Origin of the sequence: Halomonas sabkhae, assembly GCF_030409265.1 — a bacterium.
GTDB lineage: Bacteria > Pseudomonadota > Gammaproteobacteria > Pseudomonadales > Halomonadaceae > Halomonas > Halomonas halmophila.
The window spans coordinates 1-225,352 of the sequence record NZ_JAUFPM010000012.1 but is presented as its reverse complement, the minus strand read 5'-3'; the positions used below and the strand labels follow the sequence as shown (position 1 = coordinate 225,352).

Annotated in this window: 220 protein-coding genes, 3 tRNA genes, 3 pseudogenes, 1 CRISPR repeat array and 1 riboswitch (1 of these 228 cut by a window edge); of the genes and pseudogenes, 145 read left to right on the top strand and 81 right to left on the bottom strand. The window is 62.8% G+C overall.

The window, feature by feature from the left end; genetic code table 11:
- From QWY79_RS09115 to QWY79_RS09100, 4 genes are all read left to right on the top strand, one after another.
- A protein-coding gene (locus QWY79_RS09115) for an amino acid ABC transporter substrate-binding protein (protein WP_290272001.1) crosses the window boundary here: on the top strand, nt 1-686 show its 3' portion. The gene continues 343 nt to the left of window position 1, outside the view; 686 of the gene's 1,029 nt are visible here — the last part of the coding sequence; its start codon lies off the left edge, out of view; the stop codon is at nt 684-686.
- Between the two features lie 204 nt (nt 687-890).
- Nucleotides 891-2,069, top strand: coding sequence for an amino acid ABC transporter permease (locus QWY79_RS09110; protein ID WP_290271998.1), 1,179 nt, complete (start codon nt 891-893; stop codon nt 2,067-2,069).
- 1 nt (nt 2,070) lies between these two features.
- On the top strand, nt 2,071-3,165 hold the full coding sequence (locus tag QWY79_RS09105; protein ID WP_290271996.1) for an amino acid ABC transporter permease: 1,095 nt from the start codon (nt 2,071-2,073) through the stop codon (nt 3,163-3,165).
- A 30-nt stretch (nt 3,166-3,195) separates the two neighbouring features.
- Nucleotides 3,196-3,969, top strand: a complete 774-nt coding sequence (locus tag QWY79_RS09100) for an amino acid ABC transporter ATP-binding protein (protein ID WP_290271994.1) — start codon at nt 3,196-3,198, stop codon at nt 3,967-3,969.
- A gap of 225 nt (nt 3,970-4,194) precedes the next feature.
- Here the strand turns inward: QWY79_RS09100 and amaA are convergent, their stop codons facing one another.
- Both amaA and amaB read right to left on the bottom strand, forming a co-directional pair.
- Nucleotides 4,195-5,475 (bottom strand): L-pipecolate oxidase, encoded by a 1,281-nt coding sequence (amaA, locus tag QWY79_RS09095; protein ID WP_290271992.1) that lies wholly within the window; start codon nt 5,473-5,475, stop codon nt 4,195-4,197.
- Nucleotides 5,476-5,564: 89 nt separating this feature from the next.
- Nucleotides 5,565-7,058 (bottom strand): L-piperidine-6-carboxylate dehydrogenase, encoded by a 1,494-nt coding sequence (gene amaB / locus QWY79_RS09090; RefSeq protein ID WP_141321760.1) that lies wholly within the window; start codon nt 7,056-7,058, stop codon nt 5,565-5,567.
- A 165-nt stretch (nt 7,059-7,223) separates the two neighbouring features.
- On the opposite strand from amaB, the gene QWY79_RS09085 reads away from it, so the two are divergent.
- Nucleotides 7,224-8,129 (top strand): LysR family transcriptional regulator, encoded by a 906-nt coding sequence (locus tag QWY79_RS09085; protein ID WP_290271989.1) that lies wholly within the window; start codon nt 7,224-7,226, stop codon nt 8,127-8,129.
- On the opposite strand, the gene QWY79_RS09080 is transcribed toward QWY79_RS09085, so the two are convergent.
- A complete protein-coding gene (locus tag QWY79_RS09080; protein ID WP_290271988.1) occupies nt 8,126-9,031 on the bottom strand; it encodes a LysR substrate-binding domain-containing protein in 906 nt (301 codons plus the stop codon). The genes QWY79_RS09085 and QWY79_RS09080 overlap by 4 nt on opposite strands.
- Nucleotides 9,032-9,291: 260 nt before the next feature.
- Between QWY79_RS09080 and hglS the strand changes: the two genes are divergently transcribed.
- The 4 genes from hglS (at nt 9,292) to QWY79_RS09060 (ending at nt 14,201) form a co-directional block, all read left to right on the top strand.
- Nucleotides 9,292-10,653, top strand: coding sequence for a 2-oxoadipate dioxygenase/decarboxylase HglS (hglS, locus tag QWY79_RS09075; protein ID WP_290272027.1), 1,362 nt, complete (start codon nt 9,292-9,294; stop codon nt 10,651-10,653).
- Nucleotides 10,643-11,431, top strand: a complete 789-nt coding sequence (locus QWY79_RS09070; RefSeq protein ID WP_290271986.1) for a sulfite exporter TauE/SafE family protein — start codon at nt 10,643-10,645, stop codon at nt 11,429-11,431. Before hglS ends, QWY79_RS09070 begins: the two co-directional genes overlap by 11 nt.
- A 140-nt stretch (nt 11,432-11,571) precedes the next feature.
- The gene (locus QWY79_RS09065; RefSeq protein ID WP_290271983.1) at nt 11,572-13,173 is read left to right on the top strand and encodes a D-alanyl-D-alanine carboxypeptidase; all 1,602 of its coding nucleotides are present in this window, start codon (nt 11,572-11,574) and stop codon (nt 13,171-13,173) included.
- Nucleotides 13,174-13,325: 152 nt separating this feature from the next.
- The gene (locus QWY79_RS09060) at nt 13,326-14,201 is read left to right on the top strand and encodes a DMT family transporter (protein ID WP_290271981.1); all 876 of its coding nucleotides are present in this window, start codon (nt 13,326-13,328) and stop codon (nt 14,199-14,201) included.
- 9 nt (nt 14,202-14,210) lie between these two features.
- On the opposite strand, the gene thiE is transcribed toward QWY79_RS09060, so the two are convergent.
- The 5 genes from thiE to QWY79_RS09035 all read right to left on the bottom strand — a co-directional run bounded on the left by thiE (nt 14,211) and on the right by QWY79_RS09035 (nt 17,688).
- Nucleotides 14,211-14,837, bottom strand: coding sequence for a thiamine phosphate synthase (gene thiE / locus QWY79_RS09055; protein WP_290271980.1), 627 nt, complete (start codon nt 14,835-14,837; stop codon nt 14,211-14,213).
- Complete coding sequence (gene thiM / locus QWY79_RS09050; RefSeq protein WP_290271977.1) at nt 14,827-15,633, bottom strand: hydroxyethylthiazole kinase; 807 nt, start codon at nt 15,631-15,633, stop codon at nt 14,827-14,829. Before thiM ends, thiE begins: the two co-directional genes overlap by 11 nt.
- 32 nt (nt 15,634-15,665) lie before the next feature.
- A riboswitch (TPP riboswitch) is annotated at nt 15,666-15,766 on the bottom strand.
- Nucleotides 15,767-15,835: 69 nt separating this feature from the next.
- Entirely contained in the window at nt 15,836-16,474 is a 639-nt protein-coding gene (locus tag QWY79_RS09045) for a peroxiredoxin (RefSeq protein ID WP_141321924.1), read from the bottom strand.
- A 311-nt stretch (nt 16,475-16,785) separates the two neighbouring features.
- Nucleotides 16,786-17,280 (bottom strand): C40 family peptidase, encoded by a 495-nt coding sequence (locus tag QWY79_RS09040; protein ID WP_290271973.1) that lies wholly within the window; start codon nt 17,278-17,280, stop codon nt 16,786-16,788.
- Between the two features lie 66 nt (nt 17,281-17,346).
- Nucleotides 17,347-17,688: a hypothetical protein gene (locus QWY79_RS09035; RefSeq protein ID WP_290271972.1), complete on the bottom strand. Its 342-nt coding sequence runs from the start codon at nt 17,686-17,688 to the stop codon at nt 17,347-17,349.
- 152 nt (nt 17,689-17,840) lie between these two features.
- Here QWY79_RS09035 and gloA point away from each other — a divergent pair, with 152 nt between their 5' ends.
- Entirely contained in the window at nt 17,841-18,374 is a 534-nt protein-coding gene (gloA, locus tag QWY79_RS09030; protein ID WP_290271969.1) for a lactoylglutathione lyase, read from the top strand.
- Nucleotides 18,375-18,568: 194 nt separating this feature from the next.
- On the opposite strand, the gene QWY79_RS09025 is transcribed toward gloA, so the two are convergent.
- The 4 genes from QWY79_RS09025 to QWY79_RS09010 are packed head-to-tail and all read right to left on the bottom strand — an operon-like array spanning nt 18,569 to nt 21,451.
- Nucleotides 18,569-19,675 carry a metal ABC transporter substrate-binding protein gene (locus QWY79_RS09025; protein ID WP_290271967.1) on the bottom strand — a complete coding sequence of 369 codons (1,107 nt, stop codon included), beginning with the start codon at nt 19,673-19,675 and terminating at the stop codon, nt 18,569-18,571.
- 18 nt (nt 19,676-19,693) lie between these two features.
- Nucleotides 19,694-20,584, bottom strand: coding sequence for a metal ABC transporter permease (locus QWY79_RS09020; protein WP_290271965.1), 891 nt, complete (start codon nt 20,582-20,584; stop codon nt 19,694-19,696).
- The gene (locus QWY79_RS09015; RefSeq protein WP_141321796.1) at nt 20,568-21,302 is read right to left on the bottom strand and encodes a metal ABC transporter ATP-binding protein; all 735 of its coding nucleotides are present in this window, start codon (nt 21,300-21,302) and stop codon (nt 20,568-20,570) included. Before QWY79_RS09015 ends, QWY79_RS09020 begins: the two co-directional genes overlap by 17 nt.
- Complete coding sequence (locus tag QWY79_RS09010) at nt 21,302-21,451, bottom strand: hypothetical protein (RefSeq protein ID WP_290271961.1); 150 nt, start codon at nt 21,449-21,451, stop codon at nt 21,302-21,304. The genes QWY79_RS09015 and QWY79_RS09010 overlap by 1 nt, the downstream gene beginning before the upstream one ends.
- 111 nt (nt 21,452-21,562) lie before the next feature.
- Here QWY79_RS09010 and QWY79_RS09005 point away from each other — a divergent pair, with 111 nt between their 5' ends.
- Nucleotides 21,563-22,111, top strand: a complete 549-nt coding sequence (locus QWY79_RS09005) for an outer membrane beta-barrel protein (protein WP_290271959.1) — start codon at nt 21,563-21,565, stop codon at nt 22,109-22,111.
- A 51-nt stretch (nt 22,112-22,162) separates the two neighbouring features.
- Here QWY79_RS09005 and QWY79_RS09000 read toward each other — a convergent pair whose 3' ends face one another.
- Nucleotides 22,163-23,032: a WYL domain-containing protein gene (locus QWY79_RS09000; protein ID WP_290271956.1), complete on the bottom strand. Its 870-nt coding sequence runs from the start codon at nt 23,030-23,032 to the stop codon at nt 22,163-22,165.
- Between the two features lie 167 nt (nt 23,033-23,199).
- Between QWY79_RS09000 and cas1f the strand changes: the two genes are divergently transcribed.
- The 6 genes from cas1f (at nt 23,200) to cas6f (ending at nt 31,548) form a co-directional block, all read left to right on the top strand.
- A complete protein-coding gene (gene cas1f / locus QWY79_RS08995) occupies nt 23,200-24,174 on the top strand; it encodes a type I-F CRISPR-associated endonuclease Cas1f (RefSeq protein ID WP_290271954.1) in 975 nt (324 codons plus the stop codon).
- Nucleotides 24,171-27,527 (top strand): type I-F CRISPR-associated helicase Cas3f, encoded by a 3,357-nt coding sequence (gene cas3f, locus QWY79_RS08990; RefSeq protein ID WP_290271952.1) that lies wholly within the window; start codon nt 24,171-24,173, stop codon nt 27,525-27,527. The genes cas1f and cas3f overlap by 4 nt, the downstream gene beginning before the upstream one ends.
- A 76-nt stretch (nt 27,528-27,603) precedes the next feature.
- The gene (gene csy1 / locus QWY79_RS08985; protein WP_290271951.1) at nt 27,604-28,974 is read left to right on the top strand and encodes a type I-F CRISPR-associated protein Csy1; all 1,371 of its coding nucleotides are present in this window, start codon (nt 27,604-27,606) and stop codon (nt 28,972-28,974) included.
- On the top strand, nt 28,967-29,926 hold the full coding sequence (gene csy2, locus QWY79_RS08980) for a type I-F CRISPR-associated protein Csy2 (RefSeq protein ID WP_290271949.1): 960 nt from the start codon (nt 28,967-28,969) through the stop codon (nt 29,924-29,926). Before csy1 ends, csy2 begins: the two co-directional genes overlap by 8 nt.
- A 17-nt stretch (nt 29,927-29,943) precedes the next feature.
- A complete protein-coding gene (gene csy3, locus QWY79_RS08975; RefSeq protein WP_290271947.1) occupies nt 29,944-30,975 on the top strand; it encodes a type I-F CRISPR-associated protein Csy3 in 1,032 nt (343 codons plus the stop codon).
- Between the two features lie 3 nt (nt 30,976-30,978).
- Nucleotides 30,979-31,548, top strand: coding sequence for a type I-F CRISPR-associated endoribonuclease Cas6/Csy4 (gene cas6f / locus QWY79_RS08970; protein ID WP_290271945.1), 570 nt, complete (start codon nt 30,979-30,981; stop codon nt 31,546-31,548).
- A 130-nt stretch (nt 31,549-31,678) separates the two neighbouring features.
- Nucleotides 31,679-38,974: direct repeats of the CRISPR family, unit length 28 nt; unit sequence GTTCGCTGCCGCCCAGGCAGCTCAGAAA.
- A gap of 5 nt (nt 38,975-38,979) precedes the next feature.
- Here cas6f and QWY79_RS08965 read toward each other — a convergent pair.
- Both QWY79_RS08965 and QWY79_RS08960 read right to left on the bottom strand, forming a co-directional pair.
- On the bottom strand, nt 38,980-41,127 hold the full coding sequence (locus QWY79_RS08965) for a putative bifunctional diguanylate cyclase/phosphodiesterase (RefSeq protein WP_290271943.1): 2,148 nt from the start codon (nt 41,125-41,127) through the stop codon (nt 38,980-38,982).
- A gap of 110 nt (nt 41,128-41,237) precedes the next feature.
- On the bottom strand, nt 41,238-42,194 hold the full coding sequence (locus QWY79_RS08960; protein WP_290271941.1) for a glycerophosphodiester phosphodiesterase: 957 nt from the start codon (nt 42,192-42,194) through the stop codon (nt 41,238-41,240).
- A gap of 280 nt (nt 42,195-42,474) precedes the next feature.
- Between QWY79_RS08960 and QWY79_RS08955 the strand changes: the two genes are divergently transcribed.
- Nucleotides 42,475-43,065 carry a DUF4202 domain-containing protein gene (locus QWY79_RS08955; protein WP_290271939.1) on the top strand — a complete coding sequence of 197 codons (591 nt, stop codon included), beginning with the start codon at nt 42,475-42,477 and terminating at the stop codon, nt 43,063-43,065.
- A gap of 88 nt (nt 43,066-43,153) precedes the next feature.
- Here QWY79_RS08955 and QWY79_RS08950 read toward each other — a convergent pair whose 3' ends face one another.
- Together QWY79_RS08950 and QWY79_RS08945 are read right to left on the bottom strand one after the other, a co-directional pair.
- A complete protein-coding gene (locus QWY79_RS08950; protein WP_290271937.1) occupies nt 43,154-44,410 on the bottom strand; it encodes a dicarboxylate/amino acid:cation symporter in 1,257 nt (418 codons plus the stop codon).
- A 143-nt stretch (nt 44,411-44,553) separates the two neighbouring features.
- Nucleotides 44,554-45,330, bottom strand: coding sequence for a dienelactone hydrolase family protein (locus QWY79_RS08945; protein WP_290271935.1), 777 nt, complete (start codon nt 45,328-45,330; stop codon nt 44,554-44,556).
- A 178-nt stretch (nt 45,331-45,508) separates the two neighbouring features.
- Here QWY79_RS08945 and QWY79_RS08940 point away from each other — a divergent pair, with 178 nt between their 5' ends.
- Nucleotides 45,509-46,756, top strand: coding sequence for an ABC transporter substrate-binding protein (locus QWY79_RS08940; protein WP_290272026.1), 1,248 nt, complete (start codon nt 45,509-45,511; stop codon nt 46,754-46,756).
- A 120-nt stretch (nt 46,757-46,876) separates the two neighbouring features.
- Here QWY79_RS08940 and QWY79_RS08935 read toward each other — a convergent pair whose 3' ends face one another.
- From QWY79_RS08935 to QWY79_RS08905, 7 genes are all read right to left on the bottom strand, one after another.
- Nucleotides 46,877-48,208 (bottom strand): branched-chain amino acid ABC transporter permease, encoded by a 1,332-nt coding sequence (locus tag QWY79_RS08935; RefSeq protein ID WP_290271933.1) that lies wholly within the window; start codon nt 48,206-48,208, stop codon nt 46,877-46,879.
- Entirely contained in the window at nt 48,205-49,212 is a 1,008-nt protein-coding gene (locus QWY79_RS08930; RefSeq protein ID WP_290271932.1) for a branched-chain amino acid ABC transporter permease, read from the bottom strand. The genes QWY79_RS08935 and QWY79_RS08930 overlap by 4 nt, the downstream gene beginning before the upstream one ends.
- Before the next feature lie 40 nt (nt 49,213-49,252).
- Nucleotides 49,253-49,957: an ABC transporter ATP-binding protein gene (locus QWY79_RS08925; protein ID WP_290271930.1), complete on the bottom strand. Its 705-nt coding sequence runs from the start codon at nt 49,955-49,957 to the stop codon at nt 49,253-49,255.
- 133 nt (nt 49,958-50,090) lie between these two features.
- Complete coding sequence (locus tag QWY79_RS08920; RefSeq protein WP_290271928.1) at nt 50,091-50,861, bottom strand: ABC transporter ATP-binding protein; 771 nt, start codon at nt 50,859-50,861, stop codon at nt 50,091-50,093.
- Nucleotides 50,862-50,981: 120 nt separating this feature from the next.
- Nucleotides 50,982-52,427 carry a sodium-dependent transporter gene (locus tag QWY79_RS08915; protein ID WP_290271926.1) on the bottom strand — a complete coding sequence of 482 codons (1,446 nt, stop codon included), beginning with the start codon at nt 52,425-52,427 and terminating at the stop codon, nt 50,982-50,984.
- Between the two features lie 258 nt (nt 52,428-52,685).
- Nucleotides 52,686-53,012, bottom strand: a complete 327-nt coding sequence (locus tag QWY79_RS08910; RefSeq protein WP_290271923.1) for a hypothetical protein — start codon at nt 53,010-53,012, stop codon at nt 52,686-52,688.
- Nucleotides 53,013-53,055: 43 nt separating this feature from the next.
- Entirely contained in the window at nt 53,056-53,328 is a 273-nt protein-coding gene (locus tag QWY79_RS08905) for a hypothetical protein (protein ID WP_290271921.1), read from the bottom strand.
- Nucleotides 53,329-53,598: 270 nt separating this feature from the next.
- On the opposite strand from QWY79_RS08905, the gene QWY79_RS08900 reads away from it, so the two are divergent.
- A complete protein-coding gene (locus QWY79_RS08900; RefSeq protein WP_290271919.1) occupies nt 53,599-54,570 on the top strand; it encodes an alpha/beta fold hydrolase in 972 nt (323 codons plus the stop codon).
- A 163-nt stretch (nt 54,571-54,733) separates the two neighbouring features.
- Nucleotides 54,734-56,116: an FAD-binding oxidoreductase gene (locus tag QWY79_RS08895; protein ID WP_290271917.1), complete on the top strand. Its 1,383-nt coding sequence runs from the start codon at nt 54,734-54,736 to the stop codon at nt 56,114-56,116.
- A 111-nt stretch (nt 56,117-56,227) separates the two neighbouring features.
- Here the strand turns inward: QWY79_RS08895 and typA are convergent, their stop codons facing one another.
- A complete protein-coding gene (typA, locus tag QWY79_RS08890; RefSeq protein ID WP_290271914.1) occupies nt 56,228-58,075 on the bottom strand; it encodes a translational GTPase TypA in 1,848 nt (615 codons plus the stop codon).
- Nucleotides 58,076-58,658: 583 nt separating this feature from the next.
- Between typA and glnA the strand changes: the two genes are divergently transcribed.
- From glnA to glnG, 4 genes are all read left to right on the top strand, one after another.
- Nucleotides 58,659-60,065, top strand: a complete 1,407-nt coding sequence (gene glnA, locus QWY79_RS08885; protein WP_290271912.1) for a glutamate--ammonia ligase — start codon at nt 58,659-58,661, stop codon at nt 60,063-60,065.
- Nucleotides 60,066-60,263: 198 nt separating this feature from the next.
- Entirely contained in the window at nt 60,264-60,830 is a 567-nt protein-coding gene (locus QWY79_RS08880; protein ID WP_290271910.1) for a DUF4124 domain-containing protein, read from the top strand.
- 242 nt (nt 60,831-61,072) lie between these two features.
- Nucleotides 61,073-62,119 carry a nitrogen regulation protein NR(II) gene (glnL, locus tag QWY79_RS08875; protein WP_290271908.1) on the top strand — a complete coding sequence of 349 codons (1,047 nt, stop codon included), beginning with the start codon at nt 61,073-61,075 and terminating at the stop codon, nt 62,117-62,119.
- Entirely contained in the window at nt 62,112-63,518 is a 1,407-nt protein-coding gene (gene glnG / locus QWY79_RS08870; protein ID WP_290271904.1) for a nitrogen regulation protein NR(I), read from the top strand. Before glnL ends, glnG begins: the two co-directional genes overlap by 8 nt.
- Before the next feature lie 262 nt (nt 63,519-63,780).
- Here the strand turns inward: glnG and QWY79_RS08865 are convergent, their stop codons facing one another.
- A complete protein-coding gene (locus QWY79_RS08865; RefSeq protein WP_290271901.1) occupies nt 63,781-65,604 on the bottom strand; it encodes an aminopeptidase P family protein in 1,824 nt (607 codons plus the stop codon).
- Between the two features lie 180 nt (nt 65,605-65,784).
- Between QWY79_RS08865 and QWY79_RS08860 the strand changes: the two genes are divergently transcribed.
- The 6 genes from QWY79_RS08860 to QWY79_RS08835 all read left to right on the top strand — a co-directional run bounded on the left by QWY79_RS08860 (nt 65,785) and on the right by QWY79_RS08835 (nt 72,380).
- Complete coding sequence (locus QWY79_RS08860; protein ID WP_290271900.1) at nt 65,785-66,738, top strand: hydroxymethylglutaryl-CoA lyase; 954 nt, start codon at nt 65,785-65,787, stop codon at nt 66,736-66,738.
- A gap of 2 nt (nt 66,739-66,740) precedes the next feature.
- Nucleotides 66,741-67,946 carry a CaiB/BaiF CoA transferase family protein gene (locus QWY79_RS08855; RefSeq protein WP_290271898.1) on the top strand — a complete coding sequence of 402 codons (1,206 nt, stop codon included), beginning with the start codon at nt 66,741-66,743 and terminating at the stop codon, nt 67,944-67,946.
- 62 nt (nt 67,947-68,008) lie between these two features.
- Nucleotides 68,009-69,007, top strand: a complete 999-nt coding sequence (locus tag QWY79_RS08850) for a Bug family tripartite tricarboxylate transporter substrate binding protein (RefSeq protein ID WP_290271896.1) — start codon at nt 68,009-68,011, stop codon at nt 69,005-69,007.
- Nucleotides 69,004-69,468: a tripartite tricarboxylate transporter TctB family protein gene (locus tag QWY79_RS08845; protein WP_290271894.1), complete on the top strand. Its 465-nt coding sequence runs from the start codon at nt 69,004-69,006 to the stop codon at nt 69,466-69,468. Before QWY79_RS08850 ends, QWY79_RS08845 begins: the two co-directional genes overlap by 4 nt.
- Before the next feature lie 6 nt (nt 69,469-69,474).
- Nucleotides 69,475-70,971: a tripartite tricarboxylate transporter permease gene (locus tag QWY79_RS08840; protein WP_290271892.1), complete on the top strand. Its 1,497-nt coding sequence runs from the start codon at nt 69,475-69,477 to the stop codon at nt 70,969-70,971.
- 71 nt (nt 70,972-71,042) lie between these two features.
- On the top strand, nt 71,043-72,380 hold the full coding sequence (locus tag QWY79_RS08835; protein ID WP_290271889.1) for a deoxyguanosinetriphosphate triphosphohydrolase: 1,338 nt from the start codon (nt 71,043-71,045) through the stop codon (nt 72,378-72,380).
- 15 nt (nt 72,381-72,395) lie between these two features.
- On the opposite strand, the gene QWY79_RS08830 is transcribed toward QWY79_RS08835, so the two are convergent.
- Entirely contained in the window at nt 72,396-73,205 is an 810-nt protein-coding gene (locus QWY79_RS08830; protein WP_290271887.1) for an ATP-grasp domain-containing protein, read from the bottom strand.
- Nucleotides 73,206-73,314: 109 nt separating this feature from the next.
- On the opposite strand from QWY79_RS08830, the gene QWY79_RS08825 reads away from it, so the two are divergent.
- Entirely contained in the window at nt 73,315-74,073 is a 759-nt protein-coding gene (locus QWY79_RS08825; RefSeq protein ID WP_290271885.1) for a ribonuclease T2 family protein, read from the top strand.
- On the opposite strand, the gene QWY79_RS08820 is transcribed toward QWY79_RS08825, so the two are convergent.
- Complete coding sequence (locus QWY79_RS08820) at nt 74,070-74,996, bottom strand: nuclease-related domain-containing protein (protein ID WP_290271883.1); 927 nt, start codon at nt 74,994-74,996, stop codon at nt 74,070-74,072. The genes QWY79_RS08825 and QWY79_RS08820 overlap by 4 nt on opposite strands.
- Before the next feature lie 72 nt (nt 74,997-75,068).
- Here QWY79_RS08820 and QWY79_RS08815 point away from each other — a divergent pair, with 72 nt between their 5' ends.
- Complete coding sequence (locus QWY79_RS08815) at nt 75,069-75,944, top strand: NAD-dependent protein deacetylase (RefSeq protein ID WP_290271880.1); 876 nt, start codon at nt 75,069-75,071, stop codon at nt 75,942-75,944.
- Nucleotides 75,945-75,950: 6 nt separating this feature from the next.
- Here the strand turns inward: QWY79_RS08815 and hisF are convergent, their stop codons facing one another.
- The 4 genes from hisF to hisB form a co-directional block, all read right to left on the bottom strand.
- A complete protein-coding gene (gene hisF, locus QWY79_RS08810; protein WP_141321052.1) occupies nt 75,951-76,724 on the bottom strand; it encodes an imidazole glycerol phosphate synthase subunit HisF in 774 nt (257 codons plus the stop codon).
- A 3-nt stretch (nt 76,725-76,727) separates the two neighbouring features.
- Complete coding sequence (gene hisA, locus QWY79_RS08805; RefSeq protein ID WP_290271877.1) at nt 76,728-77,480, bottom strand: 1-(5-phosphoribosyl)-5-[(5-phosphoribosylamino)methylideneamino]imidazole-4-carboxamide isomerase; 753 nt, start codon at nt 77,478-77,480, stop codon at nt 76,728-76,730.
- A 26-nt stretch (nt 77,481-77,506) separates the two neighbouring features.
- A complete protein-coding gene (gene hisH, locus QWY79_RS08800; protein WP_290271873.1) occupies nt 77,507-78,148 on the bottom strand; it encodes an imidazole glycerol phosphate synthase subunit HisH in 642 nt (213 codons plus the stop codon).
- A 107-nt stretch (nt 78,149-78,255) separates the two neighbouring features.
- Nucleotides 78,256-78,849 (bottom strand): imidazoleglycerol-phosphate dehydratase HisB, encoded by a 594-nt coding sequence (gene hisB / locus QWY79_RS08795; protein WP_290271870.1) that lies wholly within the window; start codon nt 78,847-78,849, stop codon nt 78,256-78,258.
- A 179-nt stretch (nt 78,850-79,028) separates the two neighbouring features.
- Here hisB and QWY79_RS08790 point away from each other — a divergent pair, with 179 nt between their 5' ends.
- The 56 genes from QWY79_RS08790 (at nt 79,029) to QWY79_RS08520 (ending at nt 122,846) form a co-directional block, all read left to right on the top strand.
- Nucleotides 79,029-79,484, top strand: coding sequence for an acetyl-CoA sensor PanZ family protein (locus tag QWY79_RS08790; protein ID WP_290271868.1), 456 nt, complete (start codon nt 79,029-79,031; stop codon nt 79,482-79,484).
- On the top strand, nt 79,481-81,799 hold the full coding sequence (locus QWY79_RS08785) for an AsmA family protein (RefSeq protein ID WP_290271866.1): 2,319 nt from the start codon (nt 79,481-79,483) through the stop codon (nt 81,797-81,799). The genes QWY79_RS08790 and QWY79_RS08785 overlap by 4 nt, the downstream gene beginning before the upstream one ends.
- A gap of 67 nt (nt 81,800-81,866) precedes the next feature.
- The gene (gene mutY, locus QWY79_RS08780; RefSeq protein ID WP_290271864.1) at nt 81,867-82,973 is read left to right on the top strand and encodes an A/G-specific adenine glycosylase; all 1,107 of its coding nucleotides are present in this window, start codon (nt 81,867-81,869) and stop codon (nt 82,971-82,973) included.
- A 28-nt stretch (nt 82,974-83,001) separates the two neighbouring features.
- A complete protein-coding gene (locus tag QWY79_RS08775) occupies nt 83,002-83,274 on the top strand; it encodes an oxidative damage protection protein (RefSeq protein ID WP_141321039.1) in 273 nt (90 codons plus the stop codon).
- A 161-nt stretch (nt 83,275-83,435) separates the two neighbouring features.
- Nucleotides 83,436-83,511: transfer RNA gene (locus QWY79_RS08770), tRNA-Phe, on the top strand.
- A 7-nt stretch (nt 83,512-83,518) separates the two neighbouring features.
- Nucleotides 83,519-83,593 (top strand) — tRNA-Gln (locus QWY79_RS08765).
- Nucleotides 83,594-83,638: 45 nt separating this feature from the next.
- Nucleotides 83,639-83,714 (top strand) — tRNA-Thr (locus tag QWY79_RS08760).
- A gap of 75 nt (nt 83,715-83,789) precedes the next feature.
- A complete protein-coding gene (locus QWY79_RS08755) occupies nt 83,790-84,653 on the top strand; it encodes a ParA family protein (RefSeq protein WP_290271860.1) in 864 nt (287 codons plus the stop codon).
- Complete coding sequence (dnaB, locus tag QWY79_RS08750; protein ID WP_290271858.1) at nt 84,643-86,043, top strand: replicative DNA helicase; 1,401 nt, start codon at nt 84,643-84,645, stop codon at nt 86,041-86,043. Before QWY79_RS08755 ends, dnaB begins: the two co-directional genes overlap by 11 nt.
- Nucleotides 86,040-86,465: a hypothetical protein gene (locus tag QWY79_RS08745; RefSeq protein ID WP_290271857.1), complete on the top strand. Its 426-nt coding sequence runs from the start codon at nt 86,040-86,042 to the stop codon at nt 86,463-86,465. Before dnaB ends, QWY79_RS08745 begins: the two co-directional genes overlap by 4 nt.
- The gene (locus QWY79_RS08740; RefSeq protein WP_290271855.1) at nt 86,462-86,866 is read left to right on the top strand and encodes a DUF7673 family protein; all 405 of its coding nucleotides are present in this window, start codon (nt 86,462-86,464) and stop codon (nt 86,864-86,866) included. The genes QWY79_RS08745 and QWY79_RS08740 overlap by 4 nt, the downstream gene beginning before the upstream one ends.
- Nucleotides 86,863-87,636, top strand: coding sequence for an HD domain-containing protein (locus QWY79_RS08735; protein ID WP_290271853.1), 774 nt, complete (start codon nt 86,863-86,865; stop codon nt 87,634-87,636). Before QWY79_RS08740 ends, QWY79_RS08735 begins: the two co-directional genes overlap by 4 nt.
- Entirely contained in the window at nt 87,636-87,845 is a 210-nt protein-coding gene (locus QWY79_RS08730; protein ID WP_290271851.1) for a hypothetical protein, read from the top strand. The genes QWY79_RS08735 and QWY79_RS08730 overlap by 1 nt, the downstream gene beginning before the upstream one ends.
- Nucleotides 87,838-88,074: a type II toxin-antitoxin system HicA family toxin gene (locus QWY79_RS08725; RefSeq protein ID WP_290271849.1), complete on the top strand. Its 237-nt coding sequence runs from the start codon at nt 87,838-87,840 to the stop codon at nt 88,072-88,074. The genes QWY79_RS08730 and QWY79_RS08725 overlap by 8 nt, the downstream gene beginning before the upstream one ends.
- Nucleotides 88,064-88,771, top strand: a complete 708-nt coding sequence (locus QWY79_RS08720; protein WP_290271847.1) for a conjugal transfer nickase/helicase domain-containing protein — start codon at nt 88,064-88,066, stop codon at nt 88,769-88,771. The genes QWY79_RS08725 and QWY79_RS08720 overlap by 11 nt, the downstream gene beginning before the upstream one ends.
- Nucleotides 88,768-89,472 (top strand): DUF2786 domain-containing protein, encoded by a 705-nt coding sequence (locus tag QWY79_RS08715; protein WP_290271845.1) that lies wholly within the window; start codon nt 88,768-88,770, stop codon nt 89,470-89,472. The genes QWY79_RS08720 and QWY79_RS08715 overlap by 4 nt, the downstream gene beginning before the upstream one ends.
- Nucleotides 89,465-89,887, top strand: a complete 423-nt coding sequence (locus QWY79_RS08710; protein ID WP_290271843.1) for a hypothetical protein — start codon at nt 89,465-89,467, stop codon at nt 89,885-89,887. Before QWY79_RS08715 ends, QWY79_RS08710 begins: the two co-directional genes overlap by 8 nt.
- A 36-nt stretch (nt 89,888-89,923) precedes the next feature.
- Nucleotides 89,924-91,837 (top strand): ParB family protein, encoded by a 1,914-nt coding sequence (locus QWY79_RS08705; protein ID WP_290271841.1) that lies wholly within the window; start codon nt 89,924-89,926, stop codon nt 91,835-91,837.
- Nucleotides 91,834-92,481 (top strand): DUF2857 domain-containing protein, encoded by a 648-nt coding sequence (locus QWY79_RS08700; RefSeq protein ID WP_290271838.1) that lies wholly within the window; start codon nt 91,834-91,836, stop codon nt 92,479-92,481. The genes QWY79_RS08705 and QWY79_RS08700 overlap by 4 nt, the downstream gene beginning before the upstream one ends.
- Nucleotides 92,469-93,713, top strand: a complete 1,245-nt coding sequence (locus tag QWY79_RS08695; protein ID WP_290271836.1) for an STY4528 family pathogenicity island replication protein — start codon at nt 92,469-92,471, stop codon at nt 93,711-93,713. The genes QWY79_RS08700 and QWY79_RS08695 overlap by 13 nt, the downstream gene beginning before the upstream one ends.
- A 47-nt stretch (nt 93,714-93,760) precedes the next feature.
- Complete coding sequence (locus QWY79_RS08690) at nt 93,761-94,255, top strand: hypothetical protein (RefSeq protein WP_290271835.1); 495 nt, start codon at nt 93,761-93,763, stop codon at nt 94,253-94,255.
- 530 nt (nt 94,256-94,785) lie between these two features.
- The gene (locus tag QWY79_RS08685; protein ID WP_290271833.1) at nt 94,786-95,610 is read left to right on the top strand and encodes a PFL_4669 family integrating conjugative element protein; all 825 of its coding nucleotides are present in this window, start codon (nt 94,786-94,788) and stop codon (nt 95,608-95,610) included.
- Nucleotides 95,611-95,824: 214 nt separating this feature from the next.
- Nucleotides 95,825-96,382 carry a DUF3158 family protein gene (locus QWY79_RS08680; protein ID WP_290271831.1) on the top strand — a complete coding sequence of 186 codons (558 nt, stop codon included), beginning with the start codon at nt 95,825-95,827 and terminating at the stop codon, nt 96,380-96,382.
- 10 nt (nt 96,383-96,392) lie between these two features.
- Nucleotides 96,393-96,677, top strand: a complete 285-nt coding sequence (locus QWY79_RS08675) for a hypothetical protein (protein WP_290271829.1) — start codon at nt 96,393-96,395, stop codon at nt 96,675-96,677.
- Between the two features lie 240 nt (nt 96,678-96,917).
- Nucleotides 96,918-97,397 carry a single-stranded DNA-binding protein gene (locus QWY79_RS08670; RefSeq protein ID WP_435389777.1) on the top strand — a complete coding sequence of 160 codons (480 nt, stop codon included), beginning with the start codon at nt 96,918-96,920 and terminating at the stop codon, nt 97,395-97,397.
- The gene (locus tag QWY79_RS15820; RefSeq protein WP_353960366.1) at nt 97,324-97,707 is read left to right on the top strand and encodes a colicin Z C-terminal domain-related protein; all 384 of its coding nucleotides are present in this window, start codon (nt 97,324-97,326) and stop codon (nt 97,705-97,707) included. The genes QWY79_RS08670 and QWY79_RS15820 overlap by 74 nt, the downstream gene beginning before the upstream one ends.
- Before the next feature lie 13 nt (nt 97,708-97,720).
- Nucleotides 97,721-98,176, top strand: a complete 456-nt coding sequence (locus QWY79_RS08665) for a hypothetical protein (protein ID WP_290271827.1) — start codon at nt 97,721-97,723, stop codon at nt 98,174-98,176.
- Nucleotides 98,177-98,179: 3 nt separating this feature from the next.
- Complete coding sequence (locus QWY79_RS08660; protein WP_290271826.1) at nt 98,180-98,779, top strand: PH domain-containing protein; 600 nt, start codon at nt 98,180-98,182, stop codon at nt 98,777-98,779.
- 125 nt (nt 98,780-98,904) lie between these two features.
- Nucleotides 98,905-99,489 (top strand): hypothetical protein, encoded by a 585-nt coding sequence (locus QWY79_RS08655; RefSeq protein ID WP_290271825.1) that lies wholly within the window; start codon nt 98,905-98,907, stop codon nt 99,487-99,489.
- A gap of 33 nt (nt 99,490-99,522) precedes the next feature.
- On the top strand, nt 99,523-99,732 hold the full coding sequence (locus QWY79_RS08650; RefSeq protein ID WP_065241680.1) for a TraR/DksA family transcriptional regulator: 210 nt from the start codon (nt 99,523-99,525) through the stop codon (nt 99,730-99,732).
- A 119-nt stretch (nt 99,733-99,851) separates the two neighbouring features.
- On the top strand, nt 99,852-101,876 hold the full coding sequence (locus tag QWY79_RS08645; RefSeq protein ID WP_290272024.1) for a DNA topoisomerase III: 2,025 nt from the start codon (nt 99,852-99,854) through the stop codon (nt 101,874-101,876).
- Nucleotides 101,873-102,364 (top strand): hypothetical protein, encoded by a 492-nt coding sequence (locus QWY79_RS08640; RefSeq protein ID WP_290271823.1) that lies wholly within the window; start codon nt 101,873-101,875, stop codon nt 102,362-102,364. The genes QWY79_RS08645 and QWY79_RS08640 overlap by 4 nt, the downstream gene beginning before the upstream one ends.
- Nucleotides 102,365-103,193: 829 nt before the next feature.
- Entirely contained in the window at nt 103,194-103,847 is a 654-nt protein-coding gene (pilL2, locus tag QWY79_RS08635; RefSeq protein WP_290271821.1) for a PFGI-1 class ICE element type IV pilus protein PilL2, read from the top strand.
- Nucleotides 103,840-104,640, top strand: coding sequence for a hypothetical protein (locus QWY79_RS08630; protein WP_290271819.1), 801 nt, complete (start codon nt 103,840-103,842; stop codon nt 104,638-104,640). The genes pilL2 and QWY79_RS08630 overlap by 8 nt, the downstream gene beginning before the upstream one ends.
- Nucleotides 104,641-104,650: 10 nt before the next feature.
- Entirely contained in the window at nt 104,651-105,199 is a 549-nt protein-coding gene (locus QWY79_RS08625; protein ID WP_290271816.1) for a hypothetical protein, read from the top strand.
- A complete protein-coding gene (locus QWY79_RS08620; RefSeq protein ID WP_290271814.1) occupies nt 105,199-105,960 on the top strand; it encodes a TIGR03759 family integrating conjugative element protein in 762 nt (253 codons plus the stop codon). Before QWY79_RS08625 ends, QWY79_RS08620 begins: the two co-directional genes overlap by 1 nt.
- A 4-nt stretch (nt 105,961-105,964) precedes the next feature.
- Nucleotides 105,965-106,717, top strand: coding sequence for a transglycosylase SLT domain-containing protein (locus QWY79_RS08615; protein ID WP_290271812.1), 753 nt, complete (start codon nt 105,965-105,967; stop codon nt 106,715-106,717).
- On the top strand, nt 106,714-107,262 hold the full coding sequence (locus QWY79_RS08610) for an integrating conjugative element protein (protein WP_290271811.1): 549 nt from the start codon (nt 106,714-106,716) through the stop codon (nt 107,260-107,262). The genes QWY79_RS08615 and QWY79_RS08610 overlap by 4 nt, the downstream gene beginning before the upstream one ends.
- Before the next feature lie 10 nt (nt 107,263-107,272).
- Complete coding sequence (locus QWY79_RS08605; protein WP_290271809.1) at nt 107,273-107,782, top strand: hypothetical protein; 510 nt, start codon at nt 107,273-107,275, stop codon at nt 107,780-107,782.
- Nucleotides 107,783-107,893: 111 nt separating this feature from the next.
- Nucleotides 107,894-108,193 (top strand): hypothetical protein, encoded by a 300-nt coding sequence (locus tag QWY79_RS08600; RefSeq protein ID WP_290271807.1) that lies wholly within the window; start codon nt 107,894-107,896, stop codon nt 108,191-108,193.
- Nucleotides 108,190-110,397: a type IV conjugative transfer system coupling protein TraD gene (gene traD, locus QWY79_RS08595; RefSeq protein WP_290271805.1), complete on the top strand. Its 2,208-nt coding sequence runs from the start codon at nt 108,190-108,192 to the stop codon at nt 110,395-110,397. The genes QWY79_RS08600 and traD overlap by 4 nt, the downstream gene beginning before the upstream one ends.
- A gap of 11 nt (nt 110,398-110,408) precedes the next feature.
- A complete protein-coding gene (locus QWY79_RS08590; RefSeq protein ID WP_290271801.1) occupies nt 110,409-111,107 on the top strand; it encodes a TIGR03747 family integrating conjugative element membrane protein in 699 nt (232 codons plus the stop codon).
- A 167-nt stretch (nt 111,108-111,274) separates the two neighbouring features.
- A complete protein-coding gene (locus QWY79_RS08585) occupies nt 111,275-111,610 on the top strand; it encodes an integrative conjugative element protein, RAQPRD family (RefSeq protein WP_290271800.1) in 336 nt (111 codons plus the stop codon).
- On the top strand, nt 111,610-111,828 hold the full coding sequence (locus QWY79_RS08580) for a TIGR03758 family integrating conjugative element protein (protein WP_290271798.1): 219 nt from the start codon (nt 111,610-111,612) through the stop codon (nt 111,826-111,828). The genes QWY79_RS08585 and QWY79_RS08580 overlap by 1 nt, the downstream gene beginning before the upstream one ends.
- A 60-nt stretch (nt 111,829-111,888) precedes the next feature.
- Complete coding sequence (locus QWY79_RS08575) at nt 111,889-112,260, top strand: TIGR03745 family integrating conjugative element membrane protein (protein WP_290271797.1); 372 nt, start codon at nt 111,889-111,891, stop codon at nt 112,258-112,260.
- Nucleotides 112,261-112,276: 16 nt separating this feature from the next.
- Nucleotides 112,277-112,654, top strand: a complete 378-nt coding sequence (locus tag QWY79_RS08570) for a TIGR03750 family conjugal transfer protein (RefSeq protein ID WP_290271796.1) — start codon at nt 112,277-112,279, stop codon at nt 112,652-112,654.
- Complete coding sequence (locus QWY79_RS08565) at nt 112,651-113,310, top strand: PFL_4703 family integrating conjugative element protein (RefSeq protein ID WP_290271795.1); 660 nt, start codon at nt 112,651-112,653, stop codon at nt 113,308-113,310. Before QWY79_RS08570 ends, QWY79_RS08565 begins: the two co-directional genes overlap by 4 nt.
- On the top strand, nt 113,307-114,128 hold the full coding sequence (locus tag QWY79_RS08560; RefSeq protein WP_290271794.1) for a TIGR03749 family integrating conjugative element protein: 822 nt from the start codon (nt 113,307-113,309) through the stop codon (nt 114,126-114,128). Before QWY79_RS08565 ends, QWY79_RS08560 begins: the two co-directional genes overlap by 4 nt.
- Nucleotides 114,129-114,131: 3 nt before the next feature.
- Nucleotides 114,132-115,610, top strand: coding sequence for a TIGR03752 family integrating conjugative element protein (locus tag QWY79_RS08555; protein ID WP_435389776.1), 1,479 nt, complete (start codon nt 114,132-114,134; stop codon nt 115,608-115,610).
- Nucleotides 115,597-116,067 carry a TIGR03751 family conjugal transfer lipoprotein gene (locus QWY79_RS08550; protein ID WP_290271793.1) on the top strand — a complete coding sequence of 157 codons (471 nt, stop codon included), beginning with the start codon at nt 115,597-115,599 and terminating at the stop codon, nt 116,065-116,067. Before QWY79_RS08555 ends, QWY79_RS08550 begins: the two co-directional genes overlap by 14 nt.
- Before the next feature lie 190 nt (nt 116,068-116,257).
- Nucleotides 116,258-119,161, top strand: a complete 2,904-nt coding sequence (locus tag QWY79_RS08545) for a conjugative transfer ATPase (RefSeq protein WP_290271791.1) — start codon at nt 116,258-116,260, stop codon at nt 119,159-119,161.
- 61 nt (nt 119,162-119,222) lie between these two features.
- Nucleotides 119,223-120,122: a ribosome modulation factor gene (locus QWY79_RS08540; protein WP_290271790.1), complete on the top strand. Its 900-nt coding sequence runs from the start codon at nt 119,223-119,225 to the stop codon at nt 120,120-120,122.
- A gap of 2 nt (nt 120,123-120,124) precedes the next feature.
- Nucleotides 120,125-121,270, top strand: coding sequence for a hypothetical protein (locus tag QWY79_RS08535; RefSeq protein ID WP_290271789.1), 1,146 nt, complete (start codon nt 120,125-120,127; stop codon nt 121,268-121,270).
- A 1-nt stretch (nt 121,271) separates the two neighbouring features.
- Nucleotides 121,272-121,865 (top strand): DUF2726 domain-containing protein, encoded by a 594-nt coding sequence (locus QWY79_RS08530; RefSeq protein ID WP_290271788.1) that lies wholly within the window; start codon nt 121,272-121,274, stop codon nt 121,863-121,865.
- Between the two features lie 10 nt (nt 121,866-121,875).
- Entirely contained in the window at nt 121,876-122,232 is a 357-nt protein-coding gene (locus tag QWY79_RS08525) for a hypothetical protein (protein WP_290271787.1), read from the top strand.
- Nucleotides 122,229-122,846 carry a hypothetical protein gene (locus tag QWY79_RS08520; protein WP_290271786.1) on the top strand — a complete coding sequence of 206 codons (618 nt, stop codon included), beginning with the start codon at nt 122,229-122,231 and terminating at the stop codon, nt 122,844-122,846. Before QWY79_RS08525 ends, QWY79_RS08520 begins: the two co-directional genes overlap by 4 nt.
- 286 nt (nt 122,847-123,132) lie before the next feature.
- On the opposite strand, the gene QWY79_RS08515 is transcribed toward QWY79_RS08520, so the two are convergent.
- Nucleotides 123,133-123,564 carry a type II toxin-antitoxin system VapC family toxin gene (locus QWY79_RS08515; RefSeq protein WP_290271785.1) on the bottom strand — a complete coding sequence of 144 codons (432 nt, stop codon included), beginning with the start codon at nt 123,562-123,564 and terminating at the stop codon, nt 123,133-123,135.
- Nucleotides 123,561-123,815 (bottom strand): FitA-like ribbon-helix-helix domain-containing protein, encoded by a 255-nt coding sequence (locus QWY79_RS08510; protein ID WP_290271783.1) that lies wholly within the window; start codon nt 123,813-123,815, stop codon nt 123,561-123,563. Before QWY79_RS08510 ends, QWY79_RS08515 begins: the two co-directional genes overlap by 4 nt.
- Here QWY79_RS08510 and QWY79_RS15815 point away from each other — a divergent pair.
- From QWY79_RS15815 to QWY79_RS08480, 6 genes are all read left to right on the top strand, one after another.
- Nucleotides 123,697-124,815, top strand: a complete 1,119-nt coding sequence (locus QWY79_RS15815; protein WP_353960365.1) for a DsbC family protein — start codon at nt 123,697-123,699, stop codon at nt 124,813-124,815. The two genes, QWY79_RS08510 and QWY79_RS15815, sit on opposite strands and share 119 nt — an antisense overlap.
- A gap of 22 nt (nt 124,816-124,837) precedes the next feature.
- Entirely contained in the window at nt 124,838-125,362 is a 525-nt protein-coding gene (locus tag QWY79_RS08500; protein ID WP_290271781.1) for a hypothetical protein, read from the top strand.
- The gene (locus tag QWY79_RS08495) at nt 125,359-125,952 is read left to right on the top strand and encodes a ribosome modulation factor (RefSeq protein WP_290271778.1); all 594 of its coding nucleotides are present in this window, start codon (nt 125,359-125,361) and stop codon (nt 125,950-125,952) included. The genes QWY79_RS08500 and QWY79_RS08495 overlap by 4 nt, the downstream gene beginning before the upstream one ends.
- Nucleotides 125,953-126,139: 187 nt before the next feature.
- The gene (locus tag QWY79_RS08490; protein WP_290271776.1) at nt 126,140-126,397 is read left to right on the top strand and encodes an EexN family lipoprotein; all 258 of its coding nucleotides are present in this window, start codon (nt 126,140-126,142) and stop codon (nt 126,395-126,397) included.
- Between the two features lie 43 nt (nt 126,398-126,440).
- The gene (locus QWY79_RS08485; RefSeq protein WP_290271774.1) at nt 126,441-126,938 is read left to right on the top strand and encodes a hypothetical protein; all 498 of its coding nucleotides are present in this window, start codon (nt 126,441-126,443) and stop codon (nt 126,936-126,938) included.
- Nucleotides 126,939-127,107: 169 nt separating this feature from the next.
- Entirely contained in the window at nt 127,108-127,479 is a 372-nt protein-coding gene (locus tag QWY79_RS08480) for a histone-like nucleoid-structuring protein, MvaT/MvaU family (protein ID WP_290271773.1), read from the top strand.
- A gap of 2 nt (nt 127,480-127,481) precedes the next feature.
- On the opposite strand, the gene QWY79_RS08475 is transcribed toward QWY79_RS08480, so the two are convergent.
- From QWY79_RS08475 to QWY79_RS08460, 4 genes are all read right to left on the bottom strand, one after another.
- A complete protein-coding gene (locus QWY79_RS08475) occupies nt 127,482-127,946 on the bottom strand; it encodes a VOC family protein (protein ID WP_290271771.1) in 465 nt (154 codons plus the stop codon).
- Between the two features lie 68 nt (nt 127,947-128,014).
- Nucleotides 128,015-128,503: a hypothetical protein gene (locus QWY79_RS08470; RefSeq protein WP_290271769.1), complete on the bottom strand. Its 489-nt coding sequence runs from the start codon at nt 128,501-128,503 to the stop codon at nt 128,015-128,017.
- A gap of 95 nt (nt 128,504-128,598) precedes the next feature.
- A complete protein-coding gene (locus tag QWY79_RS08465; RefSeq protein WP_290271768.1) occupies nt 128,599-128,970 on the bottom strand; it encodes a hypothetical protein in 372 nt (123 codons plus the stop codon).
- Between the two features lie 221 nt (nt 128,971-129,191).
- The gene (locus QWY79_RS08460) at nt 129,192-129,524 is read right to left on the bottom strand and encodes an I78 family peptidase inhibitor (protein WP_290271766.1); all 333 of its coding nucleotides are present in this window, start codon (nt 129,522-129,524) and stop codon (nt 129,192-129,194) included.
- A 143-nt stretch (nt 129,525-129,667) separates the two neighbouring features.
- On the opposite strand from QWY79_RS08460, the gene QWY79_RS08455 reads away from it, so the two are divergent.
- From QWY79_RS08455 to QWY79_RS08435, 5 genes are all read left to right on the top strand, one after another.
- Entirely contained in the window at nt 129,668-130,096 is a 429-nt protein-coding gene (locus QWY79_RS08455) for a TIGR03757 family integrating conjugative element protein (protein WP_290271764.1), read from the top strand.
- Between the two features lie 223 nt (nt 130,097-130,319).
- The gene (locus tag QWY79_RS08450) at nt 130,320-131,378 is read left to right on the top strand and encodes a TIGR03756 family integrating conjugative element protein (RefSeq protein ID WP_290271760.1); all 1,059 of its coding nucleotides are present in this window, start codon (nt 130,320-130,322) and stop codon (nt 131,376-131,378) included.
- Nucleotides 131,375-132,796, top strand: coding sequence for a hypothetical protein (locus tag QWY79_RS08445; RefSeq protein WP_290271758.1), 1,422 nt, complete (start codon nt 131,375-131,377; stop codon nt 132,794-132,796). The genes QWY79_RS08450 and QWY79_RS08445 overlap by 4 nt, the downstream gene beginning before the upstream one ends.
- On the top strand, nt 132,796-133,158 hold the full coding sequence (locus QWY79_RS08440; protein WP_290271756.1) for a hypothetical protein: 363 nt from the start codon (nt 132,796-132,798) through the stop codon (nt 133,156-133,158). The genes QWY79_RS08445 and QWY79_RS08440 overlap by 1 nt, the downstream gene beginning before the upstream one ends.
- A complete protein-coding gene (locus tag QWY79_RS08435) occupies nt 133,158-134,702 on the top strand; it encodes a conjugal transfer protein TraG N-terminal domain-containing protein (RefSeq protein WP_290271755.1) in 1,545 nt (514 codons plus the stop codon). The genes QWY79_RS08440 and QWY79_RS08435 overlap by 1 nt, the downstream gene beginning before the upstream one ends.
- A gap of 93 nt (nt 134,703-134,795) precedes the next feature.
- Here QWY79_RS08435 and QWY79_RS08430 read toward each other — a convergent pair whose 3' ends face one another.
- The 3 genes from QWY79_RS08430 to QWY79_RS08420 form a co-directional block, all read right to left on the bottom strand.
- Nucleotides 134,796-135,107, bottom strand: coding sequence for a hypothetical protein (locus QWY79_RS08430; RefSeq protein ID WP_290271753.1), 312 nt, complete (start codon nt 135,105-135,107; stop codon nt 134,796-134,798).
- Nucleotides 135,108-135,444: 337 nt separating this feature from the next.
- Entirely contained in the window at nt 135,445-136,383 is a 939-nt protein-coding gene (locus QWY79_RS08425) for an Rpn family recombination-promoting nuclease/putative transposase (protein ID WP_290271751.1), read from the bottom strand.
- 3 nt (nt 136,384-136,386) lie between these two features.
- On the bottom strand, nt 136,387-136,662 hold the full coding sequence (locus QWY79_RS08420) for an HU family DNA-binding protein (RefSeq protein ID WP_290271749.1): 276 nt from the start codon (nt 136,660-136,662) through the stop codon (nt 136,387-136,389).
- 348 nt (nt 136,663-137,010) lie between these two features.
- Here QWY79_RS08420 and QWY79_RS08415 point away from each other — a divergent pair, with 348 nt between their 5' ends.
- The 19 genes from QWY79_RS08415 to QWY79_RS08325 all read left to right on the top strand — a co-directional run bounded on the left by QWY79_RS08415 (nt 137,011) and on the right by QWY79_RS08325 (nt 149,843).
- On the top strand, nt 137,011-137,676 hold the full coding sequence (locus QWY79_RS08415) for a DUF2726 domain-containing protein (RefSeq protein WP_290271748.1): 666 nt from the start codon (nt 137,011-137,013) through the stop codon (nt 137,674-137,676).
- Between the two features lie 374 nt (nt 137,677-138,050).
- A complete protein-coding gene (locus QWY79_RS08410) occupies nt 138,051-138,725 on the top strand; it encodes a DUF5710 domain-containing protein (protein WP_290271746.1) in 675 nt (224 codons plus the stop codon).
- 139 nt (nt 138,726-138,864) lie between these two features.
- Nucleotides 138,865-139,386: a hypothetical protein gene (locus QWY79_RS08405; protein ID WP_290271744.1), complete on the top strand. Its 522-nt coding sequence runs from the start codon at nt 138,865-138,867 to the stop codon at nt 139,384-139,386.
- A 185-nt stretch (nt 139,387-139,571) separates the two neighbouring features.
- Nucleotides 139,572-140,093: a tyrosine-type recombinase/integrase gene (locus QWY79_RS08400; RefSeq protein ID WP_290272018.1), complete on the top strand. Its 522-nt coding sequence runs from the start codon at nt 139,572-139,574 to the stop codon at nt 140,091-140,093.
- 254 nt (nt 140,094-140,347) lie between these two features.
- A complete protein-coding gene (locus tag QWY79_RS08395; RefSeq protein WP_290271742.1) occupies nt 140,348-140,908 on the top strand; it encodes an STY4534 family ICE replication protein in 561 nt (186 codons plus the stop codon).
- 77 nt (nt 140,909-140,985) lie between these two features.
- Nucleotides 140,986-141,219 (top strand): hypothetical protein, encoded by a 234-nt coding sequence (locus QWY79_RS08390; protein WP_290271740.1) that lies wholly within the window; start codon nt 140,986-140,988, stop codon nt 141,217-141,219.
- Nucleotides 141,220-141,356: 137 nt separating this feature from the next.
- Nucleotides 141,357-141,809: a hypothetical protein gene (locus tag QWY79_RS08385; protein WP_290271738.1), complete on the top strand. Its 453-nt coding sequence runs from the start codon at nt 141,357-141,359 to the stop codon at nt 141,807-141,809.
- 109 nt (nt 141,810-141,918) lie between these two features.
- Entirely contained in the window at nt 141,919-142,698 is a 780-nt protein-coding gene (locus QWY79_RS08380) for a hypothetical protein (RefSeq protein WP_290271737.1), read from the top strand.
- A gap of 317 nt (nt 142,699-143,015) precedes the next feature.
- Nucleotides 143,016-143,525, top strand: a complete 510-nt coding sequence (locus tag QWY79_RS08375; RefSeq protein WP_290271735.1) for an FHA domain-containing protein — start codon at nt 143,016-143,018, stop codon at nt 143,523-143,525.
- Between the two features lie 90 nt (nt 143,526-143,615).
- Nucleotides 143,616-143,840 carry a hypothetical protein gene (locus QWY79_RS08370; RefSeq protein ID WP_290271733.1) on the top strand — a complete coding sequence of 75 codons (225 nt, stop codon included), beginning with the start codon at nt 143,616-143,618 and terminating at the stop codon, nt 143,838-143,840.
- 579 nt (nt 143,841-144,419) lie between these two features.
- Nucleotides 144,420-144,893, top strand: coding sequence for a hypothetical protein (locus tag QWY79_RS08365; RefSeq protein WP_290271732.1), 474 nt, complete (start codon nt 144,420-144,422; stop codon nt 144,891-144,893).
- Between the two features lie 119 nt (nt 144,894-145,012).
- Entirely contained in the window at nt 145,013-145,606 is a 594-nt protein-coding gene (locus tag QWY79_RS08360; RefSeq protein WP_290271730.1) for a hypothetical protein, read from the top strand.
- 2 nt (nt 145,607-145,608) lie between these two features.
- A complete protein-coding gene (locus QWY79_RS08355; protein WP_290271727.1) occupies nt 145,609-145,815 on the top strand; it encodes a hypothetical protein in 207 nt (68 codons plus the stop codon).
- A gap of 333 nt (nt 145,816-146,148) precedes the next feature.
- A complete protein-coding gene (locus QWY79_RS08350; RefSeq protein ID WP_290271725.1) occupies nt 146,149-146,508 on the top strand; it encodes a hypothetical protein in 360 nt (119 codons plus the stop codon).
- Between the two features lie 123 nt (nt 146,509-146,631).
- Nucleotides 146,632-147,573 (top strand): ArdC family protein, encoded by a 942-nt coding sequence (locus tag QWY79_RS08345; RefSeq protein WP_290271723.1) that lies wholly within the window; start codon nt 146,632-146,634, stop codon nt 147,571-147,573.
- 121 nt (nt 147,574-147,694) lie between these two features.
- Nucleotides 147,695-148,321: a LysE family translocator gene (locus QWY79_RS08340; RefSeq protein WP_290271722.1), complete on the top strand. Its 627-nt coding sequence runs from the start codon at nt 147,695-147,697 to the stop codon at nt 148,319-148,321.
- Nucleotides 148,322-148,591: 270 nt separating this feature from the next.
- Entirely contained in the window at nt 148,592-148,990 is a 399-nt protein-coding gene (locus QWY79_RS08335) for a DUF4878 domain-containing protein (protein ID WP_290271720.1), read from the top strand.
- A 2-nt stretch (nt 148,991-148,992) separates the two neighbouring features.
- Entirely contained in the window at nt 148,993-149,544 is a 552-nt protein-coding gene (locus QWY79_RS08330; protein WP_290271718.1) for a YiiX/YebB-like N1pC/P60 family cysteine hydrolase, read from the top strand.
- A gap of 152 nt (nt 149,545-149,696) precedes the next feature.
- Nucleotides 149,697-149,843 carry a hypothetical protein gene (locus tag QWY79_RS08325; protein WP_290271716.1) on the top strand — a complete coding sequence of 49 codons (147 nt, stop codon included), beginning with the start codon at nt 149,697-149,699 and terminating at the stop codon, nt 149,841-149,843.
- A 151-nt stretch (nt 149,844-149,994) separates the two neighbouring features.
- Here the strand turns inward: QWY79_RS08325 and QWY79_RS08320 are convergent, their stop codons facing one another.
- The 8 genes and pseudogenes from QWY79_RS08320 to QWY79_RS08285 all read right to left on the bottom strand — a co-directional run bounded on the left by QWY79_RS08320 (nt 149,995) and on the right by QWY79_RS08285 (nt 156,976).
- Nucleotides 149,995-151,158 (bottom strand): MFS transporter, encoded by a 1,164-nt coding sequence (locus QWY79_RS08320; protein WP_290272016.1) that lies wholly within the window; start codon nt 151,156-151,158, stop codon nt 149,995-149,997.
- Between the two features lie 198 nt (nt 151,159-151,356).
- On the bottom strand, nt 151,357-152,586 hold the full coding sequence (locus tag QWY79_RS08315) for an ATP-grasp domain-containing protein (protein WP_290271714.1): 1,230 nt from the start codon (nt 152,584-152,586) through the stop codon (nt 151,357-151,359).
- Entirely contained in the window at nt 152,583-153,554 is a 972-nt protein-coding gene (argC, locus tag QWY79_RS08310; RefSeq protein ID WP_290271712.1) for an N-acetyl-gamma-glutamyl-phosphate reductase, read from the bottom strand. The genes QWY79_RS08315 and argC overlap by 4 nt, the downstream gene beginning before the upstream one ends.
- Nucleotides 153,532-154,245 (bottom strand): sulfotransferase-like domain-containing protein, encoded by a 714-nt coding sequence (locus QWY79_RS08305; protein ID WP_290271710.1) that lies wholly within the window; start codon nt 154,243-154,245, stop codon nt 153,532-153,534. Before QWY79_RS08305 ends, argC begins: the two co-directional genes overlap by 23 nt.
- A 21-nt stretch (nt 154,246-154,266) precedes the next feature.
- Nucleotides 154,267-154,926, bottom strand: coding sequence for a YqcI/YcgG family protein (locus QWY79_RS08300; protein WP_290271708.1), 660 nt, complete (start codon nt 154,924-154,926; stop codon nt 154,267-154,269).
- A 474-nt stretch (nt 154,927-155,400) separates the two neighbouring features.
- Nucleotides 155,401-155,946: pseudogene (locus QWY79_RS08295) on the bottom strand (transposase); the annotation flags it as partial.
- Nucleotides 155,880-156,536, bottom strand: a complete 657-nt coding sequence (locus QWY79_RS08290) for a Y-family DNA polymerase (RefSeq protein WP_290271707.1) — start codon at nt 156,534-156,536, stop codon at nt 155,880-155,882. The pseudogene QWY79_RS08295 and the gene QWY79_RS08290, both read right to left, overlap by 67 nt.
- Nucleotides 156,533-156,976 (bottom strand): LexA family protein, encoded by a 444-nt coding sequence (locus QWY79_RS08285; protein ID WP_290271705.1) that lies wholly within the window; start codon nt 156,974-156,976, stop codon nt 156,533-156,535. Before QWY79_RS08285 ends, QWY79_RS08290 begins: the two co-directional genes overlap by 4 nt.
- Nucleotides 156,977-157,147: 171 nt before the next feature.
- Between QWY79_RS08285 and mobH the strand changes: the two genes are divergently transcribed.
- Both mobH and QWY79_RS08275 read left to right on the top strand, forming a co-directional pair.
- Nucleotides 157,148-159,034, top strand: a complete 1,887-nt coding sequence (gene mobH, locus QWY79_RS08280; RefSeq protein ID WP_290271703.1) for a MobH family relaxase — start codon at nt 157,148-157,150, stop codon at nt 159,032-159,034.
- Nucleotides 159,015-159,971 carry a site-specific integrase gene (locus tag QWY79_RS08275; RefSeq protein ID WP_290271702.1) on the top strand — a complete coding sequence of 319 codons (957 nt, stop codon included), beginning with the start codon at nt 159,015-159,017 and terminating at the stop codon, nt 159,969-159,971. The genes mobH and QWY79_RS08275 overlap by 20 nt, the downstream gene beginning before the upstream one ends.
- 834 nt (nt 159,972-160,805) lie before the next feature.
- On the opposite strand, the gene QWY79_RS08270 is transcribed toward QWY79_RS08275, so the two are convergent.
- From QWY79_RS08270 to QWY79_RS08250, 6 genes and pseudogenes are all read right to left on the bottom strand, one after another.
- On the bottom strand, nt 160,806-161,207 hold the full coding sequence (locus QWY79_RS08270) for a hypothetical protein (RefSeq protein WP_290271700.1): 402 nt from the start codon (nt 161,205-161,207) through the stop codon (nt 160,806-160,808).
- A gap of 42 nt (nt 161,208-161,249) precedes the next feature.
- Nucleotides 161,250-161,663, bottom strand: a pseudogene (locus tag QWY79_RS15810) (FRG domain-containing protein); the annotation flags it as partial.
- Nucleotides 161,664-161,931: 268 nt separating this feature from the next.
- A pseudogene (locus tag QWY79_RS08265) lies at nt 161,932-162,181 on the bottom strand (integrase core domain-containing protein); the annotation flags it as partial.
- A 168-nt stretch (nt 162,182-162,349) separates the two neighbouring features.
- Nucleotides 162,350-163,045 carry a polysaccharide deacetylase family protein gene (locus QWY79_RS08260; RefSeq protein ID WP_290271698.1) on the bottom strand — a complete coding sequence of 232 codons (696 nt, stop codon included), beginning with the start codon at nt 163,043-163,045 and terminating at the stop codon, nt 162,350-162,352.
- On the bottom strand, nt 163,042-164,175 hold the full coding sequence (locus QWY79_RS08255; RefSeq protein ID WP_290271697.1) for a glycosyltransferase: 1,134 nt from the start codon (nt 164,173-164,175) through the stop codon (nt 163,042-163,044). The genes QWY79_RS08260 and QWY79_RS08255 overlap by 4 nt, the downstream gene beginning before the upstream one ends.
- Entirely contained in the window at nt 164,172-165,350 is a 1,179-nt protein-coding gene (locus tag QWY79_RS08250; RefSeq protein WP_290271695.1) for a sulfotransferase, read from the bottom strand. The genes QWY79_RS08255 and QWY79_RS08250 overlap by 4 nt, the downstream gene beginning before the upstream one ends.
- Nucleotides 165,351-165,813: 463 nt before the next feature.
- Here QWY79_RS08250 and QWY79_RS08245 point away from each other — a divergent pair, with 463 nt between their 5' ends.
- Nucleotides 165,814-167,460 carry a SulP family inorganic anion transporter gene (locus tag QWY79_RS08245; RefSeq protein ID WP_290271693.1) on the top strand — a complete coding sequence of 549 codons (1,647 nt, stop codon included), beginning with the start codon at nt 165,814-165,816 and terminating at the stop codon, nt 167,458-167,460.
- 151 nt (nt 167,461-167,611) lie between these two features.
- Nucleotides 167,612-169,252 carry a BCCT family transporter gene (locus QWY79_RS08240; protein WP_290271690.1) on the top strand — a complete coding sequence of 547 codons (1,641 nt, stop codon included), beginning with the start codon at nt 167,612-167,614 and terminating at the stop codon, nt 169,250-169,252.
- Nucleotides 169,253-169,366: 114 nt separating this feature from the next.
- Here QWY79_RS08240 and betC read toward each other — a convergent pair whose 3' ends face one another.
- The 4 genes from betC to QWY79_RS08220 all read right to left on the bottom strand — a co-directional run bounded on the left by betC (nt 169,367) and on the right by QWY79_RS08220 (nt 173,087).
- Nucleotides 169,367-170,881 (bottom strand): choline-sulfatase, encoded by a 1,515-nt coding sequence (gene betC / locus QWY79_RS08235; protein WP_290271688.1) that lies wholly within the window; start codon nt 170,879-170,881, stop codon nt 169,367-169,369.
- Between the two features lie 164 nt (nt 170,882-171,045).
- Entirely contained in the window at nt 171,046-172,161 is a 1,116-nt protein-coding gene (locus QWY79_RS08230) for a potassium channel family protein (RefSeq protein ID WP_290271686.1), read from the bottom strand.
- A gap of 17 nt (nt 172,162-172,178) precedes the next feature.
- On the bottom strand, nt 172,179-172,769 hold the full coding sequence (locus QWY79_RS08225; RefSeq protein WP_141321027.1) for a YjaG family protein: 591 nt from the start codon (nt 172,767-172,769) through the stop codon (nt 172,179-172,181).
- 24 nt (nt 172,770-172,793) lie between these two features.
- The gene (locus QWY79_RS08220) at nt 172,794-173,087 is read right to left on the bottom strand and encodes an MGMT family protein (protein ID WP_141321025.1); all 294 of its coding nucleotides are present in this window, start codon (nt 173,085-173,087) and stop codon (nt 172,794-172,796) included.
- Nucleotides 173,088-173,135: 48 nt separating this feature from the next.
- On the opposite strand from QWY79_RS08220, the gene QWY79_RS08215 reads away from it, so the two are divergent.
- The gene (locus QWY79_RS08215) at nt 173,136-173,822 is read left to right on the top strand and encodes a type 1 glutamine amidotransferase (RefSeq protein ID WP_290271682.1); all 687 of its coding nucleotides are present in this window, start codon (nt 173,136-173,138) and stop codon (nt 173,820-173,822) included.
- A 15-nt stretch (nt 173,823-173,837) separates the two neighbouring features.
- Here the strand turns inward: QWY79_RS08215 and mnmH are convergent, their stop codons facing one another.
- The 4 genes from mnmH to QWY79_RS08195 are packed head-to-tail and all read right to left on the bottom strand — an operon-like array spanning nt 173,838 to nt 177,657.
- Nucleotides 173,838-174,935, bottom strand: a complete 1,098-nt coding sequence (mnmH, locus tag QWY79_RS08210; RefSeq protein WP_290271680.1) for a tRNA 2-selenouridine(34) synthase MnmH — start codon at nt 174,933-174,935, stop codon at nt 173,838-173,840.
- A complete protein-coding gene (selD, locus tag QWY79_RS08205; RefSeq protein WP_290271678.1) occupies nt 174,932-175,969 on the bottom strand; it encodes a selenide, water dikinase SelD in 1,038 nt (345 codons plus the stop codon). The genes mnmH and selD overlap by 4 nt, the downstream gene beginning before the upstream one ends.
- A gap of 54 nt (nt 175,970-176,023) precedes the next feature.
- Nucleotides 176,024-176,398, bottom strand: a complete 375-nt coding sequence (locus QWY79_RS08200; protein ID WP_141321018.1) for a translation initiation factor Sui1 — start codon at nt 176,396-176,398, stop codon at nt 176,024-176,026.
- Nucleotides 176,399-176,454: 56 nt separating this feature from the next.
- The gene (locus tag QWY79_RS08195) at nt 176,455-177,657 is read right to left on the bottom strand and encodes an alpha-hydroxy acid oxidase (RefSeq protein WP_290271676.1); all 1,203 of its coding nucleotides are present in this window, start codon (nt 177,655-177,657) and stop codon (nt 176,455-176,457) included.
- A 133-nt stretch (nt 177,658-177,790) separates the two neighbouring features.
- Between QWY79_RS08195 and QWY79_RS08190 the strand changes: the two genes are divergently transcribed.
- The 8 genes from QWY79_RS08190 (at nt 177,791) to uxuA (ending at nt 186,458) form a co-directional block, all read left to right on the top strand.
- Entirely contained in the window at nt 177,791-178,528 is a 738-nt protein-coding gene (locus QWY79_RS08190; RefSeq protein WP_290271673.1) for a GntR family transcriptional regulator, read from the top strand.
- Nucleotides 178,525-179,736, top strand: a complete 1,212-nt coding sequence (gene manD / locus QWY79_RS08185) for a D-mannonate dehydratase ManD (RefSeq protein WP_290271671.1) — start codon at nt 178,525-178,527, stop codon at nt 179,734-179,736. Before QWY79_RS08190 ends, manD begins: the two co-directional genes overlap by 4 nt.
- 12 nt (nt 179,737-179,748) lie before the next feature.
- Nucleotides 179,749-180,771, top strand: a complete 1,023-nt coding sequence (locus tag QWY79_RS08180; RefSeq protein WP_290271669.1) for a Zn-dependent oxidoreductase — start codon at nt 179,749-179,751, stop codon at nt 180,769-180,771.
- A 69-nt stretch (nt 180,772-180,840) separates the two neighbouring features.
- Nucleotides 180,841-181,809, top strand: a complete 969-nt coding sequence (locus tag QWY79_RS08175; RefSeq protein WP_290271668.1) for a TRAP transporter substrate-binding protein — start codon at nt 180,841-180,843, stop codon at nt 181,807-181,809.
- 76 nt (nt 181,810-181,885) lie between these two features.
- Nucleotides 181,886-182,470: a TRAP transporter small permease gene (locus QWY79_RS08170; protein WP_290271666.1), complete on the top strand. Its 585-nt coding sequence runs from the start codon at nt 181,886-181,888 to the stop codon at nt 182,468-182,470.
- Nucleotides 182,470-183,750, top strand: a complete 1,281-nt coding sequence (locus tag QWY79_RS08165) for a TRAP transporter large permease (protein ID WP_290271664.1) — start codon at nt 182,470-182,472, stop codon at nt 183,748-183,750. The genes QWY79_RS08170 and QWY79_RS08165 overlap by 1 nt, the downstream gene beginning before the upstream one ends.
- A gap of 31 nt (nt 183,751-183,781) precedes the next feature.
- Nucleotides 183,782-185,254: a mannitol dehydrogenase family protein gene (locus tag QWY79_RS08160; RefSeq protein ID WP_290271661.1), complete on the top strand. Its 1,473-nt coding sequence runs from the start codon at nt 183,782-183,784 to the stop codon at nt 185,252-185,254.
- Nucleotides 185,255-185,270: 16 nt separating this feature from the next.
- Nucleotides 185,271-186,458, top strand: a complete 1,188-nt coding sequence (gene uxuA / locus QWY79_RS08155; protein ID WP_290271659.1) for a mannonate dehydratase — start codon at nt 185,271-185,273, stop codon at nt 186,456-186,458.
- A 62-nt stretch (nt 186,459-186,520) separates the two neighbouring features.
- Here the strand turns inward: uxuA and QWY79_RS08150 are convergent, their stop codons facing one another.
- From QWY79_RS08150 to QWY79_RS08135, 4 genes are all read right to left on the bottom strand, one after another.
- A complete protein-coding gene (locus QWY79_RS08150; protein WP_290271657.1) occupies nt 186,521-187,219 on the bottom strand; it encodes an HAD-IA family hydrolase in 699 nt (232 codons plus the stop codon).
- A gap of 109 nt (nt 187,220-187,328) precedes the next feature.
- On the bottom strand, nt 187,329-188,306 hold the full coding sequence (locus QWY79_RS08145) for a sugar kinase (protein WP_290271655.1): 978 nt from the start codon (nt 188,304-188,306) through the stop codon (nt 187,329-187,331).
- A complete protein-coding gene (locus QWY79_RS08140) occupies nt 188,303-189,355 on the bottom strand; it encodes a LacI family DNA-binding transcriptional regulator (RefSeq protein WP_290271653.1) in 1,053 nt (350 codons plus the stop codon). Before QWY79_RS08140 ends, QWY79_RS08145 begins: the two co-directional genes overlap by 4 nt.
- A gap of 260 nt (nt 189,356-189,615) precedes the next feature.
- Nucleotides 189,616-190,647, bottom strand: coding sequence for a sodium:calcium antiporter (locus QWY79_RS08135; RefSeq protein ID WP_290271652.1), 1,032 nt, complete (start codon nt 190,645-190,647; stop codon nt 189,616-189,618).
- Nucleotides 190,648-190,839: 192 nt separating this feature from the next.
- Here QWY79_RS08135 and QWY79_RS08130 point away from each other — a divergent pair, with 192 nt between their 5' ends.
- On the top strand, nt 190,840-191,127 hold the full coding sequence (locus tag QWY79_RS08130) for a DUF4235 domain-containing protein (protein ID WP_290271650.1): 288 nt from the start codon (nt 190,840-190,842) through the stop codon (nt 191,125-191,127).
- A gap of 50 nt (nt 191,128-191,177) precedes the next feature.
- Here the strand turns inward: QWY79_RS08130 and QWY79_RS08125 are convergent, their stop codons facing one another.
- The 4 genes from QWY79_RS08125 to QWY79_RS08110 form a co-directional block, all read right to left on the bottom strand.
- Entirely contained in the window at nt 191,178-191,852 is a 675-nt protein-coding gene (locus QWY79_RS08125) for an HAD family hydrolase (protein WP_290272014.1), read from the bottom strand.
- Nucleotides 191,853-192,125: 273 nt separating this feature from the next.
- The gene (gene fba, locus QWY79_RS08120; protein WP_141320985.1) at nt 192,126-193,190 is read right to left on the bottom strand and encodes a class II fructose-bisphosphate aldolase; all 1,065 of its coding nucleotides are present in this window, start codon (nt 193,188-193,190) and stop codon (nt 192,126-192,128) included.
- A gap of 111 nt (nt 193,191-193,301) precedes the next feature.
- The gene (locus QWY79_RS08115) at nt 193,302-194,465 is read right to left on the bottom strand and encodes a phosphoglycerate kinase (protein WP_290271649.1); all 1,164 of its coding nucleotides are present in this window, start codon (nt 194,463-194,465) and stop codon (nt 193,302-193,304) included.
- Nucleotides 194,466-194,514: 49 nt separating this feature from the next.
- Nucleotides 194,515-195,534, bottom strand: a complete 1,020-nt coding sequence (locus tag QWY79_RS08110; RefSeq protein WP_290271647.1) for a type I glyceraldehyde-3-phosphate dehydrogenase — start codon at nt 195,532-195,534, stop codon at nt 194,515-194,517.
- A 193-nt stretch (nt 195,535-195,727) separates the two neighbouring features.
- Here QWY79_RS08110 and QWY79_RS08105 point away from each other — a divergent pair, with 193 nt between their 5' ends.
- Nucleotides 195,728-196,780, top strand: coding sequence for a class I fructose-bisphosphate aldolase (locus tag QWY79_RS08105; RefSeq protein WP_290271645.1), 1,053 nt, complete (start codon nt 195,728-195,730; stop codon nt 196,778-196,780).
- Between the two features lie 327 nt (nt 196,781-197,107).
- Here the strand turns inward: QWY79_RS08105 and tkt are convergent, their stop codons facing one another.
- Nucleotides 197,108-199,126, bottom strand: a complete 2,019-nt coding sequence (gene tkt, locus QWY79_RS08100; RefSeq protein WP_290271643.1) for a transketolase — start codon at nt 199,124-199,126, stop codon at nt 197,108-197,110.
- Nucleotides 199,127-199,604: 478 nt separating this feature from the next.
- Here tkt and metK point away from each other — a divergent pair, with 478 nt between their 5' ends.
- The 3 genes from metK to ahcY all read left to right on the top strand — a co-directional run bounded on the left by metK (nt 199,605) and on the right by ahcY (nt 204,194).
- Entirely contained in the window at nt 199,605-200,825 is a 1,221-nt protein-coding gene (metK, locus tag QWY79_RS08095) for a methionine adenosyltransferase (protein WP_290271642.1), read from the top strand.
- Nucleotides 200,826-200,973: 148 nt separating this feature from the next.
- Nucleotides 200,974-202,713, top strand: a complete 1,740-nt coding sequence (gene ligB / locus QWY79_RS08090; RefSeq protein WP_290271640.1) for an NAD-dependent DNA ligase LigB — start codon at nt 200,974-200,976, stop codon at nt 202,711-202,713.
- A gap of 71 nt (nt 202,714-202,784) precedes the next feature.
- A complete protein-coding gene (gene ahcY, locus QWY79_RS08085; protein ID WP_290271638.1) occupies nt 202,785-204,194 on the top strand; it encodes an adenosylhomocysteinase in 1,410 nt (469 codons plus the stop codon).
- A 126-nt stretch (nt 204,195-204,320) separates the two neighbouring features.
- Here the strand turns inward: ahcY and QWY79_RS08080 are convergent, their stop codons facing one another.
- Nucleotides 204,321-204,446, bottom strand: a complete 126-nt coding sequence (locus QWY79_RS08080) for a hypothetical protein (RefSeq protein WP_290271637.1) — start codon at nt 204,444-204,446, stop codon at nt 204,321-204,323.
- Between the two features lie 65 nt (nt 204,447-204,511).
- Here QWY79_RS08080 and QWY79_RS08075 point away from each other — a divergent pair, with 65 nt between their 5' ends.
- Nucleotides 204,512-205,333, top strand: coding sequence for a UDP-2,3-diacylglucosamine diphosphatase (locus tag QWY79_RS08075; protein ID WP_290271636.1), 822 nt, complete (start codon nt 204,512-204,514; stop codon nt 205,331-205,333).
- Between the two features lie 19 nt (nt 205,334-205,352).
- Here the strand turns inward: QWY79_RS08075 and QWY79_RS08070 are convergent, their stop codons facing one another.
- Nucleotides 205,353-205,898, bottom strand: coding sequence for a TetR/AcrR family transcriptional regulator (locus QWY79_RS08070; RefSeq protein WP_290271635.1), 546 nt, complete (start codon nt 205,896-205,898; stop codon nt 205,353-205,355).
- Nucleotides 205,899-206,006: 108 nt separating this feature from the next.
- On the opposite strand from QWY79_RS08070, the gene QWY79_RS08065 reads away from it, so the two are divergent.
- On the top strand, nt 206,007-206,666 hold the full coding sequence (locus tag QWY79_RS08065; RefSeq protein ID WP_290271633.1) for a glutathione S-transferase family protein: 660 nt from the start codon (nt 206,007-206,009) through the stop codon (nt 206,664-206,666).
- Here the strand turns inward: QWY79_RS08065 and QWY79_RS08060 are convergent.
- Complete coding sequence (locus tag QWY79_RS08060; protein ID WP_290271632.1) at nt 206,663-207,598, bottom strand: AEC family transporter; 936 nt, start codon at nt 207,596-207,598, stop codon at nt 206,663-206,665. The genes QWY79_RS08065 and QWY79_RS08060 overlap by 4 nt on opposite strands.
- 223 nt (nt 207,599-207,821) lie before the next feature.
- On the opposite strand from QWY79_RS08060, the gene metF reads away from it, so the two are divergent.
- On the top strand, nt 207,822-208,664 hold the full coding sequence (gene metF / locus QWY79_RS08055) for a methylenetetrahydrofolate reductase [NAD(P)H] (protein ID WP_290271631.1): 843 nt from the start codon (nt 207,822-207,824) through the stop codon (nt 208,662-208,664).
- A 388-nt stretch (nt 208,665-209,052) separates the two neighbouring features.
- Here the strand turns inward: metF and QWY79_RS08050 are convergent, their stop codons facing one another.
- From QWY79_RS08050 to prlC, 4 genes are all read right to left on the bottom strand, one after another.
- Nucleotides 209,053-211,236 carry a TRAP transporter permease gene (locus QWY79_RS08050; protein WP_290271630.1) on the bottom strand — a complete coding sequence of 728 codons (2,184 nt, stop codon included), beginning with the start codon at nt 211,234-211,236 and terminating at the stop codon, nt 209,053-209,055.
- Between the two features lie 87 nt (nt 211,237-211,323).
- On the bottom strand, nt 211,324-212,301 hold the full coding sequence (locus tag QWY79_RS08045; RefSeq protein ID WP_290271629.1) for a TAXI family TRAP transporter solute-binding subunit: 978 nt from the start codon (nt 212,299-212,301) through the stop codon (nt 211,324-211,326).
- Between the two features lie 241 nt (nt 212,302-212,542).
- A complete protein-coding gene (locus tag QWY79_RS08040) occupies nt 212,543-212,800 on the bottom strand; it encodes a YheV family putative zinc ribbon protein (RefSeq protein WP_290271628.1) in 258 nt (85 codons plus the stop codon).
- A 60-nt stretch (nt 212,801-212,860) separates the two neighbouring features.
- Nucleotides 212,861-214,909, bottom strand: coding sequence for an oligopeptidase A (prlC, locus tag QWY79_RS08035; protein ID WP_290271627.1), 2,049 nt, complete (start codon nt 214,907-214,909; stop codon nt 212,861-212,863).
- Nucleotides 214,910-215,109: 200 nt separating this feature from the next.
- Here prlC and QWY79_RS08030 point away from each other — a divergent pair, with 200 nt between their 5' ends.
- The 4 genes from QWY79_RS08030 (at nt 215,110) to QWY79_RS08015 (ending at nt 218,543) form a co-directional block, all read left to right on the top strand.
- Nucleotides 215,110-216,450, top strand: a complete 1,341-nt coding sequence (locus QWY79_RS08030; RefSeq protein WP_290272012.1) for a sodium-dependent transporter — start codon at nt 215,110-215,112, stop codon at nt 216,448-216,450.
- A gap of 34 nt (nt 216,451-216,484) precedes the next feature.
- Nucleotides 216,485-217,036, top strand: a complete 552-nt coding sequence (locus QWY79_RS08025; protein ID WP_290272010.1) for a gamma carbonic anhydrase family protein — start codon at nt 216,485-216,487, stop codon at nt 217,034-217,036.
- 118 nt (nt 217,037-217,154) lie between these two features.
- Nucleotides 217,155-217,829 carry a metal-dependent hydrolase gene (locus QWY79_RS08020; protein WP_290271626.1) on the top strand — a complete coding sequence of 225 codons (675 nt, stop codon included), beginning with the start codon at nt 217,155-217,157 and terminating at the stop codon, nt 217,827-217,829.
- 138 nt (nt 217,830-217,967) lie between these two features.
- On the top strand, nt 217,968-218,543 hold the full coding sequence (locus QWY79_RS08015; protein ID WP_290271625.1) for an exopolysaccharide biosynthesis protein: 576 nt from the start codon (nt 217,968-217,970) through the stop codon (nt 218,541-218,543).
- A 58-nt stretch (nt 218,544-218,601) separates the two neighbouring features.
- Here the strand turns inward: QWY79_RS08015 and QWY79_RS08010 are convergent, their stop codons facing one another.
- Nucleotides 218,602-219,981, bottom strand: coding sequence for a sigma-54-dependent transcriptional regulator (locus QWY79_RS08010; RefSeq protein WP_290271624.1), 1,380 nt, complete (start codon nt 219,979-219,981; stop codon nt 218,602-218,604).
- On the bottom strand, nt 219,974-221,881 hold the full coding sequence (locus tag QWY79_RS08005; RefSeq protein ID WP_290271623.1) for a sensor histidine kinase: 1,908 nt from the start codon (nt 221,879-221,881) through the stop codon (nt 219,974-219,976). Before QWY79_RS08005 ends, QWY79_RS08010 begins: the two co-directional genes overlap by 8 nt.
- Nucleotides 221,882-222,178: 297 nt before the next feature.
- On the opposite strand from QWY79_RS08005, the gene QWY79_RS08000 reads away from it, so the two are divergent.
- A complete protein-coding gene (locus QWY79_RS08000; RefSeq protein ID WP_290271621.1) occupies nt 222,179-225,022 on the top strand; it encodes an FAD-binding and (Fe-S)-binding domain-containing protein in 2,844 nt (947 codons plus the stop codon).
- The last annotated feature ends 330 nt before the right edge of the window (nt 225,023-225,352 follow it).

Below are 225,352 nucleotides of genomic sequence, written 5' to 3'. Positions count from 1 at the left end.
CCCTGGGCCTGAACTTTACCGCCACGACCTTCTACGATGGTCAGGGCTTCATGGTCGACAAGGACCTGGAAATCGAGAGCCTCGAGGACCTGAACGGTGCCTCGATCTGCATCCAGTCCGGCACCACCCACGAGCTCAACCTCGCCGACTACTTCCCCTCCCGCGACATCGACATCAACACCGTGACCTTCGATACCCCGGACCAGACGGCCCAGGGTTTCGCCAGTGGTCGCTGTGATGTGCTGACCTCGGATACCTCGCAGCTCAGCGCCCTGCGCCTGCAGCTCCCCGAGCCCGATAGCGTCGAGATCCTCACCGAACTGATTTCCAAGGAGCCGCTGGGCCCCGTGGTGCGTCAGGGCGATGACCAGTGGCTGGATATCGTGCAGTGGACGATCTTCGCCATGGTCAATGCCGAGGAAATGGGCATCAATCGCGACAATGTCGATGAGATGAAGGAGAACCCGCCGAACCCCGGTGTGGCACGCCTGCTCGGTGTCGACGGCACCTATGGCGAGCAGCTGGGTCTGAGCAATGACTGGGCCTACAACATCATTTCCCAGGTGGGTAACTACGGTGAAGTCTTCGCCGATACCGTGGGCGAGAACTCGCCGCTGGGCATCAGCCGTGGCATGAACGCGCTGTGGAATGAAGGCGGCATCCTCTATGCGCCGCCGGTCCGTTGAGCGAGCGTCGCTGACGGATTCCGCGTTTCCCGGGTCGGGACGGCCCGGCTCATGATCGTGTATGCGCCACTCTGATGGGTGGCAGCCAGCGGCCCCGGCAAGTGTCGGGGCCGCTGCAGCGATCGGGCCGTGTCATGTTCCGTCGATTTCTGCTTCCGCTGCCCGTCGGGGTGGCGGGTCGTGATATCCCGTTCGAGGCTCGACATGCAGCGTTCTTCTACTTCCGAACGGGGGCCGCTATGGCGTGACCCCGCCGTTCGTGCGTTGGTGATCCAGGCGATCCTGCTGCTGACCCTGCTGGGCTTCATCGCCATGATCGTGACCAACACCCTGTCCAACCTGGAGGCGCGTGGCATCACCACGGGCTTTGGCTTTCTCCAGGAACGGGCCGGTTTCTCCATTCCCCAGACCCTGATCGAGTACAGCGGTGACAGCAGCTATGCCCGTACCTTCGTGGTGGGCCTGCTGAACACCCTGCTGGTTTCCGCCATGGGCATCGTGGCGGCGACCGTCATCGGCTTCGCGGTGGGCATCGCGCGTCTGTCGAGCAACTGGCTGATGGCCAAGCTCGCCGCCGCTTACGTCGAAATCTTTCGCAACATCCCGCTGCTGGTGCAGATTCTGTTCTGGTATTTCGCCGTTCTGCAGGCGTTGCCGAGTCCGCGCCAGAGCCTGTCGCTGTTCGAGGCCTTCTTCCTCAACGTGCGTGGCCTGGTGGTGCCGGCGCCCGAGCCCCTGCCGGGCTTCTCGGCGACGCTCTGGGTGCTGTTGCTGGCCGTGGTCGCCGTGGTGGCCCTGACGATCTACGCGCGGCGCCTGCAGACCCGCACCGGCAAGGCACTGCCCGTCTTTCGCCTCGGTGCGCTGATCCTGATCGGCCTGCCGCTGCTGGTCTTCATGCTGACCGGCCAGCCGCTCGAGTGGGAGATACCGGCCATGGCCGGCTTCAACTTCCAGGGCGGCGTGACCGTCATCCCGGAGCTGGTGGCGCTGTGGCTGGCGTTGTCCATCTACACGGCGTCGTTCATCGCCGAGATCGTGCGCTCGGGCATTCAGTCGGTGCCCAAGGGGCAGACCGAGGCGGCCAAGGCGATCAGCCTGCCCGGCGATGTGACCCTGCGCAAGGTGGTCATTCCGCAGGCCATGCGGGTCATCGTGCCGCAGTTGACCAGCCAGTATCTCAACCTGACCAAGAACTCCTCGCTGGCCACCGCCATCGGGTATCCGGATCTGGTCGCGGTATTCGCCGGCACGGCGCTCAACCAGACCGGTCAGGCCATCGAGATCGTCGCCATCACCATGGCGGTCTATCTGGTGATCAGTCTGGTGGTCTCGGCGCTGATGAACCTCTACAACGCGCGCACTTTGCTCAAGGAGCGATGAGATGACGACACGAACCGAGATGATCGAGGCGCGTCGTCCGCCGGACATGCGCCGTGGCGTGGTCGGCTGGTTGCGCGCCAATCTGTTCAATGGCCCGCTCAACAGCGTGGTCAGCGTGATCACCATGGTGCTGCTGGCCATGATGCTGTGGCCCATGGCCAAGTGGGCGCTGATCGACGCCGACTGGCTGGGCTCGACCCGCGAGGCCTGCACGGGCGAGGGCGCCTGCTGGGTGTTCATCAGTGCGCGTTTCGAGACCATCATCTATGGCTTCTATCCCGACCCGGAGCGTTGGCGGGTGGATATCGTGCTGGCCATGCTGACGCTGCTGGTGGCCTGGCTGGCCATTCCCCGGCTACCGGCCAAGCGCTGGGTGGGCGCCTTTGCCCTGGTCGGCTTCCCGATCGTCGCCTATGTGCTGCTGATCGGTGGCCACTTCGGTCTCGAGGTAGTGCCGACCCGCGAGTGGGGCGGGCTGATGCTGACCCTGACGGTGGCCACCGTGGGCATCGTCGGTTCGCTGCCGATCGGCGTGGTGCTGGCTCTCGGGCGGCGTTCGCAGATGCCGCTGGTGCGCAGCCTGTGCGTGGTGTTCATCGAGTTCTGGCGCGGTGTGCCCTTGATCACGGTGCTGTTCATGGCCTCGGTCATGCTGCCGCTGTTCGTGCCTACCGAGGTCGAGTTCGACAAGCTGTTGCGCGCCCTGATCGGCATCATGTTCTTCTGGAGCGCCTACATGGCCGAGGTCGTGCGTGGTGGCCTGCAGGCGATTCCCTCCGGCCAGGAGGAAGCCGCCAAGGCCCTGGGGCTGGGCTACTGGCGGCGCATGGGGCTGATCGTGCTGCCCCAGGCCCTGAAGCTGGTGATTCCCGGCATCGTCAACACCTTCATCGCGCTGTTCAAGGACACCTCGCTGGTGCTGATCATCGGCCTGTTCGATCTGCTGGCGATCATTCGCGCGGGGCTCACCGACAGCAACTGGCTGGGCTTCGCCACCGAGGGCTATGTCTTCGCCGCGCTGATGTTCTGGGTCTTCTGTTTCAGCATGTCCAGGTACAGTCAGTACATAGAGCGACGCCTCCACACAGGCCACTGATTCAGCGTTTAATAACAAGGAAATACCGTCATGACGGCAAACAATTCGGCAAGCGCTTCCTCCGCGGATACTCCGATGATCGAGGTGGAGGGGCTCAACAAGTGGTACGGCGACTTTCATGTGCTGCGTGACATCGACCTGACGGTGGCGCGCGGTGAGCGCATTGTCGTCTGCGGGCCTTCGGGCTCGGGCAAGTCGACCCTGATTCGCTGCTTCAATCATCTGGAGGAGCATCAGCAGGGCCGCATCACGGTCGATGGCGTGACCATGACCCAGGACATCAAGCGCATCGAGCAGATACGCCGCAATGTCGGTATGGTCTTCCAGCACTTCAATCTCTTCCCGCATCTCTCGGTGCTCGACAACTGCTGCATCTCCCAGACCTGGGTGCAGAAGAAGCCGCGGGCCGAGGCCGAGAAGACCGCTCAGGAGTTTCTCGAGCGGGTGCAGATCGCCGATCAGGCCCACAAGTATCCGGGGCAGTTATCCGGTGGTCAGCAGCAGCGCGTGGCCATTGCCCGGGCGCTGTGCATGCGCCCCGAGGTCATGCTGTTCGATGAGCCGACCTCGGCGCTCGACCCGGAAATGATCAAGGAGGTGCTGGATGTCATGGTCGAGCTGGCCCAGGACGGCATGACCATGCTGTGCGTGACCCACGAGATGGGCTTCGCCAAGACGGTGGCCGACCGGGTGATCTTCATGGACCAGGGCCAGATCATCGAGCAGGCACCGCCGCAGACCTTCTTCAACCATCCGGAATCGGAGCGGACGAAGCTGTTCCTGAGCCAGATTCTGGGGCATTAAGCCAAGCGGCCGGCAGGGGCTTTTCCGGCGACAGGGCTCGGCGAGGGCGCTGTAAACTCGTCCATGGGCGCTACATCCGCCATCAATGGCGGATGACCCTCGCTGCGCCCTGTCCCCGGCGCCCGTGGTCATGTGTGGCCTGGACGTGCTCGCAGTTCGAACGCTTCCTTGTGTTCTGGCTCGTGTTGCGTTCTGGCTAATGTTTTCTGGCTGAAGGGGCGCATCTCAGGCGACGATGCGCAGGCATTGTCCGGCGTGGTAGAGGGTGAAGCCGCTTTCGTAGGCCTTGCTCCATAGCGGCTTGGCGCGGAGCGGCGTGGCGCGTCGCACGGGCAGCGGCAGGCTGCTGTCGTCACCGTGAGTGAGGTAGCGGGCGAAGCCCTTGCCGACCACGGTGCCGGTGGTGATGCCGCGGCCGTTGTAGCCGGCGGCGGCGAGAATGCCCGGGGCCGGTTCGAACAGGCGCAGGGTATGGTCCGGCGTGAAGCCGACCTGGCCGGTCCAGGTGCATTCCCAGTCCACCTGTCCCAGCTGCGGGAAGTAATGGCGCTGGATGCGGTCGGCCCAGCAGCGCAGGAAGGCCTCCGGCTTGGTCTCGCCCCGCCCCAGGCTACCCAGGATCAGGCGCCCTTCGGCGTCGCGGCGCATGCTGCTGAGTACCATGCGCGTATCCCAGGCGCCCTGGCGTTCGGGCAGGATATCGCCGGCGATGTCGTCGGGCAGCGGCGCCGAGGCCACCTGGTAGAAGTGCCCGCGGAAGAAGACGTCACGCACCTGATTCCAGTGATCCTCGCTGTAGGCGTTGGTGGCGATGACCAGCTGCGGGGCCCGCAGGCTGCCGTGGGGCGTCGCGACCCGCCAGCTTTCGCCCACTCGCTCGATGCCGTCGGCCGGGCTGTGGGTATACAGATGGGCGCCCGCCTGCCGGGCGGCGCGGGCCAGGCCCCGGGTGTAGGCGGTGGGGTTGAGGGTGCCGGCACGCCGGTCGAGCAGGGCGCGCCGAATACGCTGTGTACCGATGCGCCGCTGACAGTCCTCGCCCTCGAGCAGCTCCACCGGCGCACCACGCTGGGAAAACTGCTGGTAACGCCGTTCCAGCTCCTGCTCGCCCCTGCCATTGTGCGCCAGGTGCAGGGTGCCGGTGCGGGTGTCCTGGCAGTCGATGGCGTAGCGATCGATCAGCTTGAAGACTTCGGCGGGTGCCTCACCGAGGACGCTGTTGGCTCGCTCGCCGTTTTCCGGGCCGAGGGCCTCGAGGATGTCGTCCGGCGGAATCCACATCCCGGCGTTGACCAGGCCGACGCTGCGCCCTGAGCCTCCGCTGGGGATTTCGCCGGCTTCCAGCAGGGCCACCGACACGCCCGCCTCGGCGAGATGAATGGCCGTGCTCAGCCCGGTAATACCGCCGCCGATCACGGCAACATCCGCCGAAGCCTCGCCTGACAGCTGCATGGTGTCATGCAGCGGCTCGAGGGACGTGGACGTCCAGACGCAGGTCGATTGCATACGGCGCTCCTGACAGCTTCAGGCCAATGCCATGGGAAATGACCGGGTCCCGCCGTCGTCACCCGGTGTCGACGGCGGGCGCCGAGGGCTCAGTCGAACTTGATGCCCTGGGCCAGCGGCAGCTCGCGGGAGTAGTTGACGGTGTTGGTCTGGCGGCGCATGTAGCTCTTCCAGATGTCCGAGCCGGACTCGCGGCCGCCGCCGGTGTCCTTCTCGCCGCCGAAGGCGCCACCGATCTCGGCACCGCTCGGGCCGATATTGACGTTGGCGATACCGCAGTCGCTGCCCACATCCGAGACGAAGGCCTCGGACTCGCGGACATCGGTGGTGAAGATGCACGACGACAGCCCCTGGGGTACGTCATTGTGCATCGCCATGGCCTCGTCGAAGTCGCGGTAGCTCATCACGTAGAGGATCGGCGCGAAGGTCTCGTTCTTGACCAGTTCATTCTGTGACGCCACTTCGACGATGGCCGGCGTGACGTAGTAGGCATCCGGGTACTGGTCGGCCAGCTGGCGCTCGCCGCCGAACACCGTGGCGCCCTGCTGGCGCGCCTGATCGAGCACCGACTGCATCTGTTCGAAGGCCTGGGCATCGATCAGCGGGCCGACCAGGCTACCTTCCATGGGATCGCCGATGGTCACGCCGGCATAGGCCTTCTTGACCCGCTCGACTACCTCGTCGCGCACGGACTCGTGGACGATCAGGCGGCGCAGCGTGGTGCAGCGCTGGCCGGCGGTGCCCACGGCCGAGAACAGGATGGCGCGTACCGCCATGTCCAGATCGGCGCTGGGCGCCAGGATCATGCCGTTGTTGCCGCCCAGCTCGAGGATGCTGCGACCGAAGCGGGCCGCCACGCGGGGTGCTACCTCACGGCCCATGCGGGTGCTGCCGGTGGCGCTGATCAGCGGCACGCGAGGGTCGTCGGCCAGGCGCTCGCCGGCGGCGCGGTCGCCGATGATCACCTGGCTCAGGTCGGCCGGTGCCTCGTCGCCGAACTCGGCCATGGCGCGTTCCAGCAGCGCCTGGCAGCCCAGGGCGGTGAGCGGGGTCTTTTCCGACGGCTTCCACAGCAGGCTGTTGCCGCACACCAGCGCCAGGGCGGAGTTCCAGGCCCAGGGCGCGACCGGGAAGTTGAAGGCGGTGATCAGGCCGATGGGGCCCAGCGGATGCCAGCTCTCGCGCATGTGGTGGCCCGGGCGCTCGGAGGCGATGGTCAGGCCGTAGAGCTGGCGCGACTGGCCCACCGCCAGGTCACAGATGTCGATCATCTCCTGCACTTCACCCAGGCCTTCCTGGTAGATCTTGCCGCACTCCAGGGTGACCAGGGCGCCCAGGTCCTCCTTGTGGCGACGCAACTGCTCGCCGAACAGGCGCACCAGCTCGCCGCGCCGTGGGGCCGGCACCTGGCGCCATTGTTCGAAGGCGCTGCGGGCACGTGCCACGCGGTCCTCGATGGCATCGGCGCCTTCCAGGCTGACGCGGCCGATCTCGCCGCCGTCGGTGGGGGAGGTGATGACGAAGTCACCCTGGCGGTAGCGGGCCTCGTCGACCCCGAGCTTGTGCATGAGCGTGTCGATCATGGTGTGTCCCCTCGTGTTCTCATCTGACGCCAGGCGTCGGTTCCAGAATGGCGGAAATGAGGCCAGTATTGACGCGCCGATTGACGCCGCTCAAACGACGTTTTATATGAAGGTCATTCCATTTTTTCCTGACCCCGCTGTTTTCTGAACCGGAAAGAGGGCCACATGAGCCGTCGACACCTGCCCACTCTCACCGCCATGCAGTGCTTCGAGGCCTCGGTGCGGCACATGAGCTTCACGCGCGCCGCCGATGAACTGAACCTGACCCAGAGTGCGGTCAGCAAGCAGGTAGCCCAGCTGGAGTCGACCCTGGAGCATCCGCTGTTTCGCCGGGTGCGCAAGCGCCTGCAAGTGACGCCGGAAGGCGCGCTCTACCTCACCGAGGTGCGCAAGATCCTCGCCCAGGTGGAGATGTCCACGCGCTACATGCAGTCCTATGGCGGGCAGAGCGAGGTGCTCAATGTCACCACCCTGCCGACCTTCGGCGCTCGCTGGCTGATTCCGCGGCTCAATGGGTTTCGCTTTCGCCACCCGCGCACCTACCTGAACATCGCCAATCGCTCGGAGCCCTTCGACCTGGAGGAAGAGCGGGTCGATGTGGCCTTCTTCTTCGGTCATGGCGCCTGGCCGCGAGCCGAGTGCATCCGCCTGTTCGACGAGGAGCGGGTGCCGGTCTGCGCGCCCTCGGCGGTTCCGCCCGGTGGCATCAGTGAGCCGCTGGCGCTGACCCGACTGGTGCTGTTGCAGAACGCCACCCGCCCCGAGGCCTGGCATGACTGGTTCGCGGCCCAGGGCTGCTATACCGAGCACAGTTATCATGGCCCGCGTTTCGATACCTTCGACATGGCCCTGCGTGCCGCCCGCGCCGGCTGTGGCGTGGCGCTGGTGCCGCGCTTCCTGGCCGAGGAGGAACTGGCGGCCGGTCAACTGAGCGTGCCCTGGTCGTTCGGGCTGACCAGTCGCGAGGCCTACTATCTGGCCTACCCGGAACACAAGGCCGAAGTGGGCAAGGTCAAGGGCTTCACCGACTGGATACTCGAGCACCTCGATCGCCCTGCCAGCCCCGGCTAGTCGATCGGGGCCTCGGCCGCGGCACACGCCAGGAGATGGTCGACGAAGCGGCGTACCCTGGGCAGTTCGCCGAGGTGCTCGGGGTACACCAGGTAATAGGCATCCGGCCCGCGCATGACATGTGGCCAGGCCAGCACGAGCCGGCCTGCGGCCAGTTCATCAGCGACGAAGAAGCGTGGCACCAGGGCCAGCCCGCCGCCACTCATGGCGGTGCGAATCAGCATCTGGAAGGTTTCGAAGCGGGTACCGTGGTAACTGTGCTCGCTGGCGATGTGTTGATCGGCAAACCAGCGATGCCAGGCATCGGGGCGGGTGGCGAGATGCAGCAGGCGGCGCTCGGCCAGGTCGGCGGCGTGTTGCGCGGGCTGGCGCGCCAGATAGTCCGGTGCGCCCACGGCGACGACCTCCTCCTCGAACAGCTTGTGGCACTCCAGGTTCGGCCAGTGGCCATGACCGTGGAAAATCGCCACCTCGATGTTCTCGCGCTCCAGGTCGAAGGCCTCGACGTGGTCGTGAACGCTGAGGTCGATCCGTGGGTTGGCGTCCAGGAAAGCCGGCAGCTGCCGCGCCAGCCAGCGCGCGCCGAAGGTCGGCAGGCAGGCGACGCGCAGGGCTTCGGCCTGGCCGCGGTAGGTCATGATCGAGTGCGCCGACATCTCGATCTGGGCCAGTATCCGGCGCACCTCGGTGAGATACAGCGAGCCCTCGGGGGTCAGCACCAGGTTACGCCGCACGCGCCGGAACAGCTTGTGCTGGAGATAGTCCTCTAGCTGGGCCACCTGCTTGCTGACGGCGCTCTGGGTGATGCTCAGTTCATCGGCGGCGCGCGTGAAGCTCAGATGACGCGCCGCGGCCTCGAAACACTGCATGGTCATGGTCGCGGGCAGGTGGCGGGCGCTCATGGCCGATCTCCGTGTTGGCAAGGATTCCGGGTGTTCATGCATCTGCCGGGTTATCTGCATTGTAAGGCAGGGTGGTGCAGGGTGCATGAGCACAGGGAATGGATAGCCCGCTTTTTTTCGTTTGCCGGCACGCTGCTGGCTCTGTTCTCATGCCAGGAGGATGGCCGCCGATCCGGGTGTCGAATGCCCCGCGGTGGCCCATGAATGACAAGCTCCAGGACGTGCTGGAACGCCAGCACGACAACACAGAGGTAGGCACGATGACGTCTCCGGTGTCGCATCACGAGATTCGTGATCGCTTTTCCCGCGCCATGTCGGCCATGTATCAGGATGAAGTGCCGCAGTACGGCACCCTGTTGGAGCTGGTGGCGGAGGTCAATCAGGAAACCCTGCACAACGACCCCGGGCTGGCCGAGCGACTCGAAGCCCACGATGAAATGAACCGCCTGGGCGTCGAGCGGCATGGCGCCATTCGTGTCGGCACGCCCGAGGAGCTGTCCATGCTGCGTCGGCTGTTCGCGGTGATGGGCATGTTCCCGGTGGGCTACTACGATCTGTCTGAAGCGGGGGTGCCGGTGCACTCGACGGCGTTCCGGCCGGTCGAGGACGAGGCGCTTTCGCGCAATCCGTTCCGGGTCTTCACCTCGCTGCTGCGTCTCGAACTCATCGAAAGCCCCGAGCTGCGCGAGCGGGCCGCCGAGATTCTCGCCCGGCGCGACATCTTCACCCCCGGCGCACGCGAGCTGATCGAACTCAGCGAACGCCAGGGCGGGCTGACCAGCGAGCAGGCCGATCGCTTCGTCAGCGAGGCATTGGAGACGTTTCGCTGGCATCAGGATGCCACCGTGGATCTCGATACCTATGAGGCCCTGCATGCCGAGCACCGCCTGATCGCCGACGTGGTCTGCTTTCGCGGGCCGCACATCAACCATCTGACGCCGCGCACCCTGGATATCGACGAGGTACAGCGACGCATGCCGGCGGTCGGTATCACGCCCAAGGACGTCATCGAAGGCCCGCCGCGCCGCGACTGCCCGATCCTGTTGCGCCAGACCAGCTTCAAGGCCCTGGAAGAGCCGACGCGTTTCGTCGGCGAGCGGCAGGGCAGCCACACCGCCCGCTTCGGCGAGATCGAGCAGCGCGGGGTGGCGCTGACCCCCGAAGGACGCGCGCTCTATGACCGCCTGCTCAAGGAGGCGCGACAGCACACCGCCGGCTTGGCCAACGACGCGCACCAGCAGGTGCTCGGCGAGGTCTTTCAGGCTTTCCCGGATACCCATGGCGAGTTGCGTCGCCGGGGGCTGGCGTTTTTCGATTACCGTCTGACCCGGGCCGGGCACGAGGCCGGCCTGGTGGCCGAGACCGACCTGGAGGCGCTGATCGAGCAGGGCCTGGTCAGCGCCCAGCCGATCACCTATGAGGACTTCCTGCCGGTGAGTGCCGCGGGCATCTTCCAGTCCAACCTAGGCGGTGACCAGAATCAGGCTTATGCCGGCAATGCCAATCGCGCGGCCTTCGAGGCGTCACTGGGCGCGGCCGTGACCGACGAGCTGGCGCTGTATGCCAGGCGCGAACAGGGCTCCATCGACGCCGTGATGGCCGCGCTGAGTGATGCTGGATAGCCTGGCATGGCTGAATAGTCTCTCACCCCTCGAGGGCGGGGTCGCGCTGCTGCTGATCGGACTCTCGACCCTGACCTCGATGCTCAGTGCCTCCATGGGTGTGGGCGGCGGCACCCTGCTGATCATGACCATGGCCCAGGTCATGCCCGGGGTGGCGCTGGTACCGGTGCACGGCATGGTGCAGCTGGGCTCCAATGCCGGTCGTACCCTGATGACCTGGCGCCATCTCAACTGGCCGATTCTGGGTGCCTTCGTGCCCGGCGTCATCGCCGGCGCCGGGCTGGCCAGCCTGTTGCTGGTGCGTCTGCCCGCCGGCGTGCTGGAGCTCTCCATCGCCGGCTTCGTGCTCTTCACTCTCTGGGGACCGGGGCTGCCCAAACGTAGCCTGGGGCGCGCGGGCACCGCCCTGGCCGGTGCCGTGACGACCTTCCTGTCCAGCTTCGTCGGCGCCAGTGGCCCGCTGGTGGCCGCCTTCATCAAGCAGCATGGCGGCGCGCGGCAAACCACGGTGGCCACCTTTGCGGCCTGCATGACCCTGCAGCACCTGACCAAGGCCTTTGTCTTCGGCATGGCCGGCTTCATCTTTCATGACTGGCTGGCCCTGATGGCCATGATGATCGCCGCCGGTGTGGTCGGCACCTGGCTGGGCCTGCGCCTGCTCGGGCGGCTCACGGAGCATCGTTTCGATGGCCTGTTCCGCTGGTGCATGACCCTGCTGGCGCTGCGCCTGATCTGGCTGGGCGTACAGCGCCTCGGCCTGATCGGTGCTGGAGCATGATAATCCGCCCCGAAAGCGCAATTTTGCCAGCAATGTCGTGAAAAAGGCTGAATAATAGGGGCTTGTCCCCTGTACAGGGCGGCGATCTGGTTCATAATGCAGCATGTGCAGCAGACGTCACAACGCTAGAGGAAGAGCCCATGGGGCGCATAACGACACGGCGATGGTGCTTCGCCTTGACCCTGTTTTTCATCGCGACATTGCTGGCCAGCACCGCTCAAGCGCAGAACCCGCGCTACGCGGGGATCGTGGTCGATACCGAAACCAGCGAGATTCTCTACGCCGAGAATGCCGATGAGCCGCGGTATCCCGCTTCCCTGACGAAGATGATGACCCTTTACATGCTGTTCGAGTCGCTGGATGAAGGCCGCATGACCCTCGACCAGCGCCTGCCGGTGTCGTCCACGGCATCGAAGATGCCGGCCACCAAGTTGTGGCTGAAACCGGGCAGCAGCATCGAGGTGGAAACGGCGATCAAGTCCCTGATCGTGCGTTCCGCCAATGACGTCGCGGTTGTGGTGGCCGAGGCGCTGGGCGGCAGCGAGGAACACTTTGCGCGCATGATGACCTCCCGGGCACGCGAACTGGGCATGCAGGATACGACCTTCCGCAATGCCTCCGGCCTGCCCGATGACCGCCAGGTCACCACGGCGCGCGACATGGCCATGCTGGCGCGTCGTCTGATGCTCGACTTCCCCCAGTATTACCCCTACTTCTCGAAGACCCGCTTCACCTGGCGCGGCAAGACGGTGACCGGCCATAACAACCTGCTCGACACCTATCCCGGTGCCGATGGCCTCAAGACAGGCTTCATCCGCGCCTCCGGCTTCAATGTGGCGACCTCGGCCAAGCGTAACGGGCGGCGCATGCTGTCGGTGGTCATGGGCGGTTACTCCTCGTCCTCGCGGGATGAGCACATGACCGACCTGCTCAATCGAGGCTTCATGCGCTCGTCGCTGGATAACGGCCGTGGCTTCCTGGCCAATACCCGCATCGCCAACGACTACCTGCTGCCCCGCAGCGAGCGTCCCATGCCGTCTTCCGGCGGCATGATGGCCAGCCGCGGCAACTCGGTGGCCTCTCTGCCGGCATCGCGCTCGTCCTCGCCATCCGCGGCCGGCGCGAATGCCGGGTCGGTCAGCGCCCCGTCGAGTGACGAAGCCATCGTCGCGGAGACGCGCCAGACCGGCATGGGAGACGCCGGTTCGACGCCCCGGCAGGAGCAGCCCGCCGCGTCGACATCATCCACATCCGGCCCGGTGGTGGCGTCCATCGACGAGTCATCCGGCAACGCCTCGGCCAGTAGCGCTGCGTCCAGTGCCGCCTCCTCGAGTAGCGTGGCCTCCAGCACCACCGCATCCGAGGCGAACGCCTCGACGCCCGAGCCGGGGCCGGTCGTGTCCTCCGCAACGTCCGATGCAGAGGCGTCCGCGTCGGCTGCCGGCGAGTCCGATCCGATTCGCGATCTGTCCGAGCAGCAGGACCAGCCGGCTGCCTCGGGGAGCTGGGGCGTGCAGGTCGGCGCCTTCAGCGACTCGGACAACGCGCGTCGCCTCGCGGCGCGGGCCGCCGAACGCCTGACCTCCGAACTGGCCGATGCCCGTGTAGCCGTGCCGCACGTGGCCGAGGCCGGCGTCTATCGGGCCCGCCTGGTGGACATGGGCGAGAGCCAGGCGCGCAGTGCCTGCCGTCGCCTGCAGGCTCAGGGGATGGACTGCATGGTGGTGCAGGCATCGTTCTGATTCAGGCTTGAGACCAAGGGCGGGGTTGCCGCGTCCTGCCCGAGTCGTTAGCGTCAAGGTGGTAGCCCGTTACCGGGCCCAGGCTATTCAGCACCCCATCGGCCCTGCCGGTGGGGTGTTTCATTGCGACGGCACAGCGACGAGGAGAGGTCATGTCGTCATCGTTCAAGGGCATCCTGTGCATGTGCGGCGGCGTGCTGTGCCTGGCACTCGGCGATGCCATTACCAAGTGGCTGGGCGAGACGCACTCGCCGCTGCAGATCATCTTCTTTCGCACCCTGGTGTCGCTGCCGCTGATCGCCCTGATCGCGCGGTTCAGCGGCGGGCTGCGCAAGCTCAGGACGCGTCGGCCGGGGGGCCACCTGCTGCGCGGGCTGGTCTTCACCGGCACCATGGTCTGCTTCATGTGGGGGCTGACGCTGCTGCCGCTGGCCGAGACCACGGCCATCGCCTTCGCCGCGCCCTTGTTCGTCAATCTGCTCTCGGTGCCGCTGCTGGGTGAGCGGGTCGATCGCACGACACTGCTGGCGACGCTGGTCGGCTTTGCCGGCGTACTGGTGGTGGTCCGTCCCGGCGGAGAGAGCTTCCAGCCGGCGGCCCTGATCGTGATCGGGGCGGCGATCTGCTATGCGCTGACCATGATCACCGCGCGGCGTTACGGTGATCGCGAGCACCTCTGGGCCATGGTCTTCTACACCACTCTGGTGCCGATGCTGGTGTCGGCGGCGACCCTGCCCTGGGTCTGGCAGATGCCGGCGCCGATCCACTGGCCGTTCTTCCTGCTGGCCGGAGTGCTGGGGGTGGGCGCCATGATCGGGCTGACCCTGGCCTTCCGTTACGCCCCCGCGGCGCTGGCCGCACCCTTCGACTACACGGCACTGCTGTGGGCCGTGCTGCTGGGCTGGTGGATCTGGGACGAAGTGCCGGACCTGTGGGTGCTGGTGGGCGGCTCGCTGATCATCCTCAGTGGCCTGGCGATCGCCTACCATGAGCGGCGCGTGGCGTTGAATCGGCGCCCCACGGCCTGAGATCGCTACTCAGCAGGTCTGGCCGAAGTACGGAAAGGCGCGCGCCGCGGCTTGCGGGTCGGGTGTGCCGCAGATGGCCGAGATCACGGCCATGCCGTTGACGCCCGCGCGCTGCACGGCCGCGGCGTGCTCGGCCTTGAGACCGCCGATGGCCACCGTGGGCAGTGGGCTGGCGCCGGCCAGGGCGGCCAGCCCGTCGAAACCGAGCGGGGCCGCGTGGTCCTGCTTGCTGGGCGTGGCAAACACCGGCCCCAGCCCCAGATAGTCGAGCCGCGTCGTATCGACCCTGGCCAGCTGGTCATGGGTCTGCACCGAAAGGCCTAGAATGGCTTCCGGCCCCAGGGCGGCGCGGGCTTCATGGACCTCGCCGTCGTCCTGGCCGATATGCAGGCCATCGGCGCCACTGGCCAGGGCGACCTCCAACCGATCATTGATCAACAGCGGCACGCCGCTACCCGCCAGGGCAGCCTTGAGGCGTCGGGCCACCGGAATCAGCTCGGCATCGCCGGCCTGCTTGTCGCGCAGCTGCACCAGGGTCACGCCGCCTGCCACGGCGGCGAGGACGGTGTCTTCCAGGCCGCGCTCGGCGCACAGTTCGGGGTCGGTGACCAGATAGAGCGAGAGATCAAGGCGCATCGTAGAGCTCCACTCGGGCCTGGCGGTTCAGGGTCTCGGGGTCGAGTCGATACACGGCGTCGATGAAGGCGACGCTGAAGCTGCCGGGGCCCTGCGCCTCTTCGCCGGCCAGGCGGCCGGCCTCGGCATAGCTGGCGAGTGCCGCCACACAGGCCTCGAAGGGATCCTCGGCCACCGCCAGGTATGCGCCTACCACGCCGCTCAGGGCACAGCCCAGGGTGGTGACCAGCGGCATCAGGGCATGCCCGCCGGCGATACGTGCCAGGCGCCGACCGTCGGTCACCAGGTCCGTTTCGCCGGTCACGGCGACGACCCCACCGGTGCGCTGTGCCAGCGTCACGGCGGCACTCTCGGCATCGTCGCTGGTGTCGGTACTGTCGACGCCTTGGCCACCACTGCCCTGATTCGCCAGTGACAGGATTTCCGAGGCATTGCCGCGTATGACGGTCGGCGAAAGCGCCAGCAGACGCTGGCCGGCATCACGGCGCAGCGCCGTGGCGCCCACCGCGACGGGATCGAGTACCCAGGGAGTGCCAGCCTCATTGGCGGCGCGGGCGGCGTCCTCCATGGCATCCACCCAGTGCGGCGACAGGGTGCCGATGTTCAGGGTCACGGCCCCGGCCAGGCGCGCAAACTCGGCGACTTCTTCGCGGGCATGGGCCATGGCCGGCGAGGCGCCCAGCGCCAGCAGCACATTGGCCATGGTATTCATGGCGACATGATTGGTGATGTTGTGCACCAGCGGGCGGGCCTGGCGCATGCGGCGCAGGTGGCTGGCGAGATCGATGCTGTGCATGGCAACTCCCGGGCGAGGGGAGGTGCCAGCGAGGCAGGGCCGGCACGACTCCCTCCGCCGGCATTATCCGGGTCAGGTGGTGAGGGTGCATCTCAGCCGGTCGGCATCGCCGCCGGCGCCCCTGTCGTCAGGCTTTTACTATCCGCGGTGGCGCCGCATCTGTAAAGAGGCGGCAGTGGCATCGGCCACCGCCGCCGGGCGATCAAGAGCGCTTGGGCTGCTTGACCACACGCAGATACGGCTTCTGCTCGTCCCAGCCTTGTGGGAAGAGCTTCTGCGCCTCCTCGTTGCTGACTGCCGGTACGATGATGCAGTCATCGCCATCCTGCCAGTTCACTGGTGTGGCCAGCTTGTGCTCGTCGGTGAGCTGCAGGCTGTCCAGCACGCGCAGCACTTCGGCGAAGTTGCGACCGGTGCTGGCCGGATAGGTGATGGTCAGGCGGACCTTCTTGTTCGGATCGATGATGAAGACGCTACGCACCGTCAGGGTGTCGTTGGCGTTGGGGTGGATCATGCCGTACAGGTCGCTGACCTTGCGATCACCATCCGCGAGCAGCGGGAAGTTCAGGCCCTGGCCCTGGGTGTCCTGAATATCGCCGGCCCACTTTTCATGGTCTTCCAGCGGGTCGACGGACAGGCCGATGGCCCTGGTGTTGCGCTTGTCGAATTCCGGCTTGAGCCGCGAGACCTCACCCAGCTCGGTGGTGCACACCGGGGTGAAATCCTTGGGATGCGAGAACAGGATGACCCAGTTGTCCCCGGCCCACTCATGGAAGTTGATGGTGCCAGCCGTGCTTTCCTGCGTGAAATCTGGTGCGATATCGCCGAGTTGCAATGACATGTCAGGCTCCTCTGGGTTGAGTTGATGGCATCGCCCACGCGCTGCCGTATCGACGGCCTCAGCATTACATGGGGGCAATGGGTTGGGGAAACAACCTGTGGTGATATGGTTAGCACGAGCTTCGAGCTTCGAGCTTCGAGCTTCGAGATACGAGCTTCGAGCCGTCCTGTGCATGGATATGCACCGTGGCATCAATCCGGCTCCCAGCCGCTCGTCCCTCGCTACTCGATACTCGCCATGTGCCTGGGCAAGCACCGCGCATTATCTCGACTCCCAACTGCTCGCAGCTCGTTTCTCGTGACTCGGCCAAATCAAGGTGCCGGCGCGGCGGCGCCGAGAAACCGCTCCTGCCAATAATCCAGCCCCAGCGGGGTGGTGGTCACCTGGCGCCCGCGCCCCGGGGCATGAATCATCCGATTGTTGCCCAGGTAGATGCCGACGTGGCTGGCATCGCCGCCGCCGCTGGTGTCGAAGAACAACAGATCCCCCGGGCGGGCGGTGTCGATGGGCGGCAGGCGGTCGAACTGCTGACTGGAGGTGCGCGGCACGCTGATGCCGGCGCGGGCGTAAGTCAGCTGAACCAGCCCCGAGCAGTCCAGGCCGCTGAGGGTATCGCCGCCATAGCGATAGGGTGTGCCGAGTGCCTGACGGGCTTCCGCCAGGATCATGGTGCGTTCCATGGAAAGGCCGCCCGCGTCGCGGGTGGCCAGGTCCGGCCCGGCGCAACCGGCCAGCCACAGCAACAGCATCAACGCCAGTGGCCAGCGCGGCAGGCAGGGGCGAGCAGGGTTGGGGCAGGCTGACATGCGGGGCTCCCGAGGCACTGGGCAAGGATGTGGGCATCACTCGCCAAGCCTAACCCCTGGCGGCCCTCACTGGAAGGCGATACGCGTGCCGTGCGTCAGGCGCTCTTCCGGTGTCATGGCGTGTCCGGGCACCCCGATCATCTCGTCACCGCACTGGTCATCCCAGGTGAGCACGCCATGCGTTAGTCCCGCCTCGCCCAGCAGCTCACGGATCTGCCCGGTACCCAGGTAGGTGCAGGTCCTGCCTTCCTTGTCGGAGAGCGTGGATACTCCGCCGGCATGGTGGAAGCGCACGGTGTAGATGCCATCCTGGGACTCGACTTCCACGATCGGCGCAAAGCCGTGAGAAACGGCACGGACCAGCTGCTTGTAGGTGATATGGTCACCCAGTGTCGCGTCGGTGGTCATGATGACCCCCTTGGTAGCGGTGTACTACTTGAATGTAGATTCCCCCTGCGATGACTGCCATGCCGAGACGGGTGGAAATCCGCGGGCCGCGCCCCCATGCAAGGGGGTACACCTTTGCACGACCTTATTTGCGACCAGACAAGGAGCATGACATGAGCTTTCAGGGCGAACAGCATCCCGGCGTGCAGGCCCCGGCCAGCGAGACCCGGGGATTCCGCTTGAACCACACCATGCTGCGCGTCAAGGATCCGCAGACCGCGCTCGAGTTCTACTCGCGCGTCTTCGGCATGCAGGTCCTGCGCAAGCTGGATTTCGAGGAAATGGGCTTCTCGCTCTACTTCCTGGCCAGGCTGGAAGAGGGCGATGCAGTACCCGAGGATGCTGCCCAGCGCAGCGTCTGGACCTTCAGTCAGAAAGGCCTGCTGGAGCTGACGCATAACTGGGGCACCGAAGACCAGGCCGACTTCGCCTACCACGACGGCAACGCCGAGCCGCAGGGCTTCGGTCATATCTGCTTCTCGGTGCCTGACCTGGACGCCGCCCAGGCCTGGTTCGACGCCAATGACGTCGAGTTCATCAAGCGCGCCGATCAGGGCAAGATGCCGGATGTGATCTTCGTCAAGGACGCCGATGGCTACTGGATCGAGGTCGTCGAGGCCGAGCGCATGGCCAGCAAGGGCGATTAACATCGCCTACGAGCTACGAGCTACGAGCTACGAGCTACGAGCTACGAGCTACGAGCTACGAGCTACGAGCCGCGAGTGCGGCCAGGTGTCGTAGGGCAATGGATTGAGCTTGCCTTGCGTCGAGTGCAGCACCATGCACGTTGCGGCCAACAAAGCGATGCGCAAGCGTTGCTGGCCGGCGTCCTCACAGCGCCTCAGTGCTCATGACCATGATCGTGGTCGTGATCATGATCGCCATGCTCGTGTTCATCTTCATGGGATGCATCGGCGGGGGCCGTGTCCTGCCCCAGGGCCTCGTGCAGCACGCGGGCGTTGTGACGCAGCATGCCGATATAGGTGCTGGCCTCGCCTTCGTCCGACAGGGCGCCGGAGTAGAGGGTGCCGGCCACCGGACGGCCGGTCTCCTCGGCCAGCTGGTCGATGATGGCCGGACTGGTCATGTTCTCGTGAAACAGCGCCTGCACATTGTTGGCCTTGATGACGTCGATCAGCTCGGCCATGTGCGCCGCGCTGGGTTCCGACGCCGTGGTCAGCCCGGCCGGTGACAGAAACTCGACATCATAGGCCTGGGCGAAATAGCTGAAGGAATCATGCCCGGTGATCACGCTGGTGGTGTCGGGCAGGGCGGCCATCTGGTCGCGAATGTCGGCATCCAGCGCCTCCAGTTCGGCCAGGTAGGCCTCGGCACGCTGGCGATAGGCCGCCTCGTGCGCCGGGTCCGCCTCGATCAACCCATCGCGGATGTTTTCGACATAGATCTTGCCGAGAACCGGGTCCAGCCAGGCGTGCGGATCCTCGCCGCCATGATCGTGCTGGTGATCATGGGCCGCATGCGAGTGGCTGGCCTGCTCGTGCTCGGCGTGATCATGCCCGGAGTGGTCGTGCTCGGCGTGATCGCCATGGTCGTGTGCCGCCTGGCTACCATCCTCCGCGGACTCGGCCGCCCCGGGGCCACTGATGCCGTCGGTGGCGACGACCCGGGTACCCGCGTAGTCGCCGGACTCCAGCAGGCGCTCCATCCAGCCCTCGAAGTGCATGCCGTTGAAGACCACCAGGTCCGCCTCGGTCAGTTGGCGGGCGTCGTCGGGGCGCGGCGAGTAGACGTGGGCATCGCCATTGGCGCCGACCAGCGAGGTGACGTCGACATGCTCGCCGCCCACCTGCTCGACCATATCGGCGAGAATGCTGAAGCTGGCGACCACCTGCACGCGCTCGGCGGCCAGCACGGAGGGCATGGCCAGCAGGGCGGCAAGGCCGGTGACGAGGCTGGCGCGGCGTGTGAAGCGATGAGCGGATGGCATGCGTGAGCTCCCTTCGAGTCAGTCAGTGGATGGCGTGTTCAGCGGCGCGGCGCGCAACCGGTGCCGGGCAACCAGGCTGTTGTGTCGGCCGAACAGCGCCGAGAGGACATACGCCAGGCCGGCTGTCAGGATGATGGCCGGGCCGGACGGCAGACTGAGGTGGAACGACAGCAACAGGCCGCCCAGGTTGGCGACCAGCGCGATGACGATGGCCAGGGCAATCAGGCCTTCCAGCCGCTGGCTCCAGAAGCGCGCCGTGGTCGCCGGCAGCATCATCAGGCCCACGGCCATCAGCGTGCCCAGGGTCTGGAAGCCGGCGGTCAGGTTGAGCACCACCAGGCCCAGGAAGACGCCATGCACCAGGCCGCCGCGCACGCCCTGGCCGCGCAGGAACAGCGGGTCCAGACACTCGACCACCAGCGCCCGGAAGATGATCGCCAGCATTAGCACGATCAGCGTGGCGATGCCGACGATCAGCAGCAGCGCCGTGGTATCCACCGCCAGCACCGAGCCGAACAGCACATGGGTCAGGTCCACGCTGCTGCCGCCCAGCGAGACCAGCATCACCCCGGCGGCCAGCGAGATCAAAAAGAAGCTCGCCATGGCCGAGTCCTCGCGGTGCCCGGTCATCTGCGAGACGCTGCCCGCCAGCACCGCCACCACCAGGCCGGAGAGAATCCCGCCGAGGCTCATGATCGGCAGCGAGAACCCGGCGAACAGAAAGCCCAGTGCGATGCCCGGCAGGATGGCGTGGGACATGGCATCGCCGATCAGGCTCATGCCGCGCAGCATCAGGAACACGCCCAGCGGCGGGGCCGCCAGCGACAGGGCCAGGCCTGCCACCGCGGCGCGGTTCATGAAGCCGTATTCGAAGGGCGCGAGCAGCCAGGCGTCAAGCAGTGCCAGCATGGTGAATATCCGAAAAATCAATGGGCAGGCGGGGAGCCCGGGCCGGTTGCCCGGTGTGATGATCGAGCAGCGCTTCGGTGCCGACCCAGCGACCATGGCCACCGGCCAGCAGCAGCACATCATCGGCCAGGCGCGACAGCTGCTCCATGTCGTGCAGCACCACCAGAATGGTCGCGCCCGCGGCGGCCATGTCGCGCAGCACCTCCATCATCACCTCGACGGTCTCGCCATCGACGTTGGCAAAGGGCTCGTCGAGCAACAGCAGCTCGGCCTCCTGCATCAGGGTGCGGCCGATCAGGGCGCGCTGGCGCTGGCCACCGGAGAGCTCGCCCAGCTGGCGGTGCGCCAGGTGCGAGATGCCCAGGCGCGCCATGATCTCGCGACCCCGCCGATAGTGCGCGGCGCAGTAGCCCTTGAGGGCGCCATGGCTCGGCCAGGTGCCGGTCATGATCAGTTCCTCGACACTCATCGGGAAGGTCAGATCCAGGGCCAGTTGTTGCGGCAGCCAGGCGCAACGCTCGCGCGATACCTCACAGGCCACGCGGCCGGCGACCGGCGGCAACATGCCCATGAGCGCCGAGATCAGGGTGCTCTTGCCGGCCCCGTTGGCGCCGATCAGGGCAGTGATGGCACCATCCTGGAAGCTGCCGTCCAGATGCTCGAGTACCGTCTGGCCACCCCGTGCCAGCTGCAGGTCCTGAAGCGTCAGGCGTGCCATCAGCCCGCGCCTCCCAGCACCCAGGCCACCGCCAGCCACAGCACGGCCAGCGGTGCCGCTGCCAGCAGCAAGCGCCGGCTGGCCGAGAGCGACATCAAGGAAAAATGACAGGGCCCCTCGGGGCGATGTCGGTGAGAACGGTGTGCCATGGTGATCGGTCTCCGAAAATGCGCGGAAGTTATAACATAACATCATTGGGCCGCCAACCCGGCAAGACTGATAAAATACCCCGGCAACTTCCCCGAATGGACGTGACGATAATGCGCAACGCGACACTGCCGATTCTCGGCGCCCTCGGCCTGGCCGGCCTGCTGGGCCTGGCCGCCCCCAATGCCTTCGCTACCGGTGAAACCGGGCTCTACCTGGGCGGTGGCGCCGGCCAGACGCATGGCGACGGCCGGTTCGACGACGAGACCGAGCACTGGAAGCTGGTGGGCGGCTACAACTTCAGCTGGCTGCCGTTCATCGACGTGGGCGGGGAGCTGGCCTACGTCAATGCCGACTCACTCAAGGGCAGCGCCAATGGCCAGGCGGCCAGCCTGGACGTGGACAGCGTGCAGGCCACCGGCGTGCTGGGCTGGAGCCTCGGGCCGGTCGGTCTCTACGGCAAGGCCGGCATGGCCGATTGGGACGCCGAGCGGCGCGGCGCCGGTATCGACGCCGACCTCTCCGGCACCTCGCCCGTCTATGGCCTGGGCGTGCGGGCCGGCCTGCTCGATGTCACCGGGCGACTGGAAGTCGAACGCCTGGATACCGACGACATCGGCAACCTCGACATGGTGACGGCCAGCGTGGTCTATACCTTCTGACCGGCTCGTCCGAAGGCCCGGCCACAGCGGCCGGGCATCAGGCCAGGGGAGTCACGACCACAGAATCCAGGAGGCCAGGGAGTCGCGGTTGGCAATCTCGATCTGCTGAGCGCGCGGGTTGGCCTCGGCATGATTCGGATTGACGCCCAGCTCGCGCAGCGCATAGCGCGCCAGCGGCCCCCGGCAATGCAGCTCCAATTCGCCATCCGGCATGCCGTAATCCATGGCCAGCAGCTCGCGTTCAGCCTGGGGCAGGCGGCGATCGGGAATCAGACGCACCGCCACCCGGGTCTGCCAGCGTTCGTCATTTTCCGCATCATGCCGGCCCAGCATCGGCCCCACATCTTCCGGTACACCGCGAAAGCGGCTCAGCACGAAGTCGCGATACTCGCGGTTCTTCTCGCAGAAGGCGCGCACATGCCAGCGCCCGGCGGCAAACACCAGGGTGTGCGGCACGATGATCCGCCCCTCGCCTGCCGGGCTGGAAAAGGACGCGTAATTGACCTCCAGGCGACGCTTCTCGCGGGACGCCCGGACCAGCTCGCGCACCACCGCCGGCGTGATCGCCCGGCTCGGCATCGGCAGCGACTCGGTGTTCGCCGCCCCCATGCTCAAGCCGGCAAACGGCGAATCCAGGGTGTCGTGAATATTCAGCAGGCGTAGGTACTCATCAACCCGGCCCTGGGTGAAAAGCGGCACAAAGGCCGAGCTGGGCAGGTAACCATGACGCTGCCGATCATAGCTCAGGTTGTGCGGTGCCAACTGGCGATACGCGCGCAGCACCTTCTGCGCCTGCTGGCGCCCGATGCCGAACGCCTCACCGATCTGGCCGGCCGCCACGCGCCCTTCCCACAACGCCAGGATCTCGATCAAGCGATATCGGGCCAGCGTATCCCAGGGGATGGTCGTCAACGATGACATGACTCCCTCCATGGCTGTCATATTCCAGGTTGCTCATCATCCCCCGCATTCTAGCTCACCTTCAACAGGCCGGGTTGAAGAGTGTTGTGGATGAATGTCCAGTGGTGGCGAGAGTAAAGGAAGGCGTGCTTGGATGTAGTCAGACATAGGGCAGGCAGGGCAACGACATGGACGATATCTCTCCATCGGACCTCAAGACCATTCTGCATTCCAAACGCGCCAACCTGTATTACCTGCAGCATTGCCGCGTGCTGGTGAAGGACGGTCGTGTTGAATACGTCACCGATGAAGGCAAGCAGTCTAGTTACTGGAATATCCCGATTGCCAACACCACTTCCTTATTGCTGGGTACCGGAACATCCATCACACAGGCGGCCATGCGCGAGCTGGCTAAAGCCGGTGTCCTGGTAGGGTTTTGTGGTGGTGGAGGTACGCCGCTTTTTGCAGCCAATGAAGTGGATGTCGATGTTGCCTGGCTGACACCCCAGAGTGAATATCGCCCCACCGAATACCTGCAGCACTGGGTAAACTTCTGGTTTGACGATGCCAAACGGCTCGAAGCGGCACGGGCTTTTCAAATGGCACGGATATCGCGCATCGAAGCCCTTTGGCAAAGCCGTGCGCTTCAGGACGCCGGGTTTGAGAGCTCGCGGGAGCGACTTAGTGACGCGTTATCCCAGCATCGCGATGCCATTGCCGAGGCTGCTGACACGGTGGAGCTGCTGACCCTGGAAGCGCGTTTGACCAAAACGCTGTTCAAGCTGTCGACCCAAGCGGTGGATTACGGTGAATTCACCCGTGCCAAGCGAGGCGGTGGTACAGATCCCGCCAACCGCTTTCTCGATCATGGCAACTATCTGGCCTATGGGTTGGCCGCCACAGCGACATGGGTGCTGGGCATTCCCCATGGTCTGGCGGTATTGCATGGCAAGACCCGTCGTGGCGGTCTGGTGTTTGATGTGGCGGACCTGGTCAAGGATGCCATCATCCTCCCGCAAGCCTTTCTGTCGGCCATGCGCGGTGACGAGGAACAAGAGTTTCGGCAGGCCTGCATCGAGCGGTTAACGCGCACCGAGTCTCTCGATTTCATGATCGACACGCTAAAAGCCGTAGCCCTCGACCTCGGAGGGCCGGACGCATGAATGTGCTGCTGGTGTCGCAATGCAACAAGAACGCGCTCAAGGAAACGCGGCGCATCCTGGATCAATTTGCCGAACGTCGAGGCGAGCGTACCTGGCAAACCCCCATCACTCTTGAGGGGCTCAACACTCTCCGGAAGTTGTTGCGCAAGACCGCCCGCAAGAATACCGCCGTGGCGTGTCACTGGATTCGTGGCCATGACCACAGTGAGCTGATGTGGGTGGTCGGCGATGCCAAGCGCTTCAATCTACAGGGAACGGTTCCCACTAATACCACGTCTCGGGATATCCTACGTCGCGAAGACGAAAACGACTGGCATAGTGGCGAAGATATACGGCTGCTGGCTTCCATGGCGGCATTGCTGCATGACTTGGGGAAAGCGACCGAAGCTTTCCAGAAACGTCTGCAAGGCAAGCTGGAAGGGCGCAACGTGTACCGCCATGAGTGGGTGTCGCTGCGGCTTTTCCAAGCCTTCGTTGGGAATGACGATGACGCGACCTGGTTAACGCGGCTCGCTGAAGGCCGCTATCAGACTCAAGATTGGCTAGAGGCGTTGGAGTGCGATGGGCTCGATGCCAGCCCCTCCGCTGTATTCCGCCGATTGCCGCCGTTAGCGGCTGCGCTTGGCTGGCTGGTCATTAGCCACCATCGTTTACCTCTCAAGCCTCCCGACGACACGTCGGACCCGGCGACACGCTGGGGGAGCCGCAATGTCACGCTACAAATGGAGCAGTTGGACGATCTTCTAGGACTTATCGACGCGCAGTGGAATGAAATTCCTTCAACGCAAGAGTCATCACGTATTGCTCCCTATTGGCAATTCAAGCATGGCTTACCGGTGGAGACTCGACGTTGGCGCGAACGTGCCTCTCGACAAGCGAAACGTCTATTGGAACGTCATTCCGGCGGAGTCAATTGGCTGGATAGCCCGTATGTCATGCACCTATCCCGCTTGTGCTTGATGCTTGCCGATCATCACTATTCAAGCCTCGAAGATCCTGCGCATCGTGTATCAGGCGAGTCGCAGTATCCACTGGTTGCCAATACCGTGCGCAAGACGGGGCAGCCGAACCAACTGTTGGATGAGCATATTCTGGGGGTCGAAAAGCATGCAGCAGTAGCTGCGCGAGCGCTACCCAGTGTTGATACTCACCTGCCACGTCTGGCGCGACATAAAGGCTTCCGCAAGCGTAGTAAGCATGCGCGCTTTCGCTGGCAGGACAAGGCTTTCGATCTCGCCCAGTCGCTGCGTGAACGCAGCCAGCGCCAAGGCTTTTTCGGTATTAACATGGCCTCCACGGGCTGCGGTAAGACACTGGCCAACGGACGTATCCTGTATGCGCTCGCTGACCCGGAGCAGGGCGCACGCTTTAGTATTGCGCTGGGACTGCGCACGCTCACCTTGCAAACCGGTCAAGCCTTGCGTGAGCGCCTCAACCTGGGAGAAGACGAACTTGCGGTGAGGGTTGGTGGCAGTGCCAATAAGGCCCTTTTCGATCACTATGAGCGTGACGCAGAGGCCAGTGGCTCCGCCTCTCGGCAGGGGCTGATTGATGAAGATGCTCACGTCGTGTTCGAGGGCAACTTCGAGAGCCACCCGCTGCTGAAACGTCTGGGAGATCAGCCGGGAACGCGCTCGCTGGCGGCTGCCCCCATTCTGGTATGCACTGTGGATCATTTGATGCCGGCGACCGAAAGCACCAGAGGGGGCCAGCAGATCGTCCCCATGTTGCGCCTGATGAGCAGTGACCTGGTGCTTGATGAAATCGACGACTTCGATATCAACGACCTACCCGCGCTCACACGGTTGGTCCATTGGGCGGGGCTGCTTGGCTCGCGCGTGTTACTGTCATCGGCCACTTTGCCTCCCGCCCTGGTACGCGGCTTGTACGATGCCTACCGCAGTGGGCGTGAAGCCTACCAGCGTCATCGCGGGGAGCCGGGCCTGCCGGTGGAGATTTGTTGCGCGTGGTTCGATGAAAATGATCGTCAGCATCAAGACTGTGCCGATGGTGACGCGTTCAGCGCTGCGCATGCCGCTTTTGCTGGACGTCGACTCAAGCGCTTGGCCGATACCCCTGTGCGAAGGCGGGGAGAACTCATCCCTATGCCATCACTGGGCAAGCGGCAGGAAGAAGTTCGCGCGGGGCTGGCGGAACTGTTTCGTGATCAAGCGAGCCAGCTGCATGAACGCCACCACTCTCACGATCCGGTAACGGGTAAGCGTGTGAGCTTTGGCCTGATACGCATGGCCAATATCGACCCACTGGTAGATGTAGCGACCGAACTGTTTCAGTTGGGCGCCCTCGATGGCCAGCGGATTCACCTTTGTGTCTATCATTCCCGCCATCCGCTAGTCATGCGCTCGGCGATCGAACGCCGGTTAGATAAAACACTGCAGCGCCATGAGCCCAATGATGGCGAACCAGAACGCGTGTTTCAGCAATCGGATATACGTCGCTTGCTGGATAGTAGCGAAGAGAGGGATCAGTTATTTATCGTTCTAGGCTCGCCGGTAACCGAAGTCGGTCGCGACCACGATTACGACTGGGCGATTGTCGAGCCCTCTTCCATGCGCTCGATCATTCAACTGGCCGGGCGTGTCTGGCGTCATCGTGACAAGCGCTGCGATACGCCGAATATTCAACTCCTGGAGACCAACCTCAAACATCTGGAAGACCCCGGGCGCCTCGCCTTCCAGCGCCCGGGGTTCGAGACGGACGAGTCCTGGCGACTCATCGACCACTCGCTTAATTCACTACTAGCCCCGGAAGAGTATCAGGTGATTGATGCCAGCCCCCGCGTCCTGGAACGTGAGGCTCTACAACCCCGTGAAAGCCTAGTAGACCTGGAACATCAACGGCTGACAACGCAGATGATCGAGCAGCCCGCTGCACCATTGACCAAGAAAGAGATTCGGTTAGGCAAGGAGCCGCCGCTACCTCCTCTGGGGGCGTATAGCTGGTATGTCGTGCCCCGCATGCACTTGACCGGCGTGCTCATACAGCGTCAGCCATTCCGGCAGCAAACGCAGACGGATGTGGAACTAGCATTGTTGCCTGACGATGGCGGTGAAACCTGGACACTGCATCGGGTTGAGGACGGTACCAAGCGTGGCGAAACGCTTTACGTGGAGGTGGAAGAAAGCCTGCTGACGCGAGTCGACTTGGCGATGCAGCAAGGCGACAGGATTCAGCCCTGGGGAACCGATGACTACCTGACGGCTCTGACCTACCTCGCCGAGGATCTGGATATCCCGCTTGACCGAGCTGCACAGACATTTGGCATCGTCAGCGTACCCGAAAGCACGCATGGCTGGCGCTATCACCCCATGCTGGGGTTTGTTAAAAATTAGAGAACTCAAAAATAAAGCAAGGGAATTAGTAGATAAGCAATTATTAAATCAACGATCATGCCGATTAAGGTGATATATGGCAATGACACAAAAAGCCGCAGGGATGCGCGATTTGGTTGAGCGATTCTTAAAGGATCGGTTCGATACCAAAGCGGAAAAGCTGACTCCCGATGATTCCAAGTACCAAGCGCTGGTTGAACAGTTCCTGCGTGAGAACTGGCTCAACGACGCAGCGCGACGTGTCAGTCAACTACAAGTCGTGACACACTCCCTCAAACCTATCCACCCAGATGCCAAGGGCTCTAATCTCTATGCGCCCCCTGCGTCTCTTGACAAGCATCAAGCGGTGGGAAGCCATGTGTTGCCGGCGGACTTCAATGGCGATGTTGTGGGTAATGCCGCCGCTCTCGATGTGTATAAATTCTTGAAGCTCGAGTACGACGGCAAATCATTGCTGGAGTGGGTGCTTGAGAAAGACACCGAGCTAGCGCGTGCCTTGAGCGACGACTCGGAGCAGTCACAGGCTTGGATGAAGGCTTTTTCTGGCATTACCGAGCCTCGCGGCGGGCACGCCTCTCATTCCCTTGCCAAGCAAATGTACTGGCTGACAGGCGAAGATGCGGTCGATAATGACGACTTCCACCTACTGGCGCCGCTCTATGCGACATCGCTGGCGCATCGCGTCTTCCAGACGATCAATCATGACCGCTTCAGTGACGAGGCCAAGGAGGCCCGAAAGGCCAAGCGTGAAGGCAAGCTGTGCGAACAAGAAGTTCATGATTACCCTGATATCGCTGCACAAAAGATGGGCGGTACCAAGCCGCAGAATATCTCGCAATTGAATAGTGAACGAGGCGGTAGTAATTACTTGCTGGCTTCGTTACCACCCCGCTGGAATGTACGTGACATTCGCCCACCGCTAACGGTCGATTCGGTACTAGACGATCCCGGGGTATTTGGTCGGAGAAAGGAAGTACGGTCATTGGTACGTGACCTTAAGGGTTTTCTGGAAACCGACCCCAACACGGATATGCATACCCGTGATCTTCGCGATGACTACACTGCGATGATCCTGGATGAGCTCGCGTTGTTTACGATGCAGATGCATGAGCTATCGCCGGGCTGGAGTGCTGACGAAAACTGTCGCCTGTCGATGGAAGAGGCTTTCTGGCTTGACCCTGGCCGGGCACAGAACGATAGCGACTTTCGGGAAGCGCGCAATAACACCGACTGGCCCGGTGAGGTTCGGCGACGATTCGCCAATTGGCTCAACAAGGCGCTTGGCGGAAAGTTGCCTTTGGGCGATGTGGAGTTTCGCCATTGGCATAAGGAGCTTTCTCAGGATGCTACCCATCAACGCCTGCTGGATAGTGACCGTCGTTGGATGGAAGCATTGATGGACGATCTGGACAGTATCGACGGCTGGGAGGAGGAAGGTAATGAGTAACGTTAATAACCTTCTGGTACTGCCACGACTTCGCGTGCAAAACGCTAATGCAATTTCGAGCCCGATGACATGGGGCTTTCCAGCCATGAGTGCTTTTGTGGGCATGATGCAAGCGCTGGAACGCAAGCTCGCCGCAGCGGATATGAACGTATCGTTGGAGCGTGTCGGGGTGGTGTGCCATGACGTCGAGGCGCAAGCGACCGAGGGCGGTTATACCCGCGCCTTTCACCTCACTCGTAACCCTGTCGATAAAACCGGTGGTACAGCGTCGATTGTCGAAGAAGGGCGCATGCATCTGGATATCACCCTGATATTCGCTATCGATGCCAAAGCCTCGGACGAACAGCGCCAGCATATTGCTCAACAGGCAGGAGATATCGTAGCCGGGATGCGCATCGCGGGTGGCAGTGTGATGCCGAACCCTCAGGTTTCTCCTGACCGGCAAGGTCCCAGGTGGCTTGCGCTGGATGATGATCCCAGTGAACGCGAAAAACAATTCAAGCGCTTGAAACGCCGGTGGTTGCCAGGCTTCGCCCTAGTATTACGCGATGATCGTCTTTCCGAGCACTCTCGGACTCTACAAGCTGAAGACGAAAACGCGACAGCGCTGGATGCCTGGCTTGACCTTTCGCGTCTCAACCATCAATGCCATGTCGATGCCGAGGATGACGAGGTGCGTTGGGAAATACGGCGCCCTTACCCGGGTTGGCTGGTTCCGATTCCGGTGGGCTATAGCGCGATCTCGGAGCAGTTCGAACCGGGCAGCGTGGCGAATGCGCGAGATACGCAAGTTCCGTTCCGTTTCGTGGAAAGCATTTACTCCATCGGCGAGTGGGTTAGCCCTCATCGTTTGACGTCCCCTGAGGATTTACTCTGGTATGTCGATAACGATCTCGATGCCGGTTTGTATCGCCTCAATAATGACTATATCCAGCGTGCCCAGCGCACTTAATGACCAGGAGCTGAAAGATGGCTAAGAAAGACGACGCACTTAAGACCGCTTCCGTTCTCGCTTTCGAGCGTAAGCTCGACCCTTCCGATGCACTGTTATACGCTGGGCAGTGGTCCCAGCGTGATGTGCTGGAGGGCTGGCAGCCGGTTACGATTCGTGAAAAGTCAGTACGCGGTACGATCTCCAACCGTCTCAAGGCTAAGGAGCAGGATCCAGCGAAGCTCGATGCTGCAATCGAGAACCCCAACCTCCAGACTGTCGACGTCGCGACCTTGCCACATGAGGCCGACACCTTGATGGCACGTTTTACGTTGCGAGTGCTGGGTGGCGCTGGCACGCCATCGGCATGTAATAACGCCGACTATCAAGCCAAGTTGCAACAAGCCGTTACGGAGTATGTGCAGACGCAAGGGTTTAACGAGTTAGCGCGTCGTTATGCCCACAATCTGGCGAATGGCCGTTTTCTGTGGCGTAACCGTGTCGGTGCCGAACAAGTTGAAGTGCGCATTCGACGCATGGAGTACGGCGAGGTTGCGCAAGAGTGGACATTCGATGCACTGAGTCTATCACTGCGAGGTTTTGATGATGACACGGAGACCCAGGCACTTGCGCAAGATATCGCCGCTGCCTTGGAGGGTAAACGTCACCTGATCCTTGAGGTTATCGCTTTTGCGCATGTGGGCTTGGGTCAAGAAGTCTTTCCTTCGCAAGAGCTGATTCTTGAACGCGGGCGCGGTGACAAAAGCAAGACGCTTTATCAAGTAGATGGCGTGGCAGGAATTCATTCCCAGAAGCTGGGCAATGCCATTCGCACCATCGATACCTGGTATCCGGCGCCGGCAGATGGCAGCGATCTTGGTCCCATCGCCGTCGAACCTTATGGCTCCGTGACAACTCAAGGCACAGCCTACCGCCAGCCCAAGCAGAAGGTGGATTTCTACTCGCTGTTGGATAACTGGATGCTCAAGGACCAAGTACCGAACACGGAGCAACAGCACTTCGTGATGGCGACCTTGATTCGCGGTGGTGTCTTCGGCGAAGCGGGGTAAGCCATGGATCATTATCTCGATATTCGGCTACGCCCTGACCCCGAGTTTCCGGCGGCAATACTGATGAATGCGCTCTACAGCAAGCTCCATCGGGCTCTGTTTGATCTGCAGGCTGATGATATCGGCGTTAGCCTGCCCGACCACAAGACCGGCGTGCGGGCACGCACGCCGGGGGATCGGTTGCGGCTGCACGCTTATCAGAGCCGTCTTGAACAGCTGATGGCGCTCCCGTGGCTGGCGGGTATGCGAGACCACGTAGAGGTGGCGGACATTGCGCCGATTCCGGCGGAAGCGCGCCACTGTCACGTGTTTCGGCGTCAGTTCAACACTGGAGGGCCCAGCCGGGTCAAGCGATATGCTCGTCGTCACGACATCAGCGAAGAGGAGGCCCGCCAATGCATGTCGACACCCGCTGAGCGCAAGATTTCACTACCGTTCGTAAAAGTGGGTAGCCGCTCTAGCGGGCAACGTTTTGCGTTGTTCATTGAGCATGGAACCCTGCAGTCGGAGCCAATAACGGGGAGTTTCAACCACTATGGACTTAGCCGCGAGGCAACAGTGCCATGGTTTTGACCCTTTTTGCACGACCTACTAGAACACCTATATAAATCAATGGGTTAGCGCCATGCCCTGAAAAAGGGTATGGCGCTTTATTTTCCCTGCAGCTCTTTAACAATCAACTAGTTACCTGTGGTAAATTCTAGTTCGCTGCCGCCCAGGCAGCTCAGAAAAGCAGGACGATGGCGACGACCCCATTGCTCGCGTTCGCTGCCGCCCAGGCAGCTCAGAAAAATCAATAAGCCCAAGACCGGCATGCGCCGGCGTTCGCTGCCGCCCAGGCAGCTCAGAAATCCGGCGTGCGCTTGTCACGCTTGGCTAGGGCGTTCGCTGCCGCCCAGGCAGCTCAGAAAACTCGGCGAGCGCCAGGCGCTGCTCGCTGAGCGTTCGCTGCCGCCCAGGCAGCTCAGAAATAACCACGATTCCAGTCTAGCGCCCTGCCCTGGTTCGCTGCCGCCCAGGCAGCTCAGAAAATCGACGCGGGCCATGCTGGCCTTGTCCGGCAGTTCGCTGCCGCCCAGGCAGCTCAGAAAAAGCCCCACCGCGATTTCATCGAAATGGTGAAGTTCGCTGCCGCCCAGGCAGCTCAGAAATTACCGAGATGCAGAAATACGGGCTAGGGGGAGTTCGCTGCCGCCCAGGCAGCTCAGAAAAGCGGACATGCACCGCGCTTACACAGACTACCGTTCGCTGCCGCCCAGGCAGCTCAGAAATCGAGGACATCGCCAACTGGGCGGCGTTCTGCGTTCGCTGCCGCCCAGGCAGCTCAGAAAACCCGGCAGTCGGGAGTTCCCATGCAAGAGATGTTCGCTGCCGCCCAGGCAGCTCAGAAAAGACCGGCGAGGTGCGCGAGCATGAGTGGGTAGTTCGCTGCCGCCCAGGCAGCTCAGAAATTCCCATGGAGGTCCTGGGCGTCCTGTACCGCGTTCGCTGCCGCCCAGGCAGCTCAGAAAAGGTGGATGGCGGCGCAGAAGCGACGTTCAAAAGTTCGCTGCCGCCCAGGCAGCTCAGAAAGGCGACCAACCAGAACGGGGCTTCAAATACCAGTTCGCTGCCGCCCAGGCAGCTCAGAAAATGGCCGGCTCTCTGGCTGTCAACGCACTGATGTTCGCTGCCGCCCAGGCAGCTCAGAAAAATCACATCGGCCTCGTCATCGCCCCCGGCCTGTTCGCTGCCGCCCAGGCAGCTCAGAAAAACCACGGCACGTTGGCGGGCTCACTGAAACCGTTCGCTGCCGCCCAGGCAGCTCAGAAACCGCCACCGAGTTAGGCGACAGACCGTGCGGAGTTCGCTGCCGCCCAGGCAGCTCAGAAAACGACCAGCAGGACGCCCGGGACTGGATATGCGTTCGCTGCCGCCCAGGCAGCTCAGAAAAGCGGGCGGTTAAGCGTTCCTCATTTGCCGATGTTCGCTGCCGCCCAGGCAGCTCAGAAAAAACTCGCGTGACATGGCCACAAATGCATGAAGTTCGCTGCCGCCCAGGCAGCTCAGAAATGACCGAGAGCGCCCCGCGTATCGAGGCCTGGGTTCGCTGCCGCCCAGGCAGCTCAGAAAGATGAACCTCAGCGTGGCAAACCACATGGCCCGTTCGCTGCCGCCCAGGCAGCTCAGAAAATGCTCATTTCAACGTTAGGATCGTTATACGCGTTCGCTGCCGCCCAGGCAGCTCAGAAAATCTCGGCGCGGAACTCGCCCAGGGCATCCCCGTTCGCTGCCGCCCAGGCAGCTCAGAAAGAACTGCGCGAAGACGCTGCCCGGCGCGAATTGTTCGCTGCCGCCCAGGCAGCTCAGAAACTTTGACGAAGCCCTCCCAGGGTTGAACGGGCGTTCGCTGCCGCCCAGGCAGCTCAGAAATGATTCTGTGCGGTATCGCTGACGTACATCACGTTCGCTGCCGCCCAGGCAGCTCAGAAATCACCCTGGCCGACCTGCTGGCCATGCTCTCACGTTCGCTGCCGCCCAGGCAGCTCAGAAATGTACCGCTCGCCCAAAATAAAGCCGGGACATGTTCGCTGCCGCCCAGGCAGCTCAGAAATTCTGGGCGATCTTCGGGATCACGTCGGGGCGGTTCGCTGCCGCCCAGGCAGCTCAGAAAAAGGCGAGCTGACCGCGATGCGCGATGCGGTTGTTCGCTGCCGCCCAGGCAGCTCAGAAAATGACGAACAAGATCTTCACGAACAGCTTTCGGTTCGCTGCCGCCCAGGCAGCTCAGAAAACACCGTTCATTAGGCTGCGCACCTCGTCCACGTTCGCTGCCGCCCAGGCAGCTCAGAAAATGACGGAAAACGCCTGGTGGGGGCGAAGCGTGTTCGCTGCCGCCCAGGCAGCTCAGAAAAAGCGGGATGCCGCTTGGGCGGATTACGGATAGTTCGCTGCCGCCCAGGCAGCTCAGAAAACAGCACGCGGTCGCCGCGTCGCCCAGTCATCGTTCGCTGCCGCCCAGGCAGCTCAGAAAGTACCCGGCTGCATTCACGGCGCTTGCCGTGTGTTCGCTGCCGCCCAGGCAGCTCAGAAAATCTTCCGTCTTGTAGGTCGGCATCAGAAGACGTTCGCTGCCGCCCAGGCAGCTCAGAAAGGTGTGCAGGGGCAGCTCGACGCCGAGGTGGTGTTCGCTGCCGCCCAGGCAGCTCAGAAAATTGACACCAGGTCATGCCAAAGGCGAATTCCGTTCGCTGCCGCCCAGGCAGCTCAGAAAATCATCTGATGCAAGGTGCCGAACAGCGGGCTGTTCGCTGCCGCCCAGGCAGCTCAGAAATTCGCAACGCAAAAAATCTTTGCGAGCAGTTAGTTCGCTGCCGCCCAGGCAGCTCAGAAATTCGATGTAGGCGTCGATCAGCTCGGCAGGGTGTTCGCTGCCGCCCAGGCAGCTCAGAAAACGCTGCGGCACTACTCCAGCGACAACATCATGTTCGCTGCCGCCCAGGCAGCTCAGAAAGCACTGGTGACGATGCTGCTGGCGCTGAGAGCGTTCGCTGCCGCCCAGGCAGCTCAGAAAGGCTTACTGGCTGCTACACGACGAGCCCAACAGTTCGCTGCCGCCCAGGCAGCTCAGAAATGGATCGTGGAAGGCGTGCAGGGAGACGACCCGTTCGCTGCCGCCCAGGCAGCTCAGAAACGACAGCGGCACTACCTGCCGCACCTGCCGCCGGTTCGCTGCCGCCCAGGCAGCTCAGAAATGAGTGATGACACAGCGATCATATCTCGATTCGTTCGCTGCCGCCCAGGCAGCTCAGAAAATCCGCCCGCGCCTGACGCACCGCGTGCATGAGTTCGCTGCCGCCCAGGCAGCTCAGAAACGTATCACCTACTCCGAATATCCCATTAAAGTGTTCGCTGCCGCCCAGGCAGCTCAGAAACGGGCGAGGTGCTCGGCGTAGAGCCGCACCAGGTTCGCTGCCGCCCAGGCAGCTCAGAAAAACTGCGCATCCGGATAGAGCTGCTGGAGCAAGTTCGCTGCCGCCCAGGCAGCTCAGAAATGAACGGAACCTTTATTGGGGCCAGAACGTCGGTTCGCTGCCGCCCAGGCAGCTCAGAAATGGACGGCTGCACGATGCTCGAGGACGTCATCGTTCGCTGCCGCCCAGGCAGCTCAGAAATCGCGCTATCGGGATACCCAGAGGCGGCGCATGTTCGCTGCCGCCCAGGCAGCTCAGAAATGATCAGCACGCCGCAGGATGTGGTCCTTGGCGTTCGCTGCCGCCCAGGCAGCTCAGAAAGAGGATACGGGCATCGAGCTTGGAGCGTCAGGGTTCGCTGCCGCCCAGGCAGCTCAGAAATGCTCAGTCAGGCGCTGGCCCGGCAGGGTATCCGTTCGCTGCCGCCCAGGCAGCTCAGAAATTGCAGGACGCCCCGAAGGCTCTCCCCTTCGAGTTCGCTGCCGCCCAGGCAGCTCAGAAAGCGCCGATTTACGACCCCGGCATCACGCTGCCGTTCGCTGCCGCCCAGGCAGCTCAGAAAACCATGAAGATCCAGTCTACGACCTGCTGCACGTTCGCTGCCGCCCAGGCAGCTCAGAAAGCTGGCGTTGCGCGGCGTGATGGCCTGCACGGGTTCGCTGCCGCCCAGGCAGCTCAGAAACCTTCGGTCAGGTGGTGACTGTCCTCGATCAGGTTCGCTGCCGCCCAGGCAGCTCAGAAAGATCTCGGCGAATGCGAGCATATCGAGGAACGGTTCGCTGCCGCCCAGGCAGCTCAGAAATGACGCCGAATTCGGCATCAAGTGGGACGAGGGTTCGCTGCCGCCCAGGCAGCTCAGAAATCAACGAAAAGGCAGGGCAGGTATGACCGACCGTTCGCTGCCGCCCAGGCAGCTCAGAAAAGAGGAATACCGGATACATGGCGAGCGCCAGCGTTCGCTGCCGCCCAGGCAGCTCAGAAAGGCAATCTGACAACCGCTCATGTCGATCAGGAGTTCGCTGCCGCCCAGGCAGCTCAGAAAACCAGGGCGGAATTGATGAGCTCAGCCTTGTCGTTCGCTGCCGCCCAGGCAGCTCAGAAAAGCAAAATGAAATAGTTGTTTAAGCCTGCCCCGTTCGCTGCCGCCCAGGCAGCTCAGAAATCCACATCATGCAGACTGCCGCCACACAGGCGGTTCGCTGCCGCCCAGGCAGCTCAGAAATCTTCGCGAGGACGCGACTCGCCACAGTTTCCAGTTCGCTGCCGCCCAGGCAGCTCAGAAAATGCTCGTCGCCGGCACGCTCCAGGGTGACGCGTTCGCTGCCGCCCAGGCAGCTCAGAAATTTCCGCGTGGGTGGCGAATGGAAACAATCGGGTTCGCTGCCGCCCAGGCAGCTCAGAAATCGCCGCCGTCTATGGGCGAAAGCGGGACTTTGTTCGCTGCCGCCCAGGCAGCTCAGAAAATTGGCCAGGTCCTCGAGGATTGGCCCCATCTGTTCGCTGCCGCCCAGGCAGCTCAGAAATGGCCGGCTATTCCATCGAAGCCGAGCGCCCCGTTCGCTGCCGCCCAGGCAGCTCAGAAAGTGAGCGTCGAACTCCTCGGCGTGTGTTGCGCGTTCGCTGCCGCCCAGGCAGCTCAGAAAGAAGCTCGCCGTGCATTTCGCTCGCTGGCTGGGTTCGCTGCCGCCCAGGCAGCTCAGAAAATTCGCCGGGATCAAGCGTGAAAGCAGTGAATGTTCGCTGCCGCCCAGGCAGCTCAGAAAGCCAACGCCTGAAACGCCCGACCTGCAGGAGCGTTCGCTGCCGCCCAGGCAGCTCAGAAAAATACGGCGAACCGTAGCCGTCTGGGTACCGAGTTCGCTGCCGCCCAGGCAGCTCAGAAAATGAAGATGCTTCTGACTATCCTGCTGGCCGGGTTCGCTGCCGCCCAGGCAGCTCAGAAAAGGAGCTCCAGCAAGCGCTGCGGGACATCCATGTTCGCTGCCGCCCAGGCAGCTCAGAAACGTCCTCGGCGGGCAGTACTCTTCAGCGCATTGTTCGCTGCCGCCCAGGCAGCTCAGAAAGGACAGGTTGCGCTGCCTCTCCATCAGGGCGAGTTCGCTGCCGCCCAGGCAGCTCAGAAAGTTGCCAGGACCGGTGGCTGAGCGAGATGCCGGTTCGCTGCCGCCCAGGCAGCTCAGAAAAAGACCTCCGATGCCGGCGCGGGCAACACCACGTTCGCTGCCGCCCAGGCAGCTCAGAAACGTCGTCGATCAAGGCGTCCTGAAGTGTGCCAGGTTCGCTGCCGCCCAGGCAGCTCAGAAATGGCGACATCCATCTGTTCGCGGAGTATGCCGGTTCGCTGCCGCCCAGGCAGCTCAGAAAAATGTGATGGAATTGGTGCTGTCCAGAACCACGTTCGCTGCCGCCCAGGCAGCTCAGAAATATCCAGGTTTTCGTACTTCCCGTCGGCTTTCAGTTCGCTGCCGCCCAGGCAGCTCAGAAAATACCGGTGATGTGGAGCCCGGACAGACCATCGTTCGCTGCCGCCCAGGCAGCTCAGAAAATTCCCGCATCTCGCCGACGCATCGCTCGACCGTTCGCTGCCGCCCAGGCAGCTCAGAAATATGACCAGTGGCTACGCGAGCCCAACCCTTGGTTCGCTGCCGCCTAGGCAGCTCAGAAAATGTCAGGGGATGATGCTGAGGCGCGACAACTGGTTCGCTGCCGCCCAGGCAGCTCAGAAAAGCGGAAAGAGCAGCGCAACAGCAATACATACGTTCGCTGCCGCCCAGGCAGCTCAGAAAGAAGAGCAAGGCAAGTTCGACTTCGCCCAGCCGTTCGCTGCCGCCCAGGCAGCTCAGAAATTGCTGATGCCAGAGCCGAAGCAACGGCCACCGTTCGCTGCCGCCCAGGCAGCTCAGAAAGCAGAGCCGAAACGCCCGACTGCACCGCGCCAGTTCGCTGCCGCCCAGGCAGCTCAGAAAGCTACCACCGCTGGAGCGCACGAGACCTCTACGTTCGCTGCCGCCCAGGCAGCTCAGAAAATCGTGCGCGGCAACCGCGTGCTGTACCAGTAGTTCGCTGCCGCCCAGGCAGCTCAGAAAAGCTCGCGGGTCGTGACCGTGATTGGTATGACGTTCGCTGCCGCCCAGGCAGCTCAGAAATATGTCGCCGATTTCCCGTTCGATTTTCAGACGTTCGCTGCCGCCCAGGCAGCTCAGAAATCAATCACGGCGCCGGATACTCGCCGGACGGCGTTCGCTGCCGCCCAGGCAGCTCAGAAAATGCCGACGCCCCGGGCCGCCGATGCGGCGAGGTTCGCTGCCGCCCAGGCAGCTCAGAAATGGCGAAAACCGAGGCCCAGGCATGGCGCGAGGTTCGCTGCCGCCCAGGCAGCTCAGAAATTCAAGGAAATACGTTACGAGGATGGCGATTAGTTCGCTGCCGCCCAGGCAGCTCAGAAAAACCTGTCGCACCAGTTGGATGACGAAGGCCTGTTCGCTGCCGCCCAGGCAGCTCAGAAAAACAGAAAGACATCATGATCCGCCGCTCCCAGGTTCGCTGCCGCCCAGGCAGCTCAGAAAAGACGAAAGCATCGACTACACCATATTCAGCCGTTCGCTGCCGCCCAGACAGCTCAGAAAAGACGCTGCAAAACGAGCTGGTCGAGGTTCGCGTTCGCTGCCGCCCAGGCAGCTCAGAAATGAAGGTGCGGAGGTAGACAATCACCCACAACGTTCGCTGCCGCCCAGGCAGCTCAGAAAAGTCTTCGGGGTTAGCCCATTCCGGTACGCCAGTTCGCTGCCGCCCAGGCAGCTCAGAAAATGTACGATTTCAGGTAATCCCAACGGGTCTCGTTCGCTGCCGCCCAGGCAGCTCAGAAAGCCGGCACGTTCTCACCCAGGTCGTTGCCCTGGCTCGCTGCCGCCCAGGCAGCTCAGAAAGAACGCAAGCGGTGGCGCGATACGCTGGATAGGCTCGCTGCCGCCCAGGCAGCTCAGAAATGCAGCGTCGAAGCGCGGGAGATGTAAGGCTTGTTCGCTGCCGCCCAGGCAGCTCAGAAGGCCTGTTACTTGGGCCTATGTTTTGCATGTGGGTCGACACATTCCAGTTCCGGACTGGCATCCCCAAGAGTTGATGGCTTCATTGCTGTCACCATCTGAGGGTGTTCGGCGAGGAGCTGCTTTATTTCGTTGGCAGGGAGTGCCTTGCTGAAAAAGTAACCCTGATACTCATGGCTCTGGATTTGGCGGATCAAGCTGAGCTGTTCTTCGTTTTCGATGCCTTCTGTAGTGACCTGCAGGTCCAGGTGCTTGGCCAGGCTGATGACGGATTTCACGATGGCGGCATCCTGGAGGTTGGTGACGGCGTCGGACATGAAGCTCTTGTCGATCTTCAGCCGGTCGATGGGGAAGCGTCTCAGCTGTGCGAGGTTCGAGTATCCGGTACCGAAGTCATCGATGGAGAAGGTCACGCCCAGAGCGCGTAGCTCATTGAGGACTTCCAGGGCATGTTGGGGGTCGTGGATCAGGGCACTTTCAGTGAGCTCGAGCTCAAGATGGTGTGGTGCCAGGCCGGTTTCCTCGAGAATGCTTCGAACCATGCTGACAAAGTGGCGGCTGCCAAGCTGTACGGCCGAGATATTGACCGCCATCGGCAGCGGCTGCCCCGTCTCCCTCTCCCATTCGCATGCGAAACGGCAGGCTTGGCGCAGCACCCATTCGCCGATCGGCAGGATCAGGTCGTTGTCTTCGGCAAAGGGGATGAGTTCATCGGGCATCACATCACCGAGCTCTTCGTCGTGCCAGCGTAGCAGGGCTTCCACGCCGGTGACGTGGCCCGTCTCGATGTGCACCTTGGGCTGGTAGGCGAGGCTCAGGCCGTCGTTTTCCAGGGCAAGTCGCAGGCGCTCCTCCAGGTGGTTGCGCCGTTCGGCGAGTGAGGTCATGTCGCGCTCGAAGAACAGGAAGGCGTTGCGTCCCGATTGCTTGGCGGCATACATGGCGGCGTCGGCGTGCACCATCAGGTCATGCTTTTCCTTGCCGTGTTCGGGGTAGAGGCTGATGCCGATGCTGGTCGAGACCTTCACCACGCACTGTTCGATCTGGAAGGCATTATCGAGTGTCTGTACCAGGCGTTGTGCCAGGGATGCGGCGTTGTCCGGTGTCACGTTGTGTTCCATCAGGACCATGAACTCGTCACCACCCACCCGGGCCACGGTATCGGCCTCACGCACGGCGGCACTGAGGCGCTGAGCGGCCTGCTTGAGGAGCGCGTCGCCGATGTGGTGGCCCAGGGAGTCGTTGACGTTCTTGAAATGGTCCAGGTCGATGAAGAATACCGCAAAGGTGTCCGCTCGGGCGGCCAGCAGCTCGTCCAGGCGTTCTTCCAGCAGTAGCCGGTTGGGCAGCTTGGTCAGCGTATCCCGGTAGACCATGCCTTTCAGTTCCCGGTTGGCGTCGCGCAGGGAAGTGGCTAGCTGGGCGTTGATCGAGGACATGTGGGCATCGAATACCGAGACCAGCATGGCGGCGATCATGATGCAGGTAGAGACCATGGCCACGCTGATGGCGAGCTGGAGTGGCGAGAGGCCGCCGTCGACGGCCGGGATGCCGCCTTCCGGATAGATGGTGGCGGCCATCCCTGTGTAGTGCATGCCGGAGATGCCTAATCCCATGATGGCGGCTGCCAGGCCCCGGTACCAGAAGGAGGGGCGATGTGTGGCGTTCCGGGGATTCAGTCTGAAGGCGAGCCACAGAGACAATAGCGATGCGGAGATGGCGATCACGACCGATGCCACAAATAGGCCGGGTCGATAGCTCAGAGAGCCGGGGATCTTCATGGCCTCCATCCCGACATAGTGCATCAGGCAGATGCCACCGCCCATGACCAGGGCACCAAACCCCAGGCGGGTGCGTTGACGTGAGCCGGACTGGACGAGCGTCAGGGCCAGCCCCGAAGAGAGTACTGCGGCGATCATCGAGACGATGGTCAACGGGATGTCGTAGGCCACTCTGCCGGCCATGTCCATGGCGAGCATGCCGATGAAATGCATCGACCAGATGCCGATGCCCATGGCGAAGGCGCCGCCCAGCAGCCAGGCCTTGCCGGCCCAGCCGGTGCTGGCGCGCACGCGGCCGGCGAGATTGAGCGCTGTCAGAGCGGCGGTCGCAGCCACGCAGATGGAGAGTGCGACCAACCCGGGGTTGTAGGACATGGGTCAGGCACATCCGTCAGGGGTTAGAGAAGGATAAACCTAAAGCTTGTGGCCGGTTTCGACAACGCCTTGGGCACCAAAAGCCCGTTGACCGGCTCGACCAGATGGCGCTATTCGACCTCCTGATGGAGCTCGGCTTGCACGGCCTTCAAGCGATCGGGGAAGTTGGTGAACAGGCCGTCGACGCCCCAGTCGAGCAGTTGGCGCATGCTGGCCTGGTCGTTGATGGTGTAGCTGTGCACCAGCAGGTCGTTGGCGTGGGCTTGCTTGATAAAGCTCTCGTCGATGACGGTCTGGCCGTCGTACTGGTAGTTGGGGCCGACGCCCACGGCGTAGTCGGCGATGGCCTGGAAATCGGCGTCGGTGATTTCGGCGGGGGCGGGCGTCACGCCGGTCCATTCCTCGAGGCTGCCGTCATCGCCGGGGGAGTACCAGAGCAGCTGCACCAGGGGGATCTCGGGGTTGAGCGACTGGACTTCCTGCAGGCTGGGCTGGCTGAACGACTGGATGACCACCGAGCCGGCCTGCACCAGGCCTGCGGCTTCGAGCTTGCTGACCAGGGCGCTCTGCAGTTCGGGGTAGTCCTCGGGAGACTTGGTCTCGATGTAGTAGCGCACGTCCTGCCCGTAGCGTTCGATCACTTCGTCGAGGGTCAGCAGCCGGGCGTTCTGGTAGGCGTCGTCGGCGTGTTCGGGGTGGGCCGCGTTGAACCAGCTGCCGGCGTCGAGCGTCTTGAGTTCGCTGAGGTCGTGTTCCTTGACCGGACCCTGGCCGTCGGTGGTGCGCTCCAGGCTGGTGTCGTGAATGGCAATCAGGTGCCCGTCGGCGCTCATGTGAACGTCCAGCTCCAGGTAATCGGCACCCATGGCCACGGCCTTGTCGTAGGCGTGCCAGGTGTGTTCCGGGGCGTGACCACTGGCACCGCGGTGGGCGATGACCTGGAAGTTCTGGAGGTCCTGGCGCTGTTGGGCGAGGGCGTCGTCCTGGGCCTGGGCGGCCATGGGGGCCAGGAGGCCGGTGGTGCCGAGCATTACGAGGCTGGAGGAGAGGGCACGAAGGTGAGTCAAGGTGGCATTCCTTTGTTGAATATTCGTGCAATAACCTAACCGGCCTGCCGCGGCCCTGCAAATCGACCCCCTTCGGGGCGTGCTGTGTTTAGATGGCGGCATTGCCGTTTAGGAAACACTGCTTAAATGCCTGCGCATGCAAATCGCTACGTTGCGCGGTGCTCGAAAGCTCGCCTAACTAAATGTTATGTCTCGCTTTCTATGCTCCGTGCGCCTTGCGCTTCACTATGCTCGTCGATTTATTCAGCGTTTCCTTTAGAACCGATCGAGGGAGGCCGTCATGGCAGTATCCGTGGAAACTCAGCGAGCGCTCGAGGCGCTGGATGCCCTGCACGCGGAGGATCCGCGCCGGGTGGAGGTCGAGGGGCAGTCCTTGCCCAAGGAGCTATGGCACGCCGGTCGCATGAGTGCCTGGCTGGAGCGGCTGGAGGCGGCGCCGGATGAGCTGGTGCAGCTGGCGGTGCGTGGCCAGCACCTGCAGCGCTGGCAGGTGCCGCGCGATGAATATGAGGAAGGTCGGGTCGGGTATCTCACCTGGCGGCGCGATCAGGGCAAGCGTGCCGGCGAGACCACGGCGCGCCTGATGCGCGAGGCCGGCTTCGATGAGCAGAGTGCCGAGCAGGTGGCGCGCATGATCCGTAAGCAGGGACTGGGTCGGGAGGCCGGGACCCAGGCGGTGGAAGACTGCGCCTGTCTGGTCTTCCTGGAAAATTACTTCGCCGACTTTTCGCAGCAGGTGGAGCGTGACCACTTGATCCGCATCGTGCGCAAGACCTGGGGCAAGATGTCGCCGCAGGCGCGGGAGCTGGCTCTGGGCCTGCCGATGAGCGAGGAAGCCAGGGAGCTCGTCGAGGCGGCACTGGCAGAGTGAAGCACGCAGGTAGCGCAGTGCTTGCCTGGCGTCCGAGGGCCGGCCGCGTCCCGTAGTCGCGTAGCGGCCGGCCGTGCCTCATGCAGACTTAGTGTGAGCTTCTGGCGTTGTAGATGTCTTCATCCAGCTCGCCCTCGCTCTTGCCAACCAGAGTGGTGACCATTAGGTCGCCGGCCACATTCACGCTGGTGCGCGCCATGTCGAGGATGCGGTCGATGCCGGCGATCACGGCAATGGCTTCCAATGGCAGGCCGATCTGGGCCATGACGATGGATAACATGACCAGACCAGCGCCGGGGACGCCGGCAGTGCCGATCGAGGCTAGGGTACCAGTCACGATGATCATGCCGTAGTCGGCCATGCTCAGGTCGACGCCCAGCAGTTGGGCGATGAAAACGGCGACTACGCCCTGGTAGATGGCAGTGCCGTCCATGTTGATGGTGGCGCCCACTGGCAGCACGAAGCCGGCTACGCCTTCCGAAACGCCGAGGTTGTTCCGGGCGCAACGCAGCGAGACGGGCAGGGTGCCGGAAGACGAGGCCGAGGAGTAGGCGACGACCAGGGCGTCGAGAATGCCTTGCAGGTAGCGCAATGGGTTGAGGCGGCCAATCAAGGCGAGCAGGCCGGAGTATACCAGCAGCACGTGCAGGGCGCTGGCCAGGTAGGCAACGCCGATCACCTTGGCCAATGGCAGCAGGACCTCCAGGCCATAGTTACCCGAGACGTGGGCGATCAGTCCGAAGACGCCGAAGGGGGCGAAGGCCATGACGATGTTGGTTAGCTTGACCATTGCGTCGGCGAAGCTCTCGAAGACTTTCACGACGGGCTCGCCTTTCTCGCCGATCAGGGTGAGCGAGATGCCTAGTCCAATGGCGAAGACGATAATCTGCAGGATGTTGCCGTTGGCGAGGGCATCGATGGGGTTCTGGGGTACCAGCCCCACCAGGATCTCCGTCAGGCTGGGTGCTTCCTTGGCCTCGACGCCGGATTCGAAGGTCATGTCGAGACCGACACCAGGCTGGAAGATCCAGGATGCGAGCAAGCCAATGGCGATGGCAAATGCCGTGGTCAGTAGGTAGAGGGCGATAGTGCGTGCACCGATGCGGCCCATTTTCTGCGGGTCGCGCATAGCAGTGATGCCCACCACCAAGGTAGAGAACACCAGCGGCACGATGAGCATCTTGATGGCGTTGATGAAGATATCGCCAATCGGTTTGAACAAGCTGGCCTGTTCGCCCATCAGCGCGCCGGCCAGAACACCTAGTGCCAGGCCGGCGAGGATTTTCTGCCAGAGGGGAATTCGCTGCCAGAGGTTGGGGCCGGCAGCTGGGGCGTTGTTGGACAAGAGGGACTCCTTTCTGCGGGTTGGCGTGGATTCGTTAAATTCGCATACCGATTAGCGATTCTACCGAATTATCCACGCCTTCGTTTTCAGAAAGGCGCCTCTTTATCTTCTCTTTGGACTTTTGGGAGTCAGAATGACTGGGCTTACAGCGCCTCGTCGAGCAGGGCCTGAAAGGCGGTCCAGGATTTCTGATCGGCGCGTTCCTGGTAGGCGTCGCTGCCCATCACGGTGAAGGCGTGGGGTGCGCCGGAGTAGACCTCGATCTCGTAGGTGGCGCCGGCGGTTTCCAGCTCTTCGGATAGCGTGGCGACGTCCTCCATGGAGATGGAGCTGTCGGCGCCGCCATGGGCGACCAGCAGGGGCGGCATGTCGTCCGGGTAGGACTGGCCCTCGGGGGTGCCCAGGCCGCCGTGGAAGGTGGCATAGCCGTGCACATCCTCGGCCTGGCCGGAACGCGCCATTTCCAGCACCACGGCGCCGCCGAAGCAGTAGCCCATGACCACGGTGGGCCGTGCCGCGCCTTGCTGGCGGGCCTCTTCCAGGCCGGCCAGGGTCAGCTGGCGCATGCGCTCGCGGTCGTCGTAGAGCTTGGCGATCTCGGCCTTCTTGGCGTCGGTTTCCACCGGGCGGTTGCCCTTGCCGTAGAGATCGACGGCGAAGGTGTCATAGCCCTGGGCGGCGAGCATGTCGGCGCGCTGGCGTTCGTAGTCGGTCAGGCCGTCCCAGTCGTGGATGATCAGCACGGTGCCGCGGGCTTCGTCCGGAGCGCTGGCGAGGTAGCCGCTGAAGGTGTCGTCGCCTTGCTGGTAGTCGATCGCCTGGCCGCTGCTCGCGTCGGCCGTGGCGGTGCTGCTCAGGCCGGCGAGCAGCAGGCTGCCGAGCATCAGTCGAGTGCCGTGACAGGGGGTGCGGTGGATCATGGTCGGTCTCCCGGTAATGGTTGGCGAACGCCGCACGGTCGCGGCGTGGGCTGCGCTTGAGAGTGTAGACCCATGGCGCCGCCTTCTGCCTACCGTTGGCAGTCATGGCTTGAGTTTTGGGCCCCTTCCTTCCAGATTGTGTAGGTGTGTTCCTGTGCAACCTGAAACGAGACCAACAATCATGAAGAAACGCGTTCTAGCGATGGCAGTAGCGGCCTCTTCCGTGGCGTTCACGGGCATGGCCCAGGCGGAAGTCAAGATCGGCTTTCTCGGTGGCTTCACCGGGGGCATCGAGAGCCTGACGCCGCCGATCTTCGATGGTGCTCAGCTGGCGGCCCAGCAGATCAACGAGCAGGGCGGCGTGCTGGATGGCGAGGATATCGTCATGCCCACCGGCGATACCACCTGTTCGGATGCCTCGGCGGCCTCCAACGCGGCGGACCGCATGGTCAATACCGAGAATGTGACGGCGATCGTCGGCGCACTCTGCACCGGCGCCACCGTGGCGGCGGCCAACAATGCGGCCGTGCCGGGTGGCGTGACCATGGTGTCACCGGCTTCCACGGCGCCAGCGGTTTCCGACATCGACGACAACGACCTGGTGTTCCGCACCGTGCCGTCGGATGCCTTCCAGGGCAGGATGCTCGCCAAGCTGCTGATGGACAAGGGCATCGAGGAAGTCGCGGTCACCTACGTCAACAATGACTATGGCAGTGGCCTGGCGGAAGCCTTCACCACCGCCTTCGAGGAGAATGGCGGTACCGTGGCGGCCAACCTGCCCCACGAGGATAACCGGGCCGATTACCGCGCGGAGCTGGGGCAGCTTTCCTCTACCGGTGTGCCCAACCTGGTGGTACTGGCCTATGCCGACACCTCTGGCCAGACGGTCATGCGTCAGGCCTACGAGGGTGGCATGTTCACTCAGTACATCGGGGCGGATGGCATGGTCGGCGACAGCCTGGTCGAGGCCATCGGTGCGGATGTCCTGGAAGGCATGATCGCCACACGGCCGGGCAGCCCGGACCTGCCGGGTACCGAGATCTTCAACGAAGCGGCCAAGGCCGCGGATGTTGATCCGAGCGCGGTGTTTGCCGCTCAGGCCTACGATGCCGCCTTCCTGCTGGGCCTGGCCATCGAGCAGAATGGCAACGCCGAGCGCGAGGGGCTGTCCGAGGCGCTGCGCAGCGTGGCATCGGCCCCGGGCGAGGTCATCCTGCCGGGCGAGTGGGAAAAGGCCAAGGAGCTGATCGCCGCGGGTACGGAGATCAACTACGAAGGCGCCTCCGGTACGCATGAGTTCGACGAGAAGGGTGACGTGCCGGGCGTTGTGGTCGAGATGACCGTCGAGGATGGCTCCTTCGTCAGCAAGGGCTTCGTCAACGCCGATGAAGAAGAGAGTGAATCCAGCGAGGGTGACGCCGAGTAACGCACCCGCCTGCCACGGGGTTTGCCCCGCGACGACAAGGGCCCCACTTCGGTGGGGCCCTTTTTTGCGTGAGGGGTGTTCTCCGCCCCTGCCGTGCCATGGCCGAGGGGCGGAGGTCAGTCAGCCGTGGTGGCGCACCTTCTCGGGCAGCATGCCCTTGGGCGCGAAGCGCAGCACCAGGCTGATCAGCAGGCCGATGACGAAGACCCTCGCCTGCAGGGCGCGGCTGTCCAGATTGTTTGGCACCTCCCAGCCGAACACGCCTGCGCCGGCGTTGGCGGCCCATTCCATCAGGCTCAGGGCCAGCGGCCCGGACATGATCCAGATGATGTAGACCGCCACGGCGCCGAAGATGGTGCCCAGGTTGTTGCCCGGCCCGCCGAGGATGACCATGACCAGCACCAGGAAGGTGTGGTTGAGCGGCAGGTAGCCCTGCGGGTCGAAGAGGCTGTTGAAGCTGGCCAGCACGGCGCCGCCGATGCCCATCAGGATGCAGCCCAGCACGAAGATTTCCAGCCGGCGCTTGTTGATGTCCTTGCCCATGGCCGCGGCCGAGACCTCGTTGTCGCGGATGGCGCGGATCATGCGGCCCCAGGGGGCGTTATAGGCACGGTGCAGCAGGAAGAAGATGGCCGCGATGATGACCGCGGTCACCGAGAGGTACATGGCGCGTGCCAGGGTGAAGCCGACTTCCGAGGGGCCGGGGACCGGCCAGGGCAGGGGCGAGACGGTGGCGGTGCCACGGGTCAGCCAGTCGGCGTTCTTGAGGAACGCCTTGATGATCTCGGCGATGCCGATGGTGGCGATGGCCAGGTAGTCGCTGCGCAGGCCCAGACAGACGTGGCCGATGAAGTAGCCGACACCGCCGGCCAGGGCGCCGCCGATGATCCAGCCGAACCAGACCGGCAGTGCCATGCCGCCAATGAAGCCAGCCTGCGACTCGATCTGGCCGGCGACTTCGCGGAAGTTGCTGATCACCAGCATGTACAGCACCACGCCGAGGATCACGGCGATGGCGGTGCGCAGTCGCCGGGGTACGCCGAGGCGATCGAGGCGTGAAGCGGCCACGACCAGCACGATGGCGCCGACCATGTAGAGCAGGGCGAGGCCGAGCTCGCCGGGTAGCTCGCTGTTCCAGAAGGCGTCGTTGACCGGGATGCTGAAGAACATGGCGCAGAAGCCGCCCAGGGCGACGAAGCCCATCACGCCGGCATTGAACTGCCCGGCGTAGCCCCACTGGATGGTCAGGCCCAGGGCGAGGATGGCGTAGCAGGCCGATTCGACCAGCATGCGGGTGCCGTAGGCGGCGCCCATGGTGGAGTAGACCACCATCACCACGGTCAGCAGACCCAGGAACAGCACCAGTTCGCGCAGCGGAAAGCGCCGCGGCGGTGCGACACTGTCGGCTTGTTGCGGTTCCGGGGAAGGTTCTGTGTGATGTGACTGTGTCATGTGATCACCTTGCCCTTGAAGATGCCGGTGGGACGCCACACCAGGATGGCGACGAGAATGAAGAAGGGCACCACGATCTTGTACTCGGTGCCGACGAAGGCCAGGTTGCCGGGCAGCTCCAGCCACTCGGGCAGGCTGTCGCGGAAGGGTCGCAACAGGATGCTCCAGTTGAAGACCGCCAGGGATTCGGCGAAGCCGACCACGAAGCCGCCGGCAATGGCGCCGAAGGGATGCCCAACACCGCCGACGATGGCCGCGGCGAAGATCGGCAGCAGCAGGAAGAAGCTGAGGTCGGGCTTGAAGGTCACGTCCAGCGACAGCAGGGTGCCGGCGATGGCGGCCAGTCCGCCGGCGAGCATCCAGGTCACCGCGACGATGGTGTTGGTGTTGATGCCCGACGCCTGGGCCAGGTCCGGGTTGTCGGACATGGCACGCATGGCCTTGCCGAGCCGCGAACGGCTGAGGAAGAGGTGCAGGCCGATGACACTGAGGATGGTCAGGCCGAACAGATACAGCTGCGGTTCGGTGATGACCACCGGCATGCGCACGCTTTCGATGGGCACCGGCAGGCGGAAGATTTCCTTGCGGTCATCCACATACAGGCTGGAGCCGCCGGTGCCGGCGAACAGGCGGATCAGGCCCTGCAGCATCAGGGTCACGCCCAGCGAGGCGATGACCATGACGATCGGCTTGACGCCATGCGCGCGCAGCGGCTTGTAGAAGGTGCGGTCGATGCCCACCGCCAGCCCGGCGGTCAACGCCATGGCCAGCGGCATCAGCAGAATCGGCGTGGGAATGCCGATGGCCGCCCCGGCCTGCGGGAAGAGGGTGGTCAGCAGCAGCACCATGAAGGCGCCGAAGGTCATCATGTCGCCATGCGCGAAGTGGGCGAAACGCATGATACTGAAGATCAGCGTCACGCCCACGGCGCCCATGGCATAGATCGACCCGGATACGCTGCCGGCGATCACCACGTTGTTGATGAAGAAGACGAGTTCGTTCAAGGCACAGCCTCCAGATGGTTCCGTCGATGCCGAGCCAGGCTCAGCCGCCCAGAAAGCTCTTGGCGACATCCGGGTCGGCCAGCAGGGCCGCGCCGGTATCGGTGAAACGGTTCTGACCAGCGGCCAGTACGAAGCCTTTGTCGGCTATGGCGAGCGCCTGCTTGGCGTTCTGCTCGACCATCAGGATGCCGACGCCGGCGGCGTTGACTTCCTTGACCCGCTCGAAGATCTCGTTCATGTACAGCGGCGAGAGGCCGGCGGTCGGTTCGTCGAGCAACAGCAGGTCGGGCTCGGGCATCAGGGCACGGCCCATGGCCACCATCTGGCGCTGGCCACCCGAGAGCTCACCGGCCGGTTGGTGGCGTTTCTCCTGCAGGGGCGGGAAGAACTCGTAGACGCGTTCCAGCATGCGTTTGACGTTGTCGGGCTTGAGGTAGGCGCCCATTTCCAGGTTTTCCTGCACCGTCATGCTCGGGAAGACGTTGTGCTCCTGGGGCACGAAGCCCATGCCACGGCGTACCAGCTTGTTGGGTGGCAGGTTGTGGATGGGGTCGCCGTTGAGCAGGATTTCGCCCTGGTTGACCGTGAGCAGGCCGAAGATGGCCTTGAGCATGGTCGACTTGCCGGCGCCGTTGGGGCCGACGATGACGCCGACCTCACTGGCTTCGATGGCCATGTCCACCCCGTTGAGGATGTTCATGCCGCCGTAGCCGCCATGCACGTCGCGTGCGTCGAGTAGAGGCATAAGGTTTGGGTCTCTGCGTACGGGGCTGCGGAAATACGGCCGTGGGCCTGGTGGCTGCCGGGCCGGGCTAGCCAGTCAGTATTTCCGTGTTGCCCCCTTTGTTGTTCATGAGCTGCCGAGGCCGGGCTTGCGTTCAGGCCACATTGGCACCGAAGTAGGCCTCGATGACTCTTTCATCGTTGCGGATCTGTTCGATGGTGCCTTCGACCATCACGCTGCCCTGGGCCAGCACGATCACCGGATCGCAGAGGCGCGCGATCATGTCCATGTCGTGTTCGATGACCAGGAAGGTGTAGCCCATCTCCTGGTTGAGGCGCTCGATGTTGCGAATCAGGTCGCCCAGCAGGGTGCGGTTGACCCCGGCGGCGATCTCGTCGAGCAGCACGATTTTGGCGTCGGTCATCATGGTGCGACCGAGTTCGAGCAGCTTCTTCTGCCCGCCGGAGAGGTTACCGGCCAGTTCGTTGCGCACGTGATGCAGGCCGATGAAGTCGATGACTTCGTGGGCGCGGCGGCGTACTTCGGCTTCTTCCCGGCCCACGGCGCCGGGCTTGAACCAGGTGTTGAAGAGGTTCTCGCCGGCCTGACGGGGCGGCACCATCATCAGGTTCTCGAGTGCCGTCATGTGCGCGAATTCGTGGGCGATCTGAAAGGTGCGCAGCAGGCCCTTGTGGAACAGTTCGTTGGCGGGGCGGTTGGTGATGTCCTCGCCCTCCAGCTCGACCCGGCCGCTGTCGAGCGGCAGGGCGCCGGCGATGATGTTGAACAGGGTCGACTTGCCGGCGCCATTGGGGCCGATCAGCCCGGTGACGGAGCCTTGGCCGACCTGGATCGAGCAGTCGTCGATGACCTGCAGGCCGCCGAAGGCCTTGTTGACGTTGTGGACGTCGATGATGGCAGACATGGTGGGGATTCCGTCTGTGTCATTCATTGTTTTGCCATGGCGGATCACGCCATGGCTTGTTGTACACGGCTCGGTGTTGCGTGCCCCGGCGGAGTGGTGTCGCCACCCGGTCCCGAGGGCTCAGCGGCGGCGCGGGTGTTCCGTCCGCATGATACGACTGGCGGCAAAGGCCCCCACGATCACCGTGGCACCGATCACGGGCAGCAGGTAGCCGTCAATCTGCGGGATGGCGCGCAGGAAGACGAACGCCACCGCCGCCGGCGATATAAAGCGTACCAGAAAGCGCCAGGTGTGCAGCCATCCTTCGCTGGTCCGCAATTCCTTCATGATTTCACCATGAGTCAACGCCCAGCCGGCAAAGAGCGCGACCATCAGGCCGCCGAGCGGCATGAGGATATGCGTGAGCAGCTCCATCAGCTGGAAGGCGCTGATGCCCAGGAGATCATGGAAGGGGCTGTCGCTGGACCAGACGTTGAAACTGAAGACGGTGAGCAGGCCGAGGGCCCAGCTGGCGATCACCATGGCCGCCACGGATTGCGCCCGGGTCAGGTCGAAGCGTTCGACCAGGAAGGCGGCGACCGGCTCGATCATCGAGATGGCCGAGCTGATCGCGGCACCCAGTACCAGGATGAAGAACACCGCGCCGACCAGCGAGCCGCCCGGCATTTCGACGAAGGCCAGCGGCAGGGTGATGAACATCAGGCCCGGGCCTTCGGCGGGGTCCAGGCTGGCGCCGAAGACCAGGGCGAAGATGGCCAGGCCGGCGATCAGCGCCACGGCGGTATCGATGACCACGATGGCCAGTGCCGTGCGGCTCAGCGAGACCTCGCCGGGCATGTAGGCGCCATAGGCCATGAGTGCGCCCATGCCCAGGCTCAGGGTGAAGAAGGATTGGCCCATGGCGGCCAGCCAGCCTTCGAAGCTGAGGTCGCTCAACTGCAGGGTCAGCAGGAAGTCGACCGCCGCCGGCATGTTGCCGTGCATGACGCTGTAGGCGAGGATCACCAGCAGAATGACCAGCAGTGCCGGCATCATCAGGCGCAGGGCATTCTCGATGCCGCGATGCACGCCAAGGCCGACGATCAGGCCCGAGGCGGCGATGAACAGGGTGTGATAGAGCGTCAGCAGCGCCGGCGAGGCGAGCAGGCTCTGGAAGCCGCTGGAGGCGAGCTCGGCATCGGCGTTGGCCAGCGCTCCGGTCAGCATGCGCCAGGTATAGTGCAACGCCCAGCCGGCTATCACCGAGTAGAAGCTGAGGATGATCAGGGCCGCGGCGGCACTCAACCAGCCGATCGACTCCCAGGCCCGCGAGGCGTTGTGGGTGCGGCTCAGAAAGCGCATGCCCATGATCGGGCTGCGCCGGCTGCTGCGCCCCAGCAGGATCTCGGCGATCAGGATGGGCACGCCGATGATGCACAGCGTGACGATGTAGATCAGCAGGAAGGCGCCCCCGCCGTTCTCGCCGGCCAGGTACGGGAAGCGCCACAGGTTGCCGAGCCCGACCGCCGAGCCGACGGCGGCCAGCAGGAAGGTCCCCTTGTGCGTCCAGATGTTGTTCGTGCTCATGGAGGTCCTGCCATAGCCGTGTCGCTTCGGTCCGCTGCCGCCTGCTGTGTCAGGCGTTCGGTATGAGTCGCTGCTGGTACTCGGGCATCGGGATCGAGGCTGGCCTCGTCCCGTCTGCTGCAAGTTCCGCAGGCCGAAAGATGCCGCACTTTGCTGCTTTGCCGCATCGACGTCAACTCTGCGCTATCGAGGTGTTACCTGGCTAGTGTGCGAGCGTTTAGGCGTCGTTGGCCGAACGGCTGGCAATGGCGCTCCGGATCAGTCTTCCGCTTCCTCGTCGTCTGCCTGGGGATGATCGGGCTCCAGGGCGCGCGCGCTGTCGGGCAGGCGCACGGTATCGCCTACCGAGAGGTCGCCGAGACTCTGCTGGCGCTTGCCGTCGGCGGAAGCGATCAGGGCCACCACGTCGCCGATGTTGGTGCCATCGTCGAGTCTGGCCTCCACGCGAACCCGCACCGTGGCGCCCTTGTACAGCCCCGAGATGATGCTGCCGACATGCGGCTCGGGGAAGTCGTCCGGGTGGTCGGCGAAGTAGCGCAGTACGCTCTTGTCACCCGGTTGGTCCCATTCGATGTGCTTGTGCATGAGCGTACCTCGTGTGTCAGGGGGGTATCTGGGCGTGGCGTGCTTACTGCACCGTGGTCACGCCGGGCGGGGCGTCGAAGCGCACCTCTTCCCAGCCGACGGTGATGGTTTCGCCGATCAGTTCCTTGACGGACTTGGCGCCTTCGCCGCCCAGGCCGACGATCTCGGCGACAAACTTGCCGTCCGGCAGGCGTTCGGTGACGCGGCAGTTGAGCACGCGTCCCACGTTGTCCTGCACGAAGAACTCCTGACCTTCCTGCAGCTTCTTGGCATTGCTGTCGGGTGCCTCAACGGGCTTGAGCGAAATATCGGCCATCTGAACGTCACTCCATCGCAGTGAGTAAGGAACCTTCAGCCTATCATTCGCCAGTCGTCGCGACGACTGCCTGTTGGCGCGCCTTTCTGGGTCGGTCGCGCCCGGCGCGCTGGCTGGCAGGGAGTCGGCCGGCGTGTCGCAAGTCGCCAGGGGATACGCTAGCCTCAGTATATGAGGCAGGTGATCAATTTTTGCACAACGTCGGACAGTGTCCGCATCGCCTATGCAACGGCCGGGCGAGGCCCGCCCTTGTTGCGTGTGGGCGGGTGGATGACCCACCTGGAACGTGATTGGGACAGCCCCATCTGGCGTCACTGGCTGCGTGAATTGACGCGCGAGCACACCCTGGCGCGGTTCGATATTCGTGGCTCCGGCCTGTCCGACCATCGGGTGCACGAGCAGGGGCTGGAAGCCTGGTTGCATGATCTGGAAGCGGTGGCCAACGCCCTGGGCTGGCGGCGCTTTCCGTTGTTCGGCATCTGCCAGGGAGGCGCGGTGGCGGCCGCCTATGCTGCGCGTTATCCCGAGCGGGTCAGTCACCTGATTCTCTACAATGCCTATGCCAATGGCGCCTATTCTGCGGGCGTCAACCAACAGCAGTCCGATGAGGCCCGCGCACTGGAGCAGCTGATCGAAGTCGGCTGGGGCCACCCCAACAGCGCCTTTCGTGAGGTCTTCGCCCGGCTGATGTCACCCCGCGAAGCGGCTGACCAGGTGGTGTGGTGGGAGCAGTTGCAGCGCTATACCGCGGAGCCGGATGATGCGGTGCGACTATGGCGGGGCTTTCATGAACTGGACATTCGCCCCCAGCTGCCGCAGGTCCAGGCGCCCACCCTGGTGGCCCACGTCAAGGGCGACCATATGGTGCCCTTCGAGGCGGGACGGCGCCTGGCCGCACAGATTCCGGACGCGCATTTTCTGCCGCTGGAGGGCAGGAACCATATCCTGCAGACCTCGGATCCTGGCTGGCCGTTGCTGGTCACCGAGTTGCGGCGGTTCCTGAGTGGCATGTCGGCCCATGCCGTCGCCCCGCCACCCGGCTTCGATGACCTGACGCGTCGTGAACAGGCCATCCTGGATGCCGTGGCCCGGGGTCTGGCCAATCCGGGCATTGCCGATGAACTTTCCATTTCGCCCAAGACGGTGCGTAACCACGTCAGTCGAATCGGCAGCAAGCTGTCGGTGTCCAGCCGTGCGGAGATGATCGTCAAGGCGCGAGAAGCGGGCTTTGGCCATGCCTGATGCGCCACTCGGGACATCCGTCTCAAGCCTGGAGCAATTCTTCGGCTCGATTCGGGACACCTGCCTCATGCCGGCCGCCTCCGGTCACGCCTAGGTTAAGTCCAGGGCCCCTTCCTGCGGGCCTGATGTGGCTTTCATAGCGGCGGATCAAGAGGTGATCGAAATGGACACGGCAACAATCGACAATTTCAGGGGGGTGTTCAGGGGCAGCATCATCCTGCCCGAGGATGCGGCCTATGATGACGTCAGGGCGCTTTACAACGGCATGATCGATAAACGCCCGCGGCTGATCGCGCAGTGTATGGATACGGCCGATGTGGCCACGGCCGTGCGCTTCGGCCGCGAGCAGGAGCAGTTGATCGCCGTGCGTGGCGGCGGTCATAACGGTCCGGGCCTGGGCAGCTGCGATGATGGCCTGCTGATCGATCTGTCGCGGATGACGGGGGTTCATGTCGATCCGGACAGCGCGACCGTCAGGGCACAGCCCGGCTGTACCCAGGGCGACCTGGATCATGCCACGCATGCTTATGGGCTGGCCGTGCCGGCGGGCATCGTCAGTACCACCGGTATTGCCGGGCTGACCCTGGGCGGCGGGCATGGATATCTGAGCCGGCTGCACGGCTTGACCGTCGACAATCTGGTCGAGGCCGAAGTGGTGCTCGCCGATGGTCAGATCGTGATTGCCAATATCAACCGTCATGAGGATCTGTTCTGGGCACTACGTGGCGGCGGGGGCAACTTCGGCATCGTGACCAGCTTCCTGCTGCAGGCCCATCCGGTGCATACCGTCTTCGCCGGGCCCATCTTCTGGGATCTGGCCCATGCCCGGCAGATCATGGCCTGGTACCGCGACTTTCTGCCCGAGGCTCCCAGGCAGCTGGGCATGTTTCTGGGGCTGAAGCGTGTGCCTTCGATGGCGCCATTTCCGGAAGCGCTGTGGGACCGCCTGGTGTGCGCGCTGATGTGTTGCCATACCGGGCCCGAGGAAGAGGCCATGGCGACCATGCAGTCGGTCAGGGAGGCGCTGCCGGAGCCGTTGATGGATGGCATGACGCGCATGCCGTTTCCCGCCTGGCAGTCCGCCTTCGATGCCATCCTGCCCAAGGGCCTGCAGTGGTACTGGAAAGGCGATTTCGTGCACGAGCTCAGCGACAGGGCCATCGAGGTGCATCTCGAGCATGCCGCGCGGATTCCGTCCGGCAGTCTGTCGCTGATGCACCTGTATCCGATAGACGGCGCCGTGCACGATACCCAGGGCGACGCCATGGCCTGGCCATGCCGGGAGGCGACCTGGTCGATGGTGATCGCCGGAATCGATCGGGACCCGGCCAGGGCCGAGGCCGTGACCCGCTGGGCGCGCGACTACTGGGAGGCCCTGCACCCGTTCAATGACGGGGGCGGTTACATCAACTTCATGATGGACGAGGGCAGCGAGCGCATTCAGGCGACCTATGGCGCCAACTATCCGCGGCTGGCGCGGATCAAGGGGCGCTACGATCCGGACAACACCTTCCGCGTCAACCAGAACATCCTGCCGGCTTCCTGATCCGGAGGCCGGGACGGCGCCACGCCGAGCTGCCCGGCAAGGCACGACCCGCCAACAAAAAGCCCACCGCTGAGGGTGGGCTTGGCGTGATGCCGAAAGGCCGGACGGCGCTCAGTTCTTCTTGGAGCGCTTGCGCTCGTTCTCGGACAGCAGCTTCTTGCGCAGGCGGACGTGGTTGGGAGTGACCTCGACGATTTCGTCGTCGTCGAGGAATTCCACGGCCTGCTCCAGGGTGAAGCGCACGGGCGGAGTGAGCACCAGGGCTTCGTCACTGCCGGAAGAACGCATGTTGTCGAGCTTCTTGGCCTTGGTCGGGTTGACCACCATGTCTTCGGCACGGTTGTTGATGCCGATCAGCATGCCTTCGTAGACCTCGGTGCCGTGCTCGACGAGCAGCTTGCCGCGATCCTGCAGGGCGAACAGGGCATAGGCCAGGGCCTTGCCGCTGACCATGGACACCAGCACGCCGTTGCGGCGTTCGACGGAGGCCTCGGGGCGCAGCGGACCATAGCAGTCGAAACGGCTGGTCAGGATGCCGGTGCCCGAGGTCAGGGTCAGGAACTGGCCGCGGAAGCCGATCAGGCCGCGCGCCGGGATGCTGAAGTCGAGGCGCACACGACCCTTGCCGTCGGGGTGCATGTTCTTGAGCTCGCCCTTGCGGTAGCCGAGCTCTTCCATGATGGCGCCCTGGTGCTGCTCTTCGCAGTCGATGATGACTTCTTCGTAGGGCTCCTGGTTGACGCCGTCGATCTCGCGGATGATGACCTCGGGGCGGCCCACCGACAGTTCGAAGCCTTCACGACGCATGCTTTCGATCAGCACGGCCAGGTGCAGCTCGCCACGCCCGGAGACGACGAACTTCTCGGGGCTGTCGCCCTGCTCGACACGCAGCGCCACGTTGTGGATCAGCTCCTGCTCGAGGCGCTCCTTGATGTTGCGGCTGGTGACGAACTTGCCGTCCCGGCCGGCGAACGGCGAGTCGTTGACCTGGAAGGTCATGGAGACGGTCGGCTCGTCGACCGTCAGGGCCGGCAGGGCCTCGACGTTGTTCGGGTCGCAGATCGTGTCGGAAATGGCCAGGTTCTCGATGCCGGTGATGCAGACGATGTCGCCGGCGGTGGCCTCTTCGGTCTGGACACGCTCCAGGCCCAGGTGGGTCATGACCTGGCCGATCTTGCCACGTCGCTCCTTGCCTTCCTTGGTGACCACGCTGACCTGCTGGCCGGGGCGCATGGCACCGCGGGTGATGCGGCCCAGGCCGATGACGCCGACATAGCTGTTGTAGTCCAGCGCCGAGATCTGCATCTGCAGGGAACCTTCGCGCTCGACCTTGGGCGGCTCGACGATATCGACGATGGCACGGAACATCGGTGTCATGTCGTCGGTCAGCTGGTCCGGCTCTTCACCGGCCACGCCGTTGAGGGCGGAGCAGTAGATGATCGGGAAGTCGAGCTGGTCTTCACTGGCGCCCAGGTTGTCGAACAGGTCGAAGATCTGATCGATGACCCAGTCCGGACGCGCGCCCGGGCGGTCGATCTTGTTGACCACGACGATCGGCTTGAGGCCCTGATCGAAGGCCTTCTGGGTAACGAAGCGCGTCTGCGGCATGGGGCCATCGACGGCGTCGACCATGAGCAGCACCGAGTCGACCATCGACATCACGCGCTCGACCTCGCCGCCGAAGTCGGCGTGTCCCGGCGTATCGACGATGTTGATGTGGTAGTCGCGGTCTTCCGGGCTATGCCAGCGGATGGCCGTGTTCTTGGCCAGGATGGTGATACCGCGTTCCTTCTCCTGGTCGTTGGAGTCCATGATGCGCTCCTGGGCTTCCGCCTTGCGGTCCAGGGTGCCGGACTGCTGGAGGAGCTTGTCGACCAGGGTGGTCTTGCCATGATCGACGTGAGCGATGATGGCAATGTTGCGAAGGTTCGCGATGTTGGAACTTGCGTTCGTGCTCATAGGGTGTGGATCGCCAGTTTGTACGCACCTATGTACACGTTGTGTTCAGTACCCTAGGCGCGGGGCAGGGAAGTTTAGGGCGCGCATTGTACAGGCTAGGCCGGCCAGGTAATAGCGTATTTGTGTGATACGCGCGGCGGGCCGGGTACAAGGCGCGCCACGGTGGGGTTGGCAAGGGCGTGAGAGCGAAGTGCGGGCGGCTGGCCTGGCCGGTCGGGTGCCGGGACGCGAGCGAGCCGCCACGGTGCACCTTTATGGTGCGTCAGGGTGTTTCGTGCCCTGTTTTGGTTCGCTGAAACGGGCCCTGGATGCCCCTGACGCGGGGGATATCGGCCGCGGCATTCATGTGGGGCATCGCAGGATATAAATATTTCCCTTTGATATCATGTGGTTATTTTTTCATCGGTGTGGCGTGCGCCATTTTGGCACGCTTTCTGCTTCATCATTGCAAACGCCATGGTCGTCCTGGCGGTTGTAGGCAGCTGCACCACTGCGTGCTACAACAATGGCTACCCGACCAGCGGCCAGGACGCTTTGAATACGCTTCAGAGTTAACGAGCCAAGCTCATTTGTGGAGGACCTCATGTCTGACAAGACTCTCGCCCTGATTGAAGAGCACGATGTGAAGTGGATCGACCTGCGCTTCACCGATACCAAAGGCAAGGAACAGCACGTGACCATCCCGGCTCGGGATGTCGACGAAGAGTTCTTCGAGAACGGCCAGATGTTCGATGGGTCTTCCATCAACGGCTGGAAGGGCATCAACGAGTCGGACATGATCCTGCGTCCGGAAGACGGTACCGGCTATCTCGATCCCTTTACCGAAGACGCGACCCTGGTCCTGCGTTGCGACATCATCGAGCCCGCCACCATGCAGGGTTATGAGCGCGACCCGCGTTCCATCGCCAAGCGTGCCGAGGCCTATCTGCAGTCTTCCGGCCTGGGCGACACCGCCTTCTTTGGCCCGGAGCCCGAGTTCTTCATCTTCGACGAAGTGCACTGGAAAGCCGACATCGAAGGCGCCATGTACAAGATCAGCTCCGAGGAAGGTGCCTGGGCCACCGATCGCCACGTCGAGGGCGGCAACATGGGCCACCGGCCGCGCGTCAAAGGCGGCTACTTCCCGGTGCCGCCGGTCGACAGCTTCCATGACATGCGGGGCGCCATGTGCAACACCCTGGAGGCCATCGGCCAGAGCGTCGAAGTGCATCACCATGAGGTCTCCAACGCCGGCCAGAATGAGATCGGCGTCAAGTTCAACACCCTGGTGAAGAAGGCCGACGAACTTCAGGAAATGAAGTACGTGGTGCACAACGTGGCCCACGCCTACGGCAAGACGGCGACCTTCATGCCCAAGCCGGTGGTGGGTGACAACGGCAGCGGCATGCACGTTCACCAGTCCTTCTGGAAGGACGGCCAGAACCAGTTTGCCGGTGACGAATACGCCGGCCTCTCGGAAATGGCGCTGTACTACATCGGCGGCGTGATCAAGCACGCACGCGCCCTGAACGCCTTCGCCAACGCTTCGACCAACTCCTACAAGCGTCTGGTGCCGGGCTTCGAGGCGCCGGTGATGCTGGCCTACAGCGCCCGTAACCGCTCCGCTTCCATCCGCATCCCGTATACTGCCAGCCCCAAGGGCAAGCGCGTCGAGCTTCGCTTCCCGGACCCGACCGCCAACCCCTACCTGTGCTTCGCGGCGATGCTGATGGCCGGCATCGATGGCATCAAGAACAAGATCCATCCCGGCGATGCCATGGACAAGAACCTCTATGACCTGCCGCCGGAAGAAGGCAAGGCCATTCCGACCGTGGCCGAGAGCCTGGATCAGGCGCTGGCGGCACTGGATGCCGACCGTAGCTTCCTCACTGAGGGTGGCGTCTTCACCGACGAGACGATCGATGCCTACATCGAGCTCAAGTCCGAGGATATCGAGCGCCTGCGCATGACGACTCACCCGATCGAGTTCGACATGTACTACAGCTGCTGAGAAGAGGCGGCGCTCGGCGCCGCTCTCCCGGTATCGACAAGGGCACGCCTGCGGGCGTGCCCTTTCTGGCTGCGTCACCGGCCAGTGGTGCCGGCGATGTGGGAAGGCCGCTGGGCCCCGGCCCGGCGAACGCCGCGGCGCTGATCTATAGTCGGGGCGTGAGCCCATGTCGGCGTCGAGAACGCCGGGAGCCTGACCATGACCCGCAATGGCCTGCGGGGCCTGGCACTCTGCCTGACCCTCATTCTCCCCCTGGTCGTATTCGCCGAGACACTGTATCGCGCGACCGATGCCCAGGGGCGGGTGCGCTACTCGGATGACCCGGCCAGCGGCGGCGAGCCCGTCGAGCTGGCGCCGATCAGCGTGGTGCCGGCCCTGCCGGGGGCGTCGGCCGCGCCGACCGCCAGGGACGACGGGCCGCGTCGGGCGGGTGCTTCGCGGCCGGCCTACACCACCTTTGCGATCGCCACGCCTGCCGACGAGAGCACCCTGCCGACCGGTGCCGCGGGTAATGTGCAGGTGCGCCTGGCCATTCGTCCGGCCCTGCGGGCGGGGCATCGGTGGCGCCTGCGCCTCGATGGGGAACTCGTCGGCAGCGCGACGCGTGAGCCGGCCATCCCGCTCACCAATCTGGCGCGGGGCCGTCACCGCCTACAGGCCGAGTTGCTCGATCAAGGCGCACAGGTGCTGCGCCGCACTCCGGCAGTGACGTTGCATGTGCGCCGAGCCAGCGTCAATCGGCCTGCTGCCGCTTCCCGCGACTGACGTCGCAGCCTGCTCGCTGGGTGTGCGTGGGTGGCGCACGGGCTTCTCCAGCCGTGTGCATGCACCATGCTTGTGCACTAAAATGGTGCATAGTGTGAGATGCCGTCATGCGCCGGGGCCCATGTGTCGGCGCCGGTGACATGGCGTGCTTTTTGCAACGATCTCTCCCAGCGGGTCAGGCGTCTCCCGGGATGGCCTGGCCCCGGCCGGATACTTCTTCTTCGCGCACCTCGGGACCGTCCATGTATCAACGCTTGATGGAACATCTCACCACCGCCGTACTGCTGCTCGACGGCGAGTTGCGGCTGCAATGGATGAACCCGGCCGCCGAGGCCCTGCTGGCTCTCAGCCATATGCGGGTGCAGGGCCAGGCGTTGCCGGAACTGATCTCCAGCGAGGCCGACATCGGCGAACTGCTGGCCAAGGCGCGTGACGAGTTTCACCCCTTCACCCAGCGCGAGGCACGCCTGACGCTGGCGACCGGGGACATGTTGACCGTGGACTACACCGTGACGCCCTTGACGGCGGACGAGCTGCTGCTGGAGGTCGAGCCGCGTGACCGTCTGCTGCGCATTTCGCGGGAAGAGGCCCTGCAGACACGGCAGGAGACCATCAAGGTGCTGGCGCGGGGGCTGGCACATGAGGTCAAGAACCCGCTGGGGGGAATTCGCGGGGCGGCGCAGTTGCTCGAGCGCGACCTCGAAGGCTCGCAGTTGACGGAGTTTACGCGAATCATCATCGAGGAGGTCGACCGCCTGCGCGACATGGTGGATGCCATGCTGGGTCCGAACCAGGTCGAGCGGCATGCGTCGCTGAACATTCACAAGGCGCTGGAGCGGGTGCGCTCGCTGCTGGTGGTCGAGCATCCGAGCGTGACCATCATCCGTGACTATGACCCGAGCCTGCCGGAACTCTCGGGGGATGAGGCGCAGATGATCCAGGCCATCCTCAATGTGGCGCGCAATGCCGTGGAGGCCATGACCGAGTCCGATGTGCCGGCGCCCAGCCTGATGCTGCGCACGCGGGCGCGTCGCCAGTTCACCCTGGGCGCCGAGCGCCACCGGCTGGTCTGCGAGGTGACCATCATCGACAACGGTCCGGGGATTCCGGAGCGGCTGCGCGAAACCCTCTTCTATCCCATGGTCTCGGGGCGCGCCGAGGGCAGTGGGCTGGGGCTGTCGATTGCCCAGTCGGTCCTGCATCGCCATCACGGGCTGATCGAGTGCGATTCCGCGCCCGGCCATACCGAATTCCGCCTGCTTATTCCGCTGGAGAAACCTCATGAGTGAAGTCGCTCGCGTCATGATCGTCGACGACGACCGCGCCATCCGCTGGGTGCTGGAGCGGGCGCTGGCGCAGCCCGATCTGGAGGTCGAGTGCGTCGAGCGCGCCGATAACGTCCTGCCCCGCCTGCTCGAGGACCCGCCGGATGTGCTGGTGACCGATATTCGCATGCCGGGCATCGACGGCCTGGACCTGATGGCGCGCGTGCGCGAATCCCATCCGGACCTGCCGGTGATCGTCATGACGGCGCACTCGGACCTCGACAGTGCCGTGGCGTCCTACCAGGGTGGCGCCTTCGAGTACCTGCCCAAGCCCTTCGATGTCGACGAGGCGCTGGCCCTGGTGCGTCGTGCCGTGGCCCATGCCCGGGAGCGTGAGCGCCCGGTCACGCCCCCCGAGGGACTGGAGACCGAGATCATCGGCGAGGCGCCGGCCATGCAGGAGGTCTTCCGCGCCATCGGTCGGCTGGCGCAGTCGCACATCACGGTGCTGATCAACGGCGAGTCGGGGACCGGCAAGGAGCGCGTGGCGCAGGCGTTGCACCAGCACAGCCCACGCGGCAGCAAGCCCTTCATCGCCCTGAACATGGCGGCGATTCCGCGGGACCTGATCGAATCCGAGCTGTTCGGCCACGAGAAGGGCGCCTTCACCGGCGCCACGGCGCAGCGCCAGGGGCGATTCGAGCAGGCCGATGGTGGCACCCTGTTTCTCGACGAGATCGGCGACATGCCGGCCGAGACCCAGACCCGGCTGTTGCGCGTGCTGGCGGATGGCGAGTTCTATCGCGTCGGCGGTCACACCCCGGTCAAGGTGGACGTGCGCATCATCGCGGCGACCCACCAGCACCTCGAGGAACTGGTCAATGAAGGGCGCTTCCGCGAGGACCTCTTCCACCGCCTCAATGTGATCCGCGTGCATCTGCCCAAGCTGGCCGACCGACGCGAGGACATTCCGCGGCTGGCCCGGCACTTCCTGATCGAGGCGGCCAAGGAGTTGTCGACGGACGCCAAGGTGCTGACCGAGGAAGCCGAGACGCACCTGACCCGCCTGCCGTGGCACGGCAATGTGCGTCAGCTGGAAAATACCTGCCGCTGGCTGACCGTGATGGCGTCGGGGCGCGAGGTGATGGTCGAGGATCTGCCCCCGGAACTGCGGGATGCCGAGAGCGTCGGCGTCTCCGGGGACTGGCGCGTCGCCTTCCGCGACTGGGCCGACCGCGCCCTGGCGGCCGGCCACACCCACCTGCTGGAAGAAGCCGTGCCCGACTTCGAGAAGATCCTCATCGAGACCGCGCTCAAGCACACCGGCGGGCGCAAGGGCGACGCCGCCGAGCTGCTCGGCTGGGGCCGCAACACCCTGACCCGCAAGCTCAAGACGCTGCTGCCGGAGATGGCGGAGGACTGAGCCACGAGCTACGAGCCACGAGCTGCGAGAATCGAGCCGCGCGTCATGCGGGAGGTTTTGGGGGCTGAGCGGCCGGAGCCACCATCCCGCTCGCCTCACGCCTCACGCCTCACGCCTCGCGTGCCGGCTTGATGGCTGAGCGGCCGGAGCCACCATCCTGCTCGTTCCTCGTTCCTCGTTCCTCGTTCCTCGTTCCTCGTTCCTCGTTCCTCGTTCCTCGTTCCTCGTTCCTCGTTCCTCGTTCCTCGTTCCTCGTTCCTCGCTACTTCTGATTGCGTGCCAGCGGCTGGGTACGCTTCTCCAACCAGGCGAGGGCGTCGCCGTCGAGCTTGGGCGCGAGCCGTTCGCGGACCTCGGCGTGGTAGGCGTCGAGCCAATCGATCTCGCTGTCGTCGAGCAGGCTGGGGTCGATGCAGCGGGTGTCGATGGGGCACAGCGTCAGTGTCTCGAAGTACAGGAAGTCGCCGAATTCGCTCTCGACCGCCGGGCGGTTGGCCACCAGGTTCTCGATGCGAATGCCCCATTGGCCGGGGCGGTACACACCGGGCTCGATGGAGGTGATCATGCCCGGTTGCATGGCGGTGTGCGGCGCCGTGGGCGCCTGCCAGGCGATGACCTGCGGGCCTTCGTGGACGTTGAGGAAGTAGCCCACGCCATGCCCGGTGCCATGCCCGTAGTCGCGGCCGGTGCGCCACAGCGGCGCCCGGGCGATGGCGTCGAGCTGGGCCGAGGGAATGCCGCGCGGGAAGTGGCTGCGGGAGAGTCCGATGGTGCCCTTGAGCACCAGGGTGTAGTCCTCGCGCTGCGCCGCGCTGATCTCGCCGACCGGTACCACCCGGGTGATGTCGGTGGTGCCGCCGGGATACTGGCCACCTGAGTCGATCAGCAGCAGGCCATTGCCCTCGATGGCCGAGTGAGCCTCGGGGATGGCGTGATAGTGCGGCAGGGCGCCGTTGGCGTTGAAGGCGGCTATGGTCGAGAAGCTGCGGCTGACGAAGCCGGGGCGCGCGGCGCGTGCCCCGGTGAGCTGTTCGTCGACGGTCAGTTCGGTGACCGTCTCGCCGCGCTCGAGTGCCGCCTCCAGCCAGGCGAAGAATTCGCACAGGGCGGCGCCGTCCTCTTCCATGGCCTGTCGGACGTGCTTCAGGTCGTTTTCGCTCTTGCGCCCCTTGAGCAGGGTGCTGGGCTGGTAGGCCTCGATCAGATCGGCCGTGCCGGGCAGGGCCTCGCGGGTGCCCAGGGTCAGGCGGGCCGGGTCAATCAGGACACGCGCGGCGTCCGGCAGTGCCGCGAGTTGTGCCGTCCAGTCGGCATAGGGCGCCACCCGGATGCCATCGTCGGCGAGGGCCTGCGTCAGCGAGTCATCCAGCTTGCCGGGGGCGACGAACAGCGTCGCGCTCTCGCGGCCGAGCAGCAGGTGGGCCAGGAAGACCGGATTGAAGTCGACATCGTCACCGCGAAGCTGGGTCAGCCAGGCGATATCGTCCAGCGTCGAAATGGGGTGCCAGTCGGCATCCCGCTCGGCCATTCTGTCGCGCACACGGGCGAGACGCTCGGCACGGCTCTCGTCCAGGTAGGCGGGATCGTGGGCATAGAGCGGCGCCTCGGGCAGGTCAGGCCGGTCCGGCCAGATGGCGTCGAGCAGGTCCAGATCACTGCGCAGCCGGATGTCCGCCGCCGACAGCTTTTCGTCCAGCCGCCGGGCACTGGCCAGGGAGACCACCTGGGCATCGAAGCCCAGGCTGGCACCGGAGGGCAATTGCTCGGCCAGCCAGTCGATCGGCGCATCGCCCTGACCGGGGTGAAGCTTCATCAGCTCGATGCCACTGCCGGCCAGCTGTGCCTCGGCCTGCACCCAGTAGCGGCTGTCGACCCAGAGGCCGGCGCGTTCCTGCGTGACCACCAAGGTGCCCACCGAGCCGTCGAACCCCGACAGCCAGGCGCGGCCACCCCAGTGCGCCGGCAGGTACTCGGAGTTGTGCGGGTCGGAAGACGGCAACCACCAGGCATCGATGGCGTGTTCGCGCATGGCCTCGCGCAGGGCCGCCAGACGGGCTGCCGGGGTAGCAGGGGCTTCACTGGACATGGGTCGGGCTCCGGTTGAAGGGGGATAGGATGACAGCGCCTGGACCATAGCATATTGCGGCTCAGCGCCGCGCTTCCCGAGGGGGCAGTGTTTTCCTAAACAAAAGGGGAATGGGCGGGGCGCCGGCGGCCGTCCTATAGTGAGGCGGCTGATAGTTTGTCCCATCGTTCAGGAGGCGGGATGTCCCAGGTCGCGAATCCACCGTCGCGCGTCCGGATCACCGAGGTCGGGCTGCGCGACGGCCTGCAGAACGAGCCGGTCGTGCTGAGCACGGTCGACAAGCTCGCCCTGGTCGAATCCCTGCTGGCGGCCGGTGTCACGACCTTCGAGCTGACCTCCTTCGTCAGCCCCAGGGCGGTGCCGGCGCTGAGTGATGCCAGTGAGCTGGTGGCGGCGGTGCGCGCGCGTCGCGCTGATGTGCATCTCTCGGCGCTGGTGCCCAATGTGCGTGGCGCCGAACGCGCCCTGGCGGCGGGCGTCGATGCCGTGGTGCTGTTTGTCTCTGCCTCCGAGACGCACAACGCTCGCAACGTCAATGCCTCGGTGGCCGAGTCGCTGGCCGGCTTCGCGGCGGTGGCGCGCCGCCTTGAAGGCAGCGGCATCGAATTGCGTGGCGCCATCGCCACCAGCTTCGGCTGCCCCTTCGAGGGCGATGTGCCGGTCGAGCAGGTGGGACGCATCGCCCGCGACATGGCCGGGCTAGGCATTCGGCGCATCGCGCTGGGCGATACCACCGGCATGGCCACACCGCCGCTGGTGAGCGAGCGGATTCAGCACCTGCGCGAGGTGGTGCCGGAGGTCGTGCCGGCCCTGCATTTCCATAATACCCGCGGCATCGGGCTGGCCAATGTCATGCAGGGGCTGGCGCTGGGCGTCGAGGACTACGAGAGCGCCATCGGCGGGCTGGGCGGTTGCCCCTTCGCGCCCGGCGCCTCGGGCAACATCGCCAGCGAGGATCTGGTCTACCTGCTCGACGAAATGGGCATCGACAGCGGCCTGAGCCTCGACGGCATGATAGAGACCGCCGGTGTCGCCACGCGCCTGATGGGGCGGGCGCTGCCGGCCCAGGTATCCCGGGCGGGGCCGCGCCTGGCGCTGCATGATGCTTCCGCCGTTCCCACTGCACGAGGATGATGATGTCGGATTCGCCGTCCCAGTCCGGAGGCTCCCTCGAGGGCATCCGCGTGATCGACCTGACCCGGGTGATTTCCGGGCCCTTCTGTACCCAGATGCTGGGCGACCATGGTGCCGAGGTGATCAAGGTCGAGCCGCCCGGCCGGGGCGACATCGTGCGCTCCCAGGGCAATATGGTGAACGGCTTCAGCTGGTACTTCGCCCAGTTCAATCGCAACAAGCGCTCGCTGACGCTGGATCTGCGTCAGGAGGCGGGCAGAGAGATCCTGTGCCGCCTGCTGGATGACGCCGATGTGCTGGTGGAAAACTTCCGTCCGGGGGTCATGGCCAAAATGGGGCTGGATGACGCCACCCTGCGCGAGCGCTTTCCCCACCTGGTGGTGGGGCGCATCAATGGCTTCGGCTCCACCGGCCCCTATCGTGACCGGCCGGCCTACGACTTCATCGCCCAGGCCATGAGCGGCTTCATGGGCGTCAACGGACCGCCGGACGGCGAGCCCATGCGCGCGGCGCCGCCGATCAGCGACATGGTGGCCAGCCAGAACCTGGCCTTCGGCATCAGTGCGGCCCTGGTGCGACGCGCACGCACCGGGCAGGGCGAGATCGTCGAGACGGCGCTGACCAATGGGCTGATCAGTATGATGGGCTACCTGGCGGCGGAGTACTTCGCCACCGGCGAGGTGCCCGGGCGCACCGGCAATGACCACCCCATGCTCTATCCCTACGGGCTCTTCCAGGCCAGTGACGGCGAGGTCGCCATTGCGCCGAGCAATGACATCATGGTCGAGCGTTTCCTCGGTGCCCTGAACATGCAGGAGCTGCTGGAGGAAGAACGCTTCGCCGACAACCGCCGGCGCATGGCCAACCGCGAGCCGTTGCGCGAACTGCTCAACCAGGTCATTTCACAGCGCAGCGTCGAGGAATGGATCGCCCACTTCAATGAAGCCGGCGTGCCCTGCGGGCGCGTCCAGGATCTGCGCGAGACCTTCGAGGACCCCCAGGTGGTGGCTCAGCAGATGATGCTGCAGCTCGATCAGGGCGAACATGGGCAGGTGCCGACCACCGGGTTTCCGGTGAAGATGAGCGAAGCGCCGGCGTCGCTGCATTTTCCGGTGCCGGGGCTCGGCGAGCATACCGCGAGTCTGCTCGACGACCTGGGGCTGGATGACGCCGCCCAGCAGGCATTGAGGGACAAGGGCGTTATATGAGCAATCGCCGTTGTAACTGCAAGACACAGTATTGATTGATGACAACAACAAGGAGCAGAACGATGTCGACTCAAACCACCAAGATCATTCCCCGCCTGGGTGCCTCCGCACTGCTGGGCCTGGGGCTCGTCGTCAGCCTGCCGAGCCAGGCCCTGCCCATCGATGAATGCATCGCCCCCGCCGACCCGGGTGGCGGCTGGGACTTCACCTGCCGCTCGGTGGGCAAGCTGATGCGTGAGCTGGAGCTGGTGGATGGCAGTGTCCAGGTCACCAACATGCCGGGTGGCGTGGGTGCCGTGGCGTTCTCCAATGTGGCCAGCAAGCGAGCCGATGACAGCAACCTGATGGTGGCCACCAGCACGGTCGGGGTGACCCAGATCGCTCAGGGTCGCTACCCGGAAGGGGCCGACGCCATGCGCTGGCTGGCCATGCTGGGCACCGATGTGGGGGTGATCCTGGTCGATGATGACAGCCCCTACGAGACCCTCGACCAGCTGCTCGAGGATATCGTCGAGGATCCGTCCTCGGTGGCCATGGCAGGCTCCAGCGGCGCCGGTGGCTGGGATCATATCCGTGCCCTGCGCCTGGCCAAGGCGGCGGGACTGCCCGGTGATCAGATCGGAGCGATGCGCTGGGTCCAGTTCGATGGTGGCGGACCCGCCGTGACGCAGATGATGGGCGGCCATGTGGATGTGGTATCCACGGACCTGGGCGAGATTGCCGGCTTCATCGAGTCGGGGGATGTGCGAACCCTGGCGGTGTTGGCCGAGGAACCGCTGCCCGAGCCGTTCGAGGAACTGCCGACGGCGGTGTCCCAGGGCTATGACGTGACGGGCTATAACTGGCGTGGCTTCTACACCGGGGGCGAGGTGTCGGATGACGACTACAACGCCATGGTCGACACCCTGAAGTCGCTTTACGACAGCGATGAATGGAAGGAAGTGGCGGCACAGAATGGCCTGGTTCCCTTGTGGCGTGGTGGAGAAGAGTTCAGCAACTTCGTGCGCCAGTCCATCGAAGACGTCGAGGAAATTTCGCGCGAGATCGGAGTGATGCAGTGAATGCGGAGGCACCGGTAGAACGCGCCGCCCTGGGGGATCGCATCGCCGGGGCGGTGCTGGCGGTACTGGCCCTGGCGGCCTGGTGGCATGCCCAGAACTTCGTGGCGGGCTTCATGCAGCCCGTCGGCCCGGCGGTCTTCCCGCGCCTGGTCTGCGTGCCACTGGGCCTGCTGGCCCTTTATCTGATGGTGCGTCCCGGTATCAATCATCGCTGGCCGGGCGCGGCAGCGTTGTGCCGTCAACTCGGGGTGCTGCTGGTGCTGGGGACCTATGCAGCCTTTATCGAGCCCTGGGGCTTTGTGCCCACGACCCTGGTGACCGCCGTGCTGTTGTTGCGCCTGTTCGGTGCCAACTGGCGACAAGCCCTGCCGTACGGCGTGCTGCTGGGGCTGTCGCTGTACCTGCTGTTCGAGTTTGCGCTGGGGATTCCCCTGCCCGACATGCCCGGCCTGGGTGTATAGCGTTTTATGGATGTTCTCGATTTTCTGATTCATGGGTTTGCCGTCGCACTGCAGCCCCAGCATCTGCTGTTGGCGATGATCGGCTGTACCATCGGCACCCTGATCGGCGCCCTGCCGGGCCTGGGCCCGGTCAACGGGGTGGCCCTGCTGATTCCGCTGGCCTTCAACTTCGGGCTCGAGCCCACGGCGGCGCTGATTCTGCTGGTCAGCGTCTATTACGGTTGCATGTATGGCGGCCGCATCAGCTCCATCGTGCTCAACATACCCGGCGACGAGCCGGCCATGATGACCACCCTGGACGGCTACCCCATGGCCCAGGCCGGGCGTGGTGGCGAGGCGTTGGGGCTCTCGGCGGTGGCATCCTTCGTCGGTGCCATCATTGCGACCATCGGTCTGACGCTGTTTGCGCCGCTGCTGGTCAAGGTCGCCATTCGCTTCGGCCCGGCGGAGTACTTTGCGCTCTTCGTGCTGGCCTTCGCGACCATCGGCGGGGTAACCAGCGGCAGTTTTACCAAGAGCTTCATCGCCGCGGCGCTGGGCCTGCTGCTGGGCACGGTGGGGATCGACCCGGTGTCCAGCGTGGATCGCTATACCTTCGGCTGGTACGAGCTCTATGACGGCATCGACTATATCGTGGCGCTGGTCGGCCTGTTCGCGGTGTCCGAGTGCCTGCTGTTTCTCGAGCGGGATCGGGACACGGCGACCGCTTCGCTGAAGGTCGGTTCGGCGATGCCCGGCATGCGCCGTTCGCTTTCCTGTGCGCCGACCATCGGGCGTGGCTCGATCATCGGCTTTATTTCCGGTGTGCTGCCCGGTGCCGGGGCCTCGCTGGGCAGCTTTCTGGCCTATGTGCTGGAGAAGCGCTGGTGGGGCACCCGGGGACGATTCGGCTCCGGTGATCCTCGCGGTGTGGCGGCGCCGGAGGCCGGCAACAATGCGGCGGCCGGCGGTGCCCTGATCCCCATGCTGTCGTTGGGCATCCCGGGCAGTGGCACCACGGCGATCCTGCTGGCCCTGCTGTTGTCGATGAACATCACGCCGGGCCCGTTGCTGTTCGAACAGCAGCCGGACATGGTCTGGGGGCTGGTGGCGGCGCTGTTCATCGGCAACCTGATGCTGCTGGTGCTGAACATCCCGCTGGTGGGGCTGTTCGCCAAGGTGCTGCAGGCGCCGGCCTGGTTCCTGATGCCGATGGTCACGCTGGTGGCGTTCGTGGGCATCTTCTCGCTCAACAACAGCGCCTTCGACCTCTACATGATGCTGGGCTTCGGCGTGCTCGGCTACCTGCTGCGCAAGCTGGACATCCCCACGGTGCCGGTCGTGCTGGGGCTGCTGCTGGGCGGGCAGATGGAGTTCAACCTGCGGCGTGCCATGTCGATCTCCGGGGGTGACTGGAGCATCCTGTGGAGCAGCGGCATCTCGATCGGTATCTATGCGTTTGCCGTGTCGCTGCTGCTGGCCGGCCTGGCCTATGCGCTGGTCATCAAGAAACGCCTGGAATAGGACAAAAATCCGCGCCAACGGCTGGGCGAGACCGAGCCATGGTGCCAGAATGGGGGCCTCAAGGAGGCTCCATGACGCAGATGACCTGGGAGCGCCTGCTCGATCCGGCCCGCCTGCACGATGAACGCGGCGTGGCACGTGGCGAGACAGGCCGTAGCCCGTTTCACAAGGATCACGATCGCATTGTCTTCGCCGGCTCGTTTCGCCGCCTGGGGCGCAAGACCCAGGTGCATCCGCTGACCGACAACGATCATATTCACACCCGCTTGACGCATTCCCTGGAAGTGGGCTGCGTGGGGCGTTCGCTGGGCATGAGTGTCGGCGAGGAGCTGCACCATCGGCTGCCTGCCGGCATCACGCCAGCGGATCTGGGGGTGATCGTCCAGGCGGCCTGCCTGGGCCATGACATCGGCAACCCGCCCTTCGGCCATGCCGGGGAATATGCCATCCGCGACTGGTTCAAGCGTGCCGCCCTGGATGGCAGTGGCCTGCTCGACGGGCTGTCGGACATGGAGCGCGAGGATCTGCTGACCTACGAGGGCAATGCCCAGGGCTTTCGTATCGTCACCCAGATCGAGTACAACCAGTTTCGCGGTGGCATGCGCTTGACCGGCGCTACCCTGGGCACGCTGCTCAAGTACCCGTGGGCGGTGGATCATGGTGGATCGCGGGGCAAGTTCGGCTGTTACCAGAGCGAGCTGCCGTTGCTCAATGAGGTGGCCGACCGTCTCGGCCTGCTGCCCCAGGGCGAGAATCGCTGGTGCCGGCACCCGCTGGCCTGGCTGGTCGAGGCCGCCGATGATATCTGCTATGCGCTGCTGGATCTCGAGGATGGCCTGGAAATGGGCATCCTGCGTTTCGAGGAAGTGGCCGATATCCTGACCCAGATCGCCGGTGGCGAGCCCCCGGATTATGCCACCATGCGCGAGGATGGCGTCTCCCAGCGGCGGCGCATTGCCGCCCTGCGCGGCGCGGCCATGGAGCAGGCGGTCAAGGAAGTGACCAAGGTCTTCGTGCAGCACGAGGGCGAGCTGCTGGCCGGCACCCTGCAGCATGATCTGCTGGAGCTCTGTCATCCGGATCTGGACTGGGGCGTGAAGGCCGCCAAGGATCTGGCCCGCGAGCGCATCTTCCGCAATGAGCGCAAGGCCAAGCTGGAAATCGGCGCCTACACGACCCTGGGCATCCTGCTCGAGGCCTTCATCGGCGCCGCGCACGAGCTGCATCACACCGGACATTCCAACTTCAAGCACCAGCGGGTGTTGGCGCTGATCGGCGAGAACACCCCGCTGCGTTCCTGGTCGCTGTACGACAGCTATCGCCGCATGCTCGATTTCATCGGTGGCATGACCGACCACTATGCCGTGGATCTGGCCCAGGAGATGGGCGGGCGCCTCAAGGGCGACTGAGCGGCCGGCCGCGGTTCAGGCGCTGAGGCGCAGCGGCGGCTCGCCGTCCGGATCACGATCGGCGCCGCTGGCGCGCAGCACGCGCTGGATGGCCTGGCCGATGCGCTTGCTGCTGTCGCGGATGCCCTGGTTGCCGAACAGCCGGTTGAACTCGAGGATATAGGGTTGGCCGTCGTGCATGGCGATGTCGAAGCCGGCATGGTCGATGCCGAGTTCTCGCGCCAGGCGCTGGGCCAGCGCGACGGCCGACGCGGGAATCTCACCCTCCTGGATATGACCGCCCTGGCTGACATTGGCGCGATAGCCGCCCAGCGGGGTGACGCGCCAGTAGGCGGCAATCAGCTCGCCTCCCACGATGACGATGCGCAGGTCGCGGTCGATGGGCAGGCGCTGCTGAGCGTAGAGCACGCTCTCTTCGGCGACATGCGCCAGCAGTGCCGGGCGTGACTCGATCAGGCTGACGCCCTGGCCCATCGAGCTCTTGATGCGCTTGGCGATGAAGGGGTAGCCGAAACGGGCCTCGGCCTTGTCCAGCGAGGCCGGCGAGGTGCCGAGGATCTCGGTGGCGGGCAGATGCTCCGGGCACAGGGCCAGGAAGGCGCGCGTCTGCTCGACCTTGTCATGGCCCAGGTAGTAGCTGGCCGGGCTCGGGAAGATGCGGGCGCCGAGGCCGTACAGCAGGCTGTTGATCTGCCAGTACTCGGGAAACAGCAACCAGTCGGCCTGGCGGATTTCCTCGAGATGGTCGAACATGTGGTCGGGCTTGATATAACGCACGCCAGGGATGCCCAGGGTGCGAAAGACGTCGAATGTGATGAGTTTCATGGATAGAAGAAGTGTATCTCCGGCGAGGCGAGCGGATTATTATCCGCGGCGCCGCTTATGGCAAGCATTATTCAGCGGCTGGTCGTCAGGGGGCCGGCGTCACCTGGCAATGGCGTTGATGCTGGGCATCAGTCTGCTGGGCCCGGTGTCGGCCGTGGCGGACGCACCCGGTGAGGTGCCGTCGATCGAGGCCCGGGGCTTCGATCATTACACCCTGGCGCTGACCTGGCATCCGGGGTTCTGTGCCACACGGCACGACCCGCCGCGCGAGTGTCGCGAGGCGCGGTTGCGGCGTGGCAGCGAGGCCGGCTTCGTGCTGCATGGGCTCTGGCCGTCCCTGCCTCACCAGCTGGAAGAGCGCGGGGTCGAGCGTCAGCGCTGGTGGCGGCAGGGCTGTTTCATCGAGCGCGAACGCCCCTCGGGCGGCTTCTGTGAGCATTCGCCGCTGGGGCTTTCGGAGGCGCTGGATACGCAACTGGATGCGGTCATGCCGGGGCGGGCGAGCTGCCTGGGACGCTATCAGTATGCCAAGCATGCCTCCTGCCTGCGGCTCTCCGCCGAGGATCTGTTCGAGACCTCGGTGGCCCTGGTCGAGACCGTCAACGACAGTGCCTTTACCGACTTCGTGGTCACCCAGCGTGGCGGCGAGGTGCGTCGCAATGACCTGATCGGAGCCTTCGAGTCGGCCTTCGGCGAGGGCAAGGGGCGTGCCCTGCGCCTGGAGTGCGGGGGAGACGGCAACCGGCTGTTGACCGAAGTGCGCATCGGTATCGACGCGCAACGCCTGACGGACTTCCCGGCCCCCGAGAGCCTGGTGAAACTGGGGCTGGGGGACTGTCCGGCGGTGATCGAGATCGCGGCCTTTTAAGCCGTCTTGCCCGGGTTCGACAGCGCGTGCCGGCGCAACACGCGGATGACGGCGTCGTGGGTAGTGTCGTCGAACGCCCGGGCCGCTTGCCGGTTCGGGGACGGCTGGTCGAGATAGTCGGCCAGGCCTTCACCACTGACTACCAGCAGGTCGCCGGCCTTGTCGGCCTGCTCGATCTGCCAGCCGGGAAGCACCAGCACGCCCTGTACCGGCACCGATTGGCCGGTCTGCCGTTCCAGCCAGCGGGCCAGCGAGCGGGTGGCGTGGCGTGTCTCGCGCAGCGCTCGACGCTCCTTCCAGCCGGGGAAGCGTAGCCGTTCCTTCTCCACGACCACGACATTGTTGTCTTCCCCGGAGGGCAGCACGGCGGGTGTACGGGCGCGTGTCTCGATGGCGAAGACGCCGTGCGGCGTGACCGCGACATGGTCCAGGCTGTTGCCGCGCTCTGTGGAGCGTTCGAGGCTGACGTCATGAAACACGAAATAGGGATGGGCCTCCGGCCGGATCAGTCGCGACAGTTCCTGGCCCACGGCCAGTTCGCAGGCCAGGCCCAGCTTGAGGCGCCGGATGCGCTGGAAGTCGCGGATCAGGCGCAGGCAGAAGACCAGCACCAGCAGGGTCGAGAGGGCCCCATAGAAGCTCCATTCCAGCCAGTTCTGCTGATCGGCGAAGAGCATGCGGCCCATGCCGTAGACCAGCGGCGCCATGGTGATGATCGGGCCCAGGGCGCCATTGAGGAACAGGCCGGTGAAGGCCTGGTCGAGCCGGTCGCGCAGTGACTGGCCCGGTTCGCGCAGGCGATGGGCATCGAACGGCGAGCTGACCCTGGCGTCATGCAGATTGCGCAAGGCCAGCACGACCACGGCCGTGGCCGCGAGCGGGAACAGAAAGATCAGCGGCAGCAGGTATTCCAGCCAGGCCATCGAGAGTCCTTGCCCATGGGGAGGGTTCCATTCTAGACAATCCTGGCCCATCAAGGCCATGCTCGAAGCTCGATGGACAAGCGGGGAACTCACATGGAGCAAGACGCGATCGCCTCACTGATGGCCTTCATGGTGGAGACGCCGCGCTTGACGGTGCTGACGGGGGCGGGTATCAGCACGGCCAGCGGCATTCCCGATTACCGTGACGACCAGGGCGACTGGAAGCGTTCCCCGCCCATGCAACATCAGGTATTCATGGTGTCCCACGCCGCTCGCCAGCGCTACTGGGCGCGTGCCCTGGTCGGCTTCCGCACCCTGAACCAGGCGCAGCCCAATGCGGCCCATCATGCTCTGGCGCGTCTGGAGCGGCAGGGCAGCGTCGCCGGCATCATCACCCAGAATGTCGATGGGCTGCATCAGCGTGCCGGCTCGCGGCGGGTGATCGACCTGCATGGGCGCGCCGATGTGGTGCGTTGCATGGGCTGTGGCGCGACGCGCCCGCGTCAGGACCTGCATGACGAGCTGGGAGCCCTCAATCCGCAGTGGCTGGCGCTGGGGGCGCATGCCGCGCCGGATGGCGATGCCGACCTGGAGCGGGATTTCAGCGACTTTCGGGTACCGGCCTGCGCCGGGTGCAGTGAAGGGGTCTGGAAGCCGGATGTGGTCTTCTTCGGCGACAGCGTGCCGCGTCACACGGTGGAGGAGGCCTTCGCGCTGCTGGATGAAAGCTCGGGCCTGCTGGTGGTCGGTTCGTCGCTGATGGTCTATTCCGGCTATCGCTTCGCGCGGCGTGCCGCCCGGGCCGGACAACCCCTGGCCTGCCTCAATCTGGGGCGCACGCGAGCCGATGAGCTGTTCGCGGTGAAGGTATCCGCCAGCGCCGAGGAGGGCCTGGCAGCGCTGGCGGAGCGGCTCGATGTCGCACCGGGGGCGGCGGCGGCCCCCTGAGCCGGCTCAGCGGCGCATCTCGATGCCGTTGTCGGTCATGTGACGCTTGGCTTCGGGGATGCTGTATTCACCGAAGTGAAAGATGCTGGCCGCCAGCACCGCGTCGGCACCGCCATCCTTGATGCCTTCCACCAGGTGGTCGAGGGTGCCGACGCCGCCGGAGGCGATTACCGGCACACTGACCGCGTCGCTGATGGCACGCGTCACGCCGATGTCGAAGCCCTGACGGGTGCCGTCGCGGTCCATGCTGGTCAGCAGCAGCTCGCCGGCGCCCAGTTCGACCATCTTCTGTGCCCATTCCACGGCGTCGAGGCCGGTGGGGCGGCGTCCGCCATGGGTGAAGATTTCCCAGCGCGGGGTCTCGCCGTCCGCGGAGACCCGCTTGGCGTCGATGGCGACGACGATGCACTGGCTGCCGAAGCGTTCGGCGGCCTCATACACGAAGTCGGGGTCGTGCACGGCGGCGGTATTGATCGAGACCTTGTCGGCGCCGGCGTTGAGCATGGTGCGGATGTCATCGCAGGTGCGAATGCCGCCGCCCACGGTCAGCGGAATGAAGACCTCTCCGGCGATGCGCTCGACCATTTCCACCGTGGTGGCGCGGTCCTCGTGGCTGGCGGTGATGTCGAGGAAGGTGATCTCATCGGCGCCCTGGTGGTTGTAGCGCTGGGCGACTTCCACCGGGTCGCCGGCATCGCGGATACCCACGAAGTTGACGCCCTTGACCACCCGGCCTGCGTCGACGTCCAGGCAGGGAATGATGCGCTTGGCGAGTCCCATGATTCAGCTCCCGGTTCGGTGGCGGGTGAGTTCGTCGCACAGCCGCTGGCCTGCGGCCACGTCCAGGCTGCCTTCGTAGATGGCGCGGCCGGTGATGGCGCCGAGGATACCCGGCTCCTCGGCCTCGATCAGGGCGCGCAGGTCATCCAGGTTGGTGACCCCGCCGGAGGCGATTACCGGCAGACCGCCCTGGCGGGCCAGTTCGGCGGTGGCCTCGATGTTGACGCCGCCCATCATGCCGTCCCGGGCGATGTCGGTGTAGACGATGGCCGAGACGCCGTCGTCGGCGAAGCGCTTGGCCAGCTCGGTGGCCTTGAGCGTCGATACCTCGGCCCAGCCGTCGGTGGCCACGAAGCCATCGCGGGCATCCAGGCCGACGGTGATGTGGCCCGGGAAGGCGCGGCACATCTGGGTCACGAAGTCCGGCTCCTTGACCGCCTTGGTGCCGATGATGACCTGGGACACGCCGGCGTCCAGGTAGTGCTCGATGGTAGCGGCACTGCGAATGCCGCCGCCGATCTGGATCGGCAGCCTGGGGTAGGCGCGGGCGATCTCGGTGACGGCGTCGCCGTTGATCGGCCGTCCTTCGAAGGCGCCGTTGAGGTCGACCAGGTGCAGGTGCCGGGCACCGGCCTCGACCCAGCGGGCCGCCATGGCCACGGGGTCGTCACCGTAGGTGGTCGCGTCGTCCATGCGCCCCTGCTTGAGGCGAACGCATTGGCCATCCTTGAGGTCGATGGCGGGAATTACCAGCATGTTGAATCCTCCAGCGCGGGCGCCGTTCAGGGCATCCATTGGACGAAGTTTTCGAGCAGCCTGAGGCCGGCCCGGGAGCTCTTTTCCGGATGGAACTGCACCGCAAAGGTGGCATCGCGCCCGGTGGCCACATGGGCGTTGACGCGGCCGTAATCGGTGGCGCCGAACAGCACGCTGTCGTCATCGACCTCGACGTAGTAGCTGTGCACGAAGTAGAAGTGCTCGTTCTGGTCGATGCCTTCCCAGAGCGGATGCTTCTGATGCTGGTGCACCAGGTTCCAGCCCATGTGGGGGACCTTGCAGCGGTTGCCGCTCTCGTCGGTCATGTCGACCGGGAAGCGGCGCACCTCGCCGGGCATGAAGCCCAGGCAGTCGACGCCGCCATTTTCTTCGCTGTGCTTGTGAAGCATCTGTTGACCGACGCAGATGCCCAGCAAGGGCTTTTTCTGAGCGGCCAGCAACTCGTCGACCATGCCGCGCAGTTCGGTGCGCTCGAGCTCGCCGATGCAGTCGCGAATGGCGCCCTGGCCGGGCAGCACCAGCCGCGTGGCGCCATGGATGCGCCGCGCGTCACGGGTGATCACGACGTTTTCATGGGTCACGTGCTCCAATGCCTTGGCGACGGAATGCAGGTTGCCCATTCCGTAGTCGATGACGGCAATGGTCATGGGGTCTTCCTCGTATCAGTCGACGGGTTCAGGAAGCACGGCTTGAAGAGCTGGCCGAATGAACCACTCTGTTGCGCGGTGCTTGGCGTTTGTCGTGCTTGCCGGCGTCACAGGCTACCCTTGGTGGACGGCATGCGGCCTGTCATGCGCGGGTCTTCGGCGGCGGCCATGCGCAGGGCGCGACCGAAGGCCTTGAAGATGGTTTCCGCCTGGTGGTGGGCATTGAAGCCTTTCAGGTTGTCGATATGCAGCGTCACGCCGGCATGATTGACGAAGCCCTGAAAGAACTCCTGGAACAGTTGAGTGTCCATCTGGCCCAGCACGGCACGCGTGAACTCGACATTCATGAACAGGCCGGGGCGACCCGAGAAGTCTATCACGACTCGCGACAGGGCTTCGTCCAGTGGTACATAGGCGTGACCGTAGCGGTAGATGCCGCGCTTGTCGCCGATGGCCCCGGCGAAGGCCTGGCCGAGCGTGATGCCCAGATCCTCGACAGTGTGGTGAGCGTCGATGTGCAGGTCGCCGCTGACCTGCATGTCGATGTCGATCAGACCATGACGTGCCACCTGGTCGAGCATATGATCGAGGAAGTGCACGCCGGATTCGCCGCTGAGCTGCCCCTGGCCGTCGAGGTCGATGGCGACCGTGATCCGGGTTTCCTTGGTGTCGCGGGTGACCGTGGCGGTACGCTCGGACATGTTGAATCTCCAGCGCCTTGGCGCTTGTCAGAATAAGACCGGCCGCAGGGGCCCGAGTGGCGCCGATGCCGGGGATGTCGACGCAGCCTCGCCATTATAGTGAAACGCGACCCCGATCCGCTACAATGCCAGCTATTCCGCCGTCGCGGTATCCGCTGCCTTTAACGGGAGGACCCTGCATGCCGGTCACGCTTCAGCGAGTCGATCAGGCAACCTGGGAGTCGGATGCCCAGGTGCGTACCGATCTGGTGCGCATTTACGTGGATGCTCCAGCCGAGCGCATGCCGCAGGCGCCGGAGGACTTCGTGAGCGAGCATCTGGCCGAGGCGGCACGCTTTTTCTGCTGCGCGCATTTCAATGACCGGCTGCTCGGGGCGGTGGCCGTGACGCCGCAGTCCGAGGCCTGGTGGCTCGGCCACCTGTGCGTGCGCAAGTCGACCCGGCGACGCGGGGTCGGCTCGCGACTGCTCACCCTGACGCACCAGTCGGCCAGCCAGGAGGGGCGTCAGCTGCGCGTGATAAGCTCGCAGCTGGCCATGGCCGACCAGTTGCTGCTGAGAGGCCTGGGCTATCGCCTGACACAGACCGGTGATTATTTCGAACTCGACCTGCCGCCCAAAGGAGCCGGGCCATGAAGCGAATCTTGCGTACCCTGTTAGCTACCATCGGCATTCTGGGCCTGGTCGCGGTGGCAGCGGTGGTGTTCGTGACCACCTTCTTCGACCCGGAGGATCTCAAGCCGCGTCTCGTCGAAGTGGTGCGCGAGCACAGCGGCCTGGAGCTGGAGCTTGAAGGGCCGCTCAGTTGGTCCTTCTACCCGCGCCTGGGGGTCAGTGTGGAGTCGGCCGAAGCGCGGCTGCCGGATCAGCCACCCGAGGAGCGGCCCTTTGCCGCCTTCGAGAATGGCGAGGTCAGCCTGGCGTTCGCGCCGCTGTTGGGCGGCGAGATTGCCATCGAGGGTCTGACCATCGATGGCCTGCGCCTCAACCTGGTACGCGATGCCGAAGGCCGCGGCAACTGGCAGGCGCTGATGGAGCGTCTGCGCGATCGCGGCGAGCAGGCCGAGCAGGCCCTGGCGCCGGCCAGCGCCGGGCCCAACCCCGATGCGGATGGCAGTGCCCTGTCGGTGGCACTCAATATCGCCAGCGTTCAGGTGCGCCAGGGGCAGGTCAATTACCGGGACCTGCAGGCAGGCCGCGAGATGACCCTGCAGCAGCTCAATGTGACCGGCAGCAATGTCAATCCGGATCAGGCGTTTCCGCTCAATGCCAGCCTGCGCCTGATTCTCGACGACAACAAGGCCAATGAGGCGCCGTTGCTGATCAGTGATGTCACCCTCAAGACACAGGTCGACATGGGCCTGGCCGAGGGACGACATGTACTTCAGAAGTTGGCCCTGCAGGCCGATTCACGCTTCGCGGGTGATGAGTCGGCGCAGAAGGCCAGCCTGAATGCCGCCGAGTCGGTTATCGACCTGGATCAGCAGCAGCTTCAGCTGACCGATGGCCAACTGGATGTCGGCCTGCTCGATCCGCGGCTCGGCGAGAAGCGTCTGCCACTGGCCATGGGCTTTCAACTGGACGCCGACCTCAAGGCACAGAGTGCTCATCTGCGCGAGGTCGAGCTGACCGGGCCCGATGGCCTGGAATTGACGGGAAACCTGCGGTTCAGCGAGCTGCTGTCGGCACCTGCCTATCGTGGCCAGGCAAGCCTGGCGCCTCTTTCACTGCGCCCCTGGCTGAGCCGGCTGCAGGCCATGCCGACGACTTCCAGTGATGCCGCCTTCGGGGAGCTGGGGCTGAGCAGCTCGGTGGAGGGTGACCTCGAGCGCATCGCCCTGCAGGACCTGACGCTGAAACTGGATGGCAGCACCTTCAATGGTCAGCTGGCGGGGCGCTTCGATGCCTCGAGCCTGACTCTCGACCTGCAGGGCGACAGCCTGAACCTGGATGACTACCTGCCGCCTCAGACGCCGGATGCCGAGGGCAACGCCAGCCTGAGCCTGGTCAACCGCGCCCATGCCGAACCAGCCCAGGGGCTGCTGCCGGCTGCCTGGCTGGGAGGGCTGGACCTCGATGCCAGCCTCGAGCTCGGCGAGCTGCAGCTGCTGCAGCAACACTTCCGGGATGTGGTGCTGCGTCTGCAGGGTGAGCAGGGCCAGCACCGGCTGACACACTTCGAGGCCGGCTTTCATGAAGGCCAGCTGGCGGCGACCGGCAGCCTCGATGCACGGGACACGCCGCTGGCCTGGCAGCTGTCGCCGACGGTCAGCAATCTGCGCCTGGGCAGCCTGATGGAGTCGCTGAACGAACAGCCCTCGGCCATCCAGGGGCGGCTGCAGAGCAACGGCGCGCTCGAGAGCCGTGGCAACAGCCTCCACGAGCTGAAGCGTGGCTTGAACGGCCAACTGGATGCTCGGCTCGAGAAAGGGCAGCTCGGCGAGGTCAATATCTCGCGCCAGTTGTGCACTACCGTGGCCAGTTTCGCAGGCAAGAGCACCAGCCGCGAGTGGCAGTCGGGGACGCCGATTCAGCAGGCCGAGGCCAGCTTCCGGATTCGCGATGGCGTGGCGACCAGCGATGACCTCGAGGCGTCGCTGCCGGGAATCGGTGTCAGCGGCCAGGGCCAGCTCGATGTGGCCAGCGAACGTTTCGATCTCACGGCCGATGCGCGCTTTACCGATACGGTCGATGCGGCCTGCGAGGTCAATCCCCGGCTCCGGGACGTGCCGTTCCCGGTGCATTGCGAAGGGCAGCTGGGTGGTGACAGTGCGGAGTGGTGCCGCTTCGATCGCCAGGCGCTGCAGGCCGCGCTGGGCGAGCTGCTGCGTCAGGAAGTGACCGAGCGTGCCGGTGAAGAGGCCAACAAGCGTCTCGACGATGCCATGGATCAGCTCGAAAACAAGGCGGGCAGTGAACTTCGTGGCGCCATCGAGAGTCTACTGAATTGAGCAACCAGTAAGCCAGTCCCTGCGCCGGTCCCCGTGATCGGCGCTTTTTTGCGTGTCGAGCCCGACCATGACCGAGACAACGCCCGCCATCCTGCCGCCCGAGACCTTTCAGCGTCGTCTGCTGGAATGGTTCGATGTCCATGGGCGGCATGACCTGCCGTGGCAACAACAGCGAACGCCCTACCGGGTCTGGGTCTCGGAGATCATGCTCCAGCAGACCCAGGTGACCACGGTCATCCCCTATTTCGAGCGCTTCATTGAGCGCTTCCCCGATGTTGCCGCACTGGCCGGGGCCGAGCAGGACGAGGTGCTGCATCTGTGGACCGGCCTGGGCTACTACGCCCGTGGGCGCAACCTGCACAAGGCGGCACGCGTCGTCATGGACGAACATGATGGGGAATTTCCGGTACACAGTCTCGATGCCATGGCCGGGCTGCCCGGAATCGGCCGTTCCACGGCCGGGGCCATCATCGCCCAGAGTACCGGCCGACGGGCCGTGATTCTGGATGGCAACGTCAAGCGCGTGCTGACCCGGCTGCATGGTGTGGAAGGCTGGCCGGGCCGGCCGGCTGTGGAGCGCCGTCTGTGGGCGCTGGCCGAGCATTACACGCCGCATCAGCGGGTGGTCGATTTCACCCAGGCCATGATGGACCTGGGCGCGACCCTGTGTCGTCGTGGCCAGCCCGAATGTGGCCGCTGCCCCTTCGAAGCGGATTGTGTGGCCAACGCCCGGGGCGAGCAGAAGCGCTTCCCGGAGTCCAAGCCCAGGAAGGCCAGCCCCACGCGCCAGACCCTGATGCTGTTGCTGCAGGACGAGCAGGGGCGTGTGCTGCTTCAGCAGCGTCCGTCCAGTGGCCTGTGGGGCGGGCTCTGGAGTCTGCCGCAGTTCGACGACATGACATCGCTGCAGGCCTGGCTCGACCAGCACGCCAGCACGGCCGAGCTTGCCACCGCCTGGGCCACCTTCACCCATGTATTCAGCCACTTTCGTCTGGAAATCACGCCGCAACCGGCGAGGGTGACGCGGCTCGATAGCGTCGCCGAAGGCTGGCACTGGTACGACCCGGCCGAGCCGGCCAGCATCGGCCTGGCCGCGCCGGTGAAAGGCTTGCTGGAGGCGTTGCAACCCTTCACCCTGTCAGCCCCGGCAGGCCAAGCTTCTGCCCCGGATTGAGACCCTGCTTCAGCCAAGGAGCCACCCCATGAGTCAAACCGTATTCTGCCGCAAGTATCAGCAAGAACTCGAGGCGCTGCCGTTTCCGCCGCTGCCCGGCGAGAAAGGCCGCGAAATACAGGCCAGTGTCTCCAAGCGTGCCTGGGACGAATGGCAGGCCCAGCAGACGCGGCTGATCAATGAAAAGCACCTCAACATGCTCGACGCCACCGACCGCGCCTACCTGATGGAGCAGATGGAACGCTTCTTCGACAACCAGGAGACCGACCAGGCGGAAGGCTATGTGCCGCCTGAAGAGTGATCCGCCGCGGCCCCGCCGCTGGTGATCGACCGACGACAGGAAACCGGCCTGTCGGTGCGGCAGTTCGCCTCGCGGGACGCTGTCACCTCACTGAAGAGAGAATTGAACAGAAAAGGTTGACGCAAAACAGGGTTTAGGGTTTAATACGCACCGTTGGCGCGGGCCAGATAGCTCAGTCGGTAGAGCAGTGGATTGAAAATCCTCGTGTCGGCGGTTCGATTCCGTCTCTGGCCACCACAACTGCTGGGGTATCGCCAAGTGGTAAGGCACTGGTTTTTGGTATCAGCATGCGCAGGTTCGAATCCTGCTACCCCAGCCACGTCAACGCTTTTACGTTCTGCTTCCCAAGCTGAGATCGTTCCGAGCCGACATAGCTCAGTTGGTAGAGCAACTGACTTGTAATCAGTAGGTCCCGGGTTCGACTCCTGGTGTCGGCACCATCTACGGCTTGAGAGCAGTACTAGTTGAGATTATGACCGTTACTCCCGTTGGTTTACCAATAACGGGAGTTTCGCATGCGCGTCATATCCATCATCTCGTCCAAGGGCGGCGTCGGCAAGACGACCACGACCGCTAACCTCGGCGGCTTGCTGGCCGAAGCCGGCTTCCGCACCCTACTGATCGATCTCGATACCCAGCCCACGCTGAGCAGCTACTACCCGCTGGCTCACGACGCCCCGGGCGGGATCTACGAGTTGATCGCCCTCAACATCACCGAGCCCGAGCAGATCATCTCCTCGACCACGATCGAGGGGTTGGACCTGATTACCTCCAACGACAGCCTCGGTCAGCTCCCCCAGCTCTTGCATGGGGCCCCGGATGGCCGTTTCCGGCTTCACCACCTGCTCGGCCAGCTCCCCGACTACGACGTCATCCTGATCGACACCCAGGGCGCCCGCTCCATTGTGCTCGAAGCGGCTGTCGTGGCCTCGGACCACGCGCTGTCCCCGATCACCAGTGAGTTGCTCTCCGCCCGCGAGTTCATCCGCGGCACGGTGGGGCTGCTGGACGACCTGGAGCCGTTGACGCGCTACACCGCGTTGGACCTGCCGCGCATCTCCCTGATGCTCAACCGGCTCGACTACACCCGTGACGCCCAGAACGTCGCCAATACCCTGCGGGACCTTTACGACGATCCCGACGGGCGCGTCACCATTCTCGACAGCGCCCTGCGTAACCTGACGGCTTTCCGTCAGGCCAGTGCGGTCGGCCAACCGATCCATCGATTTGAACCCCGCAAACCCTATCGGGACCGCGTTGCCCCGGCCGGCGCCGATCAGATCATCGACGTCGCCAGCGAACTCAACCCGGCATGGGCGCCGTCACTGACGGGACTGCAGGCCACCTTGCAGGCACAAGGAGGCCGCCATGAGCACTGATTCTCCCGTCCAGCACACTGACGTGCCACAGATCGGCTACCAGCTACCGCACAGCCTCGAGGCCGAGCAGTCCGTCATCGGTGGCCTCATGCTCGACAACCGCGCCTGGGATGACATCGCCGATCGTCTTGATGGCGGCATGTTCTATCGGCCTGAACACCGCTACGTCTTTGAGGCAATGCGCGATCTCATCGCCCAGGAAGCGCCGATTGATGTCGTGACACTGTCGGAGGCGCTAGAGCAACACAGCCGTCTGGAGACAGTCGGCGGCCTGAATTATCTCGCCGAAATTGCCCGGCATACGCCGTCCGCCGCCAACATCACCGCCTACGCCGATATCGTCCGCGATCGCTACCAGTTGCGGCAACTGTCACAGACGGCCGTGGCGCTCAACCGGCAGGCGCTCGATGCCCAGGGGCATAGTGCGACATCGATCATCGAGGCCGCCGAACAACAACTGTTCGAGCTCGTCGATGACCGCCGGCACGCCCTGGGCTCCGTCAAGGAAATCCTCGAGGAGGTGGTCGACCGCATCGACATCGCGTCCCAGTCGGACGGCGGCATCACCGGCGTGCGGACCGGGTTTACCGACCTCGACCGGATGACCACCGGTCTGCAGCCCGCCGAGCTTGTGATCCTCGCCGGGCGCCCTTCCATGGGCAAGTCCGCCCTGGGCATGGGGATCGCCGAGCACATCCTGGCGTCGACGGCGACCCAGGCACAGGGACCGGTGATCGTGTTTTCGCTGGAGATGCCCCGCGAGGACCTCATGCTCCGCATGTTGGCCAGCATCGGCCGTCTCCCACTGCAGGCCTTGCGATCCGGCCAGTTGGAAGACGACCAATGGCCGTCTCTGGCTGCAGCGGTCGCCAAGGCGAAGGAATTCGAGAACCGCCTGTTCATCGATGATGAAGGCGGTATCTACGCATCCAGCCTGAAGACACGGGCTCGGCGTATTGCCCGCAAATACGGCCGTCCTGCGCTGATTCTGGTGGACTACCTGCAGATGCTCGAAGAACCGAGTGCTGGTGAGAACCGCAACCTCGAGATCAGTGCCATCAGCCGGATCCTGAAAGCCACCGCCAAAGAGCTGAGCTGCCCGGTCGTCGCCCTCTCCCAGCTCAACCGTCAGCTGGAAAATCGCCCGAACAAGCGCCCGACGATGGCCGATCTCCGGGACTCAGGCTCTCTCGAGCAGGATGCCGATCTGATCGGCTTCGTCTACCGCGATGCCGTTTACCACCCCGACAACCCTGAGAATCTCGGCCTGGCCGAGTTGATCCTCGCCAAGCAACGCAACGGGCCAACCGGCACCGTCCACCTGGCGTGGCTCGATGAACAGACGCGGTTCGAGAACCTCGAGTGGAAACACCGGGAGGAGCTGCCATGAGCCAACTGCACGAAACGGCCCGGATCATCGGCAACGACGAGAATTCCACTCGGCTCATCCAGACGGATACCGGTCCCGTTGAGGTGAAAGCCTTCGGCGAGCTCTCAGCCGAGGTAATGGCTGGCCCGGCCATCGGCCGTTCCATTACCGCGTTCGCCTGGCTCGAGACGATCGGTGACAGCCACCAGATAAACGTAACCGAATCCACCACGGGGCGGCGGCTGGAGGTCATCCCGATGTTACCGACCGAAGGCACCGAGCTGCCGCTGGACGGAACCCTGTTCGCCGACATGCTCCCTTTCCTGATGGAGGGCTGTCGCGAAGCGGCTTTCGCCCGATTTCGGGAGGCCGACGACGAACGCCTGGTCACCCTGTTCAACATCCTTGATCAAGTGCCGCCCCTGGCAGGAGGTGCCGCATGACCCCCGATTCCCGTATGCCCAAGGTGTCACAGCGACTCAACGAGCGCAGTCGTCTCGCCCTCGAGAGACACACTGCAGAAGAGGCAGCCGTTGAGCAACGCCTCAGCACACTGGATCAGAGCGGCCCCACTGCCCTTGAGCGCTTGGCTGAGGTGGCCCAGGGATATAGCGGCCAGAGCCACCACTGTCGCCGGATCTTGCTCGCTATCTACAACGGCCCCGAGTGGCCGCTCGAACTCACCCGACTGCGCTGCCTGGACCGCGACCTGCAGCGGGCTGCGCTCACTGTGATCGAGTGGTCCGCTTACGCCGGTCACGAACTGCACGAGTCCCTGGACGACGGTGAGACATGGATGCGGCGCTTCTGGCACGCAGAATCCGACAAAGGAGGTGAGTCATGAATACGCCTTCTACCTCGCCCGTTGGCTTGGATCCCACTAGTCGCATGATCAACCACATGGAGGCGGAGATCGCGCGCTTAATCACGGCAGAGTCGGCACTGCTCCGGGTCGCCGGCATGCTCGGCATTCATGCCGAGCCCGATGGCCAGGGCCGCTACAGCGGCCAGGCCATTGCCGATCAGGTGCGTGACGCACTCGATCAGCGGCAGGTTGACCAGGCACTGGCCGCCACGCCATCGCCCACGATTCTGACAGCGTCTGGCACGCCGATGTCACTGACGTTTCCTGCGTGGCAGAACATCGATGACCAGGACATTGCCCAGGCGCTGTCACGTATCTGCCGATTCGGTGGCCACTCCCGCCGGTTCTATTCCGTCGCTCAGCACTGTGTGCATGTCAGCGAGATCGTCCCCCGTGAGGACGCCCTGGCCGCCTTGCTGCACGACGCCACCGAAGCCTACATCGGCGACATGGTCTCGCCGCTGAAATCGATGCTGCCGGCTTACAAGGCCATCGAGAAACGCCTCTGGTCCGCCATTGCCCAGCGATTCAGCGTGGACCCGGTGCTGCCGGCCAGCGTCAAACAGGCCGATTTGCAGCTGCTCGCAACCGAGCGGCGTGACTTGCTGCCGGCCTCACCCATGGAGTGGCCCTGTCTCGAGGGTATCGAACCTCTCGAAGAACCCATTGAGCCCTGGTCACCGGACATCGCCTCCCTCGCCTGGGGGCTGCGCCTCGAGGAGCTCCTGGCCGAGCGGGAGATGGCGTGATGGACGAACAGACCATGAAACAGGAACTCACCGAGTTGGAAACCCGCCTGGCCGAGCTGCGCACGCAATACCAACAGCTGGAGAGTGACGTCCAGGCGTTACGCGCTCGGAAGCGCCAATTGATCCACGCCCTGGAGGGCCAGCTGGATCTGTTCCGGGACCACGTCCACCACAGCGAGCAGCTGCTCGAGGAGGTCCGCCATGGCTAACCAATTCCAATTCGGGAAGGGCGTCGAGCGCGTCGTGCAGTATGCCCGCGACCACGGCTGGCACATTCAGCGCACCCGGGGCGGGCATCTGCGGATGACCCGGCCGGGCCTGCCGCCAGTGTTCACCAGTGCCACGCCGAGCGATGTTCGCTCACAGCGTAATGCCATCGCGCGCCTTCGGCGGGCACAACGCCTCGCGTATCAGACTGGAGGGGCCTATGTACACTGAGCATCAGCAACGGGCCCATGAACAGCCCCTCGACCAATTGGCAGCTTCTTCGGTTGAACAGGCGCAGCGCGACGGTATCGTCGCCGCGTTTGAACACCTCTCGGGGCAATATGCACATCTGTTGCAAAGCGACGATGTCCGCCAGGGGGTGTTCAGGCTCCTGGAAAAGCCGTCGCGCAATGGGTGGATGGCCAATCTCCGCCGTGTCAGTGAATTCCTGGCGATTGCCTCGGCCATCGAGCATGGCCGTCAAGCACCGGACAGGCGTTCACGCGTCGCGGCCGTCGACGATGTCCCGGGGGATGCCGCGCCGAGCAACCGGTCAATCGGCGAAGTCTTTCTCTACTGGCTGCAGCGTGGGCTCCAGGAAGGGCGTCTGAATACCAACACCCGTGGTGCCCTGGTTCATGGCGTCGAGGGCACCTGGCTGTTGGTGAGCCCGGGTATCTTCCGGCGGTTCTGCCTCGAGCACGATGACCTGCTCAGTGACTGGCGTGACGTCCAACAGCGCTTCCAGAAACTGGGCCTCCACCGGGTGCATGAGGATGGGACCAACATCCACGAGGCCTCGCTGGTGGGCGTCCCCGGCCGTCCGGCCCGCAAGGTCAAGGGTTACTTGCTCAAAGAGCCGGCGGCGCTCCACCTCCCCCAACGCAACAACACCGTGCTGTCCCTGACGGCAGGAGGTGTCTCATGATCCCCGATCGCATCATGCGCAAGATCGAGCGGTGCCTCGCGCTATCGCAAAGCGCCAATGCCCATGAAGCCGGCATCGCACTGCGTCAGGCCCAACAGTTGATGCAGCGCTATGGCCTGAGCGAACAGGACATCACCCTGGCGTCGGTGACCGACCACACGGTCACCGCTCAGGCGGGCAAGCTGCCGCCCCGCTATCTCAATTCGCTTGCCACCCTGGTCAATAACGCTTTCGGCACCCAGGCGATCTACTCGGCCACGCCGCGACTCAGCGGCGCTCAGGTGCGCTGGATAGGCCAGTGGCAGTTTCTGGGCACCGATGGGGCCAGTCAGGTGGCCGCCTACGCCTACGATGTCCTGCAACGCCAGTTGATCCGCGATCGCCAGGCCTACCAGTCGGGGCTCAACCGGCGCATCAAACGTGCCACGCGCATCCGCCGTGGCGACGCGTTCGCCGAGGCCTGGGTCGCCGGTGCGCGAGAATCCATCGTGCCGGTCGAGCTCTCCGCGTCGGCATCCGAGGCCCTCGAGGCCTATGCCGAGCGCCGATGGGGCGAGCTCAGTTCCCTGACGCCACGCCAGCGTGGCCAACTCCGCCACCACGATTACCAGGCGGTTCACCAGGGCTACGACGCTGGCCGGCAGGTCCAGCTGCACGACGCCATCCAGACGCCGGAACGGGAGGCGCTGGGACATGGCTGACATTGTCGATTTTCCGCTCACACGCACGCCTGGCTGCCCGGAGTGCTATCTGGGCCTCGACCAGGCTGTCGCCCAGGCCGACTTGCATCTGCTGTGCCCGATGCAGCACCTGATGCGCCACTGGCTGGCCAACGCCGATCTCACCGCCTGGCATCACCTGCTGGCCGACACCGCCCTGCTGCTGCGCGCCGCTTGTCGGCGGCTGGAGAGCGCCGCGGAATCACGGCGTCTGGCCGAGCTTGAGATGCAGTCATTGACCGACCTCGAGGCCCTGACCGTGGTCCTCGACAACCTGTATTGCCTGCATCGCCAGTTGCCCGTGGACAGCGATGACGCCGTCCGCCACCCGCTGCGTGACCTGACCCTCAACCTCGAGCGCCTGCTGTCGGGCGGCGCCGAGGACGAATTGGATTGACCCTCCGCCGCATGGATGGAGAGGCAGGAGACTCACATGAGCAAGAAACATCCTACGCAGGAACAGATGATGGAAGCCCTGACAAAACCGGGGCCGCAACTGAACTCGCAACGCGTCAACGAGGCTGCGCCGCCGTCCCAGGAGTTCGGCATGCAGGTGAAACTGCACCAGTTGCGCCCCTACGACCGCAACCCTCGGAGGCTGCGCAACCCGCGCTATGACGAGATCAAGCAGTCGATCCGCGAGGTGGGGCTGAAGCAACCACCGCCGGTGACCCAGCGTCCCGGCGACGACAAATATATGATCAGCGATGGTGGCAACACCCGCCTGCAGATCCTCAACGAACTCTATGAGGAAACCGGCGAGGATCACTTCAACACCATCTGGGTGATCTACCGCCCGTGGATCAGCGAGGCGCATGTGCTGGCCGGCCACTTGTCCGAGGACCAGGACCACGGTGAGCTGGCCTGGATCGAGAAGGCCCTGGGCATCGAGCAGCTCAAGCACACCCTCGAGGAGGAAGCCGGCGAGACGCTGTCGCAGCGGGCACTCGCCCGGCAGGCCCGCGAGCTCGGCTTTGCCGTCGACGTCAGTCACATCTCGCGGATGCTCTACACCGTGGAGCATATCTGGCCGTCGTTGCCGCTGACCCTGGAAAGCGGACTTGGCCGGCCACAGATCAAGAAGATCATCGCCTACCGCGAGGCGTGCCTGCGCATCTGGAAGCACATCGACGAACGGCCCGAGGAGGAATTCGGCCCGGCCTTTCACGAGGTCCTCAGCCAGTTCGATCACGAGGAACAGACCGAGCTGCCCTGGTCGATCGTCGAGGACCGGCTGCTGGGTATGCTCGAAGATCACTCGACCGATATTCATCTGTTCCCGATCGATAATGCCCTGAAGCAGATCCTGACATATCGCCAGCGTCGCTGGCCGATCACCGATGACTGCCAGGACATCTGGCTGCCCCTGGATGCCGAGATCCAGCGGGCGCGGGACCCCGAGAATGCCCCGCCGCTGTGGCCGGCGGAGCCCGAGACCGAGAACCGCCAGCCACCCCGGATGACACCGCGCTCAGACGATCAGGCGCCACTGGGAGACAGCGCCGGGGAACCGGTGACCCTGGAGACGGATGCCGAACCGTCCCACGCCCCGGCATCGAATACGCCCACCGAGTCGCCGGCCGTCGGCGATGACGACCAGGTGTCAGCCTTGCAGGAACAGGTGCGTGCGCTGGAGGCCCAATTGGCCGCCCGTACCGAAGATGAGAGCGACGCGCCGACCACACAGGAGGCTAATACCGTCCCCTCACCGTCCTCCACCACGGAGGAGAGTGATGACACGGCGTCCACCGAATCGCTGGAGGCGTTGCTGGACGACCGGCGTGATGCCCTGACGCTCTCCGAGGTCGAGGAACCCGCGGGCCACCGACGCTTGCGTGACATGCTCACCCGTGAGCATGGCGAAGCGCCCAACGACTTCGATGACAATGCGCTGCGGGCGATTCCGCTGATGAGCAATGGCCCGATGCACCCGATCACCGATCTCTGGTACGTCGAGCCCCAATACCGTGAACCACGTGAACTGCGCATCCAGATTTCCCAGTTCGCCCAGGCACTCGCGCGTTGGGCCGGCTTCAATATGCCCGGCGACAGCTATAACCCGGTCCAGCCCACTTATGAAGAGGGACTCGGGTACACCCTCGAACCGCTTAGCGAAGAACAAGCTCAGAGCCAACGCGCCCAGCGTGTCTGGCAGCTGCTCGCCAGCCTGCTGGGCGAGGAGGAGCTCAACCCGGCCTATCCCATGGAACTGTCGGTGCTCGGCGCCCTGGTCGGCGGCACTGACGACGACGAACGGCTGCCGGACGAGGTCCTGGTGCGGCTGTTCCGCCTGATCCGCTTGATTCGCCTGCTGAAGGATGCTCTCGCTGAGGAGGATGCCTCATGAACCAGAACCAACAATCGCGCCACATGAGCCGTTCGCTGACCCTCGCCGTGCTCAATCAGGCCATCGGCTATCTGCGCGAGGGCAACATGCGCCGCGCCCGAGCACTCGGTTTCAGTGACGACGAGCTGCGGGAATTGCGCCGGCTCAGTGCCACCGATATCGAGGCCCTGTCCTGCGACGGTCCCGCGGTCTGCCGGTTGACCGTCGATCACGAGATGCTGCTGATTGTCATGCAGCGACTGATCGAAGACCAGGATCGCGAGACGCGCATCGACCGCTGCCTGACGCTCGGAGCTAGCGTCACCATGATGGGGACCTTCTTTGGCCTGACCGGCAACGACTGCGCCACGCGCCGCTCGTTGCTCGGTCTGCCCTCCCGTCAGGGGCGCCTGGCCATGCCGGAGGAAGCGGTGGAACACGATGCCTGGCACCGCTGGCAGTCCATCTGCGAGACGCCTGATCAGCCCCGGGCGGCCGACGACCTGTACGGCATGATGACCCTGGCCGAGGAAACCCAGATTCCGCTCGCCGTGCTCTGGCACCTGGTCAAGGCCTGGGCTGAACCGGATGCCCCGCGAGAGGAACTCGACGCCGAGGAGGACGCCGACGGCCCTTTTGACAGGAGGCAAGCATGCGCGGGGTAGACACGCTGCAGGCCCTCATCGGTCGGGCCACGTCACAAGTCACGCGCCGGGGGGAGGCCCCGGCGCCGTCGGATTCGACGGACGACACCGAGTCCCTGGATGGGCTGCTGTTTCTGGGCAACCCTCACGAAACCGTCCCACGCGCCCTTTTGCTCGATGAGCGATTGGGCGCAGTGGATATTCTCGGCTGGCAAATGATCCGTCTACTGGCCAATGACGACAAGACCACAGCGTTTCCCACCTATGATCAGCTACAGCCCATGCTGCGAGGAAGTGTGGGCAAGAATGCCTCTCGAGGGACCGTGGCTCGGGTCATCGCCATTCTGCGCCTGACCCGTTGGATGTCGTTGGCCCATCGTGCGCGACACGAAACCAATGGCCGCGTGCTCGGCAACGTGTATGTGCTGCACGACGAGCCAGTTTCGCCCACCGAGGCCACCCTAGTCGATCGCGACTACCTGACGTTCGTCGCCCACTGCTGCCACCACAAGACGCCCGCTGTCCGGGAGGTGGCCATACGACTCCGGGACGAATTGGCCGAGGATGGCATTCTGCTAACCGAGCAACACGGTGACAAACTGAAGCACAAACCCCAGTCAATGGAGCGACTACAGCGGCGTGCTGCTCGGTTCGAAGAAGTCCAGCCCCAGTTCGCACAGAAAACTGCCCAGTTCTCGAGGCGAACTCAGTCTGAAAACAACGACTTATACCCTAGTTCCTGTAGCGAACTAAGGCAGTTCGGCAGCGAAACTGCCCCCAGTTCTCGTAGCGAACTCAGCCTAGAATCAAGCACTTACCCCTCAGTTCGCGAGGCGAACTCGGCCCCTACCAGTACTGTAGGTAGTAATACCAATACCAACCCCGGGTTGGTTTGGCACGGGTGTCTGGACCTGGGCACCAAGGATCGCCAACGGGTGACCGACTGGCTCGCCCCCTTGCCGAACGACACCCAACAGCTCGTCCTGGACGAAGTCGCCGGCCGGGTCGACGCCGGGCACTGCCGTAGCCCGGTCGGCCTGCTGCGCAGCCTGGCAACACGCGCCTGTCAGGGCGAGTTCAACGCCACGCAGTTTGCCCAACACTACGCCGCGACACGGCCATCACAGCCATCACCGACGCGATCGGTATCGCCGACGCCGCCCCAGTGGCCGGAGAAGCCCGTGTTGACCGAGAAAGGCAAGGCAGCGCGCGAGGAAGTTCGGGCGCTCGTCGGGCGGGGGCGCCGGCCATGAGGGAATTGATACGGCAACACGCTTTAAGTGATGGGATGGAGGACACTATGAAGAAACCTACCGAGCACCAACGTCTTCGCGTCGACATTGCCTTGATGGCGGCTTTCATTCTGATTGCGGGCGGACTGTTATGGGGCATGACACGCCAGACGACCCTGGCCGAATTCTACTGGTATTTGGTGGCGTTCATCGTCCTGTTGCTGTTGCCGCCGCTGCGCTTATGCCGGACGTTGCCTGCTCATCTTGCCCAAGCGGGTCGGAATGACCGGCCTCATCGGATCATCGATGTCATCGGCTGGGTGTTGGTCACTTTGCTGCCCTCGGTTATGGCTCTCGTGTTCTCCCTCCAAGGGTGGATGTGGGCCCAGCGGGCGTATCGTCACCTCAGCCATTCAGAGGGCCTTCGCTATCTTGATGCTTCAGCATACTTCTGTTCGTTCGTTGGGCTGACAGCCTTCCTGCTGATTGCCTCGCTGTTCAGTATCAGCCAGTCGTACCGGATGATCGCCATGGTCAAACATCACTTAACCAAATCCAGGTAATGATCAAGCTGAGATTCAACGAACGGGAGGGCAAAGAACCCTAAAACAGCGAACGCCAAAAGGATGGAGATTAGCGTGACCCAATTACTTCCTGACATTGTGATTCCTTGATGTGAGTACACCCGACTCACCTCTAACCCTCTTTCATGCCTTCCATCGGTGTCAAGCCATGAGTCCAGACCCAGATATTCGGTTCAATGCTCGAGTGCCACGTTCTTTGCTAGAACGGTTCCATGCGGCCTGTGAATCACGCGAGAGTGCTGCCGCTTCCCACGTCATCCGTGAGTTTATGCGCGATTACGTCAGCGAGTGGGAGGCAGAGATGCGACGAGAATACTCGGATACGGACCTTCTTCAGCGGATTGCCCACCTGGAGAGCCGGCTCCGACGAGCGGGCCTGGCCCCCGACGATCCGCCCCAAGAAACGTAAAACACCGGATTTAACGTTTCCGGTCGCCAGGCAGTGCAACGTTCGTCATCGTTCGATCCATCGAACCCGTGAGATGGAATCCACGCTGGAGTGAACCGCAATGGCAGCACAAGCGCAGCAGCAAATGGGCGCCCTACGCAGCAAGATCCGAATGACGCTGCACACCTACCAGGCGACACGGTTGTGGCATGGACGGGGCGTCGAGAGCGGCAAACCCCAGATCATCGGGATGCGGCAAATGTTGGCCATGATCGGCAAGATTCAGCGAGATGCCGCCCAGGATGATCCCTATGCCGACTATTGGCTCATCCAGATCGAGGACAAACTTCGCGAAAACCGACAATACCTGAACAACCAACTCCACCTGGCCGAGAAGCGGCTCGCTCGGCTCCCCGATCAGCTGACGGTCGAGGAGAACCTCAGTCAACAGCCGTTCACCACGCCGATCTATACCGGCGGCCAACTGGGCTGGCTGGCCATTCGCCAGTTGATCGACTATGACCGTCTGATTCGTCAGGTCGTGCTGGCCGGTCACATCGCTCAGATGTCACGCAATGCCGAGTACAACATCCTTCGGGGTGTCCATCGCAAGATGCACGGCCTGGTTGATTTCCCCAAGCGCTATCCTGGCTACAGCGGCATTACCCGCGATGACCTGGCGGCCAACAATGCGCGCGCCCGTCAAGCCATCGAGAAGCGCGGTGAATTGCCCGATGACGTTGCTCAGGGCAAGCGGCGCAGCAAGTACGCCCCGCCGATTCGCAAGACGCCGCCAAACTCCAAGGCAACACCGGCAGCGACGCGTCCTGATGCCTCGAGTGATGAGACTGAGGCAGCGCCTGATACGCAAGTAACTGGTTCAGCGAACGCAACGTCGGACACGAGTACCGAGGATCCCCTGGATCAGGATTTGCCCTATGGGTGATGCCACTGGCATCACCCCAATAACCGCGGCAGGTGTTGGCACTGCCAACAGTCCTGGAAGTGCCGCAGGTGATGCCACTGGCATCACCCCAATAACCGCGGCAGGTGTTGGCACTGCCAACAGTCCTGGAAGTGCCGCAGGTGGCCGATGGACGCTGAGCGACGAAAGCCTGGGGCTGGGACAGCCTGACACTCCACATGAACTGGGGCAGAACATGACCGATCGAATCGCACCGCAACCCTACGACAGGCTCGCACCGCGACCTTACGCAAAGGGGTTACCCTTTAAACCCTTTAAGGGTAAGGGGGGCGTCCTGCGTTTACGCGACGAACTGATCGACGAGACGAACCGACTGACTCAGATGGGGATCGAGATCAGCAACCGTCATAACCGATGGTTGGCAGCCCTCGATCTGTCATTGCGAAACCATGGGGACAGTTCCCGTGAAGGCCTCGCCCTCTCGCTCAGGTGGCGAGATCGGATGGGGAAAAAGATGGGCCAACACCTGTGGGATGCGGCCATGTCCGGCGATGGCCTAAGCCTCCCCCTGAAACAGGACCTGCACGACCTGGAGCTGGAGCGACTGTGCCACAACGCCCAGGTCAGCATGGTCAACATGACGCTGAAGCGCATCCGGCAGAACTGGCTACCCGACATGGAGCATGTGACGTCCGTGTTCCAGACCGAGTGCGATCGGCACTATCGACTGGGTCATGCGGTCCTGCGCAATGCCACAACGCAGGTCAACGTGAAGGAGCGTGATGATGGGTAAGGAGGATAGGGTGTCAGTCGATGGAACAGCCGATGGGCTTTACCTGGATCCGAAAGCGGACGGTGACTTGACCCATCAGTTATGCACTGGGGCGATCCGCGCTGGCGTCGTCCGCGTAGGTCGGAAGGTCAACAGCGATCTGAAGTTGAAGCCGAAGCAGGCGTGGCTGTTGCAGTTGGTGATGGACGAGCAGGAGCTGCCACAAGGTCCGTGGTTTGACGAGTTCCGGGACCGTGACCGCGACAACCAATACGACAAGGCGATGAGGTACGTTGCAGAGAACTGTGGCAGGTAGCTATAACGGCGCTCCCGCATTTTGGGTGTGGAGCTGCTGACGGTGATGATGCTCCTGCCTTAGCTTGATGACCACCGCGGCGATCTAAATTACTCGCGCGACGGCGCGGCATGTCGGCTATCGACGAGTATATTCACGGTCGATAGAAACGTTTGAAGAACCCGTTAGCATTCTGGGAGGACGACGTCGTCTAGCTCAGCAACAGTGCTCGTACATTAACTGATCGCTGGAGCTACTGAGATGAGCACGCGTTTTTCTAATGACGGTCGTATCGGCACCCCTCCGGAAGTTCGCATGTTTGCGAGCAGCGGCAACCAGCCGCCGCGCGGTGTGCTTCGCCTCAACGTCAAGTTCGACAATCTCGTGCCGACTGAGGATGGCCCGGTCGACAAGGGGGGATTCTGGGCCAATGTCGAGATCTTCGGTCGCGATGTCGAGCAGTGGGCCACCCTGTATCAACCCGGCATGAGTGTTCTGGTCGACGGCCGCATGGTCCGCGATACCTGGCAGGATCAGAATGGCCAGGAACAGGCCGCCTTCAAAGTCACCAATGCCCGCGTCGCGATCCTGCCGTACCGCCTCGCCAGCGTGGAGATGACTCCCTCGAATAACGGCGCGCCCGCATCCGCATCATCGGCGCCTGGCCATGAAGGTGCACCCGCATCTGGGGATGGCACCTCTGCAGATACAAGTACATCCGGCAGCTTCAACCGCAACTGAATTGAGTTTTATCGTTATGGCGGAATACGGAGAAGGATGGGCACCACCTGGTGCTTGGGGACCCTGGTATGAACTGAGGGCCCATGTGGGAGAAGGACCCTCCCCATATGTCGTTGAGTACGAAACGGAATCCCAAGCGCCCTCTACGTTCGATGTTGAGGTAGAGATCATGTCACCAGACGGAAGTGGCCCCACACAATTGCAAACTATTGGTCCAGGTAGTTTCAAACTGCCTGGATGGGGCACTGGAACTGACAAGATTCGGTTCAAGAGCCATAGTCAAGGGCAAGTTATCAAATACATATACTGATATCGGTGTTGGCATGACGTACAGACATACACTACTGGGGTTCACAGCGGTATTGCTGTTACTGTCCGTTATCACAGGTCAGAACGCAAACGCAGAAAACGAAAAGCCTGCTCAACGATTGTTTTATATCGACAAGGCGGGAAACCGCTTCGACTTCACTCAAACATGTGTTCAAGACATGCATTTGGGTCAAGACGCCAATGATCGTGCGGTGCTCGAGTTTGATATGAAGAATACCGCTAAGTGCCATGGAGAAATGAACAATTGGGTAGTGAAGCGTATGGGGGAGCAAGTATCTCTGCGATTCGCGCAGCGTGTAGTGTCTACCACGACAATGCAATCACCTCTAGGAGCCGAAAATCTCAGGATTGGTGGGACATCCCCTGCGTTGCTGGAAGAAATCCACGATGTCTACGCACCGGATGCAGCGACGGATGACGGTACGCCCGAAGCCAATCAGGAGAAGTGACGCATGGATCCCTCGATGATGGACAACAACGATCATCCGGCTCAGCCGACGTCACCTAGCTCGTCGGAAGTAGAAGCGTCGCTGGCGACCCTCAAGCCATCGGCCAAGGCGGTGATCCCGTCAGCTCTCTGGTGGCTGTCGATGGCCATCGGGATCACGGGTGTCGCAATGTTCGTAGTACTGCAGCGTCCGGAGCTGGCTCGGATGGTCGAGGCGTATCTCCCTGATGGAAGTCTGGTGGGAATGTTGGGGGTAGTCTGGCTGGTCTGTCTTACTCCGCCGATGTTCCAGTTGCTGGTGTTAAAGACGACCTCCTACCACGTGACCAGTCAGCGCCTGGAGTATACCCGCGGCATCCTCCACCGCCGTCGTGATCAGCTCGAGCTGGTCCGGATCCGCGATCTCAGTGCCAGCCGCACCCTGGTTCAGCGGATGCTGGGGATCGGCACCGTCATCATGGAAACCGTCGATCGCTCTCATCCCATCTTCCGCATCGAGGCTCAGCCCAATGTCTATGCCTTGAGCGACTGGTTGCACCAGTTGAATGCCGATGAGCGAGCTCGACTCAATTACCGCGAATTCGAAGGTACGCAGGGCGTATAACGCACGTCGCGTTTCTGCCTCTGCCTCATTGTTCTTCAATCACATCGCTTTGTAGACTTTCCGGTTGGCCGGTTGAAGTCGCTCCACCGGTCCATCGCAACCGCGTTTCGTCAGGAGATATGGATATGCAACGGACGACACCCCTCAAGTTCGGATTTGGGCTGGTGACCATGGCTCTGTTAGCAGGATGCGCCGGTCAGGGCCACCAATATGCGCAGGGGGTGTGCATCACCTGCGTGAACAACCCCCTCACCGGGGAACCCCTCAACTACGATCCTGACGAGACGCCCATGCAGGTCGCCAAGAATGCCGAAGGCGAGACGGTAGGTGTCCAGGAGTTGGGACCCCAGTCGGGTAAGATCCAGATCGAATCGCCGGTGGACGTCGATACGGCCTACGCCCGAATCAAGCCAGCCTTTGGTTTCCGCTCGCCCGATGACTTCAATCACAACGACAGCAATGCCGATTGGGCCATGGGTGACGAAGCCTGGCAGCATCAGGCCACGCCCGGCGCCTTCTACAACCTAAGCGATTATGGTGATCAAGTGGTTGGCGGTGTGGAATACAGCATTGTCCAGAAGGTCCAGATCCAGAAGTCCGGCAACGGGTCACGGATCATCTACAAGTGGTTCCCTTCTGGCAAACGCCCCTATGACGGCGCTGCCATGAAGGCGGCGCTGAAACAGCGGCTCAACGACGCCCTGCAGTAGTCACGACGCCGACCATCTTCCAGGAGGACTCCCATGTCGGATGAAGCAGATCTTGCCAACGACTTGATGGCTCATCACCTCGAACAGGCAATGGCCAATCGCCATCTGCCAACTGGACGTGCCGCCACGGACGAATGCGAGGAGTGTGGTGACCCTATCCCCGACGCCAGGCGTCAGGCCGCCCCTTGGGCGACGACCTGTATCGAATGCCAGGGCCTCCTGGAACGCATGGCCCGACGCTAGAATACCCTCCTGCAACCCGGTCAATAACGTCATCAGCGCGATTAACTTTTTCGACTGTCTCGACCCATTGACTGCCGCAGGCTGGGCCTCATGCGAATCTTCAGAGGCCCAGCTTGATCATGTCCCGTCTGTTTCTCTGCGAGAAACCCAGCCAAGGTCGCGAAATCGCTCAGCAGTTGGGGGCGACGCAAAAGGGTAACGGCTGTCTCCAAGGCAACGGCGTCACCGTGACGTGGGTTTTCGGGCACCTGCTCGAGCCCGCTCCACCGGAAGCCTACAATCCCGATCTCAAGCGCTGGACACTCGAAGCCCTGCCAATCTTGCCTGCCCAGTGGAAGCTGGAAGTCAAGCCTTCAGCGAAGAAGCAGTTCAATGTCATCAAGAAACTCCTCGGATCAGCATCCGAGGTGGTGATTGCCACCGATGCCGAACGCGAGGGGGAATTGATCGCCCGTGAGGTCCTCGAGGCCTGCCGGTTCTCGGGGAAGGTGTCACGCTTGTGGCTGTCATCACTCGATGACGCCAGTATCCGCAAGGCACTTAATGACATACTCCCGGGAGAGGCCACGCAGTCACTCTATCAAGCCGCGCTCGGCCGATCTCGTGGCGACTGGCTGGTGGGTATGAACCTGACCCGCGCGTTTACCGTACAAGCGCGCAACCAGGGGCATGACAAGCTGTTGTCAGTCGGCCGGGTTCAGACTCCGGTGCTCAAGCTGGTGGTCGATCGGGATCGGGCGATCGCCGCCTTTGTCCCCAAGCCATTCTGGGAAGTCGTCGGTGTGTTCCAGGCCCCGGGGGGTGCCTTCAAGGCCAAATGGCAGCCCGCTGATGACAGCCTTCTGGACGAGGAAGGCCGATGTGTCCATCAAGCGGCGGCGCAGTCCGTGGTGTCCCGTTGTCAGGGGCAGCCCGGCCAGATCACCGAGCTGGAGACAACACGCAAGCGCGAAAAACAGCCTCTGGTGTTGGATCTCGCCACACTGCAGCAGGTCTGTTCCAGGCGTTGGGGCTATGGCGCCCAACAGGTCCTGGACATTGCGCAAGCCCTCTACGAGACGCACAAGGCCACGACCTATCCGCGGACGGACTGCCGCTATCTGCCGATGTCGCAGCTCGAGGAGGCGCAACAGGTCGTGACGGCACTCCAGCAGTCGGACAGCTCACTGGCCCCGACGATCGACCAGTTGGATCTCACACGCAAAAGCCGCGTTTGGAACGACAGCCAGATCACCGCCCACCACGGCATCATCCCCACCACCGCGGCTTGCGATCCCGGTCGGATGAGCGAGCCGGAATGGAACGTCTACGATCTAATCCGTCGGCATTACCTGGCCCAGTTCCTGCCCGCCCATGAGTACGATCAGACCGATGTCGCACTCCGGGTCGCCGGGGAGCGGTTCACGACCACCGGACGCCAGGTTCGGGTCGAGGGCTGGAAGGTGCTGTTTCGTGCGCAACAGGACGATCAAGACGAGGAGGACAAGGCCTCGGAAGGCGGGTATCAGGCGCTGCCTGCCTTGCAGCGGGACGCCAGCGTGCCGCAGCGCTCGCTCGACCTCGTTACCAAGCAGACATCACCCCCCAAGCCGTTCTCAGACGGCACCCTGATCAACGCCATGAAGAACGCGGCTCGCTTCGAGCCGAATCCCAAGCTCAAGGCGAGATTGAAAGAATCTGCCGGCATCGGCACCGAGGCCACCCGCGCCGGAATCATCGAGACATTGCTCAAACGGGGATTTCTCAAGAAGAAGGGACGTACGCTTGTCTCCACCCCGCTTGGACAGCAGCTCATCGATGCGCTGCCCGAGGTGGTGACCAATCCCGGGATGACGGCGCTCTGGGAACAGGCCCTGGACAGCGTCGCCGCCGGCGAGCTGTCGCTCGAGGACTTCATGGCGCGGCAAAAGACGCTGGTTGAACGGCTCATCGATCAGGCCAGATCAGCCACCATCAATCTACCCAAGGAGCCTACCAAGGCCTGCCCGGAGTGTGGGGCCCCGATGAAGAAACGCAAGAACGATTATGGGGCCTTCTGGGGCTGCACCAAGTACCCGGACTGCAAAGGCATGGTGAAGATCGGCAATGGTAAGAAGCCAAAGCGAAAATCGCAGAAGGCCAGGTCCCAGGGAAGTTCGTCATGACGAGCGAACAGCATAATGATCTGGTGCAACGCGGCGCGCGTTGGCTGCGACGTCAGGGGTTTCCTGTCATCGCGACCGAGATCCGTGCGATCGGATGCCGCGAGGAGCCTGATGTCATCGGGTTCAGAGAGAGCTGCTCGGCGATCATCGAAGCCAAGGCCAGCCGGGCGGACTTCCGCGCAGACCGCCACAAGCCGGAACGCCAGTCAGGAGGCTTGGGCGTCTATCGCTTCTATCTAGCGCCGCCTGAGCTGATCCGCCCCGAGGAACTGCCCCAAGGTTGGGGGTTGCTGGTGACGTCAGGGCGCGGGGTAACGGCAGTGGTGAAACCCTCGGGCAACTGGTGGCCCGGTATCCGGACCCCAAACCACCTTCTCGATAACGAATGGGGCCGCTTCATGCATGTCCCGGATCCAGACGCCGAACGTGCGGTACTATTTTCTATAGCCCGACGGGCCTCGCAACCGCAGAAACAGGCAGTGTTATGACAGAAACGAAAGGTTTGTCGTTGTATTGACGGTGATGACGGGGATGCCATAATACCCATGCACCCCGTTGGTCACTGACGGTCATCAGTGACGCCCTTTGAGTCCTCAGAGACTCACATAGTCCCCAAACAGCCCACGCCTCGTGCAAGGCTGTACCCCATCCTTCCGTAGTAGTTGCTGCTACTCCGATGTGGATATTTGTTGGCGCAAGGGGTTCGAGGCTCCCTGTAACACGACCAACAGGCCGTTGGTCACCCTGTTTCACCTGTCTGGCCTGCCCAGGAGGCGTTCGTTGAGCGACTCCTGGGCAGGCCAGACATCTTTCGCCTTGCCTTGGCAGGGCTCTCCTTTCCTCGGCGGTGCCCGCCGCCTGGACAATGGGCGCCTTTTGTGCGGACGACGTGCGTAACGATGACCGGATAGCAGCCGTGATGACATCCGGGTACGAGGTCAGACACGTGTGAATCGATGGGGCACGCGTGAGACGCGTATAACGGCTTCCCTACCAAGCGTCACCTGTCTGGCGGGTGACTTCAGCGTTCTCGAATGACGTTCCTCCATCATCCCCCGCCGGCATCAGCCGGTGGGCGGTGATGTCAGTGCCCTACCAACAGAAGACGCCCGCCGTCGGCAAACGGTCGGGCGTCACGGGGTCTGCAAAGGAGATGCAGCACATTCGAGCCTAGGTAATACGTCGCCTGACGTCTACCCCCCCCCCTCCCGCTTCAAGAAACCCTCACCCGATCACTTAACATTTTTCATCGTCGCTCTGAGCGATCTCGCGCATGGTGCCTTCACCGGTTACACGCATCTTGCGCGAGGTTGCTTCATGAAACACCTGACCCACCTTCCGCTCGGCACCCTGGCCCTGGCCGTCGCGCTCGCCGGGTGTGCGCAGCAGCAGACGAATGACACCCCCTCGATGGCCGAGCAGTACCCCGAGTCTCAGGAACTGGCCATTGATGACGCATCAGCCGATCAGCCGTCCTCAACCCAGTCGTCTGCCAAGCCGACTGACGTCGGCGTAAAGCGTCAGCACGTCACCCCGGACATCTACCAGGCGACGGATGATCACCGCATCCCGGTCATGCGAGCGGGTCGCTACCAGTTGGTCACGGCCCGGGCGACGCTCGGTCAGCGCTACCTCCTCGAGCAGACGGTCGACGTGAACATTCCGCCCAGCGTGGCGTCGACGGTCGGCGACGGCATCCGCTACACCCTGGAGCAGACCGGCTATCAGCTGTGCTCGCCGGAGGGGGATTGGCAGCTGCAGTGGCTGTTCAACCGTCCGCTGCCGTCCGCGCACTATGAGCTGGGCCCCATGGCCTTGCGTGAGGCGCTCCAGGTCCTGGCCGGCGATGAGTGGGCGCTGGAACAGGACGCCCTGCGTCGTGAAATCTGCTACACCCGCCGCGATGACTTCCAACCGGTCTATCCGCGTCGCGTGGTGAATCAGCCCGCCGCGGAGGCACGCCATGAGTGAACCCACCCCGACACCGGACCATCAGGCAGACTCGCCTCTCGCGGCCGATCCCCAGGATCACAACCGTCGTGGCAAACGGCGCGTACCGCTCGTTATCCGCTATCTGCTCGCCATCGGCCTGTTATTGGGCGCGGCCTTCGCTGGGTACGTTCTGACCCTTGGGGACGACCCGAACGAGGAACAGCAAGAACAGGTCGAGACGACCTCTGCCACTGACCAGGCAGTGCGCGACCTCCAGGCGTCCCTGAAGTCGCTGGAGGATCGCCTGCCTACCTTCGAGGCGCAGCGCGCGCAACTGGATCAGCTGGAGCAACGCCTGCAGGACGCCGAGACGGCTGCTCCTGCCATCGACCTAACCGACCAGAGTGAACGCCTGGACTCGCTCGCGGACACCCTGGACAACGCCCGTCACCGGGTCGACCTGCAGCTGACCGCCTTGGCGGAAGGCGTCGAGACGCGGATCCGTGAGGCGGAAGCCACGGCGGCGAGTGCATCCGCGTCTCCATCAAGTTCGGCATCAGCACCGCGTCGTCAACCCTCGCCCGAGGACGCAGGCTCAAGTGCACGCGCCACGCCGCCGAGTCCGCCCCGCTTGCCGCTGAAGGTCTCGGGCGTCGAGTACCGCGGCGGCCAGCCATTCCTGAGCATCGCCGAGGGGCCGGTGAGTGGCCTGCAGGATGTGCGTCTGCTCGGTGAACGCGAATCGGTCGGCGACTGGCAGTTGCTGCGCATCACGGGCGACACGGCCGAGTTCCGCTACCGCGGCCAGACCATCACGATTCAGCTTCCCTAGGAGGGCCATCATGCCGTCAACACGTCGCGCCCTGACGCTGACCTTTGCCATGACCGTGCTGCCCATTCAGGTGGCGACCGCACAGTCCGTCCAGTTGGATCCGGCCGATGACAGCGCCCCTGATAAGGCGCCGTCCCTGCAAGCCACCGAGAACCGAATCCTCCACCTGGAGCAGCAGGTCGAGGCCCTGGACGCCATGGACCCGCAGATCGAGTCCCTGGAGCAGAGTGTCCAGTCGTTAACATCGGCTGACAAGACCAATACGGGCGATACCGAGTCGCTCACCCATCTCGAGGCGCTCAACCAACGCCTGCCGGCTCTGGAGGCCTCAGCCCGGGCCTTCATCGCGAACACTGAATCCCGCATCGAGACAATGGCCGAGCGGCTCGGCATTACCGCCATCCCGCTGGATCAGTCGGCGATCAAGGCGGCCGAGCGAGTGGCGGCGTCGGCGCAGCAGGACGAGGACACCACGGACGCATCGGCCCCCGAGGCGACTCAGGCGACACATGAGGGCGCTGAAGCCACCGAACCATCCGATAACCAGGAGGACGCCTGATGTCAGCCAAGTTCCTTTCACCTGTTACCGGGTTCGCCGGCGGTGTGCTGCTTCTGGCACTGGCGGCCCCCGCGTTCGCTCAGACGCTCTGGTCAGAAAAGCTCTCGGGCCAGGATGTCTCAACGACCGGGGAGCAACAGACCCAGGTCGACGAGATCGACCGAGATGCGACGCAACGTTCTCAGGCCGAGGCCTGGGGACTGACCGATCAGGAGTGGTCGCGCTATCAGAAGCTGAAGGATCGCCCGCGCGGGACCTGGTCGCCGGATCTCGATCCCATCACCATGTTGGGCATCGAGGCCCGCTCGGAGGCCGAACGCCGGCATTACGCCGAGCTGCTGGTCGAACAACAGCGCAAGCGTGTCGAGCGTGAACTGGCCTTCCAGGATGCTTATGACGCCGCTTGGCAGCGATTGTACCCCGATGAGAGCCGCGTCAACTTCTTTGCTCTGGGCCGTTCGCGATCGGCGCAGTCACTGCTGAGTGCTGACACGGCTGGTCCGTCGCGCTACAACGTCGTCGTCGCCCTCGAGGACTGCAGCCGCTGTGATGCCGAAGTACAACGTTTGCTGGACCAGGGCGCTCTGATGGACATCTGGGTCGTCGACAGCAACCGCGATGATGACGCCATCCGGCAATGGGCCACCGAGATCGGCATCCCCGCTGACCGGGTCCGTCAAGGCCAGATTACCTTGAACCACGGCGGCCAGCGATTCTCGGAGTACGAGGATGCGCTGCCACGCGTCATGCCTCGAGGGTAAGACCATGCGATGGGGATGGATCAGCGGTCTGGCGATGGCCGTCGGCCTCTGCGGGACGGTCCAGGCGAGCGAGATACCGCCGGCGTATCACGTCGCTGCCGCCTCGCAAGGCGTGCCCGCCGAGGTGTTGTACGCGATCGCCATGACCGAGTCGAAGATGTCGCGGGGCGAGGCCATTCGCCCCTGGCCCTGGACGCTCAATGTCGGCGGCAAAGGCTATCGCTATGACAGCCGGGATGAAGCCTGCCAAGCCCTTCGCCGATTCCTGCAGGACACCCGCGTGATCGATGTCGGTATCGCCCAGATGAACGTGCGCTGGCAGACCGTCTTCCACGCCGGCGGCCGATTCCAGAACCCCTGCGATGGATTGAACCCCTACGCCAATCTCGAAGAGGCAGCCGCTGTGCTCCAGGAACAGTACCAGGTCGCGGGTGACTGGGTTCAGGCCGCCGGGCGCTACCACCGCCCGGCCGGTGGCGCCCCGGCCGCCCGTTATCGCCGCAAGGTGGCCGACGAGCTCGCCAAGCTGGACGGCGGCGAGGATCCATCGCCTGCCCTGGCGGCCGCCTCGACCGCTGTCTCGGCGTCACCGACCGCGTCAACATCAACCGAGTCAGTCCTGGGGACCGCCCCGTTGGCGCCGGCACCGGATCCGGACCTGGTGTGGCGGGCGCCGGCGCCGGCCGAGGTCACCTGGGTCACCCCGTCGATGCCGGCGTGGCATACCCAGGCTCAATTGGAGGTCGCTGCCCGATGAAACCAATCACTGTCCTGGTGGGCGTACTGGGGCTGGGCGTGAGCGTGTTCGCCCAGGCGCAGGCACCTGGCGTCGACCCGCTCGAGGTCGTGGCCGATCACGGCGGCGAGCCGGCACGTCCCTACTACGTCGCCATTGGCGCCGCTCAGGTGGAAGAAGCCGAGGGCTATCACGCTGATGTGGTCGGCCAGGCCGGTCGGGTGGCCCCAGTGACCGATGCTCACTGGTTGCCGGTGGAGAGCGAGCGCCTGTCGCCCGGCCAGGTTGACGCTCGTGAGCTCGAATTACCCGCGGGCATGACACCGTTCTTTCTGGTCGGCGACGACCCCTTGTCACTGAAGTGGCTCGAGGCGCGACGTGACTGGCTGGTCGAGCACCATGCCGTGGGCCTGGTGGTCGATGTGGCGGATGAGGCCGGCCTCGAGCAGCTGCGGCGACACGCCCAGGGACTGGAATTGCGCCCTACGTCGGGCGACGACATCGCCGCGCGCCTCGGTCTGGATCACTACCCGGTGGCCATCACCCCCCAAGGATTGAGTCAGTAAAGGAGACGCCATGGTTGGCTCACTGCCGTTGCCGGTGCTCGCCCCGTCCGGCGAGCACGATACCGAGCACCACGCATCACGCCAGCAGTTCGCACAGTGCGTCATGGCCTGTGTCTGGCAGGTCAGCCAACGGCTACAGGACGCTAAGTCGCTGTCATCGGCCGCCGACCTGGTTCAGGCCGTGACCACCATGGACGTTCTGGATGACTGGTTGATCCGCTACGCCGAAGCCTGTCTGCCAGCCGAGACGTGGCCGCGTATTGCCGAGCGCCTGGCGGGATTCGGCGAACAGGCGCTGCCACGCCGGTTTGTGCATCGTGACCGGCGCGTGCCGGCGCTGGTCATGCAGCTCCGATCCCCCGCCTTTACGGCGTCGGTCGACGACGAACTGCAGTGCCTCATCGAGGCATGCCGCTACGATGCCGCCTTCTACAACGCCGTGATGGGCAATCTGCAGCAGGGAGGACAACTCGTGCGGCTGGCCGAGAAGGCGATAGAACGGGAGGCGCCACATGGCTGAACCGGCGTTGGCGAATTACCACCAGTGCTGGCCATTATCCCGGGCCATTCAGCGCTTTGCCCGCCATGTCGCGACACAGGTGAACGCCGCGAACACCGAACGGGAGGCCGCATGACATCCGAATCGCGCATCACCTCCGTTTATCGGGGCGCGAGACGATCCGCGTCGTCAACCGAGCACTTCCTCTATCTGGAACAGCGGTTCGATCGCGTTTATATCGCGCTGTATGGATGGCCCTCTGGCGTGCTCATTGGATACGCCGAATACCAGTATGTGTGTTGCGAGGACAGTAAGGCGATAGCCCCCATGCTGCATGCACTGACGAGATTACTGCCGGCAGAGGCTCATTGCCCCGGCCCCATTATTTCGTTGACAGCCGTGTTGTACCGCTCGCAGGAAGTGATGCAATGAAACAGACCCATCCGCTCGAGTCGCTGCTCCGCCCCGCTGTCGAGTTCAACACCACCTGGGTGTGCCTGGGCTGTGCGGTGCTCTGCCTGTATGCCCCCTGGTCCATTGCACTCGCGCCGAGTGTCGGCTGGGGCATGGCAGCGGCCTTTCTGGCCCTGGGCGGCTGGCGGGCCCATCAGGGCTGGACCGTCTTGCGCTATCGCCGCAACATGCGTCGCCTGCCGCGCTTCGCGCTGCGCAGCGACCAGATCCCGGTCAGCTCGCGGAGCCTATGGCTGGGCAAGGGCTTCAAGTGGGAGGCGCGTCACACCCAGCGCCTCTATGACAGCCAGCAACCCGAAGCCGAAGCCTACATCCAGCCGCCTCGCCGCTATCGCTGGGCACGCGCCATCGAGCAACGCCTGGAGGGTGTGCGATCGCTGCATGTCGTGGTTCGTCTGCTCAGCGCCGACACGGCGTTGAACCCGGTGCGTCCCCTGCCCCCGGTGGGCGGCGTGCCGGCCTTGCATGCCGTGGAGTGGAAAGAGGGCTCGGTGTGGATGCCACTGGGCGAGAGGGTCGGCCACACGCTGGTTGAAGGTACGACGCGCGTCGGCAAGACGCGTCAGGCCGAGGTGATGATCACCCAGGACATCCATCGGGTCACCAAGGGCGATCACGAAGTGGTGGTGTGCTTCGATCCCAAGGGCGATGCCGACCTGATGCTGCGCATGTACATCGAGGCTATCCGCGCCGGCCGCGGCGATGAGTTCTATGTCTTCCACCTCGGTTTCCCGGCCCTGTCGGCCCGCTACAACGCGGTGGGCCGATTCGGGCGGATCTCGGAAGTGGCCACCCGCATCGCCGGCGCGCTGCCCAACGAGGGCAACAGCGCCGCCTTCCGCGAGTTTGCCTGGCGCTTTGTGAATATCGTGGCCAGGGCGCGGCATGCACTGGGACAACGGCCCAGTTACGAGCAGATCCTGACCGATGTGGTGAACATCGACAGCTTGCTCATCGAGTACGCCCGGCAGACCTTCGAGCAGCAGTTCCCCGGCGCCTGGGAGAAGATTGCGGAGAAGGAGGGCCAGTACAACGACAAGAACACCCCGAAAAACCTCCAGGGACGCCACAAGCGCGTGGTGGCCATCGTCGAGTACCTGCAGGGCCCGGATGTCACCGTCAGTGACAGCGTCCTCGAGGGACTGCTGTCAGCCGTGCGCTACGACAAGACGTATTTCGACAAGATCGTCGCCTCGCTCCTGCCACTGCTCGAGAAGTTGACCAGCGGCCAAATCGCCGAGTTGCTCTCCCCGGACTATCACGACCTAGAGGACGAGCGCCCCATCTTCGACTGGCAACAGATCGTGCGCAAACGCGGCATCGTCTATATCGGCCTGGATGCGCTCGCGGACTTCGAGGTCGCTCAGGCGGTAGGCAACTCGATGTTCGCCGACCTGGTCTCGGTGGCCGGGCATATCTACAAGCACGGCGTCGACGACGGCATGCCGGGCGCCGCCAGCGGTAAGGTGCCGATCAACCTGCACTGCGATGAATTTAATGAGCTCATGGGCGACGAGTTCATTCCGCTGATCAACAAGGGCGGCGGCGCCGGCGTCCAGGTGACCGCCTATACCCAGACCCTGTCCGATATCGAGGCCAGGATCGGCAATGCCGCCAAGGCCGGCCAGGTCGTCGGCAACTTCAACAGCCTCCTCATGCTGCGGGTGCGCGAGAACAAGACCGCCATGCAGCTCACCGACCAGCTCCACAAGGTCCCGGTGGCCACCCGCATGCTGGTCTCCATGGCCGGCGATTCCAGCGACATCAACACCGATGTCGATTTCACCAGTTCCGGCGGGGACCGGATCAGTACCGCACCCCAACCCAAGCTCGAGCCCGCCGACATCATCAACCTGCCCAAGGGCCAGGCCTTCGCGATGCTCGAGGGCGGGCAGCTCTGGAAGATCCGCATGCCACTGCCCAAGCCCGACAAGGGCAAGGACATCCCGGCCAATATCAACGATATGGCCGGGCAGATGCGCAAGCGCTACAACACCGGCGATCGCTGGTGGGAGTCGGTGGCACCGCCGCCGATCGAGATCGACCCCGAGCTGACCGCGGCGGCCACCGATACGTCGACGGTGGCCACCCCGCCGCCGGCACCGGCAGAACCCGGCCTGGAGTCGACCCAGGGAGATGATGGGATGGATTTCGATGACTGAGGAGACCGGTGATGGCCGTTGATCGCGCCGAACGCGCCCAGCAACAACGTCCCAGTGCTCTCGGCACGCTACTCGGCTTGCCCTGGCGGATCGCCATGGTGGTCCTGGTGTCGCTGCTGTGCTCGATCGTTATCGAATGGGTCGGGATGTATTGGGACTGGTGGAGCCTGCCCGGCAGCGGCCATGCCGAGCAGACCATGAGCACCGAGATGGGGTGGCTGGATACCGCCTTCACGCGTTCGCTGCTGTTCTCGGATCCCGTGGCCACCGCCTCGGCCCTGGTGGAGTGGCTGCATACCTGGTTGTTCGTCAAGACCGGCATCGCCGGCTGGCTAGCTGCCAATGAGGCCAGTGGCGGTTGGGTCGGGACCCTGCACACCTATCTGCAGGCCGCCGTCTACGTCACGCTGATGACCTTGACGCGCTGCGTGATCCTGGCGCTGACCTCACCGCTGTTTGTCATGGCCGCCCTGGTGGGCTTTGTCGATGGCCTGGTGCGGCGTGACCTGCGGCGGTTCGGGGCGGGGCGCGAGTCGGCGTTCATCTATCACCATGCCAAGCGGGCGGTCACCCCCATCTTCATCATCGGCTGGCTGATCTATCTCAGCGTGCCGTTTTCCTTCCATCCCAATGTGTTTTTGCTGCCGTGTGCCGTGCTGTTCGGCCTGATGATCAGTATCGCCACGGGCAGCTTCAAGAAGTACTTGTAGGCATTCTCCCCGGTTCCCTGCGTCGGCTGTTCGCAGCCGTTTGCGCCTCCACCCGGAGGCGCTTTTTTGGGCCAAAGAATCATCACGCCCACCACTTAACGTTTTCTACTGCGGCGCCTGCGTCTGCCCGACACGATGTTCGCAACAGTCTCAATCAGGAGAGCGTCATGTCGCGGTTTGCCAAGTGGGGCGTCCTGCCACTCGTGGGCGTGATCGCCACCTCAACCCTGGCGATGGCGGAAGAACCCCGCGACGCCATCCAACGCCGGGACCTGGCCCTGATCCAGTCCCAGCTCGAACAGATCACCCATGTCATCGATCGCCTCGAGGCCCGTCAGGCCCGTCAGGCGTCGCCCTCGATGTCGCTCTACCTCGATATTCCGCGGCTGCGCCAGGACGTCGAGGCGATCGCCGAGGGCATCGATGGTTATCTCGCCCCACCCCGACTGCCGGCCCGTCAGGTCCCGCCCCTGGATGGCGATTACGTGGGAGTGACGCCCTGATGGAGGTCTTCAAGAACGGGGCCGGCTTCTCGGCGTCCGAGGTGGCCGTTCTGATCGCCGGCGTGGGGTGTGTCGTGGTCATTCTGTGGATGGCCTGGGCCTACCTCTCGACCTATCGGGGCTGGACCAAGGAGCGCATCGACGACGACGTCCTGGTCAGCGGTCTCATGAGAGCGCTGATGATCGTGTTGGTCTGCCTCTGGCTGTTTCTCAGCTGAGGCAAATTTGAGGCCCGCCTGAATGGGCCATTCGGCAAGCGCAAGCAAGGAGAACGGAACATGAACCTTCGCAACCTTTGGCATCGTGCCCGTCACAAGGTGGCTCTTGCCACCACGTCGGTAGCGATGCTGCCCAGCCTGGCCCTGGCACAAGGGCAAGGGCTGCCCGATCTCGAGCAACCGGACAACCCCGGTGATGAGGGACTGATCGATACGCTGCAGGGCTACGGCCTGGAAATCGCCTCCCTGGTGGGGCTGGTGCTGTGCGCCGTGGCGTTCTACTTCGTCGCCGGCGCCCTGATGGCCTCCTTCCGCGAAGCACGCGAGCGGGAGCAGTGGGGCAAATTTATCCTCACCGCCGCGGTCGGTGTGGGGCTGATCGTCGTGGTGATCTGGCTGGCCAACATGGCCGCTCCGATCCTCGAGCAGTAATCGACGGGAGGCGGTCATGGCCACGATCGAGTTTATCCCTCGGCGCCTCAATGAGACCCCTGTCGTCTTCCGGGGCATGACCGGCCGTGAGGTCGCCATGGTGGCCTGTGGTGGCTTCGTGGCCTTCCTGCCACCGGGCATCGTGCTGGCCTGGTGGATTGGCAAGGTCGCGATGGTGCCCACCGTCGCCTTTGCCGGTCTGGGGCTCTCCCTGCTGGTCGGGGGAAGCATCATGCGTCGGCTGCGCCGTGGCCGTCCTCCCTCCCTTCTCTACCGTCGCTTGCAATACCGCCTGGCCGCCATGGGCTGGGACGGCAGCGGCGAATACCTGATCACGCGCACGACGGCCTATCGGTTGCGCCGCGGGCGCCGCCGTAACGGAGGAGTCTCATGAGTCGTTACCGCCATGCGGTGTCCGGGCGGGACGCCCATATCACGACCCTTCGCGGGATCATCCTGCTGCTGGCCGTGGGCTGCGTCTTTCTCTGGATGGGGTGGAAAGATGCCCCAGAGGACCTGACGGTCTACTACCCCCCTGATCTGCGCGGTGGCACCTCGCAGTCCGCCTGGGAGATCCCGCCCAACAATGCCTATCAGTTCGGCTGGTATGTGTGGCAGCGGCTCAACCGTTGGCCCAACGACGGTGAGACGGATTACCAGCGCAATATCCATGCGCTGCGTCCCTACATGACACCGTCCTGTCATCGCTCCCTGGAGCAGGAGTACGAGCAACGGCGCCGCCGTGGCGAGCTGGACGGGCGCACACGCGGCATGTACGAGATCCCCGGGCGTGGCTACCGGCCCGGCGAGTCGGTCGAGATCCTCAGTGACGACAGCTGGCTGGTGAAGCTCGACCTCGGTGTCGAAGAGCATTACGCCGGCACGCCGGTTCGCGAGTTCTACGCGCGCTATCCGTTGCGGGTCGTGCGGGCCAATGTCGATGCGGACAACAACCCCTGGGGGTTACAGATCGATTGCCTTGAGGGTGAAGCCAGACGTCTGGTGACGGACGCCGAAGGTCAAGCGACCGCTGAGGAGGAAGCCGAATGAAGCCGATCATCAAGCTGGGCGTCGTCCTGGGCGGCGGCCTGCTGTCACTGAACGCCGCGGCGGTACAGATCATGGAGTGGGACCACCGCCCACTGGACATCGAACTGCCGGTGGCGGCGGAACGCCTGGTGATCCTGGACCGCAATGTAAAGGTCGGGCTGCCCAGGCCCATCGCGGACCCCGAGACGTTGCGGGTGCAAAGTACTGGCGGCGTGCTGTACCTCAAGGCCAACGAGGCCTTCGATACGCAACGGGTCCAGCTCAAGGACGCCGAGTCGGGTGAGCTGTTGCTGGTCGACCTGACGGCCACCGACGACGCCAGCCGCGAGGACATCAAGGTCGTGGACGCTTCGTCGTCAGACGACGGCCAGACCTCGGGATCCGCGAAAGACGGCAACGGCGACGGTGACGCCGACGACCCGGGCGTACGTTCGCCGGTGCCGGTGACGTTGATCCGCCACGCCGCGCAGTCCCTCTATGCCCCCTTGCGTACCGTCGAGGCGGTTCCCGGCGTCAAGCGGGTGCCCATGCGCCTGCCGGCCACCCTGCCGGGGCTGATGCCCGCCTTGCCGGTCGAGGCAACCCCAAAGGGCGCCTGGGGCGTGGATGGCTGGACGGTCACGGCCGTGCGACTCACCAACCAGGATCCGTCGCGGGAATTCGAGCTGGATCCGCGCTGGCTCCAGGGCCGCTTCTACAGTGCCGCCTTCATGCACCCGACCCTGGGGCGCAAGGGCAGCGAGACGGCCGCGACCACGGTCTTTCTGGTCACCCGTCAGGGCGGTCTGCGTGACGCCCTGGCGCGTCAGGGGAGGTAACGCATGGCACCACTGAAAAGCAACAGCCTGTTGAAGGTCCTGGTTCCCGGGGCGCTCGTCCTGGTCATCCTGATTGTGGTCATGGCCCTGGGCGGTGGCGACGGTGACGACGCGGGAGGCGAGGACGAGGCCACGGACCCGTCACTGGTCCTGACCGATGAGGAAAAAACCGCCCTGGGCATCGAGGCGGACACCCCGCGTGACACGGTGGCCACCCTGGTCGGCCAGCTGCGGCAGACCAAGGGGGAAATGCAGAAGATTCGAGAAGAGAGTGCACAACTTCGCGAGCAGAACGAACGCCTTGCCGAGCGCGCCCGCAATGTTGACCAGCAGGTCGAAGCGGCGATGCGTGAGGAGCGAGAACGCCACCGATCGCAACTGGACCAGCAGTCCAATGAACAGCAATCCGTGCTGGGCACCCTGAAACGTCAGGTCAACCGGTTGCAGAGCCAGCTGGATACCTCGGGGACCGAGGACGACGTCCCGGTGGGCCTCGGCCTGGAAGACGGGGGCGCCGGCGCTGGAGGGGGCCAACTCGCCTGGGTGGAGCCCCTGGACGCCGCCCCGGCGGACAGTCGGGGAAGCATGTCCAACGAAGAGGGGCCAGTGTTTCCGACATCGTTCGGTGAGGCCTCGGACGCCGTGAGCGACTCGGCCACCCGGGCCGCTACGGCCGTCGAAGCCAAGGCCACCGGGGAGCCGGATGCCTCGACCGTCGAGCCCGTCTACACCGTGCCGGAAAACTCCACACTGATGGGCTCGCTGGGCATGACAGCACTGATCGGCCGCGTGCCGATCGATGGCACCGTCAATGATCCCTATCCGTTCAAGGCGGTGATCGGCCAGGACAACCTCACGGCCAATGGCATCGAGATCCCCGAGCTTGAGGCCGCGGTCGTCAGTGGCACCGCCACGGGCGATTGGACGCTGTCCTGTGTGCGCGGAAATATCGATTCGATGACCTTCGTGTTCCAGGACGGCACCATCCGCACCGTCCCCACCCCGGAGGATGTCAACAGTGGTGGCGGCAGCAGCCGCCAGAGCAGTGACACCACCATCGGCGGGGGGGACGCGATCGGCTGGATCAGCGATGCCTATGGTACGCCGTGTGTGACCGGTGAACGCCGATCCAATGCTCAGGAGTATCTGGGCACCCAGTCGTTGCTGACCGCCGCCGGCGCCGGTGTGGCCTCCACGCTCTCCGACGATGACAGCACGTCCTTCACCACCATGGGCCCCGATGGCTCCGTGACGCAGGCCATGAGCGGCAACCAGGCCGTCGGCCAAATCCTGACGCAGGGCGTCAATGACATGAGCAACTGGGTGAACCAGCTGTATGGCCAGGCCTTCGCGGCGGTGTATGTCCCGCCGGGTGAGGAAGTGGCCATCCACATCACCCAGCAGCTGCCGATCGACTTCGAGACCGAAGGGAGGAAAGTCCACTATGGCCACTCTCAAGCACCAACCTATGCCCTGCCGTAAGTCCCGCCGGGCGGGCCTGTTGGGGCTCAGCCTGGCCGTCATGGTGGGACTGAGCGGCTGCGCCACTTCCAAGGACGAGCTCATGCCCCACGGCGACACCACCATGAAAGAACTCTGGCAAGGTGGCGCCGCCTCGGGCGGTGACGGGGAAAGCCTCACCCAGAAGGGATTGATCGATACCCGCAGCACGCTGCGTCGAGAGATCGATGATGGGGCCATGGTCGATCAGCGCGTGCACTACACCCGTACCGCGGCCAATGAGATCTACAACCAGTTCGCCCGGCTGCCCAATCCGGACATCGTGATGTACGTCTACCCGCACCTCGCCGGCGGCGAGGTACCGGTGCCGGGCTACTCCACGGTGTTCTCGCTGTACCGCAAGCCGCAGTACGCCATGCCCGGCGAGACGGCGCGGCCGTCCGTCGAGCGGGCACAACAGCGGAGGGCGGCACGATGAACGGCGATCACCATCAGCCTTCCTCGAACCATAAGGACCGAAACACGGACGCCAATGGGCACGCCCTGGTCCTCGGTCACACCGCGGCCGGCAAGACGGCCACCTTGAATGACCTGATGGCCAGGTTGGGAGGAAGCAAGCGCACTTCTGACAAGGGGGACTGTGACTGATGTCAGCGTTCGATAGCTTCATGAGCAGGCTGTTTCCACCCCGCTCCACACCGGCCGGCAATCCATTGCCGGAGGAAAGCGCGGCAACGGCGGACACGACGGAATCGGATGAAACTGCGTCTGCCGCCTCGCCACTGCTGACCGATGAACAGGGTCGGCCCCTGTCGTTGCCACGCGGCAAGCCGATTTCCGAGGCACAGCTGAGAAAGCAATATCAGCGCGCCCCCTCCTTTGCCTCACGCTTGCCGTGGGTCGAGTATCTCCCGGAATCCGGTTGCTTCCTCCTCGAGGACGGCGTCTCGGTGGGTGTCGCGGCGGAAGTGATCCCGATTCCCACGGAAGGCCGCAGCGAGGTTGCCCTCGAGGCCCTGCGGGATCAGATCGAGGCGGCCTTGCAGGACAGTCTGCCCGAGAATGATGACTATCAATGGGTCGTGCAGCTCTATTGCCGCGATGAAACGGATCCGCGCGAGGACCTGGAGGCACTGGCCGACTACGCGCGCCCGGAGATCCGCGACAGCCCATACACCCAGGACTGGCTGAAGAGCATGGAAGGCCATCTCCGGGCGATCGCCAAGCCCGGCGGGTTGTTCGTCGATGATGTGGTCACCCAGGTGGCCTGGCGGGGCCAGACACGACGCACCCGCCTGGTGTTGTACCGCTGGGAGCGGACCGTTAAAGGCAAGCAACAGGGCCGGATCGGTGAGCGCAACAAGGGACTGCCGCCCGAACAGTCGGTGAATTATGTCTTCGACCGGCTTGAAACCGCGCTGCAGAACGCCGAACTGCGCCTCAAGCGCTATGATGCCCGCGAGTTCCATCGCTGGATGATGCCGCGCTTCAATCCACGTCCCCGGTACTCGCCGGACGATCCGCAGCGCTTCTACGATGTCTTCGACTATCCCGGTGATGACCAGGCCGCCCTGATGGGCTACGACCTGGCCGAAGGCATGCTGGCCAGCTCCCCGCGCGGTGATGTCGAGACGGGCTACTGGTACTTCGACGGAATGCCACACACCTGTGTCTCCGTGGAGGAGTTGCGGCAAGCCCCCAAGGTGGGACACGTCACCGGCGAGGTCGCGCGGGGTGACGGCCGCATCCGCAATGCGCTGATGGACCAGCTCCCCGAGGGCACCGAGATGTGCCTGACCATGGTGGCCGTCCCCCAGGACCCCTTGGAACAGCATATCGATACGCTGAGAGACAAGGCGCACGGCAACAGCATCCCCAGTGAGAAGATCCGTGAGGACTGTAAGCGAGCACGGTCGTTTCTCGGCGATAATCACAAGCTGTATCAGGCCAGCCTGGTGTTCTATGTCAACGGCCGCGACGCGTCCCATCTCGAAGAGCGCTTGATGCGGCTGACGACGCAGTTGACCAACGCCAATCTCAAGCCGACCGAGCCCGAAGATGAGATCGCCGGGCTCAATACCTACCTGCGCTGGCTGCCCATGGCTTTTCAGCCAGAGCTGGATCGCAAGAATCGCTGGTACACCCAGTACCACTTCGTCCAGCACCTGGCGAACCTCTCTCCTCTGTTCGGCCGTGCCCGCGGGACGGGCCACCCCGGTATCACTTTCTTCAACCGCGGCGGTGGCACTGTGAGCTTTGATCCGCTCAACAGCAATGATCGGCAGGCCAACGCTCATATGCTGTTCTTTGGCCCGACCGGGGCCGGCAAGTCGGCCACCTTGAACAGTGTGTTGGCTCAGATGATGGCCCTGCATCGGCCCCGGCTGTTCATCATCGAGAAAGGCAACTCGTTCGGATTGCTCGCCGACTACTTCGAGCGGATGGGACTGACGGTCAACAAGGTCAAGCTCGCGCCTGGCTCTGGTGTGCGGCTCTCGCCCTTCTTCGAAGCGCATCGTTTGCTCGACACCGAGGAGGAGGCCAAACGCGTCGAGCGGGACCGAAGCGATCAGCAGGAAGGTCTGGCGACGGATCCCGATACCCTGGTCAACAACGCCGAGGAAGAGGAAGAGCGCAACATCCTGGGGGAAATGGAGATCACCGCCCGGCTGATGATCACCGGTGGCGATCCCAAGGAAGAGGCCCTGTTCCGCCGAGCGGATCAACGCATGGTGCGCGATGCCATCTATCGCGGCGCTCGCTATGCGGTCGATGCCGGCCGTCAGTGCCTGACCGAGGACGTGCGGCAAGGGTTCCGGGATATTGCCAACGATACCGAGACGCCGGAAGAAGGCCGACGGCGCGCCTACCAGATGGGCGAGGCCATGGGCCTGTTCGTTGATGGCTTCGACGGCCAGGTCTTCAACCGCCCGGGTGAGCCCTGGCCGGAGTGTGATGTGACCATCATCGACCTGGCGCACTACGCCAACGAAGGCTATGAAGCGCAGCTCGCACTGTCGGTGATCTCGATCACCAACGTGATCACCGCCATGGCCGAGCGAGATCAATACAGCGGACGACCCATCCTGCAGGCCATCGATGAGTGTCACATCCTGACCACCAATCCCTTGCTCGCGCCGTTCCTGGTGGGCGTTGGCAAAATGGGACGCAAACTGAATCACTGGCTCTGGTTGGCCACACAGAATTTGGAAGATTTCCCGGAGTCGGCGGCCAAGCTGCTCAACATGATCGAGTGGTGGATCCTGCTGACCATGCCCGAGGACGAGATCAAGCAGGTCACTCGCTTCAAATCACTGAGCGAGGATCAGCAGCAACTGGTGAAGTCCGCCACCAAGGTCAAGGCCAAGTATACCGAGGGGGTGGTGCTCGGCGGACGCATCGAGTCCTTGTTCCGGGTGGTCCCCCCGAGTCTGTATCTCAGCCTGGCCGGCACCGAAGGCGAGGAAAAAGCCGAGCGAAAACAGGTCATGGACGAGCTCAAGTGCTCAGAGCTCGATGCGGGCATCGAGATCGCCCGGCGCATGGACGAGAAGCGAGGGATCGGGGGATGAGCGATGAGGCACTCAACATCGAGCATACCGGGGTGCCGCATGCCGACACAGGGGGGCTGTGATGACAGCGTATCTTGAGATTGAGGGAGAGGCATCTGTCGCTTTTCGCCAGGGGTTTCGTGCTTGCCAAGCGGGCGAGCCCCAGGATGCGAACCCCTACCTCGAAGAGGAAAGAGAATCGACCCAACGCCGGGAGTGGAATTTCGGGTGGCAACACGCGCACGACCAGAACATCAATTTTGACTTCGTCAGGCGCCAGGTCGCCATGCCACCCGAGTGGAGCCAGGAAGCCATCAAACCCTGGGAAGCGGTATACAGCCGTGAGGCCTCGGCGTTCGTATCCCACGAATATTGGTCGGACACGGGGTCTGTCAACGTCTTCCGGGTCGTCGGGACGATGCATCAACAGTATCAGGGGAAAACCTGGCTGCAGTTCCTGCTGGGCGGAAAGCGCATGCAGCACAACCTGCAGCGATTGATGGACAATCCGGATTACTACCTCCATCCGGTCATTCGCCAGCCCAAAATCGATTTCTACACCGTCGACGGCCTGGATTACTACGTCGGCTCGGACGGTAACCACCGGACCTGTCTGGCTCGCTTCTTCCTGGACCAGGAGGGCAAAAGTCAGCTCCATGAGGTGACCGTTCACCATCATCACATCGACCAGGCCTTCTTGCACGTCTATCACGCCCTCCAGGCATCGATCCGCGAGCACCAGGTTGCCAAGGCGATCTGGGCCGACCGGCGCCTACTAGGGCGTGATGACACGGCGGGATGGAAGGTGGATCGCTTCGAGCCCTTTCTGATTTGCCGGGATCTGACGACCGGGCAGGAGATGGAGCTCAATCAAGCCCAGGCGCATGACATGACACTGGACCTGGCGGCCAAAGCGTGTCCAACCACGGCCTCAGCCCGCCCTTCTCTGTGGCGGCGGTTATTCGGCGTGGGAGGCAGCTGACGATGCTGCACGATGGCAACATGGCGTTTCGTGGGCACGGCTTGGTCACCGGGCCGACGGGGGCCGGAAAAAGCACCGTGTTGCGGGCCCTGTTGGACGAACGGTTGTTGGCCCAGGGTGATGAGCGTGTTCAGGTCTATGTTCTGGCGTCCGGTCGGGATCGGGACTGGCGGCCGTGGGCTGATTGGGCCGCTCGACACGCGGCCGCGGGTCGCCGGGTGACAACACTCGACAGCTCGGCCTGTCGGTTGGCCCCCTTCCAGACGGCGCGTTTCCTGTGTCAGCCGGACGACGATCACGCCATCTGGGATCCCCTGGGGGATCTGGTCATGACCGTTCGCTTGATGCTAGCCAGCCAACGCCCAGACGAAGCGTGGAGCCGGCACCATCGGCGGATACTCCGTCAGGCCTTGTATACCGCAGGACACCGGGCCGAGGCTGCCAACCGGCTGTGCCGCACTCAGGATGTGCTGGACGCACTACGCACCGAGCAACAGGTGCCTGACGCGCTGCTCGAGACCCTCGAGGCGTTCTGCCAGGGGGCGCTGGGCGAGGTGTTCAATGCCGGAGACACCTCCCTGAGCTGGGACGCCGACAGCGACATCGTACTGATCGACCCGGCCGGATGCTGCGCCATTGATACCCAGACAACACGCGACGCCCTCGAGGGGCTGCTGACGCATGGCGTGATGGCGCATGTCCAGGGGTTGGGTGGGTACGAGGCTGACCACATTGGCATACCGCGTAAGCGGTTGGTGATCCTGGATGGCTTCCCGTCCCGACCGATCCTACACGGGACGTCCATTTTCATGCGGGCACTCGCCCGTAGCCGCGAGACCCGCCTTTCGATCTGGTGGGGATTAAAAGACCGGTCAGTGTTGGACGAGAACACCTGGTCCCAACTCGGTGTTTTCCTCGGGACCTATATCGGCTTGCCCCATGGCACCCCGCACTGGCTCAAGCGTGAGCTCGAGCATGCCGACCGGCTGTGGCCTTATTTCGACGACAGGGCGACATCGGCACTGCATCGCTGCCTCTTGAACACCAGCGCACGAGAACCCTGGGAATCGAGCATGGGGGTTGTGATCGATCTCGCCCATGGCGAAGCGCCGGCACTGTTCCACCTGCCCGATGTCGAGGTGATCTGACATGTCACTCATCCTGACCGACTATGGGCCGGAGGCACCAATCAACAATGTGCCGTATCTGGATACCTTTGGCCCGATCGTACTGTTCGCCGCGATCGCCTTCCTGGGGTTCAGCCTGTGGCCCTTGTGGACCGGTCGGCTGCGCCGGTCACGGCGATTGCCGTATGTGCGTCATGACTGCCTCAACTCCCCCGCCGAACAGCACTTCGCCCGTGCTCTGCAGCGGGCGGTGGGAGATCAGTACGCCCTGGCCTTCAAGGTCCGGTTGGCCGATGTGATGACCGTCAAACGCCGCCGCCGACACCCTCGAGATCAACGCTGGTGGCGGTGGTTTCGCCAGATCAGCAGCAAGCACATCGACGTGGTGGTCTGCGACCCGGCCGGCGGTCGCATGCATCTGGCACTGGAACTCGATGACCGCAGTCACCAGCGGCGCGATCGACGCCGGCGGGATGCCTTCGTGGATCGCGCCTTCGCCGCCGCCGGGCTCCCACTGCTGCGTATACCCGCCCAACGGCGCTATGACGTGGTGCAGTTGCAGCAGCAGTTGGCCGAGCACCTGCCACGGCTTCCAGAACCGCGCGCCAACGAATAGGAGCAAGAAGATGCAGAAGCAACCTGATGAGCGGAAAGCAGGGGATGCTGCTCAGGATATTGTGGATGTGGCAAGGGCCTTGGGTGTCATATCAGTCCAAATGCTCAGACAACAAGGAACTCAACTCTTCGGAGTAGCCTGCTATTCCAAGGAATGCCACGACATGGTGTTACGCGTCCTGGGGGTGTTTGACGAGCTCCCCGGTGGGCGGGACCGACAGGCTCTCACCTGGTTCAGTGATGATCTAAGAGACCTTCTGGCGGAGCTTGAATCAGGAGGCCCGGGAAACCCCTTCCACTCCTATGCGTTTTCTCAGCGCAGCGTGATCGAGCACTTTATTGAGCAGTATGGGAGCATACGATCATGAGTTCAGATGATGTTGTCAATGTAGACCATGATAATGAAATCGATCTTCAGACAGTATTGTTATCCGCTCTGCGCAACCTCTCTCTTTCCGGCCGCAATCCAAGTGGATGGCGATCGAAAGGACGGTTATGGGTAGGCGTGGATGCCATGGAACGAGAATGCCAACGCTATGGCCGTGCCGATATACCCAGGCATTTCTCTGTGTCTCCCAAATACCCGTGGGTACATCGGTTGATTGCTGAGGGCCTCATCCAGCGGCCCAGAGCAAGAGCCTGGATCACCATCCAACATACGTCCATGAGCGCGACGACCTATGGTAAACCCGTTCTCGAGTTTGACCTGGAAACACTCGTGGCACAGGACATCATCAGCGACCTTCGGGAGATAGGTGATACATCAGAATGGCTCGAAAGCCATGTCATGGACGTCAATATGGGAGGGTTCACGACCGAGGAATCTCCTCAGGCCCAAGGTACCAGGTCCCTGTACTCGAAAAAGGATATATCTGTGCTTCTCCCTGCTCATTCCAGGCACGAAGCGCCGCAGGAGGTGGGGAAAGGCCAACAACTTCGTTGTGTAATACTAGAAATTTTTCCTTATCCTCAAGATTCCTGATGGTGTCGAGATGCCAGTGATATTGGTCCATGATAGCGAAATGGATAGCGTCCAGCCCCATTAGCTCCCAGCTCTTCTGTTTCGCTAGCGCATTACCCATCACCAGTAAGCAATAGCGTCGAGCTAATATAAGCCCGTGGTCCTCATTGGTTTGTCCCACATGACGCTCAATATCCTCTCTGATGAAGATGATAAGTTGTTCGAAGAATACGTCGTCATCAGGGTTCATATTGTATGTAACCACCTGCACCCTCTTTATCTCGTTTCGGAAGCCGATATGCGGGTCTCAGTCAGGCCCACTCTCACCTTCCCAGGGATTCATGACGTCTACAGCCGCCGCTTCAAACGGGGCGGTATCACGGGATGCCACTTGATAGCCTTGTGATACGGCGATCGCCGCGATATACCCATCGGGTACCGGAAAACCTCGCCCCGCTTCCCTGGCCGTTGCCGCCAGTTCGGCATACTGGCGAGCGGCATCAGCGTCAAAGGGTAGGATGCGTCCCTTGAACAATGCCATGAGGCCATCCAAGGCCTCACTCAGCCTATCCTTGCGCCGACCCGTGGGAAGCGCTGCAATGCCAAACAACAACTCGGCCAGCGTGACACTGGTCACGTACAGCGTTTCGGCCGATTGCTCATTAAGCCAATCGATGACGGCCGGATACGGGGTCGGTTTCATCGCCTCGGAAACGACGTTGGTATCCAGGACAATCATTCAAACGTCACCGGTTCGGCCGGTGTCTTGTCGCGCTCCTGTTCCAGAGCGTCGAGATCTTCGTTGGTCATTCCGACCTTGCGGCCCAGAGCCGCCAGGGCATCGCCCATGTGAAGGCGTGCTTCAGGGCGTATGGCCTCTTCCAGAATGGCACGGACTTCGGCCTCGGCACTGCGGTGGTGCCGCTTGGCCCGCGCTTTCAGTGCGTTGTGTACTTCGTCAGGAATGTTCCTGACCGTCATCATGCCCATGGTGAGTCACCTCCGATGGCTACACTATGCGAATGCATTCAATATAGCAATATGGATGCATATTGCAAGCGTATACTGTGGTGTCACAGCCTGGCTTCCGATGATCGCCCCACTAATCAGAGCGCGTGTGGTGACGCGGCAAAAACCCAGCCCGATCCATTTCACATTCTCTACAGCTCTGGTGCTGCCAGATTGGCATGCTGACTGGGATGTACTTCCGTCTAGTCAGCAGCCACAGGAGACCCAAATGAGGACATCAGCAACAAGGGCCCTCATGGTCGCACTCTACGCCATGGGCACTGGTTCAGCGTCGGCGGAGGACCTTCCTTCTGCCCTTGAGGCATTATCGCTCGGCGGCCAACCCGCGAACCCCACGGCCATCGAGCCGGCTCCCATGGAGGGTTGGTATGAGGTTCGCCTGCGCACCGGGGAAACGCTCTACACGGACGCCGAGGCCAGGTACTTGCTGGTCGGCGAGCTGTTCGAGAACGGCGAGGACCAGGTCATCAACCTGTCCGAGCAACAGCGTCGCGAGCAGCGTCTGGAGAGCCTGGCTGAGCTCGATGAGGATATCTCGCTGACCTATCCGGCCGATGGGGACGTGAAAGGTGAGATGACCGTCTTTACCGATATCAGCTGCCCATACTGTCAGCAGCTGCATCAGGACATCCCACAACTCAATGCCGCCGGCATCACCGTCCATTACCTGCCATACCCCCGGCAGGGCCTGTCCTCCGCGGTGGCACAGCGCATGGCATCCATCTGGTGCAGTAAATACCCCCGTCATGCGATGGATAAGGCCTTCGATGGACAGTTTGCGTCAGTGGGTGATGAAGCCCAGGTGTGTCGGCCACGACTGGAGAAAAGCGTGTCACTGGCCCAGCAATTTGGCGTTAGGGGAACGCCGGCCACGGTACTCCCCAACGGCGAGCTCGGAGAGGGGTATCGGCCGGTCGACCAACTGGTGCAGGCCGTTGGCCGTGCGACAGGCAATCACTGAGGCAAACGAAGAGGAGTCCGTCATGAATACGATTGTGATGACAGGCGAAACCGGTGTCGGGAAAACCTGCGTGGTCGAGGCATTGGGCGTGGGCCGCCGTGTGATGCTGATTGATCCACTTGTGCAGTGGTCGGTGCCGACAGCTCCTGCCGAAACGGTACCGGGAGATGGTCACCAACAGTGGTCAGCGCCTACAGGTCCCGCCGACCTGGTGGTCTTCGATCATCTCTCCTTCCTGCCAGACGCCGAGGGTCAGGTGCGACAGGCCACGGCATGGTGCGAAGCGCACCAGGTCAATCTGCTCCTGGTGGTGCAGTTCCAGGAAGATCTCGAGTCGCTGGGGATCTCAATACCCGCCGATGAACGGGCCACGGTGTCGTTGTCGCGCCCGCCCCAGGCTGAAGCGCTCCACGTCAGCATCCGCTACCCGGGGGAGTCCACGGACTGGAATGCCACCTTCGATACCTATCTAAATGTCGCGGATAGCACAGCGTTCAAGCGGCTTCTCAAGCACACCACGAATCGGAGAAGCCGGAAGGCCTCATGACAGGATCACGGGCAACATCACGCACGCGAATCGGCGACATCATGCGCGATGCCATGGTGTTCGCCAGCCAAGCCGACGACCCTCGGGCCTTCCTGCAGGCCTGGCTCGAGGGCGACTGGCCACTGCTGCGACAAGAGTGGCCGGCGTATGAAGTGCCCAGGGATCTCGAAGCCGGCGAGCTCGGTCCGTTAACGCAGGAGGAGACGACCTGGGCACTACGACTTATCGCCTTGAGCACCGAGGATCCATTGGCGCGGGACGTCGCCTTGTATGTGATCGGCGAAACCGCAGATCAAGCACGGCAGGCACTGTTAACGACAGCTTGGGGACGCGACTTGAGTGACCTGCGTGAGGCCGTATCCTGCCGATTGTCGGATGCGGAGAGAGCCGATCGCCATCCTGAAGAGTGCCTCGAGGGAGGCTGGGAGGCCTTCAAACGCGATACCGACGCGGCGTATGCGGCGGGGATCGAGGCATTCGATAACGGCATGCCCCTATCCGCCAATCCGCACGCTCCTTTGACCCACCAGCACCCCGCCTGGGCCGCGGGGTGGTCGGATGCCGAGCGGTATACCGACACCCATGATTGATGGGCCGCTCGAAGCATAGTGGCGTCTCAGGCCGCATAACGGCCATTGGGGGACGGTGACCTCCGTTGCCGCATATGTCTGGCCCCAGTAAAATTGCCCCGCATACGCTTGCTGTCGATCAGACAGATGTTCCAGATGAAGCGTAACCTCCAGAAATCACGACTGATGGGTAAAAGGAGTTATCATCATGAAACGCCATGTAACAATGACGTTGGCGTCCGTTTTCATCCTTACAGCGTGTGGTGAAGACGTAAAAACTGTCGAGTGGTGGAAAGCCCACGACGAACAGAGAGCCGAGTTTGTCAAGAAGTGTCGGAATGATAACGCGAAAATGAAGACAGCTAACTGCCAGAATGCCACTAAAGCTGACTTTCATAAAAAATTGATAGGTGACCCGGATGAGGCGCATTCGCCAGAAATAACCAGTTTCGGTGAGGATGACTGAGTATTGCGAGATGAAACGGATTACTGAGACATGGAGTCAACGGATGAAACAATGTCTGGGCATCGCCGCCACCGGTTTGCTGATCACCGCCTGTGGCGGGGAGCCGCCGCCGGAAGCCGGCACCAAGGATACCCCCTTCGGAACCTACAAGGGGATGAGCAAGGAAGCGCTGGAGGAGTACGCCCATCTGACAACCAACGCTCGGCGCGACGATGATGTAAAGACATACCGGTCGAACCAAGCCCCATATAATGGCTATCAGGCCAACTCGTACTCATACGAGATCGGTCAAGACGGGCTCTGTAGTGTGGATGCCACATTCGATTACCCTTCGAGTGGGCAACACCCGATCATCAGCGACATCATGCAGAAATATGGCAAGCCTGATACGCAGTCTGTCTCCGAGTCGGGCAATCTCATTCGCTACACGGCCGAAGACTACAAGCTTCAGAATCGATTGCGCTATATCAGGATTGATGCAACCCCATACTTCCTCATGGTGGTCTATTCGTATGTCGACAGTGCTGATGAGTGCAAGTAATGCTCTGAGCTCTCGGAACATGGGAACGACGTGGCGGTAGGTAGCACTCCGGGCCGCCGATTACCGCCCTTCGCGGTCGTGACGAAAATCGGGATTGGCGGCTTGCCCAATACCAGGCGGATAGGTGAGTATGGGACGACATATTTTTTAGACTCGTGCGGAGACCATCATGTCGACATTGCTCACCAAATATGCCGAGAAAGAACGCCAGCTCGAGGCACTCAAGGCGGAACTGGAAAAGCTTGAGCAGGATGAGCGTCTCAAGAATGAGGTGGAATTCAAAGAGCAGCTCGAAGCGCTCATGCAGGAGTTCGACAAGACAGCCAAGGACGTCCTGGAATTGTTGCAGCCTGGCTCAGCGGGTGCCCAGGCATCATCCAGCACCGCTACCCGCAGGAAGCGAAAACTGAAAATCTACCAGAACCCTCACACCGGTGAAGAAGTCCAGACGCGCGGTGGCAACCAGAAGGTGTTGCAAGCCTGGAAAGAAGAGTATGGGGCCGATACCGTCGAATCATGGCTGGTCAGGACAGAAGCGTAACCTCATTCCACACCGTCGAACGCTGAATCGATAAAGGCTTCCAGCGCTTCCGATTCCAGAATCTCGATGGAGAAGTGCCCGAAGCGCTTGGGAAGCCACAGTATACGGCTCCCCGCTGGGGAGCTGAGGTCATCGCGCTTGATGGGTTGCCCATGCTCATCCTCGGGTTGAACGCCAGCGGCGATCAACTCGTCATAGGCGGCATCGATATCGGGAGTTGAGTAGCAATGCCGATAGATGACGCCAGGCCCTTGTTGGTCCATCAGCTCCTTGAGATTACCGGCGATGGGCTGAACCAGTATGAACCGCTCCCCACCGAACCTCACGATGGCATAGCGGACGTGCAGCCCACCTCGATTCCAAACGATCGTATTGGAGACCGAGGCCTTGAACACGGCTGCGTAATACGCGCAGGCCGCATCAAGATCCTCGACCAGCACATCGACGTGGCTGAATCTCAAGTCCATCTGTCTGCCCTATGATCGTCGCACGGTGTCACGAAGAAGAAATCATCAACCACTTAACCCGAACGCCCTTATGTCATATCAAGAGCAATTCTTAGCCTTTCGAACGCTTGCTCAGCCAAGGAGCTCGTGGGGCTAGAGATCACTACGTAAGGAGCATCAAAGTTATTTGTAGAAATCTTGATCCTGTGTTTTCTTCTTCCATTGACTACGGTGTCCTCTCTGTCAATGCTGGTGATGTCTTCGAAGGCCAAGATGGATCCATGTTTAATAGTGCCTGCGAAGATCTTTCTGTTGGTTCTGTCAATGGCAATGGCTGAATCGAACAGGATGGCAACGTAATCTGCATTTTCAATCCTAGAGAAGATATGTCGCTTTATCTTCTTTCGACCGCTAGCTGCGACAAGCAACCAATAGCCTATAGCAGACAGCAGCCCTAAGATGATACCGGCGAAAAAGCCCACTGGTGTTTGTGTATTCAAGAACGTAATGCCAAAAACAACAAAGGCCAAGAAAGGTGTCACAACTAGCAACTGAAAGATTCCCCATAGCGTCTTCATGTTGTCGCTATTTCCTCGAAAGTGGCATTTCTTAGAGCGATAGATACCGCGCTCAGTTGCTCTGAGCACGGTGCAGATGTCTGCTATGCCGGCACTCAGAGAGCCTGCCGACGTGCCTTGCGGTGATGGAAGTACAGGTAGACCAGGCCGAACGGCGCGATGAATATCGCACTCGCCCAGCACATCGCGATGGTGATGCATTTCACCGGCAGCATGACGATGAGGGGGATGTAGAATACATTATCACCCATCACGAAGCCGATGATCTGTTCGTAGACGAAGCGGGCATAGGGGTAGAGCAACGCATTGAGAACCAGCAGGGGCACGGCCGCCAGAGGCATCGAATCTGCTGGGTCCTGAGTCACGGCGAAATAGAGCAATACCGAAAGGCCGCCACCGAACATGAGTTGGCGCCAGTAGTAGTTGCGGGACAAGCCGCCAAAGGTGTCGGCAAGAATTGGGGGCATGAGGCGTCCTCCTTCCTTGGGGGATATACGGCACTGGCTATCTTCCTTGAGCTTTTGGCTAGATCACCAGTCCTTATGATGGGTATGGGGTCTTCGGGGGTGCTGGTTGACGCGCTACGTATCATCTCCACACGGCATCAATCTATCAACCATTTGCTAGCCATATTGGCTGTATAGCTCAGTTGACTCCAGAAGCCAGATCTTCCGGACACCCAAAATCTCTAACCGCACTGAATCGTTTGGATGACGTTTTCCTCATTGACGCTAACGTCCAGCCGGTCAGCGCGGTATTCCAATGTGTAGGCCATACCGGGTCGCTTCACCCTGATGGTGCCTGCTCCGCTCTCCTGCTCCAGGGTATCGCCAAGGGTTTCCGTATAGGACGTCCCCACATAGCGATGGACCTGTTCAGCCCCGCAGAGGTCATCCGACTGACTCATGGTAGGCGGCTCGGGGGCCTTGTCCCGCTCGGGTGAGGCCGTGGGGGACGACTGACCAGCACAGCCTGTCAAGATCAGGCCTGCCGCGACGAAGCTCAGGATTCGATACCGCATTCAGGGGCTCCTCCCGTGTGTCCCCGGTCCATCTGATCCGGGGCACGCTAAGAAATGTGTCGCGATCAATTTAACATTCTTCGCTGCTCTCACCATCCGGGCAGCTCATCATGGCCACATGTCCACCGATCCAGGAGGCCACTGTGGCACGACACGCGATGCGGGGGGTGATTCCGCTGCTTTCGATGCTGGCCCTGCCGGCCTGGGCCGGCGTGGAGGTGTTCACGACGGCCGGGCAGCCAGTCGTCAACGTTCCGTCTGATGCGGCGGTCGTCGAGCTCGATGCCCCCGCACGGATGGATGCCCAGTTCTCGACCGACCTACCGGCCGATCGTCAGCAGGCGCGACAGGAAGCCCTACGCCGGCTGCAGTCGTCCGACTGGCAAGCCGAGCGCGAGGCCATGAAGCAAGCTGCCATGGGCACGGCTCGCGCCTGGATGATCGGGGTCGAAAAGGTGCCAGCGGTCGTCGTTGACAGCCAGTACGTCGTCTACGGCGAGGCGGATGTGGCCGCCGCCCTGGCTGAGATCCAGGCCTACCGGAACGCCAACGGAGAGGAGACGAGCCCATGACCGCATCGGCGTGGTTCCTGGATCTCCACCATGAGCTGGGGCAACGGCTCACCCATGTTGGAAAGCGCTCTGCCAACTCCAGCCGCAGTTGGCGATACCTGGTTTTTTCGGCTGTCATGCCGGGCCTCCATTGGCCAGTGGTTGGTTTGGTTGGGGAACCTCTCTCTCGACCAACGGATGCGCCCGGCACCCTCTTCTCCCACCTCCCGAATGGAGGTGACACATGAACCTGACACAACGTCTGCAGGGCGCCGGCCTGGCCACCCTGCTCGCCCTGGTGCTGAGTGTCAGTGGCGTCGCCAACCAGCCGGTACAGGCGGCCGAGATCTCCACCCCTGAGATCGCCGAATCGGCGTTGTCGTCGTCGTGCCTCGACTACCGGGTTATCGGCATCTGCGTCTGGATCACCTGTACCGCGGTCGGCTGCTATACCGAAACGTCCATCAAGGTCACCCACTATGTCCCGGAGTTGGTGGTGTCGGCCTACCAGGAAGTGGGCAAGAATCCTTGGCGTGGCGCACGAGGTATTGTCTCGACCGCCAGTGAACTGGATCTGGTGTCAGACGCCATCGGCAGCGCGACGAACAGCCTGTTCGAGGGAGTGTCCGGCGAGGTGGCTGATGATGTGCCACGAGGGGGAGGGACGTCGACCGAGCGCCATAGCAACAACCACCAGACGGTCCGATTCAAGAACGCTGATGCTGTCGGGCACCCGGCGTTGGCCGCGTTCGATAATCTGAGAGGGTTTATGTGCCGATCCGGGGCAACGCCGTTGGTGCCGTACTATGTGTCCGAAGCGGATTCGACGGCATGGCGAGCGAATATCCCGGAAATGTCCTATCCACAGGCATTGGTGCCCGGGGTGCGTGAATTGGGTCAGGCAGGAGATGTCTGGGGCAACGTATTCCCTCGCAGCGGGTTCGTGACACAGACCAATGACTACAAGGCAGGCGCGCTGGCCGCGCAGCGTGTGGCGGATTTCGTGACCAAGCCGGGACAGCCCCATGTTTACCTGCCGATGCGGCCGCCGCGTGGCGCGGGGTATTGGCCACCCAAGCCGATTCGCGAAGGCGAGGCGTCAACGCACCGGTGGCAGCCCTTGGCCCCTCAGAGGGAGGACAGCTGCGCCGTCTGGCCCGATCGCGGGCCGATGGCCACCTATCGGGATCGTCGAGACGGCAGTGGTGACTACGTGTGGGCGCTCTGGCGTCCGATCACCTGCTGCGAGCGGCGTGGAGCCCGCTTGCTCTATCACACTGGAGGTAAGGGATGGGTCGAATGACACACACCATGACCCGCCTGACGCTGGGCCTCAGCCTGGCCGCGGCGGTGAGTACAGCACAGGCGCAAACCGCTTCGGATGCCCTCTACTACGATATCGGCGGTGCCGCGCCGATCAGCGTCTCCGCGGGGCGTGGCCACGTTCCCTCGGAGCTCAGCATCGGCGCCAGGTGGAACCTCAACGCCACTTGCGGGAATTTCGACATCGGCGCCAGTGTGAGCAACCAACTCAACGGCATCACCAATGGATTCCAGAACCTCATGGGCAATGTTATCCAGAATGCCACCGGGGCGGTGGCGTCACTGCCGGCCATGGTGATCCAACGAGCCAATCCCCAGCTCTATGACCTGCTGCAGAACGGTGTGCTGCAGGGGCGCCTGGACTATGACAAGACCAAGCTGTCGTGCCAGAACATGGCCGAGCAGATGACCGACTTCGCCATGGGGGAGCAATCTCAGCAGGCCGCCAAGGCGGAGAACTGGAAGGCGACCGCCAAGAACACCCAGGACCCTGTCGCTGCTCAGGAAGTCGTCGAGGAACAGGGCGGCAACCAGGGCCGCACCTGGGTGGGGGGTCAGAAGCGCGGAGGAGAAGATCAGGAGCCGATCGAGGTCGTCGAGGACACGGCGATCGCCGGCTACAACCAGCTGCACGGCCGCAGCGACCCCACCAGCACGCAGTCGGTCTCGGGTGGTGGCCAGGGATGGGGCTCCGTGTCCACCAATGACGGTGACTGGCCAGGGGGAGGCAGCTTCAGTAATGCGGCCACGGGTGATTGCCAGGGAGGCATGTGCACGGTCTGGCAGGATCCCCAGGAGGCCGCTGACTGGACCAAATCCGTGATCGGCGAGACCGAGATCCGGACCTGCGATGGCTGCGAAAAGCGACAAGGCCAGGCCGGCACGGGGCTGATGAAAGCCCTCGAGGAGGAGCAGACCACCCTGGCCGAGAATCTCGCTGATCTGGTAAGTGGTAACACGGATCCCACGCCCAGCGCCCTGAATGCGGTGTCCGCTGGACCAGGGCTGTCCGTCTCCCGAGGCGTGATCGAGGCCATGCGCCAGGATCCGGACGCTGAACTGCTCACACAGCGTATGGCCGGCGAAATGGCCCTGTCGCGCACCCTCACTAAGGCCATGTGGGCACGCCGCATGTTACTCGCCGGGGCCAGCGAGCCGGGTATTGCCAACAACGAAGAAGGGGTGACCGAGCTCGAGCGTAAGCTTACGCACCTCGATCGCGATATCGACGCGCTCAAGAGCGAGCTGGAAGTCCGCACCGCGCTGGCTAACAACGCGGCCCAGCTGTCCCTTCAGCGGTCCAGGAATCGCGCACGAGCGCTGGATCGGACTGAAACGCGGATGCCGGACTCGTCCCTCGACAACCGTGGCCGCCCGACGAATGGAGGAAGCGACTGATGGGTTGGCATCCTCGCACCTGGCCGCCGATGCTGGTGGCGGCCATCACCTTCATCCTGGTGGTGCTGCTAAGCGGCGTGATCGTCTCGGTGGGAGCCAGCCTCATGGGCGGCATGACCGCTTACCAGTCGGCCATGGATTCGGCCGCCCCCATGCTGTTGCTTTGGCGTCTCGGCCTATACGGCCTGGGTTTCGTCGTCTGGTGGTACAAATTCCGTCCGCGTGCAGTGGCTAGTCTGCGCCATGACCGAGATGGCGGCCAGGCCGCCTATGCGATGCTGGTCCGCCTCGAGCGGCATGTCCTGATCGTCGTGGCCCTGATCGAGCTCTACAACCTCATCGACTGGTTGGGAGGCGCCTGATGAACGCAACACTGAACGTCACCGATTACATGGAAATGCCGCTGCTGATGATGGCGTGGGTCATCAACAACGGCATCTGGGACGCTTTGTTAGGTACCGGCTTGGCCATCATCCCGTTCATTGCCTTGATCCTGTCGGAGTGGTTCAAGGCGCGGCAGGAAGGGGATGACGAAGGTAACAAGGGGCTGCTGACGATCAATCGCATTGAAGCCAAAATGTACGCGATGATCCTCATTGCCGCCTTCACCTGCATGCCCGTCATGAACCTCAACTTCAATCCAGTGGCCACCGAAGAGATCGAACGTAACGGCACATCATGCAGCGTCGCCGCCATTGGCGAAGGCGAATGGGGTGAGGGCTCCCTCAACATGCTGGATGGTCAATCCGCCCAGATTCCCTTGTGGTGGGCTTTCGTGCATGCCGTATCGAAGGGCATGACCAATGTGGCTATCAGCAAGATCCCTTGTGCGCCGGATCTCCAGGCCATTGCCACGGAAGTCGATCTGGAGGAGATCGAGGACAAAGGCCTGGCTCAGCAATTAGAGGAGTTCAACAGCGTATGCTTCAGTAAAGCGACGGCCAAATACATTTCAGACCACGGTCAAATTGCCCCGAAAGACGGGCATGACACCGCTTGGGCCGGGTCTCGGCACTTCCGGGAAACGTCGGGATATTATGATTCGTTGTATGCCGAGCGGCCAATCGACGGCTTCCCGTTCGATCCTGACCGGGACATGTCACGCTCGAATACTGGCCCCGGGCAGCCGGGCTACCCAACCTGCAAGGAGTGGTGGGAAAACAGCGAAAACGGTCTCTATACCCGTTTGCAGGGCGAGATCAGCGGCATGGACCGCTTTCTGACGGCGCTCAACCAGGGAACCATCAACAAGGATGTGGCCACCGAAGCCATGGTTCGCCGACTGATCAACCCGAAAGAAGGCGTCGCCAACGGCAACCAGGGGGGTGTCACCACCGGGCAATTGCATGGGATCGACGACAATGGCGATCTGCTCGAGGGCGCCGGCGATCTTGCGTCCAATGTGGCGGGGGCAGCCGGCGGCATCTTCGGGGTTATCTTCGGCAAGGTTGGCATGGACATGGTCAAGCAGGCCATGCCCATGGTGCAGTACACCATGCTCATGGCGGTGGTGATCTGCCTGCCCTTCGTACTGACCATCTCCAGCTACAGCTTCAAAGCGGCCGGGATGGCAACCTTTGGGCTGTTCGCGCTGTTCTTCCTGACATTCTGGTTTGAGCTGGCCCGCTGGATGAACGCCAATCTGATCGATCTGCTCTATGCCAGTGAGGGCGCGAAACTGGGGTTCCTGTCGGGGGTGACGAGCATCTATGACAAGAACCTACTGACCTTCGTGAACTGGGCGATGTACTTCATCCTGCCGTCCATCTGGGTGATGGCGTTAGGATGGTCGGGGATGAAGGTAGGTGGCAGTGTCGGGCAATCCCTTTCCGACGGAAGCAAAAGTGCGAAGAGTGCAGGGGACAAAGGAGCAGACATGGCTACGGGCAATTCAAAAGGCAAGTAAGAAGCCTTAGAAGTGACCAGTGGGGCTGCATTATAGCAGCCCCACTCTCCCAAGTAAGTTGGTGCAACTGTCTCAGCGCGACTGCTGATATTATCAGTAGTCAGAAATTTTGTTGCCGTCACAACCGTAGTAGCCGGGCCCCTCTCCTCCTAGCCCTTCACTCCACTCCCCACTTGGTTGCGCACTCCAAGACTTGCTGTCCTCCTTGGAATTCGCAAAGTTGTCCGCGACGTTCAGCACCAAGGTCCAGGCCAGGGAAGCAACACCTGCAACCACCTTCCATAGCAGGCCACCTGCCACACGCCCGCCGGCCTTGGCGGCAGAGGAAGCATCCTCATGGCCCAGCTCGACCGCTTGTCGATCGGCACCTGCTTTCAGCTGCTTCAGTCGTTCCTGGAGTGTCATGACGTACCTCTCGAAAGATACACGTAACCTAGGGTATCAGGGTAGAACGGTGGCGGGAGCCCATCAAGCCCGGGCGAGATGGCGCCTGTGTGCAAAATCTGCCGACCTATCCCCGGCCAAGGCGCCTGGATTGCGCGAGAGAGCGCCTGGTATCAGCGCTCAGCTGCACAGCGAAGTGCCGCAACCCGCTCCAGGGCCAATTCGGAGATGCTAGCGACTTCCTCGTCTGATAGATCGGTCGCGCGAAAGAGGTTGTGTGCGACACGTACCTGACCCTCTTCCCGGCCCTGTTGCCGAAAGATCTCAGGGAAGGACTTGATGGGGCGACGGTCCGACATTAACTAGTCCCTGAATCAACTTCTCGCCGTAATTCTTGGACGTGCGCCAATGACAGACCTGTCGCATTCGCGATCTGCTCATCAGGTAGCGAAGTATCAGCAATCAAGTTACGGGCAGTTTGCACGGCTCGACGCTCTTCACCTACCTCGATGCCCTCTTGCTTGAAGCGTTCGGGCCATTCTCTAATGCGCTCTGCCAACATGGCGTGTACCTCCTGCAGATCCTGTAGGGCACTGATCTCATCGGGATCGAACCCTGGCCACCGGCTGGGTATCAGGACGCGTGTGACCCAGACCGTGAACGCCCGCCGAAGCGAGGCATGTTCGGGTGCCTGCAGCCACTCTGTCAGCCGCTTGAGCACCGTTTCCCACTGCGCCAGATCCTGACCGTGCTCCAACTGGAACAGCGCGCCCACCAGGTTGCGTGTCTCCTCCAGATGATCTTCATTCTGGCAGATTTCCGCCTCATCGAGGAGGAGATAGGGCAACGACGGCCGATAGTGCGACAGTCCACCCGGTATGGGTTCGACCAGGTCGGCGACGTTTTGTGCCGCGGTCCAGCGCTGATCCCCATTATACAGCACGATGGGCAGCACCGGTGGCAGCTTGCCGGCGGGGGTGAAGGCCTTCTGCCGGATCAGATCCTGGTACAGCAGTGCCTCATAGGCCATGACCCTGACAGCCATGTAGCGATCGACGGTGCGCTGGAACTCGATGAGCAGGTACACATAGAGCCACCCCTCTCCCCAACGCACCCGCCAGATGATGTCATCCTCGCGATCACGCAGGTCGTCCGAGACGTAGCTGCCGCTTACCTTCTCCAGAGTGTCGAGGTCCAGCTGGTCGACCCACTCTTCCTGGACGAACTCGGTCAGCAGGTCCCGCACCATCGCCGGCTCAGAGAAAAGGCGCTTGTAGCTGTTGTCGTGATCCGCCACGGGTTATCCCTTCACCGCATCCTTGAGCCCTTGACCCGCCTTGAAGGCAGGCACCTTGGCGGAAGGGATCGTCATCTCCTCGCCGGTCTGCGGATTGCGCCCGGTACGAGCCGCCCGTTCGCGTGTTTCGAAGGTCCCGAAGCCGAGGAGGGTGAGCTTGTCTCCCTGGGACAGTGTCTTGGCCACTGAGTCCGTGAAGGCCGTCAGGCAGCGCTCTGCCTGGGCCTGGGACAGATCAGTGGTGGCGGCGATCTGTTTCACGAGTTCCGACTTGTTCATGGGTAGTCCCTCTCCAGCGTCATGGGGATAGCCGGGCGACAACCGCCCGCAGGAGCAGCCTACTGAGCGTCGAACAAAAATGGCAACCGCAAAGGGTAAAATGGCAAACAAGGGAATGGCGCCCCCAAGGGGAAGGGGCTTACCCGTATAGGGTAGAGGGTGGCAACCCCAAAGGGCGAAAGGGCCAAAGGGAAGATGGGGAAAGGGTAAGCGCTTCCAGCTGAACGCCCGGGGGCTGTCCACCTCAGCCAGCACCGCGTGGTGCAAGCGCTTCACGGCAGGTGCTAACCTAACTAGAGACGGCCCCACGGATGGGGCCGCATCGACGTCGAACGGAGCAAGGATGCCATGGAAATTCTCTTCTATCTGGTTCTCGCTGTCGCGGTCATCGCGTACCTGCGTTCAAAGCGACGGAGAACGCCCACATCGCGATGGCCCCCTGCCGATCAAACGCCGTGGCCAACACAGCAGGAGCGCCGGACTGAGCCACCCCCGACTACTCCTGATCCTCTCGCGTGGCAAAAAGACCAGCTATCACAGGCGGCACTCGCCTCGTACCGGCCTCGCCGCCTGATGAATCGGGAGGAACACCAGGTCTTTCAGGCCACCGAACGGGCCGCTAGGGCGATGCAAGCGGGCCACCGGGTCTTTGCCCAGGTCTCTCTCGGCGAGGTGCTCTCTACGGCGGATGATGAGGCGTATCGAGCCATCAACAGCAAACGTGTCGATGTGCTCGTCACCGATCGTTATGGCAACCCCGTCGCCGCAGTGGAATATCAAGGGTCGGGTCACAACTTGAGCAGTGACACCGGGCTACGCGATGGGATCAAGAAGATTGCCCTGGAGAAGGCAGGGATCCACTACATTGAGGTCCATCCGCCTTTGGATCGTCGCGCCTTGTCGACTCATCTGCTCAATCGGCTGCAGGAACGCGCCAGAGCATCCGGGGGAACAGATTCCCGCAAAGCCACTTCTCAGCAATGGCAGCGACAGTCGCCTCAACCGCGTCAATGAGACAGGAGGTCTACCATGGCCCGTCTACGCCGACTTGTAACGTCTGAAGATTACGTCAAGGCCCCTGAACTCTCGCATCTACCCGGTGCCCCTCCTCAAGGTCTTTCGCAGAGATGTGTGCCTATATATGCCGGAACCGATATGCACGACGACAACCATCGTGAATTTTGTCGAAGCGCTTTATGTGCTCATCCATAATGCGTTCGAATAAGGCGGCTGAATCTGCCGCCGGACGAGTTCAGTCGGATATTTGTTGGTATCCTGGACAGTCCACGGAACCGCTCACTTCTTACCGCATCGTGTAGTTTCATCCGACTCTGGGCGCCGCCAGGATGATCTTTCGATTCGGAAATAAATGGATATGGATTTTATTGATGGCAAGAATTGATCTAGATGTCCCGTATTCTCAAAAGGATGAAGCAAAGTCGCTCGGCGCGCGATGGGATCCGCAGGCGAAGACCTGGTATATCCCTGATGGGGCTGAAGTCGGCCAGCTGGCACGGTGGTTGCCGATACCCAATGACTTCGAGCTAGAACACGAGCCTGAGTTTCTTGTCAGATCGCCCTACTACTACGTGATGGAGTCGTTATCCGATTGCTGGAAATGCAATGCCCTGACACGTGTATTTTCCTTCAAGCTTCCTGAGGAGCACGAAGAGTTTCAGTATATTGAGGACGACGAAGAGGAATTCACGCTCACCAGGGGTTTAGGCGAATGGAAAAGCCACGGCCATCGGGGCACGGTGTCGAACGCTCATAGTCTCTCTCCTCGGGTAGTGAAACAGATGCGTCGGTTCACTGAGAGCTTCAAGTTGGCATACAGCAAAACGGCTGGATCCCGATACTTCATGAATCACTGCCAGCACTGCGGGGCGAAGCTTGGAGACTTTTTCATGCACAGTGAACCGGGTGGAGCCTTCTTTCCAACGTCACCAGAACAAGCCAACAAAATGATCCTCTTCAGGATCAATGAAAAGTTTGATGCGAATTGCGATATAAGGTATGCAACAGACGACTTTATGGACTACATGCAGATTGGGGGTGAGTGAACCTCATGGGCAGCAGGTTGTCACCTTCCGCGAAGGGGCGGAACTGAATGATTCCCTCTCTCGATCCTGGAAGTGGCAGTTTCGATCATGCTGCACTTCAGAGGAGTACAATAGGTTGGACAATCTGGGACAGGCCCTCGTGCGCGAAACACTAGAACTGCCACAGCTCTGGGAAAACACCAAGTACGTGTCGTGGCCACATAGTCACGACAACCCCGTCGTGCGTATCCCGCGCCCTTCCGGCCAGCCGGAGTCACGATCGATTGCCCGTCAGCCGTCCGAGTACGACACATTCCTGCGCTGCCTGGAATACCGTGACCAGCGTGGCCCTGAGATCTGGGGCGAACAGCGCTGGGAGGAACTGCTCCACGTGCCAAAGCGCTCGGTTGCCAAGCATCGCCTATTACCCGCGGGCCCCATCACGGGCGTTTTCCACTACGAGCGGCCCAATGGCACGACCGTCTGGATCGCCACCTGGTACGAACGACGACCGAATGGCCGCTCGCACAAGCGCAGTCTGCATTTCAGCTACGGCACCCCGAAATCGCGATATGCCACTTCCGAGCAGGCCGAAGCGGCCGCGATCGAAAAGCGACAGCAGGAAGAGGCACGCTGGTACAGTACCCTTGGAGCCGGAGAGACCCGGATCGCGAACCGGTAGCGTTTTCCACCACCCGCCAACAACTGTCTGGCTTCTAGCTGAAAACCGGACAGTTCCACCGAACAGGAGGCATACAGGCCATGTCAGACGCGGGGTCGATATCAGCGGTCGATGACCTCCCAACCACTGAAACCCGGACAGTTCGAAATCGGAAGGCCAATGACGGCCAGCGAGGTCGTCAACACCTGACCCGGGATGAGGTTCATCGGTTGATGCGTGGGGCAATGCGTCATCAACGTCACGGACGGCGCGATGCACTGATGATTCGGCTCGCCTTCGAACATGGTCTGAGGGTCTCGGAGCTGGTGGCCCTGCGTTGGTCGGCCATCGACCTAGTCACGCATGAGCTGCGTGTCACCCGCATCAAGGGCAGTCTCGATGGTACGCACCCTCTTCAAGGCAGCACGGTGCGCGCGCTGAAACGCTACCAGCGACAAGACGGGCGTTCGTCGGGCCTGGTGTTCGTCAACGAACGGGGGGCGCCGGTCAGCGTCGATGGCTTCCGGCGCATGCTGCACCGGCTCAGTGAACAGGTCCTGGGCGTGAAGTGGCATCCTCATGCCCTCCGGCACGCTTGCGGTGTGCACCTGATCAACAGCGGCGTGGATCTGCGGATCGTCCAGCAGTACCTGGGGCATGCCAATATCCAGAATACCGTGGCCTACACAGCCCTGACTGGCCGGCCGTTCGAGCGGCTCGTCTTCTAAGCTCAATGCCGCTTGACAGCCATCGCCACCTCGCTAGCATGAGAGGGGCAAGCTCGCTGTTTTCGGACAGCCCGGACGGTCTCACCGGCCCCAACGAGACGCCCTTACCCAAACTCGCCGCGCCTCCAGTGTGCGAGTGCCGCTCCGGCGGTTGGAGGCAGCTTTCCATATGACGTCCTACCCACTCGGGGGAATCACTTCCCCGATGGGGATGGTGGTCTCCCGAGCATCGCGATGCCCAAAGGAGAATCACCATGACGACCTCAACTCAAGCTCAGACCACCTTCTTCAACCTCCACGTCGAAGGGGTTGGCTATCTTAATCGCATCCGCACTGTGGATCCGAAACGCGGTGACGCGTTTCTGGCCTGCAACATCAACGCCCTAAACGGGCCGGCGGATGACGTCAGCTATACGCGTTTCGATTGCCGTGTAAGCGGCCAGGAAGCGCAAAAACTGGTTCGCAAGTGCCAGCAAGCTGTGGACATGAAGCGTAAAGTCCTGATCGGCTTCAAACTGGGCGATCTCTGGACGGACACGTTTGTTTACCAGAAAGGCGATCGCCAGGGTGAAACCGGTGTCAGCCTGAAAGGCCGGCTACTGCTGGTGAAGTGGATCAAGATCGACGGCGATACGGTCTATCAGCGTGAAGCCCCGGCTTCCGACAACGCTGACACACCGGCGCCACAAGCTGACCATGCCAATGCGACCCCGTCGCAAGAGGTACCAGCACCGACTCAGCCCAACGGCTATGCCGCGGCTCAGTCCGGTGAATCGGCCGGCTCTTTCGAGACGCCGGCGGCTGCCTCGCTCTAACCTTTCCAATCCACTGACCCGCCTGGGGAGACATCTCCCCAGCGGGCGGTGTCTCCCTTCCGCATTGGGAGACACTGATGGAAACCTCTATCTACGACGCCATGCGTCATGCCGACCTGATCGTCGGCCATCATGAATCCGATCTCTACGTTCGCGACACGCGTCTGGCGCGTAAGCTCCTCGAGGAGCTGCGAGCGCGTGGCGTGACATTCACGGTCATCCCCTTCGTTTCAGAAACGGGTGAGGGGCCGTGTCTGGAGATACCTTTTGCCTACGATCCCTACTGGGAACGTCAAGGCGAGCGACAATAATCAGATGAAGCGGGGCGGGCGTCACTGGCGCCGCCTCTTTCTTACGACCCTGCCCAGGGAGGCCATTCTCCCTGGGAGGGTGTCGTCCCTGGGTCATGTATCCGCCCCTCCGAGGGCTCGACTTACGGGAGACATCCATGACTCAGTCCATATTCCTCAGCGATCTCGACTGGTACGGCGTCGACGTCTGGAACCGTCCGGTTTGGCAGCACAGAGGCACAGGCGCTCAATACTGCCTGGTCGACGAGCTCTACGATCCGGATGACCCACAAGTGCGATTCAAGGCTATGGAGCGACTTGTCGCATTCAAGGCCAGTCTGTATGTGAAGGAAGGTGAACCCAGCCATCCCGTGCACTACTGTCGCCGACCCGGTCATGTGCGCTGCACCAAGGCACCGGCTGGACAAGACGGCTTCACGCAGGGCGGCCTTTATGAGGTTTACCCTGCATCAACAAGTACGACGTGTTGGGTCTTGCCGCATCTATTTGAGGTTCGGGACAACCTGGGCCACTGGCGGCACATGGACTTTCGACAGTTGACGTTCATCACATCGAAGGGACGTGTGCTGTTTAGCCAGGTTGAAACCTGACGTCTTGATACAGGGCCTGTCATATCGACAGGCCATCCACCCCCTGGGGAAGTTATCTCCCCCAGAGGAAGGTGCTTCCCCTTTCTTTGTCCATGAGAGGAGAAGCATCATGAACCGTACAATCTATTCGCCGAATCACCGACTACGCCTGCGTGTCAAGCACGACCCGGTTCCCGAGAATCCTCGTGACTGGAACACCTTCGGCTCGATGGTGTGTTGGCACAGCCGGTACAACCTCGGAGACGAGCAACCTGGCCAGTCCCCGGATGATTTTCTGCTATGCCTGGCTGAGGAGTTTGATCCGGGCATCGAGCAGCAGATCGAAGCATATGCCGATGAGATGTGGGTTCGGCTGAAGCTGAACTCAGACTGGAGGAATGACGAAGCCCGTTTACGTGCTCACGCTGCGTGGGTGCAGTCCTTCCAGGCTGAACAGGTCGACGCCGCTCTTGCCGGCAATGTTTTCTGGCTACCGCTGTACCTCTATGAACACAGTGGACTAACCATGCGCCCAGGCCCCTTTTCCTGTCCCTGGGACAGTGGTCAAGTTGGCCTAATCTACGTGACGAAGCAGCATGCCAACCAGGTGCTACCCAAGCTCAAGTGGGAAACCCAAGTCGAATGGGAGCAACGCATCAACGGGCTCCTTCGTGTCGAAGTCGCGGACTATGATCAGTTCCTGACGGGAGAGGTCTATGGCTACCTGCTGGAATCCCTCGATGTCGAGCGGATGAAGGTTGACGAAACCCCGGAGGACTTCGATGACGAGCCCTTCATGTGGCGTCTCGAAGACAGCGGCTGGGGGTTCATCGGCGACGACCTACGAACCAACGGGATGCTGGATCATCTGGAATCGCCGCTCAAGGATTGGGTCAGCCAGGCCCTCTAGCATCGGCCAACGTCATCTCAGCCGCCCTACGGGGCGGCTTTTTTTATGGCGTCTCGACTGCCTTGACACCCTTCGCCACCTCGCTAGCATGAGAGGGGTAAGCTCGCTGTTTTCGGACAGCCCGGACGGTCTCACCGGTGCCAACGAGACGCCCTTACCCAAACTCGCCGCGCCTCCAGTGTGCGAGTGCCGCTTTAGCGGTCGGAGGCTGCCTACCAAACCGGCCTGAATGGCCCTTGAACCCGCATGGGAGACATCCTCCCGTGACGGGCGTGGTGTTTCTCATGGATCTGTCCCACATCCAGAGGAGAATCACCATGAGTGCCATCCGTTCTATCTACAAAATGCCGTATGGCCGACTTGTGCTGGCCATTATCGGTCTGGAGTTGATTACCTTGTTGTTGGATCCCGAATTGGTGGTCTTCCAGCTGATCTTGCTGCTGATCGTTTACTTGATCATTCCCAGCAAGTCCGCCAATCGAAGGAAATCTGGCCAGCGATCCGCCGACAAGGAAGAGACACCTACAGGCGGCGAGATCGTCGACCTGGGCCAGGCGCCGTATCAACACCAGCCGGGCAACCGCGCGAGCTACTTCATCACGCTGCGACAACGTGACCAGGAACACACCCTATGGGGCGTGGATCTGGCTCGCGTGGTGGAGGAACACGCGCTGACGTCAGGTGATTGCGTGACGCTGACCTGCCTGGGCCGTCAGCCAGTGAAGGTCAAGGACCGGAACGGGCGGTTCAAGCAGATGCATCGCAACACCTGGACCGCCACGGTTCACTCACGTTGCTACCAGGATCCTGCGGCTCATGCCGCCTGATCCGTAGCGCGACTGAAAACCCACCCACACGGGGAGCATGCTTCCCGTGTGGAGGCTTGCCCCTGTGTTTACGCATACAGGAGTAAGCCTATGAAATATCGAAAGAAAATATTTGACGCGGTATTGCGTGCTACACTTGATGTAGTGGATCGATCGGCTACCACCATGGCTGCTGCATGCGTAGTAGCAGCGTTTCTGGGAACCGTCATCCAGCCCGACAAGGTCACGGCCGCTTCGGTGGGAGCTTCAGTCTTCTTTCTGATGGCCCTTATCGCTAGCACGCTGAAAAACCTACTCAATGAGGAGGACTCATGAATAACATGGCTCCGTTCTTCATCGGTATATCGCCAATCCTCATCATCATGACGGGGATCATAGGTGTGGCCGCCGTGACGCTTTACCGCCGACACAAACGCCACAATCACCATTAACCACAAGAACGCCCCATCGAGGGCGTTCTTTCATAGGCCACTCTCGGGAGGCTGATGCCCAATGAGTGATGCTGCTAAGTTCGCCATTGTCATGGCCCCATATGTCATTGGATCTTCGCTTGTCCTGTGCGGTGTCTTCTATGCGATCCACCGCGAAGAGAAGCGGCGCAGGACGTTGCGAAAGCGTTAAAAGTCGATCCGGCACCGCCTTGACACCCTCATCTGCCTCACTAGCATGAGAGAGGCAAGCTCGCTGTTTTCGGACAGCCCGGACGGTCTCACCGGCCCCAACGAGACGCCCTTACCCAAACTCGTCGCGCCTCCAGTGTGCGAGTGCCGCTCCGGCGGTCGGAGGCACCCTACCAGCCAGGCCTCAACGGCCTTATCAACCCGCCATGGGAGACATCCTCCCATGACGGGCGCGGTGTATTCCCTATGGCCCGTTTCACGATGGAGTTGAACCATGGGATACACGCACTATTTCACGCAGAAGCGTGCAGCTAGCAATGCCGAGTGGGCGGCCATCACGGCCGATTTCCGAAAACTCTATGAGGGTGGCCATCTGCCCTTAATACGGTTTGAGGATAACCATGCGGCCCACCCGGAAATCAGCTGCGATCTGATTCGCTTCAATGGCCCAGGAAGCGATGGCCATGAGCCGATGCTCCTGGTGATCGACGGCGAAGGCTTCGAGTTCTGCAAGACCGCTCAGAAGCCATATGACCTGGCGGTGGTGGCCTTATTGATCCTCGCTCATTACCACGCCCCCGAGGTATGGGACATCACGAGTGATGGGTATAAGGCGGACTGGCAGCCAGGCCTGGATATCATCCAACGCCAGTTGTATACGGATGCTTGTCTGCCTCCGGCGATCATCCAGGATGATCCCTATGCGGAATGGCAGCCGGCGCTGGCAGTTGTCCGCGGCCAACGCTAACGACGCACGACCCGCCATCTGACCACTGAGGTCAGGGGCATCTTCATTGACTCACCCCCAGGGGAAGCGACCTTCCCCTGGGGAAGGTGCTTCCCCTTTTTTCACTAAGGAGAAGCACCATGAACACGAACTGTCTCCAGGGCGTAATGTGCCCTCAGTGTGGATACACCGAATCGTTCTCCATCATGCTCGACTGCGCCGGTGTGGTCACCGATGACGGCCTGGTGGAGACCACCCATCCCACCTGGGACGATTCCAGTCGGATCACCTGCGATGGGTGTGAACACGATGGACGTATTGGCGAGTTCAGGCAGCCGGCGTTCTACGTGACCTTCGATACGGTCACAGAGGCATCGGCCGAGACGGGCGAGCATGCGCGTTCCGGCTGGTGGGAACCTGGCGGTTGGCTGCTCGAGGGGGCCGATAATAAGCCTCTTGAGCCTGCCTACCTGTTCGATCCTGACGATGTAGATGACGACGATCACGAGTACCTCGATGAGGCGATCGTCGAGTGGGCCCTAGCCTTGCTCCAGCGTGAGGGGGCCATGCATCCCAACTGTGAACCGAGCGACAACGCGACATGGTGGGGCACCGAGGGCAACGAGATGCTCGACTTCGCCTCCGGCGAGACCATCCGCAAGTCGTTTCACTTTCACGGCTTCAGTGTTCAGCTGCGTCGTCGAGTGAATGCTCGCATGGCCAAGGAGGACTGACCATGCCGACACTACACCTGACAGACAAGCAGTTCGGCGCCCTCAAGGTCCTCGTGGACCGGGGTGTCGAGGAGCTGGCCAGCTATCTCCAGGAGGGTGACCCTCGCATGGACGGTTACAGTGACGAGGAAGTCGCTGATCTACGCCGTCTTGAGGCACATGATGCCGACGAGGTCCGAGCGTTGCTGGATGCCGTTGGCATGACATGATCCCTCTGGGATCCTTTCATCCGCCCCATCATGCTACGGCATGGTGGGGCGTTTTACGGCCTGCTGGCTTGCGCTTGACAGCCATCGCCACCTCACTAGCATGAGAGAGGCAAGCTCGCTGTTTTCGGACAGCCCGGACGGTCTCACCGGCCCCAACGAGACGCCCTTTACCCAAACTCGCCGCGCCTCCAGTGTGCGAGTGCCGCACCGGCGGTCGGAGGCACCCTACCAGCCAGGCCTCAACGGCCTTATTTACCCGCCATGGGAGACACTCTCCCATGACGGGCATGGTGTTTCTCATGGATCCCTTTCCGCATCCAGAGGAGAAACACCATGCATTCAGTCGATGTGACGCTGACGTCCCGGAAGCAAGGCTTCGGCGACCACGAAGTTCGTCTGTCCTCCCGCCTGTATCGGGATTGCGTCGCGATCAGCCCAATGCTGGCCGACCACTGGGGGATCTACGAGCTCGATCGAGTCGACCACCTGCTCCAGGAAGCCGCCAAAGCGCTGTCAGCCTATCCCGTCGGTACGCGATCGGCGTGTTTCACCCACTTCCGGCTACCACCGGAGATGGATGAGCAACTGCCGCTGGCCATCACCATCGAGGCGTTCGTCATCGAACGCCGTGACGGGGATCCGTACCTGCTACTCGCCCAACGTGGCGAAGCGCACGTCGCCTACGCGGCGTAACTTGCTCCACGCCCAACGCCGTCGTCTCGACCGCGTTGGGCATTACTTTTTCCACCCAGCCGGGGAAGTCGCCTTCCCCGCCGGGGCTGTGCGCTTCCCCTTTTTGTTTCGAGGAGAAGCGACATGGCCGATATCTATCAAGCCGTGACCGACCGTATCGTGGCACAGCTGGAACAGGGCACCATCCCCTGGGTGAAGCCCTGGAACAGTTCAGGCAAACCGGATCCGGCCCTGACGCCCCGCAATGCGGTTACCGGCCGCCCCTACAACGGCATCAACGTCGTGCTGTTATGGTCGGCCGCGGCGGAAAACGGCTATACGCAAGACCGCTGGCTCACCTTCAAGCAAGCCAAGGAGGCCGGCGGCAGCGTCAAGAAAGGCGAGCAATCGACACTCGCCTGCTTCTACAAGCCGATGAAGAAGCCCAAGCTCGATAATGACGGCAACCAGGAGCTGGACGAGGAGGGCAATCCCAAGGAAGAGCGTTTCGCTATCCTTCGTGGGTTCAACCTCTTCAACATCGACCAGTGTGAAGGGTTGCCGGACGAGCTCACTGCGCCGGGGTCTTCCTCTGAGGTGGCCTTCTCGCCTCATGACGAGGCGGAGCATGTGATGGCGTCCAGTGGCGTGGCGATCGAGCACGTCGAAGGCAACAAGGCCTTCTACACGCCGGCCCTGGACCGGATTCGGCTACCGGCACGCCACCAGTTCGACCTGGCCGAGCGCTACTACAGCACGGCCCTGCACGAACTGGTGCATTCCACCGGCCACCAAAAGCGACTGGCTCGAGAGGGCATCGTCGCCTTTGATGGCTTTGGATCGCCGTCCTACGCGCGAGAAGAGCTGGTCGCGGAGCTGGGCATGGCCTATCTCTGCGGGCATCTCGGTATTGCCGGTGAGCTTCAGGACGCCAGTTACATCGCGAACTGGATCGCCGTTCTGCGCGAGGACAAGCGAGCCATCTTCAACGCCTCGGGCCATGCCCGGAAGGCGGCCGAGTTCCTCCTGGAGCGGGCGGAAGTCCAGCCCCGGCAGGAGGCCTCATCCGGTCGACAATGTGCGTAATGACAAGGCCTGGGGATTCCCTCAGGCCTTGTCAATTTGATAGCTTGAATCGGACATACGGGAGTTGCACTCAGAAGTTGCGGTCACCCCGGATACTTATTTTCATGGAAGGAGATGAAGGATGGACCTCGACGCCCTGCTGACGTTTCTGCCGGCTTGCTTTGCACTCAATATGGCTTTCGGGCCCAACAATCTCATGGCCATGACCAATGCCGCCCGTCGGGGGTTGGGCATCGCCGTCAGCGCTTCCTTGGGACGAGTTATCGCATTCGTGCCCATGATCACCATTGCGGGCATCGGATTGGGTGCGGTTCTGCAGACGTCGGCTTGGCTGTTCCTCGCCATCAAATGGCTGGGGGCTGCTTACCTGATCTGGCTGGGCGTCAAGCTACTGCGAACGCCCGCCCCTCAGGCGGATCAGGAATCCATGTCTGCCTTGTCCTGGTGGAGACTGGCACGCCAGGAGTTCGTAGTGGCAGCGGGCAACCCCAAGGCGATCCTGATATTCACCGCCTTCTTCCCACAATTCGTAGATCCTGCTCATTATACCGCTAGCTTTGCTCTGGTCGGTGCCATCTTCCTTGTCCTCGAGATAGTGGCCGTAGCGCTCTATGCGACATTAGGACTCGGGCTGGGGAGATGGCTGAGTAACCGGATACTCCCTTGGTTCAACCGCGTCAGCGGTGTCGCGATGATGGGATTCGGGGCTATGCTGGCATTCATGAAACGCCCTAGTCTCGAGGGTTGATTTCTGTCGGTGCCACCGATATGTCGCGATAGCAGCGAAGGCACGCTTCTTCCAAATAAACGTATTCGCGAATCGTTTATCGATGGAATCCACACCCCGGCAGGAGGCCTCACTCGGTCGATAATGTGCGTAACGACAAGGCCTGGGGATTCCCAGACCTTTTCTTGTCAATGGCGCATTCCGTATACTGCCTATCAATAGTATGCCGTGAAGAGGACATCGAGCGGCGCCACACCCTACCCCCGACATGGTGAATATGGAGGTTCTCCCATGCTTAGACTCCCCCAGACCCTGACATTCATGGCCTTGGCGCTTCTGTTGATCGCTTGCAGTGCTTCGGCTGACACACCAGAAGAGACGATCAAGGCCTTCTACAAGACGATTGCGGCCAACGATGTTGAAGGCGCCATCGACTACATCTCCCTGGTGGACGTCAAGGAATCAGAGATGACACAAGCCAGGGGCAAGCTCCAGATGATGGTGGGTAACTTCCACTCAAAAGCCGAGAAGCGTGGTGGTTTGGCAAGCGTCGAGGTCCTAGCGGTATCGCGAAACGAGGATGGCACAGAGGCCGATGTCGACGTGAGACTCACTTACGGCAACGGGGATACGCAGGAGAATCAGGATAACCTGATCAAAGAAGATGGTGACTGGAAACTCAGCATCTGAGTATGCCGCTCGCGATTTGTCTGGGAGTTGCCTGGATACTGCTGTCCATCACGCCGTGTTGGGGCAGCCCGCCATCAGCTGGTGATCTGGTATTCCGTCAGGGTACCGAACCGATCAGCGATGCCGTGATGGCCTTGGATCAAGGAGGCTATAGCCATGTTGGCCTCCTTGTTGGCCAGCCCAACGAGTGGCAGATATTGCATGCGGTGCCTGATGACGGTGTCACCCTCGAGCCACTTGCCGAGTTCACCGCCCCCGACAACGCGTCGCACTACGCTGTCCTCCAGGTCGACGCAACACCTGTTCAGCGAAGCAACGCTATTGCCTATGCCTTCTCGCGCCTCGGGCTCCCCTTCAAGATCCTTCCCGCCGATGCCTCCCGTGGCAGTGGGATCTATTGTACCCTACTGATTCATGATGCCTGGGCCGCCGCCGGGCTTGACCTTCAAGCCCCCTTCAAGAACATCAATATGCCTTTGGCTCGGGGGCGTTATTTGTTGCCGAGTGGCTTGATGGATTCCCCGGTATTACATTCGTTCACGACTTGCCCATGAGGGAGCCCTAACTGGATCGCCGTGCTGCGCGAGGACAAGTGAGCCATCTTCAACGAACGAGAGATCCCCGACAGGAGCAGAGCGCGATGCTCTGGTCTCGGCTGCGTGACCTGGCGGCATATCCGCTCCTGGATCACTAGTGACCGACGATCGTGCAATTGCTCCTCGAGCATGAAGCCATCCGCATGCTCGACCAGACGTCCGAGCGTCTGTCCGGCGTCTGGATCGATCTTTCGCTGGCTTCGGCTCAGGAGGCGATTGGCCACCGCATTCAGTCCGGTGAATTCACCATCCAATAATCCAGAAGGCCACCATGACTCTAATGTTTCCACGCCTGGCGCGCAACTTCGCCAAAAATGGCTATTACCCAACCGATGAGGCCACGCTCGAGCGTGTGCTGAATGCACTGTAGACGTCCCATGATCAGCGGGTGCGCATATGATCTTATTGTCAATTAAAGAAGCGATTAACAACAAATGACGAAATGATTAAAAAGAAAGAACAGGCTGTAAGCGAAATAAGAGGGGTGAAGCTTTGAGATATTCCTCCCCATATAGCTCCGCCTAACGCCATCGCTCCATACATCGATACTAGATTTATCGCAAGGACCTTTGCACGCAAACTAAAATTCGATATAATTTGAGCTTTAGCATTTATAGTCGCTATGTGCCAAGGTGTCAATATTCCAAATAAAGTTACAGCAACATAAATCCAATAACTGCCAACAAAATATGGGGTAACCAAACTTATCAATGAAAATCCCAACATTGATAGTGCCATAAGACTTTTTCCAGTCATCTTATCTCTAAGTGGTGGAGCCACTAGGGCTCCCAATACCGCGCCTCCCCCAGCAAGAGCCATAATTGAACCATAGTCACGCGCCTGAAATCCTGACTGGGACATTAGAACTGGGAGAAGACTCCAAAACCCACTTATAGAAAAAAAGGTAATAACTGTAACAACAATTAAGCTCTGAACCTCCCCAGACCTAACCACATCAATATAAGACTTAACAAACCCTTCTCGGCTTATTCCAGGGGATGGTTCATAGCTTCTCCACTTAAATAAGACTACTGCTAGGGGTAGCAACAAAATAGCATTTATCGCAAAAACAAACTTCACTCCAAACACACTCATTACAATCCCGGCAAAACCGGGTCCAAGCGACCTCCCCATATTGAAGCTTAAACCATTCAACAACGCCGCATTCTTAATATCTTCTCGAGGAATAGAAGTTGACACTGCCGCTTGCCAAGCTGGCCAAATCATAGCCGAGAAACAATTAAAAATAAACAAAAAAAATAACAAGTTAACTGGTGCTACGGGGAAAAATAATAAATAAGTTGCAATATAAACAACCACAGTGGCAATACAGCCTAATATAGCAGACAATAAGTAACTTGATTTTCTATATGAATCCGCAAAATACCCCGCCAATAGCGATAAACAAAAGACAGGAAGGGTTGAAAAGGTTTGTGTTAGTCCAACAAGGAGGTCTGAATCTGTTATTTTTGTCATATGCCAGGCCGCCGCTGTTGTTGTCATCCACATTCCAATATGCATTAGTATATTTGAAAACAACAACTTTCTATAAAAGCAATGGCGCAATGGCATGAAAATTTGACTGTTAAACAGTAACATACTACGCATCGGCTATCTATAAATATACGTTAGAGGCAGAAAGCACTTACCCCACAAAAGAAGGGTTAGTTTTATCGAAAACAACACTGGAATTACTGCCCTAAAAATAAACTTGTCGAGAAAAATTGCATAAAAGTCAATATTAAAAATCAGGAACTGCTCTTAACGCTTTTAGGCTAAGGCTACAATTTCTTCCTCAAATTCCTCAAGCTTGCGTTTTAAGTCATTATTATTTTCACCTCCTGCTATTGCAACGCCGGCGACATCGGCTGAGGAAAAAGCTTCCGATCTTCTCTTTTTTTCCGGCTTGTAACTGATCACCTTCTCTGCTCGTAAACTTAAAGAGGAGGAAGCCAAATCTTGTAAAGAAACTCCAAATGGGATCGTAATCCATCCAAATACTTTCTCCTTAGGTCTGCATGGTGTTATTTTACTGGATTGATTAATTTCTGCATCCATGAGATCGTAGAACGTTTTTCGACCATATCGAGCATCCAAACAATCAATAATCCCAGTTCCACCAGGCCGGCAAGCGATTTCGCAAAAATAGACTCCACGAGAGTTTACAAAATATTCTGCATGGAAATAATAGTTTTTAGTTTCGCTTTCAGCCAAACAAAGCCTTTTTATTCCATCCAAAAACTTTTTGTTTTCACTTTTTAGTAGAGAAGATAACTCATTGTTTTCTCCCACCTGAGCTCCGCCCAGAAGTCCACCTTCTTCATAGTGCATCGGTACTGACAAATACTCACTCACCTCCTGCATGAATATGTCGCCATGTAAAACCAAACCATCCACATGATACATCTTTCCTTCAACAAACTCTTCAGCTACAAGACTCAAGTCTTTATAGAACTTCTGTTCCTCAATTTCTTTCAAAATTTTTTCTAATTGCTTTTGGTTTTCTATCTTACACACATCAACAGCTCCTCCTCCATATCTTGGCTTTAACATCATTGGGAACCCAATGATGTTAGCTGCCAAACAAACTTGATCTACTGAATTTATTTCTAAAACCTTAGGAGTTTTTAAACCTTCCGCATTAGCAAATGCTTTCATTTTATATTTATCACGGAACAACAGAGACTCTTCAATTGAAAGGCCAGGGACGTTCAGGTGTTCTCTTAAATTCGCCGCTCTAACAATATCAATCTCAGACAAAGCTATTATTCTGTGCCAATACCCCTCTCCTTTGCTCGCAATATGTGCTGTCGGCCACGTATTAGTATCATAATTACTTACCATATAAGCTTTTTGAAGCGGACTGTCAAATAGCTCCTCAGCTTGATTGCAAATGACTTTTTTTTCATGTAAAAAAATCGTCAAATCTTGGCTTGATAGTTTATTAAAGGGGAATAAATCTAGCGGCTGCCTAAGGAAAACAGCAATATTTTTACTCATAACAGCCCCCGATATTCGGAAATTCCAAGCATAAGATTTAAGTTTTGGACTGCGGTAGTTGCAGCCCCTTTTCGAAGATTATCCATTGCGAGAGTTACTTGGACTGTATCCGAACTTCCCGAAACAAATATATCTGCAAAATTTCTTCTGGCGTTCAAATTTGCTGAAAGCCTTTCGGCTCTCAGCGAATTTTCACTGAAAGAGTTGTTGACTTTAACTAAAGAGCTATTTGAATAATGGGACTTAAGAATTTCAAAACACTTATCGTGGATACTGCATTTTGGTACTATTTGGCTCCTGTGGAACCCAACAGAAAGGCATAGTCCTCGGTAATAATTACCAACTGCGGGCATAAATATTGGGCTTTTTTCTAGGCCACTGCGGAGACGCATCTCCTCCAGATGCTTGTGGTTAGATTGTAAATTATAGAGTTCTACTCCAATACCTTCGCTACAATTTTTTGAATTCAGAGCTTCGTACTTCTCAATCATTTCCTTACCGCCACCACTGTACCCCGTTTGTGATGCGGCAGTAACTATACACTGCTTTCTTATAAACTCAGCATCGATTAAAGGCTTTATAGCCAGAATAAATGCGCTTGCATGGCAACCAACATTCGCCACACGTTTTGATTCCGCAATTTCCTTTCTCGCCGTTTCACTTAGCTCTGGAAGTCCATACGTCCACCCTGAGTCAAGACGGAATTGAGAGCTCGTATCTATTAATGGCTTGTCATTAAGATCATCATCATTTTTTACTTTTGACATTATTTCTTTGGACGCTACATTTGGCAAGCATAATATTGTGGCGTCAGAGCCCTTCATTAACTCGATACGCTCTTCAATAGAAGAGGATCGTGTCGATTTCGATAGTTTTAAAACCTCAAGATCATTTCTTGGAGATAACAGATCATCTATCTCAAGACCAGCTGTTCCATGATATCCGTCAATATAAATTTTTTTGACCATCTCTAGCTTCCATCAGATAGTTGTAAAAAGGTAATGAATACTCATATGCATATTGTGATTTATAGCTTTTGAAAACTCCAGAATCACAACGTGTGCCTCTCTCAAAACGAGATGTTCTAGCTGCTCTTTTATGCCATTCGATTCGGTCAAACCATTCTTCACGAGCCCCGACTCCCCAGTTTAAGTCTGAAGCCTCAAACTGGCAACCGATAGATGAAAAAAACCTTTCACATGTTAAAATCGGACTCGTCTCTAGATCATCTGCATCCATAACAATTTTTGGCGCCATCCCATGCTCCCTCATTTGACAGTATAACAAATAGAGGCTATCGAATCCAGCTTGAACAAACTTATATCCATTAGAGACTTCCTCCAAACTTTTTATTGATTTGGCGGGACTTCTTACAAGAAATGAATGAGTTGCATCAATTTGGCTAATTTTTGAAAAGAAAGGAAGGCCGTGAAACCCCATTTCTTTTATCAAAACATTTTCTTCATTATTTGCATCATCAATTTTTCCAACAAAATCTTCATAGACGTTACCTATGCGTGAGCCTTGTGTTTTTTCAAAATTTTTGTAATGGTCTAAAAACGGTTCGCTTATAACGGTAAATCCTTTTTTGTGGCTAACCATTTTTTCAAACGCCGTTGACAAAGACCTTGGTACACACCATAAAAAATGAATTTTCATGCCATCCCCCGTCCTTAAGGTTTATACATCCTGCTTGTCTGGTATAAAATAGTAATCCCACCAAGATTCAGGCTTTTCGTCTGGAGGGCCTACTATACTATGCAGAGGGCTTCCATCGAATTTCACAACCCTGTCTCGAATCTTTTTCCTAGCAATGGTTCCAGATTTTGTTCCTGCCTCGTACCCTTGGAAGACTTCTCTTGGCTGGAAGAGTACGATCGGGAAATCAGAAAGAAAACGACTAGGAGTGTTTTTATAAAAAGGCCCTGTCACAAGAACAAAATAAGGCTCACCTTCAAAGAAAAATTCTTTAGAAGACGAGGCAACTTGTTTTTTTGGAAAAGTGTCCAATGCTTCCAAAGCAGACCATAGGTCATCCTTGAGCCTATCTCTGTCACTGTAGATATCACCACCTAATGTAATAGCAAGGTTATAATCGCTTTTACACTCAAGGGAACGAAAATTATTAAAGGCTTTCAGCCCACTTTCCACAGCACATTTGGTTACCTGCTTCTCTATATAAAAAAAACGCAACTTGATGTTTTTTTTTGCGGAGACGCCAAAAAAACATGGGAACTCAGGGTTACTTAAGGTTTCTAATAATTGGCTGCAAGCTCTCTCGTGCCATTCTGGTATGTTCTCGCCACTCTCATTTAGCTCATTTAGTGTCAGGTTTTTCATCGTAGACATTCTTCAAAACTCACATGAAAAAAATCGTATAGCCCTAGCTTCCTATAGTCATGTTTGGAAGAAGGGGCGTAACACCATATGTCCGCAGGGGCTTTGCTATATCTAGCTCCTATATCTTTATCTATCAGTATATTCAGCTCATCATGCGCGTAAGGACGAGGAACTCATTCAATGCCTGCTGGTGAAATTGTGAAATATGTGAATATGAGCGCAATGCGATATTGGCTATAGCTTATGTAGGAAATTTGCCATCCCCCCCTATCCATGCCAGTTCCTTCTTGTAGGTAAAAAAATTATTAATGTCACTCGACCGCTCGGTAAGCGGCTAATTGATACCTGATTCGACTTTCCATCGGCATTTTTATGCCTACATGAAATTTAATCCTGCTACCGGCACAGCCGTGTTCTCCAGCCTCCGTGGGGCCGGTCTGACAAGTGACTGGGTCCTGATGTTGTTGAGTGTCAGGCCAGGACCTTCTCCGGCGGCCAGTCGAACTTACTGAGGTTGGTGACCAGAAAGAAAGCGTGCAGCAACAAATCGTCGGGGCGCTCCTGTGTCACCAACACCACGCGGCGTGGTGCAGGTCAGGAACCGGCTTGATACTCAAGATCGCGGCACCACTCCCGAGGTTGCTCGGGCGGGCGACCTCGAGGCTGTTTCAGGTACGGCGCCGCCAGCTTCTGGAGGCCAGGGTAACTACCCAATCGCCCCAGGAATTCGATCCCGCGCTCTTCCAGAGCCTCCAGTGTGTCATGACCGGTGAAGCCCGCATCGATGCGTACCCGGACACTGGCCCCAATGCTTTCGTGGAGCCGGCGCACCAGATGGGGAATCCAGGTATCGGCGTTCTCCGCCGGACCGGCGTTGCCCTCGCGAAGCAGGCCTCCGACCATGTCGCCGGTCTTAGCCAACGAGACGATCAGGGTCGAGTAGATTCGTGTGCCTACATGGCCGTGGTAGGCCGGTCCGCTCTGATGGCCGTGTACCTCGATCGGCAGGCCGTCTGGATCCCCAGCTCGTACAGCCGGATGGCCATTCGGCCCGCAACACCCCAGACCTCCGTCACCGGCAGCTCCTCGAGGAGTTGTCGCGTTTCGGGGGTGTTCGGCAGCAGGGTGGCCACCCCATCCCGTTCGGGATCACGTTTGGCCTGGTGATTGGCCAACTTCGCCAGGACCTTGCTTGTACTCAGCCCCGTGCTCACCGGAATCCCTGTGTCTCGAAATACCTGGCGCCGCATCGCCTTGCAGCGTTCTTCGAGGCTGTCGGTGGGAAAACCATGGAATCCGAGGAAGCTCTCGTCGATCGAGTACACCTCAACGTCAGGTGTGTGCTGAGCGTATACGGCTGTCACCCGCCGGCTCATATCCCCGTACAGCGCATAATTCGAGCTGAGCAGCACACACTGTCGACGAATAGCAGGCGGGATCTCATGCGCTGGCTGCCCCATCGTGACCCCAAGGGCCTTGATTTCAGGCGACCGGGCCACGACACATCCATCGTTGTTGGAGAGCACCCCAACGGGGATGCCGCGCAAGCGTGGGTCGAAGACCCGCTCAGCGGAAACGTAAAAGCAATTCGCATCCGACAGGCAGATCACCGTCCCACCCCGGAACGTAGCGCGTGGACGTTATGCGTCACGACACCCCACACGTGGCATTCCCGCCCTTCCAGCGGGATGGGCGCGAACGCCGAGTTGCCGGAAACCAGGTAAGGACGCTGCCCGATGAGATCCAGCTGTTTGCAGGTCAGCTCGCCATCGACGGCGATGATGATGACATCACCGCTGCGGGGTTCCAGAGAGCGATCGACGATCAGCAGGTCGCCATCGTAGATGCCATGGCGCATCATCGACTCGCCCTTGGCGCGGACATAGAACGTGGCGCTCGGATGCTGGACCAGGTGATCCACCAGGTCGAGTTCGGTCTCCAGATAGTCGTCAGCCGGACTGGGGAATCCTGCCCTGACGCTATCAGCCGCCAGTGGGATCAGCTGAGGGGACGCGGTCGCCTCAACGCGACCGATGATCTCTGTGCGCATCCTCACGGTGCCCTCCTGATTTACATGTATCTATATACAGTATCTAAGGTGAAAGGCGACAAGGCAAATCCCGTCCGCGAAACCCTACGCGCTGGATTTAACATTCCCTCTGTACCGACGCCCCGGTAAGCCGCTCAGATACCGCGAGTCATCCCCATCAAGGTACTGAGAATGCTCGGCTTGTTTCGGACAGCCAGGAAATCGCGGCAGCACAACGAGGAGGCGGGCTGGCTCAGCCCTCAACCGGGTGGGCAACTGCTGCAGTCCCCCTACAGACAACAACTGATCGGGGCACTCTGGGACATGTGCTCCATGTCCCGACAGGTCTTTGTCGACTATGTCCAGGCACCGATCGAACGGTATGCCGGGCTGGTCCAGGAGCTACCGGCATCCGAGTCCCACCACCACGCCTACCGCGGCGGGATGTTGGATCACGGCCTGGAGGTGGTGTGCTATGCCATGCGGCTACGCCGACAGCACCTGCTGCCGCCCGGCGCGTCGCCGGAAGAACAGACTGCTGTCGGCGAATTGTGGACGGTGGCCATCCTCTATGCCGCGCTGCTGCATGATGTCGCCAAGATCCTAGTCGACATCGAGATCCACCTGATCAGCGGGCGGCGGTGGCATCTCTGGCATGGCCCCATCCCGGAACCCTATCGGGTTCGCTACCGGGAGGATCGTGACTACCACCTGCATGAGACCACCAACCTCCTGCTGGCCCAGCGGATCATGTCACCCAACGCCCTGGACTGGCTCTACAGTGAGCCCCGTCTGTTCGGGACGATGATGTACGCCGTCAGTGGCGTGCCCGAACGCGGGGGCATCATCAGCGAGATCGTCGGGCAAGCCGATCGCACCAGTGTCTCGAAGGCCCTGGGCGGCGATCCCAGCAAAGCCTATGAAGCCCCCACACAGTCGTTGCAACGCAAGCTGGCCGACGGTCTGCGCTACCTGGTCAAGGAGAAGCTGGGCATCAACCAGCCCGGCGCCCCGCTCTACCTGACCGAGGACGCCCTGTGGCTGGTCTCGCCTCGTGTGCCGCGAGAGCTCAAGGGCTATCTGCTGGAGAACGGTGTCGGAGGCATCCCGGGCAGTGACACCCGCCTCTATGACGAAATGCAGGCCCATGGGCTAATCGAGGCCAATCCCCAGGGGCAGTCGGTGTGGCCGGTAACCATCGCGAAAGACGACTGGTCCGTCGACCTGTCGTGCCTGCGTGTACCCCTGGCGCTGATCTGGCCAACACCGGAAGAACGTCCCGAGCCCTGGTCGGGCACCCTGACGGTCCGAGAAAAAGCGTCGAAGAAGGGCAAGAAAGACCAGGCCGAGGCAGCAACTCCAGCCCCGGTCGACACAGCTCCAGCTGCTACCGGCACGACACCGCCCTCTCTGCCTTCATCGGCCGAGTCGTCAGCAACGCCCGCGACTGACGCTCCCGAGCAGGGCACGAGCACGTCCGCGACGGAAGTGCCTGGGCTGGACACCGATTCCCTAATCGACCTGGTCACTGGTGGCGAGACTGCCAACGCCACGACTCCGGTGGCCGATGCCCAGGCAGCGGATCCGTCTCCGGTAGCCGCCACGCATGATGGTGCCTCTTCTCCTCAGCGCACCAAGGATGAGGACACCACCACGTCTCAGCCCGCACCAACAACGAAAGGCAAAACTCTAGGTGAAACGTTTCTGCAGTGGTTGCAGGATGGGGCGAAGAGCCACCGCCTACTAGTGAATGCCCCCAAGGCGCAAGTCCACGGTGTTGATGACACCTGGTTGATCGTCAGTCCCGGCATCTTCCGTCGTTTCTGCCACGAGCATGACGGCGTCAGTTGGACGGAGGTTCAGCAACAATTCCAAAAGCTCGGCCTGCACCGTGTTCGGGACGACGGCACCAACATCCATAGCGCTCGCGTCGATGGGCAGAACAAGAAGGGACGCCTCGTCAAAGGCTACATCCTGAAACGCGCTGATGTTCTCCCGGTTGAACAGCGCAACAACCCCTTTTTGTCACTCATCGAACATCGCAATATGGACGTTAACGATGCCAAAAGATCTGAATAACATCTCGTTCCCGGAATTACTGACGGAATACTTCTTCGAGAAATGGCTTGCCCCCAAAACTCAGGGGTCGTATGCAGGGCCAGTACGTCGCCTACGCCACTATTTCGGCGAGGATGCCTATCCAGGGGACATCTCACGACGAATGGTCAATCGCTGGCGATCCGCCATTCTGAGCACACCTCAGAATCCGGATGGGATCGCAGCGACCAGTTGGAACAACTACGCTCGCCACTTGCGAGCGCTGTACAACTTCGGCATTGAGCGAGAGTACATACCACTGGAGAAGAACCCCTTTCATGGCGTAGCCGTTCGAGAATTGCAGCGTAAGCACAAGACGTTGAATGCCAGTGACATCGCCCGCGCGCGGGAGGCGCTGGAGTTGTGCCGTCGCTATGAAGTCATCAAGAAAGAGCCGAGCCCACTCCATCCCGCCTGGTTCTGGAGTGTCGTGGTCGAAATGTTCTACCACACCGGCATTCGGCTGAATCAGCTACTGACGATCCAGGGGCGCGACATCAATCTTCGGCAGCGCACATTCGTGGCGTCAGCAGATGGGGCCAAGAATGGTCGGGAATCGACCCTACCGATCACCGAGGCACTGTACCCCCACCTGCTGACCTTGATGCGCTCGGCCAGCGCCGCCGGCTTCACGCGCGGGGATCAACTGTTCAACGTCAACCGGTTCAGTGAGCGTCACCGTCGGGACGTCATGGACACGTGGCAAGTCGAGCGATTCTTCAACCGGCTGTCCCAGTACAGCGGCGGTCGCATCACACCCCACCGTTTCCGTCACACCCTGGCGACGGACCTAATGCGCAGCCCTGGGCGGGATCTTCACCTGACGCAGGCGGTGTGCGGTCACACCGACATCCGCTCGACGCTGGGCTATGTGCATAACGACATCGACACGCTGCGGCGCTACCTGGAACAGCGCTAACTCCCCCGATGACGCAGTTCGGCCACTGGCTGTATCGCCAGTGGCCTGCTCCGGCTTGACAAGACGAATCGGATGGACTCGAATAGTAGATGCGCCGATAAATGACATGTATTCCACAGTTGGAGTAACGGCCATACAGCCAGCGATACACTCTCTGCCATTTTCTTCCGCCAGTCATGTGTGGCTTAGATGGTGAGCAACTGACTTGTAATCAGTAGGTCCCGGGTTCGACTCCTGGTGTCGGCACCATCGGAATTTTCCCAGCAGATCAACAGTTTGCAGAACGCAAAAAACCGCCCCTGAAGGCGGTTTTTTTGTGTCTGCGTACAATTCGACGTACAGATTCCTTCCTGATCCCCTTCTCCACTCGGCCTCACGCTGTAACCGCGAGACGGCTGTGGCACATACTCGCGATGCCTTCGGCATGAAAGATAGGTAGCTCTCTAGCAATGGTGTGGCAGTACATTTGGCACTATGACAGCGGAAGGCTGGCTAAAGCTCGACCAAAGTCCTGAGCGGACCATCCAGAGCAAGTTCCACAAACCCTTCTACATCCTCGTATGTATAGTCTGAAGCCGGTTTTACTTCGCGGGACCGGTAGGCAATGTCTTCTACCGACATACCCTCAAGGTCCAACTCGATATCGTGACAATGAAGCTCATTCTGCGGGTCAAAAAATGACCCGCGTTTCGCCGCTTCCGAGCAGCTCGCTCTGATCCACCAACCAGTCATCCTGGATAGGTCCTCGGTCAGCCCCCTGGCACATCCTGTCTCCTAAAACAGGCTCGCCGGGGTGGCCTTGACGTCCCAGCTGAAGGTTACGAATCCGCTTACTCACCAGAGGTCTCGTATCGAGATCTCTTCTGGGTCGAAGCCCTTGTGCTCGGCGTTTGCCCAATCGCGAACCTTTCGCGAGATACCCTCGTATCCGGGGAACAAAGTGGCCCCCGAGATCCCCAGTAACTCACAAGCCATGAGGAGCTCTCCAGCCTGCTCGATGCCCAGCGTGATGCGTTCGAGCACGAATGGCTCTAACGGGGCCTGATACAGGGTATCCTGATGCTGTAACCCCGTAGGAAGGAATAGATCATTCTCGGAGGATTCTTCCTGCTCCGGGAAGGTGACTGGCTTGGCAACCGTGAAAACTCCCGACTGGGCGGCAAGGTTGGGACTGGTGCTACCCGGTGCCTCTACCAGCTTCACGATCTTGGCGTGACGGTTCAGTGCCCAGACCACGATACGCTGACCTTCTGATCTCGACCCAGCGAGAGCGGAAGAGGCAGCGAAGTAAGCCGCAACATGCGCCCGTCGGGACCAATCCAGCAAACATGTAGGTACTCCATGATGCTGAGCGGAGGCCAGTGCGTGATGGAGCTCTTCTTGCGGCCAACTGAGAGGGGTGCACCTTACCGTTGAGTCACTTGCCAAGTCCCGGAGGTATACGCCGTCACCAGGAACTGGAAAGCCTGAGATATCACACCCTTGGATAAAGTGCTGAAGAACCTCTTGCTCAAACTGGACCTGATCTCCACATGCGACGTCTTTCGTCCCCCAGCGCTTTGGGCCCGTGACATCGCCATCCATACGGTGGCTTGCCGGGATTAGCCCGAGATCACAGCATGGCTGCCCCCGAAAGATGAACCGGCTCGGCGGCCAACGATCGGTATCGAGAGGGTCCAAGTAATCGAGCATCTCTCGAGCTGTCTCGAAATGCCGCTCTGAAAACCTCGCCATATCTGAACTCCTTGATGGACGTTCGTCGACCTTAGCACCTACGCTGCTGATTCAAGCCTCTATCCAGCGCCCATACCGGAGCCACTCCATACCTACCCTGTATGAGCTTGAAGAGTACATCCCCGCAGGTAAGCCTCTTGCACAATGGCAAGCCATCGTCTCGTACCTAGATGTGTAAACCCACCAGGTTGTTCACGGAAAGGTCCAGCCGGCTAACTGGAGGATGTTAATCGAGACTGGCACTGGCATGCGGGCGGTGCCAGTTGTACTGATGAAGCCAGGCAGACAGGTGCCTGCCGCACTCATCCGGCTCGCGCGTAGGCCCACTCGCGCAGCGCCGTCTGGATGAACTTCTCCGCTTTACCGTTGGTTCGTGGGCTGTACGGCTTGGTCCGGCGGTGTTTCAGCCTCAGCCGCCGGCACAGGCGCCGAAAGCGACGGGAGCGATAGCACACGCCGTTGTCGGTGAGTACCCGGATAAACCAGTTTTCCGGGTAGGCTCCGGATGAACAACCTACCGAGAGATCACACCTAGCGGATCTGGAAAGGCAGTAGGTCGCCGCTCTCGACGTCCACATCCCTTCTTCTCAGGGTTCCGCCGGGGTTACCTCTTCACCTCTTTCTTGCCATTGGCACGTTGTGAGTTAGCCACGGTGCTGGTCGTAACGCAGGGCTTGCCAGGGTTCGGCGACCAGGCGTTGCAGGTCCTGTGCCAGGCGCAGTTCGGGGTCGTAGGGGTGAATGCCGAGGCGTAGCGGGTGTTCGCCGCGTCGTGCCTGGCGGATCTGGAGCCGGTTCCAGGTCCGGAGTGCCTGCTCGCGCCAGCGCGTGTCGGCCTCGAAACCGACCAGCGGGAGCTTGTCGAGCTGCCCACTCTGCAGGTCAATAATGCCGCGTGTGACCTCGATGCGTTGATAGGGCAGGGTCATGAGGTGCGATCGCGGAATTGCGCCGAGTGCCCAGGCGGGTGGCACATAGGTGCTGGGGGATGCCAGGCCGTGTTGCGGAAACCAGTCGGCGGCGGCCTGCATGAGCCGGGCGATGGCGTCGCCGTCGAGCGCCAGGTGTTCCCCTGCGCGACGCGAGAGCAGGGCGGCGTGCAGGCGATGCCGGAGCCCCTTGATCCGCCAGGCGTGGTGGTGCCAGCCATGGGCGGCGAGTTCCAGCCCCTCCTGTTGCCAGCGGGCCAGAGTGGCGATGTCGCTGGGCTGCCAGTCCTTGCCGGGCACGACCAGCAGCGTCAGATTCGCGTGACCCTGCGCTCTCAGCGTGTCGATGATCGAGGCGACGCGCGGCAGGGTATGCGGCATGACATCGTGGATCGAGAGCAGGGCTTTCATGGTCGGGCGGTGGCCTGTGCGGTCAGTACGTCAAGCCATTGCTCGAGCGTGTCGTCATTGAGCTGCAGGGCCGCCTCCCGTGCGCGGGACGCCACTTCGGTCAGGAAGCCGGGCGGGCTGGCCTGTAGACGGCCGATGGCATCGCTCAGGGTTTCGCCGTGATGGATCTTGCAGAGTCCGTTCGCGAGCTGTGGCCAGTCATGAATGCCGATGTTTTCCGACACCAGGGCCGGGCGGCCGCGTGCCATGGCTTCGAGGGCGATGGAACCGAAGGTCTCCTGGTGGGAGGGCAGTACCAGCAGGCTGGAGTCGTCGATCAGTTGGCGCAACGCATCACGCGACAGCCAGCCACGGTAGTCGAGGTTGGGCAGTTCGCTGGCGGCGGCTTCGACCCGGGACTTGAGAGGACCATCGCCGCCGATCACGAAGCGGATGGACGGCCAGTGGCGCGCGGCCTCGAGGATGGTATCGATGTTTTTTTCCGCCGCCAGTCGGCCCGCGAAGCAGACCTGCTGCAGGCCTTCCGTCAGCGGGGCGGGTGGCGTTTCCGCAAAGTTGCGGGCCAGGGGGGTGCCCATCACATCGCATTGCCTGGCACCCAGGCCCATGACCGTATCGTCCAGCGCCTGGTTGTGGATCAGCACCGTGCTGCTGCGTTGGCAGAGAAAGCGGTTGGCGGAGCTCAGGCAGCCGCTGATCAGTTGCCGCTTGAAGGGCCGCCAGTACAGGTCGGCCAGGCCCTCGAAGTGAGTGTGGTAGGCGGAAATGAAGCCGCATTGATGGCGGCGGGCCATCCAGGGGCCGAGCAGGCCGTAGGGGCCGGGTGTCACGCTGACGATGACATGCGGTTGAAGCCGCGCCAGGGTTCGGTGAATCCGGACGGGGTTGGGCGCCGCGACATGCTGGGTGGCATCGCCCGGCAGGGGGAAGCGGAAAGGGTGGAAGCCGTTCGACGCTTCAGGCTGCAGGATCTCGACACATTCGACGCGGGATCGCAGTTGATCGATCAGGTCGTGATAGTAGGAGCCGGTGCCATTGCGTTCGGCCAGGGAGTCGGAGAAGAAGGCAATGCGCAACCGGTGCACGGCGATGCCGGGCTCGGGCTGTAAGGGGGTGGCTGTCTCGTTCACGTACTGATCCTGATTCGCTGAGGCAGGGCGAGGAGGCCCAGGTAAGCCGGCTGCATGACGGCTTCCATGGTGTCACGCGGGATCGCCAGTGACTCGGCCGTATGCTGGTGCCGACTCGCGGTACCGGCGGGCAACTGCTGTACATGGTGCGCCAGCTCCGGGCCCATTGGTTCGCCGATCCATGCCATTGCTCGGGTGATGAGGAGTGACGGCTGCTCACGCAGGTCGTCCATGTCGATGACCGCTCCCTGTGACATTGACCCGTCAGCCAGGGTGTCGTTCAGGTGGTCGAGTGTCTCGCCGAACATGGCGAGGAAGTCGTGTTGAAACCGCGCGCTGTCTGCTTTGGTGCCGCACAGTTCGGCGGCGCTGCGCACCGAACTGAGCTGGGAGCTCAGAGCCGCGACGGGGTCGCGCACACAGACCATGAAGCGGGCCTCGGGAAACTGCTGCCGGAGTCCGTCCAGCCAGGAGCCGAAGGCGGCATTCTTGGAGAGCAGGCGTCGTTGCTGCTCATCGGCATACAGATGGCGTTGCAGACTGCGCTCGTAAAAGCGTAACAGGCGCCGGCGCCGTCCGGGACTCATCCGGCGGTCGAAGTGGCCCAGCTCGTAGAGGCCGGGGCTGCCCGGGAATACCAGCATGAGAATGAAGCAGCCGCCGGCGGGCAACAGCGTCAGGTAGTCCTCTTCGGCGGCGTGGAGGCCGACATCATGGATGGCGGCGAAGTCACCGACCGCGCGCCGGATGATGGCGTCCAGGCCGCGCCGCCCCCATCCTCCCAGAGCGTGGTCCAGCTTGCCGAGCCCGCGCAGCAGCTTGCGTTGCGTGATCGAGGGCGCCAGCAGGGCTTCCCAGGTAGTGAGCGTGGTATAGCGCCGGCGGTCCATGGCCAGGGTGCGATGCAGGAAGGTGGTGCCACTGCGCGGCAGGCCGGTGATGAACAGGGCTCGACCGACCCTCACGCCGCGATAACGCGGAAACAGCAGCTCATCCAGCAACAGGCAGAGGGCATGGACGCCCTGGACCAGCAGGAAGAGGGGCATGCCGAGTACCAGTAGCAGGGCACGGCGTGGCCTGATGGGAGCACGCGGGTCGCGCCAGGCAACCAGGGCCCGACACCACCAGCGGCAATGCAGGGCCAGGCCTTCCAGCAATGTGATGAGTGTCGTCATGAGGCCGAGGGTATCAACTTGTCAGTGCAGGAACAGCGGGAGATTGCGGCCGGGCCAGTCAAAAGGTGTTACATCATGGCCTTCCGGGCACCGGGGCAGCTTCCGGTCCGGCCGTCAGGGGCAAGCCGGTTACTCTGCGCTGCCGCTCATTACCCTTTGATGACAGCGTCGCGGCGCCTGCCCGTCGGCCTTCGGCACCGGGACGGCGGCCACGCATGGCGCGCTAGGCTAACCTCTGCTTGGCCTCAGGGTACAAATAAATCATTGGTATGACAGGCTTTCCCCCTTCATTGTGAATGCATCGAAACAACGCTGTTGTGAGCGCCACAATGGCTTACCTCGTAGGGTGATTCCTCATGATGCATGCCGTTGACCGAGCCATGAAGCTCATCCGATCCAGACCTGGTTCCGTCCTGTCCCGCTGCTCGGTACTCCGCCGGCGAGCGCTATCGGGGCAATCCTGATGCGTGGTGCCAGCGGGGACCGCACGGCATCCACCCGGCTGCGCCGGTATCTGCCGTTTCTCGACTGGATGCCGCGGCAGACGCCGCGCTCGCTGCGCACGGATGCCATTGCCGGCCTGACCGGTGCCGTGCTGGTGCTGCCGCAGGGCGTCGCCTATGCCCTGCTGGCCGGTCTGCCGCCGGAATACGGGCTGTATGCGGCCATCGTGCCGGTCATCCTGGCGGCGCTGTTCGGCTCATCACGGCAAATGGTCAGTGGCCCGGTAGCGGCCTTGTCGATCGCGCTGTTTTCCACCCTGCAGCCCTTCGCCGAAGCGGGAACCAGCGAGTTCATCACCCTGGCGATGACCCTGACCTTTCTGGCGGGCGTGTTCCAGATCCTGCTGGGGGTGGCGCGCCTGGGCGCTCTGGTCGAACTGGTCTCGCATTCGGTGATCACGGGGTTCACGGCCGGGGCGGCGCTGATCATTGCCGCCAGCCAGCTGCCTCATGCACTGGGCCTCGAGGCAGTCGAAAACGGCAGTTTCCTGTCGTTATGGCCTCAGCTGCTGACCCGTCTCGATGCCATTCAGCCCCTGGCGCTGTTGATCACCGCTGCCACCATTCTCGTTTGCCTGGCCTTTCAACGCTGGTTGCCACGCTGGCCGGGCATGATCGTGGCGATTCTGGCGACGACGCTGCTGGCGGCCTGGCTCGATCCGCAGGGCCAGAGCATTCAGCGGGTAACCGAGGTGCAGGCAGGATTGCCGCCGCTCTCGGCGCCTGATCTGTCGCTGGAAAACCTGCGCCTCTTGACGCCCGGTGCCATGGCGCTGGGCCTGCTCGGCCTGGTGCAGGCCGTGGCCATCTCGCGCGCCATTGCGGCCAGCACGGGGCAGCGGCTCGACAACAATCAGGAGTTCATCGGCCAGGGGATTGCCAATCTGGGAGGGGCCTTCTTTTCCGGCTATGTCTCCTCGGGGTCGCTGACCCGCTCGGGGCTCAATGCCAGCGCCGGGGCCTGCTCGCCCATGGCGGCCCTGTTCTCGGCGCTCTTTTTGATACCCATTCTGCTGCTGGCGTCGCCGTTGCTGCAGTTCATTCCCATGCCCGCCATTGCCGGACAGCTGCTGCTGGTCGCCTTCAAGCTGGTCGACCGGCAAAGCATTCGCGAGGCTCTGACCCTGAGCCATTCGGAAGCCACCGTGCTGCTGATCACCTTCTTCAGCACTTTGTTGCTGGCGATGGAGTTCGCGATCTATCTGGGCGTGCTGGCGTCGTTGATCTTTTACCTGCGACGCACCACGCGCCCGCCCGTGGTGGAGAGTGACCTGAACCAGGCGCCGCCGACGCTCCAGCAGACCATCGGTGAGGCGGGCTGTCAGGTTCTGCGCATCGATGGCTCGCTGTTTTTCGGTGCCTGCGATTCGGTGGCCAAACGGCTGGAATATGTCGACCAGCCCAACCTGGTGATCCTGGCCGCGGGCATCAACTTCATCGACCTGAGTGGCATTCATCTGCTGCAGCGCCAGGCGCGCCGCTGCCATGCGCGCGGTGGAAAGCTCTACCTGGCCTGGACCAAACCCAGCGTGGTGGCGCGCCTGCAGCGCGTCGGCCTGGTCACGGAGGATCCACGCGATGAGCAGCCGGTGGTGATCGTCCTCTAGGACTCCGCCAGTACGGAATATACCGGTTTCCCCGCCTGCCATCGCCGTCGGCGCTGGCGGGCTGTGCCTCTGGCAGGTGTGACGTGCCTGCCGTCTCTCGAAACTGCAAAACAATAATCACCATGATAACGACGACAAGGAGAAGCCCTATATGAGCTCCTCGAAAGAACCGCTATCGCCGCCCGGTGCCGGCGACATGCACACCGACTATGTGGTCGGACAGGATAATATCGAAGGTAGTATCGGTCCTGTCGGCTTCGACATTCACAATCGGGTTTTCATCGTCTCCGCGCTGGCGTCGGTGGTCTTCATCGTACTGACCCTGATATTTCCCGAACGCGCCGGCGAATTCTTCCAGTCCATCGTCAGCTTTTCGACCGGCACCCTGGACTGGTACTTCATGATTCTGGTGGATTTCTTCATCCTGTTCTGCCTGACCCTGGTGGTGCTGCCGCATGGCAAGGTGCGCCTGGGTGGCCCGGATGCCCGGCCGGAATATGGCTATCTGTCCTGGTTCGCGCTGCTGTTCACGGCGGGTATCGGCATCGCCCTGCTGTTCTTCAGCGTGCTGGAGCCGGTGTATCACGCCAATGTGTCGCTGCCGCTGGGCATAACGTCGCCCTTCGGTGAAGAAGGTGGCCTGGATACCTCGGCGATTCCCGAAGCCACGGCCATGGGCCTGGCGGGCACCTTCCTGCACTGGGGGCTGCATGGCTGGGCCGTGTATGCGGTGATGGCCCTGGCGCTGGCCATCTTCTCGTACAACAAGGGACTGCCGTTTTCCATCCGCTCGGTGTTCTTCCCGATCCTGGGGGATCGTGTCTGGGGCTGGTGGGGCCACGCCATCGATATCCTGGCGGTGTTCTCCACCCTGTTCGGCCTGGCCACGGCACTCGGCCTGGGTGCCCAGCAGGCCAATGCGGGCATGAATTTCGTCTTTGGTATCGAGGTCAACACCACCACTCAGGTGATCGTCATCGCCCTGGTCACGGCCGTGGCGCTGGTGTCGGTATGGCGTGGCCTGGACGGTGGCGTGAAGCGGCTCTCCGAGCTCAACATGGGCGCGTCGCTATTCTTCTTCATTTTCGTGTTGCTGGCCGGTCCCACCCTGATTGCCGTCAGCGGCATGTGGTCAGGCATTCAGCATTATGTCACGGAGTTCATTCCGCTCTCGGCGCCCTTCGGTCGTGAGGATGATGCCTATCGTCAGGCCTGGTCGGTGTTCTACTGGGCATGGTGGGTCAGCTGGGCGCCCTTCGTCGGCATGTTCGTCGCCCGGGTATCGCGTGGCCGCACCGTGCGTGAATTCGTGCTCTGTGTGCTGCTGGTGCCCAGCCTGTTCATTTTCGTCTGGATGGGCGTGTTCGGCAGCACCGCGCTGGAGCAGCTTTATGCCGACCCTGCCGCGAGTCTGGTCAAGGATTACGTGATCGACAGCTACCAGCCCGAACTGGTCCTGTTCGGCATGCTCAATGAGCTGCCGCTGACCGGTGTGATGTCGACACTGGGCATCATCCTGGCGCTGGTCTTCTTCGTGACCTCCTCGGATTCCGGCTCGCTGGTGATCGACACCATCACGGCCGGCGGCAAGATCGATGCGCCGCGGCCTCAGCGCATGTTCTGGGCCACGGTGGAAGGGCTGATTGCCATCGTGCTGCTGATCGGTGGTGGCTTGTCGGCACTGCAGGCCGGTGTCACGGCAACGGCGATTCCGTTTTCCATCGTGATGCTGCTGATGTGCTACTCGATCATCCGCGGCCTGAACGGTGAGCTTCGCCATATCCGCGGCTGACAGCCTCTGCTGCCAACGTCAATAAAAGCGCCCGTACCAGCCGGTACGGGCGCTTTTGCATGCCGGTCTGGCCGGCGTTTCAGGGCAGGGCCTGGACCCTGCCCGGTTCACGGGTTACTCACCCCGCGGGTAGCGCTGGGCTTCCTCGACCTCGTTCAAGTCCATGTGATTGCGCATGTAGCGCTCGGACGCGTCCTGCAGCGGCTGATAGTCCCAGGGGTAGTAGTGGCCATTGCGCAGTGCCTCGTAGACGATCAGGCGCTGGGCCTGGGAAGCGCGCACCTCGGCATCGAAACGGGCCATGTCCCAGCGCTCGTGGACCTTGGCCTGATACTCGGCCAGCACCTCAGCGTAGTCGGGGTCTTCCGCGAGGTTGCGGGTTTCCAGTGGGTCGGCTTCCAGGTCGAAGAGCTGGGGTGGATCGATCTCGCAGTGGTTGAACTTCCACTTGCCCTCGCGGATGGTCACGATCGGGGAGTAACTGCCTTCGGCGGCGTACTCCATGTAGACCGGCGCCTCGCGCTTCTCGCCGCGCGCCAGGGGCAGCAGCGACTGGCCGTCGGTGTAGGGCGCGATCGAGGACAGGTCGATCCCGACGAGGTCGGCAATGGTGGTATTGATGTCGACGATCGACACCGGATCCTCGACGTTGCGCGGCTCCAGGCCCGGTGCGGCCAGCATCAGCGGCACGCGCGAAGAGCCTTCATAGGGGCTCATCTTGAACCACAGGCCCTTCTCGCCAAGCATGTCGCCGTGGTCGGCACACACCACGATGATGGTGTTGTCGAGCATGCGGGTGCGTTCGAGCACATCCAGGACACCGCCGATCTTGTCGTCGATGTAGGAGATGTTGGCGAAATAGCCCTGGCGAGCGTTGCGCACATCCTGCGGCTGGATGTCGAACTTGGTGTAGTCGTTGGCCTCGAAGACGCGCTGGGAATGCGGGTCGAGCTCATCGAACGGCACGGCGCCCTGTTGCGGCTCGAGGTGCTCGCAGTCGTTGTACAGGTCCCAGTACTTGCGGCGCGCCACATAGGGGTCGTGCGGGTGGGTGAAGCTGACGCAGAGGGCCCAGGGGCGATCGTCATGACCGCGCGACAGGTCGAAGAGCTTCTGCTCGGCGTGGAAGGCGACTTCGTCGTCGTATTCCATCTGGTTGGAAATCTCGGCGACCCCGGCGCCGGTCACCGAGCCCAGGTTGTGGTACCACCAGTCGATGCGCTCGCCCGGCTTGGTGTAGTCCGGCGTCCAGCCGAAGTCGGCGGGGTAGACATCGGTGGTCAGGCGTGTCTCGAAGCCGTGGAGCTGGTCGGGGCCGACGAAGTGCATCTTGCCCGACAGGCAGGTGGAGTAGCCGGCACGGCGCAGATGGTGGGCCCAGGTCGGGACACTGGAGGGAAACTCCGCCGCATTGTCGTAGACGCCGGTGCGGCTCGGCAACTGGCTCGACATGAAGGCGGCACGACCCGGTGCGCACAGGTAGCTGGGTGTGTAGGCGTTGTTGAAGTTGACCGCGCGCTTGGCCAGTTTCTTGAGATTGGGCGCGTGCAGAAAGTCGGCGGGACCATTCTCGAACAGCGTGCCATTGAGCTGGTCGGCCATCAGGACCAATACGTTGGGTTGCGTCATGGGGCAATCTCCCTGGCGAATATTGTTGGCGTCGGAGCCGGATACGAGGCCGTCTCCGATGTCTCAACAATGACGTCTGCAGGGCTCGCCGACCAACGATTTATTTGCCCCCTGAGGCCAAACTCAATTTGGGCTCGAGTGCCCGCCCTTGAGGGCCTCGTGCATCATGTCCGGGTGCCGTCCAGCGCCCAGTTGAAGTCATTGATGCGTTCATCGGCGATGTAATACAGCACGGCCCCGGGCGCGACCGACATGGCGAGCGAGGGATTGATGGAGATGGGGTCGCGGTGGCTGGCGGCGACGCCGATCAGGGTGGCGTCATAGCGCTCCTTGAAGAGATGGAAGAGCGTTTTCAATTCGACGCTGTGCTGGCCGGCATACTCGATGGAATATTGCGTCATGCCCTGATCGACACTCAGCAGCTCGTGCTGCACGCGGCTGGAGCCCGGGTCCATGGCGGCCTTGGCCAGCATTTCGGTGGCGACGGACGGCATGGGCTCGATATTGGGCAGGTGGCGCTTGAGCAGCTGGCCCATGTGCTGGTTGTGGAAGTAGGTGATGACGTGGGCATCGGGATTGGCGTTGCAGACGAAGAGGGCGGCCGAGGAGGTGGCGTCGTCGTCCTGGCAGTCGATGATGATCCGTGCCGCGCGCTCGACGCCGGTCCGCCGCATGGCTTCTTCGCCGGTGAAGCTCGAGACCCGCACGAAGCCGATGCGATCGGGGATGGGGTTTTCCATCTCGGTGCGCACGCACAAGGCCAGCGGGCGCTTGTCGGCATGGTAATCGAGCTCGCGCAGCAGCAGCCTCAGCAGTTGCAGCGTATGCTCCTCGTTCCAGCCAATCACCAGGATGTGCTGGTCGTAGTCAAGCGAATCCAGACCCATCACGCCTTTTCTCCACAGAAAGGAAATATGTGCCGCCATGCGGCCGATGAGGATACCGAAGAGCCCGAGCCCCAGCGGAATGACAAACAGGCTGGTCACCCATCTGCCTGCCGAGGTGACCGGGGAGAAGTCGCCATAGCCGACGGTCGATGCCGTGACCACGATCCAGTAAAAGAAGTGATCGGGTGACGCAATCTCGCGCTCGCCGGAAAGCCACATCAGGACCCAGCTCGCCAGGAGGTAGAACAGCAGAGCCAGCAGCAGGTTATACCATTTGAACTCGATGAAATGGCGTACCACCAGCTGTTTGACTTTGTACAGGATATGCATGCTGAGCGGGGTTCCCGTCGTCTGGTCCGTGTCGCCGGGGCTGCCGAATGGCAGGGGCGTCATGCGTTGAATCCTGCGCCTCAGGTGTCGGCACTCAGGCCCAGGTTGCTGACGCCTTCATTGCGCCCGAGCTTTCGCATTGCCTTGATGGCGTCCTTGTCGAGTCTGGCCTGGGCGGCTTCGAGCGCGGCGTCCTGAAAGTCGTTCTCCTCGGCCATCAAGGGGTGTTCCCGCGTCAGTTGGGCGAGCTTGTCATCATCGTCCTCACCCTCGGTCAGTTCGATGAAGGCGCGCACGCCGCCGCGCGAAGTGCGGCTGACCTCGAGGATCGAGCCCGGTGACTCGCCACGCAACGCATCGAGCAGGGCGGAGAGGGCGACCACGGCCTCCAGGGCGCGCCGGGCGCCGAAGCTGTCGTCCTCGGCGGGCGGCTCCAGCTCGGCCAGTTTGTCGGCCTGGCGGTCGAAGTCGATGCGGGCATCCTTGACGCTCAGCTGTTCCCAGACCAATGCCAGGACGGCGCGCAGGGCCTGGGGGTCGCCGTGGCCGGTGGTCTCGGCATACAGCGCGTAGTTGGGTACCAGGCGTTCGCACAGCGTCGCCATGAAGGCCTGCTGGCCGGCGGGTGTGAGGGCCTGCAGCTGATCAAAGAAGCCGGTGGATGACGACATGCATTCTCCTTGGTGAAATGAGGCTCAGGGCCAGAGGCGTTCCGCGGCGACCCGGCCGCGACTGTCGAAGGCCACGCCCTCATCGAGCAGACGGCGCCGCTGTTCGTCGGCACCGCCGTGATCGGCCAGTCGGCGCGACGCGGTGATGACGCGGAACCAGGGCAGGCCGTGGCCCGCCGGTAACTCGCGCAATGCCCTGGCGACCAGGCGCGGGGTGGCGCCCTCGGTCATGGCGGCGATGCGCCCGTAGGTGGTGACCCGGCCGGGCGGGATCTCGGCCAGGATGGTGAGGATCTGTTCCTTGAGTGCTGGCTTCATGTAACCTGCTTTCCCGGTCTGTCACTCATGCCATCGTCGAGGTCTGTCATGCATTTTCATCTGCTGCAGCATAGCCCGCACCAGGGCCCCGCTCGAATCGCCGACTGGCTGGATAGCATGGGGCATAGCCATACCGTTTTCCATCTGCATGACGGCGAGTTGACGCCCCGCCTGGCGGATGCCGACGGGCTTATCGTGCTGGATGGCCCGGACGAAGGGCAAGTCGACCCTCAGGCGACCTGGCCGCGCGACGAGAACAAGCTGATTGACCGGGCGCTGGACGGCCGCAAACCCCTGCTGGGAGTCGGCTACGGGGCGCGCCGCATCGCCGAGGCCCTGGGCGCGGTGGTATCGCGCGGCACCCATGCCGCGAGCGGCTGGCACAGCGTCCGGCTGGCGCCGCAGAGCCCCTTCGACCTGCCGGAGACCTTCGAGGCCTTCATGTGGCATCGCGATATCTTTGCCCTGCCCGATGACGCCTTGCCACTGGGCGGCAGCGAGGCCGGCCCCATGCAGGGATTCAGCTGGGATGCGCAGCGCGTGATCGGCCTGCTGTTTCACATCGAAGCCACGCCCGCCAGCGCCGCGGCGATGCTGGACCACCTGCCGGCGCTGGGCGGTGGCCCCTATGTGCAGTCGCGCCGGGCCATGCTGGCGGATACGCGCCGTTTCGATCGCCAGGCGCCGTTGCTGGACCGCCTGCTCGCCCAGTGGCTGGCCAGCGTGCGTCGCTGACGCGATGCGCCGGGGTCACGCGGGCGTGGCGCTGGCTGCCCAGTCCCGTGCCGCGGCCAGGCAGCTGTCCCAGTCGCCGACGTGGAGAAAGTGCTGGTCGTTGTGCTTCTCCAGCTGATAGCGATACATGGGGTCGTAGTACTCGGTCAGCAGGGGCGCCAGCCAGGCCTCGTGGGCCTTGGGGTTACCGCGCTCGTGCTCGCGGAAGGCGAGCTCCTGCAGGCGCTGCAGGCGGGCCAGCCGGGCACTGCCCAGCCGCTTGCGCAGGCGCAGCAGGGCGCTGGAAAGCTGCTTGCGCATCAGGCTCCAGCCCAGCCAGTCGCCGAACTGTCCCTGATAGACCGCCCACAGGTCGGCGATGTAGTCCTTGTGGATCTGTTCCAGTCGCCAGTCCAGCGGCATCTCCACGCGTATGCGCGGGGCACGCTGCATGCCTCGCCAGAAGGTCAACGGGATATTGGCGACGCCGATATGGCGGGACTCGTCCTCCAGGGCCAGCGGCCCGGGGAGCTCCAGCAAGCGCCGGCCCATGTCATGCTCGAAGTCGATCTGTGACGGCGCCTCCAGGGGATGTCGACCAAAGGCCGAGCCCTTGTGGCGGGCGCAGGCCTCGAGATCCAGCCCGCACTCGAGGGACTGAATCAGGCTGGTCTTGGCACAGCCGGTGAGGCCGCCGACCACCAGCTGTGGCTGCTCGGCGGCGGCATCGATGCGCGCACACAGGGCCTGGCGCATGGCCTTCCAGCCGCCGCGGATGCGCGGCCGCGGCATACCCGCCTCGGCCAGCCACTGCTGCGCGACCCGGGAGCGAAGCCCGCCGCGAAAGCAGTAGATGATGGCATCCGGGTGGTTTTCGAGCAGTGCCTGCCAGGCCGCGATCCGCTCGCGGCGCACATCGCCCGCTACCAGGCGCTCGCCCAGCTCGATGGCCGCCTGCTGACCGGCCTGCTTGTACTCGATGCCGACCCGGTGACGTTCCTCGTCATTCATCAGCGGCAGGTTGACGGCACCGGGCAGCGAGCCCTGACGAAATTCCACCGGGGCTCGCACATCGATCAGCACCTTGCCTGCCTGCAGTAACGCCAGATCGGGCTCGATCAGCTCGTGGCTCATCCACGTACCTCGATACGTGCCTCGCCACGGGCCGTGACGACTTCCCCGAAGGGTTCGAGCTCGAGGCCATATTCCCGCCCGAGGCGTTCGATATCGTCTTCCCAGGACGGGTGCACCGAGAGCAGCAGTCCGCCGGAGGTCTGGGGATCGCACAACCACTGCCAGTGCGCCTCGTCCATGGCCGGCAGGGCCTTGCCGAGGGCCTCGCGGTTGCGTCCCGAGCCGCCGGGCACCGCCCCCTGGCGCCGATAGGCCTCGGCCTCGGCCAGGCGCGGCAGACGGCGAAAGTCGATGCGTGCCGCCACGCCACTGGCCTCGCACATCTCGGCCAGGTGGCCGGCCAGGCCGAAGCCGGTGACATCGGTCATGGCATGCACGCCCTGGATGCGTGCCAGCGCCATGCCGATGCGGTTGGTCTCGAGCATGGTGCGGCGGGCCAGGCCCTGGTGCCCGGGCTCCAGGCGGCCCTGCTTCTCCGCCGTGGTCAGCATGCCCACGCCGAGCGGCTTGGTCAGATAGAGCAGATCACCGGGCTTGGCCCCCTTGTTGAGCTTGAGGTGCTCGAGGTCGACCAGGCCGTTGACCGCCAGGCCGAAGATCGGCTCCGGAGCATCGATGGAATGCCCGCCGGCCAGTGCCAGCCCCAGTTCTCGGCACACGGCCTGGGCGCCGCCAACCACATCCCCGGCGATATCCGCCTCGAGCTTGTCCAGCGGCCAGCCCAGAATACCCAGCGCCATGACCGGCGAGCCGCCCATGGCGAAGACATCACTGATGGCATTGGTGGCGGCGATGCGGCCGAAATCGAAGGGGTCATCGACGATCGGCATGAAAAAATCGGTGGTGGCAATCATACCGCGGCCGTCACCCAGGTCGTAGACCGCCGCGTCCTCGCGCCCCTGGTTGCCGACGATCAGTTGCGAGCTCGAGGCGCCGGGGCCGGCCTTGGCCAGAATGCCGTCCAGCACATCGGGGGCGATCTTGCAGCCGCAGCCGGCGCCGTGACTGTATTGGGTCAAACGGATCGCACTCATTGGGGTCTCCTTGGCAGATGGGGCCTGATGTATCGCACGTGGAAGCCCGGGGGATTAGCCACCGGCGCGCTTGACCTTGAAGCCACGCTTCTCGAGCTCTTCCTGCAGGGCATCGCGCTGATCCCCCTGGATCTCGATCACGCCCTCCTTGAGTGCGCCGCCGGTGCCACAGCGCTTCTTGAGGGCCTTGGCCAGGGTCTTGAGCTCCTCGGTCTTGAGCGGCACCCCTTCCACCAGGGTCACGCCCTTGCCCTTGCGGCCCTTGGTTTCACGCCGCAGGCGCACGATGCCATCCAGTGCCGACAAGCGTTCATCCTCGGCGGCGTCGGCACAGCGGCACTCCTCCACCGGCTGCCGACAATCCGGACAGGTATCGCCGTGCTCGGTCGAGTACACCAGCCCGCTCAGTTGGTCGCGGAGAGATGCCATCTCGGGCTCCTGTTAGGGACGAATTTCACAGACCATGATACCCCGGTTTCAGGAGGTCAATCGAGGCTGTGTGCTCGTGGAGTGTGCGCCCTGTGAGCAAGCATATTGGCCTTAAGGTCGGCGATCCGGCTTACCCCCAGTAACCCAATAGTCCGGTCGAGTTCCCTTTCCAGTATTTTCAGAGCATGCAGGGCACCAGGCTGACCACCGGCAGCCAATCCGTAAAGGGTTGCTCGCCCAAGCCACACCGCATCCGCGCCCAGTGCGAGCGCCTTGACGATATCCGTTCCACGTCGAAAGCCGCTGTCGATGAAGAGCTGGCAGCGTTTGCCCGTTCGGCGCCTGGCCTCGGGCAACACATCCATCGGAGAGAGGGCGTGGTCGAGCTGTCGTCCGCCATGGTTGGAGAGCACCACGCCGTCGACGCCGAGCTCGGCGGCATGCTCGGCTTCGGCAGGTGCCAGGATGCCCTTGATGATCAATCGTCCTGGCCAGAGGTCACGCAGCCAGGCGATGTCGTCCCAGTTGAGCGTCGGGTCCAGCTGTTGGCCGATGATGGCCGATGCGCCCTGCACGGATTGTTTTCCAGGCGGTAGAAGATCCCCCAGGTTCTTGAAGGTCGGCATGCCGTCGGGAACCAGCACATCGGCGGTCCAGCGCAGGCGCGACAGGAGGTGGATGAGATTGCGCAGGGTCGGCTGCATGGGTTTACGGAAGTTGCGCAGATCCCACTCACGGTTGCCGTAGATGGCACTGTCGGTGGTGACCACGAGGGTCTCGTAACCGGCATGGCGGCAGCGTTCGACCAGTTTTCGGACGTAGTCACGATCACGGTAGAAGTAGATCTGCATCCAGGCATCGAGCCCCTCAAGGGCGGCGATATCTTCCAGCGATGTCGTGGCGACATTGCTCAGCACGAAGGGGATATCTTTACGCGAGGCGGCCGTGGCCAGCTTGACGTCGCCGTTGCGGGTCAGCATGCCGTTGTAGCCAGTCGGGCCGATCACCAGGGGCAAAGCATGGAGCGTGCCCTGCAAGGTGGTGGAAAGGTCCCGAGGACCGACCCGGGTCAATGTTCTGGGTTCAAACAAGTAGTCATCGAAGGTGTCGCGATTGTGCCGCAACGTGCGTTCGTCATCGGCGCCGCCCTGCAGATATTCATACACGAGGTGGGGAAGCCGGCGCTGAGCTATCCGCTCCAGGTCGGCGATGTTGAGGGCTCGACGGTAGTCGGTACCGGCATAGGGACGGCGTTTCAAGGGGGCCTCCGTCGTGGGCGTCATACCAAGGTCTAGGTCGTGAGTCCTTTTACTTCTTTCACCATACTACCATACTAGTTATATCAGATAGGCGACGGCCAGCGTGCGCGCCGACGGAACCGGGATGAAACGCATGAATACGACACTACAAGCTCTATGGCTGGAAACCCGCGACAGCGATTCGGTTCGTCAGCGCCTTCACGAGGTGTTGCGTCAGTCGATCATTCGCATGGAGCTGGCTCCGGGACAGGCGCTGTCGGAAAAGGAACTCGCCGAGACCTTCGCGGTTAGCCGCCAACCGGTCCGTGAAGCCTTCATTCGGCTATCGGAGGCGGGGCTCGTCGAGGTGCGACCGCAGCGTGGCACCTTCGTGGTCAAGATCTCGCAGCAGGCGGTGCTCGAGGCACGCTTCGTGCGTGAGGCGGTGGAAGTGGCCGTGGCGCGCGAGGCCGCGAACCGCGGGTTGGCGCCCCCGGTACTTGCCGAGTTGCGCGAGTTGATCGAGCGGCAGCGTCGCTGCAGCGAGCCGGCCGATCACGATCGCTTCTTCCTGCTCGACGAGAGCTTCCATCGCACCCTTTCGTTGGGCATCGGCCAGCAGGCCGCCTGGAAGGTGACCGAGGAGGTCAAGGCACAGCTTGATCGGGTGCGCTATTTGAGCGTTCCCGAGAGCACGCCACTCGACAAGCTGATCGCTCAGCACGAAGCCATCGTCGACGCCATTGAACGACAGGATACTGAAGCCGCAGTAGAGACGATGCGCATTCATCAGAGAGAGATTCTGGAGTCGCTGCCCGATCTGGTGCGCCGTTTTCCCGAGATGTTCCAGTCCGCCCAGACACCATCGCTCGCCGAGGAGATCCAGGCATGAAGATCGAACGGGCCTATACCATTGTCACTGCGCCGGGACGCAACTTCGTTACCCTCAAGATCGTGACCGACGAAGGCGTCTACGGTATCGGCGATGCCACTCTCAATGGTCGCGAGCAGGCGGTGGTCGCCTATCTCGAGGAACACGTGATTCCTGCCTTGATTGGCCGCGACCCTCAGCGCATCGAGGACATCTGGCACTACCTCTATCGTGGTGCCTATTGGCGGCGGGGGCCGGTGACCATGAGCTCCATCGGTGCCGTGGACATGGCACTGTGGGACATCAAGGCCAAGGTCGCAGGCATGCCGCTGTACCAGTTGCTGGGTGGCAAGAGTCGAGAGCGGGTCATGGCTTATGGCCATGCCACTGGGAAGGATATCGAGGCCTGTCTCGACGAGGTGGCCCGTCATGTTGAGCAAGGCTATAGGGCAGTTCGGGTTCAGGCAGGAGTGCCGGGCATCTCCAGCATCTACGGCGTGGCCAAGAACCCCGGGGAACGCTATGAACCTGCTGATGCCGACCTGCCGGCCGAACACGTCTGGAACACTGCCAAGTACCTCAACCATGCGCCCAAGTTGTTCGCCGCCGTGCGCGAACGCTTCGGTGACGACCTGCATGTGCTCCACGACGTGCACCACCGGCTGACTCCCATCGAAGCAGCGCGTCTGGGCAAGGAAGTCGAGCCATTTAATCTGTTCTGGCTGGAAGACTGCGTGCCGGCAGAAAATCAGGAGAGCTTTGGCTTGATTCGGCAGCATACGACGACGCCACTGGCAGTGGGCGAAGTGTTCAATAGCCTCTATGACGCCAAGGCGCTGATCGAGAACCAGTGGATCGACTACATACGCGCTACCCTGACCCACGCTGGCGGCATCACCCACATGCGGCGCTTGGCCGACCTGGCCGGGCTCTACCACGTGCGGACCGGTTTTCATGGTCCCACCGACCTGTCTCCGGTGTGCCTGGGGGCGGCGATCCACTTCGATACTTGGGTGCCCAATTTCGGCATTCAGGAGTACATGCCCCACGAAGACGTCACCAATGAGGTCTTCCCCCACGACTACCGCTTCGAGGACGGTCACTTCCTGGTCGGCGAGACGCCGGGACACGGCGTCGACATCGACGAGCAGGCGGCCGCCAGGTATCCCTATCGTCGTGCCAGCCTGCCGGTCAACCGGCTCGAGGACGGCACCCTGTGGCACTGGTAACGAGGTAAGCCGATGAAAGCCTTTCAGGTAAACGCGCCCCAGGACTATCACCTGGTCGATACCGAGACTCCCGAGGCCGAACCGGGCGAGGTGCTGGTGAAAGTAGCCTTCGCCGGGATCTGTGGCTCCGACATGCACATCATCCACGGTGATAACGCCTTCGTGCGCTTTCCTCGCATTACCGGCCACGAGTTTGCCGGCCTGGTCGAGGCCGTAGGGGAGGGCGTCGAGGATGTGAGCGTCGGTGACCAGGTGTGCATCGACCCGGTAATCAATTGCGGTCACTGCTACCCCTGCCGCATTGGTCGCCCCAACGTCTGTACATCGCTCGAGGTGATCGGTGTGCACCGCAATGGCGGCTTCGAGGAGCGGGTCAACGTGCCGGCCGCCAATGTGCACAGGCTGCCCGAGAACCTGGGGCTGGATGCTGCGGCCCTGGTCGAACCCTATACCATCGCCGCCAACGTACTGGGGCGCATGCAGCCGCACCCCGGCGATCGCCTGTTGATTCTCGGCGCCGGCGTGATCGGCCTGACCATTCTGCAGGTGGCTCGCGCTCAGGGGATCGAAGACATCACCGTCAGCGACGTCATTGATGCCCGTCTGGACACTGCCCGAGAGCTCGGGGCCACCCGCGCCCTCAACGGGGCGGAGCAGGACGTCGAGGCCGAGGTCGCGGCGCTGACCGGCGGCGAGGGTATGCCGTTGATCGCCGATGCCGCCTGCGTTCCGGCCCTGCTGCCGCAAATGCTGCGGATGGCCTCGCCGGCGGGACGCATCGGCCTGCTCGGCTTCGATCCCACCCCCAGCGACCTGGTGCAACTGGAGGTGATCAAGAAAGAGTTGACCCTGGTCGGCTCGCGTCTCAACAACCGCAAATTTCCGGAGGTGATCGATCTTATGGCATCCGGGCGGCTCGATCCGCTGGCACTGGTGAGCCATCGCCTGCCCTTCGATGATATGCCCGACGCCATCCAAATGATCGATAACCATCCTGAAAGGGCCCGCAAGGTGCTGATTCAAGTCGGTACCTGACGGCCATCCACGCTCGTGGTCCGCACGATAATCAACAAGCCACAACTGCAAGTGCCAGGAGACAACGCCATGATCAAACGACTCATAACCAGCGCCGTTCTGGGCGCCACCATCCTCGGCAGTCAGGCCGGCCTGGCCGCTGACTTCACGCTGAAATTCGGCCACCTAGCCAATGAAGAGAACATCTGGCATCAGGCTGCCGAGAAGTTCAAGGAAGAAGTTGAAGACAATTCCGACGGTCGTATCGAGGTACAGCTCTATCCCAACGAGCAGCTCGGTGCCGAGATGGATGTGATCAATAGCATCCAGTTGGGCACCGCCGACATGACCATCACCGGCGAAAGCCTGCAGAACTGGGCGCCCAAGGCGGCGATGATGGCGGTGCCCTATGCCTTCCGTGACTCCGAACATCTGGAACAGGCTGTGGAGGGTGAGATCGGCGATGAGATCGAGGCCCAGATTACCGAGCGTGCCAACCTGGTGCCTCTGGCCTGGTTCGAACGCGGTCCGCGGCATCTGACGTCCAACCGCCCGATCGAAAAGCCCGCGGATCTCGACGGCCTGCGTCTGCGTGTGCCCAACGTGCCGCTGTTCGTGGATACCTGGGAGGCGCTGGGGGCCCGCCCGACTCCCATGGCTTTCAGCGAAGTCTTCACGTCCCTGCAACAGAGCACCATCGAAGGGCAGGAGAACCCGCTGAGCCTGATCGAGAGTGCTAGTTTCGATGAAGTCCAGGACTACGTGAACCTTACTGGTCACGTGCGCAGCTGGATCTACGTGGTGATCGGCAAGGACAAGCTCGAGAGCATGCCGGAGGACCTGCAGCAGGTGGTCTTCGAAGCGGCAGATACCATGCAAGCCTATGAGGCTGACCTCTTCGCCGAGGACGAGAAACGTCTGCGCCAGGCGCTTGAAGAGCGTGGTATGGAGTTCGTCGAGGTGGATACCGATGCCTTTGCCGAGAAGGCCCGCCCCGCGGTGATCGATTCCCTCAATGAAGAGCAGCGCAAGCTTTTCGAGGCCATCCAGTCGCTGTGATGCCGTTACCGGGCGAGCCCTGCCGGGGTTCGCCCGCTCGAAGATGAGTGCCGCCCAGGCATCTTGCGGAGGATCTATGGACCCTAATCAGAAGGCGGACGAGCAGGAGGTGCTCGAGCAGTTGGACCCGCTCGCCTCGGTTCCCACCTTTCAGGGCGCCCTGGGGCGGCTGATTGGAGTTATCGATACCCTGTTCACCGTGCTGGCTGTCACGGCCCTGGTGGCCATCGCCGGCACGGTGTTATTGCAGATTTCGGCGAGACTCTTTCTGCCGTTCAGCGTCTCCTGGACCGAGGAGCTGTCGCGCTACCTTTTCATCTATATGGTGGCCATGTCGTCAGGGGTGGTGCTTCGTCAGCACCGTAACGTCAGTGTGGAACTCTTCCAGCATACGCTCGGACTTCGCTTCAGAGCTGCCCTCCACTCTCTCATTTGCCTGCTGATTGCCGGCTTCGCTCTGATCGTGCTGCCGTATGCCTGGCAGTATGCCATGAACGGCGCTTGGCAGACTTCACCCACCCTTAAGATCCCCATGCTCTACATTTTCTTCTCCACGGTGGTGATGTTCGCGCTGTTGCTGTTTTACGGCGCCATTGGCTTCCTTGAGGGCTTCGTCGCCATTTTCCGCTCGCCTGAGCGACCCGACTCGGAGTTTCCGTGATGGAAGTCATCGTCCTGTTCAGCGCCTTTCTGATTCTGCTGTTGGTCGGCATGCCCATCGCTTTCTCGCTGGGTATTGCCTCGCTGGCTTACCTGTTGCTGGAAGGTATCTCGCTGACCGTTATTCCACAGCGTCTGTATGCTGGAATCGACACCTTCGTATTGCTGTGCATTCCAGGCTTTGTATTGGCCGGAAACCTGATGAATGTCGGTAATATCACCGAGAACATCGTGCGTTTTTCCAATGCCTTGTTGGGTCACATCCGTGGCGGACTGGGACTGGCCAACGTCGGAGGCTCGATGATCTTCGGCGGTATTTCAGGCACCGCCGTGGCCGATTCGGCTAGCATCGGCTCGGTGATGATCCCCGGCATGGCCAGAGCCGGCTATGACAGGCCGTTCGCCGCAGCGGTCACTGCTGCTTCCTCTACCGTGGGGCCGATCATACCGCCCAGTGTGCCAATGATCATCGCCGGATCGCTGTCCGGGGTGTCGGTTGGGAGAATGTTTCTGGCTGGTGCTCTACCCGGCCTGCTGTTGGGTGTGGCAATGATGGTCACGGTATATATTCTCGCCGTACGACGTGGCTATCCCAAGGAGTCTCGAGTGCCCTTCCTGCAGCTGCTGCGCGAGGCCAGGACTGCCTTCTGGGCACTGCTGATGACGGCGATCATCCTCTACGGCATCATCGGCGGCTTCTTCACGCCCACCGAGGCCTCCATTGTTGCCAGCCTCTATGCCTTGGTGGTGGGCATGTATGTCTACAAGGGGCTTACCTGGCGCAAGCTTCCGAGCATCCTCACGGATACGGTGTTCACCTCTGCGGCGCTGTTGCTGATGGTGGGGCTTGCCAACCTGTTCGGCTGGATCCTGACCAGCGAGCAGATCCCTCAGATGGTTGCCGGCCTGATCCTGGACATCAGCGAGAATCCGCTTGTCGTCATCCTGATCCTAAACCTGATTCTGCTGTTTGTCGGCACCTTCATGGAGACCATCGCAGCGCTGATTATCCTCTTCCCGGCGTTGCTCGGAGTGGCCACTGGAGTGGGCATGGATCCTGTGCATTTCGCCGTCATGGCGGTCCTCAATCTGATGATCGGCCTGACGACTCCGCCGGTGGGTGTCTGCCTGTTCGTGGTCTCCGGCATCGGTAAGCTGCCCATGTTGACCGTAGCGCGGGCTATCCTGCCCTTCCTGGTCTGCAACCTCGCCGTGCTGCTGTTGGTGTCCTATGTGCCGGCGGTCTCGCTGTGGCTGCCCAACCTGATACTCGGCCAGTGAGCCTGTGACACCCACCGATATGGAGAACGTGATGCAGGACATCACACGGCTGCCGGCCACCGCCGGCAGCGACCGAATCGGCATCGTTCATCTGGGCCTCGGTGCTTTCCATCGCGCCCACCAGGCGGTCTACCTGGAGCGTTATCGCCAGCGCACGGGCGACACCAGTTGGGGCGTAACCAGCGCTAACCTGCGTGCCAACGTGGCGTTGGTGGATGCCCTGCATGAGGCCGGTCATCGCTACCATGTGGCAGAGTACGCGGACAGCGAGCATGTCACTGTCCGCGAGATCGGCGTGATCGAAGAGGCGCTGTTTAGCGGTCGTGATGAGACTGGCCGCTGGGGGCGCGACCGCGAGGCGTTGCTTGCGCGCCTCGCCTCGCCCGAGACGCGTATCGTGACACTGACGGTGACCGAGAAGGGGTATTTCCTGAGTCCGGCTAGTGGCGAGTTGCTCGCCGACGATCCGCTGATCGCCGCGGATATCGCCAGTCCCCAGACGCCGTGCACGGCTCCGGGGCTGCTGGTCGAAGGCCTGGCGCGCCGTCGGGCGGCGGGGCTGGCGCCGTTCACGGTGCTCAGTTGCGACAACATGCCCGACAACGGCAAGCGCACACGCAATGCCGTGATTCAGCTGGCCGAACGACGCGACGCCGCGCTGGAGACCTGGATCGAGCAGGAGGTGGCCTTCCCGTGCAGCATGGTCGATCGCATCGTGCCGGCCATGACCGAGGTGGACTTCGCCCGTTTGGCCGAGCTCGGCATCGACGACGCCAACGCCGTGGTAGGTGAGGCTTTCAGCCAGTGGGTGGTCGAGGACGACTTCCCTCAGGGACGGCCGGCCTGGGAAGCGGAGGGTGTGGAGATGGTCACCGACGTGGCGCCCTTCGAGACGATGAAACTGCGCATGCTCAACGGCAGCCACTCGCTGCTCGCCTATCTGGGCGCCCTGGAAGGCATCGAGACGGTGTTCGAGTCGGTCAGCCGCGATGATCTGGTTGCCCTGTTGCGTCGCTACATGCTCGAGGAGGCCGCCCCGACCCTGGCCATGCCCGAGGGGACCGACCTCACCACCTATGCCGAGGAGTTGCTCGAGCGCTTCGCCAACGACAGCCTGCGTCATCGGCTGCAGCAGATCGCCATGGATGGTTCACAGAAGCTGCCTCAGCGCTGGCTTCACGGCGCCCAGGCATGCCTGGCGGCTGGTGGCGAGGTGCCCTGCACGGCGCTCGGCGTGGCGGCATGGATTCGCTACACGGCTGGCGATGACCTGACCGGCCGATACCATCCGGTGGACGATCCATTGGCCAGTCACCTGGCGGCCCTCCACGCGCGCCACGGCGGCGAGGCCGACGCCCTGGTGCGGGCTTTCCTGGCCGTCGAGGATGTCTTCCCGCCGACGCTGGCGGCCGAGCCGCGCTTCGCCGAGGCGGTCGCCACTGCCTACACCACCCTGACACGACAGGGGCTCGCCGGGGCGCTGGCCGCCCTAGCGCGGGCCTGACCGAGAGGACCCTCCCATGGAACATACCTGGCGCTGGTTCGGCCCCGCCGACCCCATCACCCTCGACGAGATCCGCCAGACCGGGGCCACCGGCATCGTCACCGCGCTGCACGAGATTACCAATGGCGAGGTCTGGCCGGTCGCGGCCATCGACGCGCGCAAGCGCATGATCGAGGCGGCCGGCCTCTCATGGTCGGTGGTGGAGAGTGTGCCGGTGCACGAAGCCGTCAAGCAGGGCCTGCCGGGACGCGACGCATATATTGCCGCTTACCAGCAGACGCTGCGCAACCTGGCGGCCTGTGGTATCGACACCGTCTGCTACAACTTCATGCCGGTGCTCGACTGGACCCGCACCGACCTGGCCTGGCGCCTGCCGGATGGCGGACTGGCGCTGCGCTTCGAGCAAACCGCCTTCGCCGCCTTCGACCTCTATCTGCTGGCTCGCCCTGGCGCCGAAGGTGAGTACAGCGACGCCGAGAAGGCCAAGGCCAGGGACTATCTTGATGGCCTCGACGAAGCCGGTCGCGAGCGTCTGGTGAATACGGTCATCGCCGGGCTGCCCGGCGCCGAGGAACACTACACCCTGGAGCAGTTCCGCGGGGTGCTGGCAGAGTATGCCGAGATCGGCGCCGAGCGGCTGCGCGAGCACCTGGGGGACTTCCTGGCCGCCATCGTCCCGGTGGCCGAGGAGGTGGGCGTGCGCCTGGCGATCCATCCTGACGATCCCCCCCGTCCGCTGCTCGGCCTGCCGCGGGTCGTCTCCACCGCCGAGGATGTCAGGTGGATCCTTGATGTCGCGCCCAGCCCGGCCAACGGCCTGACGCTGTGCACCGGTTCCTATGGGGTGCGTGAGGACAACGACCTGGTGGAGATGGCCAAGCGCTTCGGGCCCAAGGTCTACTTCGCCCATCTACGCTCCACCCGGCGTGAAACGCCGGATCCGCTCTCCTTCCATGAGGCTCACCACCTGGACGGTGACGTGGATATGATCGGCGTGGTTCAGGCACTGGTCGCCGAGGAGCGCCGCCGCGACCGCGAGGGCGGCCCCCGGCTGCCGCTTCGTCCTGATCACGGCCATCACATCCTCGACGATCAGCACCGTGACACCACGCCGGGCTACCCGCTCTACGGTCGTCTCAAGGGGCTGGCTGAACTGCGTGGCGTGGAGCTGACGGTACGGTACCTCGATGCGTCGACACGCTGAATTCTGTTCGCCACCTGCCCTTTCATCCACAGTCATGGCGTGCAGCCAGGGCTGTGGATGAATCAGGCGGTTTCGGTGTTGACCAGGTCGCGCGCCAGTCGCGCGATGATCGCGGGTAACTCGCGGGCATGCTGGATGGCGATGGCGCCGTCCGGGGTGGCTTCCTCGTCGGGGAAGTGGTTGAGGTGAATGACCTGCATGCCGGCGGCCAGCCCGGCTTCCACGCCGACAGCGGCGTCGTCGATTACCACACAGCATTCGGGTGAGTATCCCATGGCCTCGGCGGCCTTGAGATACAAACTGGGGTCGGGCTTCCAGACACCGAGGGTGTAAGCGCTGAATAGCTGGTCACCAAAGTGTTTGGCGAGGCCGGTACTGGCCATGGCGCAGCGAATCTTGTGATCCGGACCGTTCGATACCACGGCCTTGGGGTAGTCGGTGAGCGAGTCGAGGGTCTCGGGCATGCCGTCTATGGCGACCAACTCGGCTTCCATCCGAGTCTGCATGTGAGTTCGCATGGCGGCCTCAAGGTGGGTCAGGCTGTCCTCGGACAAGGTCCCGTGCAGGCGCTGTTGGGTATCGACAATGTCGTAAAAGCGTACGCCCCGAAATTCCTCCATATACTGACGCGCGGTAAAGGGCAGTCCATGTTCGGTCAGGACATCGGCCATGACCTCGGCGAGCAGAATTTCACTGTCGACCAGGGTGCCATCGGAGTCGAACAGCAGGCAGAGGGGGGCTGGAGGTGGTATCTCGGGCATGTGGGTCTCGTGGGTCGGTCATGAATGGGGCGCCGCCGGCAAGTGTACCCGGCCGGGCGGCGCGATGCAGGCTGACACGTGGGGGATGCCGCTCTGCTGACGAGGGGCCTTATTGGCCGGTATGTGCGTCCTCGAGACGCTCCAGGGTGTCGCGATGCGGCAGGCCTTCCATGTCGCCGGAGACCTGTACGGCCTCGGCGCCGATCAGGCAGCCGCGCTGCAGGGCTCGATGAGGCGAGCCGCCATCCAGCAGGGCGCTGATCACGCCGACCGCGAAGCCGTCGCCGGCGCCGACGGTATCGACCACCTCGGCCACCGGAACGCCGGGTACGCTGAAGGCCTGCTCCTCGCCGTCGAGGCGACCACGGTAGTAGCCGCCTTCGGGTCCGAGCTTGAGGAAGACCGCTTCGGCACCCTGGTCGAGATAGAAACCGGCGATGTCGTGGGGCGTTTCCTGGCCCGTCAGCAACTGGCCCTCGGCGAGCCCCGGCATCACCCAGTCGGTATGGGCGGCCAGGTCGTTGAGGGTCTCGCGCATCTCACGCTCGCTGGACCAGAGGCTGGGGCGCAGATTGGGGTCGAATGACAGGCTGGCGCCATGGCGGCGTGCCTCGCCGAGCAGGTGCCGGGAGAGTTCGTGACAACCGGGCGAGAGTGCCGGCGGGATGCCGGTGGCGTGCAGGTGGCGCAAGGCCGGGAAATCGACATCGTCGGCATCGGCAGGAGAAAGCTGGCTGGCGGCGCTGCCCTGTCGGCGGTACTCGACATGCGGGTCGGCGCCTTCCAGGGCGCGTTCCTTGAAGACCAGCCCCGTCGCATGGTCGTCATCGGTCCTGAGGTGTCGACAGTCCAGGCCTTCCGTTTCGAGTGTGTGGCGCAGGAAGCGACCGAAACTGTCGTTGCCTACACGGCTCAACCAGCCGACATGAAAGCCCAGGCGTGCCAGGCCGATGGCCACATTGGTGTCGGCACCGGCAATGCGGCGTTGAAAGTGAGCCACTTCCGCCAGGTCACCGGGCGTATCGGCCATGAAGAGGTTCATGGCCTCGCCGAAGGCAAGAATTTCCGGAGAGGAGGCGTATGTCATGGGGATGTCTCGTCGGTAGTGGAGGCACTTTGTGCACGGCGGGTCGAGCCGCGCGGTATCAGCTGGGGGGTAAAGCGCTGATGTCGCGGTACCGGAGCAATGGGCTGTGCCTGACGGTCACGCAGTCGCCCGACGGCAGCCTGGCCGATGGCATCCGTGGGTTGGGCCAGCGTGGTGATGCCGGGTGTGACCATCTGGCACCAGTCGAGCTCGTCGATTCCCATCAGGCCGGTGTCGCCGAGGGGTGCCCGGTGAGTCTGTAAGGCACGGGTTACCGCCAGGGTGACCTGGCCGTTGCCGCACAGAATGGCGGCGGGATGCCCGTCCGGGGTATCGAGAAAGGCGCTCAATTCATGATCGAGGCTGGTCGTGTCGTCGAGGTCGAGGCTCAGTACCTCTCCTGCGAGTTGACGTTCGGGACATTCCGACTCGAAGCGTGCCACCCGGGTCTGACGCGAGCTGGCGCGCGTTGGAGGTTCGGTCACGAACAATACTCGCCAATATCCCTGTTCGGTCAGGTGGTCGAGCGCCATGTCGATGGCCAGGTTATTGTCCAGCCCGACCTCATCGGCAGCGATGCCCTCCAGCGAACGGTCCAGTAGTACCAGTGGCAGGCCGTCGCTAGCGAGTTCAGCAAGGGGCTCGCTGTGTCGTCCAGCGGCATTCACGATCAGCCCCTCGATACGATAGGAGGTCAGCAAGGCCAGATGCTGGCGCTCCAGAACCGGATCGTTATCCGTATTGCAGACCATCAATGACAGCCCCTGAGCGCGACATGCCTGCTCGACGCCGTGCATCACCGCCACCGAAAAAGGGTTGCGGATATCGGCGACCAACATGCCGACCAGTCCCGAGGGTCCGCCCTTGAGGCCGCGTGCCATGGGGTTGGGCTGATATCCGAGTCGTTCTGCGGCCTCGGCAATGCGTTGCTGCATATGCTGGGATAGCCGATCTCGCTCGCCGCTGTAGAAACGGGAAACACTGGTTTTTGAGACACCAGCATCGCGAGCGACTTCCAGAATAGTGGCAGGTCGAGGTGTGGCTGACATGGAGGCTCGATATCAAATGGGAACGTTCCCATAGTAGGCAGCGGGCTGACCGTACAGCAAGGCTGTCGACACTAGACATAGGTCGAAAGCACCTTTACTGGACTGGATGTACAAGTGGGGGAGCCAAGTTGGCGATTTCTGGCCACGGAGCCGCTGGATCGACGCTCTCGGCAGTTCGCTTTAGTGGGGGAAGAAGGTGGCAGTGCTCTTGACTGAGCACTGCCTGACAGCGAACTTCTGCTAGGGGAAGGTGAGTGACTTCAACCGGATGTGAACAACAGGGACAGCACACCGACCAGGTAGCAGGTGGCCATGGCCAGACTCTCGAACCCGATGCGGCCAGGGCCGAGGCGCTCGCGGTGAATCATGCCGACCATCAGGATTGCGGTCATCAGCAGCGACAGGGCGACCCACAGCGCCACCGGGTCGGAGATGGCGTGATAGATCGAACCGCCGCGGTAGGCGATATCCGAGGCGGCGACGAAGAGCGTATCGAAGGCGTTGCCGCCGATGATGCCGGCCACGGCCAGGGTCAGGGCGCCACGCCGCACGGCGGCCACCGAGGTGACCAGCTCGGGCAGCGAGGTCACCACCGCTGTCATCAGGACACCGACCACCGATTGGCCAAGGCCGGTCGCCGAGGCGATGACGGAGGCGGCACGCTCGAGCAGAAAGCCACTGGCGGCGAGCGCCAGGGCCAGGCCGACGAAGCTCAGCCACAGGTTCAGGGCCGAGCGCGTCATGGCCTGTTCATCGGGGATATCGGGTTGTGTCTCGCGGGTATGGGCCGGTCGCCACATCGGCCTGTCCTTGGTGCGGTCCGCCAGGCGCAGCCCGAACAGGTAGCCCAGAAACAGCAGCGGCGTGATCGGGTGAACCTGCCACAGGGTCCATTCCGGGGCGAAGCGCCCTACCAGCACCAGCGACAGCAGGCACAGCAGTAGCCCGCCCTGCATGAGGTTGCCTATTGAGGCAGCGGCATGTTCCAGGTTGGCGCGCCGGTGGACCAGATCCGCGATGGTCAGGAAGAGGGTCTGCACGGCGATGCCGCCCAGCGCATTGCTCATGGCCAGCGTCGGATGGTCGGACAGTGCCGCGGATACCGAGAGCACCAGTCCGGACAGGGAGGTCGCCATGCCCAGCAGTACGGCGCCGGCGATGGCTTCGCCCAGTCCGGTGCGATCCGCCAGGTCGTCGACGATGCGCGTCAGCTTGGTGCCGGCCACGCCGATCACCAGAGTGCAGCCGATGAAGAGGGCAATGGCGGTGCCCAGATCGAGGTCTGTCAGCAAGAGAGCCTCCCCGTCAACGGCAGTGGGCGAGGGTGGTGTCGGCCGGGGCTTGTGGCCCGGGCGCTGGGGGGATCGGACATCTCGGCTCCTGCTCTGTGGCGCTGGACGTTGGTGAAGTCGCCCTGTCATGATGCTGGCATGGGGCGATACAGGATCGTCAGTTCACAGTCTTCATGCGGAGGCCGTCAAGTCATGAAACGCCATATGCTCTGGTCGGTAGTCGGTTATACGGCCGTCATCGGCGCCAGCTTGCTGACGCGACGTTCGGCTCGCGAGGCCTATCGCAGGACGACCGGCGATACGCCGCCTGAAAATCCCGCTCGACGAGATACGCGCTGGCGCGATGCGCTGGTCTGGGGCATGGCCAGTGGTGCTCTGGTCGGCGTGGCGCGCGTGGTAGGCAGCCGTCTGGGTGAAGAGGCCAAGCGGCGTGGCGAGCGGTCCCGTCCCCGGCGTGCCCTGAGACACTTGAAAGACTGACTGCACCGAGAAGCAGCGTACCGCTTGTCACCAGGCTGAGGCCGGGCTGCTCAGTTGACCATTACCCGGGGCTGGGAGAGGCGTGCGATCACGGTCGGCAGCTGAAACATGCTGGTAATGCCGATAGCGCCTTCCGGCGTCTCCTCGACATCCGGGAAGCGGTTGAGGTGGATGACCGTCATGCCGGCGGCGAGTGCCGCCTGAATACCGACCAGGGAGTCGTCGATGGCAACGCAATCGGCAGCGGCAAACCCCATGATGCTGGCGGCATGCAGATAGATGCAGGGGTCAGGTTTCCAGCACTGTGCGTCGTAGGCGCTGAATAGACAGTCGCCGAAGAGTTCGTCCAGGCCGGTGGCCTGGAGGGACGTGCGGATCTTGGTTTCCGGGCCGTTGGAAACCACGCCCATGGGGATGTTCGACAGGGCGGCCAGGGCTTCAGTGGCGCCTTCGATGGGCTTGAGGTCGGTCGCCAGGCGGCGGTTGAGGTTGGCGCGCATTTCGCGCTCCAGTGGCTCGAGGCGGGAGGCGTCGACCGAGCCGTGGCGGCGTTCCAGTTCGGCGACGATATGCCGGAAGCGTGCGCCGCGGAACTCTCCGATATAGTCGCCGGCGTCGAAGGGCAGGCCCACGGCGTTGAGGCTGCTGGCCATCTCGTCGGCCAACAGCGGTTCGCTGTCGACCAGGGTGCCGTCGCAATCGAAGAGCAGGCAGAGAGGGCGCATTGTCACTGAGCCTCGTTGAAGATGTTGATAAGCGAACACGATGCGTTGACCAGATGATGCTTTATGGTAATTAAAGACCATATCGCGCGTTTTGTGAACAGTGTTTTTCAACAGTTCATCATCGCTTCAACGCTTGCGCCCCGAAATGGCCGGGCAGGATGCGGCCTGGCAGGCGTTCGCACCTGAACATTGGCGTGCCCTCGAGGAGCCGAGGGCGCTCACGCAAAGGGCGGCAATGAGCCGCCCTTGTCATGGCGCAGGCGTTGCCTGCGATCAGGTGACGCGCGGGTCCAGCTCGCCACGCGCATAGCGCTGGAACATCTCCTCGAGGTTGATCGGCTTGATCTTCGCCGCGTTGCCGGCAGCGCCGAAGGCTTCGTAGCGGGCCTTGCAGACGCCCTTCATGGCCGCGGTGCTGGCCTTGAGGAACTTGCGCGGATCGAACTCGGCCGGGTTCTCGGCCAGGAAGCGGCGCACCGCGGCGGTGGAGGCCAGGCGCAGGTCGGTGTCGACATTGACCTTGCGCACCCCGTGCCGGATGCCCTCGACGATTTCCTCGACCGGTACGCCATAGGTTTCCGGGATCTCGCCGCCGTGCTCGTTGATCATCTCGAGCCATTCCTGTGGCACGGAGGATGAACCGTGCATCACCAGGTGCGTTTCCGGGATGCGGGCGTGGATCTCCTTGATGCGCTGGATGGAGAGGGTGTCGCCGGTGGGCGGGCGCGTGAACTTGTAGGCGCCGTGGCTGGTGCCGATGGCGATCGCCAGGGCGTCCACATGGGTTGCCTTGACGAACTCGGCCGCCTCTTCCGGATCGGTGAGCAGCTGGTCGTGATCGAGCTTGCCGGCGGCGCCGACGCCGTCTTCCTCGCCGGCCATGCCGGTTTCCAGACTGCCCAGGCAGCCCAGCTCGCCCTCGACGGAGACGCCGCAGGCATGCGCCATCTCGACGGTACGGCGCGTTACCTCGACGTTGTAGTCATAGCTGGCCGGGGTCTTGCCGTCCTCGCCCAGCGAGCCGTCCATCATAACCGACGAGAAGCCGAGCTGGATGGAGCGTTGGCACACGCCGGGGCTGGTGCCGTGATCCTGGTGCATGGCCACCGGGATGTGCGGAAACTCTTCCACGGCCGCCAGGATAAGGTGGCGGAGAAAGGGCGCGCCGGCGTACTTGCGGGCCCCGGCGGAGGCCTGAATGATCACCGGCGAGTCGGTCTCGTCGGCGGCCTCCATGATGGCGCGCATCTGCTCGAGGTTGTTGACGTTGAATGCGGGGATGCCGTAGCCGTGTTCGGCGGCGTGATCCAGCATCTGGCGCATGCTGATGAGTGCCATGAAGCTTCCTCTGGGGTCGATAGCGGGTCTTGAGAGTGTGGCGCCCCGGGTGGCGCCAGCAGTTGCATCGGATTGGCCCGGGCGTGCGTGCCCGGGCCGCAGGCGTGAGCCTTATTGTGCGGCGGCTTCCAGGGCCGCGACAGCGGGCAGGACCTTGCCTTCGACGTACTCGAGGAAGGCGCCGCCGCCGGTGGAAATGTAGGAAACGCGCTCGGCAATGCCGTACTTGTCGATGGCCGCCAGGGTGTCGCCGCCCCCGGCAATGGAAAAGGCGTCGCTTTCGGCGATGGCCTTCGCGAGAGCTTCGGTGCCACGACCGAACTGGTCGATCTCGAAGACGCCGACCGGGCCATTCCACAGGATGGTGCCGTCGGCCTTGAGTTGCTCGCCGAAGCGCGCGGCGGTGTCGGGGCCGATGTCGAGGATCATCTCGTCATCGCCCACCTGGTCGACCGGCTTGGTCACGGCGCTGGCGCTTTCGGAAAACTCGGTGGCGACCACCACGTCGCTGGGCAGCGGGATCTCGACCTTGGCCATCAGCGCCTTGGCCTGGTCGATCAGGTCGGCCTCGTGCAGCGACTTGCCGACGTTGTAGCCGGCGGCGGCGATGAAGGTGTTGGCGATCCCGCCACCGACGATGATGCGGTCGCACTTTTCGGACAGCGCGGTGAGTACTTCCAGCTTGGTGGAGACCTTGGAGCCGCCGACGATGGCGGTCATGGGGCGCGCCGGGGTGGCCAGGGCCTTCTCCAGGGCGGCCAGCTCGTTGGCCAGCAGCGGGCCGGCGCAGGCTTCGGGGGCAAAGCGGGCGACGCCATGGGTCGAGGCCTGGGCACGGTGTGCCGTACCGAAGGCATCCATGACGAAGATATCGCACAGCGCGGCGTACTGCCGCGACAGGGCCTCGTCGTCCTTTTTCTCACCGCGGTTGTAACGCACGTTCTCGAGCAGTGCCACTTCGCCGTCCGCCAGCTCGACCTGGGTGTCGAAGTAGTCCTTGACCAGGCGCACCGGGCGCTCGAGCAGTTCGCTCAGGTGGTCGGCCACCGGCGCCAGGGAAAATTCCTCGGCGGGATCGCCTTCGGTGGGCCGGCCCAGGTGGCTCATCAGCATCACCCGGGCACCGCCGTCGAGGGCAGCCTGGATGGTCGGCAGGCAGGCCCGCAGGCGGGCATCACTGGTCACCTTGCCGTGCTTGACGGGCACGTTCAGGTCCTCGCGGATCAGCACACGCTTGCCGCTGAGGTCGAGATCGGTCATCTTGCGCACGTTCATGAAGCAGAATCCTCGTCTGGAGAGCCGAAAATGATCCGGTGTGGGAGGGTCATGCGTTGCCCAGCCTGGCGATCCGGGCGGCGACATCGAGCATGCGGTTGGCGAACCCCCACTCGTTGTCGAACCAGCACATCATCTTGATCAGGCGGCCGCCGGCGACCCGGGTTTGCGTGGCATCCACGATACCGGAGCGCGGGTCGTGGTTGAAGTCGATCGAGGCCATGGGCTCCTCGGTGTAGCCGAGCAGCCCGGCCAGCCGATTGTCGCTGGCATCACGCAGCAACTGGTTGACGGCGGCCGCCGTGGTCTCGGTGCGCACGCAGAGTGACAGGTCCATGGCCGAAACATTGATGGTCGGCACGCGCACGTGCAGGCACTCGAAACGCTCGGCCAGGTGTGGCATCAGGCGATTGATGCCGCGTGCCAGGCCGGTATCGACGGGCACGATGGACTGCATGGCCGAGCGCGTCAGGCGCAGATCGGTCTGGTGGTAGGCATCGATCACCGGCTGGTCGTTCATCGCCGAGTGAATGGTGGTGGTGACGCCATGTTCCAGGCCCAGTGCCTCGTCGAGTACGGTCAGTACCGGCACCAGGCAGTTGGTGGTGCACGAGGCCGCCGAAATGATGCGGCAGTCTGCGGTCAGCTCGGCTTCATTGATGCCGCTGACAATGGTGGCGTCGACATCGCTTTCGGCCGGCTGGGAGAACAGCAGGCGCCGGGCCCCGGCATGCAGGTGATGCTCCGCGGTGGCGCGATCCTTGAAGCTGCCCGAGCATTCGAGGACCAGGTCGATATTCAACTCGGCCCAAGGCAGTGACGCCGCATCGGGTTCCGATAGTACCCGGATGGCGTGACCGTCGATCACCAGCCGGTCGCCATCGACGCTCACGTTCCCGGGAAAACGGCCATGGGTGGTGTCATAGCGGGTCAGATAGGCGATAGTATCCAGCCCCGACAGCTCATTGATGGCGACGATCTCGAGCTCGGCCTCGCCGCGCTCGATGAGCGCACGCAAGACGCACTGGCCGATACGGCCGTAACCATTGATGGCGATGCGAAGTGCCATGATGAGCCTCGATATGCTGGCGCCGGAAATCGCAGATCGGCGATTCTAGCGCAAATCGCTGTTTACGTCCCGGGGTGGCTGGACGCGCCCGAGCGGTTTCGGCAGTCTGTGGACATCATGCCCTGGCTCATCCGCGCATGACGCTGCAGGGCTGCATCCGGTCAACCGTCAAACCACCATGGAGAGGAACCACATGACTGACATGACACAGCTGCTTGGTGATGAAGCCGACAGCCTGCTCAATCACGTATGCCGGGGGCTGCCGGCCGAGTCGATCCACAAGCCGGGGCCGGATTTCATCGACCGCGTGATGGCGGACAGCGACCGTAGCCCTCAGGTGCTGCGCAACCTGCAGTCCATCTATAACCATGGCCGCCTGGGCGGTACCGGTTATGTCAGCATCCTGCCGGTCGACCAGGGCATCGAGCACTCCGCCGGGGCGTCCTTTGCCCCCAATCCGCTGTACTTCGATCCGGCCAATATCGTCGAGCTGGCCATCGAGGGCGGCTGCAACTGCGTGGCCTCGACGCTTGGCGGGCTGGCCTCGGTGGCGCGTCGTTACGCTCACAAGATCCCGATGATGGTGAAGCTCAACCACAACGAGACGCTGACCTACCCGGCGGTCTACGACCAGACGCTGTTCGGTCAGGTCGAGCAGGCCCATGCCATGGGCTGTGTCGCGGTGGGGGCGACCATCTACTTCGGCTCCCCGGAAAGCCGCCGCCAGATCCAGGAAGTCAGCGAGGCCTTCGAGCGGGCGCATCAGCTGGGCATGGTCACGGTCCTCTGGGCCTATCTGCGCAACCCCGAGTTCAAGAAGGATGGTACGGACTACCACGTGGCGTCGGACCTCACCGGTCAGGCGATCCACCTTGCCGCGACCATCAAGGCCGATATCGTCAAGCAGAAGCTGGCCGAGAACAATGGCGGCTATCGCGCCGTCGACTTCGGTCATACCCACGACAAGGTCTACGACGAGCTGACCTCCGACAACCCCATCGATCTGGCGCGTTACCAGGTGGCCAACTGCTACATGGGGCGCACTGGTCTGATCAATTCCGGCGGCGGTTCGAAGGGCCACTCCGATCTGGGCGAGGCGGTACGCACCGCGGTGATCAACAAGCGCGCCGGCGGCATGGGCCTGATCTCCGGTCGCAAGGCCTTCCAGAAGCCGATGGCCGAGGGCGTCGAGCTGCTCAACGCTATTCAGGATGTGTATCTGGACGACAGCATCACCATCGCCTGAGAACAGGTCGATCCATTGCTGCGCTCGCGGCATGGATCGACGCTTTCATGGGCTGATCGAATGAGTCTCGTGAGACATGAAAGGGGCGCGGCCGGTAGGTCGCGCCCCTTGGTTTGGATGAGTTCATGACGGCTGCCGGGCCGATGGCCGTTTAGCTTCTTCCGGAACCACGCAGATCAGAGATGTCGCCCGGGGCTGATCCGTCGACAGGTCTCCGAGGGGGCGCTGTGAACCCTTCCCTGGGCGCTACCGATGCCATCCATGGCATCGGACCCCCTCTTCGACCTGTCGCCGGCGCCCCTCGCGAGCTCCAACGGTGATGTGGCTTCAGTCCTCGGCGTCGTCCAGCAGCTGCTCGGCTTCCTCGATCACGCTCTCGGCGGTGAAGCCGAAGTGCTTGAACAGGTCGCCGGCCGGGGCGGACTCGCCGAAGGTGGTCATGCCGATGACGCGACCCTCGAGGCCGACGTACTTGTGCCACAGGTCCGGGTGAGCGGCCTCGATGGCCAGGCGGTTGCCGACCTCGGCAGGCAGTACCGACTGACGGTAGGCGGCGTCCTGGGCATCGAAGACATCGGTGGACGGCATGGAGACCACGCGCACCGCACGGCCTTTGTCGGCGAGCGCCGCGGCGGCGTCCATGGCCAGGCCAACCTCGGAGCCGGTGGCGATGAGGATAAGCTCCGGCGTGTCGGCGCTGTCCTTGAGGATGTAGCCACCGCGCTGGATATCGGCGAGCTGCTGCTTGTCGCGGGCCTGATGGGGCAGGTTTTGGCGCGACAGCACCAGGGAGGTGGGGCCGGACTGGCGCTTGAGGGCGGCGTTCCAGGCGGCGGCGGTCTCCACGGCGTCACACGGGCGCCAGGTCGACATGTTGGGCGTGGTGCGCAGGCTGGTCAGCTGCTCGATCGGCTGGTGGGTAGGGCCGTCCTCGCCCAGGCCGATGGAGTCGTGGGTGAACACATAGACGCTGCGCACGCCCATCAGGGCCGACATGCGCACGGCATTGCGCATGTAGTCCATGAAGATCAGGAAGGTCGCGGCATAGGGCACGAAGCCGCCATGCAGGGCGATGCCGTTGGCGATGGCGGCCATGCCGAACTCGCGCACGCCATAGTGCAGGTAGTTGCCGTCGGGGGCGCCTTCCTGCGAGCCCTCGGGGCCGATCACCTTGGCACCGTTCCACACGGTCAGGTTGGAGGGCGCCAGGTCGGCGCTGCCGCCGAGCAGCTCGGGCAGCTGCGGGCCGAGCTCGTTGAGGCAGGCCAGCGATGCCTTGCGCGAGGCGGTGGTCTCGGCCTTGTCCTGGGCCTGCTCGATCAGCGCTTCGCTGCTCAGCTCGGCGGGCAGCTCGCCCTGCTGGCGGCGCAGGAACTCGCGGGCCAGCTCCGGGTGTTCCTCGGCATAGCGCTCGAAGCGGGCCTGCCAGTCGGCCTGGCGTTGCTGGCCGACCTCGGTGGCATCCCATCCCTGGTAGAGCGCCTCCGGCACATGGAAGGGCGCATGCGGCCAATCCAACTGCTCGCGGGCGGCGGCGACCTCGTCCTCGCCGAGTGCCGCGCCGTGGCAGGACTCCTTGCCCTGCTTGTTGGGCGCGCCGAAGCCGATCACCGTCTTGCAGATGATCAGGCTGGGCTTGTCGTCATGGCTGCGGGCGAGCTCGATGGCGGCCTTGACCTCCTCGGGCTTGTGGCCGTCGACGTTGGGCACCACGTGCCAGCCATAGGCCTCGAAGCGCTTGGCGGTGTCGTCGGTGAACCAGCCCTTGACCTCGCCGTCGATGGAGATGCCGTTGTCGTCATAGAAGGTGACCAGCTTGCCGAGCTGCTGAGTGCCGGCCAATGAGGCGACCTCATGGGAGATGCCTTCCATCAGGCAGCCGTCGCCGACGAAACAGTAGGTGTGATGGTCGACGATGGTGTGGCCAGGGCGGTTGAACTGGGCGGCCAGGGTGCGCTCGGCGATGGCCAGGCCGACGGCATTGGCCAGGCCCTGGCCGAGGGGGCCGGTGGTGGTCTCGATGCCCGGCGCATAGCCGTACTCGGGATGACCGGCGGTCTTCGAGTGCAGCTGGCGGAAGTTCTGCAGCTGTTCAAGGCCGAGCTCGTAGCCGGAGAGGTGCAGCAGGGAATAGAGCAGCATGGAGCCGTGGCCGTTGGACAGCACGAAGCGGTCACGGTCGGGCCAGTGCGGATCGGCCGGGTTGTGCTGGAGGAAATCGTTCCACAACACCTCGGCGATGTCGGCCATGCCCATGGGGGCGCCGGGGTGCCCGGAGTTGGCCTTCTGAACGGCATCCATGGAAAGAGCGCGAATGGCGTTGGCCAGTTCGAAGCGGGTTGGCATCAGGTTGCTCCTCGCCTGCGGCGGTAGTCTACAAACACCCTCCGGCCGGGGCTGGCCGGGCATTTAGCTGGCTGGAAGCGCCGCAGGATCTCGGGAAACGCTGAATAAGTAGCCGAGCATAGTGAAGCGCAAGGCGCACGGAGCACAGAAAGCGAGACATAACGAGTCGTTAGGCGAGCTTTCTAGCACCGCGCAACGCAGCGATTGGCATGCGTAGGCAGTTAAGCAGTGTTTCTCTGGGCGGCGCGGCCAAAATCGAGCGCCTATTGTCGCCGAGATGCCGGCTACCTTCAAATTGTCGCGCGATCCGCCCGGCCATGGGCGACCTTGCTAGGAAGGCTGGCAGCGAAAGTGTAGAATTTACCCCCGATAAATTGCCCGGGCCATGGCGCAAGCGCCACCCGCGGCCTGCGTCGCCGCCTGTCCCGGCGGCATGCCCTGCCGCCGTCATCCCATTATGTAGAGGGTCGAGGACGCCATGAGCGAATACTCCCTGTTCACCTCCGAATCCGTTTCCGAAGGGCATCCGGACAAGATTGCCGATCAGATCTCCGATGCGGTGCTGGATGCCATCATCGCCCGCGACAAGCATGCCCGCGTGGCTTGCGAGACCATGGTCAAGACCGGCGTGGCGATCGTCGCCGGCGAGATCACCACCTCGGCCTGGGTCGATCTCGAGGATCTGGTGCGTCGCGTCATCCTGGATATCGGTTACACCTCGTCGAAGGTCGGTTTCGATGGCGAGACCTGCGGGGTGCTCAACCTGATCGGCAAGCAGAGCGTGGATATCGCCCAGGGCGTCGACCGCGCCAAGCCGGAAGACCAGGGTGCCGGCGACCAGGGCCTGATGTTCGGTTATGCCACCGACGAGACCGAGTCCTACATGCCGGCGCCGATCCACTACTCGCATCGCCTGGTCGAGCGGCAGTCGGAGTTGCGTCGTCAGGGCGTGCTGCCCTGGTTGCGTCCCGACGCCAAGAGCCAGCTGACCTTCCGCTACGACGACCAGGGCAAGCCCTGTGCCGTGGATGCCGTGGTACTCTCGACCCAGCATGACCCCGAGATCGATCAGCAGGAGCTGCGCGACTGCGTGCGTCGCGAGATCATCGAGCAGGTCATCCCCGCGGAGTGGCTGACCGAGTCCACCCAGTATCACATCAATCCGACCGGCCAGTTCGTCATCGGCGGCCCGGTGGGCGACTGCGGCATGACCGGCCGCAAGATCATCGTCGACACCTACGGCGGCACGGCGCGGCACGGGGGTGGGGCCTTCTCCGGCAAGGATCCATCCAAGGTCGATCGCAGCGCCGCCTACGCCGGCCGTTATGTGGCCAAGAACCTGGTCGCGGCGGGGCTCGCCGAGCGCTGCGAGATCCAGATTTCCTACGCCATCGGCGTCGCCGAGCCGACCTCGGTGTCGGTCAATACCTTCGGTACCGGCAGGATCAGCGATGAGCGCATCGTCGCACTGGTGCGCGAGCACTTCGACCTGCGTCCCAATGCGATCACCCGCATGCTCGATCTGCAGCATCCGATGTATCAGCTGACGGCGGCCTATGGCCACTTCGGCCGCGAGCCGTTCGAGCATTCCTATACCTGGACCGACACCAACGGTCAGGAGCAGACCGAGACCTTCACCGCCTTCCCCTGGGAAAAGACCGATCGCGCCGCCGATCTGCGTGCGGCGGCCGGCCTGTAAAAACGCCGCCTTGCTACCTGCCATGGCGTCGCTGTGACGTCGTCGATGTCGCACGGCGCCTCGCGTCATCCGGCGTGGTGCCCTCGTGTGAGCCTTGCTAGGTTCGAAGCCAGATGCTGAACACGGCCAGCAGGCGGGGGAGACGGTCATGGGGCGGCGGATATATCGGTCAGGATGTTGCCTGTTGCTGTGGCTCTGCTGGCCCATGGCGGGGCTGGCCGAGTGTCCGTCGTGGTCGCTGGAGCGTGGCGAACGCGAACTCGCGGCTCTTCAGGAGCGACTGACAGCCTGGAATCGTGCCTATCGTCGGGATGGCCGCTCGTCGGTCAGTGATGCTGTCTACGACCAGGCTCAGGCGAGGTTCGAGACCTGGCAGGAGTGCTTCCCCGAGGCGGTCGTGGCGCCTGCCCCTGGCGTTGTCAGCAGCGATGCCCCGCTCGTCGACGGATCAGGCCCAGCGCTGGCCGATGGCCGCTTGCGGCATCCCGTTCCCCAGTCAGGGCTGATCAAGCTGGACGACGTCGCAGCGGTCGAGGCCTGGCTGCAACGTCGCGATGATGTCTGGATGCAGCCCAAGGTCGATGGCGTGGCCGTGACCCTGATATATGATCAAGGCCGCTTGCAGCATGCCATCAGCCGGGGCGATGGCCGGGCCGGTCAGGACTGGACCGCGAGTGCGCGTCGCATCCCGGCGGTGCCGGACCGGTTGCCGACCGCGCAGCGTCTGGTGCTGCGCGGTGAGCTCTATCAGCGTCTCGAGGGCCATGTTCAGGCCGAGGGCGGCGCGGCCGGTGCCCGCAGCCGGGTCATTGGCTGGATGGCCCGTGACCGGCTGGGCGATGCTCAGGCCGAGCGTATCGGGCTGTTCGTCTGGGACTGGCCCGGCGGTCCGCCCGCCATGCGCAAGCGGCTGGCCCGCCTGACCGAGCTGGGGTTTCCCGAGACGGCACGCTGGACCCTGCCTGCGGGCTCGCTGCGCGCGGTTCGCGATCAGCGCGAGCACTGGCATCAGGCTGCGCTGTCCTTCGCCACCGATGGCCTGGTGCTCAAGCAGGCCCACAGGCCCGGCCTCGCAGGGCGCGATGAGGCGCCTCCCGACTGGGCGGCGGCCTGGAAATACCCGCCACGCTCGGCGCTTGCCGAGGTGCGTGGTGTGGCCTTCGAGATCGGCCGCACCGGACGCATCACCCCGCTGCTGCATTTGCGCCCGACGCCACTGGCGGGGCGCACCATTCGCCGTGTCTCCGTCGGCTCGCTGGCACGCTGGCAGAAGCTGGATATTCGCCCCGGAGACCGGGTGGCGATCAGCCTGGCTGGGCATACGATACCGCGACTGGATAACGTCGCCTGGCGAGCGGTCGAACGTCCCACCGTCAAGGCGCCATCTCCCGACGAATATCATGCGTTGAGTTGCTGGCAGCCTGAACCGGGCTGTGAGGGCCAATTCCTGGAGCGCCTCGCCTGGCTGAGCGGGGAGGAAGCACTGGACATGGCGAGCATCGGGCCGGGGACCTGGGAATCATTGGTCGAGGCCGGGCTGGTAACGCGGCTGCTCGATTGGATGGGGCGCTCCGCCGAGTCGTTGCAGGCGGCGTCGGGGATCGGCGAGGTACGCGGGCGGCGCCTGGCAGATCGCTTCGCGGCAGCGCGCCAGCGCCCTTTCCGTGCCTGGCTGGAAGCGCTGGGCGCGCCACCCGGGGCCCTGGCCGGTGTGGCAGCGGGTGAGCGCGTCAGCTGGGCCGAGCTGGCCACGCGCCGCCGCTCGCAATGGCAGGCCCTGCCGGGCGTGGGGCCGGTGCGCGCGCGTGCCCTGCGCGACTTCTTCCACCATCCGGAAGTACGCCGGCTGGCGGCTCGGCTGGAGCAGGAGGCAATATCAGGCTTCTAGCGCGATACCTTGTTGGGCATCCGTCCCGCTGCCTATAGTGAAGACAGTCTTGCCCAACAACGAGGTGCCTCATGAATCAGCCCGCTGTGACGGTTCCCAATGGCGTGGATTATCGCGTTGCCGATATGACCCTGGCCGATTGGGGGCGGCGCGAGATGCGCATCGCCGAGACCGAAATGCCCGCCCTGATGGCCATTCGTGCGCGCTATCGCGACACGCAGCCGCTGGCGGGGGCCCGCATTGCCGGCTGCATTCACATGACCATCCAGACCGCCGTGCTGATCGAGACGCTGGTCGATCTCGGCGCCAGTGTGCGCTGGTCCTCCTGCAACATCTTTTCCACCCAGGACCATGCCGCCGCCGCGATTGCGGCCGCCGGGATTCCGGTCTTTGCCTGGAAGGGCGAAAGCGAGGAAGAGTTCTGGTGGTGCATCGAACAGACAGCCGAGGGGCCGGACGACTGGCGGCCCAACCTGGTGCTCGATGATGGTGGCGACCTGACCGCGCTGCTGCATGACCAGCGCCCCGAGCTGCTCGATGCCATCCACGGTATCAGCGAGGAAACCACCACCGGCGTGCATCGTCTGCTCGACATGTTCCAGGCAGGCACGCTCAAGGTGCCGGCCATCAACGTCAACGACGCGGTGACCAAGTCGAAGAACGACAACAAGTATGGCTGTCGCCACTCGCTGTCGGATGCGATCAAGCGGGGCACCGACCACCTGTTGGCCGGCAAGCAGGCGCTGGTCATGGGCTACGGTGATGTCGGCAAGGGCTCGGCGGCGTCGTTGCGTCAGGAAGGCATGATCGTCAAGGTCGCCGAGGTCGACCCGCTGTGCGCCATGCAGGCCTGCATGGATGGCTTCGAGGTCGTCTCCCCCTACCGTGACGGCCTCAATCAGGGCGAGGCGAGCCTCGACCGCGACTTGCTGGCAAGGATCGATCTGGTGGTCACTGCCACCGGCAATATCGACGCCTGTGACGCGCCGATGCTGCGCTGGCTCAAGCCCGGCGCGGTGGTCTGCAACATCGGCCATTTCGACAGCGAGATCGATACCGCCTACATGCGTCGTCAATGGCACTGGGAAGAGGTCAAGCCGCAGGTCCACAAGGTCTACCGCGACAGCACCCCGGATGACTACGACCCCGAGAGCCGCGACTACCTGCTGTTGCTCTCCGAAGGCCGGCTGGTCAACCTCGGCAATGCCACCGGGCATCCGTCACGGGTGATGGACGGCTCCTTCGCCAATCAGGTGCTCGCCCAGATCCACCTCTTTGAAGCCGGCTTTGCCGCCCTCCCGGACGCCGACAAGCCGGCCGCCCTGGGCGTGCGGGTACTCCCGCGCCACCTGGATGAAGAAGTCGCGCGTTACATGGTCGAAGGCTTCGGCGGCGTGATCACCCGCATGACAGACGCCCAGGCCGACTACACCGGCGTACCCGCCGAAGGCCCCTACAAGAGTCAGGGGTATAGGTACTGAACCGGGCTGCGCCCGGAGCTGTAAGCTTGAAGCTGGAAGAGCGCGGCTAATGCCGCTGGAAGAATGAAGAACGGCGCTTCGCGCCTGGAAGAGGGAAGAAACCCCTTGATGCCACACATCCTGGCCTCAAGCCTGGCTTCTTCCTTCTTCCTTCTTCCTTCTTCCTTCTTCCTTCTTCCCTCTTCCCTCTTCCCTCTTCCCTCTTCCCTCTTCCCTCTTCCCTCTTCCTTCTTCGAGACACAACATCGTCATCTCTTCGCCATGGGGTTTTCATCGCTTCTCGTCATGCTGGTTCGGCATCGATTGGAGAGAGCCTCATGTCGAATCCCGTGTCCGTGCGTACCCTCTTTGTCTCCGACATTCATCTGGGCACCCGCGATTGTCAGGCGGAGCTGCTGGCGCGGCTGTTGCGGCGCGTGCGTCCGGAGCGGCTGTATCTGGTCGGGGATATCGTCGACCTGATCGCCATGCAGAAGCGGGCGATCCTGCCGCCGGCGCAACAGCGTCTGGTGGCGCGCCTGCTGCGGTTGGCACGCAGTGGCTGCGAGATCATCTACATCCCTGGCAACCATGATGCCGCCTTCCGCCGCTTGAGCGGCCTCAAGGTCCACCGCGTACGCATCGAACGGCGCATGGTGCATGAAACCGTCGACGGTCGGCGTCTGCTGATCAGCCACGGCGATGAGTTCGATACCCATGTGCGTATCGCGCCCTGGATGCTGGCGCTGGGCGACGGCATGCACCAGTTCGTGCTGGCGCTCAATCGCTGGTGCAATCGCGGGCGGCGCCTGTTCGGCATGCCCTACTGGTCGCTGGCCTCCGCCCTCAAGCGGCGCAGCGGTGCCGCCCGACGCTATGTCATGCAGTTCGAGCAGGCCGCTCTGCACCAGGCGGCCCGTGAAGGGCTGGACGGCTATGTCGGTGGCCATATTCACAAGGCCGGCTTCCGCGCCCGTGACGGCGTGCTCTACTGCAACGACGGCGATTGGGTCGAGCACTGCACGGCGCTGATGGAAAACCATCAAGGCGGCCTGCAGCTGATCGATTGGCAGGGTGAGCTGATCGAGCGCGAGCCTCCCATGGCCAGCGCGCCGCTACCCGAGGACGTCGAGCTGCCGATGGCCGGGCGGGCGTCCTGAGTCGTGTCGAGGGCGGCGCTCAGTCTTCAGACAGCGCCATCGTTCGACAGGCCGTTAGCACCTCCTGGGCCAGTGACTCATCAGTGAGCGTTCGCGCGATGGCCATTCCGCCGATCATGGTGACGGCCTGCTGCAAGGCGCGCTGACGGTTCTTCGGCGCCTCCTCTTCGGCGGGTTGACAATGGGCCACGAAGCCGTCGAATAGGCGCGTATAGGCTTCGCGTACCTGGTCGTCCCGTTGCGCGACATCGCTGACCAGGCAGGCCAGCGGGCAGTTCACGTTCTCACCGCGCCGATGGGCGTCGCTCAGATACCCGAGCACGCGCTCCTGCGGACCGGCATTCTGCAGTCGCGTCACATTGTGGCGGGCGGCGTGTCGCAGCGCTGCAGCATAAAGGTCGCCCTTGGAGGCGAAATGGGCGTAGAAGGCACCACGAGTCAGGCCAGCCTGATGCATGACATCATCGATAGTTGTGCCCTCGAAGCCGTGACGCGTGAACTGAGTGGCAGCGGCGTCCAGGATCTGTTGGCGGGTGCGGGGCTTGTGATCGTCTCTCCAGGGCATGGAACCTCCTTGGCAACATGGTGAGTATGCCATGGTGCCGACCATATGTTCTTGAACATATAGTGCGGCAGTCTAGCCTGTTAGAATTTCCACGACAGGAGCCCTGACATGACTCACCCTGTGCATATCCTTGGCCCCCAATTCAGCACCTTCGTGCGCAGCGTCCAACTGTGTTGCGAGGAGAAGTCGATACCTTACACCCTGGGCGCCGAGGCAGGCGGGCAGACCCTGGCGATACATTCGTCCGAGCACTATGCTCTGCATCCCTTCGGCAAGATACCTGTACTCTTGCATGGCGAACGGCGTCTGATCGAGACGCCCAGTATCTGTCGTTACCTGGATGCAGTCTTCGATGGACCGGCCCTGCAGCCGGCGGAAACCTGGGCTCGAGCGCAGACGGATCAATGGACCGGCATCCTGGCGGGTTATGTGGATCAGGCCCTGGTGCGGCGCTATCTGCTGGAGTTCGTGTTCCCCAAGGGCGAAGGCGGGGCCATTCGTGAGGATGCGGTTGCCGAGGCTCGGCCCGAGGTCGATAGGGTGCTGGCGTTGCTGGAAGAACGTTTGGCCGAGGGGGAGTATTTAGTGGCGAGCGACTTTACCATCGCCGATGCGATCGCCGCCCCGATGCTTGATTACCTCGCGGGCCTGTCCGGCGCAGAGGCCCTGTTCGTAGAGACACCGCGCCTGTCTGCTTATGTCGAGCGGGTACGAAGTCGGCCTGCGGCGAACCGGGTATTGGTGGCACCGGATCTGGGGCGCTACTAGCCACTCACCAATGGCAGCATCCAGCCCAGGTAGAGCGGGATCAGCAGCGGGGCGGCGAGGGTGGTGATCAGTACGGCGAGGGCACCCTTCTGAGGGGCGATGCCGAGTTCCATGGCGACCACCACCACATTGGCGGCCATGGGCACCACGCCGATGAGCAGCAGGGCCATGGCCAGATCCGCCGAGATACCCAGCGTGGCCTGCAGGCCGAGTACCACGCCCAGTGCCAGCAGCGGCCACAACAGATAGCGGATCGCGACACAGGCGCCGATGAAGCGCCAGTCGACCTGGCGTAGCGAGATGCGGCCCAGTGTCATGCCGATGATCATCATGCCCAGCAGGGTGTAGGTCGGGGGGAAGACCTCCAGCCCCTCCATGACCGCGTCGGGCACCACGGTGCTGAGCGCCTCGACCAGCAGGGCCGCGAGGAAGGCGTAGATCAGCGGCAGACGCAGGATCTTGACCAGGCTCTCGCGCACCGAGAAGCGACCACGGGCGCTGAGGTAGAAGCCCAGGGTGAACTCATACAGGGTCACGCCCAGCACGCCGAACAGGTAGAGCGTGACCCCGCTGGGCGGGAGCAGCACCAGGGCGACGGGCAGGCCGAAATAGCCGGTGTTGCCGGTGCCCGCCGAGAAGGCCAGGACGGCACTCTCCTCGGCCGGCAGTGCCCGTCGCGCCACGATGCTGATGACCAGGGCGATCAGGCAGGCCGTGACGAACAGCGCCAGGGTGATCAACAGGTAGCCGGGTGTCGGCCCACCGAGTACCAGACCGCGAAAGAAGGTCAGCGGCGCGATCAGGTAGATCAGCAGGGTTGCAATCGGACGTGGATCGATGGCGAGGCGGCGCGCGGCCAGCCAGCCCAGCCCGACGAAGGCCAGCAGTGTCCACAGAGGGCCCATCAGGGTGTCGGGGTCCAGCTCAGCCATCCTTGGGTCACTCTCTTGGCGTCGATTCGGGTCTCTATCATGCCTTGGCGGCCGGCGACTGTCAGCGCATGGCGTCGTGTCGATTTTTTTATTGCATAAGGCTATAGTTGCGCCGGTTTTTATATGAAGCGGAATGATGACGACCTGCGCATCTTTCATTGGTGCCGACGTTCGCGAATCGTCACAATGGCCGCGTCACCGATACACAGCAGAGGAGCTTGAGATGAGCGCGCAACAGCACCCGATGGGCATCAGCTTTGAATTCTTCCCGCCCAATACCGAGGCCGGGCGCGACAAGCTGATGCAGGCTCGGGATGCCCTGGCGGCGCGCGATCCGCGCTTCTTCTCGGTGACCTATGGCGCGGGGGGCTCCACTCAGCATCGTACCCTGGATGCCGTCAAGGCGGTGCGCGAGTGTGGTATCGACACGGCGCCGCACCTGTCCTGCATCGGCAGCGAAAAGGCGCAGCTGCGCGACCTGTTGACGCGTTTCCGGGAAGACGGCATCAAGCGCATCGTCGCGCTGCGCGGTGATCTGCCCTCCGGCATGGGAGGCGTGGGGGATCTGCGCTATGCCAACGAACTGGTCGAGTTCATCCGCGAGGAAACCGGCGATCATTTCGAGGTCGCCGTGGCGGCCTATCCCGAGTCGCATCCCCAGGCCCCCAGTCTGGACCGCGATCTCGAGAACTTTGCCCGCAAGATGCAGGCCGGTGCCGATATTGCCATCACCCAGTACTTCTTTACGGCGGACGCCTACTTCCACTTCGTCGAACGGGCGCGTGCCCTGGGCGTCGAGGCGCCGATCGTGCCGGGCATCATGCCGATTACCAACTACACCAAGCTGGCGCGTTTCTCCGATGCCTGCGGCGCCGAGATTCCGCGCTGGATCCGCAAGCAGCTCGAGGCCTATGGCGACGACAGCGCGAGCATCGCGGCCTTCGGTGAAGATGTCATCTCGCGGCTCAGCCAGCGGCTGCTGGATGGCGGCGCGCCGGGCCTGCACTTCTACACGCTCAACCAGGCCGAGCCGACCCTGAAGGTGCTGGATAACTTGAGCGTTTGAGCTGCCATTAGGGAAACACTGATTTATTACTGCGCTCGATATCTTGGCTGCCGGCGGTACTCAATATCCTCATTTACTGGCGTGTAAACTGCGGTATTTCCGTTCCGGCAGCAGCCAACCTATCTTCGCTCGTTTCATAAATCAGCGCTTCCTTAGTGCGGCGAGCACATCCGTATAGAAAGGCGGGGACAAGTTGAAGCGAGGGTCATCCGCCCAGGAAGGGCGGATGTAGCGCCCATGGATGGGTTCATAGCGCCCTCGCGAAGACTTGTCGACGCCTGTCCAGGTGGGCACTCCAGCGCCGAGTGGTCCGTTTCGGTCGTAAAATAGAAGGGCCCCGCCAATCGATTCGGCGGGGCCCGTGTCCATCCTCAGAAAGTGACTGACCTCAGCTCGTGGCGGCGGTCCGCGTGCCATCATCGCCGCGGCCGCGCTGCATCAGGAAGAGCGCGATGCCGATGGCCAGGCCGGCCACATCGGTGATCAGGCCGCCGTAGATCATGCACAGCGCGCCAATCAACATGACCACCCGCTGCCAGGCCTTTACTGGCCCGAAGAACCAGGCCTGAACGGTGGCCGACAGCAGCACGATGCCCAGGGTGGCGGTCAAGCCGACCCGCAGGATCTGCAGCCAGGAGCCTTCCATCAGCATGGCCGGGCTGTAGAAGAACATGAAGGGCACGATGAAGGCCGCCAGGCCGATCTTGAACGACGCCACCGAGGTGCCCATGGCGCGGTCACCGGAGATGCCGGCCGCCGCATAGGAGGCCAGTGCCACCGGCGGCGTGATGGCCGAGACCACCGCGAAGTAGAACACGAAGAAGTGCGCCACCAGTGGCTGGATGCCGATCTCGATAAGGCCGGGTGCCACTACCGAGGCGGCCACGGCATAGGCCGCCGTGGTCGGCATGCCCATGCCCAGCAGGATCGAGATACACATGGCGAAGAACAGTGCCAGCAGCTGGCTGACCCCGGCCAGGCCCAGCAGCAGGGAGGAGAAGCGTGCCCCCACGCCGGTCAGCGCGATCACCCCGACGATCAGGCCGGCACAGGCACAGACCGCGATGATCTGGATCGACATGCTGCCGGCCAGCTGCAGCGCCCGCAGGATCGCGCGTGGTCCCATTTTGTGCGGCGACAGCCAGCTCACCACGGCCGCCGAGGCGGTCGCCAGAGTCCCGGCACGAATCACCGAATAGCCCATGAAGAGGGCGGCAATCAGGATGATGATCGGCGCGAACAGATAGACCTGCTTGACCAGGCGGCGGAACTGCGGGATCTCGTCCTGGCGCATGCCACGCATGCCCTTGCGGGCCGCCTCGAAGTCGACCATGCAGTAGATCGAGAGGAAGTAGAGGATGGCCGGAATCAGGGCCGCCACGGCGATCTCGGTATACGGAATGCCCGTCACCTCGGCCATGATGAAGGCGCCGGCGCCCATGATCGGCGGCATGATCTGTCCGCCGGTGGAGGCAGCGGCCTCGATGGCGCCGGCACTGCGCGCCGGGTAGCCGACCTTCTTCATCAGCGGGATGGTCAGCGAGCCGGTGGAGACGACATTACCGGCGCTGGTGCCGTTGATCATGCCCATCAGGCCCGAGGCGAAGATCGACACCTTGGCCGGGCCACCGCGCGCACGCCCGGCCACGGCGAAGGCAAAGTTGACGAAGTAGTCCCCGACCTTGGAGGCCTGCAGGAAGGCGGCAAAGATGATGAACAGGATGATGTAGGTCGACGAGACCGCCGTGGTCGGTCCCAGGATGCCGGCGTCGGTATACACCTGGCTGAAGAAGCGGCCCACCGAGAGCCCCGGATAGCCGAGAAAGCCGGGCAGGTAGGGGCCGACGAAGACATAGCCGAGAAAGATCGCCGAGATGATCACCAGCGCCAGGCCGGCCACGCGGCGGGTCAGCTCGAGAATCAACAGCGAGCCGGCGATGGCCGCGTAGGAGATCCCCATGGGCGCGAAGGAGGTGCCGGTCGAAGCGCGCAGCTGGCTGTTGAACATCACCAGCAGATAGCCGGCCACGGCCATGGCACAGACCATCAACACCAGGTCGGCGGGCGAAAGACGGTCACGGAGCTGTCGATAGCTCCAGGACACCAGGATGCCTGCCACCGTGGCCAGGATCAGCGGATAACCGAAGTGCCAGGCTTCGATCTCCGGTGCGATACGCATGGCGCCGGCATTCATCTCCTGATACATCATCACCACCCGAACCAGGGCGTAAATGGCAGGGATGAGCAGCGCATAGCTCAGCCAGCGCATCCAGGTGGCCGAACGACGCTGGTCGTCGTCGGCAAACTGCGTGCCGGCATACAGGCCGAAGCCCAGGATGAGGGCGCCGGCGATGTGCAGAATACGGAATGACCAGGTCTCCAGCGGATAAAGGTTCAGCGAGACCAGATGGAAGAGGGTGTAGGCGATGGCCAGGCCACCGAACAGCAGCCATTGCCAGCCGCTGTAGAGGCGTCGATTGGCCTCCACGGCGACATCATCGACGCCTTCGGCATTGATGGCTTGAGGGTCGTCGGTGGCGGCGTCGTCACGCGAGTCGGGAGTATGAGACATGGGAACACCCTTGGGTGTGGAACGAGGGAGCAGACAGAAGGCCCCGCACCGGCGTGTGCGGCACGGGGCTGAAGCACGGGTACGGGCTTACAGCTTCAGGTCGTCGGGAATCTCGTAGCCGTTCTCTTCGTACCAGCGCACGGCACCGGGGTGGAAGGGCAGCACGGTGTTGTACTCGAGGTTCTCGGGAACACTGAACTGGGCGCTGCGATGGATATCCATCATCTTGTCGTTGTTTTCCATGCTCAGCTTGGTGATCTCGTAGACCAGGTCTTCGGGCAGGTCACAGCCGGCGATGGTGAAGTTCCACATGGCGACGGCGCGGGCGTCCTCGTCCAGGGTCTCGTAGGTGCTGGCCGGAATACTGAAGTCCGATACCGGGTATTCTTCCATGACCTTGGCCTGCTCTTCCTCGGTGAACTCGATGATGTTCACGTCGGTCTGCACTTCGAGCTGGCTGACGGCGGGGATCGGGATGCCGGCGGCGAAGGCGATGACATCGATCAGACCATCCTGCAACTGACCGCCCAGGTCGTTCCAGCCACCATTGCGACGGTCGAATTCGACGCCGAGGGTCTCGAGCATGGCCGGGAAGTAGGTGTCGGAGGTCGAAGCGGCCGGGCCGAAGCCGATGCTGGCGCCATCCGGGATATCCGAGATCGACTCGATGCCGCTGTCGGCCAGGGTGGTGATCGAGAAGGGGGTCTCGTACATCGGGAAGAGCGCGCAGACGTTGTCCATCTTCACGCCCGGCGCCAGGGAGCTTTCGCCGGCCACGGCATCGGCGGCCGGGCCCATGGTGGTCAGGCCCAGGGCCACATCGCCACTATGCACCAGAGCGAGGTTCTGGTTGGGACCGCCGGTGACTTCGCCGCCGCCGGAGAGGCCGAGCTCATCGGCGATCAGGTTGGCCCAGCCGGAACCGTAGACGAAGTAGGTGCCGCCCTGGCTGGCCGTGCCCACGGTGAAGTTGTCCGGCCAGTCGTCGCGATCGGCCTGGGCGCTGCCGGTGATCAGCATGGCGCTGGTCAGGGTGCCGGTGATCAAGCAAGTCTTGAGGGTCATGGCGTGTCTCCCGCTGTTCACTGGTTGTTCTTGCTGATGGCGTGGTCGGCTCAGTGGGCCGACCCACGTTATGCCCTGTACAAACAGCAAGGGGTGTTCCAGAAGCGGCTTAACGCCTTTTAATCAGAGAGTTATGGATTTCATATACCACTAAAGTGGCATAAGAGCAGCCCCGCCGGGGCTGGGAGTTCGCACACTGCCGGTTCGTGGTTGTGCGGAATTCCGCACAATCCGCATTGGCCTAACGGTTCGAGGGGCCGGGGTCGAGAATCCTGACGGGCTGCAGGTCATCCTGGGGCGATGCCGGTGCCGCTTGTGACTGGCCGATGCGGGTATCCAGCTCGGGGGGCGCTTCGTCCTCGATGGGCAACTGCTCGAAGAAGTCGCAACTGACGCAGTCACGGTAGCGCATGCCGTTCTGTTCCCAGGTACGAACACGGTCCATCTCGGCGCAACGGGGGCAGACGGCGCCGGCGATAAAGCGTTTCTGGTTGGCCATACGGCCTCCTGATGATGCGGCGCCGGGCAGTTCCCGGCGCCTGTCGGGTGAAGCAGTGGTTCAGGCGGCGCGAATGCCGCTGTGTCGAAGCAGGGGTTCGACGCTGGGCTCGCGCCCGCGAAAGGCCCGGAACAGCTCGGCGGCATCCTGCGAACCGCCCCGCTCGAGGATCTCGGTGCGGAAGCGGCGCCCGGTGTCCGGGTCGAAGATGCCGGCCTCCTCGAAGGCGCTCCAGGCATCGGCCGAGAGTACCTCGGCCCACTTGTAACTGTAGTAGCCAGCGGCATAGCCACCGGCAAAGATGTGGCCGAAGCCGTTCTGGAAGCGGTTGAAGTCGACCCGCGGTACCACCGAGACCTGGTCGCGCACCTCGTCGAGCATGGCCTGGATGTCGGCGGCGCTGGGCGCCCCGCTCTCCATGTGCAGGCGGAAGTCGAACAGCGATAGCTCGAGCTGGCGGGCCATGCCCATGGCGGACTGGAAATTGCGGGCGGCCAGCAGCTTGTCGAACAGCTCCTGGGGAAGCGGCTCGCCGGTATCGACGTGGCCGGCGATCAGGTCCAGGCCTTCGCGTTCCCAGCAGTAGTTCTCCATGAACTGGCTGGGCAGCTCCACCGCATCCCAGGCTACGCCATTGATGCCGGAGATGTCGGCGACGGTCTGGCGCGTGAGCATGTGATGCAGGCCATGACCGAACTCGTGGAAGAGGGTGGTGACCTCGTCGTGGGTCAGCAGTGCCGGCGCGTCGCCCACCGGGCGCGTGAAGTTGCAGGTCAGGTAGGCCACCGGCAGCTGGAGCTCGCCGTCTTCCTCGCGACGTACCCGGCATTCGTCCATCCAGGCGCCGCCACGCTTGCCTTCGCGGGCGTAGAGGTCCAGGTAGAAGCCGGCGATGGGGGCGCCGTCCTCCATGATGTGGAAGAAGCGCACGTCCGGATGGTAGCGCGGCGCTTCGTGATCCTCCGCGAAGGTCACGCCATAGAGCTTCTCGACCACCTTGAAGAGGCCATCGACCACCTGCGGCGCCGGGAAGTAGGGGCGCAATTGTTCGTTGGAAATGGCAAAGCGCGCCTCGCGCAGCTTCTCGCTGGCGTAACCCACGTCCCAGGGCGCCATCTCGTCGAGCCCCAGGTGGTCACGGGCAAAGCTGGCCAGCTGGTCGTATTCCTCGCGCGCCTGGGGCACGGCCCGCGCGGCGAGGTCGTCGAGGAAGCCGATGACCCGCTGAGGCGATTCGGCCATCTTGGTGGCCAGCGAGTAGTCGGCATAGGTGGCGAAGCCCAGCAGTTCGGCCAGTTCCTGACGCAGCGCGAGAATTTCCGCCATCACCGGCGCATTGTCGAATTCGCCGGCGTTGGGGCCGGTCTCCGAAGCACGGGTGACGAAGGCGGTATAGACCTCGCGACGCAGTTCGCGATCGTCGGCATGGGTCATGACCGGGAAGAAACTGGGGAAGTCCAGGGTGATGCGATAGCCGGTCAGGCCCTTGGCCTCGGCATTGGCGGCCAGGGTGTCGCGGGCGCTCTGAGGCAGCCCGCTCAGGCGGCTGTCGTCCTCGAGGACCAGCTGCCAGGCCTGGGTGGCGTCCAGCAGCTGGTTGGAGAAGGTGTTCGACAGGCTCGACAGGCGGGCCTGGATCTCGCCGTAACGCTGCTTCTTGTCGGCTGGCAGGTCGACGCCGGCCAGTCGGAAGTCGCGCAGGGCGTTGTCGACGGTGCGGCGCTGGCCGGCGTCGAGCTCGGCCCAGCCCGGGCCATCCTTCAAGGCTTGCCAGGCACGAAAGAGGCCTTCGTGCTGCCCCAGCCAGGTGGTGTAGTCGGAAAGCATGCCCAGGCTCTGCTCGTAGGCGTCACGCAGTGCCGGATTGTTCATGGTGCCATTGAGGTGCGACACCGGTGACCAGGCGCGTGCGAGGCGGTCGTTGAGGGCTTCCAGCGGTGCGGCGAGGGTCTCCCAGCGTGGCGCCTCCTGCTCGGTACGCGCGACCAGGGCATCGATGGCCTGGCGGTTTTCGGCGAGCAGGCTCTCGATCGCCGGCACCACGTGCTCGGGCTGTATCTCGGCGAAGGGGGGAAGCGAGTGGGCTTCGAGCAGTGGGTTGGTGGACATGCGCACCTCGATAGATGATGGAATTGTTGTGAGAGATGCGGGCACCACGGGCGGTTTTCAATGTGGACGCGGCAATGGGCGCATGCGGCAGCGCTTGCTAGACTGCGCGCCTGCCGAGTCGCCGGGTTGGCCTCGGGTCCATCGGCATCTGCGATGCGGCCCTGGCCTGGCGACGCCTTCATCCCGACCGGAGAGACATGATGAACGAAACCCTGGAGCGCTGGAGCAGCCGCCGCGCCTTCATCCTGGCGGTGACCGGTGCGGCGGTCGGGCTGGGCAATATCTGGCGCTTTCCCTACATTACCGGCGAGAACGGCGGCGCCGCCTTCCTGATGCTGTATGTGGCCTTCGTGGTACTGCTCGGCGTGCCGGTGATGATGGCCGAGATCCTGGTCGGCCGGGCCGGCCGTCGCAGCCCCATGCAGTCCCTCGGGTATCTGGCCAGCGCCGCATCGGCCAGTCGTCACTGGCGTTGGCTGGGGCTGTTCGGGGCGTTCACGGTGTTCTGCATCCTGTCGTTCTATTCGGTGGTGTCGGGCTGGTCGATCGAGTTTCTCGGCCAGTCGCTGCGTGGTGAGTTCGTGGGACGCAGTGCCCAGGAGATCGGGGCCGGCTTCGATGCCTTTCTCGCCAACCCGGGCCGCATGGCGGTCAATCACAGTCTCTTTCTGCTGATGACCATGCTGGTGGTGGCCGGTGGTGTCGCCAAGGGGCTGGAGCGGCTCAACAATGTGTTGATGCCGTTGCTGTATCTATTGCTGCTGGTGCTGGCCGGCCATGCGGCCACCACCAGCGGCTTCACCACGGCACTGGCCTGGCTGTTCACGCCTGATCTGTCGGCGGTCAGCCCGATGGTGCTGGTGCATGCCATGGGGCATGCCTTCTTCACCCTGGCCGTGGGGGCCTGTGCGCTGATGGCCTACGGCGCCTACATGCCGGATCAGCAGAGTCTGCCGCGCGCCGCGGCCTCGGTGGCGGTGCTGGATGTGAGCGTGGCGCTGCTCGCCGGTATCGCCATCTTCTCGGTGGTGTTCTCCCAGGGCATGGACCCCGGTGAGGGCCCCGGCTTGATGTTCGTGACCCTGCCGGTGGCGTTTGCCGACCTGCCGTTGGGCGCCTTCTGGTTGTCGCTGTTTTTCCTGTTGCTGCTGCTGGCGACCTGGACCTCGTCGATCAATCTGGCCGAACCGATCGTTGCCACCCTGCAGGGCTGGGGACTGGGTCGCGGCAGGGCAACGGCGGTAGTCGGCTTCGCCGTCTGGGCCCTGGGGCTGCTGTCGGTGCTGTCGTTCTCGACCATGGCCGACGTCGAGGTGCTGTTCGGCATGAATGTCTTTGCCCTGGTCAGCACCATTCCGCCGGAGATCTTCCTGCCCGTGGGCGGCCTGCTGATCGCCATCTTCGCCGCCTGGGTGATGCCCGAGTCGACCGCCCGGCACGCCCTGGGGGTCGGGCCCGGTGGCTTTCGACTGTGGCGTAACCTGGTGCGCTGGGTGTCGATCCCGCTGACGCTGGTAGTATTGGGGGCCGGTCTACTGTGAGTCACCGATGTATCTTGATGAGGGGAGAGGCATGATGAGCGATTCGGTCACGCTACGCGCCTGGAAGGGCATGACGCCGCACCTCGGCGAACGCGTCTATATCGATCCGCAGTGCATGGTGCTGGGCGATGTCGAGCTGGGTGACGACAGCTCGGTTTGGCCCATGGCGGTGGTGCGTGGCGACATGCACCGCATCCGCATCGGGGCACGTACCAGCGTGCAGGATGGCAGCGTGCTGCACATCACCCATGCCAGTGATTTCAACCCGGATGGTTTTCCGCTGACTATCGGCAATGAGGTCACCATTGGCCACAAGGCGATCCTGCATGGCTGTACCCTGGGCGACCGCATCCTGGTCGGCATGGGAGCCATCGTCATGGATGGCGCCGTGGTCGAGGATGAGGTCATCATCGCCGCCGGCGCCGTGGTGCCGCCGGGCAAGCAGCTGGCCGGCGGTCATGTGTATGCCGGCAATCCGGCCAAGGCGCTGCGGCCGCTCAAGGACAAGGAGCGCGCCTTCTTTGCCTATACGGCCGGCAATTACGTGAAGCTCAAGGACGAGTACCTGGCCGCCGTCGAAGGTTGATCGCGGAGCCAGCCGCTGCAGTGGTTGGGAACCTGCCGGAAAATCGCCTTAACTGATTGTTCTGCATGAGGCCTGTGCGCGATAATGGATGTTTATCCAGTGATCGAGGTATCCGCACATGGCGAATTTTGGCACCCACATCAGCGTGGCGGCCGGTAGTGGCTGCGTGCTGGCGCTGGGGGGCTGGCACTTCGGTCTCTGGACCCCATGGCAGGCCTGGCCGCTTATGCTGTTGACCACGCTGGGCGGCATTCTGCCGGATATCGATTCGGATCATTCGCATTCGGTGCGCCTGGTATTCGGCCTGCTGGCCTTCATGTCGGCCGCGGCAGGCGCCTGGTTGCTGCAGTCGCAACTGGCCTTCAGCTATTGGCTGATGGCCTGTGCCGGCATCTATGCCGGGGTGCGCTATGTGCTGGCTCCGGTCTTCAAAAGCTTTTCGGTGCATCGTGGCATCTGGCACTCGCTGCTGGCGGCCGTCTTTTTTGCCTGGACGGGTAGTACGCTGAGCCATGCTGCCCTGGGGCAGCCGTCCTGGCTGGCCTGGACGCATGGCCTGGCGCTGCTGGTGGGTTGTCTGGTGCATCTGACGCTCGATGAGCTGTACAGCGTCGACCTGGAGGGCGCGCGCCTCAAGCGCTCCTTCGGGACCGCCCTCAAGCTGTTCGATTATGACAGACCGTGGCGTGCCGTCGCGCTGATCCTGCTGATGCTGGCCATGCTGCCGTGGTTGCCGAACTGGATGGGCCTGCAGGCGGTGGGGCAGCAGTGGCTGGCGCTCTGGCCGAGCTGAATGGCGCTCTTCACAATCCCTTCATGCTTTGCTCATGATGCCGTCAGCTATGGCGTGTAACATGGCTGGCCATGTGTTGGGGGGACTGAAGCAACGGCAGATAGTCCCTCTACCCCCTTGAGCCAGGAGCCAGAGCCCATGAGCCAGGACATGAGCATCAGTGATGTGCTGCAGCGCCTGCAGGACGAGGCGAAGGCGGGCAACGTCGCCGTCGGTACCCTGGTCGATGCCCTGAACTCGCGCGGCTTCGGCCCCTTGTTGCTGGCCCCGGCATTGATCGCGATGCTGCCCACCGGCGGGATCCCCGGCGTGCCCAGCGTGTGTGGCGTGCTGATCTTCCTGATCGCCATCCAGGGCCTCATGGGCAAGTCGTCGCCCTGGGTACCAAAACGTCTGCGCCGCCTGGCGGTGAAACAGCAGGCCCTGACGGCCATGACGGAGCGGGCCATGCCGGTGGCTCAGCGCCTCGATCGCTGGTTTCGGCCGCGCCTGGTCGTGCTGACCCGAGCGCCGGTCAGTCAGGTAGTGGCGTTGATCTGTGCCGTCAGCGGGCTGGCAATGATCCCCCTGGAGCTGGTCCCGTTCGCCAGTGGCATCCCGGCACTGGCGGTGACCCTGGTGGCCATCGGCATGAGCACCCGCGACGGCGCCATGGTGGTACTGGCGGCCCTGGCCATTGCCGCTGGCGGCGGCCTGTTCACCCTGCTGGGATAATCGGCGGTACGGCGGCTGCCCTGTCATGGGGGAGCGTGCGGCATCTCGCCGCCCGGGCTCAGCTTTCCGTGTGCCGATAGTGCTCGGCCTTGAGGTCATGCCGGCGCAGCTTGTCGTAGAGCGTCTTGCGCGGCAAGCCGAGGTTTTCGCAGACTTCGGTGACATGGCCGTGGTGGCGGGCCAGGGCCTGGCTGATCAGCTGTTTCTCGAAGAGTTCGACCTGCTCGGGCAGGGACAGGTCGCTGCCTTCATGGTCGACGCCTTCCATCAGCATGCCCAGGTGGTAGTCGCAGGTGATGCCGAGCAGCACGTAGCGTTCGGCCAGGTTGCGCAGTTCGCGGGCATTGCCGGGCCAGTCGTGGGCCATCAGGGCCGAGACGCCGGTGGCATCCAGGGGCGGCGCTTCCATGCCGCTGCGGCTGGCGGCAACCGCGGCAAAGTGCTGGAAGAGTAGCGGGATGTCCTCGCGACGCTCGCGCAGCGGCGGGATCGGCAGGGTGACCACGTTGAGCCGATAGTAGAGGTCCTCGCGGAACTCGCCGGCTTCCGCGGCGGCCTTGAGATCCACCTTGGTGGCGGCGATGACCCGAATATCCAGGGCAACCGGCTGGTTGGAGCCGAGGCGCTCGACGCTGCGCTCCTGAAGTACTCGCAGCAACTTGACCTGCAGGGACAGCGGCATGGACTCGATCTCGTCGAGAAAGACGGTACCGCCGGCGGCATGCTCGAACTTGCCGATGCGACGTTCGAGGGCTCCGGTGAAGGCACCCTTCTCGTGACCGAAGAGTTCCGATTCGATGGTGCTCTCGGGGACCGCACCGCAGTTGATGGCCACGAAGGGATGGCCGCCACGCGGGCTGCGTTCGTGGATGGCGCGGGCGGCCAGGTCCTTGCCCGTGCCGGTTTCGCCGAACAGCAGGACATCGGCCTCGACCCGGCTGATACGCTGGATCATGGCGGCCAGTCGCTGAATGGCCGGGGTGCGGCCGACCAGGCGCGGGCCGGGCGCGGATTGCTGGGCTTCGAGTTCGGCCTTGAGGGCGCGGTTTTCCAGGCTCAGGCGGCGCTTGTCGCTGCCGCGGCGTACGACCTCGACCAGACGTTCACCGGGAAAGGGCTTTTCCAGGAAATCCCAGGCGCCCTCGCGCATGGCCTCCACGGCGGTGGAGATGTCGCCGTGGCCGGTGATCAGCACGACCGGCAGGTCCGGGTCGCGGCGGCGGACTTCGCGCAGCAGGGCCATGCCATCCATGCCCGGCATGCGGATGTCACTGACCACCACGCCGGGGTAGTCGGTTTCGAGTGCCGCCAGGGCCGCTTCGGCACTCGCGTGGCATTGCGGCCGGTAGCCGGCGAGCTCGAGTGTCTGGCTGGCGGAAAGCCGCAGATGGGCTTCGTCATCGATGATCATCACCGGTAGCTCGGTGTTGTCATGCATGCGGGGATGGCTCCTCGGTGGCTGGGCGGGCCTGCGGTCCCGGGTCGCGGGGCAGGGTAATGGTAAAGAGGGCACCGCCGCCATCATGGTGGCCGGCCTCGAGGCGCCCGCCCAGGTCGTCGATGATGCGGCCCGATATGGACAGCCCCAGGCCCAGCCCGCTGCCGCTCGACTTGGTGGTGAAGAAGGGCTCGAAGACCCGTGACAGCTGTGACGCTTCGATGCCCGGGCCGTTGTCCGCCACGCCCACCTGGACCTGTTCGGAGCCGGCCTGGATCGTCAGGGTCAGCCGGGGTGCCGCAGTGTGGGTCATGGCCTGGAGCGCATTGCCGATCAGGTTGACCAGTACCTGTTCGAGCCTGACCGGATCGGCGCGAACCCAGATGTCGTCGGCCGCCCAGTCGCGCTCGACACTGACGCCGAGCTCGTTGAGACGTGCCTGGAAGAGTCGCAGGGCATAGTCGAAGCAGGAGGGCACCGAGACGCTGGTCAAGGTATCGCCGCTCTTGCGCGAAAACTGGCGCAGCTGGGCACTGATCTCCGACATGCGGTCGGTAAGCTCGATGATCTGTTCCAGGTTGGCCGCGGCGGTATCGGTTCGACCCCGCTCGATGAAGGCGCCGGCGTTCTCGGCATAGGCGCGAATCGCCGAGAGTGGCTGGTTGAGTTCGTGATTGATGCCGGCGGCCAGCTGCCCGAGCACCGCCAGCTTGGCGGCCTGCACCAGCTCGTCGCGGGTTTCGCGCAGGCTCTGTTCGGCGCGCCGACGCTCCTCGATTTCATCGGAAAGGCGCTGGTTGGTGGCCACTAGGTCCTGGGTGCGGGTCGCGACGTTGCGTTCGAGTTCGTCGCGGGCCTGGGCCAGGGTGCGCCGTTCGCGCTCGGCGAAGCGTTCGCGCTCGCGCCGCAGTCGCCAGCGTTGCCAGCCGATGCCGACACCCAGGGCGACCAGTCCATAGAGGCCGCCGGCCAGCAAGGCCAAGACCCACTGGGCGTTCACCACCGGCGTGATCGGCTTGAGGATGTGCATGTCCCATGCGAAGTCGCGCATGGACCGGGTCAGGCTCAGGTAACGGGTGTCGGCGTTCGGGCCGGAGGCGAGGTTGACCAGGCGCGTCCGCTCGTCGCGGCGCTCGAGTACCTCGATGCCGGCATGTGGCAGGGGGGCATCGCCATAGCGCCGCGAGGCATGGATCGCCTGGCGCTGGCTGTCGCTGAGGGGCTGCATGGCCGCCAGTCGCAGGCCGGGCTGGCTGGCCATGAAGATGATGCCGTCGTGGTCGGTCACCAGCAGTTCGGCATCCTGCTCGGCCCAGCTGCGTTCCACGTCACTCAATTGCAGCTTGATCACCATGACGCCGGCCGGTCTGGAGGAGGGATTGACCTCGTCCAGCCAGACCGGGGCCGAGAAATAGTAGCCGCGGTCGCCGGATTGCGAACCGAGTCCGAAGAAGCGGCCATTTTTCCCCTCCATGGCGTCCTGGTAATAGCGCCGGTAGTCATAGTTCTGGCCGATGAAGGTGTCCGGCCGGTGCCAGTTGCTGGCCGCCAGGGTGTTGCCCTGACGGTCCAGCAGGTAGATGTCGGAAACGCCGGCGGTGGCGCGAAAACGATCGAGCAGCAGGTTGAGCGGCATGGGGTCCTGGCCTCGGGGGTTGGCCAGGAAGCGCTTGACCAGCTCGCGGGAGGCGAGCAGCTCGGGCAGATAATCATGACGCGACAGGTGGCCCGCCAGGCTGGCGGCGGAGAGCCGCAGCTCGTTCTCGGCGTCATGGCGCAGATCCTGAAGTGCCTGTTGGCGTGCGACCTGAGCGGTCTGCCACATGCAGAGGGCCAGCCCGGCCAGGGCCAGGCCGATCAGCAGGGGCCGCCAATGGCGTCGTCCGCGACTCGCCGGCATGCTCACGCCACCGAGGCCGGCGCTGATGGGCGGTGGCGCGGCGGACGCAGTGCGCGGCTTGTGGCGTCGTGTGGTGCGAACATTGCCTACCTCGATGAACAGTCGTGGGTCATGGGTACTGCACTCGCGCAGCGGCGTTGACCCCGTGGATATGCCACTCTAACGTTTTCCTTGTCACTCGGTAATCTCGTGCTGCCTGGTGTGAGGGTCATGCCGCCGGGCTCATCGCCGAGCTGACGGGATCCCATGGCAGCGTGATGGCCATGGCCTCGCCCTGCGCGACACAAGGAGCTTCGGATGAGTGCCACCCCTCGGGCAGCTGCCTATCAGGCATTGAAGCATGCCTTGCGCGACCATCTGCCGGCGGCACGCTTGATCGACGATCCGCTGCGCACCCTGGCTTATGGCACCGATGCCAGTTTCTATCGCCTGGTCCCCCGGCTGGTGGTGCGCGTCGAGAGCGAGCCCGAGCTGCAGGCGGTGCTGGCCGAGTGTCGGCAGCGTCGCTTGCCGCTGACCTTCCGCGCCGCCGGCACCTCGCTGTCGGGGCAGGCGCTGACCGATTCGGTACTGATTCAGCTGGGCAAAACCTGGCGTGGCGCCGAGGTGCTGGACGGCGGCGAGTCGATTCGTCTCGAGCCCGGGGTGATCGGGGCGCGAGCCAATGCCCTGCTGGCGCCCTTCGGGCGCAAGATTGGCCCCGACCCGGCATCGCTCGCGAGCTGCATGATCGGCGGCATTGCCGCCAACAATGCCTCCGGCATGTGTTGTGGCACGGCACAGAACAGCTATCAGACGGTCGAGGACATGCGGGTGATCCTGCCTGACGGGGCATTGCTGGACACCGCGGATGCCGCCAGCGTGGCAGCGTTTCGTGAGCATCACGCCGATCTCCTGCAACGGCTCGAGGCGCTGGCGGCCGGGGTCCGGGCCAACACGACCCTGGCGGATCGCATACGCCACAAGTACCGCCTCAAGAACACCACCGGCTATGCGCTCAACAGCCTGGTGGACTTCGCCGATGGCATCGAGATTCTCAAGCACCTGATGATCGGCTCCGAAGGCACCCTGGGGTTTATCGCCTCCATCACCTATCGCAGCGTGGTCGATGAGGCCAACAAGGCCGCGGCCCTGGCGCTGTTCCCCGACATGGCCGCGGCCTGTCGAGCGACCATGTTGCTCAAGCCGACGCCGGTGTCGGCGGTGGAACTCATGGATCATGCGGCACTGCGCTCGGTGCAGGGCATGTCGGGGATGCCGGAGGCCCTGAATGACCTGCCGGAGGGAGCGACGGCGTTGCTGATCGATGTGCGGGGTAACAGCGAAGCGGAGCTGGAGGCGCGTCTGGGACAGGTCCAGGACGCCGTGGCGGATGTCGCAACGCTGTCCCCCTTGAGCTTCACCCGCGACAGCACCACCTATGGCACCTACTGGAAGGTCCGCAAGGGGCTGTTTCCCGCCGTGGGGGCCGTGCGTGACAATGGCACCACCGTGGTCATCGAGGATGTGGCCTTTCCCATCGATCGCCTGGAAGAGGGTGTCGCTGCCCTGAGCGGCGTCTTTCAGCGGCACGGCTATGACGATGCCATCCTGTTCGGCCATGCCCTGGACGGCAACCTGCATTTCGTCTTCCCGCAGGGCTTCGAGAAACCGGGCGAGACAGAGCGTTATCAGGCCCTGATGGATGAAGTCGCCCAGCTCGTCGGCGTGGAGTACGGGGGCTCGCTCAAGGCCGAGCATGGGACCGGTCGCAACATGGCGCCCTATGTCGAGCTGGAATGGGGGTGTGATGCCTATCAGCTGATGTGGGACATCAAGACGATCTTCGACCCTGAAGGCTTGATCAATCCCGAGGTCATGCTGAGTCGTGACCCCATTCTGCACCTCAAGAATCTCAAACCGTTGCCCGCCGCCGACCCCTTGATCGACAAGTGCATCGAGTGCGGCTTCTGCGAGTCCGTCTGCCCCTCCAAGCAGCTCACCCTGACGCCACGCCAACGCATCGTGGTGCGTCGCGAACTGGCACGCCTCGAAGCCCTGGGGGCGGAGGGCGAGGCGCGTCTCGCGGAGCTGCGTGACGCCTACCAGTACCAGGCAGTGGACACCTGTGCTGCCGACGGCCTCTGTGCGACCCAGTGCCCGGTGGATATCAACACCGGCGACCTGATGCGCGCCGTGCGTCATGATCAGAACCGGCATCAGGCGCGCATGGCGCGGCTGGCTGGCGAGCACTTTGCCAGCACGACCCGTGCGGCCAGAGGTGTGCTCAGACTCGCCGATTGGGGGCGCAAGCTGATGGGAGACGCCGGCATGCAGGCCATGAGCCGGGCGGCGCGCAACGCCAGTGGTGGCCGGATCCCGGCATGGCGGCCCGGCATGCCGGCGGCGGCACCGGTGCGCGTGCTGGACCGAGGCTCTTACGGTCCGGCACGGGCCGGCAAGGTGGTCTACCTGCCGTCCTGTGCCACGCGCATGTTCGGGACCGGGCGTGACCCGCAGGAAGCGCGTTCGGTCATGGAAGTTACCCTGGCATTGCTCGACAAGGCGGGGTTCGAGGTGGTGGTGCCCAGCGAGGTGTCATCGCTGTGCTGCGGCATGGCGTTCCAGTCCAAGGGACAGTTCGAGGAGGGGGATCGCAAGGCGGCCGAAGTGGAGCGGGCATTGCTGGCTGCCAGCGAGAATGGACGCTGGCCGATCCTGTGCGATACCAGTCCCTGTACCTTGCGGCTGGGAGAGCGGTTCGAGTCGTCGCTGGTGGCGCATGATCCGGTGGCGTTTGCCCATGACCAGCTGCTGGCGCGCTTGGACATCACCCCTTTGCCCGAGCGCGTTGCACTGCATGTCACCTGCTCCAGTACCCGCATGGGACTGGGCGACAAGCTTCATGCCCTGGCGGCTGCCTGCGCTCGGGAGGTCGTCGTGCCCGAGGGCATCGACTGCTGCGGCTTCAGTGGTGACAAGGGCTTCACGGTGCCGGAACTGAATGCCTCGGCTCTGGACGGGCTGGCGTCACGAGTCGCGGGCTGTGATGCCGGTTACTCCAACTCGCGGACCTGTGAAATCGGCCTGACTGAGCATGGCGGAATTCCCTACCGCTCGATCCTCTCGTTGCTGGATCGCGCCAGTCGTCCGAAACCCTGAGACGGCTGAACCTCGATCGCCGCAAAAAATCCTTGCGTCAGCGCCGCCAGATCCGTAAAGTACGCATCCGCTGCCGGCGACGGGCCAACCTCGCCAGCGGTGGAAAGAGGTGGAAGCCTCTGTTTTGCTTGGCGTTTTTCGGTATCATGACGAAAATCACCGATTGACAGAGCCGCGGATTTCGGTAGAATACGCACCACTTCTTGCAGGGCCCGCCAAGGGCTCGATCGGTAGCCGCCTTTCGAGGCTGCGTCGCTCGCTCGGCAACATCGAGCTTGACGCCAGGCACCGATCCTGTAGAATACGCCTTCCTCGCCAGGCGCTGATGAC

Bases quoted from the DNA above. Each gene is read 5' to 3' on its own strand.
- QWY79_RS09110 (WP_290271998.1), top strand. From the start codon at position 891: ATGCAGCGTTCTTCTACTTCCGAACGGGGGCCGCTATGGCGTGACCCC.
- QWY79_RS09105 (WP_290271996.1), top strand. From the start codon at position 2,071: ATGACGACACGAACCGAGATGATCGAGGCGCGTCGTCCGCCGGACATG.
- QWY79_RS09100 (WP_290271994.1), top strand. From the start codon at position 3,196: ATGACGGCAAACAATTCGGCAAGCGCTTCCTCCGCGGATACTCCGATG.
- amaA (WP_290271992.1), bottom strand. From the start codon at position 5,475: ATGCAATCGACCTGCGTCTGGACGTCCACGTCCCTCGAGCCGCTGCAT.
- amaB (WP_141321760.1), bottom strand. From the start codon at position 7,058: ATGATCGACACGCTCATGCACAAGCTCGGGGTCGACGAGGCCCGCTAC.
- QWY79_RS09085 (WP_290271989.1), top strand. From the start codon at position 7,224: ATGAGCCGTCGACACCTGCCCACTCTCACCGCCATGCAGTGCTTCGAG.
- QWY79_RS09080 (WP_290271988.1), bottom strand. From the start codon at position 9,031: ATGAGCGCCCGCCACCTGCCCGCGACCATGACCATGCAGTGTTTCGAG.
- hglS (WP_290272027.1), top strand. From the start codon at position 9,292: ATGACGTCTCCGGTGTCGCATCACGAGATTCGTGATCGCTTTTCCCGC.
- QWY79_RS09070 (WP_290271986.1), top strand. From the start codon at position 10,643: ATGCTGGATAGCCTGGCATGGCTGAATAGTCTCTCACCCCTCGAGGGC.
- QWY79_RS09065 (WP_290271983.1), top strand. From the start codon at position 11,572: ATGGGGCGCATAACGACACGGCGATGGTGCTTCGCCTTGACCCTGTTT.
- QWY79_RS09060 (WP_290271981.1), top strand. From the start codon at position 13,326: ATGTCGTCATCGTTCAAGGGCATCCTGTGCATGTGCGGCGGCGTGCTG.
- thiE (WP_290271980.1), bottom strand. From the start codon at position 14,837: ATGCGCCTTGATCTCTCGCTCTATCTGGTCACCGACCCCGAACTGTGC.
- thiM (WP_290271977.1), bottom strand. From the start codon at position 15,633: ATGCACAGCATCGATCTCGCCAGCCACCTGCGCCGCATGCGCCAGGCC.
- QWY79_RS09045 (WP_141321924.1), bottom strand. From the start codon at position 16,474: ATGTCATTGCAACTCGGCGATATCGCACCAGATTTCACGCAGGAAAGC.
- QWY79_RS09040 (WP_290271973.1), bottom strand. From the start codon at position 17,280: ATGTCAGCCTGCCCCAACCCTGCTCGCCCCTGCCTGCCGCGCTGGCCA.
- QWY79_RS09035 (WP_290271972.1), bottom strand. From the start codon at position 17,688: ATGACCACCGACGCGACACTGGGTGACCATATCACCTACAAGCAGCTG.
- gloA (WP_290271969.1), top strand. From the start codon at position 17,841: ATGAGCTTTCAGGGCGAACAGCATCCCGGCGTGCAGGCCCCGGCCAGC.
- QWY79_RS09025 (WP_290271967.1), bottom strand. From the start codon at position 19,675: ATGCCATCCGCTCATCGCTTCACACGCCGCGCCAGCCTCGTCACCGGC.
- QWY79_RS09020 (WP_290271965.1), bottom strand. From the start codon at position 20,584: ATGCTGGCACTGCTTGACGCCTGGCTGCTCGCGCCCTTCGAATACGGC.
- QWY79_RS09015 (WP_141321796.1), bottom strand. From the start codon at position 21,302: ATGGCACGCCTGACGCTTCAGGACCTGCAGCTGGCACGGGGTGGCCAG.
- QWY79_RS09010 (WP_290271961.1), bottom strand. From the start codon at position 21,451: ATGGCACACCGTTCTCACCGACATCGCCCCGAGGGGCCCTGTCATTTT.
- QWY79_RS09005 (WP_290271959.1), top strand. From the start codon at position 21,563: ATGCGCAACGCGACACTGCCGATTCTCGGCGCCCTCGGCCTGGCCGGC.
- QWY79_RS09000 (WP_290271956.1), bottom strand. From the start codon at position 23,032: ATGTCATCGTTGACGACCATCCCCTGGGATACGCTGGCCCGATATCGC.
- cas1f (WP_290271954.1), top strand. From the start codon at position 23,200: ATGGACGATATCTCTCCATCGGACCTCAAGACCATTCTGCATTCCAAA.
- cas3f (WP_290271952.1), top strand. From the start codon at position 24,171: ATGAATGTGCTGCTGGTGTCGCAATGCAACAAGAACGCGCTCAAGGAA.
- csy1 (WP_290271951.1), top strand. From the start codon at position 27,604: ATGGCAATGACACAAAAAGCCGCAGGGATGCGCGATTTGGTTGAGCGA.
- csy2 (WP_290271949.1), top strand. From the start codon at position 28,967: ATGAGTAACGTTAATAACCTTCTGGTACTGCCACGACTTCGCGTGCAA.
- csy3 (WP_290271947.1), top strand. From the start codon at position 29,944: ATGGCTAAGAAAGACGACGCACTTAAGACCGCTTCCGTTCTCGCTTTC.
- cas6f (WP_290271945.1), top strand. From the start codon at position 30,979: ATGGATCATTATCTCGATATTCGGCTACGCCCTGACCCCGAGTTTCCG.
- QWY79_RS08965 (WP_290271943.1), bottom strand. From the start codon at position 41,127: ATGTCCTACAACCCCGGGTTGGTCGCACTCTCCATCTGCGTGGCTGCG.
- QWY79_RS08955 (WP_290271939.1), top strand. From the start codon at position 42,475: ATGGCAGTATCCGTGGAAACTCAGCGAGCGCTCGAGGCGCTGGATGCC.
- QWY79_RS08945 (WP_290271935.1), bottom strand. From the start codon at position 45,330: ATGATCCACCGCACCCCCTGTCACGGCACTCGACTGATGCTCGGCAGC.
- QWY79_RS08935 (WP_290271933.1), bottom strand. From the start codon at position 48,208: ATGACACAGTCACATCACACAGAACCTTCCCCGGAACCGCAACAAGCC.
- QWY79_RS08925 (WP_290271930.1), bottom strand. From the start codon at position 49,957: ATGCCTCTACTCGACGCACGCGACGTGCATGGCGGCTACGGCGGCATG.
- QWY79_RS08920 (WP_290271928.1), bottom strand. From the start codon at position 50,861: ATGTCTGCCATCATCGACGTCCACAACGTCAACAAGGCCTTCGGCGGC.
- QWY79_RS08915 (WP_290271926.1), bottom strand. From the start codon at position 52,427: ATGAGCACGAACAACATCTGGACGCACAAGGGGACCTTCCTGCTGGCC.
- QWY79_RS08910 (WP_290271923.1), bottom strand. From the start codon at position 53,012: ATGCACAAGCACATCGAATGGGACCAACCGGGTGACAAGAGCGTACTG.
- QWY79_RS08905 (WP_290271921.1), bottom strand. From the start codon at position 53,328: ATGGCCGATATTTCGCTCAAGCCCGTTGAGGCACCCGACAGCAATGCC.
- QWY79_RS08900 (WP_290271919.1), top strand. From the start codon at position 53,599: ATGACCCACCTGGAACGTGATTGGGACAGCCCCATCTGGCGTCACTGG.
- QWY79_RS08895 (WP_290271917.1), top strand. From the start codon at position 54,734: ATGGACACGGCAACAATCGACAATTTCAGGGGGGTGTTCAGGGGCAGC.
- typA (WP_290271914.1), bottom strand. From the start codon at position 58,075: ATGAGCACGAACGCAAGTTCCAACATCGCGAACCTTCGCAACATTGCC.
- glnA (WP_290271912.1), top strand. From the start codon at position 58,659: ATGTCTGACAAGACTCTCGCCCTGATTGAAGAGCACGATGTGAAGTGG.
- QWY79_RS08880 (WP_290271910.1), top strand. From the start codon at position 60,264: ATGACCCGCAATGGCCTGCGGGGCCTGGCACTCTGCCTGACCCTCATT.
- glnL (WP_290271908.1), top strand. From the start codon at position 61,073: ATGTATCAACGCTTGATGGAACATCTCACCACCGCCGTACTGCTGCTC.
- glnG (WP_290271904.1), top strand. From the start codon at position 62,112: ATGAGTGAAGTCGCTCGCGTCATGATCGTCGACGACGACCGCGCCATC.
- QWY79_RS08865 (WP_290271901.1), bottom strand. From the start codon at position 65,604: ATGTCCAGTGAAGCCCCTGCTACCCCGGCAGCCCGTCTGGCGGCCCTG.
- QWY79_RS08860 (WP_290271900.1), top strand. From the start codon at position 65,785: ATGTCCCAGGTCGCGAATCCACCGTCGCGCGTCCGGATCACCGAGGTC.
- QWY79_RS08855 (WP_290271898.1), top strand. From the start codon at position 66,741: ATGTCGGATTCGCCGTCCCAGTCCGGAGGCTCCCTCGAGGGCATCCGC.
- QWY79_RS08850 (WP_290271896.1), top strand. From the start codon at position 68,009: ATGTCGACTCAAACCACCAAGATCATTCCCCGCCTGGGTGCCTCCGCA.
- QWY79_RS08840 (WP_290271892.1), top strand. From the start codon at position 69,475: ATGGATGTTCTCGATTTTCTGATTCATGGGTTTGCCGTCGCACTGCAG.
- QWY79_RS08835 (WP_290271889.1), top strand. From the start codon at position 71,043: ATGACGCAGATGACCTGGGAGCGCCTGCTCGATCCGGCCCGCCTGCAC.
- QWY79_RS08830 (WP_290271887.1), bottom strand. From the start codon at position 73,205: ATGAAACTCATCACATTCGACGTCTTTCGCACCCTGGGCATCCCTGGC.
- QWY79_RS08825 (WP_290271885.1), top strand. From the start codon at position 73,315: ATGGCGTTGATGCTGGGCATCAGTCTGCTGGGCCCGGTGTCGGCCGTG.
- QWY79_RS08820 (WP_290271883.1), bottom strand. From the start codon at position 74,996: ATGGCCTGGCTGGAATACCTGCTGCCGCTGATCTTTCTGTTCCCGCTC.
- QWY79_RS08815 (WP_290271880.1), top strand. From the start codon at position 75,069: ATGGACAAGCGGGGAACTCACATGGAGCAAGACGCGATCGCCTCACTG.
- hisF (WP_141321052.1), bottom strand. From the start codon at position 76,724: ATGGGACTCGCCAAGCGCATCATTCCCTGCCTGGACGTCGACGCAGGC.
- hisA (WP_290271877.1), bottom strand. From the start codon at position 77,480: ATGCTGGTAATTCCCGCCATCGACCTCAAGGATGGCCAATGCGTTCGC.
- hisH (WP_290271873.1), bottom strand. From the start codon at position 78,148: ATGACCATTGCCGTCATCGACTACGGAATGGGCAACCTGCATTCCGTC.
- hisB (WP_290271870.1), bottom strand. From the start codon at position 78,849: ATGTCCGAGCGTACCGCCACGGTCACCCGCGACACCAAGGAAACCCGG.
- QWY79_RS08790 (WP_290271868.1), top strand. From the start codon at position 79,029: ATGCCGGTCACGCTTCAGCGAGTCGATCAGGCAACCTGGGAGTCGGAT.
- QWY79_RS08785 (WP_290271866.1), top strand. From the start codon at position 79,481: ATGAAGCGAATCTTGCGTACCCTGTTAGCTACCATCGGCATTCTGGGC.
- mutY (WP_290271864.1), top strand. From the start codon at position 81,867: ATGACCGAGACAACGCCCGCCATCCTGCCGCCCGAGACCTTTCAGCGT.
- QWY79_RS08775 (WP_141321039.1), top strand. From the start codon at position 83,002: ATGAGTCAAACCGTATTCTGCCGCAAGTATCAGCAAGAACTCGAGGCG.
- QWY79_RS08755 (WP_290271860.1), top strand. From the start codon at position 83,790: ATGCGCGTCATATCCATCATCTCGTCCAAGGGCGGCGTCGGCAAGACG.
- dnaB (WP_290271858.1), top strand. From the start codon at position 84,643: ATGAGCACTGATTCTCCCGTCCAGCACACTGACGTGCCACAGATCGGC.
- QWY79_RS08745 (WP_290271857.1), top strand. From the start codon at position 86,040: ATGAGCCAACTGCACGAAACGGCCCGGATCATCGGCAACGACGAGAAT.
- QWY79_RS08740 (WP_290271855.1), top strand. From the start codon at position 86,462: ATGACCCCCGATTCCCGTATGCCCAAGGTGTCACAGCGACTCAACGAG.
- QWY79_RS08735 (WP_290271853.1), top strand. From the start codon at position 86,863: ATGAATACGCCTTCTACCTCGCCCGTTGGCTTGGATCCCACTAGTCGC.
- QWY79_RS08730 (WP_290271851.1), top strand. From the start codon at position 87,636: ATGGACGAACAGACCATGAAACAGGAACTCACCGAGTTGGAAACCCGC.
- QWY79_RS08725 (WP_290271849.1), top strand. From the start codon at position 87,838: ATGGCTAACCAATTCCAATTCGGGAAGGGCGTCGAGCGCGTCGTGCAG.
- QWY79_RS08720 (WP_290271847.1), top strand. From the start codon at position 88,064: ATGTACACTGAGCATCAGCAACGGGCCCATGAACAGCCCCTCGACCAA.
- QWY79_RS08715 (WP_290271845.1), top strand. From the start codon at position 88,768: ATGATCCCCGATCGCATCATGCGCAAGATCGAGCGGTGCCTCGCGCTA.
- QWY79_RS08710 (WP_290271843.1), top strand. From the start codon at position 89,465: ATGGCTGACATTGTCGATTTTCCGCTCACACGCACGCCTGGCTGCCCG.
- QWY79_RS08705 (WP_290271841.1), top strand. From the start codon at position 89,924: ATGAGCAAGAAACATCCTACGCAGGAACAGATGATGGAAGCCCTGACA.
- QWY79_RS08700 (WP_290271838.1), top strand. From the start codon at position 91,834: ATGAACCAGAACCAACAATCGCGCCACATGAGCCGTTCGCTGACCCTC.
- QWY79_RS08695 (WP_290271836.1), top strand. From the start codon at position 92,469: ATGCGCGGGGTAGACACGCTGCAGGCCCTCATCGGTCGGGCCACGTCA.
- QWY79_RS08690 (WP_290271835.1), top strand. From the start codon at position 93,761: ATGAAGAAACCTACCGAGCACCAACGTCTTCGCGTCGACATTGCCTTG.
- QWY79_RS08685 (WP_290271833.1), top strand. From the start codon at position 94,786: ATGGCAGCACAAGCGCAGCAGCAAATGGGCGCCCTACGCAGCAAGATC.
- QWY79_RS08680 (WP_290271831.1), top strand. From the start codon at position 95,825: ATGACCGATCGAATCGCACCGCAACCCTACGACAGGCTCGCACCGCGA.
- QWY79_RS08670 (WP_435389777.1), top strand. From the start codon at position 96,918: ATGAGCACGCGTTTTTCTAATGACGGTCGTATCGGCACCCCTCCGGAA.
- QWY79_RS15820 (WP_353960366.1), top strand. From the start codon at position 97,324: ATGAAGGTGCACCCGCATCTGGGGATGGCACCTCTGCAGATACAAGTA.
- QWY79_RS08665 (WP_290271827.1), top strand. From the start codon at position 97,721: ATGACGTACAGACATACACTACTGGGGTTCACAGCGGTATTGCTGTTA.
- QWY79_RS08660 (WP_290271826.1), top strand. From the start codon at position 98,180: ATGGATCCCTCGATGATGGACAACAACGATCATCCGGCTCAGCCGACG.
- QWY79_RS08655 (WP_290271825.1), top strand. From the start codon at position 98,905: ATGCAACGGACGACACCCCTCAAGTTCGGATTTGGGCTGGTGACCATG.
- QWY79_RS08650 (WP_065241680.1), top strand. From the start codon at position 99,523: ATGTCGGATGAAGCAGATCTTGCCAACGACTTGATGGCTCATCACCTC.
- QWY79_RS08645 (WP_290272024.1), top strand. From the start codon at position 99,852: ATGTCCCGTCTGTTTCTCTGCGAGAAACCCAGCCAAGGTCGCGAAATC.
- QWY79_RS08640 (WP_290271823.1), top strand. From the start codon at position 101,873: ATGACGAGCGAACAGCATAATGATCTGGTGCAACGCGGCGCGCGTTGG.
- pilL2 (WP_290271821.1), top strand. From the start codon at position 103,194: ATGAAACACCTGACCCACCTTCCGCTCGGCACCCTGGCCCTGGCCGTC.
- QWY79_RS08630 (WP_290271819.1), top strand. From the start codon at position 103,840: ATGAGTGAACCCACCCCGACACCGGACCATCAGGCAGACTCGCCTCTC.
- QWY79_RS08625 (WP_290271816.1), top strand. From the start codon at position 104,651: ATGCCGTCAACACGTCGCGCCCTGACGCTGACCTTTGCCATGACCGTG.
- QWY79_RS08620 (WP_290271814.1), top strand. From the start codon at position 105,199: ATGTCAGCCAAGTTCCTTTCACCTGTTACCGGGTTCGCCGGCGGTGTG.
- QWY79_RS08615 (WP_290271812.1), top strand. From the start codon at position 105,965: ATGCGATGGGGATGGATCAGCGGTCTGGCGATGGCCGTCGGCCTCTGC.
- QWY79_RS08610 (WP_290271811.1), top strand. From the start codon at position 106,714: ATGAAACCAATCACTGTCCTGGTGGGCGTACTGGGGCTGGGCGTGAGC.
- QWY79_RS08605 (WP_290271809.1), top strand. From the start codon at position 107,273: ATGGTTGGCTCACTGCCGTTGCCGGTGCTCGCCCCGTCCGGCGAGCAC.
- QWY79_RS08600 (WP_290271807.1), top strand. From the start codon at position 107,894: ATGACATCCGAATCGCGCATCACCTCCGTTTATCGGGGCGCGAGACGA.
- traD (WP_290271805.1), top strand. From the start codon at position 108,190: ATGAAACAGACCCATCCGCTCGAGTCGCTGCTCCGCCCCGCTGTCGAG.
- QWY79_RS08590 (WP_290271801.1), top strand. From the start codon at position 110,409: ATGGCCGTTGATCGCGCCGAACGCGCCCAGCAACAACGTCCCAGTGCT.
- QWY79_RS08585 (WP_290271800.1), top strand. From the start codon at position 111,275: ATGTCGCGGTTTGCCAAGTGGGGCGTCCTGCCACTCGTGGGCGTGATC.
- QWY79_RS08580 (WP_290271798.1), top strand. From the start codon at position 111,610: ATGGAGGTCTTCAAGAACGGGGCCGGCTTCTCGGCGTCCGAGGTGGCC.
- QWY79_RS08575 (WP_290271797.1), top strand. From the start codon at position 111,889: ATGAACCTTCGCAACCTTTGGCATCGTGCCCGTCACAAGGTGGCTCTT.
- QWY79_RS08570 (WP_290271796.1), top strand. From the start codon at position 112,277: ATGGCCACGATCGAGTTTATCCCTCGGCGCCTCAATGAGACCCCTGTC.
- QWY79_RS08565 (WP_290271795.1), top strand. From the start codon at position 112,651: ATGAGTCGTTACCGCCATGCGGTGTCCGGGCGGGACGCCCATATCACG.
- QWY79_RS08560 (WP_290271794.1), top strand. From the start codon at position 113,307: ATGAAGCCGATCATCAAGCTGGGCGTCGTCCTGGGCGGCGGCCTGCTG.
- QWY79_RS08555 (WP_435389776.1), top strand. From the start codon at position 114,132: ATGGCACCACTGAAAAGCAACAGCCTGTTGAAGGTCCTGGTTCCCGGG.
- QWY79_RS08550 (WP_290271793.1), top strand. From the start codon at position 115,597: ATGCCCTGCCGTAAGTCCCGCCGGGCGGGCCTGTTGGGGCTCAGCCTG.
- QWY79_RS08545 (WP_290271791.1), top strand. From the start codon at position 116,258: ATGAGCAGGCTGTTTCCACCCCGCTCCACACCGGCCGGCAATCCATTG.
- QWY79_RS08540 (WP_290271790.1), top strand. From the start codon at position 119,223: ATGACAGCGTATCTTGAGATTGAGGGAGAGGCATCTGTCGCTTTTCGC.
- QWY79_RS08535 (WP_290271789.1), top strand. From the start codon at position 120,125: ATGCTGCACGATGGCAACATGGCGTTTCGTGGGCACGGCTTGGTCACC.
- QWY79_RS08530 (WP_290271788.1), top strand. From the start codon at position 121,272: ATGTCACTCATCCTGACCGACTATGGGCCGGAGGCACCAATCAACAAT.
- QWY79_RS08525 (WP_290271787.1), top strand. From the start codon at position 121,876: ATGCAGAAGCAACCTGATGAGCGGAAAGCAGGGGATGCTGCTCAGGAT.
- QWY79_RS08520 (WP_290271786.1), top strand. From the start codon at position 122,229: ATGAGTTCAGATGATGTTGTCAATGTAGACCATGATAATGAAATCGAT.
- QWY79_RS08515 (WP_290271785.1), bottom strand. From the start codon at position 123,564: ATGATTGTCCTGGATACCAACGTCGTTTCCGAGGCGATGAAACCGACC.
- QWY79_RS15815 (WP_353960365.1), top strand. From the start codon at position 123,697: ATGGCCTCTTCCAGAATGGCACGGACTTCGGCCTCGGCACTGCGGTGG.
- QWY79_RS08510 (WP_290271783.1), bottom strand. From the start codon at position 123,815: ATGGGCATGATGACGGTCAGGAACATTCCTGACGAAGTACACAACGCA.
- QWY79_RS08500 (WP_290271781.1), top strand. From the start codon at position 124,838: ATGAATACGATTGTGATGACAGGCGAAACCGGTGTCGGGAAAACCTGC.
- QWY79_RS08495 (WP_290271778.1), top strand. From the start codon at position 125,359: ATGACAGGATCACGGGCAACATCACGCACGCGAATCGGCGACATCATG.
- QWY79_RS08490 (WP_290271776.1), top strand. From the start codon at position 126,140: ATGAAACGCCATGTAACAATGACGTTGGCGTCCGTTTTCATCCTTACA.
- QWY79_RS08485 (WP_290271774.1), top strand. From the start codon at position 126,441: ATGAAACAATGTCTGGGCATCGCCGCCACCGGTTTGCTGATCACCGCC.
- QWY79_RS08480 (WP_290271773.1), top strand. From the start codon at position 127,108: ATGTCGACATTGCTCACCAAATATGCCGAGAAAGAACGCCAGCTCGAG.
- QWY79_RS08475 (WP_290271771.1), bottom strand. From the start codon at position 127,946: ATGGACTTGAGATTCAGCCACGTCGATGTGCTGGTCGAGGATCTTGAT.
- QWY79_RS08470 (WP_290271769.1), bottom strand. From the start codon at position 128,503: ATGAAGACGCTATGGGGAATCTTTCAGTTGCTAGTTGTGACACCTTTC.
- QWY79_RS08465 (WP_290271768.1), bottom strand. From the start codon at position 128,970: ATGCCCCCAATTCTTGCCGACACCTTTGGCGGCTTGTCCCGCAACTAC.
- QWY79_RS08460 (WP_290271766.1), bottom strand. From the start codon at position 129,524: ATGCGGTATCGAATCCTGAGCTTCGTCGCGGCAGGCCTGATCTTGACA.
- QWY79_RS08450 (WP_290271760.1), top strand. From the start codon at position 130,320: ATGAACCTGACACAACGTCTGCAGGGCGCCGGCCTGGCCACCCTGCTC.
- QWY79_RS08445 (WP_290271758.1), top strand. From the start codon at position 131,375: ATGACACACACCATGACCCGCCTGACGCTGGGCCTCAGCCTGGCCGCG.
- QWY79_RS08440 (WP_290271756.1), top strand. From the start codon at position 132,796: ATGGGTTGGCATCCTCGCACCTGGCCGCCGATGCTGGTGGCGGCCATC.
- QWY79_RS08435 (WP_290271755.1), top strand. From the start codon at position 133,158: ATGAACGCAACACTGAACGTCACCGATTACATGGAAATGCCGCTGCTG.
- QWY79_RS08430 (WP_290271753.1), bottom strand. From the start codon at position 135,107: ATGACACTCCAGGAACGACTGAAGCAGCTGAAAGCAGGTGCCGATCGA.
- QWY79_RS08420 (WP_290271749.1), bottom strand. From the start codon at position 136,662: ATGAACAAGTCGGAACTCGTGAAACAGATCGCCGCCACCACTGATCTG.
- QWY79_RS08415 (WP_290271748.1), top strand. From the start codon at position 137,011: ATGGAAATTCTCTTCTATCTGGTTCTCGCTGTCGCGGTCATCGCGTAC.
- QWY79_RS08410 (WP_290271746.1), top strand. From the start codon at position 138,051: ATGGCAAGAATTGATCTAGATGTCCCGTATTCTCAAAAGGATGAAGCA.
- QWY79_RS08395 (WP_290271742.1), top strand. From the start codon at position 140,348: ATGACGACCTCAACTCAAGCTCAGACCACCTTCTTCAACCTCCACGTC.
- QWY79_RS08390 (WP_290271740.1), top strand. From the start codon at position 140,986: ATGGAAACCTCTATCTACGACGCCATGCGTCATGCCGACCTGATCGTC.
- QWY79_RS08385 (WP_290271738.1), top strand. From the start codon at position 141,357: ATGACTCAGTCCATATTCCTCAGCGATCTCGACTGGTACGGCGTCGAC.
- QWY79_RS08380 (WP_290271737.1), top strand. From the start codon at position 141,919: ATGAACCGTACAATCTATTCGCCGAATCACCGACTACGCCTGCGTGTC.
- QWY79_RS08375 (WP_290271735.1), top strand. From the start codon at position 143,016: ATGAGTGCCATCCGTTCTATCTACAAAATGCCGTATGGCCGACTTGTG.
- QWY79_RS08370 (WP_290271733.1), top strand. From the start codon at position 143,616: ATGAAATATCGAAAGAAAATATTTGACGCGGTATTGCGTGCTACACTT.
- QWY79_RS08365 (WP_290271732.1), top strand. From the start codon at position 144,420: ATGGGATACACGCACTATTTCACGCAGAAGCGTGCAGCTAGCAATGCC.
- QWY79_RS08360 (WP_290271730.1), top strand. From the start codon at position 145,013: ATGAACACGAACTGTCTCCAGGGCGTAATGTGCCCTCAGTGTGGATAC.
- QWY79_RS08355 (WP_290271727.1), top strand. From the start codon at position 145,609: ATGCCGACACTACACCTGACAGACAAGCAGTTCGGCGCCCTCAAGGTC.
- QWY79_RS08350 (WP_290271725.1), top strand. From the start codon at position 146,149: ATGCATTCAGTCGATGTGACGCTGACGTCCCGGAAGCAAGGCTTCGGC.
- QWY79_RS08345 (WP_290271723.1), top strand. From the start codon at position 146,632: ATGGCCGATATCTATCAAGCCGTGACCGACCGTATCGTGGCACAGCTG.
- QWY79_RS08340 (WP_290271722.1), top strand. From the start codon at position 147,695: ATGGACCTCGACGCCCTGCTGACGTTTCTGCCGGCTTGCTTTGCACTC.
- QWY79_RS08335 (WP_290271720.1), top strand. From the start codon at position 148,592: ATGCTTAGACTCCCCCAGACCCTGACATTCATGGCCTTGGCGCTTCTG.
- QWY79_RS08330 (WP_290271718.1), top strand. From the start codon at position 148,993: ATGCCGCTCGCGATTTGTCTGGGAGTTGCCTGGATACTGCTGTCCATC.
- QWY79_RS08320 (WP_290272016.1), bottom strand. From the start codon at position 151,158: ATGCCATTGCGCCATTGCTTTTATAGAAAGTTGTTGTTTTCAAATATA.
- QWY79_RS08315 (WP_290271714.1), bottom strand. From the start codon at position 152,586: ATGAGTAAAAATATTGCTGTTTTCCTTAGGCAGCCGCTAGATTTATTC.
- argC (WP_290271712.1), bottom strand. From the start codon at position 153,554: ATGGTCAAAAAAATTTATATTGACGGATATCATGGAACAGCTGGTCTT.
- QWY79_RS08305 (WP_290271710.1), bottom strand. From the start codon at position 154,245: ATGAAAATTCATTTTTTATGGTGTGTACCAAGGTCTTTGTCAACGGCG.
- QWY79_RS08300 (WP_290271708.1), bottom strand. From the start codon at position 154,926: ATGAAAAACCTGACACTAAATGAGCTAAATGAGAGTGGCGAGAACATA.
- QWY79_RS08285 (WP_290271705.1), bottom strand. From the start codon at position 156,976: ATGCGCACAGAGATCATCGGTCGCGTTGAGGCGACCGCGTCCCCTCAG.
- mobH (WP_290271703.1), top strand. From the start codon at position 157,148: ATGCTCGGCTTGTTTCGGACAGCCAGGAAATCGCGGCAGCACAACGAG.
- QWY79_RS08275 (WP_290271702.1), top strand. From the start codon at position 159,015: ATGCCAAAAGATCTGAATAACATCTCGTTCCCGGAATTACTGACGGAA.
- QWY79_RS08260 (WP_290271698.1), bottom strand. From the start codon at position 163,045: ATGAAAGCCCTGCTCTCGATCCACGATGTCATGCCGCATACCCTGCCG.
- QWY79_RS08250 (WP_290271695.1), bottom strand. From the start codon at position 165,350: ATGACGACACTCATCACATTGCTGGAAGGCCTGGCCCTGCATTGCCGC.
- QWY79_RS08245 (WP_290271693.1), top strand. From the start codon at position 165,814: ATGCGTGGTGCCAGCGGGGACCGCACGGCATCCACCCGGCTGCGCCGG.
- QWY79_RS08240 (WP_290271690.1), top strand. From the start codon at position 167,612: ATGAGCTCCTCGAAAGAACCGCTATCGCCGCCCGGTGCCGGCGACATG.
- betC (WP_290271688.1), bottom strand. From the start codon at position 170,881: ATGACGCAACCCAACGTATTGGTCCTGATGGCCGACCAGCTCAATGGC.
- QWY79_RS08230 (WP_290271686.1), bottom strand. From the start codon at position 172,161: ATGACGCCCCTGCCATTCGGCAGCCCCGGCGACACGGACCAGACGACG.
- QWY79_RS08225 (WP_141321027.1), bottom strand. From the start codon at position 172,769: ATGTCGTCATCCACCGGCTTCTTTGATCAGCTGCAGGCCCTCACACCC.
- QWY79_RS08220 (WP_141321025.1), bottom strand. From the start codon at position 173,087: ATGAAGCCAGCACTCAAGGAACAGATCCTCACCATCCTGGCCGAGATC.
- QWY79_RS08215 (WP_290271682.1), top strand. From the start codon at position 173,136: ATGCATTTTCATCTGCTGCAGCATAGCCCGCACCAGGGCCCCGCTCGA.
- mnmH (WP_290271680.1), bottom strand. From the start codon at position 174,935: ATGAGCCACGAGCTGATCGAGCCCGATCTGGCGTTACTGCAGGCAGGC.
- selD (WP_290271678.1), bottom strand. From the start codon at position 175,969: ATGAGTGCGATCCGTTTGACCCAATACAGTCACGGCGCCGGCTGCGGC.
- QWY79_RS08200 (WP_141321018.1), bottom strand. From the start codon at position 176,398: ATGGCATCTCTCCGCGACCAACTGAGCGGGCTGGTGTACTCGACCGAG.
- QWY79_RS08190 (WP_290271673.1), top strand. From the start codon at position 177,791: ATGAATACGACACTACAAGCTCTATGGCTGGAAACCCGCGACAGCGAT.
- manD (WP_290271671.1), top strand. From the start codon at position 178,525: ATGAAGATCGAACGGGCCTATACCATTGTCACTGCGCCGGGACGCAAC.
- QWY79_RS08180 (WP_290271669.1), top strand. From the start codon at position 179,749: ATGAAAGCCTTTCAGGTAAACGCGCCCCAGGACTATCACCTGGTCGAT.
- QWY79_RS08175 (WP_290271668.1), top strand. From the start codon at position 180,841: ATGATCAAACGACTCATAACCAGCGCCGTTCTGGGCGCCACCATCCTC.
- QWY79_RS08170 (WP_290271666.1), top strand. From the start codon at position 181,886: ATGGACCCTAATCAGAAGGCGGACGAGCAGGAGGTGCTCGAGCAGTTG.
- QWY79_RS08165 (WP_290271664.1), top strand. From the start codon at position 182,470: ATGGAAGTCATCGTCCTGTTCAGCGCCTTTCTGATTCTGCTGTTGGTC.
- QWY79_RS08160 (WP_290271661.1), top strand. From the start codon at position 183,782: ATGCAGGACATCACACGGCTGCCGGCCACCGCCGGCAGCGACCGAATC.
- uxuA (WP_290271659.1), top strand. From the start codon at position 185,271: ATGGAACATACCTGGCGCTGGTTCGGCCCCGCCGACCCCATCACCCTC.
- QWY79_RS08150 (WP_290271657.1), bottom strand. From the start codon at position 187,219: ATGCCCGAGATACCACCTCCAGCCCCCCTCTGCCTGCTGTTCGACTCC.
- QWY79_RS08145 (WP_290271655.1), bottom strand. From the start codon at position 188,306: ATGACATACGCCTCCTCTCCGGAAATTCTTGCCTTCGGCGAGGCCATG.
- QWY79_RS08140 (WP_290271653.1), bottom strand. From the start codon at position 189,355: ATGTCAGCCACACCTCGACCTGCCACTATTCTGGAAGTCGCTCGCGAT.
- QWY79_RS08130 (WP_290271650.1), top strand. From the start codon at position 190,840: ATGAAACGCCATATGCTCTGGTCGGTAGTCGGTTATACGGCCGTCATC.
- QWY79_RS08125 (WP_290272014.1), bottom strand. From the start codon at position 191,852: ATGCGCCCTCTCTGCCTGCTCTTCGATTGCGACGGCACCCTGGTCGAC.
- fba (WP_141320985.1), bottom strand. From the start codon at position 193,190: ATGGCACTCATCAGCATGCGCCAGATGCTGGATCACGCCGCCGAACAC.
- QWY79_RS08115 (WP_290271649.1), bottom strand. From the start codon at position 194,465: ATGAACGTGCGCAAGATGACCGATCTCGACCTCAGCGGCAAGCGTGTG.
- QWY79_RS08110 (WP_290271647.1), bottom strand. From the start codon at position 195,534: ATGGCACTTCGCATCGCCATCAATGGTTACGGCCGTATCGGCCAGTGC.
- QWY79_RS08105 (WP_290271645.1), top strand. From the start codon at position 195,728: ATGACTGACATGACACAGCTGCTTGGTGATGAAGCCGACAGCCTGCTC.
- tkt (WP_290271643.1), bottom strand. From the start codon at position 199,126: ATGCCAACCCGCTTCGAACTGGCCAACGCCATTCGCGCTCTTTCCATG.
- metK (WP_290271642.1), top strand. From the start codon at position 199,605: ATGAGCGAATACTCCCTGTTCACCTCCGAATCCGTTTCCGAAGGGCAT.
- ligB (WP_290271640.1), top strand. From the start codon at position 200,974: ATGGGGCGGCGGATATATCGGTCAGGATGTTGCCTGTTGCTGTGGCTC.
- ahcY (WP_290271638.1), top strand. From the start codon at position 202,785: ATGAATCAGCCCGCTGTGACGGTTCCCAATGGCGTGGATTATCGCGTT.
- QWY79_RS08080 (WP_290271637.1), bottom strand. From the start codon at position 204,446: ATGACGATGTTGTGTCTCGAAGAAGGAAGAGGGAAGAGGGAAGAGGGA.
- QWY79_RS08075 (WP_290271636.1), top strand. From the start codon at position 204,512: ATGTCGAATCCCGTGTCCGTGCGTACCCTCTTTGTCTCCGACATTCAT.
- QWY79_RS08070 (WP_290271635.1), bottom strand. From the start codon at position 205,898: ATGCCCTGGAGAGACGATCACAAGCCCCGCACCCGCCAACAGATCCTG.
- QWY79_RS08065 (WP_290271633.1), top strand. From the start codon at position 206,007: ATGACTCACCCTGTGCATATCCTTGGCCCCCAATTCAGCACCTTCGTG.
- QWY79_RS08060 (WP_290271632.1), bottom strand. From the start codon at position 207,598: ATGGCTGAGCTGGACCCCGACACCCTGATGGGCCCTCTGTGGACACTG.
- metF (WP_290271631.1), top strand. From the start codon at position 207,822: ATGAGCGCGCAACAGCACCCGATGGGCATCAGCTTTGAATTCTTCCCG.
- QWY79_RS08050 (WP_290271630.1), bottom strand. From the start codon at position 211,236: ATGTCTCATACTCCCGACTCGCGTGACGACGCCGCCACCGACGACCCT.
- QWY79_RS08045 (WP_290271629.1), bottom strand. From the start codon at position 212,301: ATGACCCTCAAGACTTGCTTGATCACCGGCACCCTGACCAGCGCCATG.
- QWY79_RS08040 (WP_290271628.1), bottom strand. From the start codon at position 212,800: ATGGCCAACCAGAAACGCTTTATCGCCGGCGCCGTCTGCCCCCGTTGC.
- prlC (WP_290271627.1), bottom strand. From the start codon at position 214,909: ATGTCCACCAACCCACTGCTCGAAGCCCACTCGCTTCCCCCCTTCGCC.
- QWY79_RS08030 (WP_290272012.1), top strand. From the start codon at position 215,110: ATGAACGAAACCCTGGAGCGCTGGAGCAGCCGCCGCGCCTTCATCCTG.
- QWY79_RS08025 (WP_290272010.1), top strand. From the start codon at position 216,485: ATGAGCGATTCGGTCACGCTACGCGCCTGGAAGGGCATGACGCCGCAC.
- QWY79_RS08020 (WP_290271626.1), top strand. From the start codon at position 217,155: ATGGCGAATTTTGGCACCCACATCAGCGTGGCGGCCGGTAGTGGCTGC.
- QWY79_RS08015 (WP_290271625.1), top strand. From the start codon at position 217,968: ATGAGCCAGGACATGAGCATCAGTGATGTGCTGCAGCGCCTGCAGGAC.
- QWY79_RS08010 (WP_290271624.1), bottom strand. From the start codon at position 219,981: ATGCATGACAACACCGAGCTACCGGTGATGATCATCGATGACGAAGCC.
- QWY79_RS08005 (WP_290271623.1), bottom strand. From the start codon at position 221,881: ATGCCGGCGAGTCGCGGACGACGCCATTGGCGGCCCCTGCTGATCGGC.
- QWY79_RS08000 (WP_290271621.1), top strand. From the start codon at position 222,179: ATGAGTGCCACCCCTCGGGCAGCTGCCTATCAGGCATTGAAGCATGCC.